We start from the raw sequence: 229,550 nt of genomic DNA, 5'->3' as shown, positions 1-229,550 counted from the left end.
CACCGAGCGCAACACGCGCAAGGTGCGCGAGGGCCTCGTCGTCAGCGACAAGATGGACAAGACCATCGTCGTCGAGGTCGAGGACCGCGTGAAGCACCCGCTCTACGGCAAGGTCATGCGCCGTAGCAGCAAGCTCAAGGCTCACGACGAGCAGAACACCGCCGGCATCGGCGACCGCGTCCTGGTCATGGAGACCCGGCCGCTGTCCGCGACCAAGCGGTGGCGCCTCGTCGAGGTCGTCGAGCGCGCCAAGTGATCCTCGTCTCCTAGGAGACGGATCCGGCTGGCGATGCTGGGGTTACTCAAACGTCGCCAAATTGACCAAAGGGTGCAGGTCCAGCGACCATTGTTCGCTGGGCCTGCGCCCATCAAGAACCCGATTATGGGGCCAATTACGTTCGGCAAGGCTCGCCCGCCCTCCAGCGGGGAGAGAACCAGCTCGACAAGGAGAAGTAATGATCCAGCAGGAGTCGCGACTCAAGGTCGCCGACAACACTGGTGCGAAGGAGATCCTTTGCATTCGTGTGCTCGGTGGTTCCGGTCGTCGCTACGCCGGCATCGGCGACACCATCGTCGCCACCGTCAAGGACGCTATCCCCGGTGGCAACGTGAAGAAGGGTGACGTCGTCAAGGCTGTCATCGTGCGCACCGTCAAGGAGCGCCGCCGCGCTGACGGCTCGTACATCCGCTTCGACGAGAACGCCGCCGTCATTCTCAAGAACGACGGCGAGCCGCGAGGCACCCGCATCTTCGGCCCGGTTGGCCGTGAGCTGCGCGACAAGAAGTTCATGAAGATCATCTCGCTCGCGCCGGAGGTGCTGTGATGGGTCGCTCGCACATCAAGAAGGGCGACACCGTCAAGGTGATCGCAGGTAAGGACAAGGGCGGCTCCGGCAAGGTGATCGCTGTCTTCACCGGAGAGGACCGTGTGATTGTCGAGGGCATCAACCTCATCAAGAAGCACACCAAGGTCCAGGACCAGGGCGGTCGCGCCGGCATGACCGGCGGCATCGTGACCACCGAGGCCCCGATCCACGTTTCCAACGTTCAGCTGCTCGAGGGTGGCGAGCCGGCTCGCGTCGGCTACCGCCGTGAGACGGTCCAGAAGCGTCGCGCCGACGGTTCGACCTACGCCGCCGAGCGCAGCGTTCGCATCTCGCGCAAGACCGGTAAGGACATCTGATCATGACCGACACCGCTGTGGCCCCGCGCCTCAAGACGAAGTACCGCGAGGAGATCGCCCCGGCCCTGCAGGCCGAGTTCGAGATCCCGAACGTCATGCAGATCCCCGGTCTGACCAAGATCGTCGTCAACATGGGCGTGGGCGAGGCTGCTCGCGACTCCAAGCTGATCGAGGGCGCTGTCAACGACCTGACCGCGATCACCGGCCAGAAGCCGCTGATCAACAAGGCGAAGAAGTCCATCGCGCAGTTCAAGCTGCGCGAGGGCATGCCGATCGGTGCGCACGTCACGCTGCGCGGCGACCGGATGTGGGAGTTCCTCGACCGCCTGCTGTCGCTCGCGCTGCCCCGAATCAGGGACTTCCGCGGCCTGAACGGCAAGCAGTTCGACGGTAACGGCAACTACACCTTCGGTCTCACCGAGCAGGTCATGTTCCACGAGATCAACCAGGACAAGATCGACCGCTCGCGGGGCATGGACATCACCCTCGTGACGACCGCCACCAATGACGACCAGGGTCGCGCGCTGCTCAAGGCGCTCGGCTTCCCGTTCAAGGAGAACTGAGATGGCGAAGACCGCTCTCAAGGTGAAGGCCGCCCGCAAGCCGAAGTTTGCGGTTCGCGGTTACACCCGCTGCCAGCGCTGCGGCCGCCCGAAGGCTGTCTACCGCAAGTTCGGCCTGTGCCGTATCTGCCTGCGTGAGATGGCCCACCGCGGCGAGCTGCCCGGCGTCACCAAGTCCTCCTGGTGAATCTCGACAGGCTCGATCACCAGATTCTCCACAACCACTGACGTTGAAGGTCCTCGTGACTTTGTGTCGCGAGGAAACCACTACGAGAAAGGGCCGTTCGGCCAATGACGATGACTGACCCGATCGCAGACATGCTCACTCGTCTGCGCAACGCCAACCAGGCGTTCCACGATACGGTTTCGATGCCGTACAGCAAGCTGAAGCAGGGCGTCGCTGAGATCCTCCAGCAGGAGGGTTACATCACCAAGTACGAGGTGCTGGAGCCCACCGAGGGCCAGGTCGGCAAGACCCTGACCATCACCCTCAAGTACGGCCGCAACCGTGAGCGCTCGATCGCCGGCGTACGCCGCATCAGCAAGCCCGGTCTGCGTGTCTACGCGAAGCACACCGGTCTCCCCAAGGTGCTCGGCGGCCTCGGCGTCGCGATCATCTCGACGAGCCAGGGTCTGCTGACCGACCGCCAGGCGAACAAGAAGGGCGTAGGTGGGGAAGTCCTCGCCTACGTCTGGTAATCAGGGAAGGGAGAGAAGAACATGTCGCGTATTGGCAAGCTCCCCGTCCCGGTTCCGGCCGGCGTGGACGTCACCATCGACGGCCAGGTTGTGAGCGTCAAGGGCCCCAAGGGCTCCCTGTCGCACACCGTGGTCGACCCGATCACCGTCGAGAAGGCTCAGGACGACGAGGGCCGTAACGTCCTCGACGTCAAGCGCCCCGACGACAGCCGGGACAACAAGGCCCTCCACGGCCTGTCCCGCACGCTGGTCAACAACATGGTCCTGGGTGTCACCGAGGGCTACGAGAAGAAGCTCGAGATCGTCGGCGTGGGTTACCGCGTCCTGTCGAAGGGTCCGACCAAGCTGGAGTTCCAGCTGGGTTACTCGCACTCGATCGTCTTCGACGCCCCCGAAGGCATCACCTTCACCACCGACGGTCCGACCAAGCTCGGCGTCGTGGGCATCGACAAGCAGCTCGTCGGTGAGGTTGCGGCCAACATTCGCAAGCTGCGCAAGCCGGAGCCCTACAAGGGCAAGGGCGTTCGTTACGCCGGCGAGAACATCCGCCGCAAGGTCGGAAAGGCTGGTAAGTGATGGCCATCTCGCTGTCGAACAACAAGCACACCGCTTCCCGCGTCCGCTCGCGTCTGCGTCGTCAGACTCGTGGTCGCAAGAAGATCGAAGGTACGCCGGAGCGTCCGCGCCTCGTCGTAACCCGGTCCGCCAAGCACATCACCGCCCAGGTCGTCGACGACCTGGCCGGCAAGACGCTTGCCTCGGCTTCGACCATCGAGGGCGACCTTCGGTCCGCCTCCGGTGACAAGACTGCCAAGGCCAAGCAGGTCGGCGAGCTGGTCGCGTCGCGTGCCAAGGCCGCTGGGGTCGAGACCGTGGTCTTCGACCGTGCCGGCAACAAGTACCACGGCCGTGTCGCCGCGCTCGCTGATGGCGCGCGCGGGGCCGGTCTGACCTTCTGATCGCAACGATCGAACGAGAGAAGAGGAAAGTCTGATGAGCGGAGCCCAGCGCGGACAGCGTGGTGGCGAGCGCCGAGGTCGCGACGATCGTCGCAACCAAGGTGCCGACAAGACCGCCTACATCGAGAAGGTCGTCGCGATCAACCGAGTTGCCAAGGTCGTGAAGGGTGGTCGTCGCTTCAGCTTCACCGCCCTCGTGATCGTCGGTGACGGAGACGGTCTGGTCGGCGTCGGCTACGGTAAGGCAAAGGAAGTTCCCGCGGCGATCGCCAAGGGTGTCGAGGAAGCGAAGAAGAACTTCTTCCGCGTTCCCCGCATCCAGGCCACGATCCCGCACCCGGTGCAGGGTGAGAAGGCCGCTGGTGTGGTCATGCTCCGCCCGGCCGCTCCTGGTACCGGTGTCATCGCCGGTGGCCCGGTGCGTGCCGTCCTGGAGTGCGCCGGCATCCACGACATCCTGAGCAAGTCGCTCGGGTCGTCCAACCAGATCAACATCGTCCACGCGACGGTCGAGGCGCTTCGGATGCTCGAGACGCCCGAGGCTGTTGCTGCTCGTCGTGGTCTCCCGGTCGAGGACGTTGCCCCGGAGGCGCTGCTCAAGGCGCAGGCCGAGGTCGCGGAGCCCAAGGCGGGGGTGTCGGCCTGATGGCACAGCTCAAGGTCCAGCAGAAGAAGGGCCTCGTTGGTCTGAAGCAGAACCAGCGAGACACCCTGCGTACGCTCGGTCTCAAGCGGATCGGCGACGTCGTCGTCAAGGAGGACCGCCCGGAGATCCGGGGCATGGTCCAGACCGTCCGTCACCTGGTGACGGTCGAGGAGGTCGACTGATATGGCACTCAAGGTGCACAACCTGGCGCCGGCTCCCGGCTCCAAGAAGGCCAAGACCCGTGTAGGTCGTGGTGAGGCGTCCAAGGGTAAGACCGCGGGTCGCGGCACCAAGGGCACCAAGGCCCGCTACCAGGTCCCGGCTGCCTTTGAGGGCGGCCAGACCCCGATGCACATGCGGCTCCCCAAGCTGAAGGGGTTCAAGAACCCGTTCAAGGTGGAGTTCCAGGTCGTCAACCTCGACAAGCTCAACGAGCTGTTCCCGGAGGGTGGCACCGTCACCCCCGAGACGCTCATCGAGAAGGGCGCGGTTCGCAAGAACCTCCCCGTCAAGGTTCTGGGTCAGGGCGACCTGACCGTCAAGGTCGAGGTCAGCGCCAACGCCTTCTCCGGCACTGCCAAGGAGAAGATCGAGGCTGCTGGCGGAACTGTCACGGTTCTCTGACAGTTCTACTACCGTAGAGCCTGTCATGTGGAAGCGCGGCCGGGTCGCCCCTTCGGGGTCCCGACCGCGCTCCCGCTGTTTCAGCCCTACGTGCATGAGCTGCCGTGGAGGCTGTTAGGCTGCCACGGGTTTTCGCATCGGCGCAGGCCCTGCGACCCCTGATTGTCGAAAGAGGAACCATTCGTGCTTGGCGCGTTCGCATCAGCGTTCCGTACCCCGGACCTGCGCAAGAAGCTGCTCTTCGTTCTCCTGATCGTCGTGATCTTCAGGGCTGGGTCTCAGATCCCTGCCCCTGGCGTTCACGTTGCGAACGTCCAGCAGTGTCTTGACGCAGCCCAGACCGGTGACAGCGCCGGCCTCTACAACCTGGTCAATCTCTTCTCCGGCGGGGCGCTGCTGCAGCTGACCGTCTTCGCGCTCGGCATCATGCCGTACATCACCGCGAGCATCATCTTGCAGCTGCTCGTCGTGGTGATCCCGCGCCTGGAGCGGCTCAAGAAGGAGGGTCAGGCCGGGCAGTCGAAGATCACCCAGTACACCCGCTACCTGACGCTCGGCCTCGCGGTCCTGCAGGCCACCGGCATCGTCGCGCTGGCCCGCTCCGGCGACCTGCTCCAGGGCTGTACGCAGCCTCTGCTGCACGACGACGGCACTGCCACCTTCCTGGTCATGGTCGTCACCATGACCGCCGGCACCGCCGTCATCATGTGGCTCGGCGAGCTGATCACCGAGCGCGGTATCGGCAACGGTATGTCGATCCTGATCTTCACCCAGGTCGTCGCCACCTTCCCGGCCACCATGTGGGCCGTCAAGAACGACAAGGGTTGGTGGACCTTCGCGATCGTGCTCGTCATCGGGCTCGCGATCATGGCTGCGGTCATCTTCATCGAGCAGGCCCAGCGCCGGATCCCGGTCCAGTACGCCCGCCGGATGGTCGGCCGCAAGATGTTCGGCGGCTCCTCGACGTACATCCCGCTGAAGGTGAACCAGGCCGGTGTCATCCCGGTCATCTTCGCCTCGTCGTTGCTCTACCTGCCGGCGATGGCGGCGCAGTTCAACCAGAACGCGCAGGACCCGCCCATCTGGGTCGACTGGATCAACAACTACTTCGTCCAGGGTGACCACCCGATCTACATGGCGACGTACTTCGCGCTGATCATCTTCTTCACCTACTTCTACGTGTCGATCACCTTCAACCCCCCGGAGGTCGCCGACAACATGAAGAAATACGGTGGCTTCATTCCAGGAATTCGGGCCGGGAAGCCTACCGAGGACTATCTGTCCTACGTTCTGTCCCGTATCACACTGCCGGGCTCGCTCTACCTCGGTCTGGTTGCGCTCATCCCGCTGATCGCGCTGGCGCTCATCAACGCGAACCAGAACTTCCCGTTCGGTGGCACCTCGATCCTGATCATGGTCGGCGTCGCCCTCGACACGGTGAAGCAGATCGAGAGCCAGCTCCAGCAGCGCAACTATGAAGGGTTCCTCCGATGAGACTGATCATCATGGGCCCGCCGGGTGCCGGTAAGGGCACCCAGGCGAAGTTCATCGCCGAGCACTTCGGCATCCCCGCGATCTCGACCGGAAACATCCTCCGGGCGAACGTAGACGCAGGGACGCCGCTCGGGGTCGAGGCCGACTCGTACATGAGCAAGGGCGAGTACGTCCCGGACTCGGTGATGAACCTGATGGTTCGCAACCGCATCGACGAGCCCGACGCAGCCAAAGGGTTCCTGCTCGACGGATACCCGCGCACGCTCGCGCAGGTCGAGGAGCTCGACGGGATGATCAGGTTCACCGGCCACGCGCTGGACGCTGTGGTCGTGCTGACGGTCGACAAGGACGAGATCGTGCAGCGGCTGCTGCAGCGTGCTGAGCTCGAAGGTCGCTCCGACGACACCGAAGAGGTCATCCGCCGCCGCCAGGAGGTCTACCTCGAGGAGACCGCGCCGCTGATCGAGGTCTACAAGGGCCGTGGCCTGGTCCACGAGATCGACGGCATGGGCGACGTCGACGATGTCACCAAGCGGATCTTCGATGAGCTCGACATCGTTCCTGAGTCCTGAACCACAACATCTTTACGCAACGGGGGAGCAGTGGGCTTCTTGAACAAGGTCCAGATCAAGACCCCTGAGCAGATCGAGAAGATGCGTACGGCCGGCCTCGTGGTCGGCGAGACGCTCGAGGTGCTCCGGGCCGCTGCGCGGCCCGGAGTCACCCTTCTCGAGCTCGACGCCATCGCCGAGGACTCGATCCGGTCCCGGGGTGGCGTCCCGTCGTTCAAGGGCTACCACGGATTCCCGGGCTCGATCTGCGCCTCGGTCGACGAGGTCGTGGTCCACGGCATCCCCGGATCCCGGGAGCTGAAGGACGGCGACATCATCTCCATCGACTGCGGCGCCATCGTCGACGGCTGGCACGGCGACGCCGCGATCACGGTGGCCATGGGATCGGTCTCCGACGAGGTCTCCGAGCTGATGCGGGTCACCGAGGAGGCCATGTGGCACGGCATCGCCGCCGCCCGCCTCGGCGGCCGGGTCACCGACATCTCGCACGCCATCGAGACCTATGTCGACTCCCAGGGTGACTACGGCATCCTCGAGGAGTTCAGCGGCCACGGCATCGGCAGCGAGATGCACATGGAGCCGTCGGTGTTCAACTACGGCAAGCCGGGCAAGGGCGCCAAGTTGCAGCGCGGCATCGCGCTGGCCATCGAGCCGATGCTCACCCTGGGTGGACCCGAGGTCACCACCCTCGAGGACGACTGGACCGTAGTCACCGACGACGGATCCTGGGCCGCCCACTTCGAGCACACCTTCGCGCTCACCGCCGACGGCGCCTGGGTGCTCACCGCACTCGACGGCGGCGAGGAGATGCTCGGCAAGCTCGGCGTCCCCTGGGGCGGTCACTGAGGCCGCGGCGCGATCGAGCGTCGGTATGACTGAGATCGTGCGCTTCGCGCCGGTGGACGAGATCGCCGCCGATCTCGGGTTGCTGACCGCCGCGGAGCGAGCCCGCCACCAGCGCCTGGTGGCCGAGGCGGACCAAGAGGCGTACGCAGCAGCGCACGTTCTCGTCCGCGAGTGCGCAGCGGAGCTGCTGGGCCTCGCCCGCGAGGCCATCGTGATCGAGCAGCGCTGCGCTCGATGCGGAAGCACCGAGCACGGCGCGCCGTCCGTAGCCGGTCCGGCGTGGACGACGGTCCAGGTGAGCCTCAGCCACGCCCGCGGGCAGGTCGCCGCGGTCGCCGCCACCCGTCGGTGCGGCATCGACGTGGAGAGAGTCGTGCGCGGGCCCGACCGGGCGCTCTCGCCGCGCGAGGCGGCCTGGGTGTCGGGGCAGCCGGACGCTGCGTACGCGTTCACGCGGTTGTGGGTGCGCAAGGAGGCGTTGGTGAAGGCCGGCCACGGCAGCATGGCGGCGGCACAGCGCCTCGATGTTCTCGCCGAGGAGGGCCCGATGGACCAGTTCGGCGACGTCCGGATCACCCAGTGGGAGGGCCCCGGATTTCTCGGCGCCGTCGCGATCTGTGCCGACATGCGGACCGAAAACTGATAGGAAACTGAACGAAACCCGGTTGCCCACGCGTTTGACTAGCGGGTATGCGACATCACCTGTCGATTGACAGAGAAAGGGACCTCGGAACCTCGCGTGCGGGCCCGTCTGTGAGTAACTTGGTCAGCCCGCGGGGACAGGGAGAGCCCCGTACTCGGGAGGAATGACCAGATGAGTACGCAGTTGCGACGACCCATGGCGGCGCGACCCAATCCATCAGCACGGACGCGAAGCGCGATCATCGACCGACTCAGTCCTGAGGACATCGAGATGTTCTGGGACCAGATCGCCACCTCGCTCCCGCTCATCGAGGAGACCGGCGCCGACGGCGCGGACGACGAGGTCGTCGTCACCTTCTGCTGGCGCGACGACGAGGCCGAGGAGGTGTTCCTCTTCGCCAACCGGCTCTCTGACGAGCGCCATCTCGACGAGACGATGCTCGAGCGCAAGGCAGGCACCGACCTGTGGCACGCCTCATTCCTGATGAAGGCCGACTGGCGCGCCTCCTACTCCTTCCTGTGCAAGCATCCCGACGAGCTGGCCCCGTGGGAGAGCGAGGGGCAGGTCGAGCTCCGTGCCGTGCTGCACCGCGGCTACCTCGACCCGCTCAACCCCGACTGGTGCCACAACCGGCAGGGCATCAAGCAGTCGGTCGTCTCGCTGCCCGACGCTCCGCTGCAGCCGTGGCTGCACCGCCGCGATGACGTCGTCCCCGGAACCGTCACGCTGGAGGCGGGCCCGGACGGGCGTGACGTCTGGCTCTACGACCCGGCCGGCGCCGGGCTCAACGTCGACCTGCCGCTCGTGGTCGCGCTCGACGGCGAGATCTGGACCGACCACCATTCGTTGCCGACCACGCTCGACAACCTGATCGCCGACGGCCATCTCCGCCACGTCCGCTGCGTCCTGCCCGCCTCCGGCGGCCGCGACAAGCGCTGGGAGGAGCTGGCCGGTGGCGAGGGTGCCGACTACATCGTCAACCAGCTGCTGCCGTGGGTGCGCGAGCGTCGCGCGGTGACCGAGGAGACGTACGTCGTGGGCCAGAGCCTCGGTGGCGTGACCGCGCTGCGGGCCGGACTGACCTATCCCGGCCACATTCACGGTGTCGCCAGCCAGTCGGCCTCGCTGTGGCTCGACGACCTCGCCGACGCCGTCACGCCGGAGGCGAAGACCCGCGTGCACCTGGCGCACGGCACCCAGGAGTGGGTCCTCGACGAGCTCCACCACGACCTCGTCGACCGTCTCCGGGCGGCCGGGATCGACGTCACCTCCGCGGAGCACAACGGCGGTCACGACTACGCCTGGTGGCGCTCAGCCGTCGCCGACGGACTCCGCGCTCTGCTGCCTCCGGAATAAACACCACCTCGGTGAGGGTTGAGCCCTCACGTGAAGCTGAGCGTTCTCGACCTGGTCCCGGTCCGCAAGGACCAGTCCTCCGCAGATGCCCTGGCCGCGACACTGTCGTTGGCCAAGGTCGCCGACGAGCTGGGATTCGAGCGCTACTGGCTCGCCGAGCACCACAACATGCCGGCGGTCGGGTCGACCAACCCGCCGGTGCTGATCTCGCTGGTGGCCGGCGCGACCGAGCGCATCCGAGTCGGCTCCGGCGGCGTGATGCTGCCCAACCACGCGCCGTTGGTCGTGGCCGAGCAGTTCGCGCTGCTCGAGGCGGCGTTCCCCGGGCGGATCGACCTCGGCATCGGCCGTGCGCCGGGCACCGACCCGGTCACCTCCTGGGCGCTCCGTCACGGCGCCGGGGGAGTGACCGACGACGCGGTGAACCGGTTCCCGGAGTACCTCGACAACATCGTCTCCATGATGGCGCCCGAGGGCGTCGGGCTGATGGCCGGCGGTCGCCAGCACGTCCTGCACGCGACCCCGTCGGCAGCGACGGTCGCCGAGCTCTGGCTGCTCGGCTCCTCGGACTACTCGGCGCGCCTGGCCGCCGAGAAGGGGCTGCCCTACGTCTTCGCGCACCACTTCGCGGGCAACGGCACCGACACCAAGGCGATGATCGACCTCTACCGGTCGACGTTCCAGCCCTCTGAGCTCCTCCGTGAGCCGAAGACGTTCCTCACGGTGAACGCGAGCGTGGCAGAGACCGCGGAGGAGGCCGACCGCCGGGCCCTGCCGCAGCTGCTGACCATGCTGAAGCTGCGTACGGGCCAGCCGCTGACCGCGCAGCCCAGCATCGACGAGGCCGAGAAGACCGAGATCCCCGAGGCCCACCAGGGGCTCGTCGACACCATGCGCAGCCGCTGGATCATCGGCTCCGCCGAGTATGCGAAGGCGCGCCTGGCCGGCATGGCCGACGAGTACGGCGTGGACGAGGTCATGGTGAACCCTGTCGGATCTGCCTACGAGGGAACGGATCCGCGCACTGCGCCGGCCCGTGAGGAGACCCTGCGCCTGCTGGCGAGCTGAGTTGGGGGATCGGCATAGGATCTGGTCCACCTCGTCGGAAGGTGACGGCGCGCCTGAGCCACTCGGGAAGAGGGACCTAGGACACTGTCTGCTTCTGGGCGCGTAACCCTGCGCTCGCGCACGGGTTGTGCCAATCTGATCACCGCTCCTTTCCTTCTCCACATTTGAAAGTGCCGCCTCATGACACGCTGGAGCCTGCGCTTGTTGAAGCGCCGGGCGCCCCAGACTGCGACGCTCGCTGAGCAGTCAGATCCGGGTCCTGCTCGCTCATTCCCTCCGACGAACGGCCAGGCCGCGCCCTTTCCACCGGTGCCACCGACCCCCTTCGCCCCACCGACACCTGCCTCCCTGCCGATCTCCTCGACACCTGCGTTGCCGCCGGAGGATGAGGACGAGGCCTGGCCCGAGATCATGGAGCAGTTCGGGCTCCACCTGATCAGCCTGGCCGAGCAGATGCGCATCTCGCTCGATGGGCTGGAGGCCGACGAGGACGATCCTGAGCGGTTGCGGAAGCTCTACGAGGTCGACCACGCGGTTACTCGCATGCGGCGCGCCAGCCGTGACCTGCGTACGCTCGCCGGTCGGGCCCAGGACGAGATGGGTGGCATCGACACCTCGCTGCTGGACATCATCCGGATGGCGCTGTCGAGCATCGAGCGCTACAACCAGGTGACGATCGGCCGGGTGAGCGATCTTGCCGTCATCGGCTATGCCGCCGACGACGTCTCCTGCCTGATCGCCGCGCTGCTGGACAACGCGACCAAGTACTCCCCGGGAACGGTGACGGTCAACGTCCACCTGGCCGACGCCGGTGACGTGCTCTTCCGGATCGAGGACACCGGCATCGGCATCCCGGAGCGGTCGGTGGGACGCCTCAACTCCTTGCTGGCCGGCCCGGTCGTCGAGCTGGTCAGCAAGTCCGGGAGCCACACCGGTTTCCCGGTGGTGCACCGGATCGCCCGCAAGTACGACATCGACGTACGTCTCGCCACCCGGCCCGCACCCGGCAACGGGATGATCGCGATGGTGACCGTGCCGGCCCAGCTGCTGTGCGAGGTGCCGGTCGCTCCGATCGAGCCGGCCGAGCTGCCGAGGAGCTCCAGCGCGAGCAGCGTCGCGGTCCTGCCTCCTGCCCCGAGGCGACGGGGCCCCCAGCAGGTGTCGCAGCCCGTGTCACCGTCCGTGTCACAGCAAGCTGCGCAGCCTGCGCGCCTGGAGACACGGCGGTCCTCGCTCGAGCCCGTCGAGCCCATGGATTCCGCGCGGCGGCCCTCGCATCGGACCAATCCGCTCACCGACCCGCTCACCGATCCGTTCACCGACCCGCATGCGGAGGCACAGACCGGGCAGCACGCCGTGCAGCAGCCCGTGCGTCGGCCGGGGGCCCAGTTCGCGCCGGCGCCCGGCCAGGAGCCCTCGCCGGATCCCTCCACCGACACCCTGAAGACGTCGATCCCGCTCCCCGGCGAAACGGGTGGGGCCGATGAGACGAACGAGGCCTCCGTGCCCGCTGAACAGAGCGGACCAGTAGAGTCCGGTGCGCTCCCGCGCCGGGAGCCGGTCAGCCTGCGCAACAAGCAGCCTGAAGCAGCCGTCGGACCGAAGACCGAGGACTCCTCGCCGGAGGACCAGTCGGCGGCCCGCCGCTCCTTCGCAGACGATCTCGACGCGTTCTCCCTTGGTAGCTAAGTCCCAGCAGTGAAAGGAAACCTTTCGTAATGGAAAGCCCGGTCGTCCCCCGCGACCCCAAGGAATTCAGCTGGCTGATCGACAACTTCGCCAGCTCCACTCCCGGTGTGACCCATGCGCTCATCGTCTCCTCCGACGGGCTCCCGCTGATCGGTGCCGGCGGCATGTCCGCCAATGTCGCCGACCCTCTTGCCGCGATGACCGCCGGGGTGATCAGTCTCGGCAACAACATCGCGCGTGAGGTGGGCGAGCCTGGCTGCGACCAGGTGATGCTGAAGTTCCACAGCGGCCACTTCCTCTTCATGGGCATCGGCGACCTCGCCGGCTTCGCCGTCCTCGTCGGCGCCGGTGCGAACCTGGGCGTCGTCGCCCACAAGATGGCCCAGCTGGTCGACGCCGTCGGCCACGTACTCACTCCCCAGATGCGCGACGAGCTGCGCCAGATGACGGTCAGCTCGATGGCGGGGGAGCGGGCGTGAACGAGTCTCAGCGAGCGGAAGGGGAACCGTGAGTTCCAATCCGTGGGTACGGCCTTATGTGCTCACCGGCGGCCGGACCCAGACCAACCACCAGCTGTACGTGCACACGCTGATCTCGGCGTCGCACTTCGATGCGCGAGCGGCGTCCAAGCTGACGCCAGAGTCGCGCCGGCTCTACGACCGTGTACGTCTCGGGCCACAGTCGGTCGCGGAGCTGTCCGCGCATTGCGGGATCTCACTCGGGGTGACTCGCGTGCTGCTCGAGGACCTTGCCTCGACCGAGCACCTGCAGATCAATGAGGGGGCTTACGACTCCCCGTTCGACCACCGTCTGTTGAAGAGAGTTATCGATGGCCTTTCCGAGCTCGGCTGACCGCCAGTCGCTGACCGTCACCTCTGCCAAGCTCGTGATCGCAGGAGGTTTCGGCGTCGGGAAGTCGACCCTGGTCGCGTCCGTCTCCGAGATCCCGCCGGTGAACACCGAGGCCTGGATGACGCAGGCCGGCGAGGCGGTGGATCCGCTCTCGGCCTCGAGCGCCAAGACGACCACGACGGTCGCGATGGACTTCGGCCGGGTCACCCTCGCCCCAGATCTGCTGCTCTACCTGTTCGGCACGCCGGGTCAGCCCCGGTTCTGGCCGATGTGGGACGACCTGTGTCGTGGCGCCAGCGGTGCCGTCGTGCTCGTCGACACCCGTCAGCTCGATGCGTCGTTCCCCGCGATCAACTACTTCGAGAACGACTCCGACGTCCCGTTCGTCGTTGCGGTGAACCTGTTCGACGGAAAGCTCACCCATTCCTTGGAGAAGGTGCGCGACGCGCTCTGCCTCGACGAGAAGACGCCGCTGGTGACCGTGGATGCCCGCGACCGCAGGTCCACGGCCAAGACGCTGGTCGCCTGCCTGGCGCACACGATGAAAACCACCCCCACCCGCGCCTGACCCCGGAGGCGTCCCCACTCCGAAGGAGTTTCCTTGCGCAAGATCTTGATCGTCGGCGCCGGACAGGCGGGCATGCAGCTCGCCCTCAGCCTCCAGATCGAGGGCTATGAGGTGACGGTCATGTCCGCGCGTACGCCCGACGAGCTGCGCGACGGCTGGCCGATGTCGACGCAGGTCATGTTCGAGCCCGCCCTGGCCTACGAGCGTGCCTACGACCTGAACCTCTGGGAGGACGAGGCACCGCGCATCCCCGCGGTCGGCATCTCGGTCAGCCCGGAGCCCGGGGTTCGGGCACTGAAGTTCGACGGACCGTGGCAGCCGTACGCCATGTCCGTCGACCAGCGGTTGAAGATGTCCAGCTGGCTGGAGCTGTTCGAGGACCGCGGCGGCCGGATCATCTACCACCCCGTGATGACCTCCGACCTGGCCGGCCTGGCGCCGATGTACGACCTGACCCTCATCGCCGCCGGCAAGGGCGAGATCGTCGACCTCTTCGACCGTGACCCCGTCCGTTCCAAGTACACCAGCCCCGGCCGTACGCTCTCGGCGATCTATCTCCAAGGCTGGGTCGAGCCGGACGACTTCCCGGCCGGGAGCATGCGGATCAACGTCGCGCCCGGTGTGGGGGAGCTGTTCGTGATCCCCGCCCTGACCAGCGCCGGGCCGAGCCGGGTCGCGTTCGTCGAGGCGGTCCCGGACGGCCCCTTCGACTGCTTCTGGGACCGCCCACGTCCCGACGAGCACCTGCGCCGCCTCCAGCACCTGATGCTCGAGCACATGCCGTGGGAGGGCGAGCTGATGCGTGAGTGCGTGCCCACCGACGCCCGCGCCTCGCTCTCGGGCTCCTTCACCGGCATGATCCGCAAGCCGTACGCCGAGGTCGCCGACGGCACCTACGTCTTCGGCATGGGCGACGTCGTCGTCGTCAACGACCCGATCGCGGGTCAGGGCTCCAACAACGCCGCCCACTGTGCCGGGATCTACACCAAGGCGATCGTCGAGCGTGGCGACCAGCCGTTCGACCCGGAGTGGATGCAGGCGACCTTCGAGACCTTCTGGGAGACCCGCGCGCAGCACTCGACCGGCATGACCGACGCGCTGCTCAACCCGCTGCCCGAGCACGTGCAGCAGGTGCTCGGCGCGGCCACCCAGCACCAGACGGTGGCGGACCGGTTCACCCGGCTGTTCCCGCACCCCGAGGATCTCGGACCGTTCCTCGGCGACCCGGAGGCGGCGATGGCGTACCTCGCGGAGGTCGCGGAAGCGGACGCAGCCGCCCGGGCTTGACGATTAGGGCATTGCTGATCTAGGGGACTACGATCGGTAGTCGGTCCAACGTGGGTCTGTCCCGTCGTGCCTCGCGGCTGCCCGGTCAGCGCGCTTCTGCGCGCTCGCGGGTGAGACATGCAGATGGCTTCACGAGGTCCACTCCGATTATCGGAGAGGTTCCCGGACCGCCCGCGGGTCATCCGATCCGTGGTTTGAACGGTAGATGACCGACCAACAGATTGCAGAGGGCATGCCGAAGAAAGAAGGCGTGATCGAGATCGAGGGCACCGTAGTGGAGGCCCTCCCCAACGCTATGTTCCGCGTGGAGCTGAGCAACGGACACAAGGTTCTCGCCCACATCAGCGGCAAGATGCGGCAGCACTACATCCGGATCCTTCCTGAGGACCGCGTGGTGGTGGAGCTGTCCCCCTACGACCTGACGCGCGGTCGGATCGTCTACCGCTACAAGTAGCCAGCCGACGATCAAGAAAGGGCTGACATGAAGGTCAACCCGAGCGTTAAGAAGATCTGTGACAAGTGCAAGGTGATCCGTCGCCACGGCCGCGTCATGGTGATCTGCGAGAACCCGCGCCACAAGCAGCGCCAGGGCTGAGTCCCAGCTCGCAGCACAACTGAATACTTCATCGAGTCGCTAGGACACAGGCCAGAACTTTCTGGGTCCGAACTCACCTCCGGAGCAGAGGCCGGAGCCCGAGGGTGCCACCCCGGGACGCGACCCGACCGACACCTCTGACGCAACCAGAAGGATCACAATGGCACGCCTCCAAGGTGTTGACCTTCCGCGCGACAAGCGCGTGGAGATCGCTCTCACCTACATCTACGGCATCGGCCGTACCACCTCGCAGAAGCTCCTCGAGGCCACCGGCGTCAACCCGAACACCCGGGTGCACGCTCTGGCCGAGGACGAGCTGGTCAAGCTCCGCGACGAGATCGAAGCCCAGGGCATCCAGACCGAGGGTGACCTCCGTCGCGAGGTCCAGGCTGACATCCGCCGCAAGATCGAGATCGGCAGCTACCAGGGTCGCCGCCACCGTCAGGGCCTTCCGGTCCGCGGTCAGCGCACCAAGACCAACGCTCGCACCCGCAAGGGCCCGAAGCGCACCGTCGCCGGCAAGAAGAAGGCCAAGTGATTCGACGCCTGTACCGGAATTTCCCGGGCAGCGTTGATCCGGCCTTCGCCTCGATCTCACAGACCAGCCAACTCAGGAGTTAATGCATGCCTCCGAAGACCCGACAGGGTGCGACGAAGGTTCGTCGCAAGGAGAAGAAGAACGTCGCTCAGGGCGAGGCCCACATCAAGAGCACGTTCAACAACACGATCGTCACGATCACCGACCCGACCGGTGCGGTGATCTCGTGGGCCTCGGCCGGCACCGTCGGTTTCAAGGGCTCGCGTAAGTCCACCCCGTTCGCCGCTCAGATGGCCGCCGAGGCCGCTGGTCGCCGTGCGATGGACCACGGCATGAAGAAGATCGACGTCTTCGTGAAGGGCCCGGGCTCGGGCCGCGAGACCGCGATCCGTTCCCTGGGTGCGATCGGCCTCGAGGTCGGCACCATCCAGGACGTCACGCCGGCCCCGCACAACGGCTGCCGTCCGCCCAAGCGCCGTCGCGTTTGATCCCCACCGAGACATAGAAGGAGACTGAAGAGTAATGGCCCGTTACACCGGACCCATGACCCGCAAGTCGCGCCGTCTCGGTGTCGACCTTGTCGGCAACGACGCGGCGTTCGAGAAGCGCCCCTACCCTCCCGGCCAGCACGGCCGCGGCCGCATCAAGGAGAGCGAGTACCTCCTCCAGCTTCGTGAGAAGCAGAAGGCTCGCTTCACCTACGGCGTGATGGAGAAGCAGTTCGCTTCCTACTACGCCGAGGCCCACCGCCGCGGTGGCAAGACCGGCGACAACCTCCTGGTGCTCCTCGAGGGCCGCCTGGACAACGTCGTCTACCGTGCCGGTTTCGCCCGCACCCGCCGCCAGGCCCGCCAGCTGGTCGTTCACGGCCACTTCCTGGTCAACGGCAAGAAGGTCAACGTGCCTTCGTTCCAGGTGTCGGCTCACGACGTCATCGACGTTCGCGAGAAGTCGCTGGAGATGACCCCGTTCATCGTGGCTCGCGAGACCCACGGCGAGCGCGTCGTCCCGGCTTGGCTCGAGGCTGTCCCGAACCGGATGCGCATCCTGGTTCACCAGCTCCCCGTCCGGGCTCAGATCGACGTCCCGGTCCAGGAGCAGCTGATCGTCGAGTACTACTCGAAGAAGTGATCGGCCCTACGCAGTAACCACGACGAGTCCCCGGCGTTCAAACTTCACAGAAGAAGTACGCCGGGGCCTTGCCGCCCCCACAGCCTTCCGTCATCACCCCTTGAAGTTCGGGTCCGTCAAATAGCGGTCGGCCCGGAAAGGACAAATCAGTGCTTATCGCACAGCGCCCCACCCTGTCGGAAGAGTCCGTCGAGGAGTTCCGCTCCCGTTTCGTGATCGAGCCCCTCGAGCCGGGCTTCGGTTACACGCTGGGCAACTCTCTTCGGCGCACCCTGCTCTCCTCGATCCCCGGTGCTTCGGTCACCTCGATCAAGATCGACGGCGTTCTCCACGAGTTCTCGACCATCGAGGGCGTCAAGGAGGATGTCACCGAGATCATCCTCAACCTCAAGGGTCTGGTCGTCTCCTCCGAGCACGACGAGCCCGTCACCATGTACCTGCGCAAGTCCGGTGCCGGTGACGTCACCGCTGCCGACATCGCGCCGCCGGCCGGTGTCGAGGTGCACAACCCCGACCTGAAGATCGCGACGCTCTCCGACAAGGGCAAGATCGAGCTCGAGCTCGTCGTCGAGCGTGGCCGCGGCTACGTCTCCGCGGTCCAGAACAAGGGCGCCGAGAACGAGATCGGCCGGATCCCGGTCGACTCGATCTACTCGCCGGTCCTCAAGGTCAGCTACAAGGTCGAGGCCACCCGTGTCGAGCAGCGCACGGACTTCGACAAGCTCGTCATCGACGTCGAGACCAAGCCGTCGATCGCTCCCCGTGACGCGATCGCCTCGGCCGGTAAGACCCTGGTCGAGCTCTTCGGTCTGGCCCGTGAGCTGAACGTCGACGCCGAGGGCATCGACATCGGCCCGTCGCCGGTCGACGAGCAGCTCGCCGCCGACCTCGCCCTCCCGGTCGAGGACCTGCAGCTGACCGTCCGCTCCTACAACTGCCTCAAGCGCGAGGGCATCCACACCGTGGGTGAGCTCATCTCCCGCTCGGAGCAGGACCTGCTCGACATCCGCAACTTCGGCGCCAAGTCCATCGACGAGGTCAAGCTGAAGCTGCACGAGATGGGTCTGTCGCTCAAGGACAGCGCCCCGGGCTTCGACCCGTCCGCCGCCCTCGCCGCCTACGGCGACGATGACGACGACGCGTTCGTCGAGGACGAGCAGTACTGAGTTGTTACGCCCGGCCAGGCGGCTCCGCCGCGGCCGGGCGGACAGTTTCGCCAGGGGTTTGCGGTGCAGCCGCGGCCCGGCGTAATCCATGAGAAAACCGCCCGCTTGGGCGTCTACCCCGGTACCTAGTACGGCCGGAGAGAAGGAGCAGGCTCGATGCCTACCCCGACGAAGGGTGCCCGCCTCGGCGGTTCGCCCGCGCACCAGAAGCTGATCGTCTCGAACCTCGCCACCGCGCTGTTCGAGAACGGCCGCATCACCACCACCGAGGCCAAGGCCCGGCTTCTCCGCCCCGTCGCGGAGAAGCTGATCACCAAGGCCAAGAAGGGTGACCTGCACAACCGTCGCGAGGTCCTCAAGACCATCCGCGACAAGTCGGTCGTGCACACCCTCTTCACCGAGATCGCCGAGCAGTTCGCGGAGCGTCCGGGTGGCTACACCCGGATCACCAAGATCGGTCCCCGCAAGGGCGACAACGCTCCGATGGCCGTGATCGAGCTCGTCAACGAGGCCTACGAGCCGAAGACCAAGGCTGCTCCGGCTGCCGCGGCTCCGGTTGCCGCCCCCGTTGAGGAGACCCCGGCCGACGAGGCGCCGGTCGAGGAGACCGCTGCTGAGGAGACCGAGGCCACCGAGGCTGCTGCCGACGAGGCGCCTGCTGAGGAGACCAAGGACGAGGCCAAGGCCTGATCTGGTTCCGAACAGTGGCCCGTCACCCGCGAGGGTGACGGGCCGCCGTCATTTCCGGAGGTCCTGTTCCGATCGGGCCAGCAGCCAGCAGACGACCCCGCCGAGAACCACGGCCACCGTCGTCACCAAGGCGGACAGGGCCGACCACAGCTGCGCCGCGGCGAAGTTGTCGAAAGACAATGCCGGCGTCAGTGCGATGGACAGCGGCACGTGCACCACGATGAGCAGGACATAGGTGGCTGGGAGCCCGATGAGCCACCGGCGACCGGTCCAGGCGGCGCATCCCCAACCGGCGAGGACCAACAGCAGGACCAGCGGTGCGAGAAGGCCGACGACGACCGGGTTGTAGAACTGGAACAGCTCGACGAGGGCGTGCCAGAGCACGGTGTTCAGGAGCCACGCGAGCATCGGCAGCGCGATGCCGAGGAGCCGCCCCGTCGGGGTGCGGGCGATCACTGCGGCGCCGCCTGCCACTACGGCGTAGAGCAGCGCGTTGAGCACGATGGTGACGATGGTGACGATCGTCATGGTGGCCGCGGTGCCGCCGAGGAGATAGATCAGGACGAGGCCCACTAGGGCGATCCCGATCTGCAGTAGCACCACCGTGGTGATCACGACGATGGTGGTGGCCATGGTCGATCGCGGGGCGCTACCGGTGACGTCGGTCCCTGACTGCGGTGTCAGGGGCGGTGGGGGAGGTGGCGCTGCGTAGCTCATGGCGGGCAGCCTGCCGGATCCGTCGCCCACCTGGCCACTCCATTCGAGGGCGTCAGAGGCCGGCGAGGAAGGCGTCGCCGTCGAGGCTCCCCGGTTCGCCGCCGCTGCGAGCGATAGCGTGGACCGCGCGCTGGATGGCCTCGTTGACCGGGGTCGGGACGCCATGGAGCCGGCCGAGCAGCACGATCTCGCCGGACAGGTAGTCGATCTCGACGCCGCTGCCACGAGCGAGGCTCTGCCAGGTCGAGCTATTGGTGTCACGGCCGCGTCCGGTGATGTGGTCGGCGCGCCGCGTACGGTCCTCGTCGGCGGTCACGACGCTGATCCCTGCGGCAGCGAGGGTGGCTTCGGCCTCGGCCAGACAGCGGGCGTAGATCTCCTCGTCGCGGGGGCCTGGGGCGATGGCGGCGTTGATGCCGTTGCCGAGGTTGTTGAGGAGCTTGCGGTGCTTCCAGGCCATGATGTCGGCGCGCGGCTCGCTCAGGAAACCGGCCTTGACCAGGACGTTCGCGATGGCGTCGGCGATCTCGTCGACGCCGGTGGGGTAGCGGCCGATGTCGAGGATGCCGGGCTTGGCGCCCGAGCCCTGGACGACGGTGCCCGGCGTCAGGAACGTGGCGGGGAGGACGACGTGGATGGCGTACGTTCGAGCGAAGCGTCGCAGGATCCGCGGCTCGTTCGCGACGCCGTTCTGCATGGCGACGACCGGGGTGCCCGGTGGGGCGTACGCAGCCAGGTCCTCGAGCGCGCGCTCGGTCTGCTGGCCCTTCACGCAGAGGAGCACGACGGTGTCCTCGGTCCAGGTGAGCTCCCCGGCGTCGGCCACGGCGGGTATGTCGAGGCTTTCCGTGCCATCGGGAGTGTCGAGGGTGAGGCCCTGCTCTCGGACGACCCGGAGGTGCTCGCCGCGGGCGACGAGGGTGACGTCGGCCCCCGCGCGTTGCAACAGCCCGCCCACCACCCCGCCGACAGCTCCCGCCCCGAAGATCACATAGCGCATGCGCCGAGTCTGGCAAACGGCTCGGTCGCTGCGAGAATGGGCCCGTGCGTATCAGGATCGATCTCGCCTACGACGGCACCATGTTCCACGGCTGGGCGACCCAACCGGGGCTGCGTACGGTGCAGGGAGAGCTGCAGGACGCGCTGGCGACGGCCATGCGGATGCCAGCGATCGGGGAGCGGTCCCAGGTGTGGGTGACGGTGGCGGGGCGTACGGACTCGGGAGTGCACGCCCGCGGCCAGGTCGCGCACTTCGACATCGACGCAGAGGTGATCGAGTCCTCGCGGGGACGGTCGGAGCAGTCGCCGCTCGACGCGCTGGTGCGCCGCCTGAACGGGATCCTCCCCGCTGACCTGCGGGTTCACCGGGCGGTCGAGGCGCCGGAGGGGTTCAACGCCAGGTTCTCGGCCCTGTCGCGACGCTATGTCTACCGGATCGTGGACGACCCGGCGTACGTCGATCCCTTGCAGCGCGGTCACGTGCTCTATCGGACCCGGTCGTTGGACCTGTCTTCGATGAACGTCGCCGCTGCCGATCTCATCGGGCTCAACGACTTCGCCTCCTTCTGCAAGCCACGCGAGGGTGCGACCACCATCCGCGACCTGCGCCATCTCACCTGGGACCGGAGCCCCGAGGGGATCATCGAGGCGACCGTCCTCGCCGACGCCTTCTGTCACTCGATGGTGCGGTCGCTGGTCGGGTGCCTGATGCTGATCGGGGAGGGGCGCAAGGACGTGACCTGGGCGAAGGAGTCGCTGGCCTCACGCACCCGGTCCTCCTCGATCCCGATCGCGCCGGCCAACGGGCTCACGCTCGAAGAGGTCGCCTACCCGCCGGACGAGATGCTGGCGGCCCAGCACCAACGCACCATGAACCGCAGAGAGGCGAGCGAGCTTGACCGGGACTGATGACGAGCACTACTTCTCCGCCGACCCGTCGGTGCCCTTCGAGCGGATCCCGGTCTCGACGACCGTGTGGGACATCGGCCTCGACCTGGTGAGCGGGTCAGGGGTCTTCGCCAAGGGACGGCTGGACATCGGCACCTCGGTGCTGTTCAAGGAGACCGAACCGCCGCCCCTGAGACCGGGCGCGCGGATCCTTGACCTCGGCTGCGGCTACGGCGTGATCGGGCTGGCGCTGGGGGTCGCGGTGCCGGAGGCGTACGTCACCGGGGTCGACGTCAACGAGCGGGCGGTCCTGCTGGCGAACGAGAACGCGGCGAAGCTCGGGCTCGGGGACCGCTACGTCGCGCGGACACCTGGCCAGGTCGACACCGAGGTCACGTACGACGAGATCTGGAGCAACCCGCCGATCCGGATCGGCAAGCAGGCCCTCCACGAGCTGCTCCTGACCTGGCTGCCCCGCCTCGCCCCCGAGGGTCGAGCGGTCATGGTCGTCGGCAAGAACCTCGGCGGCGACTCGTTGCAGCGCTGGATCACCGACCAGGGCTACCCGACCGTCCGCATCGGCAGCGCCAAGGGCTTCCGCGTCCTGGAGACGCGCCGCGCCTGAACGGCCCAGATGCCGGTTTCCGCCGTCTCGCGCGTCTCGCGCGTCTCGCGCGTCTCGCGCGTCTCGCGGCCGGTCGCGCGGGGTGCGCTGCCAGACTCCGTCCATGACCAGTCCCGCGATGACGACCCCCGCGCTGACGAACCGCCAGCGCCTGGCCCGCTCCTACAAGGCCTGGGGCGTCGCCGCGCTGTTGAGCATGGTGACGGTGCTGCCTGTCTACCTTGCCGTCACGAGCTCCGGGATCGAACTGTCGCGGCTGGTGAGCGTGCCGGTGATGATCGTCGTGGGGCTGATCGGGCCCGTGGTCGGGGCGTACCTGAGCATGCGCTCCGGGCTCGGTCGGTTCTGCACCGGGGCCGCGTTCGTGATCATCGCGACCCCGATGACGAGCCTGCCGCTGCTGGCGATCCCGGCGTACGTCCTGGCGCCGTGGATCGCCGTGGCGATCAGTGAGGAGCCCGCGCCTCAGCGCTGGAACGGCTGAGCGATCGGACGGGACCGGATCTCAGCCAGCGGGAATCTTGGTGAGAACGAGCCGACTCGGCGGGATTCGGGAATCAGACCGGGACGGGCTCCTTGGCCAGCCGGACCGGGAGGCGGTCGAGGCTGTAGACGACCGAGAGGTCGCGCCAGCCGAGGTCGCCGGGGTCGGCGGTGGCCATGGACAGGTCGGGGAAGCGGCGGGCGAGGCCGGTGAGGGCGGCGCGGAGCTCCATGCGGGCCAGCTCGGCGCCGACGCAGCGGTGCATGCCGTGGCCGAAGGCGAAGTGCATCGTGTCGGCGTTGCGGAGGTCGAACTGCTCCGGCTTCGGAACCACCGCGGGGTCGCGGTTGGCGCCGGTGAGGCTGACCAGGACCACGGCGCCCTTCTTGACCGGCAGGCCGAAGAGGTCGTGGTCCTCGCGGGCGAACCGCGGGAAGGCGAGCTGCACCGGGCACAGGTAGCGGAGCAGCTCCTCGACGACCTTGTCGACCCCGGCCCTGTCGCCGGAGCGCAGGATCTCGTACGCCTCGGGGTTCTGCATCAGGACGTAGGCGCCCATGGAGAGCATAGAGGCGGAGGTCTCATAGCCCCCGAGGAAGACGCCGTCGGCGAGACCGCCGAGCTCGACGTCGTCGTACTCCGAGCCCTTGTTGCGGATGATCTCGCCGATCATGCCCTCACCGGGGTTCGCGCGCTGCTGGCGGACCTGCTCGATGAGGAACGTCCTGGTCTCGGTGGCGGCGCCGAAGGACCCGGCGCTACCTTCCGACAGGTCGAACCGGGCCATGCCGAGCTTGTGGAACTCCTCGCGTACGTCCTCGGGCATGCCCAGCAGCTCGCAGATCACCCGGAACGGGATCTCGAAGCCGAAGTGCTGGACCAGGTCGACCTCGGGGCCGTGGGCCTCCATGTCGTCGAGAGCGTCGGTGACGATCCGGTCGATCATCTCGGTCAGACGACCCAGGCGTCGCATGGTGAACTCCGGCGTCAGCAGCCCGCGGAGCTTGGTGTGGTCGGGCGCGTCGGTCATGCCGAGACCGCCGATGCCCTCGGCGTCGGTGCGCTTGCGGGTGCCGAGCAGGTGGCGCATGTCGTTGGAGTAGGCGGTCTTGTCGGCCAGCACGTGCTTGGACTCGGCATGGCCGGTGACCAGCACGATGTCGAGCCCGAGCACCGCGCCGAGCTTGGTGACCGGCGCCTGCTCGCGGCTCTCGGCGAGCATCGGCACCGGGTCGACGCCGTTACGGAGCAGCGGGAAGGTCAGATGCTCGGGGATCTTGCGCAGCGTGGTGATGTCGGGGATCGGCGACTCCTTGCCCCGCATCGCGAACTGCAGGGCAAGCTTGCGGACCCGCTCGGTCAGTGGTCGCGTCATCGCCCGTAGAGAGGAACGTGCCTGGGCAGCAATCTGCATGCGGCCCAGTCTGGACCATCGTCAGTGCACGGTCATCAGGAATACCCCTGGTTTCACGGTATGTCCTGAATCACCCCCCGGGGGGTACGCCCCGGGTTCAGCCGTGGAGCACAGCCCTGAACAGCGCGCAGGTCTCCTCGATCGCGAGCTGTGCCGTCTGCGAATGCTGGCCCATCGCGAAGAAGCCGTGGATGAGACCGTCACAGTGCAGGTAGGTGGTGGGGACCCCTGAGCTCTCCAGTGCCTTGGCGTACGCGATGCCCTCATCGCGCAGCGGGTCGAACTCCGCTGTCACCACGACAGCCGGTGCCAGCCCCGCCAGGTTGCCCTTGATCGGGCTGATCCGCGGGTCGGCGCGGTCGGAGCCACCGACGTAGTTGTCGGAGAACCACTTCATCGTCGGCAGCTCGAGGAAGTAGCCGTGACCATTCTCCGCGTAGGAGGGGTAGCCGCTGGTCATGTCCGTCGTCGGGTAGATCAGCAGCTGGCCGGCGAGCTCGCGCCCCTCGGCCCGGAAGACCTGGGCGACCACGGTCGACAGGTTGCCGCCGGCACTGTCGCCGGCGACAGCCACCCGACCGTCGCCCCCGAGCGTCGTCGCGTTGTCGCTGACCCAGCGGGCGGCCGCCAGCGCATCGTCGTAGGCGGCGGGGAAGGGATCCTCAGGAGCGAGGCGGTAGTCGACGGAGACGACCACGGCGTCGCAGATGGAGGCGAGGTTGCGGGCCTGGTCCTCGTGGGTGTCGAGGTCGCCGACGACCCAGCCGCCGCCGTGGAACATCACAATCGTCGGCAGCGGCCCCTCCGTGGTGGGCCGATAGATGCGTACGTCCAGGTCGCCGGCCGGACCTGGGATCACCGAGCTCTCGACCGAGGCGACGGGTGGAAGTGGGACGCCCTCGCTCAGTGCGCGGAAGAGCGCTCGTGCCGTCGGCGGGTCGTACGACTCCAAGGGCTCGCCCTTTGCGAAGAGGGTGAGCAGGTCGGCGATCTGGCTGTCGAGCGGAGGCATGGCGTAAGTCATATCGGTAATCGCTGAAATGTGTCGAGCATCACGTTCTGCTGATGGGACCGTTCTACCCAACCGGGCCGGAATAACCATTCGACACGGATGCCAGACTGGACGGCTGTGGGACATGTGGATGTTGCTGGAGTGCGGTTCCAGCTGCCCGATGGGCGAGTGCTTCTCGATGACGTCTCCTTCCGGGTGGGAGAGGGCGCGAAGGTGGCGTTGGTCGGTGCCAACGGCGCCGGAAAGACCACGCTGCTGCGGATCGTCACCGGGGAGCTGACCCCGACGGCCGGATCCGTGGTGCGGTCGGGCGGACTCGGCGTGATGCGGCAGATGGTGGGCAAGGACTCCTCGACCGTCGGTGAGCTGCTGCTCTCCGTGGCGCCCGTGCGGGTGCGCGAGGCGGCGGCGGCCGTGGAGGCGTGCGAGCTGGAGCTGATGTCCTCGGAGGAGGAACGGCTGCAGATGCGGTACGCGACGGCGCTGGCCGAGTACGCCGACGCCGGCGGCTACGACCTCGAGGTCGTCTGGGACGTCTGCACCATGGCCGGGCTCGGCGTCCCCTACGACCGCGCCCGCTACCGCTCCCTGGACACCCTCTCGGGCGGCGAGCAGAAGAGGCTGGTGCTCGAGTTTCTGCTGCGCGGCCCCGACGAGGTGCTGCTCCTCGACGAGCCGGACAACTTCCTCGACGTGCCCGGCAAGATCTGGCTGGAGCAGCGCATCCGGGAGTCCCCGAAGACGATCCTCTACGTCAGTCACGACCGTGAGCTCCTGGACAACACCGCGACCAGGGTGGTCACGGTCGAGCTCGGCGCGTCCGGCGCCGGCAACAGCACGTGGACGCACCCTGGTGGGTTCGCGTCCTACCACGAGGCACGCAAGGACCGGTTCCTGCGGTTCGAGGAGCTGCGCCGACGCTGGGACGAGGAGCACGCCAAGATCAAGGCCCTGGTCCTGCGGCTGAAGGTCAAGTCGGAGTACAACGACGGGATGTCCAGCCAGTACCGGGCGGCCCAGACCCGGCTCCGGAAGTTCGAGGAGGCCGGCCCGCCCGTCGAGCAGCCACGTGAGCAGGCGGTGGAGATGCGGCTGCGCGGCGGCCGCACCGGCAAGCGGGCGGTGGTCTGCGAGGCGCTCGAGCTCAGCGGACTGATGAGGCCTTTCGACCTGGAGGTCTGGTACGGCGAGCGGGTCGCTGTGCTGGGCTCCAACGGCTCGGGCAAGTCCCACTTCCTGCGGCTGCTCGCCCGCGGCGGCACAGACCCGGACGTGGAGCACCGCCCGGTCGAGGACACCCCCATCGAGCCGGTCCGCCACCGTGGCAAGGCGAAGCTCGGCGCCCGTGTGCGGCCGGGCTGGTTCGTGCAGACCCATGCCCATCCGGAGCTGGTGGGGCGTACGTTGCTCGACATCCTCCATCGCGGGGAGGTCACGCCCGACGGGCGCGGGCGTTCGGGGATGGGTCGCGAGGCGGCCTCGCGGGTCCTGGACCGCTACGAGCTCGCCCACGCCTCCGAGCAGACCTTCGACTCGCTCTCCGGCGGGCAGCAGGCGCGTTTCCAGATCCTCCTGCTCGAGCTGAGCGGCGCCACCCTGCTGCTGCTCGACGAGCCGACCGACAACCTGGACGTCCAGTCGGCCGAGGCTCTGGAGGCCGGGCTGGAGTCGTTCGACGGCACGGTCATCGCGGTCACCCACGACCGCTGGTTCGCCCGTGGCTTCGACCGGTTCCTGGTCTACGGCGCGAACGGAGACGTCTACGAGTCCCCGGAGCCGGTCTGGGACGAGACGAGAGTGGAGAGGTCCCGATGAGTGAGCTGGTGATCGAGCGGGTCGACCCGTTCGACGACGACGTCTTCGATGCGTGGTACGACGTGATGACCGCGTCGTGGCTCGACGTACGCGGCCCGGACGCAGACCTGTGGGCGCGTGAGGAGCAGCGCGTCGAGCTGCAGCAGCAGACCGAGAAGACCGACCGGAGGGCGTACGTCGGCCGGGTCGGTGGCGAGGCGGTCGCCGCCGCCTGGATGGCCATGCCGCTGCTGGACAACCTCCACCGGGCGACGATCGTGGTGGCGGTGCTGCCGGTTCACCGTCGACAGGGCCACGGCACCAGCCTGCTCGACCATGTCGAGGCGGCGGCGCGGGCCCAGGGGCGTACGTCGCTGACGGGGGAGCTCTGGTGGCCCTGGTCGCTCGGGTCGAGCGGTGAGGGCTCGCCGGGACGGGAGTTCGGGCTCGCCCGGGGCTATGCGGCCGCGCTGGTCGAGGTACGCCGCCTGCTGCGGCTCCCGGTGCCGGGCGACATCCTCGACCGGCTGGCGGCGCAGGCCGCCGAACGGCACGGTTCCTACACGCTGCGGTCCTGGGTCGGCCGGGTGCCCGACGACATCGTCGAGAGCTGGGCGGTGCTCGACGCCAGCCTGGAGACCGAAGCGCCGACCGGGGACCTGGACATCGAGGCGCCAGAACCCGATGTGGCGAAGGTGCGCGAGATGGAGGAGCTGGTCGCTGCCCAGAAGCGGACCCTCTACCACACGGTGGCGCTGGACCCGCAGGGTCAGGTGGTGGCCTACACCGTGATCGGCTACTCCAGCCTGGACGGCAACAGCTATCAGTGGGGCACCCTGGTCGAGGAGGCTCACCGGGGCCACCGGCTCGGGCTGGCGGTGAAGGTCGCCAACCTCAGGCTGCTCCAGTCCGAGCGGCCCGAGGTGCCGACCCTGACGACGTACAACGCCGAGGTCAACGGCCACATGATCTCGGTCAACGAGGCCATGGGCTTCGAGCCGATCGAGTGGCTGTGCAGCATCCAGAAGCAGATAGCCGAGCCGAGCTGACCGAGCCGAAACGAGCCCGAGCCGAAAACGAGCCCGTGCGCCTCGCGCCCGGTCAGAGACGGGCACGAGGCGCTCGATCGTTGGCACCCCGCGACGCTGAGGCCCTGCGGACCCCAGCGTCTTACGGGGAGATCAGGAGGTCCCGGAAGATGCGTCGGAGTCCAGCGTGACCTTCGCGGTCTGCTCCTCGCCGTTGCGGACCCAGGTCACCTCGACCTCGTCGTCCGGGCGGTAGGAGCGGACGGTCGCCACGAGCGAGTCCGACCCGGTGATGATGTGGTCGTCGACCTTCGTGATGACGTCGCCCTTCTCGAGGCCCGCCTTCTCGGCGGTGCTGCCCTCGCCGACCTCCTGGACCTGCGCCCCGGTGACCGAGGTCTGGCCGCTCTGAGCCGCGGGGGCGTCAGAGACCGAGATGCCGAACTGAGCGTGGGTGGCCTGCTCGCCCTTCTCGAGCTGCTCGACGATCGGACGGATCTCGTCGATCGGGATGGCGAACCCGATACCGATCGAGCCCGCGTCCTGGCCGCCTCCACCCGAGGTGGAGCGGATCGAGGCGTTGATGCCGACGAGGTTTCCGTTGAGGTCGACGAGCGCCCCACCGGAGTTGCCCGGGTTGATCGCCGCGTCGGTCTGCACCGCGGGGTAGACGGTCGCCGCCCCGCTCTGGTCGACGCCGACGTTGACTGGACGGTCGAGCGCGCTCACGATGCCGGTGGTCACCGTGGAGTCGAGACCGAAGGGGGAGCCGATCGCCACGACGCTCTGTCCGACGGTGAGGTTGTCGGACTTGCCGATCGTGATCGGCGTCAAGCCGGAGACGCCCTCGGCCTTGATCACGGCGGTGTCGGTGAGCGGGTCGGTGCCGAGGACCTCGGCGGAGGCCGACGTACCGTCGTTGAAGTCGACCGTCACGGTGCCGCCGTCGGCGGCCAGCTCGACCACGTGGTTGTTGGTCAGGATCGTGCCGTCGGAGGAGATGACGACCCCGGAGCCGGAGCCGGAGCCCTGCTGGGAGGTGACCTCGATCTTCACCACGGAGGGGAGCACCTTGGCCGAGACCTTCTCGATGCTGCCCTCGGGGATCTTCGCGTCGACGACCTGCGAGGTGGCCGGGGTGTTCGCCCCGCCGCCGATGCCGTCACCGGCGAGGGCGTCGTAGATCGCCGCACCGCCGACGCCGGCAGTGCCACCGGCGACCAGCGCCCCGGCGAGGACCGCGGCGACGAGACCGGCTCGGCCGGCCCCGCGCTTCTTGACGGGTGGGCCGGGCGTCCACGGTGTGCCGGGCGAGCCGGGCACGGACGGCATGGTCGCGGTCTGGGCCGGCGGGGGTGCGTACGGGCCGGCGGGAGGCTGGGGAGACGACTGGGCGGACGACTGGGCGGACGGCTGGGCGGTTCCGGCGGGAGCCGGGGGAGTCCACTGAGGCGGGGTCCCACTCGGCTGCTGAGAAGGGATGTCGGTCATGTGATCGAGTCTGACCAGCGTCCCTGTGAGCCGGCTGAGACGGGGCTATGCGGTGCCGAAGAGAAGAACGACTCCTCTCAGGGATCCGACTAGTGGTCCTCGATCCGCAGGGTCACCTGCTTGAGCAGATCCGCCAGGTCCGTACGCCGCTTCGGGCTCAAGGCCTCCAGCAGCCTGGTCTCGGCCTCACCGCGCAGGTCCATCGCCCGGCGCCAGATCTCGATGCCGGCCTTGGTCGCCTCGACGCTGATCTTGCGGCGATCCTCGACCGACGCCGTACGCCGCAGCCATCCGGCCTTCTCCATGCTGTCGAGTCGTCCCGTCATCCCGGCCGGACTGATGTCGAGGTCCTTCGCGAGGGCGGTGGGCGAGGCGTGGCCGGGGGTGTCTCTGATCATCAGCATGTGGAGCGTCTTGTACTCGAAGTCGGCGAGCCCGACCTCGCTCGCCGCGGCTGCTCGAGCGTCGTTGAAGAACTTCGCGATGGTCCCGATCCGCACCGTGATCGCCTCGACCTCGTCGTCGAAGTCGATGTCGAGCCAGTGGTCGCGCCAGCGGGCCACGTGGCGGTCGGCCCCGTCATCGGCGAGGTCATCGGCGACGGTCTCTGCGGGTTGCGTCTCGGACATGGCCCGAGCCTACCCTTCGCCACCTGATAATTCGCTGGCGAATAGTTCGTCAGCGAAGTACCTTGGAGCATGACCGCCACGACCGAACCAGCGACCAAGCGTCGCTCGCCGCTGAGGCATCGCAACTTCCGCCGGCTCGTGACCGGCACGGCGTCCTCGTCGCTGGGCAACGCGGTAACCCCGATCGCGCTCGCGTTCGCGGTGCTCGACCTCGGCGGGACCGTCACCCAGCTGGGCATCGTGGAGGCCATCTTCGCGACCTGCCAGGTGGTGACCACGCTGGTCGGTGGTGTGCTCGGTGACCGGGTCTCGCGCAAGGTGATGATGGAGGGCACCGCGGCGATCAGCGCCGTCGTGATCGGATCGCTGGCGGCGACGGTGATCCTCGGCGTCGCCACGATCCCCTCGATCGCGGTGATGGGAGGCCTCGCCGGTGTCGTCGCCGCGCTCAACCAGCCCTCGGCGATGGCGATGACCAAGGTCGTCGTACCGGCCGACGAGCTCGGTGCTGCCGTCTCGCTCCGGTCGCTGCTCCAGACCACCGCCGCGACTGTCGGCTACGCCCTTGGTGGTGTGCTCGTCGCGGTGGTCGGTTCCGGCTGGGCGATCGCGGTCGACGCGCTGACCTTCGTCGTCGCGGCCGTCGCCTACGGCGGTATGCGCGTGCCCCATGAACGCCCGGCCCACAAGGCGTCGATGCTCAGCGACCTCGCCGAGGGCTTCCGCGAGGTGATGCGGCACTCGTGGCTGTGGTTCCTGATCCTGCAGGCCCTGCTCTACCACCTGTTCTGGTCGGGTGCGCACAGCGTGCTCGGTCCGATCGTCGTGGGGGAGGGGATCGGCCGGGCGTCGTGGGGCTTCGCGCTGGCCGCGCTGATGGCCGGCTTCATCGTCGGCGGTCTGTTCTGCCTGAGGTTCCGGCCGCGCCGGCTGCTCTCCGTGGGAGTGATCTTCCTTGCGATGACCGGCCTCTTTCCGGTCGCGATGGCCGTCTCGGACACGCTCTGGCCGATCCTTCTCGGGGCGTTCCTGCACGGGTTCGGCCTGCAGGTCTTCGACATCTTCTGGCAGATCGCGATCCAGCAGGAGATCCCCGAGGAGAAGCTCTCCCGGGTCTACTCGTTCGACATCGTGGGCTCGTTCGTCGCCCGTCCACTCGGTCTGGCGCTCGTCGGACCGGTCGCCGTAGTGGTGGGCTTCGACACCTGGCTCCTCGTGGTCGCCGCGGTGATCTCCGGGAGCGCCCTGCTGTCGATGTCATTCGCAGGCGTACGCCGCCTCGAGCGCGCGCCCGAGCAGACCGTCTAGGACAGGCTTCTAGAGCGGGAGGCCGAGCGAGACCAGGTCCCGGCGGAGCTGCTCGGCCCCGGTGAACTGGAACGCCTGCATGCCCGCCGCCGCGGCGGCGGCCACGTTGGCGACACTGTCGTCGATGAAGGCCAGCCGCTCCAGCGGGATCCCGGCGCGCTCGGCGACGAGCCGGTAGATCGCCGGGTCGGGCTTGGCCAGCCTCTCCTGCCCGGAGACGACGACGTCGCGGAACAGCTCGATCACGTCGTACGTCGCGGGAGCATGCGGATAGAGCTCGGCCGACCAGTTGGTCAGGCCGACCTGTGGGACGCCGGCGGCGGCGAGCTCGCGGACCAGCTCATGGGTCCCGGGGACCGGGCCGAGGAGCGCGAGCGGGAAGTTGTCGACGTACGCCGCCCCGGCCGCGAGCCACTCGGGCGCCTCCGTCTCGAGCACGGTGAGCGCCTGGGCCCAGGTGCGGCCGGCGTCCTGGGCGTAGTTCCACGACCCGAAGTCGTAGGACCCGAGGAATGCGCGGGCGTCGGCGTCACCGACCCCGGCCGCGATCGCTGGAAGCGGGTCCCAGCGGATGAGGACGTTGCCGAAGTCCCAGACGACTGCATCTACCTGCATATTGCTCCCGCGCTGCTCGTCTCGAGTCGGCGCAATACGGTCCTCGCTTCGCTCCGGTCCGTTTGCGCCGACTCGAGCCTGGCTAAGCGCTCACGCCCAACGAACATCGCGCGGGACGAAGGTGAGACCGCGCTCGCCGGTGTAGATCTGCTTCGGACGGGCGATCTTCTGCTCCTTGTCCTGGACGAGCTCCAGCCACTGGGAGAGCCAGCCCGGCGTACGCCCGATGGCGAACAGCACGGTGAACATCTCGGGCGGGAACTCAAGGGCCTCGTAGATCAGGCCGGAGTAGAAGTCGACGTTGGGGTAGAGCTTGCGCTTGACGAAGTACTCGTCCTCGAGCGCGATCTTCTCCAGCTCCATCGCGATGTTGAGCAGCGGGTTGGTGCCGGTGACCTCGAAGACGTTGAGCGCCTGCTGCTTGATGATCGTCGCGCGCGGGTCGTAGTTCTTGTAGACCCGGTGGCCGAAGCCCATCAGCCGCTCGTTGCCGGCCTTGACACCCTCGATGAAGGCGGGGATGTTCTCCACCTTGCCGATGCGGCGCAGCATCCGGAGCACGGCCTCGTTGGCGCCACCGTGGAGCGGGCCGAAGAGCGCGCCGACGCCGGCAGCGACCGAGGAGTAGGGGTCGACCTGGGTCGAGCCCACGCTGCGGACCGCGTTGGCGGAGGCGTTCTGCTCGTGGTCGGCGTGCAGGATGAAGAGCGTGTCGAGCGCCTTCTCGATGCGGTCGTCCGAGGCGTACTTGCTCTCGCTCATCTTGAAGAGCATCGAGAGGAAGTTGCCGGTGTAGGACAGGTCGTTGTCGGGGTAGACGTACGGCTTGCCCTGGGCGTGCCGGAAGGCCCAGGCGCCCAGCGTCGGCATCTTGGCGATCAACCGGATGATCTGCAGGCGACGGTTGTCGGGGTCGGAGATGTTGGCGGCGTCCGGGTAGAACGTCGACATCGCACCGACCGACGCCATGAGCATGCCCATCGGGTGGGCGTCATAGCGGAAGCCCTGCATGAACTCCTTGATGTTCTCGTGCACGAACGTGTGGAAGGTGATCTCGTGCACCCACGCGTCGTACTCCTCCTTGGTCGGCAGCGCGCCGTGGACCAGGAGATAGGAGACCTCTAGGAAGCTCGACTTCTCCGCGAGCTGCTCGATGGGATAGCCCCGATACTCGAGCACGCCCTTGTCACCGTCGATGAAGGTGACGGAAGATCGGCAAGAAGCGGTGTTGACGAAGCCGGGGTCATAGACGGCCAGGCCAGAACCTTCTTCGTCGGTGGCCGGGTCAGCGGCCTTGATCTTCCCCAGGTCGGCGGCGCGGATGGTGCCGTCGGTGATCGGGATGTCGTACTCCACCCCGGTGCGGTTGTCACGCACTGTTAGAGATTCGGTCACGATCAGCAACGGTAACCCTCTTGAAATCCCCTACGTAACTCGGCGTCCCACCCATTGGCCGATTTCGGCTCAGAATCGGAGCCTGTCCCGCGCCGGTCTGGTGTCGCCGGAGGGCTCCTCTTCGCCGAAACGGGTCAGCGCGTCGCGCAATCGATGGAGGTCGACAACGGTCTGTACCGACCGCTCGTTCAGGGCCTCGTCCTCTCCGCGGAGCACACGCAGCGCATCCTGGACATCGATCTCGCTCGGCTCCCCGGTCATGGGGACATAATCTAGGTGGCCGGACCAAGACTCGCCTAGCGCGGAGGCGACACGGCCGCGGATCAGCCTTCGAGCGCCCGCCGGAAGAACTCGTCACGGGTCGCGAGCGAGGCACGGGAGACGGCAGCGTTCCCGGCCATCATGTCGAACCCGTGGAAGCCGCCACCCCACATGTGGAGGTCGACGCTCACGCCGGCCTCCGAGAGCCGCCGGGCGTAGGTCAGTGTCTCGTCGCGGAACGTCTCCGCGGAGCCGGTGTCGAGGTAGGTGCGGGGAAGACCGGTGAGGTCCTCAGCGCGTGCGGGTGCTGCGTACGGGGAGACGTCGGGACCGCCGCGACGGTCGCCGAGCAGGGCCGTCCAGCCGAAGAGGTTGGCGTTGCGATCCCAGAGACCCTCGTCGTCGAGCATCCGGCTGCTGTGGGTCTCGAACCGGTCGTCGAGCATCGGGCAGATGAGGATCTGATGGCTCAGCCTCGGGAAGGCCCGGTCACGGGCGAGCAGCGCCGTGCCGGCGGCGAGACCACCACCGGCGCTCGTCCCCGCGATCATGATGCGCTCGGGGTCGACGCCGAGATCAGCCGCGTTCTTGGCGGTCCAGACCAGGCCGGCGTAGCAGTCCTCCACGGGTGCGGGGTCGGGATGCTCCGGGGCGAGGCGGTACTCCACCGACACGACGACGGCGTGGCCGTCGGCGACGTACGGGAGGAAGGTCTCCACGCCGAGCCGGCGGTTGCCGATCACCATTCCGCCGCCGTGGGCGTGGTAGATCGCCGGCCGCGGCGGCCCGTCGACGGCTGGGCTCAGGATCAGCACGGTGACGTCGGGTGCGCCCTCGGGGCCGGGGACCTGACGCTCCTCGACCCTGATCGCACCACCCACGGTCAGGTCCACCGGCTCCACGCCGGGCAGGCCCTCGGCGCTGAGCTGACGTATCAGCGCGAGGTTCTCGGCAGAGAAGGTCGACACGTCCTGCCGTGCCGCCTCGAGGACCGGCACGAGCTCCGGATCGAACGGGGGTCGGGCGGGGGTGTCGGGGAAGATCTGGTCGGTGGGGGTCTCGGTCATGGAGGCCAACTCCTTCGTGAACGGGAGTACCCAGCCTCCTCCGCCACCATGAGTCACGGAACCCGGCCTGCGGCACAGGAGAAACCGATGTGCGGTCGAGGGGTACGCCGGGGGAGAATGGGTGACCTCATGTCCGATGCCGACCAGACCGCCGCCCCCTCCGTCGCGATCACCTACCCAGCCGAGCTCCCGGTCACCCAGCGCCGCGAGGACATCGCCGCGGCCATCCGTGACCACCAGGTCGTGATCGTCGCCGGCGAGACCGGGTCGGGAAAGACGACGCAGCTGCCCAAGATCTGCCTGGAGCTCGGGCGCGGATCTGCCGGACTGATCGGGCACACCCAGCCGCGCCGGATCGCGGCACGATCGGTGGCGGAGCGGATCGCCTCGGAGCTCGGCACCGAGCTCGGGGATCTCGTGGGCTACCAGGTGCGGTTCATGGACAAGTCGTCGGCGGCCTCTCGGATCAAGCTGATGACCGACGGCATCCTGCTCGCCGAGCTGCAGCGCGACCGCGACCTGCGTCGCTACGACACGATCATCATCGACGAGGCCCACGAGCGATCGCTGAACATCGACTTCCTGCTGGGCTATCTGCGCCGGCTGCTGCCGCGGCGACCCGACCTGAAGCTGATCATCACCTCCGCGACGATCGACCCGGAGCGGTTCGCCGCCCACTTCGCCGAAGCTTCGGGCGAGCCGGCGCCGATCATCGAGGTCTCCGGCCGCACCTACCCTGTCGAGGTCCGCTACCGACCGCTGATGGAGTTCTCCGAGGAAGACGAGGAGGGCGAGGTCGTCGTCCGCGACCAGACCGAGGCGATCGTCGACGCGGTCAAGGAGCTCTCCGCCGAGGGACCCGGCGACGTGCTCGTCTTCCTGCCGGGCGAGCGGGAGATCCGCGATGCCGCCGACGCGCTCTCGGACGCGCTCGGGCTGAACAAGGGGCGCTCCGGCGCGGGGCTGGTCGAGATCGTCCCGCTGTTCTCCCGGCTGTCGGCCGCCGATCAGCACCGCGTCTTCTCGTCCCACACCGGCCGCCGGATCGTGCTGGCGACCAACGTCGCCGAGACCTCGCTGACGGTCCCCGGGATCAAGTACGTCGTCGACACCGGTGTCGCCCGCGTCTCCCGCTACTCCGCACGCACCAAGGTGCAGCGGCTGCCCATCGAGCCGATCTCCCAGGCCTCGGCCAACCAGCGCTCTGGACGTACGGGGCGGGTCCAGGCGGGCATCGCGATCCGGCTCTACTCCAAGGAGGACTTCGAGGGACGGCCGGAGTTCACCGACCCGGAGATCCTGCGTACGAACCTGGCCTCCGTCATCTTGCAGATGGCCTCCCTCGGGCTGGGGGACATCGCCCGGTTCCCCTTCGTGGAGGCGCCGGACCGGCGCAACATCACCGCCGGCGTACAGCTTCTCGAGGAGCTCGGCGCGATGCACGGGGAACGGCTGACGAAGCTGGGCCGGCGGCTGGCCAGGCTGCCGATCGACCCGCGGCTGGCGCGGATGGTGCTCGAGGGCGAGCGGCTCGGCTGCGTACGCGACGTCATCGTGGTCGCGTCCGCCCTCTCGCTCCAGGACCCGCGCGAGCGGCCCGGGCAGGATCACCCCAAGGAGCAGGCCCAGGCCGACCAGCTGCACGCGCGGTTCAAGGACGAGACCTCCGACTTCCTCACCTGGCTCAACCTGTGGCGGTATCTGAAGGAGCAGCAGCACGAGCTCTCCTCGAGCGCGTTCCGGCGGCTGTGCAAGCGGGAGTTCCTGCACTACGTACGCGTCCGGGAGTGGCAGGACCTGGAGTCGCAGCTGCGTCAGGTGTGCCGGGAGATGAAGATCGACCTCGGCAAGGCTCCGGTGGTCGAGCGTGTCGAGCGTGTCGAGACGGTCGAGGCCGCCGAGTCCGCCGACGGGGAGCGCTCCGCTGCGTACGACGCCGACGGGATCCACCAGGCGCTGCTCTCCGGGCTGCTCTCGCACATCGGTGCGCTGGAGGAACGGGACAAGAAGGCCGAGGCCGCGCGAGCACGGGAGAAGCGGCGGCCGGGGCCACGGGAGTACGAGGGCGCCCGCGGGGCGAAGTTCGCGATCTTCCCCGGGTCGGCCCTGCACCGGAAGAACCCCCAGTTCGTGATGTCCGCCGAGCTCGTCGAGACCTCCCGCCTCTGGGCCCGGCAGAACGCCGCGATCAAGCCGGAGTGGGCCGAGCAGCTCGGTAAAGACCTGGTCAAACGCACCTACTCCGAGCCGCACTGGTCCCAGAAGCGCGCCTCGGTGATGGCGCGGGAGAAGGTGACCCTCTACGGCGTGCCGCTGGTCGCCGACCGTCCCGTCGCCTTCGGCAAGGTCGATCCCGAGCTGAGCCGGGAGCTGTTCATCAGGCATGCCCTGGTCTACGGGGAGTGGCGTACGAATCACCGCTTCCTCCGTGACAACGCGAAGCTCGTCGAGGAGGCCGAGGAGCTCGAGCACCGTGCCCGGCGCCGCGACATCGTGGTCGACGAGCACACGCTCTTCGACTTCTACGACCGCCGGCTTCCGGCCTCCATCGTCTCGGGGGCGCACTTCGACCAGTGGTGGAAGCAGGCGCGGCGGGAGACGCCGGACCTGCTCACCTTCGAGCTGTCGATGCTCACCAACGAGGCTGCCGGGGAGGTGCGCGAGAGCGACTTCCCGGCCGAGTGGGCTCTGCAGAACCCGGGAGGTGGCCCGCTCACGTTCCCGCTGAGCTACCACTTCGAGCCGGGCACGGCCGACGACGGGCTGACCATCGACGTACCCGTCGCCACGCTCAACCGCGTCGGCGCCGAGGACTTCTCCTGGCTGGTGCCCGGGTTGCGCGAGGAGCTGGTGACCGCACTGATCCGGTCGCTCCCCAAGCAGCTCCGGGTCAGCTTCGTGCCTGCCCCGGACAAGGCGCGTGCCTTCCTGAAGGAGACCCCACCGGGGGAGGAGCCGCTGCTGACCGCGCTGGAGCGCTGGGCGCGCTCGACCGCGGGCGTGCACATCCCCCGAGAGGCCTGGGACTGGGCCAAGGTGCCCGAGCACCTGCGCCCGACCTACCGGGTCGTCGGCGAGGACGGTCGCGAGACGGCCAAGGGCAAGGACCTCGACGCGCTCAAGGCCCCGCTCGAGGGCGAGTTCGAGGCCGCGATCGCCGAGGTCGCCGCATCGGCCGGTCACACCCGCACCGGCGAGACGACGTGGGTCTTCGGGACGATCGAGACCACGGTCACCGAGAAGCGTGCCGGCCACGAGGTCACCGTCTTCCCGTGCCTGGTCGACGAGGGCACGACGGTCGGCCTCATGGTCGCCGGGACGGCGGAGGAGGCCGAGGCGCGCCATCGCCTGGGGGTCGTACGCCTGCTTCTGCTCGCCCTCCCAGATGTCGGCAAGCAGGTCGTCGACAGCCTCTCGACCATGGAGAAGCTCGCGCTGGCAGGCTCTCCCTACCCGAGCGCCGCCGAGCTCGTCGAGGACTGTCGGGCTGCCGTCGTCCGCCAGATCGTCGATGCCCGTCCGCTGCCCCGGACCCCGCAGGCGTACGACGCGCTGCTGGCCGCCGCTGGGACGCGGGCCGACCTGGCCGCGGCCGCCCGCGCGGTCCTCGCCGACGTGATGCGGGCGCTCGAGGCGTATCGCGAGACCGACAAGGCGCTCTCCGGACGGGCCGACATGTTCCAGCTCCCCGCCCTGACCGACATGAAGGACCAGCTTGCCCGCCTGGTGCACCGCGGCTTCGTCGCGGAGGCGGGTGCGCAGCAGATCAGGCGGTATCCGACCTATCTGAAGGCCATCGTCGAGCGCCGCCGCAAGCTCGATGCCGACCTCCGCACCGACCGCACGACCCACGACCGGATCGCCTCCCTCCAGGACGCCTATCTGCACCAGGTCGCGGCTCTGCCCGAGGGCCGGCCGCCGGGACCGAGGCTGCGGCAGGTGCGGTGGATGCTCGAGGAGTACCGCGTCCAGCTCTGGGCCCAGCAGCTCGGCACCGCGGAGAAGGTCTCTGACGCGCGGATCCGCAAGCTGCTGGGGTAGCGCTTGGCCGGTGTAACTCAGTGTGTAACACGCTGTTCGTAGGACTTTCCGGTCGTTCCCATAGGGCGAGTAGTCCTACGAACGACGTGTTACATGCGTGCTGCGGCCGGTACGCTCGATCTGATGCCCAGAGAGTTTCATTCGCCGATGCGTCCCGGGGACGGCTTCTTCGACTCCATCCTCGGGGGAGACGACCCTGCCCTGGTGCAGGAGGCGGCCGACGCTGCGGCGACCGCCCTCGTGCGCGGTGCGCGGGAGAGCGACGACCCGGCTGTCGTCGAGCGGATCCTCCATCTGGCCGAGTCGGAGGGCATCGAGACGATCGCGGAGGTCTGGTCGAGCTCGCCGGCGGAGTCGCTGGCCGGGTGCCTGTGGCGGCTCTACCTGCTCCGCAGCTGGGTGTACGCCGATCCGGTCGGCGCAGCCCGCGAGTTCGAGGCCGGACGGACCAAGGCTCAGGTAGCGCAGGTCGTGGCCGGCGTCGCCGAACCTCCGGGGCCGCAGGAGCTCAAGACGATGGTCGACGAGGTCCTGCGCGGTATCGCCGGCAGCGACTTCGCGGTGGTGCTCCTCCGTGCTGCCGCGTTCGCCCGCGTCATCGCCGCCGGTCGGGCGGCGCTGGACCCGGATGCAGCCGCCACGAACGTACGCAGCGTGCTGCAGCTCTCCGAGCAGCTCGAGGCTGCGGGCCACGCGGAGCTCGAGCACCGGTTGGCCTAGAGGCTTGCCGAGGCGTGTGCGGTAGCCTCCTGTTCACTTTGATGCGGCTGGGTTGGAAGCACCGTTACACTGGTGCTTGAACACGTCGGGCTGCGGCAGCCCCGGGTCCCAACTTCAGCCGCTTCGAGCGGCCTTGCGCCGTGAGGCGCTCCCGGTCCGGCGTGTTCATCATCTTTTGCGGTGCGCCTCGGCTGGGCGGCCACGACGCCAGCCATCTACCGAGGAGCCGAAGTGACCGACACGCAGCCGTCCCCGCGCGAGGGCGTCATCTCCTACGAACCCGAGATCGGTGACGGCAATGCCGACCCGGGCGAGGTCGTCTGGGGCTGGGTGCCGTACGAGGACGACGAGACCAAAGGCAAGGACCGGCCGGTTCTGGTGATCGGGCAGCGGGCCGGCGTACTTCTCTGCCTGATGCTGACCAGCAAGGACCACGACCGTGACGAGGCGCAGGAGGCGCGGCACGGTCGGCACTGGATGGATGTGGGCACCGGCGGCTGGGACCGCCAGGGCAGGCCCTCCGAGGTCCGCCTGGACCGGCTGATCCGGATGGACCCCGCCGACGTACGCCGTGAAGGCGATGTGCTGTCCAAGGCGATCTTCGACGATGTGATCAAGGCCGCACGCGAGCACCTCGGCTGAGGCCGTTCTCAGGCTCTGCTTCTCAGGATCTGTCCAGGTACGTATCGTAAAGTGAATCGCTGGTAAACCGGGCCCTGTGGTTCCATCACAGACCCGGTCCTGGTGTTCAGATGGAGGAAATGGTGCGGCGCACGCGGCTGGCAACGGCGCTTATGGTGACGGTTCTCTCGGCCTCCCTCGCGGCCTGCGGTGGTGAGCCCGCAGCGAAGCCCTCGCCGAGCCCTACGACGAAGGCCCCGGCGAAGGTGAAGCTCGTCTTCGGGGTCTCCGGCCACAAGGCGCTGGTCGACACCTACAAGCAGCTGGCGGCCGAGTACACCCAGGAAGTCCCCAACGTCACCGTCGAGGTGAAGTCGTGGCCGACCGAGGACCAGCTCACCGCGGCGCTCAACAGCGGCGAGAAGGTCGACGTCGTGCTGACCCCGCGTGCCGATGTCGAGAAGTTCGCCGAGGACAAGCTGATCCAGCCGGTGGACACCCTGCTCGAGGCCCGCAACGTCGACTTCGGCGACAAGTACTCCCGTGAGGCGATGGAGGACTTCTCCGTCGATCGCCGCCTCGAGTGCATGCCCTACTCCGTCTCACCGCAGGTCGTCTACGTCAACACCGGGCTGATCGACTTCGAGACCATGAAGGAAGAGGGGCTGCCCACCCCCAGCCTCCGGGCCGATGGCACCCTTCGTGGCTGGACCCTCGAGCAGTTCAGCTCGGCGATGGCCTACGCCGCCGAGCACAACAAGGGTGTCCGGGGCACCTACGTCGAGCAGAACCTCTCCTCGATGATGCCTTGGCTCGCCGGCGCGGGAGCGACCCTCTTCGACGACCCGCTGGCCCCGACGACCACCGCGATGGGGGACTCGGCCGGTGCTTACGAGGAGCTGGTCGCGGCGCTCAACGAGCCCAACGTGCTGGCCAGCCCGAAGGATCTCGGCGGGCGCACCCCGTTCCAGGCGTTCAAGCAGGGCCGCCTGGTCGCGCTGGCCGGCGACCGATCCCTGGTCTCGGAGCTTCGGGCGACCGAAGGGATGGAGTGGGATGTCATGCCGATGCCGGGTGGCAACGGCACCACCGGTGACTACGCCGGACTGTGCATGGGCGCAGAGGCCGCCGACCCGGATGCCACCGCCGACTTCCTCACCTACCTGATCTCGACCGAGTCGGTCGTCAGGATGGTCCGCACCGGCCACTTCGTGCCGGTGAACTCCGAGGTCGGCTACGCCCCGGTCTTCACCCAGCCCGAGCGCAACCCCAAGAACGCCCGCATCTTCACCGACACCGTGCGTGACATGCAGGTCCTGCCCGAGGCCACCCAGCTCGCTCAGCTGCAGAAGATCGTCGCCGCCCCTGTCCGAGGATCGTTCACGGCCACCGAGCCCGAGCAGATCGAGGAGTTCGCAGCCCAGATCGACGAGCTCTCCAAGACCGTCTTCCCCCAGCCGACGCCTTCGACCTCGCCGTCGCCCTCCATCTCCCCGAGCTCTTAGCTGCCGAGGCGTCACCTACGTCGGCCGAGGCGTCAAGTACGTCGGCCGAGGCGTCGGTTAGGTCGGCCGACGCGTCACGTCGATGCCAACTCGGCCGACGTGCCTGACGCTTCGGCCGACGGGCCTGACGCTTCGCGCGGTCACTCCCTCGCTCGGCGCGAGCGGACGAGCAAGCTCGCCGCTCGACCTCACTCAGTTCGTCTCGGCGTGGAGCACGGCGTCGGTGAGGAGCGGGGCGGTGAGGGCGATCTGCCAGCCACGGGCGCCGAAGCCGGAGAGGATCTCGATGATGCCGTCGAGCAGGGCGCCGGGATCGCGGGTCTTCGGCGGCGTCCACATGGCACGGCGGAGGAAGTCGGGGGTGAGCAGATTCTCGGCGGGAAGGTGGCGGGCCTCGGCGAGGGCGTTGACGGACTCACGCGCGAGCGTGAGCCGACGCGCGGCGACCGGGTCCTTGTCGGCCCACGCGCGCGGCGGGGGAGGGCCCTCGGTCCGCGGCGAACGCACCGGGAGCTCGTCCTCGTCCATCGAGACGGCGCGGTTGAGCGCTTTGACCCAGGAGGTCACATAGCGCTCCGCGCCTCGGCCGTGGAAACCCTTCAACCCGAGCAGCGCGGCCTTGTCCTGCGGGACATCCTGCGCGGCGATCACGATCGCGGCGTCGGGGATGATCCGGCTCGGGGTGACGTCGCGCTGCTGCGCGATCCGGTCGCGCTCGGTCCACAGCTCGCGCACCGCGGCGAGGCCGCGGCGGCCGCGGACCCGGTGCATGCCCGAGGTGCGCCGCCAGGCATCGGTGCGCACCGGCGCCTCGAAGCCGCGCAGCCAGTCGAACTCCTGGCGTGCCCAGGTCTCCTTGCCCTGCGAGACGAGCTCGGCGGCCAGCGCGTCACGCAGCTCGACGAGGACTTCGACGTCGAGCGCGGCGTACTCCAGCCAGGCTTCCGGCAGCGGCCGGGTCGACCAGTCGGCCGCGGAGTGCTCCTTGAGCATGGTGAAGCCGAGCACCGTCTCGACCAGAGTGCCGAGGCCGACGCGCGGATAGCCCAGCAGGCGTCCCGCGAGCTCGGTGTCGAACAGGGCCGAGGGATGCAGGCCGAGGTCGCTGAGGCAGGGGAGGTCCTGGGTGGCGGCGTGCAGGATCCACTCGGTGCCCTCGAGTGCGTCGATCAGCGGCTGCATGGTGGTCAACCCGATCGGGTCGATCAACCAGATCCCGGAGCCTTCGCGGCGCAGCTGGATCAGGTAGGCGCGGTTGGAGTAGCGATAGCCCGAGGCGCGCTCGGCGTCGATCCCGACCGGCCCGGAGCCGGCGGCGATGGCCGCGGCGGCCTTGGCCAGGCCCTCATCGGTGTCGGTGACCGGAGGCAGCCCGTCGCGCAGGGTCAGCAACGGCGCCGGAGGGGACTCCTCCACGGGCTCCTCTGCGGAATCCTCCACGGACTCCGTCGCGTCGTCCGGGTCCGTCTCTGCCGCGGCGTTGTCCTCGGTCACTCCTCCACCTCCGTTGCGCAAGCGCAAGGATACGGACGCGGCGGCATGCTGGCGCGGTGGGTCACTCGCTGGTGCTCGATCACGCGCCTCGCTGCCCGCGCCGGCTCGGAATGACGGTGACACCCTCCGGCACAGGAGGAAGACCCGCGGCCGTGCAGAGCAGCTCGCCCCATGCCTCGGTGTGCGGGCCCAGGTCCAGGTCACCCGAGTCCGACGCCACCGGCGTCCAGGAGGCGCGGATCTCGATCTGGGCGGTGCCGTCCTCCTCGGCCATCCCGCCGTAGGACTCGGTGGCGACCCGGGTGACGGTGCCTGCGGCGGCGACGTGCTCGGCGCCATGACCGGACAGGGCGTCGACAAGCCAGGACCAGCCGACGTCGCCCAGCAGCGGATCGCTGATGTGCTCGACGTCGATGTCGGCCCGTACGTACGCCACCAGCCGGAACATTCCGGGCAGCCCGCGCACCGTGCCCCAGGCGTCGTTGCCGTCTGGGTCGTGCAGCAGGATCAGACGTCCGGTCGCCACATCCACGTCGTCGACGGTCACGTCGGCCGACAACGCCGCGGCGTGCGGAGCGATCCGCTGCGGCGCCGGCATCTCCTCGACCAGCAGCTCGGGCCGGAAGGTCGCGGCGCGCATGCCCTCCGCGGCGGACCGGAACGCGGCCGGGCCGCTCTCCGGCCCCGCGGTGGGACGCGACTCTCCACGGACGACCATGTGAACAGCGTATGTCTTCTCCACGATTCGCGATGTGCGTACACGCCGCACCGGGTGGGACCATTGCCGTGTGGTTGAGATCAGCACCTCCGACGCGCTCGCATCCTCCCCGTTCCTGCAGGCGCTGGCAGGGCAGAAGCCGAGCCGTACGCCGGTGTGGTTCATGCGCCAGGCCGGCCGTTCGCTGCCTGAGTACCTGAAGGTGCGCGAGGGCATCGGCATGCTCGAGTCCTGCCAGAACGCCGAGCTGATCACCGAGATCACCCTCCAGCCCGTACGTCGCTACGGGGTCGACGCGGCCATCTTCTTCTCCGACATCGTGCTGCCGCTGAAGGCGGTCGGGGTCGACCTCGACATCAAGCCCGGTGTCGGCCCGGTCATCGCCAACCCGGTGCGCACCCTGGCCGACGTGGCGGCGATCCCGGACCTGACGCCGGAGCACGTCACCTACATCACCGAGGCCGTCCAGAACCTCACCGGCGAGCTGGCCGGCATCAACGGCGGCACCCCGCTGATCGGCTTCGCCGGTGCCCCGTTCACCGTCGCCTCCTACCTGGTCGAGGGTGGCCCCTCGAAGGAGTACGCCAAGACCAAGGCGATGATGTTCGGTGCCCCCGACGTGTGGGACGCCCTGATGCGCAAGATCGCCGGCATCTCCGGTGCGTTCCTGGAGGTCCAGGTCCGCGCGGGTGCCTCCGCGGTGCAGCTCTTCGACTCCTGGGCCGGCGCCTGCACGCCCGCCGACTACGAGCGCCACGTGCTGCCCTACTCCAAGGATGTGCTGGCCCGCGTCGGTGAGCTCGGCGTCCCGCGGATCCACTTCGGCGTCAACTCCGCCATGCTGCTGCCCCTGATGGGCTCGGCCGGTGCCGAGGTCGTCGGTGTCGACTGGCGTACGCCGCTGGACTGGGCGATCGGACAGCTCGGCGACGGCTTCGGTGTCCAGGGCAACCTCGACCCCGCCCTCGTCTTCGCGCCCACCGAGGTGATGCTCGAGCAGGCCGGGAAGATCATCGAGACGGGGCGTACGGCCAAGGGTCACGTCTTCAACCTCGGCCACGGCGTCATCCCGACCACCGACCCCGACCAGCTCGCCCGGCTCACGGAGTTCGTGCAGAGCTACGAGCCGGCCGAGGGCTGAGCGCGGGCAGCGGTCTCGGCCAGCAGGCCGAGGAGACTGCGCGTGCCCGCGGTCGTGCGTGCGTTGTGCCGTTGCACCGCGACCATCGTCACTCGGGAGCGATCTCCGGCAAGAGGACGTACGGTGATGTGCCCGCCGGTCTCGCGCGGGTCCCCGACGACGCTGTAGTCGGGGAGAAGGGTGAGTCCGAGGCCCTCGCCGACCATCATCTTGCCCATCTCGGCGCCATCGGTGGCGTGCCAGTGGTGGGGGAGGTCGCGGCCGAAGACGCGGTGGGCGAAGCGATGCATCAGGTAGCCCGAGCGCATGCCGACGAACGGTTCCTCGCGGAGCTCCTCGACGGTGACCTCGTCACGAGAGGTGAGTCGGTGGGCCGCGGGCAGCGCCACGATCGGACGACCGTGGAGAAGCGCGGTGCCGTCGACCGTCGGCGGTAGGTCGTCGCCGTCGAGCAGGTTGACCAGGCCGACGTCGATGGTGCCCTCGGTCAGGGCGAGGTAGATGTCCTCCTGAACCATGGTGCGCACCTCGACGCTCGTCCGTGGGTGCTCGTCGCCGAATCTCCGCAACGCCGGTAGCAGCACCGTCGAGGTGCCGGCATGGACAGTCCCGACCCGCACCGAGCTGATCCCCGCGCTCCGGTCGCCCGCAGCCAGGCGGAGGCGGTCGACAGCCTCCAGCACATCGGACATCGAGTGGAGCAGCTCCTGGCCCTCGCGGCTGATCTTCGCGCCCGACCGCCGGCGGTCCAGAAGGGTCACGCCGAGCTCCCGCTCGAGCTTCGTGATCGCCTCGCTGAGCGCGGGCTGCGAGATGTGGAGCTGCTCACTCGCGCGGCGCAGCGAGCCGTGCTGTGTCACGGCCGCGACGTACTCCAGCTGCTCGATCCTCACGCTGTCCTCTCGTCAGTCGGTGATCGGTCATCCCGAGCGGGTGATCGGTGATCGCGAGCGTCCAGCCCGCCTCACCATGTTTATTCTCCGGTAACTTGATCGACTAAAGACGGAAACGTTCAAGACGCAAGACTGAGAGGGCGCGATGACAACCGAAGCTGTACGCAACGCCGCGGAGTTCGGCGCGGCACCCACGACCTCGGAGGGCTGGGTCGACCGTGCCCGCGAGGTGGCCACCAGGCTCTCCGCAGACGCGGTCGCCCGCGACCGGGCCAACCAGGTCCCGACGTACGAGGTGAACCTGCTCAAGGAGAGCGGCCTGGTCACCCTGCTCGGCCCCGCCGAGCACGGTGGCGCCGGCCAGGACTGGACGACCGCGCTGCGCGTGGTCCGCGCGGTCGCGGCGGGCGACGGCTCGATCGGGCAGCTGCTCGGCTATCACTACCTGTGGGCCTGGGCGGCGCGGCTGGTCGGCACCCCGGAGCAGATCGCCGCCGTCGAGGAGCTCTACACCGAGAACAACTTCTTCTTCGGTGGCGCGGTGAACCCGCGCGACGACGATCTGGTGATCGAGGTCGAGGGCGACGAGCTCGTCTTCACCGGCCGCAAGTCGTTCTCGACCGGCGGCAGGATCTCCGACCTGACCGTGCTCGAAGGCGTCATCGAGGGAGTAACCGAGCGAAGCGAGGGGAAGCACGTCTTCGCGATCGTCCCGACACAGCAGGAGGCAATCGTCTTCGCCGGCGACTGGGACAACCTCGGCCAGCGGCTCACCGAGTCCGGCGGCGTCGAGATCAACGGCGTCCGGGTCCCCTGGGAGTCCGCAGCCGGCTACGTGAAGCAGCAGGACGGGACGTACGAGTTCGTCCCGCGGGTCTACAACACCCTCAACGTGCCGATCATCCAGCTCATCTTCACCAACTTCTACCTCGGGATCGCGGAGGGCGCCCTGGCGACCGCCGCGACCTACACCCGCGACACCACTCGCGCCTGGCCCTATGCCGGCGACGTCAAGGAGACGGCGAGCGAGGAGTTCTACATCCAGGAGACGTACGGCGACCTGACCTCGAAGCTGTGGGCGGCCCAGGCGCTGGCCGAGCGGGCAGCCGGGTTGATCGAGGCCATCAACTCCCATGCCGACGAGGTCACCGAGCAGGAGCGCGGCGAGGCGGCGGTCGTGATCGCCGCGGCAAAGCAGGTCGCGATCGACGTCGGCCTCGAGGTCGGCACCAAGGTGTACGACCTCACCGGCGCCCGGGCGACCTCCAACAAGGTCGGCCTGGACATCGCGTGGCGCAACATTCGCACCCACTCGCTGCACGACCCGGTGGCGCACAAGCGGGCCGAGGTCGGGCGCTATGCGCTCCTCGGCCAGATCCCGGCGCCGACCTGGTACACGTGAGCCGGCCCTGGGCGACCAGCATGGCCTCTCGCCCGGACGCCGCCTGATAGGTGCCGCCTATCACGGGATCGGGTCTACCGGTGGTCCACATCGGGAGATCCGGTCCCGTCGCCTGTTTAATAAGATAAATTTAGTAGACATTAGCGATCCAAGGAGACCAGCATGACTTCACCGGCAACCGAGCCCCTGAAGTTCGCCTACTGGGTGCCCAACGTCAGTGGCGGCCTCGTGGTGAGCAAGATCGAGCAGCGCACCGACTGGAGCTACGACTACAACAAGAGGCTCGCGCAGCTGGCCGAGAACAACGGCTTCGAGTACGCCCTCTCACAGGTGCGCTACATGGCCTCCTACGGCGCGGCCTACCAACACGAGTCCACGTCGTTCTCGCTCGCGCTGCTGCTGGCGACCGAGCGGCTCAAGGTGATTGCCGCCGTACACCCGGGGCTGTGGCAGCCCGGCGTACTCGCCAAGTTCCTGGCCACCGCGGACCACATCTCCGGCGGGCGAGCGGCAGTCAACGTCGTCTCGGGCTGGTTCAAGGACGAGTTCACCCAGCTCGGCGAGCCCTGGCTCGAGCACGGCGAGCGCTACCGCCGCTCGGAGGAGTTCATCCGCTACCTCCGCGAGATCTGGACGAGCGACGCCGCCGAGCTCAACGGCGACTTCTACCGGCTGCACGACTTCGACCTGAAGCCGAAGCCGCTGGCCAGCGAGGGCCGTCCGCACCCGGAGATCTTCCAGGGCGGCAACTCCTCCGATGCCAAGGCGATGGCCGGCCGCGTCTCGGACTGGTACTTCGCCAACGGCAACACCCCCGAGGGCCTCGCCGCGCAGATCCAGGACGTCAACGCGGTCGCCGGGCCGCTGGGGCGCCGGGTCCGGTTCGGGATCAACGGCTTCATCGTCGCCCGCGACACCGAGGAGGAGGCGCGCGACACCCTCAGGGAGATCATCGACAAGGCCGACCGTGAGGCCGTCGAGGGCTTCGGGTCTGCGGTCAAGCAGGCCGGCCAGTCGACCGGCGACAAGACCGGGATGTGGCAGGACTCCGGCTTCGAGGACCTGGTCCAGTACAACGACGGCTTCCGGACCGGGCTGATCGGCACGCCCGAGCAGGTCGCCGAGCGGATCGTGGAGCTCAAGCGTGCCGGCGCCGACCTGATCCTGGCCGGCTTCCTGCACTACCTCGAGGACGTGGCGTACTTCGGTGAGCGGGTGCTGCCGATCGTGCGCGAGCTCGAGGCACAGCAGCTGGAGCACGTGGCTTGAGCACCATCGAGATCGCCCGCCTCGATGCCGAGACCGCACCGCTGGTGGCACGGCGGCTGGCCGATGAGCTCGCGCTCGGCGACGGTGCCCGCGACCGGGACCGGGCGCTGCCCCACGACCAGGTCAGGTCGTACGCCGCCGCGGGGCTCGGCGCGCTGACAGTTCCCCTCGAGTTCGGCGGTCCCGCGCTCCCGGCCGCAACGGTGGCAGAGGTGTTCCGGCTGGTCTCGTGGGGCGACCCGAACGTCGGCCAGGTGCCGCACAGCCACTTCGTCTTCCTCAACCAGCTGCGGCTGAACGGCACCCGTGAGCAGCAGCAGCGGATCTACAGCGAGGTTCGGGCAGGAGCTCTGGTCGCCAACGCGCAGTCGGAGTTCGGGACCCGGCACGGGCGGGACATCCGTACGACCCTCACACCCGCTCGGGAGGAGGGCGAGTGGCTGCTGAACGGGGAGAAGTTCTACTGCACGGGCTCGCTCTTCGCCGACTACCTCGCCGTGCTCGCCCGTCGCGAAGCCGACGGGCCGCTGACCGTGGCGTGGGTCCGCACCGAGACTCCCGGAGTCGAGATCATCGACGACTGGGACGCCGTCGGGCAGCGTACGACCGGGTCCGGCACGGTGCGGCTCGCCGATGTCTCCGTGGCGGAGGAGTGGGTGACACCGTTCGCCGTCACCTTCGAGAAACCGACTACCTACGGCGCCTTCGCGCAGCTGCTGCACGCGGCCATCGACGCCGGGATCGCTCGGCGCGCTCTCGACGAGGCATCCGAGTTCGTATGCACCAAGTCCCGTCCCTACGCCGACGCCGTCGCGCTCGCCGGGGTCGAGGCGGCCGTTCAGGACCCGCTGGTCGTCCATGCCTTCGGCGAGATGGAGCTGGCCGTACGCAGCGCCGAGGCGCTCCTCGCCGAGGCGGCGAGACGCGTGGATGAGGCCGACGCGGACCTCACCGCCGAGTCGGCCGCAGAGGCGAGCCTGGCCGTGGCGGCCGCCCGCGCGTCGACCGCCAAGGTGTCGGTGGACGTCTCCAGCCGGCTGCTCGAGGTCTCCGGCACCCGGGCCGCACTGGCAGCCACCAACCTCGACCGCCACTGGCGCAACGCGCGCACCCACACCCTCCACGACCCGGCCGCCTGGAAGGTGCAGCACCTCGGGCGGTGGGCCGTCGACGGCACGCCGCCACCACGGCACGGGCAGATCTGACACCCCCCACACCCCTTGAAAGGCAGAGATGAGCACGCTCAAGTTCCACTGGTTCCTCCCGACCAACGGCGGCGACGGCCGTCACGTGATCGGCGGCGGTCACGGCGTCAGCGCGCTGGCGTCGGGCCGTCCGGCGACGGTGCCCTACCTCGGCCAGATCGCCCGCAGCGCCGAGCAGCTCGGCTTCGAGGCGGCGCTGACGCCGACCGGCGCGTGGTGCGAGGACGCCTGGGTGACGACCGCGATGCTCAGCTCCCTCTCGGAGCGGCTGAAGTTCCTGGTCGCCTTCCGGCCCGACTCGGTCTCGCCCTACCTGGCCGCGCAGATGGCGGGCACCTTCCAGAACCTGTCGGGGCAGCGGCTGCTGCTCAACGTCGTCACGGGTGGTGAGGATCATGAGCAGCGGATGTACGGCGACTTCCTCTCCAAGGACGAGAGATATGAGCGGTGCGGGGAGTTCCTGCACATCGTCCGCCGGCTGTGGGCAGGTGAGACCGTGACCTTCTCCGGCAAGCACCTCTCGGTGGAGAACGCGCGCCTCGAGCAACGGCCGACGCCGGTCCCGGACGTCTACTTCGGCGGCTCCTCGCCTGCGGCACTGGACGTCGCCGCCGAGCATGCCGACGTCTACCTGACCTGGGGCGAGCCGCCGGCCGCGGTGGCGGAGAAGATCGCGAAGGTGCAGAAGCTGGCCGCCGACCGCGGCCGCGAGCTCCGGTTCGGGATCCGCCTGCACTCGATCGCGCGAGACACCTCCGCGGCCGCCTGGGCGGAGGCCGACCGGCTGCTGGAGAACATCTCAGACGCGGACATCGAGCGTGTCCAGGCGGGGCTGTCCCGCAGCGTCTCCGAGGGACAGCAGCGGATGCTCGAGCTCAACCAGGGCTCGCGCGACGGGCTCGAGGTCCACCCCAACCTGTGGGCCGGCATCGGGCTGGTCCGAGGCGGTGCCGGGACGGCGCTGGTCGGGTCCTACACCGAGATCGCCGATCTGATCGAGGACTACCACTCCGTCGGGATCTCGGAGTTCGTGCTCTCGGGCTACCCGCACCTGGAGGAGTCCTACTGGTTCGGCGAAGGGGTCCTGCCCGAGCTCGCCCGCCGCGGCCTGTGGTCCCACCCTGCACCTGTCGCCGGCCGAGGGGCGGCGGTGCCATTCGGTGCCGCGGCCCAGTAGGAGGCGAAGATGTCAGCCACCGCTGCCAATCCCAAACGGGTCGCGCTCGCGGCCTCGGTCGGCGCCACCATCGAGTGGTACGACTTCTTCCTCTACGGCACCGCTGCCGGCCTCGTCTTCGACAAGCTCTACTTCAACGGACTCAGCGGCACCGCCGCGACCTTCGCCTCCTTCGGCACCTTCGCCGTCGGGTTCCTGGCCCGCCCGGTCGGAGGGCTGATCTTCGGGCACTTCGGGGACCGGATCGGTCGTAAGACCATGCTGATCTGGACGCTCGTGATCATGGGCGTGGGTACGTCGCTGGTCGGGCTGCTCCCGACGTACGACTCCATTGGGGTGCTCGCCCCGATCGCGCTCGTGGTGCTGCGGATCCTGCAGGGGATCGGCGTCGGAGGCGAGTACGGGGGTGCTGTCCTGCTGGCCACCGAGTACGCCCCCGCCGGGCGCCGTGGGCTCTATGGAAGCTTCGCGCACATCGGCGTCCCGGGTGGGCTGGTGCTCGCCTCGGGGGCGTTCGCGGTGGCCTCGCAGCTGCCGGACGAGGCGTTCCTGGCGTGGGGCTGGCGGGTCTGCTTCCTGATCTCGATCGTGCTGCTCGCCATCGGCGCCTGGATCCGGCTCGCGATCATGGAGACGCCGTCGTTCCAGGAGGTCCAGGCGGAGAAGAAGGTCTCCAAGCTGCCGGTCGCCGAGCTCTTCCGGCGGCAGCCGCGCACGCTTCTGCTCGGGATGGGCACGCGGTTCGTGGAGGGGTTCACCTACAACCTCTACTCGGTCTTCCTGCTCTCCTACGCGGTGGCGGACGCCGGTCTGAGCCGGTCGGTGGTGCTCAACGCGATCATGGCCGGCGCGCTGGTGGGCGTGGGAACGACGGTCGTCGCCGGGGCGCTGAGCGACCGGTTCGGCCGACGACCGGTTTATACGGTCGGTGCCCTGCTCGGGCTGCTGATCGCCTTCCCGGCCGCGGCCGCGGTGCAGTCGGGGGCGGTGGTGCCGTCGGTGGCGGCGTTCGTCGGCGGCCTCGGCCTGGTCTACGGCACCGTCTACGGGCCGTTGGCGGCATTCTGGAGCGAGCTCTTCGACACGCGCTACCGGTTCTCCGCGCTCAACGCCCTCTACCAGATCTCCGGAGTGGTGGCCTCGGGGCTGACGCCGTTGATCGCGGCTGCCCTGGTGGCGCTCTCCGACGACCGCTCGCTGTGGTGGGTCGCCGGCTACAACGTCGTGGTCGCCGTGATCAGTCTGACCTGCATGTGGCTGCTGCCGGAGACTCGTGGCGAGAGGCTGCGGGACACGGCGGTGGACGAGGCGCGGGCAGTGCCCGCGCGATCGGTGGTGGCACGATGACCAGTCCGCTGCGTACGAACCAGGATCTCGACCCGGCCGCGCTGCGGCAGGCCTTCGGGGTCTTCCCCAGCGGGGTGGTGGCGGTCGCCGCGGTCGTCGACCACCGCCCGGTCGGGCTGGCCGCGTCCTCGTTCACCTCGGTGTCCCTGGATCCGCCGCTGGTCTCCTTCTCGGTGGCCAACACCTCGAAGACGTGGCCCGACCTGCGGCGCTCCGCGCACCTGGGTGTCACCGTCCTCGCCGAGCACCACGGCGAGGTCTGCCGCCAGCTCGCCGGTCCGGTCGAGTCGCGATTCGACGGCCTCGTGGTGAGCTCGTCCGGTGATGGTGCGCTCACCCTGGACGAGGGCCTGGCCCAGTTCGACTGCACCATCTACCGCGAGGTCGAGGCAGGCGACCACATCGTCGTACTCCTCCGTCTCCACGCCGCCGACCACGGCGCCGGCCAGCCGCTGGTCTTCCACCGCTCCAACTTCGGGAAGCTGGCCGGCTGACCGCACCCCAGCCGAGGCGTCACCTACGTCGGCCGAGACGTCACCTACGTCGGCCGAGATGACACGCCGGTGCCAACTCGGCCGACGGGAGTGACGCCTCGGCACCTGGCAAGAAGATCGAGGCGATCAAGGTGTACCGGGAGGCGACCGGCGCCGGGCTGGCCGAGGCGAAGGAAGCGGTCGAGTGGCTCACCTGACCCCGGTGATCACCCGGGTGCGAGACTTCTCCTGTGCGTGTCATCGTTGTCGGAGCGGGGATCGCCGGGCTGACCGCGGCCCGCGATCTGTCCCTGAAGGGCCACCGGGTCACGGTGCTGGAGGCCTCTGACCGTGTCGGCGGAAAGATCCGCGGAGAGTCGGTCGCCGGGCGGACGGTCGACGTCGGGGCCGAGGCGATGCTCAACCGTCGGCCCGAAGGGGTCTCGCTCGCCCAAGAGCTCGGGCTCGAGGTGGTGCACCCCACGGATGCCAAGTCGTCGATCTGGTCGCGTGGGGCGCTGCGGCCGATCCCGCGCTCGATCATGGGAGTGCCACTCGACCTGGCCGCGCTGGAGGCGTCCGGTGTCCTCTCCGAGGAGACCCTGGAGGTCGTACGCCGCGAACCCACCCTTCCACCCGCCAAGACCGATGAGGACATCTCCGTCGGCGACTTCATCGCGTCCCGGTTCGGGGACGAGACGGCCGACCGGCTGGCAGACCCGTTGCTGGCGGGGGTCTACGCCGGCCACGCCCGCGCGATCTCGGTGAAGGCGGCCGCACCGCAGCTGTTCATGCTGGCCGAGAAGGGGTCGCTGCTGGAGGCCGCAGCAGCGCTCCCGAACTCGACCGTCCCGGTGTTCGCCGGGATCAAGGGTGGGATGTCAGGGCTGCCCGAGGCGCTCGCCGAGGGACTGGACGTCCGGCTCGACACCCCTGTCGACATGGTCACGCGCACGCTGCAGGGCTTCCTGGTCGAGATCGGCGACGAGGTCGAAGCGGCCGACGCCGTGGTGGTCGCCACTCCTGCACCGGTCGCCGCGAGGCTGCTCCGCTCGACCGCCCCGTCGGTCGCCCGCGAGCTGTCCGGGATCGAGACCGCGAGCGTGGCCGTGGTGACCTTCGCCTTCCCCGAGCTGCCGGCCTCGTTGGCCGGCAAGTCCGGATTCCTGGTCCCGCCCGTCGAGGAGTGCGCGATCAAGGCCTCCACCTTCTCCTTCGCCAAGTGGGCATGGGTGGGGGAGCGCGGCAACTACCTGCGTACGTCCATCGGGCGCCACGGCGAGCCGCCCGCGGACGACGACGACCGCCTGGTCGCCGACTCCCTGGCCGCCCTCGAGCGGATCGCCGGCATCACCGCGAAGCCCACCGACGTGCACGTCCAGCGCTGGACCGACGCGCTCCCGCAGTATCCCGTCGGCCACCTCGACCGCGTCGCCCGCATCCGGCAGGGCCTTCGGGCCGTCCCAGGCCTCGCTCTCGCCGGGGCCTCCTACGACGGCGTCGGCATCCCCGCCACGATCGGTTCGGCCCATCGAGCGGCCACGGAACTGACGCGCGGCTGACGCGGATGCTTTCTCAGGCCGCCGGCACCCACCGCAGCGTCGAGACGCAGACGTCCAGCGCCAGCTTCCATGCCACGAACTTCTCGTCGGTCGCCGCCATCTCCATCGGCCGCGCCAGGGTGGCGGTGAGCTGAAGCCCCCGGCGCCGTTTCGAGCCAGGGATCGGGGTCATGTAGACGATCGAGGTCACGACAATGGGCTCGTCGCCCTCGGCGGTTCGGGTCGACTCGCGCTCGTATCGGATGAACCGCTTGTCGCCGAACAGCGGCTTGGCGCCGTGGTCACGGATCATCCCGGCGACGTGGGTGTCGAGAGTCCCACCGCCGTGGGCGTGGAACGTCGTCGCGACGATCGCCGCCGGGATGATGGCGAGACTGTCGGTCTGGGCGGTCGCGGCGAAGTAGGCCTTGACCTGCTGCTGCTTCATGAGCGTGTACGCCTGATCGAGCTGCGCCCGCATGGAGGCATGGAGCTCGGGCCGGTTGATGCTCATGAAGCGCTTCTTCAGCGCCGCGTCCATCGCGGTCCGGTCGGCCTCATCTGGGGAGTGTCGTTCCCAGCCGGGGAGGAGCCTCAGCTTGAAATCCGGGTCCTTGGCGCCACCGAGCACCTCGCGTAGCGAGGACTGCGGGGCGGGTGCTGTCTCAGACAAAGGACGAGTCCTCCCATATGTCGAACGGGTCGCTCGTCACGCCGGGGACCGGCTGTGCCGAGAAGGGTGTGCCATCGGGGCCGAAGACCTCGAGCTCCGCGAGCAAGAGCGGCATCTCAGCGAAGGTGAGACCGAAGATCTCGGGTCCGCCTGCCTCGACCACGACCATCACGCTGATCTCCTGCGTCGAGAAGACGAAGATGCCGGTGAGGAACTCGACGGTCTCACCGTCGATCTCGCCGGTCTTGGACGCGAGACATCGCAGTCCGGGACCAAGAGCAGCACCCGCGTACGCATCGACATCGAAGCCCTGCTGCCGCCACTCCTCGGGTGAGGTCGGCTCGCCGCCCCCGAGTACGACCCGCACCCGGCTGACGACGGGCGCGGGCAGCGGCCAGTGGAGCATCGAGGCCATCGTCCCGGGGTGGAGGTCGCTGGCGAGGTGGTGGGCGAGCAGGGCACGCGCGCCGGGGTAGACCTCGTCGCTCCACTCGCCGTCCCAGGTGTCGAGGAGCGTGTCGAGCACGCCCTCGACCCAGGTCTCCGCACCTGTGGCGTCGACCTCGCCCGCGTTCGGGACCAGGATCCATCGCTCTGACGGCTGGGCGATCTCAGCTTGCCATGTCTCCGGCATCATCCCTCCGAGGGCTGTGCGCTCTGCTGGTCATTGATACGCCGCTCGTTCAGCCCCTGGCTCGTCGAGGTGGTGCCGTACCACTCGCCTGCCCACTTCCCCAGTCCGCTGAGCCCGTCGAAGGCAGCCCCGACCTTTTCGCCCCAGGCCCCTGTGCGCATCGACCCGTAGAGGGCCATCCCGGTAGCGATGTCGGAGCCGCTCATAATGCCCACGGGAATGTCCTTTGGGGGTTTGAACGGGTTGGCCATCCAAGCAGCCCTGGTGCGGGGGACGTCCCTAAAGCCGGTGGAGATGGAGAGAGCGGTCTTGAACTTGGCGCCGAACGTGACATTCACGGGAGGTGGGTTCAGTGGCGCCGCTCGTTTCAGAGCAAAGTTTCGGTAGCCTCGTCCGGCTGCGCCGGCGGTTTTTCCGCCGGAGGCGGCACCCTTTCCCAGCTGGCCCCAGGCCTTGCCGATCTGACCGAGCTTTCCGAAGGGGAGAATCGCGACGACCGCTAGGAGCACATCCGTGACCGTGGCCTTGCCGGCTGACGCCTGGACGATCTTCCCGATCAGCACCAAGGCTCCGAGGGCGAATCCGATGACGGCGACGATGCCACCGAGGAAGAGTCCGGCGAGCATGAACACCATGGCGATGACCTCGAGAATCTTGATGAGGAAACCGAAGATCTCCCAGAAGCCATCCTTGATGCTGCCGGCCATCTCGTTGCCGATGCCGTTGACCGCGAGGTCGTAGGCGTCTTCCCAGGTGTCGTACTGGGCGTCCCAGCTCTCCGCGTCGTCATGCCATTCGTCGTACGCGGCTTTCTTCGCCTGCCCCTCGGCGTCGTCCTCGTCGCGGTCTCCCGGAAGCCCCTCGTAGGTGGTCCACTTGTCCGTGCAGGACTCGACCAACGGTCCCATCTTGGTTTGGAGCTCCCCGAGACTCTGACCGTACGCCGCGATCAGTGGCCCGACGGGCGTGTACAGCTCGCTGGCCTCCCGCAACGTCTCGTAGGAGGACCCGATCTTGTCCTGAAGCTCAGCGACGGCCTTTCCCTGCATCTGGCCGTCGGCCAGCTCGCTGGTGGCGATTTGCTCGAGGACGTTGGCCGCCTCGGACATCTGCTCGCCGAGCTCCTCGATCTTGTTCCCGCGCGCGACGATCACCGCAGAGTCGCCGGTGACGGGTTGGATCTCCCGACCCTTGGGTGACTGATCCATGACTCACTCCATCCGTCTATTTCTGCTGGAACAGGAGAGCTGTCTCGCTGTCCCAGTTCTGGAAGCCCTCGACGACGCCCTTGATGTGGTCTCGCACCTTGGATAGCTCGTCCTTGAGATCCTTGCGCTTCATGTCCCAGCGCTGTTCGAAGTCGTCGGCCTGACTGCGCAGCTCGCCGCGGTGGAACGGGTTCCCGATGGCGCCTTCGAGCGCGTCGGAGTTGCCGACCGCGTGGTCGAACTCGTCGATGATCGACTCCAGCTTCTTGACCGTCTGATCAAGGATGTCGATCTTGATGGAGACGTCTGGCACGTAGCTACGCCTTTCCGGTGTGCGCAGGCTCGCCGAGGAGACGCGAGAGCGCTCTCAGCCGCAGGCGAGTTGGGGGATCGAGGTGGCACACGACCCGAGAAACCTGGCGATGGACACCCAAGTGGAACGTTACAACACGGCCTGGCGCGGAGGGTTAACAAACTCCCAATCGAACGTTGAGAGCTGTTGATGATTTCACCGTAGGAACGCGATGATCCCGTCGAGCGCCTCGGCGGCGGCCGGGGCGACCCCGGGCAGCGCCATGAACCCGTGGAACGCTGTGTCGTAGTCGACGAGCGAGACCGGTGTGCCGGCCGCGCGGAGCGCATCGGCGTACCGGGTGCCGTGGTCACGGATCGGGTCGTGCAGCGCGGTGATGATGTGGGCCGGCGGCAGGTCGGCATGCGACGCGGCACGCAGGGGAGAGGCCTGCCAGGACTCGTCCCCGTAGCGCTCGCCCATGTAGAGGTGGCCGAAGGTGCTCATCTGCGTCGAGGTGAGCACCGGCCCGTTGGCGTTGGCCGCCTCGGAGGGGAACTTCTCGTACATCTCCACCGCCGGGTAGATCAGCACCTGCGCACCGATCGCGGGCCCGCCGGCGTCACGTGCCATCAGCGAGACCACAGCCGCCAGGTTTCCGCCGGCGCTGTCGCCCATCACGGCGAGCCGAGCCGGGTCTCCGCCCAGGTCGGCGGCGTTCTTCGCGACCCATTCCACTGCCACCCAGGCGTCCTCGACGGCTGCCGGAAACGGATTCTCCGGCGCCAGCCGGTACGACGGCGCGATCACGATCGACCCGGTCCCCGCGGCCACGTGCGAGGAGACCCACGCGCTCTGCTCCGGGGTCCCGAGGCACCAGCCACCGCCGTGGAAGTTGATGACGACCGGCGCAGGCCCGCTGAGGTCGCGCGGGGTGTAGATCGCGAACCGGCGCCCGTCGACGTACGTCTCCTTGATCTCCACGTCCGCGGGCCGGCCGAAGAGGAACGCGGTGACCGGTCCGGTCCGGAGCCCCTCGCGCTGGGCGCGCAGGGCGACCATCTCCTCAGCGTTCAGCGGTGTCTTGACCAGGCGCTCCTGGAGGAAGGCGAAGACGCGGGTACGCAGCGGCAGCATGCCCACACCATAGAGGCCGGAGACAGAGCCCGGCGGGGGTCGGCGACCGGCGGTAGCGCAAAATGGGGGCATGACCGATCCGCAGGCCGACATCAAGTCCAACGCAGCCAAGATCAACGAGCTCAACGAGACCATCCGCTACACGATGTGGTCGGTCTTCTCCCTCGAGGAGACCCTCGGTGACGCCGACCGCAAGGCCGAGGCCGTCGAGGTCGAGGAGCTCTTCGCAGCCCTCGCCGGCGAGGACATCGTGGTGCGTGGCACCTACGACGTGGCCGGCCTGCGCGCCGACGCCGACGTGATGTTCTGGCTGCACGCCGACTCCTCCGACAAGCTGCAGTCGGCCTACCACCGGCTCCGCCGCACCGCTTTCGGTGGCCGGCTCGTCCCGGTCTGGTCGCAGATGGCGCTGCACCGCCCCGCGGAGTTCAACCGGAGCCACCTGCCGGCGTTCCTCGCCGACGAGCGCACCCACGACTACGTCGCGGTCTACCCGTTCATCCGCTCCTACGAGTGGTATCTCCTCGACGACAAGGAGCGCCGCCGCCTCCTCGCCGAGCACGGCCAGATGGCGCGCGACTACCCCGACGTGCGGGCCAACACCGTCCCCTCCTTCGCTCTCGGCGACTACGAGTGGATGCTCGCCTTCGAGGCCGACGACCTCTCCCGCATCGTCGACCTGATGCGTCACCTGCGTGGGTCGGAGACCCGCCGCCACGTACGCGAGGAGGTGCCGTTCTACACCGGTGCCCGCGTCGAGATCGGGGATCTCCTGGAGCGCCTGCCCTGACACCTGGTTGACCCGGTCGGAACATCTCGGTAATTCACTGTCCGGCCTCGTGCGGTCTCCACTAGCCTCGTGCGTCGCGGTGGCTCCTGCTCGGGTTCGTGTGCCGATCCCGTCACGGGCTGCTGACATGTCCGCATGACGCTGGGAGGGCTGAGACGTGGGGATGACCATCCCAGGGGAGCTGGACTTCGTACTCGACCTGCTCGGCTACGAGTGGCCGAACGTCAACGAAGACGCGGTCCGCGATGCCGCGCAGCTGCTGCGCGGTCTGGAGTCGAACCTTCGCGGCACACTCGATGAGCTGGAGATCCGGGTCAACGAGCTCGGCGGCGGCGGTGCCGAGGCGCAGTCGGTGAACGCGCTGATCAGGGCGTGGACCGATAACCGCACGGCCAACATGGACGGGGTGCTCGACGCGCTGCCCGGAGTCGCAGCGGGGATCGACCTCGCCGCTGATGCGGTCGTCGGGCTGAAGGTGAAGGTGATCGCCGAGCTGACGATCACCGCTGCGCAGATCGCGGCCGCGGCGGCGACCGCTGTGGTCACGGCCGGCCTCAGCGTGGCCGGCAACGCAGCGATCATCGCCATTCGAAAGAAGGCGCTCGACATCGCCACCGACATGGCGGTGGAAGAGGTGATCGGTCAGGTCGCGAGCATGGTGATCGAACCGCTGACCGGAACGATCACCGAGCTGGCCATGGCGGTCGCAGATGCTCCGATCGTGACCGACGGCGAGGCGACCGCGGCGACCAAGCTCAGCTACGACCTGATGGAGCAGATCGCCTCGGCCCTCAGCGACTGCGGCGCCGATCAGTACGACCTGTGCGCAACGTTCGCGGCCGAAGTGTCCGCCCTGCCGTTCTTCGAGTCCTAGGAGACCTTCGATGGCCAGAAAGATGGATGACGTCGTCGAGGAGCTCCGCGAGGCGGCGACCAAGACTGTCAGCGACGTCGGACAGGCGTTGAAGAAGAATGCCGACGATGTCGCCGACGGGATCCGGAAGCAGGCGGAAGCTCGCCGCGACCTGGACAGCGATATGGCCAGGTCCGGCTCCGACAAGCCCGGTCGGACCGACAGCTTGCCCTCGGACAAGAGCGGTACGAACAAAGACGGAAGCCGTGACCAGCAAGGTTGTGGTGACCCGGTCGACGTGGCCACGGGCGCAGTTTTTCTGCAGCAGACCGACCTGACGCTCCCGGGTGACCTCCCGCTGATCCTGAGCCGGAAGCATTCGAGCGACTGGACCTATGGTCATTGGTTCGGTCCCTCATGGTCCTCCACTTTCGACGAGCGGATCGATGTCCACACCGATGTGGTTGGTCGGCGTTCAGCGGTCGTGGTGGCTGCTGACACCAGAGCGCACGTCTTCAAGAACCTGACGGCCGGCCAGGACGCCCGACCGGTCGCGGGTGGGGCACTGCGGCTTCACGTCAGCGAGGCCGGCGAATACCGTCTGCTCGACGCGGCGACCGGGGAGACCCGCCACTACACCCCCAGCGATGCGGGTGGCACCGCTTGGCTGACGTCGATCACGAACGCCTCGGGCGATTGGATCCGGTTCGCTCGTGACGAGCAGGGTGCGCCCGCGGAGGTCACCCACAGTTCCGGGTATCGCGTGCAGGTGGCCACGGCCGGGCACCGGATCACCGGTCTGAGCGTGACCCGTCCTGACGGCAGCGACCCGATGCAGGTGAAGGGCTACCGCTACGACGATCACGGCGACCTGGTCGGGATCCTCAATGACTCCGGTGTGGAGTTGGAGTTCGGCTACGAACACCACCGCATCACCCGGTGGGTCGACCGCAATGGGACCTTCTACGACTATGTCTACGACGCCCAGGGCCGCTGTGTGAGCCAGGGTGGCTCCGATGGGGTCATGCGCAACACCTTCGAATATGGCGAGCCCAACGCGAGCGGTCTGCGTGAGACTCGGGTCACCGACTCGCGCGAGCTCACCACGACGTTCAAGATCAATGCCCGCTTCCAGGTTATCGCCACGATCGACCCGCTCGGCGGCGCGACCCGCTCCGAGTGGAGCGAGCAGAACCGGCTGCTAGCGCGGACGGACGCGCTTGGACGGCGGACCACCTTCGGTTACGACGCAGCCGGGAACCTCACCATGGTGACCCGTCCTGATGGCAGCCAGGCGATCATGGAGTGGGTCGACACGATCGCCGGGCCGCGTCTTGCGCGTCAGGTCCTGCCTGATGGATCAGCGACGACGTTCGGCTACGACGACGCCGGCCGACGCACCTCGATCACCGATGCGACCGGGGATACCACGGCGTTCGGTTACGACGGCGATGGGCACCTGGCCACAATCATCGATGCGCTCGGTCGGGTGCGCAGCATCGAGAACGACCCGGCTGGTCTGCCGTGGCGGGTGGTCGAGCCCGACGGAGCAGTCAATGAGTTCTACCGCGATCACTTCGGCCGAGTTATTGCCAGCACGGATGCACTGGGTGCACGCACGGAATACTCCTGGACAGTGGGAGGCGAACTCGCCTCCCGTCGACTCCCTGACGGCTCTACCGAGTCCTGGACGTACGACAGCGAGGGCAATCCAGCCTCCTACACCGACCCGGTCGGACACACCACCACGACCACGTTTACCCACTTCGACATGCCCGCCGAGGTCACCACCCCCGATGGGTCGACCACGCTGTACGCCTACGACCCCGAGTTGCGCCTGACTAGCGTCACCAACCCGCGAGGTGAGTCCTGGCTTTATACCTACGACGAAGCGGGCCGCCTCCGGACAGAGACCGACTACAACGGGTCCACGTTGGCATACGAGTACGACGCCGCTGGGCAGGTCACCGGTCGCATCAACGGCGTCGGCCAGCGGATGCACTTCGCCTACGACGAACTGGGTAACGTCGTGCGCAGCGACGCCGATGGGATCACCACTGAGCTGGCCTACGACCCGGTGGGTAGGCTGCTGCGGGCCGCCGGCCCTGAGGTTGACCTGGTGCTGCGACGTGACCCGCTCGGTCGTGTGCTGGCCGAGTCAGTCAACGGTCGCACCGTCACCACCGCGTACGACGCCATCGGGCGCCCGGAATACAGGGTCACCCCAGCAGGTGTGGAGACCACGTGGGCCTACGGGATGGGAGCGGAGCCGGAGTCTGTGACCTTCGCGGGTCAGCAGATCACCTTCGAGCGCGACGTCGCCGGCCGCGAGACCAGGCGTAGCGCCGGCGCTCTGGTGCTCGAGCAGACCTGGGATCTGCTGGGGCAGCCGCTGACTCAGAGGTTGAACCGCACCTCTGTTGACCTAGGTGCGGGGCCTGGCGCCTCAAGGCCGTCCGATGTGCTCCAGGAGCGCACGTACACCTACGAGTCCGCTGGCCGGCTCGTCGGTGTTGAAGACCGCCTCACCGGCGCTCGCCGATTCGAACTCGACCTCGCCGATCGGATCACGACGGTTGCACTCGATGGCTCGAGGTCAGAGCGCTATGCATACGACCCGCTCGGCAACATCACTAGCGCGGCCACGGGTGGAGACGATGCAGAACGTCGTGAGTACACGGGCACGTTGCTCACTCGTTCCGGCCGGGATCGATACTCCTACGACGGGCAGGGCCGCCTGACGAGGCACACCCGCACCAGGATCTCCCAAAAAGCTGAAACCTGGCTCTACGAATGGGATGCCGAAGACCACCTGACCACGCTTCGCACCCCCGACGGAACGGTCTGGTCCTATCTGTACGACGCCCTCGGTCGTCGCGTTGCCAAGCGCCGCCACGCCTCCGATGGCACAGTCGCCGAGACCACGCACTTTGCGTGGGCAGGGAGCACTCTCCTCGAGCAGACTGGCTCCGGTGGAGATACTGGTGGTGACACTCTTTCCTGGACGTACCAAGGCTACGAACCGCTGGCCCAGGTCGAGCTTCGCGGCGAGGTGGGCGACGAGCTCTCCCAAGCCGATGTCGATGCCCGCTTCTACTCGATCGTCACAGATCTTGCTGGCGCGCCCGCAGAATTGGTCACACCCGACGGTGACCTTCATTGGCACGCCCAACGCACCATCTGGGGAGCTGGCGATGAGGAATCGCCGACACCTCTTCGGTTTGCCGGGCAGTACGCCGATGCCGAGAGCGGCCTTCACTACAACCACCACCGCTACTACGACCCCAGAACTGGGCGCTATCTCAGCCAGGACCCGCTCGGCCTCGCGCCCGCTCCGAACCCAAACAACTACGTCCACAATCCGACCACCTGGTCCGACCCCGCAGGGCTCCAGGGGGAGGAATGCAGGGACGTGGTCTATAGAAACCTACGTGACGACGAGGATCCGTCTCGTGGCCTTGATGCAAAGAACCCGGATGCCACCTACAAGCCTTCTGGGCACGTACTGCACGGCAGCAAGCCGACCTGGAGATCACAGTTCATCTCGACGACCCGGAGTCGACAGGTGGCGCTGGAGTCCCAATGGGCAAGTGAGTGCGTCGTTGCGATCGATCTCAGCAAGCTGGATCCATCGCAGATCTTCGACCTTTCAACCGACGCTGGGCGAAACACGCATGACATCCGCGGGTTCACAGCGATCAACCGAACGAAGTCTTCGCAGGAGGTCCTGCTCACCGGGCACATCCCTGCTGAGGCTATAACCTGGGTACGTGGAGGACCGTGATGACTGACAAGACCCCAACAGACCAGCTCTTCGAGGCATGGGCAGCCTTCGACACCTCCCTCTGGGAGGGAAACGGTCTGAATCCGGACGCCCTGGAATCTGTGAAGGCCGCTCTTGCAGCTCTCAAGGATGAGTGGTCAGCGCAGGAGCGAGTGCCCAAGTCTGTCGCTGCCCTGCTGATTGAGATGTTCCCGGCGACCGAGGCGAATGCCGCCGCATACCGAGAGCGCGGCAGTTCGCAGGCATCGCAGATCGACGAAGCAGCGTATGAGCTACAACAACTGATCGCAGACGCTCTTCTGGAGTGAACCGCGTTTTCAGTCGCACGTAGGGTCCACCTTTATCTCGGGCGTTGAGGTTGGGGCGATGATGATGCCTTGCACATGCTGGGCCGACACCAGATATACGCGAGCTGGACGCTCCACGTGAGTAGGACGCAGGTCACGCAGCGCTGGAAGGATCAGCCTGGGCTGGCCGCGGCTGCTGTGCGCTGGCTGTCGGACACGGCGGCGCCGCTGCCGGAGGGCATCGGGACGCTCGACGGGCGCGTCGATCTGCGTGGCCTGCCGACGTTTCCTGCGGGTGACGTGCGCGAGCTGCGGGGCGTGCGCTGGAGCGGTCTCGACCTGACGTACGCAGATCTTTCGGGTCTGTGGTTCTTCGACGTCGTGGTCGAGGACTGCATCCTCGACCAGACGAGCCTGAAGAACTCCCGTCTGCTGGGGGTCGAGTGCAGTCGGACGAGCCTCGTCGGTGCTGATCTGCACCAGGCCACCGTGGGCGGAGCGACGGCCGACTCGTGGCCAACGTGGATCGACGTCGACTTCAGCAAGGCCAAGCTCGGTCGTCGGATGTGGTCCGGGGTCGCGATCACCGGGTGCACCTTCACCGACACCAAGATGAAGGGCACCGAGTTCTACCGTTGCTCGATCAGCGACACGACGTTCGCCACCGACCTGAGCGAGGTGATCTTCGACGGCAAGCGCTCGGGTCTGGCACGCGACCTGCCGTTCCCCGAGCAGGAGTCGGTCGCGATGCGGCGGGTGGACCTTTCGCGGAGCAGGCTGATGTTCACCGGCTTCCGCACGTGCACGATGGCGGACGTGTCGTGGCCAGAGGATCCGCACGTTCGGGTGATCTTGGAGCCGGCCGACGTGGTCGAGAAGGCAGCCGGCTGGCTGGAGGCCCAGGACGGCCGCGGCAGCAGCGGCGCCGCGAAGGGGCTCCGTCGGCTGATGGACGAGGTGAACGTGCTGCTACCCGACGGGACACCGTTCGTCGTCGTCAATCTTGCCGAGTGGGAGCAACCGTACGCCGTCGACATGGAGGCCGCGCTCTTCGGCGAGGGGCAGCGCCCGAGGTGACGCAGGTCGCCCGCTCCGCGCGTTCGAGGGAGTGGCTAGCTCTCAGCGGCCACGCAGGCGCGCCAGCGCGCTCATCCCGTGGTAGATCACGACCGCGGCGATGGTGCCGAGGGCGATCCCGGTGAAGGTCAGGTCGCCGAAGGTCAGGGTCAGGTTGCCGATGCCGATGACCAGGGCGACGGCGGCGGTGAACTGGTTGACCGGCTGGGAGAAGTCGACCCGGTTGTCGAGCCAGATCCGGATGCCGATCAGGCCGATGAGGCCGTAGAGCGCGACCGTGATCCCGCCGAGCACGCCGGCGGGGACGGTGTTGAGCAGCGCCCCGAACTTCGGGGAGAGCGAGAGCAGGATCGCGACGACACCGGCCACCCAGTAGGCGGCCGTGGAGAAGACCCGGGTCGCGGTCATGACGCCGATGTTCTCGCCGTACGTCGTCGTCGCCGAGCCGCCGAAGCCACCGGCGATGGTCGTCGCGAGGCCATCGGCGAAGAGGGCCCGCCCGGTCTCGCGGTTGATGGAGTCGTCGCCGGCGAGGTGGGCGACGCTGCGTACGTGGCCGACGTTCTCGGCGACGAGGACGAGCACGACCGGCAGGAACATGGGCACGACGGACCAGGACACCGTCGGCGTGGCGAAGTCGGGGAGTCCGAACCAGGCAGCCTCCTGGAACGCCGAGGTGTCGATCTGGCCGGTGATCAGCGCGGCCACGTAGCCCACGACGACACCGACCAGGATCGAGAGCCGCGCGACCAGACCACGGAAGGCGACCGCGACGATCAGCACGGTCGCCAGGGTGATCGCCGCGACCAGCACCGCGCCGTTGTCCGGGTTGGCCGGGTCACCACCGACCACGTTGTTGGTCGCAGCAGAGGCCAGGTTGAGGCCGATCAGCGCGACGATCGCACCGGTCACCACCGGTGGCATCAGCGCCTCGATCCAGCCGGTGCCGGTGACCATCACGATCACGCCGACCAGGGCCAGCAGCGCGCCGGTGATCAGGATGCCGAAGAGCGCCGTTCCCATCCCGCCGCCACCCATCGCGGCGCCGATCGGCGCGATGAAGGCGAACGAGGAGCCGAGGTAGCTGGGCAGCCGGTTGCGCGTGATGAGCAGGAACAGCAGCGTGCCGAGGCCGGAGAAGAACAGCGTCGTGGTCGGCGGGAAGCCGGTCAGCAGAGGCACCAGGAACGTGGCGCCGAACATCGCCACCACGTGCTGGCCGCCGAACCCGATGGTCCGCGGCCAGTTCAACCGCTCGCCGGGCTTGACGATCGCGCCGTCTCGTACGTTCTTGCCGTCTTCGTGCAGGTCCCAACCGAATCGCATCTCGCACCCTCTTCAGCTCTCGTACGGCACGATCCGCCGCCTGCCGAACGATAGGACCGATTGACGCGTGGACAAAGGCCAGACGCTCCGTAATGTTGAGGACATGACGATCCGCATCGGAGTCCAGATCCAGCCCCAGCACGCCGACTACGACCAGATCCGCGACGCCGCGCGCCGCGCCGAGGAGATCGGTGTCGACGTGATCTTCAACTGGGACCACTTCTATCCGCTCTACGGGGAGCCCGACGGCAAGCACTTCGAGGCGTGGACCATGCTCGCGGCGTGGGCCGAGCAGACCTCGCGCGCCGAGATCGGCTGCCTGGTGACCTGCAACTCCTACCGCAACCCCGAGCTGCTCGCCGACATGGCCCGCACCGTCGACCACATCTCCGGTGGGCGCCTGGTCTTCGGCATCGGCTCGGGCTGGTTCGAGAGGGACTACACCGAGTACGGCTACGAGTTCGGCACCGCCGGTGGCCGCCTCGACGCCCTCGGCGAGGCCCTCCCGCAGATCGAGGCGCGCTGGGAGAAGCTCAACCCCGCCCCGACCCGCAAGATCCCCGTCCTGATCGGTGGTGGCGGGGAGAAGAAGACCCTGAAGTACGTCGCCAAGCACGCTGACATCTGGCACTCCTTCTCCGACGTGGAGACCCTGGAGCGCAAGCGCGGTGTGCTCGCCGGTCACTGCGAGGCGATCGGCCGCGACGTGAACGAGATCGAGATCTCGACCGCCGCTGACAGCGCGGAGGCCGCCAAGCCGCTCTACGACGCCGGCGCCAGGTTGTTCACCTACGGCGTCAACGGTCCCGACTACGACCTCAAGCCGCTCGAGGACCTCGTCTCCTGGCGCGACTCGGTCGGCGCCTGACCGTTCGCCGAGGCGAGCACCGCGTCACGCCCGGGATGGTCGAGGTTTCTCGGTCCTGACCACATCGCGATCCGAACTGTCACGGCGCAACGCCAGCCGGGTCAGGCCTGGTCGTCAGGCTCCGCGCTGCGCGCGGTCGCTCCCTCGCTCGGCGCGAGCGGACGAGCAAGCTCGCCGCTCGACCTCACTCAGTCGCATCCAAGGAGATCGAGATCGAGTTGATGCAGAACCGGTCGCCGGTCGGCGTGCCGTAGCCGTCGGGGAAGACGTGACCGAGGTGGGAGCCGCAGTTGGCGCAGCGGACCTCGACCCGGTCCATCCCGTGGGTCTTGTCCTCGATGTATTCGATCGTGTCGCTGATCGGCTGGTAGAACGACGGCCAGCCGCAGCCGGAGTGGAACTTGGTGTCGGACTCGAAGAGCTTGGCCTTGCAGGCCTTGCACGAGTAGACGCCCTTGGCCTCGGTGTCGGTGTATTCGCCCGTGAACGCCCGCTCGGTGCCCGCCTGGCGCAGCACCGCGTACTCCTCAGGCGTCAGCTCTGCACGCCACTCCTCGTCGGACTTCTCCACGTTGTAACCCATGGTTGAAATGGTACGTCTGAGGTGGGAGCACAACTCCATTGCCAAAATCGAGCAATCTACTATACTTAAGTTCACGACGCTTCTGGAGGAGGCCACCTTGACCGCCCTTGCCACACAGCCTCTGCTGGACGCCATCCGCACTTACGCCGAGGACGACCTGCTCGCGCGGGTTCAGGTGCCCGAGACCGGCCGCGAGTTCCACCTGCTCCACCGCGACGACGAGGTCGAGATCTGGCTGATCGCCTGGTCGCCGGGCGCCAGCACCGGCTTCCATGACCACGGCACCGCGACCACCGCGTTCACCGTGCTCACCGGCAGCCTGGTCGAGCACAACTGGCTCGGTGGCCTGCAGATCGCCGACGTCGGCCCCGGCGACGCCCGGGCGCACGACGCCGGTCACGTCCATGACGTACGCAACGTCGGCTCCCGCCCGGCGATCAGCCTGCATGCGTACGCACCGAGGTTGGACGCGATGCACCACTACCGCTTTCTCGGCGACCGGATCGACCTGATCGGCGCCGAGCCCGGACGCCCCTGAGGCTCAGAAACCGGTGATGCAGTAGGGCGGCGGACCGCCGTCGGCCATCGCGGCCCAGGTCTCGATCGCCTCGGGCGAGCCGGTGATCCGGCCGGCCGCCACCAGGGTGCGGACGTCGACGCCACCGAGATACAGGGCACCGAGGGTGTCCGCGGCCAGCTCGACGGTGGGGGTGGCGTCGGTCGGGGTGACCTCGGCGACCCCGTCCCTCACCGCGACCCGCCAGGCACCGGCAGCGTGTCCGAGCGCGTCGTCGACACCGATGACGACCTCGCCCGCGGCGTACCAGGGTCGTGCCTGTAGGGCCGCCGGCACGTCGAGCAGGCGCACCCACAGCATGTCGTCGAGCTCGGCGCTCTTGACCGCGAACGGCTCGGCGAGCGCCCAGTAGAGCGGGTCCTGGAGCGGCGCTTTGCGCCACATGACCCGCTCGACGAGGTCGATGTCGGCGAGGAATCGCCACAGTCGCAGATAGGCCGCCGGGGTCAGGGCCACCAGGTCGATGACCCGCGCCATCCGCAGTCCGGAGTCGTTGCGCTCGTCGGCGGTCTTGTAGATCGCGTAGCCGTCGGGCGTGCCGGAGGCGTCCAGGTGCAGCGCGGCCCGCTGCTTCGACTCGCCCTTCGAGTCGCCGTCGAAGTCGTAGGCGCTGGAGAGCCACGGCTCGTAGAACTGTGGCCTGGTGACCGACCCGCGGGTGCGTTCCTGGAAGGTGCCGTAGATCTCGGCGACCGTCTTCCACGCCTCGCCCGGCTCGACCAGCGTCACCGAGCCATCGTCGACGGGGACCTCCGGACGGTAGCGGAACTTCGAGGTCACATCGACCTCGATCTGGCGCAGATGTGTGGCCGTGCCGAACCCGAAACGACCGTAGATCGAACCCTCCGAGACGGTCAGCGCCGCCAGCGGCACCCCCGCGGCGACCGCGTCGGCGAGTGCGACGGTCATCAGCTTGCGCAGCAGCCCCTGGCGCCGGTGGGTGGGGGAGACGGTCACGTCGCTGATCAGCAGAGCCGGCAGGCTGGCGCCGCCACCGACGTTGACCGGCGACGTCCAGGACGAGAAGGTCGCGACCGGGATCGTGGCGGAGGAGAACTCCGAGCTCTCCGCCCATGCGCCTCGGAGCGTCACCGAGTCGGCGCGGATGTGGTCGCGCCAGACCTGCAGCCCGTCGTCGCTGCCTCGGGTCTGGTGGAAGCCACGTCGAGTCGCTTCGTACCATCCCTTCAGCAGGGCATCGTCCCCGTCGAACGGGTCGAGACTGCGAAAGACGAGACCGGGGTGCTCGAGCGCGCTCATGATCAGAACGTACGCCGTCGAGCAACCCGATCTCGACTGGTTATTCCTCTGCCGAGCCCGTGGCCGTGGCCGGGACCGGAGCCGGCGTGACGACCGCCTTCCGCCGCCGAAGGAGCCAGACGGGCGCGATGAGGAGCAGGACGACCGGCGTCCACGGAAGGATGGCGCCGAAGGCGACCGCGAGCACCCGAGCCGAGGCCCCGAGCGCGTCCCAGCCGGCGCTCAGACCGGCCAGGAAGCCGGGGTCGTCCCCGGAGGAGCCGCCGGGGCCGGCCCGGTCGATGCTCACCGTGATCGTCGAGAGCGAGGTCTGGTCCTCGAGGGCCGCCTGCTGGGCGAGCAGCGAGTTGAGATCGGCCTCGCGGCGGGCGAGCTCGGACTCGATCGCGATGACGTCACCGATCGCATCGGCGCGGGAGAGGAGCGTACGGATCCTCTCGATGCTCGTTCGGGCGTTCTTCACCCGCACCTCGGTGTCGACGACCTCGGTGGTGACGTCGGTGGTCGTGGTGTTGGAGTCCACCAGGGTGGCGGTCTCCTCGAGGTCGGCCATCGCAGCGTCGAACGACTTCGACGGGATCCGGAGGACCATCCGGGCATGGCTCGGGCCGTCGTCGTCGCTGTCGCTGGTCTCCTGCTGGGTGACCTGGCCGGCGTACCGATCGGTGATGTGCTGGACCTGCGAACGGGTCTTCGCGACATCTTTCGCACGGAGCGAGGCCGAGCCGGTGGAGATGATCGATGCTTTCGTGACGGCCTGCTTCGGGGCGGCGGCATCTGCATCCTCCGCGGCCATCTCCGGACCTGCCGCCTTCCCGGCTGATTGGTCGGCGAGCGACTCGACCGAGCCGGAGTCGGCGGAGGAGCCGCCCGATCCGTCCGACCCGCCGCAGGCGCCGAGGGCGAAGATGCTGACGATGCTGATCACAAGGGCCGCACCCGAGATAGGCCTGACCTTTGCTGTTTTCATGCCCTCAGTACGCCCGGGGGCATGAAAACGGTGCGGGAGACGGCTAGTTCTTTCGGGCCATCTCCTTCTGGCCATCTCCGGATCAGCTCGTCGCCGCAGCCGCCACGAGATCGAGAGCCTGGGCCACGATGTCTGCCCGCATGTCGGCCAGCGGTTCACCGCTGGCGTCCCCGTCGAGGATCGGTACGTGGATGTGACCCTGCTTGGTGTCGGCCTGGAGCGCGTCGCGGAGGGCGGTGGTGCGGTAGGCCGACTCGTTGGACAGGTAGTCACCGCCGCCGCCGGCGACCGCCGTGGAGCCCGGCGTCGGGTCCTCGCGGGTGACCGGCGCGGTCGATCCGGCCGGGATCTCGGTGATGGTCCGGTTGATGTTCACCGGGTAGGTGCCGGGCACGGCCGCCTTCATCGCCTCGACCGGCAGCGTGGTCCGGGTCCACTGCGGCTGCGGGTCGGCATGAGGTACGTCCTCGGGAATCGGGATCGTCTCGTTGACGCTGACGCGGTCGTTGTCGGGGAAGGTGCCGCGATGGGCGCCGTTCCAGACCTCCAGGTCGAAACGGCCCGCGCGGCCCTGGCTGATGGTGATGGCGGTGTCCACGTCGCGCTTGCCGGGGACCAGGTGTGGCAGGAACGCGCGCTCGACGGTGCCCTGCGCGAACGGCTCCCACAGCACCGGGAACACCACGGTCTGGATCTCGACCGGACCCTTCGCCGTCTGGACGACGCGCCCGTCCATCGCCAGCGCCGTCGCCCCGGACGGGTTCGACTGGCGGATGTTGCGATCAAGGGTGAACGGGTCGAAGCCGGAGGCCAGCACCTGCCGGGACCGGCCGGACTCGCCGCGGGCGAAGGCGGTCGACTCGATCCCGCGCGAGCTCCGGTCGAAGGCCGCCAGCACTTTCGCCCGGGCGTCCTCGGACCAGGTCCGGTACGCGGGAGCGACTCGCGCGATCTCCAGCTCGCCCGCGAGCCGGGCCCAGTAGAGCGGCCGGTCGTCGCTGCGCGGCAGGTCGCCACCGGCGTCGCCGCGGCCCTGTACGCGGTCGACCGCACGCTGCCACAGCGCCTGGCCGGCGAGCCGTGCCGCAGCGGTGGCGGCCCTGCTGCTGCCGGCGTCGCAGACGGCCGTCCTCACCGCGCCGGCGACGTCGTCGAACCCGGAGCGGGCCAGGATGTCGGTCACCGTCGGGTCGGTGAGCCGGGTGTGCTCCACCCGGGTGTCGGGCGAGGCGACCGTCCCGCAGGCCGGGTTGGTGCTCGCGGTCGAGGGAGCGCCGGTGAGGCCGAGGGTGATGGCGGCGGCCAGGGCCGCCGTAGCGGCGGTCAGGGCCGTGGTTCGAGTCGACATGTTGGGGGTCCTCCGAGATCGCAGCGGTCGCCGTACGTTGGAGCGGATCATGCCGGTCTCAAGATGTACTGGCCAGTGAGTTGCGGATTTCGTCCGGGCGATTTCGCTGGGGGAGGGGCTTGAAGCGGCTAGGTTGGCGCCATGGCGAAGACACCGGCCGCACATGTGCAGGTAGGCGAGCGCGAGGTGCGGATCTCCAGCCCTGACCGGGTGATCTACGAGGCCACCGACCGGACCCCCGAGGTGACCAAGCTGATGGTCGCGGAGTTCTTCGCCTCCGTCGGCGACCCGCTGATGCGGGCGCTGCGCGAGCGCCCCACCGCCCTGGAGCGCTGGCCCGACGGCTGGCGCGAAGGCATGAAGCTGGCCACCGGACCCACAGACAAGGAAGGCGACGGCTTCTACCAGAAGCGCACGCCCAAGGGTGCTCCCGACTACCTCGAGGAGGTCGAGATCACCTTCCCGAGCGGACGTAAGGCGCGGGAGGTCTGTCCCACCGAGCCCGCGATCCCGGTCTGGTGCGCCCAGATGGGCACCCTCACCTTTCACCCCTGGCCGGTGCGCAAGGATGACGTCGACCACCCCGACGAGCTGCGCATCGACCTCGACCCGCAGCCCGGCACCGACTTCAGCGACGTCAAGCGCGTCGCAGCGATCGCCCGCGAGACCCTGGCGGAGCTCGGCCTGCGCGGTTTCGCGAAGACCAGCGGCAACCGCGGCGTGCACATCTACGTACGCATCCGGCCGGAGTGGACCTTCGAGGAGCTGCGCCACGCCGCGATCGGCTTCGGCCGTGAGCTGGAGCGTCGCGACGGGGGAGTGACCACCGCGTGGTGGAAGGAGGAGCGCGGGGAGCGCATCTTCGTCGACTTCAACCAGAACAACCGGGATCGGACGATCGCCAGCGCCTACTCGCTGCGCCCCAAGCCCGGCGCTCCGGTTTCCACCCCGCTCACCTGGGACGAGCTCGCCGACCTCGACGACCCACGAGAGCTCAACCTCTTCACAGTCCCCGAGCTCCTCGCCGACGGCGACCGCTGGGCGGAGATCGACGACGAGGCGTACGACCTCGGGCCCCTGCTCGAGCTCTGGGAGAAGCTGCCCGGAGGCGAGCTGAACTTCCCGCCCGACTACCCGAAGATGCCCGGCGAGCCACCGCGCGTGCAGCCGAGCAAGAAGGTCGCCTCCCACTGGGACGAGGACGGCAACCGGATCGACGACAAATGACAGAAGTGCCTGCTCAGCGCGGATCCCCCGATCGCACGAGCAGGCACTTCTTGTCCGCTGGATCCCCCCAGAACAGCGGACCCCAAGATCCTAGGGGAATGCGGGCCACAACTGCCATGCGAAGCCGGTAACAGAGCGGTAACCTTTGGTGTGTTCGCCGTCACTTCCGCAGATTCAGCGGTAATGACGACGACACGCCTCACATGCCGCTGATTCCTTCGCCTTCGCCGGCCTGCTCGTCGAAGTTCTCGTGCTCGATCAGGTGCAGCACCGGGACGTCGAGGTGGCGGCGGGCCTGATGGGTCCAGTCGACGTGGAAGAACTCGGCGACCACGTGCGGGCGGGTCATGATGATCGCCTCTCGACCGTCGACCGCTGTGACCTTCGCGCGTAGCGCCTTGACCGGGTCCTGGACGAGCTCTCCGTTGGCGGAGGCTCCGGAGCTCTTCAGGACCTGCAGCGTCTGAGCGAGAGCCTTCTCGGCACCCTCCCTGGCCTCTTCGCGCACCGCGTCGAGGTCGACCTCGTTCATGATCATGGCCGAGCCGAGGTATTCGGCCGCGCTGAGAGTGCCCATCGCCGACTCGATCCGAGCAGCGGCGTCCTCCAAGGGCAACAGCACGTGGTAGACCGGGTCCTCGACTCCCTCGTGGAGGGAGTGGACCCGGGTCGCGTCGTCGAGAGTGAGTGCCTGCTCGACCAGGAGTACGACGTCGTAGCTCATGCCTTGACCTTATCCGGATTTAACTGGGCTGTTCAGCGGGGCACTCCGAGCACTTCCGCCAGCTCGTACGCCACGGGTTCCTCGAGCTGGTCGTACCCGCACGACTCCGGCTCGCGGTCGGGACGCCAGCGCTTGAACTGGGCAGTGTGCCGGAACCGGCGTCCCTCCATGTGGTCGTAGCCGACCTCGACGACCCGCTCGGGACGCAGCGGGGTGAAGGACAAGTCCTTCCCCTGTGACCAGCGGCTCTGGGTGCCGGGGACGCGGTCGGGGTTGGCGGTCAGCCACTCGCTCCAGCGTCCCCACGGGTGCTCCTCGATCGGAACGACCAGCTCCTGGAGCTCCTGCCACAGCTCGGCGCGTCGCGCGGCGGTGAACGAGGCTGAGACCCCGATGTGCTGCAGCTCCGGCCGGCCGTCCTCCCCGGGTGCGTACAGACCCAGCAGCAGGCTCCCGAGCAACGGGTTCTCCGGCGTCGAGGTCTTGTGCTCGCGATAGCCCGCTACGACCACGTCAGCCGTACGCGAGTGCTTGATCTTCAGCATCGTCCGCTTGTCGGGGACGTAGGGGGCGTCCAGCGGCTTGGCCATCACCCCGTCCAGCCCGGCGCCCTCGAACCGGGTGAACCAGTCCTGGGCGACCTCGGGGTCGGTCGTCGTCGTGCACAGATGCACGCTTCGCTTCCGGTGGTCGAGCTCGTCGAGACCCGCGAAGACGTCCTCGAGCGCGGCCCGCCGCTCCGACAGCGGTTCGTCGAGGAACGACCTGTCGCCCAGCGCGAGCAGATCGAAGGCCGCGTACGCAGCGGGCGTCTCCTCCGCCAGCAGGTTGATCCGCGACTCGGCCGGGTGGATCCGCTGCTGCAGAACCTCGAACTCCAGCCGGTCGCCGACCGCCACGAAGATCTCTCCGTCGAGCACGATCTTCTCCGGCAGCACCTCGCGAAGCGCCTCGACCACCTCGGGGAAGTAGCGAGTCAGCGGTTTGGTATTGCGCGAGGCCAGCTCCACCTCGTCGCCGTCCTTGAACACGATGCACCTGAACCCGTCCCACTTGGGCTCCAGTTGGACGTTGGGCGCCATCGAAAGCACCTTCTCGAGCGATGCCGGCTTGGCCAGCATCGGCAGGATCGGCGGCATCACTGGAAGGTCCACATGCCAACCGTAGGGGATCGATGTGCGCTACGTGGGCGACCGAGGTTTCGGACGAGTCAGCGGGGCGCCATCCGGAGGGCACCATCCATCCGGACGACCTCGCCGTTGATATAGTCGTGCGCGATGAGCTGGGTCACCAGCAGAGCGAACTCCTCGGGCCTGGCCAAGCGCTGCGGGAAGGGCACGCCTTCCGCGAGCCCGGCGCGATATTCCTCGCTCACGGTGGCGAGCATCGGGGTCTCGACGATGCCGGGTGCGATGGTGTTGACGCGGATGCCGTGCCGGGCGAGGTCCCTGGCTGCCGGGAGGGTCATCGAGACCACGCCGCCCTTCGAGGAGGCGTACGCGGTCTGCCCGACCTGGCCATCGTAGGCGGCGATCGAGGCGGTGTTGATCACGACGCCGCGCTGGCCATGCTCGAGCTCGGTGCTGCGCGCCATCTCCTCGGCCGCCAGCGCCAGCACCGTGAAGGTGCCGACCAGGTTGACCGACACGACCTTCGCGAAGAGGTCGAAGTCGTGGACTCCGGCACGCCCGACAATGCGGGCCGAGGGGCCGATCCCGGCGCAGTTCACCGCGATCCGTAGCGGCGCGGCGGTGGCGGCCTCGGCCACCGCGCGCCGTACCTGGATCGGGTCTGTGACGTCGGTCGAGACGTGGGTCACGCCGGAGACCGGCTCGACGCCGTCGAAGGCGAGGTCCAGCGCGACGACGTGTGCGCCGGCGTCGGCCAGTGCGCGAGCGGTCGCTGCTCCCAGCCCCGACGCTGCGCCGGTGACGATTGCGGAGGTGCCGTGGATGTCCATCTGTTCTCCTGGTCTGTATGTGAGCGGTGGGTGGTTCAATACCCAAGAAAGACGCATTGCCAATAGATGGTAATGCATGTAATCATCGATCCATGAAATCGATGAGACGATCGACGCCGTGGCGAAATCGGAGGTGGCTGTGAGCGAAGCGTTCAGCGATACGTATGCCGAGGCGCGTCGCCGGTTCCTCGACTTGGTGGCTGAGCGGGGCGCGCAGCTCGAGTCAGTGCCACATCCGACCGAGCGCGGTGCTGACGGTGAGGAGCTGGCCATCGACGTGGCCACGTTCGGTGATCCCGAGGCGGCCAAGAGCTTTCTCGTCGTCTCGGGGACGCATGGTCAGGAGGGCTTCCTCGGCTCGGCCCTCCAGCTCGAGCTGCTCCGCGAACTCGAGATTCCCGATGGGGTCAACATCGTGGCGCTGCATGCGCTGAATCCGTGGGGCTTCTCGCACCACTCGCGCACCGACGAGGACAACATCGACCTCAATCGCAACTTCCTCGACCACGAGGACCCGTTTCCTCGCAACGAGCTCTATCGCGAGCTGTTTCCGACGCTGTGCCCTGAGGGCTGGACGGAGGAGACGAGCGACTGGAGCGGTGTCCTCGACGAGATGGTGCGTGCCCATGGGCCGCAGCAGATGATCACTGCCCTCTCGGGCGGACAGGCTGTAGAGCCGACGGGCATCACCTACGTCGGGGACCGCCCGGCCTGGTCGCACACGGTCGTCGCCGAGCTCCTGCCACATGTGCTGGCCAACGCCGAGAAGATCGCCTTCATCGAGTGGCACACCGGCATCGGCGAGTGGGGCGAGCTCGCGCACATCTGCAGCCTTCCGGCCGGCTCGCCCGGGCATGAGCGGGTGGTCGACTGGCTAGGGGAGTCGGCGCGCACGAGCTTCTCCTCCTCTGCCCGGATGTCGGAGGGGCACACGCCGTCCTACACCGGATTCTTCTCCGCCTGGCTGCCCAGCACCGCGCCGTGGGCGGAGTGGGCCGGACTCCTGATCGAGGTCGGCACCTACGACAACCTGACCGTGCTCAACACCGTGCGCATCGACCGGTGGTTGAAGTACGCCACCGGACAGACCTACACCTCGCGCGAGGAGATGCTGGACCTGATGATGGAAGGGCTCAACCCGGCTTCGCCGGCTTGGCGCGCGGCAGCCATGAAGAATGGGATCGACGCTCAGATGCGCATGCTTGAAGGGCTGACCCAGTGGTGACGAACCCAGTGGTTACCGACCGACGCTTCGAGCACCTCAACGATCTGCTTGTCCGTGCGCTACGTACGCACTCGGGCAAGACGCTCGTCGTCGAGTCCGACGGCACGACCTGGACCGGGGCACAGCTCGAGGTCGCGATCGCGCGGTGCGCGGCAGTTCTGGACGGGCTCGGTCTCCGGTCAGGCGACCGGGTCGCGCTGCTCTCCGGCAACCGCATCGAGGTGCTCTTCGTCCAGCAGGCCGTTGCCGCGCTGGGCGGCGTCTTCGTGCCGTTGCACCCTTTGGGCAGCCCCGCCGACTTCGCGCACATCCTCGACGACGCCGCGGCGACCCATGTGGTCGTGGACGGCGCGCGGATCGACGAGATCACCGAGGCGGTCGAGATCGCGGGCAGCAGCGCGCAGGTCCTGAGGATCGGGGGCGGGGGAGCCGACGACCTGCGGGTGCTCATGGCGGCCGAGACCGCGACCGTGCTCGAGCCGCGTCCCAGCGACCTCGAGGCGATCTGCCGCATCGTCTACACCGGCGGCACCACCGGGGTGCCGAAGGCGAGCCAGGTCAGCTTCCGCAGCATGTCGACGATGTATGGCATCCAGCTCGCGGACTGGCAGTGGCCCGACGAGATCCGCAACCTGCTGGTCGCGCCGCTCAGCCATGCGGGCGGAGTCAACTTCGTGCCGACGATCGCCCAAGGCGGCACCCTCTACGTCCAGCAGAACTTCGACGCGGGCGAGTTCCTGGCTGCGGTCGAACGGCATCGCATCACGTGTGCGCTGCTCGTGCCGACGATGATCAGCGCAATCCTGGACCACCCGCACCTGAGCAAGCACGACACCTCCAGCCTCGCCACCGTGTTCTACGGCGCCTCGCCCATCTCCCCCCAGCGGCTCAGGGACGCCATCGCCCGGTTCGGGCCGATCTTCTTCCAGTTCTACGGCCAGGCCGAGGCGCCGACCACCGTATGCGTGATGCGGCGCGAGGAGCATGACGTCACCTCCGACGCCCGCATGGCCTCCTGCGGGCGGCCTGTGGCCGAGGCCGAGGTGCGCCTCGTCGACCACGACGACGTCGAGGTCCCCGACGGGCAGCCGGGCGAGCTGTGTGTCCGCGGCCCCCTCCTGATGAGCGGCTATCTCAACCTGCCTGAGGACACGGCTCAAGCGATGCGCGGCGGTTGGGTGCACACCGGTGACGTCGCCGTACGAGACCCGGACGGCTTCCTGCGCATCGTTGACCGCGCCAAGGATCTCGTCATCACCGGCGGTTTCAACGTCTACCCCCGCAGTGTCGAGGATGCACTCGAGGAGCACCCCGCTGTGGCTGCTGCGTCGGTCTTCGGTGTCCCGGACGACTACTGGGGCGAGATCCTCGTCGCCGCGGTCGAGGTGCGCGATCCTGGTGTCACGGTCGACGACCTCAAGGCACACGTACGCGCGCGCAAGGGCTCCGTACAGACTCCGAAGCGCATCGACATCGTCGAGAGCATCCCGCTGACCCAGGTCGGGAAGCGTGACAAGAAGGCGCTCAGACGCGCGTTCATCGAGCAGGCGCAAGCCACTACGACCGGAGGACCCCGATGAGCACGACACACGCACTGCGCGAGCAGCTCGCTCGGCTGATGGAGGAGCGCCACGTGCCCGGGCTGCAGGCCGTGGTGCTGCATCACGGCGAGATCGTGGCTTCGGAGACACTCGGCGTGGCCAACCTCGAGCACGACGTGGCGGTGACCCGGGAGTCGGTGTTCTCCATCAACTCCATGGCCAAGGCGTTCACCGGGATCGCCCTGATGCAGCTGGTCGAGTCCGGCGACCTCGACCTCGATGCCCCGGTCTCGCGCTACCTCGACGCGCTGCCCGAGGCCTGGCAGCCGATCACGATCCGACAGCTCGCCACCCTCACCTCCGGGCTCCCGGAGATCATGGCCTACGGCGCGGACAGCTCGGTCGGGCTGGTCGCTGCGGACGAGGAGGCCGCCTGGGCTGTCGTGCACGCCGCGCCGATGGAGTTCGAGCCCGGCCGAGGCTACAACTATGTACAGACCAACTACGCCCTGCTCGGTAAGGTCATCGACCGGCTCAGTGGCAAGCCGTTCGTCGACTTCATCGCCGAGCGCCAGTTCGACATCGCCGGGATGACCCACACGCGCTACGCCAACGACCACGACCTCATTCCCCACAGGGCAGACACGTACATGAGCATCGATGCCTCGGGTGAGCCCACGGGGCGCATCGACAGGAGCCGCCTGGACTGGCCGCACGTGCTCCGTACCGCCGCGGGACTCCATAGCACCGCCGACGACCTGGCCGCCTGGATGTCGGCCCTCGAGAGCGGTGCGCTGCTCTCCCCGGCGAGTCGCGACACGCTGTGGACCCCGGTCCCCACGTACGACGGCAGCCCCGGCTTGTGGGGGATCGGCTGGCTGGTCTTCGAGCGACCTCAAGGGCTGGTCCCGGCGCCGGGCGGTGGTGGAAAGGCCCAGATCGCCCGGTATCCCGACGGGCTGACGCTGATCGTGCTCACCAACCTGCTCGGCGCGTTCCCCGAGCACGTGGCGGTTGCCCACGGCAAGCCGATCGACCTCGTCTACATGGACGACCTCCTCCCGTACTGCCCGCGCTGAGATCCCAGAACGATAGGCTGCCGTAGTGGACTTGGATCGCGACCTCATCGAGGTCACGCAACAGGAGTTCGAGCGTCGTGGTGCCCATTCCCACCGTCAGCTCGCCGTATCCCTCGAGGTGGAGCGGATCAACCGCCTGGTGCAAGTGGCCGCTCAGCCGGCCCTTGCTGCAGAGAACCTGACCTTTGCCGGCTGGCAGGCGCTGACCGCGCTCAGCTTTCATCCGGCCAAGCAGATGCCAACTGCCAAGCTGGCACTGCGTGTGGCGGCACACCCGACGACCATCACCCGCACCGTCGACCGGCTCGAGCGCAGCAAGTTCGTCCGGCGATCGCAGGGCAGCGACCGGCGCGTCACCGTCGTCACCCTGCTTCCTGCGGGTGAGGCCGCCCAGGAGGCTGTCGCCACCTCGCTCGACGACAGCGAGTTCGGGCTCGCCGGAGTTCCGGAGGACTCGCTGGACGAGCTCGCTGGGATGCTGCGAAAGGTCCGGCTGCTCGTCGAGGAGCGAATCGCCAGTTCCGACTGAGCCGCTGGCTCGGTGGGACGCGCGGACGTCGCGGCCACAGTACCGGCCCGGCTCCCCGCGTCGGTCTGGCGCGTCCCGGAAGTCCTAGGCGCTTCACGTCGCCTTGGCACGCGCCCTGACGACGCCAATCATCCAGATCCTTCCAGGACTCGCCGGGCAGTTCGTCGCGCCCGAAGGAGCCTGATGGTCGACGGCTCCGCCCTGTGTCGGAGGCACCGAAATATCTCATGATTTACCAACTGATGGCTTGCGGATAGTTGGTAGTGCATGTAATTGTGGGAATACGCCGCCACCAAGATCCGACGGCGTTCATGACGACCTGCACCTCCAGGGAGCACATATGACTGCTCAACGCGTGACGCTGTTCCTCATGCGACGCCTCGGCGCGTTGCTCGCGATGCTGACGATCTTGTCCTTCGTCATCTACTCGCTCCTCTACATCGCGCCCGGCAGCCCGGTTGACATCCTGCTCGGTTCGCAGCCGCGTACGCCGGAGACCGTGCAGCTGCTCAACGAGCGCTACCACCTCGACGAGCCGTTCCTGACCCAGTACTGGATCTGGGCGCAGTCGGCTCTACAGCTGGACTTCGGCACCTCGATCCAGACCACTCTCCCGGTCGAGGAGGAGATCAGCTCGCGACTTCCGGTCTCGCTGTTCCTGGGTGTCTTCGCCTTCGCGCTCACCATGGTCCTCGGCGTCGGTCTCGGGGTGGTCTCGGCGCTGCGGCGAAAGACCGCCATCGACCGCGGGATCGTCGGCGCGACGGTGATTGCGCTGAGCACGCCGGCGTTCGTCAGTGGCGTACTTCTGCTGTTCCTGTTCGCCATCGTCGTCCCGATCTTCCCGGCCGCAGGTGCGGGAGAGGGCTTCGCCGACCGGGCATGGCACCTGACTCTGCCTGCCGTGGCACTGGCGCTGACGGTCTCGGCGTTCGTGCTCAAGCACACCCGGGCCGCGCTGATCGGGGTCATCGACCAGGACTACGTGACGTTCGCTCGTGCGCGGGGCCTCGGGTCGGCGCGGATCCTGCTCACCTACGTGCTCCGCAACGCCCTCATCCCGATCGTCACCATCAGTGGGTTGGTGCTCGGAGCCTTGATCACCAGCGCGTTCCTGGTCGAGGTGACGTTCTCGTTGCCCGGCATCGGGACCCTCCTCGTCGATGCCGCGATCAACAAGGACCTGCCCATGATCCAAGGCGTCGCGCTGGTGATCGCCGTGGTCATCATGGTCGCGAATCTGCTCGCGGACCTTCTCTACATGGCAGTCGACCCCCGGATCCGCCTTGGAAGGAACGCAGCATGAGCATCACACTGGACACCGGCAGGGGCCGCTTACGGCGCCGTCAACGCGCCTCGTGGTCCGTGATCCTGTGCATGACCGTGATCATCGTCGTCGGGCTGCTGGCGCTGCTAGGCGAGCTGATCGCCCCCCAGGCCCCTGACGCCCAGATGACCTCTCTGGGAATGTCTGGCCCGAGTGCCGAGCACTGGCTGGGGACCGACCAGCTCGGCCGTGACATCTTCTCCCGGCTCATCGTCGGTGCCCAGACGGCGTTCGTCGGCCCACTTGTCATCGCCGCCTGCTCGCTGGTCATCGGCGACCTGCTCGGCCTCGTCGCGGGCTACTTCGGGGGATGGGTCGACTCGCTCATCATGCGCTGGGTCGACCTGATGTGGTCGATCCCCTCGCTGCTGGTCATCATCGTCGTCGCCGGAGCATTCGGCGGAGGCTACTGGCTCGCGATCGGCCTCCTGATCGTCCTGGTCGTACCGATGGATGTACGAGTCGTCCGCGGCGCCACGCTCGAGCAGGTGCCTCGCCCCTACGTCGAGTCGGCGAAGACCCTCGGCGTGTCGAACATCAGGATCCTCGTCTCGCACATCTGGCCCAACATCGCTCCGGTCGCGGTGGCGAACTCTTTCCTCATCTTCGCCACAGCACTGGTAACGCTGTCCGGGCTCTCGTTCCTCGGACTCGGGGTGAACCCCGGCACCCCGGACTGGGGTCTGATGCTCGCCGAGAACCTGGATCTGCTGTTCATCAGCCCGGTGGCTGCGCTCGCGCCCGGCCTGATGATCGTGATGACCGCGGCGTCGATGAACGTCTTCGGCGACTGGATCTACGAGCGGCTTTCCGAGAGAGGAGCGTCGCGATGACGCGAACAGATCGCACCCGGACCACGGCGGAGACCATGACCGAGACCATGACCAAGACGGCAGAAGAACAGAGCGGGGAGACCTCCGTCGGAGTCGATCTCCTGACGGGGCCCGCAGCGGTGCCGCTTCTGAAGGTGTCCGACCTCTCGGTCGTGCACAGGACGCCGGCCAGCACCTCCACCGTGGTGTCCGGGGTCGACCTGTCCATCGCCCCTGGTGAGATGGTCGCGGTCGTCGGAGAGAGCGGCAGCGGGAAGTCGGTGACCGCAAAGGCGATCATGGGTCTGCTCCCGCAAGGACTCCACGCGAGCGGCACGATCGCCTTCGACGGCAAGGACCTGATGGACCTGGGGCCCCGCCAGCGGCGGGCGATGCGCGGCAACGCGATCGGGATGATCCTCCAGGACCCCTTCACGATGCTGAACCCCGTGATGCGGGTGGGGCGCATCCTGGTCGAGTCGTTGCCGCCGAAGCTCGCCCGGCGTCCACGCGGAGAGAAGCGGCAGGAAGCCATCCGGCGTCTGGCCGAGGTCGGCATCCACGACCCGTCGGTGGTCGACCGCTACCCCTTCCAGCTCTCGGGCGGCATGCGCCAGCGAGTGGCCATCGCCGCAGCGTTGGCATGCGACCCCGAGCTGCTGATCGCCGATGAGCCGTCGACCGCGCTCGATGTCACCACCCAGCGCGAGATCCTGTCGCTGATCAAGGACCTCCAACGCTCCCGGGGCATGGGTGTCATGTTGATCACCCACGACCTCAGGCTGGCCTTCGGAACCTGCGACCGGGTCCACGTGCTCTACGCCGGCTCGCTCCTCGAAGTCGCCCCGTCGGCCGACCTCGAGCAGGAACCGTTGCATCCCTATAGCCACGGGTTGCTGTTGTCCGAGCCGCCGGCCGACCGCAGGCTCCGCGAGATGGCCTCCATCCCGGGATCCGTACCGGCGGCCGACGACGTCGCCGGTGGCTGCGCCTTCGCGCCACGCTGCCGGTGGGCGAGCGCACGATGCACCGAGTCGCGGCCCGAGCTGGTGGACCTGGGCAACCAGCGATGGTCGCGGTGCCTGCGGCTCGCGGAGATCCGCGACGAGATGGCCGAGATCCGCGCGCGGATCGAGGTCGGCGTCGACGAGGTTTCCGGTGACACCCGCGGTCAGCTGATTCAGGTCCGCGATGTCGTCAAGCAGTTCGACAACGGCAAGCAGGGCGTCCGTGCCGTCGACGGGGTGTCCATGGGCATCGGGATCGGGCAGAGCGTCGGGGTCGTGGGCGAGTCCGGCAGCGGAAAGACGACGCTGGCCCGGATGCTCGTCGGACTGGAGACCGCGTCGGGTGGTGACATCGAGATCGACGGCATCGCGGTCACCGACTGGTCCACGCTGAGCCGCCGTGACGCCCGACGGATCCGGAGCACCGTGCAGATGGTCTTCCAGGACCCCTACTCGAGCCTGAACCCGATGCGCACCATCGGCTGGACTCTCCAGGAGGCGATCCGAACCCACGATCCGAAGGTGACCGACGTCTCGGCCAGGGCCGCAGACCTGCTCGAGACGGTCGGGCTGCCCGCGTCCTACGCCCAACGTAAGCCCGTGGCTCTCTCCGGTGGGGAGCGGCAGCGCGTCGCCATCGGCCGGGCCCTCGCGACCCAGCCGCGGCTGCTGATCTGCGACGAATCGGTATCGGCGCTCGACATGTCGGTGCAGGCGCAGATCCTCAACCTCTTCGGGAAGCTCCGCGAGGAGCAGGGCATCGGCTTTCTCTTCATCACCCACGACCTCGCCATCGTCCGGCAGATCTCGGACTACATCTACGTCATGCACCGCGGACGGGTCGTCGAGCACGGCCAGACCAGCGACGTACTGGATCGGCCGAAGGACGCCTACACCCGGAAACTCATCGACTCGGTGCCTCGATCCGACGGATGGGCCTCGTAGTGGTCTGGACGCGGCGGATGTACGGCACGCCAGCAGCAGTCGGACTCGGAGAACGACAGACGTCAAAGCACGACATGGCAATGGGTTCGACCCCAACGATCAATCGACAGATGAAGTGAGGATGCTCATGCGGAGACAAGGTGCGATCGCAGCCGCGGCGCTCATGACGATGGCGGGCCTCAGTGCTTGCGGAAGCTCTGCGGCCCCATCCGAGTCCGAGGACGGAGGCGCCCTGCGAGTCGGCATCGTGGGCAGCACGAGCACGGTCGACATCGTCGACTCGCAGATGGCTCCCCTCGTCGTGAGTCCAAGCCTGGAGAGCCTCGTCCGGCTCAAGCCGGACGGAAGTCTGGAGCCCCGCCTAGCGGAGAGGGTCGAGAACCCTGACCCGAAGGTATACGTCTACCACCTCAGGAAGGGAGTGGAGTTCTGGGACGGCCAGGAGCTGACCTCGGATGACGTGGTCTTCTCTCTGGAACGCTACCGCGACCCCAACTCCTACACCGCGGCGAAGTACCGCACCGTCGACACCATTGAGGCCACCGACAAGTACACGGTGACCGTGACGCTGAAGACCCCGGACTCCAACTGGGCGACCCAGGCGTCGATGTTCTCCTCCCAGATCATCCAGAAGAAGTTCTATGAGGAGCACGAGGATGACTTCGGCAACCCCGGCACCCTCGTGATGGGAACCGGGCCCTATGAGATCGTCAAGCTCGACCCGACCGGCGGCGCAGAGTTCAAGGCCAACCCCGACTACTGGGGCGGTGACGTCGAATTCGACGAGATGGACGTCAAGTTCTTCGACACCGAGACCAACGCCGCGATCGCCCTACGTGCCAAGTCGATCGACATGGTGCCCAGCGTCGCGAACGCGACGTCGTTCGAATCGACCTCCAAGGCAGAGATCGTCAGCAGCCCGAGCTGCTCCATGGGCTTCGTTGCCCTCAACACGCAGGCGGCACCCTGGAACGACATCCATGTGCGTCGCGCCGTCGCTCACGCAGTGGACCGTTCGGCATTCGTGGACGACGTCGACGGTCACGCCGACCCGATCACCACATTCATCCCGCCGCAGTCGCTCGAGACGATCACGTCGCCGGAGAAGGCCGAGACGATGATCGACTCGCTCCCGCAGTACCCACACGACCTCGACAAGGCGAAGGCGGAGCTGGCCAAGTCGGCCTACCCTGACGGCTTCGAAGCCAATCTGCAGACCACCGACTTCTCCAACAACATCACCGGATCGCAGATCCTCGCCGACCAGCTGGGCAAGATCGGCATCAAGCTGACGGTCAGGAACCAGACCATCGCGAAGTGGGTGGCCGACGTGGGAGCAGCAGTCGAGAAGCGGCCGACCGTCTACACCGCAGGCGCCGGCTGCACACCGACGCCGGGCTACATGCCGTCGTACTGGCTCGGCTCGGATGGCCTGGTCGAGGGCGGCAGCAACCTCGCCGGCTACGGCCCCGAGAAGGTGGACAGCATCATCCAGAAGGCTTCCGAAGCTGATACTCCGGAGGCGCAGTTCGAGGCCTACACCGAGCTCCTCACGCAACTGGCCACCGATGTCCCCTACATCCCGATCATGGCGCTCCAGGCCAACCTGGGCATCGCCTCAGGGTTCGAGTGGGCGAACTACACCCAGCCGTGGTGGAACGCGCCGTGGCCGCTCGACATCACCCGCACCAGCTGACGGCCAACATGAGAGACAGGCGGCAAACACATGACTGAGATCAACCCGTTCGTCTTCGAGGACGCAGTCGTCATCGACTCGGCCTGCGAGTTCGACTACTGGCGCACCCACCTGGACCACTGGCGCAAGGGCGGCACGACCGTCTGCGTGCTCACGGTCTCGGCGCTCGGCGCTGCCAGGGAGGCGCTGTCCGCCTTCGGCAGGTGCTTCGAGTTCATCCGCAACACCCCAGGCCTACGGCTGGCGACCTCCGTGGAGGAGATCCGGGCGGCCAAGGCCGCCGGTGAGATGGCGGTGGTGTTCCACTTCCAGGGCACACGACCCCTCGAGTACGAGCCTTCGCTGATCGAGGCGTACTGGCGGATGGGCCTGCGGATCGTGCAGGTCGCCTACAACCGGCGCGGCATCATGTGCGACGGATGCGAGGAGCCGCAGGACGCCGGGCTCAGCAAGCTCGGCGAGCAGATGCTTGCCGAACTGAACCGCCTCGGCATCCTGGTCGACGTCAGCCACACCGGATGGCGCTCTGCGCTCGAGGTCATCGAAGCGTCGACCGCACCGGTCATCGCCTCGCACTCGAACGCCCACGCGGTGCACCCGAGCACGCGCAACATCCCGGACGACGTCATCAAGGCCATCGCCGCCAGCGGGGGAGTCATCGGGATGAACGGCCTGCCGTTCTTCGTCGCGGCCGACACCGCTCCCACGCTCGACCAGTTCATCGACCACATGGTCCACGTGGACAGCCTGGTCGGCACCGGCCACGTGGGCCTCGGCATCGACTACTGCCGTGGCACCCAGGTCGACGATGACGCGACGCTGACCATGGAGCAGTACGAGGGCCTCATCAAGTCCCAGGTCTGGCGTCGGGAGACCTACCCGCCTCCGCCGTTCAACTTCCCCGACGGCCTCGGCCAGGGCGGCCCGAGCGGCTTTCCCAAGCTCGCGGAGCGGATGCTCGAGCGCGGCTACACCGCCGACGAGGTCCGCGGCGTCCTCGGTGAGAACTGGCTGCGGGTCTACGGCCAGGTCTGGTCCTGAGACGACCGCGCGCGACGGGAACCCCCATGCCCGTTGCGCGCGGTCCCCCCTGAGCAAGGGCGGCACCGCCGACCGGTGTGCGTCCGCATGTCCTGCTGCCTCCGTGCAGCCATCCCAACAGATTGGAAACCTCATGACCCGCGTTGCCATCGTCTCCGGTGTCCGCACCCCCATCGCGAAGAAGGACAAGGCCTACCGCGACGTCCACCCCGTCGACCTGCTCGCGACGTCGTTCGACGGCGCCCTTGCTGCGGCTGGGATCGATCCTGCGAACGTCGACATGGGCCTCGCTGGTGCCACCGGCCAAGTAGGTGGGCAGGCGCAGAACATCGGCCGCAACGCCTGGCTGTCGTCCGGCCTGCCGATGACTGTGCCCATCTCAACGCTCGACGCGCAGTGCCCTTCGAGCCAGCTGGCCACCCACCTCGGCGTCGCCTCGATCATGGCCGGGGACGCATCGGTCGTCATCACGGGAGGCGTGGAGTCGCTGACCCGGGTGCCCACCGGCATCGCGGGAACGGTGGGTGAAGACGGCCCGATCTCGCAGAGCCTGCACGCGCACTGGGACATGCCGCACCAGGGCGAGGCCGCGGAGCGTGCCGCGGACAAGTACGGCATCACGCGGGAAGCGTGCGACGAGTACGGCGTCCGTTCGCACCTCGCCGCGCACGCGGCGTGGGAACGCGGGGCGTTCGACGACGAGACCGTGCCCGTCACGGTCGACGGCACCGTCCTGCTGAACCGCGACGAGGGCATCAGGCCGGACTCCAGTGTCGAGAAGGCGGGGAAGCTGCCATCGGTCTACCGGCCTGACGGTGTGAACAACGCTGCCAACTCCAGCCAGCTCTCCGACGGCAGCGCCGCGATGATCCTGGCATCCGAGGAGGCCTGCGCCCGCTTCGGCCTGACCCCGCTGGCCTGGATCCGGTCGACCACCTTCGTGGGTAACGACCCCGACATCATCTTCGACGGTCCCAACGACGCGACCGCCAAGATCCTCGACCGCACCGGGCTGACCCTCGACCAGATGAAGCTCATCGACGTCCACGAGGCCTACGCGGTCCCGGTCCTGATCTGGCAGGAGCACTTCGGGGTGAGCCTCGACCGCGTCAACCTCGGCGGCGGCGCCATCAGCATCGGCCACCCGTTCGGCGCCACCGGAGCCCGGCAGCTGCTCCACCTCGCCCACGCTCTGCGCGCCGCCGGCGGGGGCATCGGGCTCTCCACGATGTGCGGCGGCGGCGGAATCGCGACCGCCACCATCATCGAGTCGGCCTGAACCCGTCCCACTTGGGCTCGAACGCATAGCCGGCCGCTGCCTCATCCAGTGGCGTCGGTCGCCTGGGCTTCCTTGGCCGCGGCCTTGATGTCTTCGGCCTCGACCTTCTCGACGGTGGACTCGACGATGTTCTCCGCCCGCTCGAGCGCCTTGCGGATCTTGATCTCACCGGGGTCGGAGACCAGCGCGAGCAGGCCGGAGTGTCCTGGCTCGATCGCGTTCTCGAGCTGCTCCTCGAGCTCGCCGCGGTGGTGACGCTGCCGCAGCTTGCCGACGATGGCTCCGGCGCCGCCGGCCACCGCGGCACTGCCCAGGATCGACGGCGGGAAGATCACGCCGAGCGCGATGCCGCCGACGAGGCCCCACTTGAGGCCCGACTTCGTGCTGTGGTCGGTGGCCTTCTGGACCTCCAGCTTCCCCTCGGCCGAGCGCTTGACCACGACGACGCCCTCGATCTCGACGCTGTGGCCGTCCTCGACCGACTTGAGAGCCTCGTACGCCTCCCAGGCGGTGCCCGTGTCGCTGAAGTCTGCGATGAGGAGGGTGTAGGCGCCGTCGGACACGGTGGCCGCGTTCACCTCGAGGTCGGGGGCGTTGGTCTCGTCTGCCATGACAGGGCTCCTTGGTGGTTGGGGTTCCACCCTCGAACGGCCGTGACCTGCTGGCATCACCCGATGCGGGTGGGGTGCGTACCCCACCCGCATCGGGATCGAGGCGATCACCGCCGGGACCTCAGGCGAGTGCCTTGGCCTTCAGGGCTGCGAACTCGCTCTGGTCGATGGTGCCGGCGTCGAGGAGCGCCTTGGCGCTGGCGATCTGATCGGCGGGGGAGACCGGTGCGGCCGGGCCGCCGGCGACCTCCTTGATGTAGTCGGCCTGGGCTGCCTGCAGCTCAGCGACCTTGGCCTGCTGGCGCTCGTTCATGCTGCGGCCGCGGGCGACCAGGTAGATCACCGCGCCGACCCAGGGCAGCAGGACGAGGAGGATCGCCCATCCGGCCTTGGCCCAGCCGCTGAGCGATGTGTCGCCGAACAGGTCGAAGATGCAGCGGATCCAGACCGTCAGCGCGGCGATCCAGATGAAGAACCAGAGCGTCCAGAGGAGCACGGTTCCGAAGTCCTTCAATATGGCGTCCAAGACAAGCCCCTCTTCGTGTGATCCTGCGAACGCAGGATGATCAGTGAGGGGAGTCTGATCGCAGCCTATGGGCGCCGCTTCACCCGTATGGGGTGACTCAGCCCTCGCGGGAACGGCGCCAGAAGCCCCACGCCCAGGTGAGGGGCAGCGCGCCGAAGATCGACCCGATCAGCCCGGTCGCGTGGAGATCGAGGCCGTTGCCGGTCGCGAGGCTGAGCCCCAGGCCACCGACGAAGGAGTCCAGGAGGCCCGTCACCACGGCGGTGGTCCAATCGATGTCCTTCATCGAGCGACCGAGGATGAGCTGGGCCACGCCGCCTGCGACGATGCCGAACAGGATGAGAGCGAGGATGAGCATGTCGGCAACGGATCGCATCCAACCGCCTGGAATCGTCGATTCTGGCGCCAACACGTGACGAGCGTCGGCAAACCCCGGGGTCAGGCCTCAGCCGCCACCGACGGCTCCCGAAGCGAGCGGCCGAGCATCACATCGCAGCTCTCCCTGCACGAGTCAGTGCGGTGAGCGAGACGTTCGCCGTCTACAGTTGTCCCGTGCGTTTCGGCGTACGTTCCCCGGTTGGTCTGCCGGCAGGGCCCGCCTGACTTTGAATCAGGACTAGCGACGTAGGTTCGACTCCTACCCGGGGAGCAGAAACAGCCCGCCAGTTAGTCGCTCGGCATGGAGCGCTGCCGTGTCGAGGTGGTCACGGAACATGGGCGCTTTCGTCGGAAACCGCGCGGTCGGGCCGAGGTCGCACCATAGGCTCGCTCCGCATGAGCGACGAGGCGATGAAGATCCCCGCCTTTGTCCGCTACTGGACTGCGTCGACGACGGGGTCGTTCGGCACCGCCGTCTCGGTCGTCGCGGTCCAGGTGCTCGTCGTCCAAGTGCTGGTCGCCACTCCTGCGGAGGTCGGCATCGTGAACGCCGCCCGAGTTCTGCCGTACGCCTTCTTGGGGCTCTTCGCGGGCGTCCTCGTTGACAGGGTCCGACGCAAACCGCTCTTGGTCTGGTCGAACGCGGCGCAGGCGGTTGCCCTGCTGGCCATCCCGGTGCTCTGGTTGGCCGACGCCCTCACGTTGGTCGTGGTAGCTGCTGTTCTCTTCGTGGTCGGTGCTCTCTCTGTTCTCGAGATCGCTGCGCGGCAGTCATTTCTTCCCCGGCTGGTTCCGAAGAGTGCGCTGCTCTCGGCGAACGCGCGCATCGATCAAGGCGACACGGTCGCGATGACGTCGGGACCGGCCATGGGCGGCGGGTTGGTCGCGTTGATCGGGGCTCCCTTTGCGGTCGTCGCTGATGTCCTCACCTGTGGGTTCGGGGCGGTGATGAACGCTCGTCTACGCGTCGAGGAGCCTCCGCTGCCGCGTCGGCCGAGCACGCCGAGGCAGGTGCTGGAGGACATCGGCGTCGGGGTGCGCTACATCTACCGCCATCGCACTATCGCCCCACACGCGATCTCCACCCACATCTGGTTCATCGGCAACGCGATGGCACTGACGGCGTTCGCGCCGTTCGCGCTGCGCGAGATGGGACTCGCCGCACTCGGCTATGGCGTGGTCATGGCGTTCACCGGCGTCGGCGGTCTGATCGGAGCCCTGATCGCCGTCAAAGCCGGATTTCGTCTGGGGGCTGGGGGCGCCACGTTGCTCGGCTTCACTGTCGCACCGGTGGCCTGGGGAGCTTCTGCACTGGCGCCGCCGACCGCAGTTGGCATGGTGATCCTGGCTGCCGCACAGGTGGTCGCCGGGTTCGGCATGGGCGTCGGGAACTCCAACTCTCTGGGCTATCGACAAGCGGTGACACCGGATGCGCTCCAGGGGCGGATGAATGCGACCATTCGGTCCGCGAACCGCACCTGCGCTGTGGTCGGCGCCTTGGCTGGTGGTCTGGTCGCCCAGCTGCTGGGGCTTCGGCAGGCCCTGTGGGTTGCTGTCGCGATCTTCGTGATCGCAGCAGTGGTCGTGCTCGGCTCACCATTCCGTACAGCTCGCCACGAATGAGGGGGAGCAGGAGGGCACGGCGGGTAGGGGCGCAGCGCTGGCGTCAGCCGGTGATCGTTCGGGCGAGGCGTAAGCCCAGGTCGTCGAAGGCAGCCTGCGGGTTGGTCTTGCGGCGGACGCCGGCCCGGCAGCTCCAGTGTGGGTCGCTCCAGCCGCCGCCTCGGATGATGCGGTACGACCCGTACACCTCTGCGTTATAGAGGTCCCAGCACCATTCCCACACCCCGCCCAAGGTGTCGAACAGCCCCCAGGCGTTGGGCATCTTCTTCGCGACCGGGTGCAGGGATCCTTGGGAGTTGTCCGCGTACCAGGCGATGTCGTCCAGGTTGCCGTAGCGAGGGCCGGTCGAGCCTGCCCGGCAGACGACCTGCCATTCCGCGTCCGTGGGTAGCCGATACCCGTTCGCCTCTCGGTCCCACGTCACGCACCAGTCGTCGGGTGCCGGTTCGTCGTGCGGAGTCCAGGTGCTGTTCTGCCGGACAGGTGGCTCGACCGTCGTGATGGCGTACGGCGGGGTGAGCCCGTCCCTCAGGGACATCTCGTTGCAGAACGAGACTGCTTGGCGCCAGCTGACATCGACCTTCGGGAGGTCTCCCTCACTCGGCGCGGTCACCGTGTCGAACACCGCGTTCCACTGCCGGACGGTGATGACCGTCGTAGCGATCTCGATCGGATCGACTTCGACCGTCCAGGTCCGCCCGGTCCGGCGGTCCACCATGGCCTCGGCGACAGGGCCCCCGGAAGGCAGTCGAACCATGTCGATCAGCACACGTGCATCCTCTCGTACGATGTCGAATGGGTGACGCCAGATCGAGTGTCGCTCTGAACCCCCGGTCTGCTCGTCATCCTCGGGGTCATGCCGCCCGCGTGAGCGGGGTTCCGGCGGAAATGGCCATGCGCTGTTCACTTTCGGGTAAGGTCACCGGGCTTCCTGTGGACGTCCGCGTGTCGCGCTGGTGATTCCGGAGATGTGCGGGGAGACATGGATACTGGCCTGTATCTGGGCCGTGGGGGAACAGGGTGTAAAGTCGCCCAAACTACTCGACAAACACTTGGAGGAAGCGTGGGCATGGGACCGGTCATCGGTTACGTACCTGGCGTGTTCGATCTCTTCCACATCGGTCACCTCAACATGCTTCGCCAGGCGCGCGAGCGCTGCGACACGTTGATCGCGGGTGTGGTCTCCGACGAGGTCTGCGAGACGGCCAAGGGGATCATCCCGACCGTCCCGCTCGTCGAGAGGCTCGAGATCGTCGAGGCGATCGGCATCGTGGACGCGGTCTACGCCGAGCGCACCACCAACAAGGTCGACTCCTGGCGCGAGGTCGGGTTCACCCACCTCTTCAAGGGCGATGACTGGAAGGGCACCGAGAAGGGTGACGCCCTCGAGATGAAGATGGCCTCCGTCGGCGTCGAGGTCGTCTACTTCCCCTACACCCTCCAGACCAGCAGCACCGCTCTGCGGAAGGCGATCGCGCGAGAAGGTGCCCAGGTCTCGTGACCGTCAGCGCCCTCACGCCCGGCGAACAGTTCGAGATCTCCGACGAGGGGGTCCTCGTCCGGGACTCCGCCACGCAGGTCCTGATCCTCTCCGTCGACGGCCAGTACGTCTGGTCCCTCACTCCCGAGCGTGACGGCCACCCGGCCGACGGCGGCATCTTGGTGCCGTGGCCGAACGTCCTCACCCGCTTCCTGAACGGCTCGGCGACGGTCACCATCGCCGACTACGAGGGCGAGGTTCTCTTCGAGGAGAAGGTCTCCCTCGGCACCCACGAGGGCGTCATCTCGATCGTCGACGGCAGCGGCAATCCGCTCAGCGTCGACAAGGTCGGCCACCTGACCCGCGCGTTCGAGGCCACCGACACCCGCATCCGCGAGGAGATCCTCGACGGCACCCAGCGTGTCCTCGCCGACCTCCGTGACGTGGTCGGCGTCGAGGCCTACCTCAACTACGGCGCGCTCCTCGGCGCGATCCGCGAGGGCCGGATGCTCGGGCACGACTCCGACACCGACGTCTGCTACCTCTCCAAGCACACCGTGCCCGCCGAGATCATCACCGAGTCGTACGCCATCGAGCGCACCATGCGCGAGCGCGGCTGGAACGTCCTGCGGATGTCCGGTGGCGACATCAAGGTGCTGCACCAGGTCTCCGACGGCCGCAAGGTACACATCGACATCTTCGTGGCGTTCTACGTGCCCGACGAGGTCGGCGAGCCGGTCTTCTACCAGCTCGGCAACCGCTCCGGCCGGCTGCGCCGCGAGGCGATCGTGCCCGTGTCGACGATCAACCTGCACGGCTACGACTTCCCGGCTCCCGCCGAGCCCGAGGAGATGCTGGCCTTCATCTACGGTCCGCAGTGGCGCACCCCGGACCCGTCGTTCAAGTACGCGGACCCGCCCGCCGGCGTACGTCGCCTGGACGGCTGGCTGCGGGGTTTCCGCACCGACATGGGGCACTGGACCGAGTTCCACGGCAACCGCGGCGGTGACCTCGAGGGCAAGCAGTCGTCCTTCGGTGAATGGGTCCTCGAGCAGCTGCCCGAGGACGCCAAGGTGGTCGACATCGGGGCCGGTGCGGTCGGGCGCGATGCGCGTTACTTCGCCCGCAAGGGTCACCAGGTGCAGGCCATGGACTTCTCCCGCGCCGCTGTCGCGGCCATTCGCCGACGGGCCAACCGCAACAAGCTTTCGATGAACGCCGACCAGCTCATCCTCGGCGAGCTCCGGCAGACGTTGACGCTGGGCGCGCGGCTGGCCCGCGACCCGCACCACCTCTACGCCCGCGACCTGATCGGCTGCCTCGACAAGGCCGCGCGAAGCCAGCTCTGGACCCTGTCGAAGATGGCGCTGCGTCCCGGCGACGGCAAGCTCTATCTCGAGTTCGCGGTCACCGGGGAGGAGGAGCTCCCCGAGCCGAAGCCCGAAGGCCTCGTACGTCGCGTCGACCCCGCCGTCGTCCAGGCCGAGATCGAGGCGGCCGGCGGAGTGGTCGAGCACCTCGAGATCAACGACGGGCAGGACATGCTCGGCGACCCGCTGCCGGGCGTCGCGCGGCTGCGCGCCTCGTGGCCTTCCCCCAGACACCGTGCAGAAGGAAACTGACATGTCCGACGAATCCAGCATCAAGAACATCGCGCGCGGTGCGCGCGACGCGGCCCGTACGCGTGCCTCGCTGGTCCGCCGCATCGAGGCGCTCGAGGCCGAGGTGCAGGAGCAGCGTCAGCTCAACCGGCGCGTCGCCGAGCTGACCGACGTGGTCGCCGAGCTGCTCATCCCGCTGCAGGACGCCGACAAGGAGAAGGCGGAGAAGATCCTCGCGGAGTACCGCTCCCGGATCTGAGTCTCCCCGGCCCGATCACCGCGGTCTGATCACCCCAGCGCGTCGAGGGCCTGTCTGAGGTCGTCGATCCGCTGTCCGAGCCGACGGCGGGCATCGCCCCCGGGGCCCATGTCGGCACCGTTGTCCAGGTCTGCCACCGCCTCCTCCACGCCGGTGAGCCGCGAACGGAGATCCGCGACGAGGTCGACGTCGACCCGCCCCGGCGCCGAGGCGTGGCGCCCGTCCAGAGACCGGCGTAGCAGGTCTGCTTGTGTGCTGAGCTTGCGGCTCGCGTGCCACAGGTCGACGAAGACCTGCACCTTCGCGCGCAGCAGCCACGGGTCGAACGGCTTGGTGAGGAAGTCTGCGGCGCCGGTCGCGTAGCCGCGATAGGCGAGATGGGTGTCGAAGTCGCCGGCGGTCAGGAAGATGATCGGGACGTCCTTGGTGCGCTCCCGCGCCTTGATGCGGGTGGCCGTCTCGAACCCGTCCATCCCAGGCATCTGCGCGTCCAGGAGGATCAGCGCGAAGTCGTCGTGGAGCAGAGCACGGAGGGCATCCTCCCCGGAACCGGCGCGGATCAGGGTCTCGTTGAGCGAGCCGAGGATGGCCTCGAGGGCCACCAGGTTGGCCGGCCGGTCGTCCACCAGCAGGATCTTCGCCCTCCCTTCGCGCTCGCTCATGACAACCACGACCGGAACAGTGCGAGCAGGTCGGTGACATCGACCGGCTTGGTGATGTACTCCGAGGCGCCGGCGGCGATGCTGTCCTCCCTGTCGCCCGTCATCGCCTTCGCGGTCAGGGCGATCATCGGCAGGCTCTTGAACTGCGGGTTGTCGCGGATGATCCGCATCGCGCTCAGGCCGTCCATGCCCGGCATCATGATGTCCATCAGGACGAGATCGACACCCGGCTCGCGCTGCAGCGCCTCGATCCCGGCCTCGCCCGACTCCGCGTAGAGGACGTCGATGCCGTGCTGCTCCAGCGCGCTGGTCAGCGCGAAGACGTTGCGTACGTCGTCGTCGACGATCAGGATCCGCCGGCCCGCGAACTGGCCGTCGGCGTCGGGCTCGGGGACGTACGTCCGTGGGGTCGACTCTGCGGTGCGGCCCAGCAGAACGCTCACGTCGTCGATCACCTCCTCGGTGGTTGCCGGGATCTCGAGGGTCATCGCCTCGGTGTATCTGGCCAGCCGGTTCTGCTGGGCCCTGGTCATCTCGCCCAACCTGCTCAGCACCACCGGGATGTCCTTGGTGCGCTTGTGGCTGCGGATCCAGCGGAGTACGTCGAAGCCGCCCTCGCCCGGAGGCAGGTCCAGGACCACGCAGTCGACCTCACGCTCGGCCAGGACGGCCCGAGCGCCCTCGGGTGACGACTCGACGACGGTCTCGACCTCGTCGACCGATCCGAACATCGCCTCCACGACGGCGCTGGCGCCGGAATCCTCGCTGCCGCCGCTGATCACCAGCAGCAGCTGGCCGGCCCGGTTCCCGGCCTCGCTCTGCTCGCTGACGGCGGGTGTCGCAGGCTGGGCCTCGGTGGTCTCGGAGCTCGTCCGGGGGACGTAGAGGGTGAAGGAGCTGCCGTGCCCCGGCTCGCTCTCGACCTGGATCTCGCCGCCGATGAGGTGGGCGACCTCGCGGCTGATCGAGAGGCCCAGACCCGTGCCGCCGAACTTGCGGCTGATCGTGCCGTCGGCCTGCTGGAACGCCTCGAAGATCACCCTCAGCTTCTCGGGCGGGATGCCGATGCCGGTGTCGACGACGGAGAACGCCAGCACCGCGTCCGCCTGTTGCAGACTGCGCATCGAGAACCGCTCGCCGGAGGCGTTGCGGATCAGGAGCCGGACGTCGCCCCTGTCGGTGAACTTGACCGCGTTGGAGAGCAGGTTGCGCAGCACCTGCTGAAGGCGGTGCTGGTCAGAGCGCAGCACGCGAGGTACGTCGGGGTCGACGCTGACGATGAAGTCGAGGTCCTTCTCCGCGGTCAGCGGCCGGAAGATCGCCTCCACGTACTCGACCACCGAGGTCACGGCCACGTCGGTGACGTGGACGTCCATCTTGCCCGCCTCGACCTTGGAGAGGTCAAGGATGTCGTTGATCAGCTGGAGGAGGTCGGTCCCGGCACCGTGGATGGTGCGTGAGTACTCCACCTGGCGGGAGTTGAGGTTGCCGTCGACGTTGTCGGAGAGCAGCCGAGCCAGGATGAGCAGCGAGTTGAGCGGCGTACGCAGCTCGTGCGACATGTTGGCCAGGAACTCCGACTTGTAGCGCGAGGAGACGGCGAGCTGTTCGGCGCGCTCCTCCAGGCCGCGCCGGGCCTCCTCGATCTCGAGGTTCTTGATCTCGATCGCCTGGTTCTGGTCGACGAGCTGGCGGGCCTTCTCCTCGAGCGCCGCGTTGGTCTCCTGGAGCTCGACCTGCTGGCGGGCGCCCTCGTCCTGCCGGTCCTGGAGCTCGGCGGCGAGGCGCTGCGACTCGACCAGCAGCTCCTCGGTGCGGGAGCTGGCCATGATCGCGTTGAGCGAGACGCCGATCGACTCGGCGAGCTGCTCGAGGAACTGCATGTGGACGGCGCTGAACGGCCGGAAGGAGGCGAGCTCGACGACGCCGATGACCTTCTCCTCGAAGACGACCGGGAGCACCACGACCGAGGTCGGCGCGGCCGAGCCGTGTCCGGAGGAGATCCGAAGGAAGCCTGCCGGCACGTCGCGCACGATGATCGGCTGGCGGTCGTAGGCGGCCTGCCCGACCAGGCCCTCGCCGACGGCGAAGACGTCGGGGACGTCCGGGCTCGGCTGATAGCCGTAGGAGGCGATCCGGCGCAGGACCTTCGGTCCGATGTGCTCGGCGGTCTGGTCGGTGAGGAAGATCGAGCCCTGCTGGGCGCCGACCAGCGGGGTGAGCTCGGAGACGATCAGCCGCGCGACCTCGAGCAGGTCGCGTCCGCCCTGCATGTGGCCGGTGAACCGGGCCAGGTTGGTCTTGAGCCAGTCCTGGTCCTCGTTGGCCTTCGTGGTCTCCCTCAGCGAGTCGATCATCTCGTTGAGGTTGTCCTTCAGGTCGGCCACCTCGCCGGCGGCACCGACGGTGATCTGTCGACTCAGGTCACCCTGCGTCACCGCGGCGGAGACCTCGGCGATCGCGCGCAGCTGGGTGGTCAGCGTCGAGGCGAGCTGGTTGACGTTCTCGGTGAGCCCGCGCCAGGTGCCGGAGACGTCGGCGACCTCGGCCTGGCCGCCGAGCTGTCCCTCGGTGCCGACCTCGCGGGCGACGCGGGTGACCTCGTCGGCGAAGGACGAGAGCTGGTCGACCATGGTGTTGACCGTCGACTTGAGCTCGAGGATCTCGCCTCGGGCGTCGACGGTGATCTTCTGGGAGAGGTCGCCGCGGGCGACGGCGGTGGTGACCTGGGCGATGTTGCGGACCTGGTTGGTGAGGTTGGAGGCCATCGAGTTCACCGAGTCGGTGAGGTCCTTCCATGTGCCGGCCACGCCGCGTACGTGTGCCTGACCGCCCAGCGATCCCTCGGTGCCGACCTCGCGAGCAACGCGGGTGACCTCGTCGGCGAACGTACGCAGCGTGTCGACCATCGCGTTGAGGGTGCCGGCGAGGGCGGCCACCTCGCCGCGCGCCTCGATGGAGATCTTCTGGGACAGGTCGCCCTGGGAGACCGCCTTGGAGACCTGGGCGATGCTGCGGACCTGGTTGGTCAGGTTGGAGGCCATCGAGTTCACCGAGACGGTCAGGTCGCGCCACGTGCCGGCGACGCCCGGCACCTGGGCCTGGCCGCCGAGCATGCCCTCGGTGCCGACCTCGCGGGCAACGCGGGTGACCTCGTCGGCGAACGACCCGAGCTGGTCGACCATGGTGTTGATGGTCGACTTGAGCTCGAGGATCTCGCCGCGGGCGTCGACGGTGATCTTCTGGGTGAGGTCGCCGCGGGCGACGGCGGTGGTGACCTGGGCGATGTTGCGGACCTGGGAGGTCAGGTTGGACGCCATCGAGTTCACCGAGTCGGTGAGGTCCTTCCAGGTGCCGGAGACGTCGTGCACGTCGGCCTGGCCGCCCAGGCGGCCCTCGGTGCCGACCTCGCGGGCGACGCGGGTGACCTCGTCGGCGAAGGAGGAGAGCTGGTCGACCATGGTGTTGATGGTCGACTTGAGCTCGAGGATCTCGCCACGCGCGTCGACCGTGATCTGCCGGCTCAGGTCTCCGCGGGCGACGGCGGTGGTGACCTGGGCGATGTTGCGGACCTGGGCGGTCAGCGTGCCCGCCATGAAGTTCACCGAGTCGGTCAGGTCGCGCCAGGTGCCGGAGACGCCGGGCACCGCCGCCTGGCCGCCCAGCTGACCCTCGCCGCCGACCTCGCGGGCCACGCGGGTGACCTCGTCGGCGAAGGCGGAGAGCTGGTCGACCATGGTGTTGACGGTGGTCTTGAGCTCGGCGAGCTCGCCGCGTACGTCGACGGTGATCTTCTGGGAGAGGTCGCCGCCGGCGACGGCGGTGGTGACCTGGGCGATGTTGCGGACCTGGTTGGTCAGGTTGGTGGCCATCGAGTTGACGGAGTCGGTGAGGTCCTTCCACCGGCCGCCGACGCCCGGCACCTCGGCCTGGCCGCCGAGCATGCCCTCGGTGCCGACCTCGCGGGCCACACGCGTCACCTCGTCGGCGAAGGCGGAGAGCTGGTCGACCATGGTGTTGACGGTGGTCTTGAGCTCGGCGAGCTCGCCGCGTACGTCGACGGTGATCTTCTGGGAGAGGTCGCCGCCGGCCACCGCGGTGGTGACCTGGGCGATGTCGCGAACCTGGTTGGTCAGGTTGGTGGCCATCGAGTTGACGGAGTCGGTGAGGTCCTTCCACCGGCCGGCGACGCCGGGGACCTCGGCCTGGCCACCGAGGCGGCCCTCGGTGCCGACCTCGCGGGCGACGCGGGTGACCTCGTCGGCGAAGGTCTGCAGGGTGGCGGTCATCGAGTTGAGCGTCTCGGCGAGCTCGGCGACCTCACCGCGCGCGGTGACCGTGATCTGCTGTGACAGGTCTCCGCGGGCGACGGCCTTGGCGACCGAGGAGATGCCGCGCACCTGGGAGGTCAGGTTGGAGGCCATCGTGTTGACCGAGTCGGTCAGGTCGCGCCAGGTGCCGGAGACGCCGCGCACGTCGGCCTGGCCACCGAGGCGGCCCTCGGTGCCGACCTCGCGGGCGACGCGGGTGACCTCGGCGGCGAACGAGGACAGCTGACCGACCATCCGGTCGACGGTGTCCTTGAGCTGCGCCATCTCGCCGGAGACCTCGATGGTGACCGTGCGGGACAGGTCGCCGTTGGCGACCGCGGTGGTGACCTCGGCGATGTCGCGGACCTGGGCGGTCAGGCGCGAGGACATGGTGTTGACCGCCTCGACGAGATCGCGCCAGGTGCCGGAGGCGTTGCGCACGCGGGCACGGCCGCCGAGCTTGCCCTCGGTGCCGACCTCGCGGGTGACCCGGGCGATCTCCTCGGTGATCGTGGCGAGCTGGGCGACCAGGCTGTTCACGCTCTTGGCGACCAGCAGCGGGTCGCCCTTGAGGGCGCGGCTGCCGTGGCGTACCGCCATCGTCTGGGTCAGGTCGCCCGCGGAGACTGCCGCGACGACCCGGGCGACCTCGGCGGTCGGACGCACCAGGTCGTCGACGAGACCGTTGGCGTCCTCGACGGCCCCGGCCCAGGAGCCACCCCCGACGCTCGGCCGGAGCCGCTCGTCGTGATGACCGCCGCGGCCCGCGTCGCGGCGTACGCGGGCGAGCTCGTCGCTCAGGTGGCTCAGCCGATCGGCGATCTCGTTGTGGAGGGAGGCGAGGTCTCCGAGCGGGCCGTCGACGGGCTCGATCCGCCCGGTGAAGATGCCGTCGCGCATCGCGGTCATCGCGTCCTTGACCCGGCGCAGCGCGATCGGATCGACGGGCACCTGCTCGGGGAGCGTGGTGTCGGTCGTTGCGTCCGCCGACGGGCCCGGCGATGAGGGCATCTCGCCTCCTCTCGCGCTGGATCGCGCGTCCTCTGAAGTGTCGCACCCACCGGCTCGTAGTGGCTGAGAAACGGCCGTTCACCACCGATTCTGATAGTTCCCTGACCTACGCGCCGGTACCTTCGCCCGATCAGTGCCTTTCCGGGCCGAACGGGTGCAGAATCGTCGGTGGCCATGAGGACCAGAGCCAAGACGCTGTCGCGCACCTTTGAGCCGGCACCCACGTCGGTCTCCGAAGCGCGCCACTTCGCACGGACGGTGCTGGCCGGATGGGGTCTCGACGACCTCCTCGACGATGCCGTGCTGCTCACCAGCGAGCTGGTGACCAACGCGGTCACCCATGCCGGCACGCCGATGACGGTGGCGGTCGTCCGTGAGGCGGACCGGCTCCGCATCGACGTGTTCGACCAGCACCCCAACCGGGTGCTCCCGGTCGGCGTGAACGCCCGTCCCGGAGCCGGCGAGCACGGTCGCGGACTCCTCATCACCTCGGCGCTGTCGACGGCCTGGGGAGTGGAGTATCGCAAGAATCACAAGCGAGTGTGGGCGGCGTTCGCGCTGGTCGAGGAGACTCTCGACGCCGATGCTCCCGGAGCCGGCGGCCCGGAGGTCCAGGACGTACGCCGCCGCAGGGCCGAGTCCGCCGGCCAGGATCCGCTGGGACTGGGCGGGTTGGTGCTCAACCAGCTCCCGCTCACGGACATGCTCGACCTGGTGGTGGAGCAGACCCGGGAGCGGTTCGGTGCCGATGCCGCGTACCTTCTGCTCGAGGACGAGATGGACGACCAGTTCGTGGTGGCCGCCACGAGCGGTTCCGCTGCGCCGGTCCAGGGGCGGAACGTACGTCGCGGCGAAGCCGGCGCTCCTGGTCTCAGGGCGTCGTTTCGGCCGTTGTCGATCGTCGACCTGCGGGCGACGCCGGTCGATCTGCTCCGGGGGCTCGAGCTGCGCTCGCTGGTCACCGCGCCGGTGGCCTTCGACGGCCGGGTGATCGGGACCTTGGCGGTCGCACGGTCCGAGCCGAGCAGCTTCACGACCGAGGACGGCGCCGAGCTCCAGCGGATCGCGGACTGGGCGGCAGCGGGCGTCGACCGGGCATCCACCCGGGCGGCCGACGGCGAGCGACGCGGCTGGCTGGCGTTCCTGGGCGAAGCCAGCGTGATGCTGGCAGGGTCGCTGGACCTGGAGACGACGGCGGCGATGACCGGGCAGATCGTCGTGCCTCGACTGGCCACCTGGTGCGGGATCCACCTCAACGATGCCCGGGACCGGCCCCGGCTCCAGTTCGCCTGGCACGCCGACGAGCAACAGCTCGACGCGTTGCAGGACGCCCTCGAGAAGGCCACCCCTGAGGATCGAGAGACGCCCACCGAGCCCGACTTTCCCGGCGAGGTCGCGATCCTTCCGCTGGAGGCACGCAACCGGATCATCGGCTGGCTGACCCTCGGGCGTCCCGCTGGTGAGCCGCTGCGCCGAGAGCGACTGATGGTCGCCGAATCGATCGCCCGCCGGGCGGCGCTGGCCATCGACAACGCGCGCGCCCACACCGAGCTGCACGAGATCGGCCAGTCCCTGCAGCGCAGCCTGCTGCCGGCGGTGCTCCCGGAGATCCCCGGCGTCGACATCGGGGTGGGCTACGAGCCGACGGGGGAGTTCAACGACGCCGGTGGCGACTTCTACGACATCTTCGCGCTCGGAGCCGGGCGCTGGGGCTTCATGGTGGGCGACGTGTGCGGTGTCGGGCCGGAGGCGGCCACGGTCGCCGGGATGTCGCGCCACACCGTACGGGCGCTGATCCGGGCCGGTATCCCGATCGCACCGACACTGGAGCGGCTCAATGCCGCGATCTGCGACGAGGGGCAGCGAGGCCGGTTCATCACGATGGTCTGCGGGACGATCGAGGTCACCGCGGCCTCCCGGTTCCGACTGCGGCTCGTCTGTGCCGGCCATCCGCCGCCGTTCCTCGTCACCCGGGCCAGGCCGGGCGTCCCGGCCCGCCGGGTCGGCCGGCCGCAGGCTCTGCTCGGGGTGCTCGACGCGGTCGACTACATCGAGGACGAGGTGACGCTGGAGCGCGGCGATCGGTTCGTCGTCGTCACCGACGGTGTCCTGGAGCGCCGTGCAGAGGCGTCGGTGGAGTCGATGTTCGAGGAGGCCGGGGTCGAGGCCGTGCTCGCCGCCGGCATCGGCACCGGGGCGCAGGCCGTCGCGGACCGGCTGCTGCGCGCGGTCGCCGACTTCTCCACCACGCCGCCCTCCGACGACATGGCCGTCCTCGTCCTCGATCTGGGCAAGGGCCTGCCGGGATAGGTCTGGTCCGCTTGGACGATCTCTAAGGCGCGCTGAACTCCTCGTGGCCGAGGACGGCGAGCAGCCGGATCTTCTCCTCCGCCTCGCTTCCGGGCACGGGGGTCAGCACCAGCAGGGCCTGACCCTGGTCCTGGGTGAACAGCAGTTGGCAGTCGACGTCGATCGGGCCCACCTGCGGGTGCAGGAGTGTCTTGTGGTCCTCGAACCGGTGGGTGACCTCGTGCCGATCCCACAGCTCGCGGAACTCGTCGGACCGGGTGCTCAGGAGGCGGACGAGCTCGTCGGCGCGAGAGCGTTCGCCGAGAGCGCCGTAGGCCATCCTGAGTGATGCGACCAGGCCGCGGCCGTGGTTGTCGTGGTACTCCGGCGGGTAGACATCGCGGGTCGAGGGGTCGGTGAACCATTGATAGGACTCGAACCGGTCCCAGCCGGTCAGCGCCGGGCGGTCGCCGAAGATCGTGGTCGCGAGACTGTTGGCGACCAGCGTCTCGCCGAGCGCGGACAGGATCATGGCGGGGGTGTCCTCGAGCCGGTCCAGCACGCGCAGCAGCGCCGGAGCGACGTGGCCGTCCTCGAACGTACGCCGCGGGGCGTTGTGGCCGGCCAACCGATAGAGATGGTCGCGCTCGTCGACGGTGAGCCGGAGGCTCCGGGCGAGCGCCGACAGCATCTGGTCGGAGGGCTGCGGACCGCGCTGCTGCTCGAGACGTATGTAGTAGTCGGTCGACATCCCGGTCAGGGCGGCGACCTCCTCGCGGCGCAGGCCAGGTGTGCGTCGGCGCGGCCCGACCACCAGACCGACGTCCTGCGGGCGGAGCGTCTCCCGACGGCGGCGGAGAAAATCGGCGAGCGAGGCACGGTCCATGGCATCCATCATGCGGTGCGGGCTCGCCCGTAACCAGGGATCGCCGATCCCACGATCGTCAGGTCTCTCCCGCAGACGGATCAGTCGCCGCAGTGTGGAGGCATGAACATCACCGGAAACACCATCTTCGTCCCCGGAGCGACGTCCGGGATCGGTCTCGCTCTCGCCCTGCGCCTGAAGTCGCGTGGGAACACCGTGATCATCGGCGGGCGGCGTACGTCGCTGCTCGCCGAGCTGGCCGAGGCCCACGGGTTCGAGACCGTCCGCATCGATACCGCCGACGCCGCGTCGATCGCGGAGGCGACCGCCGATGTGGTCGGCCGCTTCCCCGACCTGAACGTGCTCGTCGCGATGGCCGGGATCATGCGCCCCGAGGACTGGACCACGCCGGGCTTTCTCGCCGATGCCGAGGAGACCGTCGTGACGAACCTGCTCGGCCCGATCCGGCTCATCGACGCGTTCGTGCCGCACCTGCGTGAGCGTCCCGGGGCCACGATCGTGACCGTCTCCTCGGGGCTGGCCCACACGCCGTTGCGGTTCACGCCCACCTACAACGCGACCAAGGCGGCGATCCACCAGCTCTCCGAGTCGATCCGGATGCAGCTCGCTCCGATCGGGATCCAGGTCACCGAGCTGGTTCCGCCGGCGGTGCGGACGGCGCTGATGCCGGGCCACGAGAGTGCCGATCACGCGATGCCGCTCGACGCGTACGTCGACGAGGTGATGACGCTCCTCGAGGCGGATCCCGAGGCCCGCGAGGTGCTCGTCGAGCAGGTGAAGCTGCTGCGCTACGCCGAGGTCCGCGGCGACTACGACCAGATCGTCGGCGTCCTCAACGCCGCCGAGGAACGGGTCCGCTGACCCTGTCCAGGATCCCGAGGCGGGGACCCTAGACTGAGCCAACATGAGCGAGCTCACCGTGATCGTGCTGGCCGCCGGGGGCGGCACCCGGATGAAGTCCAAGACTCCCAAGATGCTCCACCAGATCGCAGGGCGGAGTCTGGTGGGCCACGTGCTGGCCGCGGTCTCGGAGGCCGGAGCGTCCCGGGTCGTCGCGGTCGTGGGCCACCAGCGGGAGCTGGTCGAGCCGCACATCGCCGAGATCTTCCCCGAGGCCGCGATCGCGGTCCAGGAGGAGCAGCTCGGCACGGCGCACGCGGTGCGGATGGCGGTCGAGACGGCGTCGGTCACTGCCGGGACGGTCGTGGTGACGTACGGCGACACGCCCCTGCTGCGCGGTGAGTCGCTGCGCGCGCTGGTGGCCGACCACGAGGCCGCCGGGCGCGCCGCGACGATCCTGAGCGGGATCGTCCCGGAGCCCTTCGGCTACGGCCGGCTCCTGCGTGCCAGTGATGGGCCCAGTGCGGGGGTCAGCGGGATCGTCGAGGAGAAGGACGCGACCGACGAGCAGCGGGCGATCACCGAGATCAACTCGGGGATCATCGCCTTCGACGGGGCTTTCCTGGCCGGCGTACTGCCCAGGATCGGCAACGACAACGCCAAGAAGGAGTTCTACCTCACCGACGCGATCGCGCTGGCCGTCGCTGACGGGCTGGGCGTGGACGCGTACGTCCTCGACGACGTCAGCGAGGCCGAGGGTGCCAACGACCGGGCTCAGCTCGCCGCGCTGGGGAAGATCCTCAACGACCGGATCGTGACCCGGTGGATGAAGGACGGGGTCACGGTGATGGACCCGGCCACGACCTGGATCGACGCCGATGTCGAGCTCTCGCCCGACGTCACGATCCTGCCGGGCACCCAGCTGATCGGTGCCACCCGGATCGAAGAGGACGCGGTGGTCGGCCCCGACTGCACGCTGAAGGACACCGAGGTCGGCCACGGCGCCCGGGTGGTGCGTACGCAGGCAGAGCTCGCCGTCGTCGGACCCGGTGCCGAGGTCGGGCCGTTCTCGTACCTGCGCCCGGGCACGGTGCTCGGCGAAGAGGGCAAGATCGGCGGCTTCGTCGAGGTCAAGAACTCGACGATCGGCGTCGGTGCCAAGGTGCCGCACCTGTCCTACGTCGGAGACGCGACGATCGGGGAGGGCTCCAACATCGGGGCCGGGACGATCTTCGCCAACTACGACGGGGTCAACAAGCACAAGACCCGGATCGGACGCCACGTGAAGTCGGGGTCTGGTGTGACCTTCGTCGCTCCGGTGGTCGTCGGAGACGGTGCGGCGACCGGTGGCCAGGCCCTGATCCGGGAGGACGTGCCGGCCGGTGCGCTGGCCGTCTCTGCAGGTCAGCAGCGGACCATCGAGGGATGGGCGCTGTCGAGGAGGGCAGGCACGCCGCAGGCTGCCGCTGCCGAGGAGGCGCTCGAGGCCGGCGTACCCATCATCGGTGAACCCCTGGCGACAGGGGAGTGACGTCGGGGGTTGGGTCAGGCGGTGTAGTTGATGGAGAATCCAAGAGCAGTGACCCCGGGGGTAGGAGCCAGCACATGACCAAGCGCACCACCGAGAAGCAGTTGATGCTCTTCAGCGGCCGGGCTCACCCGGTCTTGGCCGAGGAGGTCGCTGACCTGCTTGGGACGAAGCTGACACCGACCGCGGCCTACGACTTCGCTAACTCCGAGATCTACGTACGCTACGAGGAGTCGGTGCGCGGTTCGGACGCGTTCGTCATCCAGTCGCACACGGCGCCGATCAACCAGTGGCTCATGGAGCACCTGATCATGGTCGACGCGCTGAAGCGGGCCTCGGCCAAGCGGATCACCGTCGTCATGCCGTTCTGGGGCTACTCCCGCCAGGACAAGAAGCACCGTGGTCGCGAGCCGATCTCGGCGCGTCTGGTCGCTGACATGTTCAAGACCGCGGGTGCGGACCGGATCATCTCCGTCGACCTCCACGCCGACCAGCTCCAGGGCTACTTCGACGGCCCTGTCGACCACCTGATGGCGCTGCCGCTGCTGACCGACTACATCAAGGACAAGTACGGCAACCAGCCGCTCGCGGTCGTGTCGCCCGACGCCGGCCGGATCAAGGTCGCCGAGCGGTGGGCGGCGCGTCTCGGTGGGGCGCCGCTGGCGTTCATCCACAAGACCCGCGACATCAACCGGCCCAACGAGACCGTCGCCAACCGTGTCGTGGGCGAGGTCAAGGACCGCATCTGCATCCTGACCGACGACATGATCGACACCGGCGGCACGATCGTGAAGGCCGCCGACGCGATCATGGCCGAGGGTGCGGCCGGTGTGATCATCTGCGCCACCCACGCGATCCTCTCGGACCCGGCCGTCGACCGGCTCAAGAACTCCACGGCCCTCGAGGTCGTCATCACCAACACACTCCCGGTGCCGGAGGAGAAGCAGTTCGACAAGCTCACCACGCTCTCCATCGCCCCCATGCTCGCCCGCGCAATCCGTGAGGTCTTCGAGGACGGCTCGGTGACCTCGATGTTCGACGGTCACGCCTGAGCCTCGCTTCTTTCGCGTCCCTGTGTCCGGCGACTTCGAGCTGACGACGGACGAGCTGCGGGTCGTCGCCCGCTACGTCGCCGAGTCCGCAGCCGAGGTGCTGCCGGTCTTCGAGGCGGCTCGCCCCGACGACCGTCGACCCAGGCTGGCGCTGGACGCCGCCTGGGAGTTCGTCGGTGGTGCGAGGCGTACGAAGCTGCAGCGGGTCACCTCCATGGACGCTCATCGCGCGGCTGCGGACGCGCCCAACGAGGCCTCTCGGCTGGCGGCGCGTTGTGCCGGCGACGCTGCCTCGGCGGCCTATCTCCATCCGCTCGCCGACGCTGCTCAGGTCGGGCACATCCTGCGTGCTGCCGCGAGCGTCGCTCGGATCGAGCAGATCGACGCCTCTGGGGATCCTGGGGCTGCTTCGGTCTCGTTGGACCGTGCTGTTGCTCGGGCGACGCCGGGGGTTGTGGGGGTTCTCTTGCGGTATCCCGCCGTTTCTTCTGGGGGGAATCGTGTCGCTTCGCTCATGTGTGAGCTGGATGGGCGGTTGAGGGCGCTTCGCTGAGGTTGTCGTCCGAGGTGGTCTAGCTTGTCTCGTCTCGGTGGTCGATCTTGTCGAGACCCGACTCCGCTGGTCGAGCTTGTCGAGACCCGACTCCGCTGGTCGAGCTTGTCGAGACCCGACTCCGCTGGTCGAGCCGCCGGAGCCGCTAGGCGGAGGCGTGTCGAGACCAACACAGTTCCCTGCCGGATCGTCCCACCCGAAGGCCGGACAGGGCCGCCGACCCGGCTTCGAGGGTCTTCTCGACCTGTCCCGGAGTCAAGGACGCCCTCCGGGCGCCGGCTCCGCCGGCCGCTTCGCGGTCCTTGACACCGGACCACGTCGAGAAAGATTTGGCTGGCTATCGGGGCGGCGGCCCGGGTGTGGCGCAGCGCAATTTTGCTTCGGAACGATGGTGTTCGTGGGGTGGGAGGGTGGCCCTCCGGGCCACTTACCCTCCACAGGTATGAGGTCGTTCGCTCACCGCGAAAACACCGGTTGACCTGCATAAATAGGTGTTCAAGAAGGCTGGGTTGGAGTAGAATCGGAGGCACTACGACACGCCTTGAAGGGAGGTGGCAGCCATGAGCATCGACCACTGGGGCATCAACCCCGCCGACGTCATCGAGTCGGCTCTTGCTGCCATCGAGACCTCTCTTGAAGAGCTCCTTGCCATGGACCCGACCTACTGGCGGACTAGTCAGAAGGAGGACTTCCTGGCGAAGGTGGAGAAGCTCCAAGCCCAACAAGCGGCGTTGACGCTGCGGGTGCTGGCTGTCTCAGGTGATATCGCCGCAGAGACCGGAGACAAGGACGCGTCCGCCTGGATGCGTGCCGAGCTGCTCGTCGACAAAGGTGCCGCGCGGTCGCAGATCAAGCTCGCCACCTCGGTGGCCAGATACGAGCTGGTTTCTGCCGGCCTCGCTGAGGGCGTCGTCTCCGAGGCGAAGGCCCGAGTGATCACCAAGGCCCTCGACAAGGTCGAGACCGACCCGGCCGCCACCGTCGAGGACCTCGTTCTCGCTGAGAAGCTCCTGGTCGAGTACGCCACCCAGTTCACGGCCAAGGAACTGCGGGTCGTCGGTAGACGGATCCTGCTCGAGGTCGACCCCGCCCGGTTCGAGGCAGCCGAAGCCAAAGCGTTGTTGGCTGAAGAGGAACGCGCCCAGCAGAAGACCGCCCTGCGGGTCTGGGACAACCACGACGGCACCATCGGCTTCGACGGTGTCCTCCCTGTTTCGATCGGGATGCGCTTCAAACGGCTGGTCGAGGCCTACGCCCAACCCCGCAAGCAGCAGCTGGTCGACAAAGGCGCCCCGCTCCCGCCGTGGGAGCGGATGATGGGACAAGGCTTCGCCCGCCTGATCGAGACCATCGACCCGAATGTGCTGCCCCGACACGGTGGCGACGCCACGGTCGTGAATGTGGTGATCTCGCTCGAGGAGCTCCGCAAAGAGCTCGGCACCGCGACCCTCGGCTACGACGAGACCAACGGGACCACCATCACCGCTGCTGAGGCCCGGCGGATGGCGTGCAACGCCACCATCATCCCCTGGGTCCTCGGCGGCGACAGCGAAGTCCTTGACGCCGGCCGGGCCAGCAGGTTCTTCGTGCCGATCCAACGCAAAGCACTCCGGTTGCAGCAGAAGTGCTGCCAAGCCGAAGGCTGCGACATGCCACCGGAATGGTGCGACGCCCACAGAGAGGATGTCGGTGCGTCATCTCGTGTGGCGGCCTGACTCTGAGCGCTCATTGACGGCGCGAGCATGAAGCGCGCCTGTCCTGAAATGGATTGGTCGACCGTTGCACGAGGTGGCGTGCTGTCAGACCACCGGCACGCTGGGCGTGACTTGATAGGAGCCTGCTAGGAACACGCCCATCTCTGTGTTGTCCGCCCTGGCGATGCCGGTGGTCTGTCCATCCACCCGACGAGGAGAGGACGGCATCACCAGCATGACGAATCGAAGCGAGGATCGCGAGGTGATCGGCGGCGTCGATACCCACGGCGCCACTCACCACTGCGCTGCGCTCGACGCGCGAACAGGGAAGTTGCTGGGCGACAGCGAGTTCCCAGCAACTGCGAAGGGCTACGCCCAAGCCCTCAAGTGGCTGCAGCGGTACGGGAGGGTCGAAGCGGTCGGGGTCGAGGGAACCGGGTCTTACGGAGCAGGGCTCACCCGGTACCTCACCAGCCGCGACGTGGTCGTCATCGAGGTCGTCCGCGCGAACCGTCAGGCCCGGTATCTGCAGGGCAAGTCGGACCCTCTAGACGCGATCAATGCTGCGCGCGCCGTGCTGGCCGGCATGGCCACCACGGTCCCCAAGACACGCAACGGGAACGTAGAAGCGATCCGAATGATCCAAACCACCAGGCGCAGCGCCTCGAAAGCACGCAAGGCCGCGATCAACCAGATGCACGGCCTGATCTACTCCGCTCCCGAACCACTGCGCGAACAGCTGCGAGGGCTCAACCGCGCCGCACTGGTTGCCCGCTGCTTACGCCTGCGACCAACGACCTCAACCCAGTCCGGGGAGCTGACAGTCATCGCCAAGACGATGCTGCGCCGACTCGCACGGCGCGTTCAAGCTCTCGATGAAGAGATCGAGGAAGCCAACCAGCAACTCACAGAACTCGTTCAACACGCAGCGCCCGCCCTGCTCCAGGTCTTCGGCGCCGGACCTGAAGCAGCTGCGCAACTCCTGACCACCGCAGGAGAGAACCGCGACAGGATCTCAACCGAGGCCTCACTCGCACGCCTCTGCGGTGTCGCCCCGATCCCAGCCAGCAGCGGCAACACAACCCGGCATCGACTCCACCGCGGCGGCGACCGGAGAGCCAACTCCGCGATTCACATGATCATCATCAACCGGCTCCGATGGCACGAACCCACCAAGGCCTACGTCACCCGCCGCACCGCCGAAGGAAAGACCAAAAGCGAGATCATCCGATGCCTCAAGCGCGCGGCCGTCCGCGAGCTCTACCGCGCTCTCCTGACAGACCTCAACAAACCAGCCGCAGAGCACGAACCCGCCGCTTGACATGCATAGGAGCATCCATCTCGACCCGTGGGCAGTCGGCGGAAGAACGAACCTGAAAGACGGAGTCCTGCTCTGCCCGCATCATCACCGTCTGGCGCACAACCCTGCCTATGTTCATGAGCGGCTACCCGACGGCACCGTTCGGTTCACCCGCCGTCCCTAAACCGGCAGAGCGAGACCCACCCGCGAATGCCTCGCCTGCGCGGACACCTTCTCCTGCCCCAGGCCACGGCGGCTTCGCTTGGGCCCTCGATGTGGACCTGGGTGGCCTCACGTCAACGGGTTCAAACCTCGTCGACGCACTTCGCAGAGACGCGAAGTGACTCGCGCCCTCCTGCAGTGGCCCATTGCGGTCATGACTCCCTAGGGCCATGACTGCTGCCAGGCCTGGTGATCCCCAACTGGGCGGAGCTTTCCCCACGTCTGCGGACCTTTCCCACTCGCACGGAACTTCCCCACGCTCCGGAGAGTGGGAATGCTCCGTTGGCGTGGGGGACCGTGCGGAGGAGTGGGAAGCTCCCGGCCCGGGAGTCGTCGCCGGAAAGCGGCGGCTTTGTGAGCGATTCACAAGGTGTCGCCCACCGGCGTAGGCACCGAGGACCCGGGTGCCCTGCCCCGGCAGCACGCCAGCCACGACTCCGAAGCCCGTACCCAACCGACAACCGCTGCGCCAAACCCCGCCGCCGACCCGATGACCAGCCAAAATTCTCGACGGATCACGGTGTCAAGGATCGCCGCAGGCGACCGGCGAAGCCGGCGGCCGAAGGCCGTCCTTGACTCCGGGAGCCGGCGAGAACACCATCCAATACAGGGTCGGCGGCCCCAGCCCCGAGGAACCTCAGCTGACCGTCCCGCCGGTCACGACCTCGGGGTTCTCAGCCAGCCACACATCCATCTCGTCCTCGCGCATCGCGTCCCAGAGCTGCCGGCCCTTGCGCTTGTCGAGACGAACGATGCTCTGCGTGCCTTCCTTGCCGAGCCCTGCGACGGGGGCGGTGAAGAAGGTCAGGTCCGAAGAGGGCATTCGAGCCAGGTCGAGGGCGAGGTCGCGGAGATCACCGCCCGAGAAGCCGGAGTCGACGGTGAGGTGGCGGGTGATGATGTCGAGGAGGTCGTAGGCCTTCTTGGGGTTCTTCGGGTCGACGCTCTGGCGCAGGCCGCGGAGGATGGAGCGGAGGACGTACTGCTGGCGCTTGACCCGATCCAGGTCTCCTCCCGGGAGGCCGTAGCGCTGGCGGACGTAGAGCAGAGCCTCCTCGCCGCTGAGCAGGTGGGTGCCCTTGGTCCAGGTGTGGTTGCGCGCCGAGTCGTGGACGGTCTCGGGGACGTAGACCTCGACGCCGCCCAGCAGGTCGCCGATCTCCTCGAAGCCGGCCCAGTCGACCCAGGCGACATGGTCGATGCGTACGCCGGTGAGCTTCTCGACTGTCTGCACGCTGAGTCGCGGGCCGCCCTGGGAGAAGGCGGCGTTGACCTTGGCCTTGCCGTGGCCGGGGATCCGCACCCAGGAGTCCCGGGGGATCGAGACGACCGAGGCCGAGCGGCGGTCCGCGCTGAGATGGAGCAGCATCATCGTGTCCGCCCGCTGCTCACCGGGCGTCCACGACCCTGTCGCCCCGCTGCCGGTGGTCGCCTTGCCGCCGGTGCGCCCGTCGGTGCCCAGCAGCAGGATGTTCTGCGCCCCCGCGGCCGCGTCGCTCGCCGGCTCCGGACGCTCCTCGAGACCGGCGAAGACGTCGACGGTCTGCACCTGACGATCGAGCCGGTGGGCGAGATACCAGCCGGAGCCGCCGACGGCGACCACGAGCACGACGAACGCGATCCCGACGCCGAGCCAGATGCGCGACTTCTTCATGGCCGTCCTCAGAGGGTGGGGGTCGAGGGCGACAAGAGGCTAGTGGGCACTACTCGCGGTCGTCGAAGTGGTCCTCCCAGGAACGCCGCAGGATCGTCGGTACGTCGCCGGCCAGGGCGGCACGGAGTGCGTCGAGCTGGCCGGCGTCGAGAGCGATCCGAGGAAAAGCGCGCCCGACCTCGATGGCGAAGGCCTGACCACGCGTGGCGAGCGCCGGGGCCTCGGCGAGATAGGCGGCGACGTAGGGACGAAGCAGATGGGCCTGCTCGGCGACCCACATGCCCGATGCCAGCGCACCGAAACGACGGTTGTCGACGCCGGGAGCGAGCATCGCCGACCAGGCGGCGTCCTTCGCGACCGTCGAGGGCCGGGCGGCGAGGGCGCGGAGCGCCCCGAGGTCTCCCTCGACGGTGCCGTCGCGGTCGCGCTCGGCGGCGATGAGACGCGCGTCGGCCTCCCCGAGGGAGGCGAGGCGTACGACCGCCTCCCAGCGTGTCGTCGGCAGCAGCGGGACGCCGGCCGCGATCCGGTCGGTGTCCAGCCAGTCGCGCAGCAGCCCGGCGTCGGCGCTGGTCGCGGCCAGGGTTGCGGCCCAGGCCAAGGCGCGCTGCTCGTCTTCCCCGGAGGTCGCCAGGCCCGCGGCGGCCGCGGCTGCGACCCGGGCCACCGCCCCCGCGGCGTACGAGGCCGGCACCCGCTGCGGAATCACCACGGACCGAGCCTCTGAGAGCACGCCCTCGATGATGTCCGCGCGGGTCTCGGCGGGCAGGTGTGTCTCGACCAGGTCGAGGAAGTCGTCGGCGGAGAGGTCGCGCGAGCGCACCTGGAGGGCGGTGGAGGACCAGAGCACGGCACGTACGAGCGGGTCCTCGATCCGGGACAGCCCGCCGGAGAGCGTCTCCCACGATGCGGGGTCGAACCGCAGCGCGGCGAAGGTCTCGCCACCGGCGTTGGGCACGACCGTGAGGCCGGCGAACTCCGGCAGCGACAGCGGCTCGGCCCCCAGCTCGACCCGCCTGCGCCCGACGAGCCGGAGCGCGGAGTCGTAGGCGGCCACGGTGAAGGCGTGCGGCCGGCTTCCGTCGCGCTCCAGCACGGGCACGTCCCCCTCGCGCCGAACCGCCACCGTGTCGAAGCCGGGTCGTCGGAGCCAGGCGTCGACCCAGCCGCGTACGTCCTTCGTCGAGCTCGCCTCGAGCGACTCGACGAAGTCGGCCAAGGTCGCGTTCGCGAAGCGGAATCGGGTCAGGTGACGGTTGACCCCCGCCATGAACTCCTCGTCACCGAGCCAGAAGGCCAGCTGCACCAGGCAGGCGCCACCCTTGGCGTAGGAGATGCCATCGAAGATGGTCGCGGCGGTGTCGACGTCGGGTACGTCGGTGGCGAGCGGGGCGACCGGGTGGGTCGAGCGCCGCGCGTCGGAGCGGTAGCCCCACGGCTTGCTGCCGATCTCCACCTCGACCCGCAGGTCGGAGAAGCCCGCCCCGGCCTCCGCGACCCGGTAGCCCATGTAATCGGCGAACGACTCCTGCAGCCAGGTGTCCTCCCACCAGGTCATCGTCATCGAGTCGCCGAACCACATGTGCGACATCTCGTGGGCGATGATCACCGCGCGGATCGCGCGCTGGGTGTCGGTGATCGCGCCGCGCGGCAGCAGCTCGTCGCGGTAGGTCACGCAGCCCGGCATCTCCTGCGCACCCCAGTTGAGCCCGGGCACGAAGACCTGGTCGTAGGAGTCGAAGGGGAAGGGCTCGTCGATGAGGTCGGCGTAGTGGGCGAAGCACGCCTCAGACGTACGCCGCAGCTCGGCCGCGTCTCGGTCAAGCTCGGCCGCCAGCGACCGCCGGGCGTGCCAGCCGAAGTCGAGGCTCGTCCCGGAGTCGAGCTCGGCGGTCCACCGCACCGAGTGCCACGGCCCGGCCGCGACCACCAGCAGCGCCGGCGGGATCGGGGGAGTGGTCGCGAAGACCCAGCGGCCGGCGTCGTGCGAGACGACGGCTCCGTTGGCGAGGACGGTGTCGGCCGGATCGGCGCTCACCGAGACCGCGAACGTCGCCTTGAGATCGTTCTGGTCGAAGCAGGCGAAGACCTTGGCAGCGTTGTCCATGCCCAGGTAGGCGGAGACGTAGCGGGACCCGTCGGCGGGGTCGGTGAACGTGTGCATCCCGTCGCCGTCGGTCGTGTAGGGCAGCGTCGCGATCACCTCGACCTCGTTGACCGCCTCGGTCGACAGCCCGGTCAGAGGCAGCCGCCCACCGTCGTACGCAGCCTCGACCGCCGCCCCGTTGACGAGCAGCGACACCGTGAGCGCGCCCTTCAGCTCCAGGAACGTCTCGGCGGCCGCGGACCGGAACCTGACCCTGGTGAGACTGCGAAAGGTCTCGAGGCCGGTGACGTCGAGATCGAGGGAGTAGGAGACGGAGCTGAGCACGCCGGCCCGGGCGCGGGCCTCGTCGAGTGTGAGGGACACGACTGCCAACGTACGTCCTCGCAGGTCAGCACGCGCGCGCATTTCGCTGTGAGCGTGATCCGAGGATAGGCTGTGGCAGTTGCCTCGGCGAGGGAGCGCCTCGCGCTCCGTGATCGACAAGGCGGACGTCTTCTCATGAGACGCCGTGCCTTTGTCGCACGGCCTTCGTTGGACCTGCCGGGCGCCATTGACGCCAGCACCACTCATCGAGGAGTTCACCGCATGTCCAGCGAGAAGATCGTCGCCGAGAAGCGCACCGAGTTCGGCAAGGGTGCCGCTCGCCGCATCCGCCGTGAGAACAAGATTCCGGCGGTCGTCTACGGCCACGGCGCCGACCCGATCCACCTGAGCCTGCCGGGCCACGCCACCATGATGGCGCTCAAGAACCACGGTGCGAACGCGCTGCTGGAGCTCGACATCGAGGGCAAGATCCAGCTCGCCATGACCAAGCAGGTCCAGGTCGACGACGTCCGCCGCGTCATCGAGCACGTCGACTTCGTCGCCGTCCGGGCCGGCGAGAAGGTCACCGTCGACATCACCGTCCACGTCGTGGGCGACGCGATCTCCGGCACCATGGTCGTCACCGACGCCAACACCCTGACCGTCGAGACCGAGGCCACCCACGTCCCGGAGAGCATCGAGATCAGCGTCGAGGGTCTCGAGGCCGGCACCCAGATCCTCGCCGGCGCCGTCGAGCTGCCGAAGGGCACCACCCTCGTCACCGACCCGGAGTCCCTGGTCGTCAACATCACCGAGGCCAAGGTCAACGAGGAGCCCGCCGACGGCGAGGCCGCTGAGGGCGAGGCCGCTGAGGCCGAGGCCGCCGACTCCGAGTGACCTCGGACTCGGTGACCGACGGCGTCTGGCTGGTCGTCGGCCTGGGCAACCCCGGGCCGACGTACGCCGGGCACCGTCACAACATCGGCTACCTCGTCACCGACGAGCTGGCCAACCGGCTGGGCAGCAAGTGGCGTGCCCACAAGTCCGGCCGTGCTGACGTCGTGGAGGGGCGCCTCCGGGGTACGACCCCGGGGGTGCCCGGCCCACGCGTCGTGCTCGCCCGTTCCCGGACCTACATGAACGAGTCCGGCGGGCCGGTCAAGGCGCTCGCGACCTTCTACAAGGTCCCGCCCGACCACGTCATCGCCATCCACGACGAGCTCGACATCGCCTTCGACACGATGCGGGTCAAGCTGGGTGGTGGCGACAACGGCCACAACGGCCTCAAGTCGATGCGGTCCTCCTTGGGCACCGGCGACTTCCACCGAGTGCGTGTCGGCATCGGCCGCCCGCCCGGACGCCAGGAGGTGCACGACTTCGTGCTCTCCAGCTTCTCCAGCACCGAGCGCAAGGTGCTCCCGTTCGTGGTCGACACCGCCGCCGACGCCATCGAGACGCTGGTCGCCGAGGGTCTGGAGAAGACCCAGCAGCGGTTCAACTCCTAGGCGCGACCCCTAGGCTTGCGTCGGCCGCAGATACCGGTCGTACGCAGCCACCGCGGCCAGCTGAGAGCCGACCTCGAACTTCCGCAGGATCGCCTTCACCTGGCTGCGCACCGTCGCCTGGGCCACGCCGAAGCGTGCCGCTATCTCGGCGACCGTGACCCCGTCGTAGAGCAGCTCGAGCACCTCGTGCTCGCGCACGGTCAAGGAGCCGACGAGGCGGCTCATCCGCTGCCTCTCCTCGCGCATCATTCGCCACTGCGCCAACAGCCCCTCGATCTGTGCCGGCGACTGCCCGGGGCGGCCCTCCGCAGCGTCGTGAAGCGCGCCTTCGATGGCGTCGGAGTCGGCCTCGGCGGCCAGCACCGTGACCGCCCCGGCCTCGAGCAGCGCACCCCACAGCCCACCTCGCGACGCGGTGGTGAGCACGACCCCCGGCAGTCGTACGCCGCGCACCAGCGCGCACACCTGGTCCAGCTGGCTCCAGTGGTCGAGGTCGGTGACCATCAGCCAGGTGGCGGGGTCACCGTGGAGGAGTGCGACCGGGTCGGCGTCGGTCGCGGTAGTCGCCGTCACCGTGATGCCGCGCTCGTCGAGTGCGACTCTCACCGCGTCGAGGGTCATCGTCTCGTCCGCCGATACCGCGACCCTGAGTCCTACGGTCGATCCTGCCATGTCTGCCGCGCCGTCCGGTCGTCTCGGACCCCGCCAGATCTCCCAGGGGGTATACCCATTCTGGGTGGTCAGAGGCGCAGACCGGGAACATGTTCTACAGTGCCCCAAGTTTGGGGATGACCTGGGACAACGTGTCCCGCAATGTAGGTTGAGGACGACCTCGGGATTCTATGGCTCCTCAATTCTCGGTATTGGCCCGCAACCAGGTCACGCGACGATAACGTGATGATTACGTTTCCTTCAGCGAAGGATCCGGTCACATCATTCAAACTGGGAAGGCCCGACAAGCTCGGGCTGGGGGAGCAAGGGCCTGGACACGGCCCGTCTCGGGACTCATACCTCACTGGCCGACCCGTCCTGGGGAGCAGTATGTCTACGTCCATATTCAAGCGGGTCAACTCGGGTTGGTTAACCACCGCGTTCGCAACCACTACCGCTGTCTTCGTCGGCGTCCAGAGTCTTCTGCTCGCCGTCCTCCAAGGCCCGTGGGTCACCTTTCATCCCCACGGATCACTTCTCTGGATCATCCCGGTCATCATCATCATCGCCACCTCGCTGGTGGCCTCCGCGGGCCTCCTGTACGGCGCCGTACGCATCTACCGGCGCGTGTGCGCGGCGGAGGCGAAGGCAGCCGACGAGATCTACCACGACCTGCTCAGCTCGCGGGAGACGCAGCGTCTCCACCGGGCCCGGATGCACGAGGTGACCTCGACCCTTGCCGGGGTGCGCTCGGCCAGCGAGCTGCTGCGCAGCTGCGAGACCCTCGACCCGGAGCGTCGCGTCGCGATGCTGACCATGATGGGCAGCGAGCTCAGGCGGCTCGAGCGCCTCGTGCGTGCACAGCGTGGCGGTGCCGACACGCTGCCGGTCGACGTCGGCGTGATCGACGTCGACGCGGTCATCCACAATCTCGCCCTGGCCCACGAGGCCGGCGGCGCCAAGATCGATCGCACGCCCAGCAACGCGCTCGCCATCGGCAGCTCGGACGCAGCCGCGCAGATCATCAACATTCTCCTCGACAACGCTGCCAAGCACGGCGCCGGCGCTGTCGGTGTCGAGGTCCGGCACGAGGCCGGCGTGTCCGGCCAGATGGTCGTGATCGAGGTCTCCGACGACGGTGCCGGCGTCGCTCCCGCGGTGCGTGACCGGATGTTCGACTGGGGCGTCCGCGGGCCGGACTCGGCCGGCCAGGGCATCGGGCTCAACGAGGCCCGCACCGTCGCCGAGCGGATGGGCGGATCGCTGCGCCTGGCCGACACGGAACGTACGACCTTCGTGGTCACCCTCCCGAGTGCCGTGATCCAAGAGAAGAAGGAAGGCGCGCCTGATGACGCAGTCGCCGCGTAGCCAGTACAGAGTCGTCATCGTCGAGGACCACGTCCTCTTCGCCGAGTCGCTCGAGCTCGCCGTCTCGATGGAGGGATACGACGTACGCCGCGTCCCGATGCCCAACGAGCCGGTCTCCACCACCACCATGGTCTCCGTCGTGCTCCGCAACAAGCCGAAGGTCGTGCTCCTCGATCTCGACCTGGGGCGCTACGGCGACGGCGTGCGGCTGATCGAGCCGCTCGCCAAGGCCGGTATCGACGTGGTCGTGGTGACGGGAGCGATCGAGGAGGCGCGCTGGGGCCAGGCGCTCCGCAACGGTGCCCGTACGGTGCTGTCGAAGTCCCGCCCGCTCGGCGAGATCCTGGGCACGGTCAGACGGCTCTACCAGGGCGCCTGCGTGCTCGCGGTCACCGATCGCGAGCGCCTGATCCGGATCTGGTTCGAGCGTCAGCACGAGATCGCGGAGCTCAGCCGCCGCATCGAGCTGCTCACCAAGCGGGAGTCGCAGGTGCTCGGCCATCTGATGCTCGGCCGCACCGTCCACGAGATCGCCGTCATCGGCGTCGTCTCCGAGGCGACCGTGCGTACGCAGGTGAAGTCCATCCTCGCCAAGCTCCAGGTCACCTCCCAGATCGCCGCCGTCGGTCTCGCGCACCGGCTGGGCTGGCGATCGCCCCAGTCGCTGGCCTGACTCACGCGCCGAGTCGGCGCAGATGTCCCGAACCTCTGGGACATCTGCGCCGACTCGGCGCTGCTACTGGTCTGGACTACTGGTCTGGACCAGTGCTGAGTCGTTCCCTCATTTGGTCTAACCGGACCCCTGTCGGGCCCCATCAGGCCATTCCATACCGCATTGTTCTGTCAGAAGTAGCGTTCGGGCGCGCCGCAGCAACGGGGGAGATGAATGACGATCGAACTGGCGTCGGTGGAGGTGACCGCCCCGCTCGACCTCAACCGGCGGAGGGTGTCCCCGAAGACACTTTCCCTTCGGGTGCAGGCCTCGATGCTGGACGGGCTCGCGGTGGTGCTGTTGGCGCCACTGCTCTTGGGTCAGGAGATCGTCCACGCACTCGGGTGGGGGCTGGTCTGGGCGCTGACGACGAGGATCACCGCCCCGAAGATCCTTCCCGGGGCCGAGCGCCTGCGGGCGACGGTCTCCGGGGTCTTCAAGGCGTTCATGGCGATGAGCATGGCGACCTGGTTGCTGGGCGCGCTGATCACGCTCCCGCAGGCGCAGCTGGTCGCGCAGACGATCCTCGGGCTGGTGGCCGCGCTCGTGTTCCGGGTGGTGGGCTACATCTTCAGCTCCCGGCCGCGCAACCCGCTGCGGGTCGTCGTCGTGGAGGCCGCCCATGACACCGGCGCGATCCCGGAGTGGACCCACCGGCTCAGCGGAGGCCTGATGGAGGCAGCGGCCGTCTGCCGTGCCGACGGGCTCTCCGGCGCGATCGCCTCGGCCGCGCCCGACGCGGTCCTCGTGGTCCCCGGCCCCGACCTGGCCGGCCGCGAGATCCAGAGGCTGGCCTGGACGAGCGAGTCCTTCGGCCTGCCGCTGCTGGTCAGCACCCGGATGCAGGACGTCACCCCACAGCGTACGTCGTCGATGCGGCTGGGCTCGATGACTCTCCTCTACGTCGACGAGGCCCTCCGGGCGCGGCTGGCCAGGGTCGCCAAGTACATGTGGGAGTGGCTGGCCGCGGCGGCCGCCGTCGCCGTGCTCCTCCCGGTCTTCGCCGTCGTGGCGGTCCTGATCAAGCTCGACTCCCCGGGGCCGGTGTTCTTCCGGCAGGTGCGTGTCGGTCGCGGTGGCGAGCAGTTCCGGATCTGGAAGTTCCGCACCATGGTGGTCGACGCGGAGTCGCTGCTGCGTACGCTCGAGCACCGTCCGGGACATGTCCTCTTCAAGCTCCGTACCGACCCCCGGGTGACCCGGGTGGGACGGGTGCTGCGGAAGTACTCCCTCGACGAGCTGCCGCAGCTGTTCAACATCGTGCTGGGCCAGATGTCGCTGGTCGGTCCCCGTCCAGGGTTGCCGAGCGAGGTGGCGATGTACGATCGCGACTCTCATCGCCGACTCGCGGTTGCTCCTGGTCTGACCGGGTTGTGGCAGGTCTCGGGGCGTTCGGACCTCTCCTGGGAGGACACGGTCAGGCTGGACCTGGACTATGTGGACAACTGGACGCTGCTGCGTGACTTCGGGATCGTCGTGCGCACAGTGAAGGCTGTAGTCCGGGGCTCTGGCGCCTACTAGTTGGAGTCCCCTAAACTCCGAGGCCGTTGTGTGAGCAACCTGACATGAACTGACAACTGGATCCTCGACGGGAACGTCCCCCATGCAAACCTCCCCCCAACCCATGATCGCCGGCCGTTACGAGTTGCACCGCTTGATCGGGCGAGGCGGTATGGGCGAGGTCTGGCAAGCCATGGATCTCACCCTGCAGCGCTGGGTCGCGGTCAAGGTCGTGAGGACATCGGCCGACCCGACGATGGTCGAACGATTCCGACGCGAGTCGCTCTCCACCGCGGCCGCCAGCCACCCCGGCACCGTGCAGGTGCACGACGCCGGGATCGAGCAGACCAGCAGCGGGCCGATGGCCTTCCTCGTCATGGAGCTCCTGACCGGCCCCGACCTCGGCGAGCGGCTGCGCTCGCACGGCCCGCTGATCGCCCGGGAAGCCGGGGAGGTGATCGTCCAGGCCGCGCGTACCCTCGCAGCGGTCCACGGCCAGGGGATCGTCCACCGCGACATCAAGCCCTCCAACCTCGTCTACGACGGCGAGCGCCGGATCAGGATCGTCGACTTCGGGATCGCCCAGCTCGCCCGGCTGGGTGACCAGCGGCTGACCTCGACCCATGATGTCGTCGGGAGCCTTGCGTATCTCTCGCCCGAGCGTGGCTCGGGCGGCGAGGTCGGTCCGCCGAGCGACATCTACTCCCTGGGCTGTGTCTTCTTCGAGATGCTCACCGGGCGCAACCCATACTCCGGCGGTGCGCCGGCCACGATGGTCTACCAGCACGCGAGCGCGCCCGTCCCGCGGGTCAGCGGCACGGTCCAGGTGCCGCGGATCATCGACGACCTGGTCGCGATGATGATGGCCAAGGATCCCGAGCAGCGGCCGAACGCCCAGGATGTCGTCGCGGTGCTCACCGGGTCGGGGCCGTTGCCGGTCTTCGACGCGAAGGTGCCGAGGCCGCGTACGACGCACGCGTCCGGCCCGATCAGCACCTCCGGCGCGTTCGAGGCAGTGAGCGCGCGCAGCGCGCAGGCGTTCGGCGGGAGCGGCTCGTTCCCGGCCGCCGACGCCACCGGATCGACGGGCGGATTCGCCAAGATCGGCGCCAGCGGCTCCTTCCCGACAGGCGGTGCGCGGGCCGCGAAGCGCTCCGGCGGCGGTCATCGGGTGGTGAGCATCCTGCTGGCCGTCGCCCTGCTCGGCGTCGCCGTCGGTGGCTGGGCGACGTTCGCCGCCTTCCGCAGCGCCTCCGAGACGGGGCAGGCGGCCGCGATCAGCGAGGCGCTCCCGGAGACCATCGAGCTCGCCGTAGACGTGATCTTCGAGCGGGACGCGCTGCAGCCCGTCTCGCAGGCACCGGTCAACGTACGCTCCACGTATCTGCACACCACCGACCTCGCGATCCAGGAGTGGCGGACCGCCGCGGCCGAGATCGACGTCGACAGTGACACCGAGCTGCGGACGCTCCACGACGACATCACCGAGGTGCTCGACGACTTCGAGCTCTACCGGGTCGAGATGCAGCAAGGCGACCGGGCCAGCCAGGACGCGGCCCGCGAGGTCTACACCGGGCTGGCCGGCAACCTGCTGATGCTCGCGGCGCAGCTGCCGGAGCTGGAGGACGAGACCGGCGACCAGCTCCGCAACCTCACCAAGCTGAAGGCGGTCGCGGAGGCGTTCAGCACCGAGCGGGAGCTCATGATGTTCGCATTGTCCGAGAACGAGATCGGCACCAAGTCGGTCAAGGAGCTCGCCGACGCCGAGGCCGCGTGGGTCAAGGCGTCCTCCGCGTTCTACTCGGGTGCCTCGCCCGCGCTGCAGGCGGACCTCGACCGGATCTCCGACGGCACCTTCGACAAGGGTTCGGGTGCGATGATGGTGCAGCGTACGGTCCGCGACGTCGCCGCCAAGGGGAGCGTCGAGGGCGTCGCCACGGAGCTGCGAGCGGCGTCGAAGGGTGAGCCGATCGTACGCACCTGGTCAGACGGCGCGGTGGAGTACATCCAGAGCCTTCGCGACGTGATCCTGAAGTCGACCGAGAGCATGGCGAACAACGTCACCGACGAGCACGAGCGTGCCAAGTCGGGACTCGTCCTTCGCGCCGTGCTGACCGGGGTGGCGCTGGTCGTCGCTCTCGGGCTCGGACTGGGCCTTTATCGGAGTCGCAGGGCGTCTCGATAGAGTGCCGCGGTGACCTTCGAAGCCGGCGTGCCCACGCCCGAGATCCTCGCCTCCGATCACCTGCTGGCCGCCTGGCTGGCCGAGACCGCCGGTCGGCGGCTGCTCGAGGTGCGCGCCACCTCCGGTCTCGAGGGCAAGGAGCTCAAGGACGCCGGTGACCTGGCCGCCCACGAGCTGCTGATGGAGCTCGTCGCCGAGCACCGCCCCGAGGACGGCGTCCTGTCCGAGGAGGGCAAGGACTCCAAGGAGCGGCTCACCCAGGACCGGGTCTGGATCATCGACCCCCTCGACGGGACCCGCGAGTTCTCGGAGCCGCCGCGCGACGACTGGGCTGTGCACGTGGCGCTGTGGGCCTCCTCCAACGGTGGAGAGCTGATCGCCGGTGCGGTCGCGCAGCCGGCGCTCGCGGACGCTTCCCTGCAGAGCACCTTCCACACCGGTGTGGCTCCCGTCGTGCCGCCCTCGACCTCGGCTCGTCCGCGGATCGCGGTCTCCCGCAGCCGCCCGCCGGCCTTCGTCGAGGCCCTGGCCGAGGAGCTCGGCGCCGAGCTGGTCCCGATGGGATCGGCCGGGGTGAAGATGATGTCGGTCGTGCGTGACATCTCCGATGCGTACGTCCACGCGGGTGGACAGTACGAGTGGGACTCCGCCGCCCCCGTCGCCGTCGCCGCCGCTGCCGGGCTCTTCACCTCCCGCATCGACGGCTCGCCGCTGCGCTACAACCAGGACGACGTCTATCTGCCCGACGTCATCGTCTGTCGCCCCGAGCTCTCCGAGCAGATCCTCTCGTTCATCAAGCGGCACGGGGTGGAGTGACCTTTCGGTCCTCCCCGCCCCCGCTGGTCGAGCCGCCGGAGCCGCTAGGCGGAGGCGTGTCGAGACCAACACAGTCGATTCGGTGTGGTCGACCTTGTCGAGACCTCCCTGCCGGAACGTCTCACCCGAAGGCCGGTGCGGGCCGCGGAACACTCACTCCGCGGTAGGTAGCCGTTCCGCGGCGAACGAAGATTCGTTCGCCGCCGATCGACCATGCAGAAGGGAACTCTCACCTCCGGTGAAAGAAAGCTGGCGAGGGTTTCTCCCGCCGAACGAATTTTCGTTCGCCTCCCCCACCCGACTGGGCCAGGGAGGAGACGCCCACCACGCCGGCGTGCAAGAAAGCAAAGCTCAGGCGCCGACCAACAACTCCTCGAGAGCCTCCAAGCTCTGCCGGGCATACCCTTTCCACATCCAGCCGAAGACAGGCATCGCAACGGATGCGGCAGCCGACGTCGGCGTGACGTCCCAGGACCAGGTGACCCGGGTGCCGGTGCCGGCGGGGGAGAAGGACCAGCGGCCGACGACGTGGCCGACCAGGAGCTTGAGCGGGCCGGAGAGCGGAGTGATCTCGTAGGAGAACGAGGACGGGGCGTCGATCGCGGTCAGGGTCTCCTGCATCGTCGCGCCGTCGGCGAGGACGATGGTGCGGGTCTGGCCGGCGGTGTCCCAGGCGCCGGTCTGGTCCCGGATCTCGGTGATCGGGGTGATGGCGGCGTAGCGGCGGCCGAAGATCTTCGGCAGCGGGGCGGGGAGGACGAGAGCCAGGGCCATCTCGGGCTCGACCGGGATGGCTCGGGATGCTTCGAGGTGCAGGGTCATGACGACGAGCATGGCAGCAAGTACGTGCCGGTAGCGTGAGGACCGTGGTGGAACAGATCGACATCCAGACACCTGACGGCATCGCTGAGGCATATCTGGCCCGGCCCGAGAGCAGCCCGAAGGGTGGCGTACTCGTCTACATGGACGCCATCGGCCTGCGGCCGCGGATCGCCGAGATGATCGAGCAGGTCGCGTCCTGGGGCTACCTCGTGCTCGCGCCCAACACGTTCTACCGCGACGGTAGCGTGGCCGACCTGGCGCCGACCGGTGACCTCCGCGACCCTGCGGCGAGAGATGCGTTCTTCGCCGGCGGCGCGATGAACCGGGTCCGTGGCCTCACCGTGGACCGGCTCGCGGCCGACGTCCCGGCGTACGTCGAGACCCTCCAGACGTACGTCTCCGGCCCGCTCGCAACGCACGGCTACTGCATGGGGGCGCGGCTGGCGGTGCGCACCGCCGGGCGGTTCCCGGACGCGTTCGTCGCGGTCGGCGGCTTCCACGGGGGCGGGCTGGTCACCGCGGACGCGGCCTCGCCGCACACCTGCATCGCGGGGACGAAGGCGGAGTACTACTTCGGCCACGCCGACCACGACCGCTCCATGACGCCTGCCGACGTGGCCGACCTCGGCGCTGCGCTGGACAGCGCGAAAGTCGCCCACACCAACCTCATCTATCCCGACGCGCCGCACGGCTACACCATGGCGGACACGTCCTCCTACCAGGAGGCGGGCGCGCAGCGGCACTTCGCTGAGCTCGAGGGGCTCTACGCCCGTACGATGGTCTGATGGCGAAACCGGTGGTGGTCGTGATGGGGGTCTCGGGCTCGGGGAAGTCGACGATCGGGGCGGCGATCGCCGGCAGACTCCGGGTCCCGTTCGAGGACGCCGACGACCTGCATCCGCAGGCGAACATCGAGAAGATGACCGCCGGGATCGCGCTCGACGACGATGACCGCTATCCGTGGCTGGAGGTGGTCGGGGACTGGCTCGCCAGGCACGCCGAGCGCGGCGGCGTGATGAGCTGCTCGGCGCTGAAGCGGAAATACCGAGACCAGCTCCGCGGACACCTCCCCGAGGTGACGTTCCTCCACCTCGAGGGCACGCCTGAGGTGATCGCGAGGCGCCAGGCGAGCCGGCCCGGCCACTTCATGCCCGCCTCGCTCCTGGAGAGCCAGTTCCGAACGCTGGAGCCGCTCGGGGACGACGAGGCGGGGTTCGCCATCGACGTCGCCCAGCCTGTCGACGCCATCGTCGAGGAGTACGCGGGTCGGATCGGCGCCTAGCTGTCAGCCGGTGAAGGGGCGAGCGGTGCGTGCAGGTGTCAGCGCGTCCGCCCACCAGACAAGCTCGTCGAGGGCGGCGGAGAGCGCCGCGTCGAGACTCTGGCTGGGGATGAACCGGCCGCTGTCGTCCAGGGCGGACCAGGGACTTCGCAGGTTCGTTGCGTTTCCGGTGGTGACGACGTGCAGCTCGGCAAGGACCCCGCGTAGGTGCTCGGCGGCCGCGTGGCCGCCCTGAGCTCCGTACGCCACGATGGTGGCCGGCTTGAACATCCACTCCCGGTAGTGCCAGTCGATCAGTCTCTTCAACGACGCCGGGTACGAACGGTTGTACTCCGGGGTCACGAACACGAACGCGTCGGCGGACTCGATTCGATCGACCACCTCGCTCCTCGGGCCGCCGCCGGGAAGCAGGTGCTCGTCGTCGGGAAGCGAGATGGCGGCGAGATCGATCGGATCGATGGTCACCGTCTCCGTGCGGGAGAGAAGGGCGGTGACCCAATCTGCGATGGCGGGGCTGATCCGTTGGGACCGCACGCTGGCGGACACCACCGCAACCCGTTGTGGAAGGACAGGGTGGGATGATGACGCGGTTGAGACGGCAGTAGTGGATGTCATAGGAGCCACGCTGAGGGTTGAACATATGTTGAAGTCAACTGGCGGTGCGCCTATCGTGAGGAGATGACCTCAGACGTGCTGCTCGACACCGCCGGAACGGATACCCAGCTCACCGTCCAGGAGGTCGCGAACGAAAGCGGCGTCGCGTCCTCGGCCGTCCGGTTCTACGAGAAGCACGGCGTCGTCCACGCGGTGCGGACGGCAGGGAACCAGCGCCGATTCGACGATTCTGCAGCCTGCCGCATCCTGGTCGCCAAACTCGCGCAACGCGTCGGTCTGACTGTCCGGGAGATCGCCGAGCTCTTCGATCAGCTCCCCAGCGACCGCCACCCCGACGCGCTCGACTGGGACCGGATCGCTGCCCAGTTGATCAACGAAGCCGAGGAGCGGGTCGCACGCCTCAAGGAGCAGCTCGCCGCCCTGGGATCCGGCACCACTCTCTGCGAGATCGGCGCCGAAACCAACGGGTGACCGGCTCGCGCCGAGGTCGCCCTTGACTTCAACCTATGTTGAACCCGCACGGTGTTCTGCATGAACGAATCGCTGTCTGACACCGCAAGCCCTCCACCTTCACCTTCTCGCGCCATCGCCTCCGGACCTGTCGATGGTGTGCAGCCGGACCTGATCGCGGATCTCGCCCGCGACGCCTCCATCCTGGGGATGGGGATGAGCACTCGCGAGTCGCGAGAAGTGCTCGATTTCATCTTCGAGGCCACCCGATCGCTCGCCGACGAGGGGTTCACGACGATCGCGATCCTGGACTCGCCGCGGGTCGTCGCCGAGTATGACCGGTACGTCATCGGGGAGACGGTCGACCTCGAGCATGCGCTCGATCAGGCATGGGGGCCATGGCGAAATGCGCAGTTCCGCGACGAGCTGATCCGTCTGCGGACGCTCAACGCGACTCGACCGACCGATGACCGGGTCAGGCTCGTCGGCATCGGGGCGTCCACGACCGTCGCTGCCGACTACGACACCGTCGCCGAGTTGCTCCGCGGCGTCGACCAGCAGATCGCCGAGGATGTCGAGCAGCACCTGAACGTGATCCGCGTCGCCCACGACGGCGGTGAGCACGTGCAACGGGCCCGCGGGCTGCACCCGGGTACGCCCTTCGTCGACCTCGCCCGCACCGCCCGAGCCGCAGCGCTCCGTGCTCCTGCCGGGCCGGCGCGCGATCAGGCGCTGACGATTCTCGACGACATCGTCGACTACCACGCTCACGCGCCGGGCTCGCCGCAGCCCGCCACTGCGGAACGGGACGACAACGCCGGCCCGTCGGAAACCACGGCACCCTTCGGTGGGTACGACATGGCACGCAGTGAACGCGCGGCAGCCGAACGCCTACTGAGCCACCACGAGCGCACGAAAGCTCGCATCGTCGTCTGGGAGGGGACCGCCCACATAGCCGCGCAACCCCCGGTCGCCCTGGGGCCGATGCTGGGCACTCACCTGCGTGCGTCACTCGGCGACGACTACGTCGCCGTGAACGTCGGCTTCGGGCGGGGCCGGATCGCCAGGTTCGACATTCCCGCACCGCAGGCTGGATCCGTTGACGCCCTGCTCGATGAAGGCGGCACCGCGCGTACCCTCATCGTGCGCACGGCGGGCCTTGCCGAGGCCGGTTCGCTCTCGACGCGCCTCATCTCCGGGTTGTACGACCCGAACGCCGACGGTGACAACTACATCGAGCTTCCTTCGCTGCGCGAATCGTTCGATGCCCTCGTCCACATCCCGATCATCACCCCGACGGATTCGATGGCCGCACCGACGTAGGCGGGCCTGCCCGAGAGGCGGCCGACACGCGCCCATCTCGGGTTGGGCACTGCGTGCCGGCCGCGGCCTCGCCCGGGTATGGACCAGCGGGCGGGCCTACTTTCGACGGTAGCCCAGGATCCCCCGGAACAACAGAGGGTTCGCGACTGTCAGCGCAGGTCAGAAGGGCAAAATACGTCCGGGACCTCGGATGCCTTCGAGGTGAACTCCGGGTCTCGCTTCTCGAGGAACGCCGCGACTCCTTCCTTGCCGTCCCCGATCGAGCTGTAGAACATCGCCAACGAGTCGGCCATGTGCGCCTCGAGCGGATGACGCACAGAGGCGTTGCGGGTGATCAGCTGCCGTACGAGTGCGGTGCCGACCGGCGAGCGGTTCTGGGTGAACCTCCGGGCCAGCTCGAAGGCGGCGGGCAGCAGCTCGTCGGGGAGATGGATGCTTCGGACCAGGCCGCCCTCGAGAGCCTGGTCGGGGCCGAGGATCTCCGCGGTGTAGAGCCACTCGAGCGCCCGGGGGATGCCCACGACGCGCGGCAGGAAGTAGGACGAGCAGGCCTCGGGGACGATACCGAGCTTGCCGAAGACGAAGCCGATCTTCGCCTTCGAGGAGGCCAGGCGGGCGTCCATCGCGCACAGCATCGTGGCGCCGATGCCGACCGCCGGACCGTTGATCGCGGCGATCACCGGCTTGGGGAGCGCGTGGATCGCGAGAGTGACCTTGCCGCCCGTGTCGCGGACGCCCTCGGCGTACTCGGGGTGCTTGGCAGGGTCGGCGAGATGCTCGCTGAGCTTCTCGGCTGTCGGCTGCAGCGACTCGTCGAGGCCGAACACGTTCCCCTCCGCGGACAGATCCATCCCCGCGCAGAACGCCCGTCCGGCGCCGGTCACGATCACCGCGCGCACCTCGTCCGCCATCGCGTCGGTGGTGAAGACCTCCTCCAGCTCGCGCGCCATCGTCACCGTGAACGAGTTGAGCGCGTCTGGGCGGTTGAGGGTGAGGAGCGCGATGCCGTCGGCGTCCACGTCGAAGGTCAGGGTCTCGTAAGCCATGGGCCCCAGTCTGCACCGGTGGTCGAGCTTGTCGAGACCCGACTGTCCGGTGGTCGAGCTTGTCGAGACCCCTTGTCTCGTATCCGTTCGCCACCGCAGGGCGGGTTTACGTACTGTCGAAAGTCGGTACGCCCGGCGCGATGCGGCAACTACCGTGGGGAGGGTGAGCCTGCTACGCCGTCCCCGCCCCCGGCCGCGATCGTTGCCCGTAGCGGAGCTGCTGTCGGTGCTCGTGGTCGCGGCGGTCGCGGCCGAGCACCTCTACATGAGCGGTGCCCGCCACCCGCAGTGGTCGGGCTGGGTGGCGATGGCCGGCGTCCTCGTCGTCGCGGTCGCACTGTGGGTCCGGCCGAGGCACCCGGCCGTCGCGGTCGCGATCACCTGCGCCCTGGTCGGCGGCACGGTGGTGGCCTTCGATGGCTGGTCCCTGCTGAGCTACATCGCCTTCGCGGTCTTCATGAGCTTCCTCGTCGGCAGATGGGCCGAGCGAGTGCTGCCGGTGGCGGTCGTGGTGGGCGTGTCCGTGGTGACGCTGACGGTGGTCGATGCCGTGGTCAACGGCGGCGGCGTTCAGGTGGCGATGGCCGGCAACATGGTCATCTTCATGGCGCTGCCCTGGCTCAGCGGTCGCTATCTGCGCCAGGTCGTGAGCAGCCACTCGACCCAGGTCGAACAGGCCCAGCTGGCCGAGCGCGCCCGGATCGCCCAGGAGATGCACGACTCGCTGGGCCACGAGCTCAGCCTGATCGCGCTGCGGGCCGGTGCCCTCGAGGTGGCGCCGGGACTCGCCGAGAATCATCAGCAGGCCGCCGGAGCCATTCGCGCGGCCGCCGCAGAGGCCACCGCGCGCCTCGGTGAGATCGTCGGCGTCCTGCGCCCGGTGTCCCAGGACGCTCCGCTCGTGCCCGCCTCGGACGGGATCGACGGCCTGGTCGAGCGCGCCCGTGCGTCGGGGATGGACGCACGTCTGCTGGGCTCGCTCGAGCCCGGTGACAGGGTGCGCGACGCGGCCGCCCACCGCATCGTGCAGGAGGCACTCACCAACGCTGCCCGGCATGCTCCCGGGTCGACGGTGACTGTCTCGGTGGACACAGCCGCCACCGGCGTACGCCTCAGCGTGACCAACGGCCGCGCGACCCTTCCGCCCCGAGCCGGCGCGACGACGGGCCTCGGCCTGGCCGGGCTCGAGGAGGCGGCACGTGCCGCCGGCGGCAGCCTGCGGCACGGCGCCACCGCCGGCGGCGGCTTCGAGGTGGTCGCCGATCTCCCGGTCCCCGCCGACCAGCGGCGCGAGGTGAGTCTGTGATCCGGGTGCTGCTGGCCGACGACGAGGCGATGGTGCGGGCCGGCGTACGCGCGATCCTGGAGACCGACGAGACGATCGAGGTGGTCGCAGAGGCCGCCGACGGGCGCGAGGCGGTCGAAGCGGTTCAGCGCCACCGGCCTGACGTCGCGCTGCTCGACGTCAGGATGCCGCGGATGGACGGCCTGGCCGCCGGGGCCGAGATCGCCAGGACGGCACCGGAGACCGCGCGGATCATGCTGACCACCTTCTCCGAGGACGCCTACATCGCCCGTGCGCTCGGCGACGGGGCGAGCGGGTTCCTGCTGAAGTCCGGCGATCCCCGCGAGCTGCTCGCGGGCGTGCACGCCGTCGCCGACGGCGCCGCCTTCCTCTCCCCGAGAGTCGCCCAGCGGGTCATCGCCGAGCTCGGCGCCGGCACGGGCGATCGGATGTCGCGGGCCGCGGACGCGCGGGCGAAGGTCGCCACCCTGACCGACCGCGAGCGCGACGTGATGGCGCTGGTCGGCGCCGGGCTCTCCAACGCCGAGATCGGCCGCCGGCTCCACCTTGTGGAGGGCACCGTGAAGGCCTACCTGAGCAGCGCCTTCGGTCGTCTCGGCGTACGCAACCGGGTGCAGGCAGCGATCCTCGCCCACGAGGCCGGGCTCGTGAGCGAGGATCGGTAGCGTTCGGGACGATCAGGCGTCGCGCCGGCGGAACACCACGTAGCCGGCCAGGAGCGTGACCGCCGACCAGGCGGCGAAGAGCCCGAGGCCGCCGGTGGCGTCATAGGGGAGCCCGTCGTCGAGCCCGAAGAGGGTCGCGATCCCGATGCCGAGGTACTCGGTGCCCGCCGTCCCCGGCAGGTAGTAGGAGACGTCGGTCATCAGGTCCATACCGCTCATCATCAGCACCATCGGCAGCAGGAAGAGCGCCAGGAAGGCCACGACGAGCGCCCCCGCCGTGCTGCGCAGCGCCACCGCGAGGCCGATGGCCAGCGCGACGACCACGCCCATGTAGACGCTGACCTTGCCGGCCACCGTGGCCACCGAGGAGACGTCGAAGACGCCGTAGTCACCCGCGGTCAGATAGCCGAGGCCCGCGCCCAGGACGGCGAGCAGCACCCCGGAGACGAGCGCGACGACCTCGACGACGAGGAGCTTCGCGACCAGCACCCGGCCACGCCGGGGCTCGCACTGCAGGGTGGTGCGGATGCTGCCCGAGGCGTATTCCGCGGTGACCGTCAGCAGCGCCAGCGCGATCAGTGCGAACTGGGTGAACAGCAGCCCAGCGGTGGCGACGTCCTCGGCGTGGAGGAGCTGGTCGGCGTGGGACATGTTCGGGTTGGGGTTGGCGGCGTCGAAGCCCAGCGGGACCGAGTAGAGCGCCATCAACGCGGCCGCGCCGATGAGGCACCACCAGGTCGAGCGGACCGACCAGAGCTTGGTCCACTCGGACGAGATCGCAGCAAGCATCAGGCCACCTCCGTCCCGGTGTACTCGACGCTCCCGGCGGTCAGCCGGAAGTACGCCTCCTCGAGCGACCCGTGCCCGGCGACGAAGTCGGCAATCGGGGAGTCCGCGAGCAGCCGACCCCGGCCCAGCACCACCAGATGGTCGGCGGTCTGCTGCATCTCGCTCATCAGATGGCTGGAGACGAGGACCGTACGCCCCTCCGCGGCGAGCGACCTCAGCAGCTTCCGGATCCACATCACCCCGTCCGGGTCGAGCCCGTTGACCGGCTCGTCGAAGAGCATCACCCGCGGGTCGCCGAGCAGCACGCCCGCGATCCCGAGTCGCTGGCTCATCCCGAGCGAGAGGCTCCCTGCCCGGCGCCGGGAGACCCCGGCCAGGCCGACCCGCTCGAGCACCTCGTCGACCCTGGCCGCCGGGATCGAGTTGCTCCGCGCCATCGCCACCAGATGCGTACGCAGCCGACGACCCGGGTGCACCGCCTTGGCGTCCAACAGCGCACCGACCTCGCGCAGCGGACGCTGCAGCGAGGCGTACGGACGGCCGTCGATCGTGGCGGTCCCGGACGTGGGCCGGTCGAGGCCGAGGATCATCCGCATGGTCGTGGACTTCCCGGCGCCGTTGGGGCCGAGGAAGCCGGTGACCTTTCCGGGTTCTATCTGCACGGTGAGATCGTCGACCGCGGTGGTCGCGCCGTATCTCTTGGTCAGGTGGTCCAAAGTGATCATGCCTCGAACCTATGGACGTACGCAGCCGGGCACAGTGGACGAAAAGCAGCCGTCCCTACTGACGAAGGTCAGTAGGGACGGCTGGGTGGAACGAGCTATTCGGGCAGACCCGTCGGCGTGCAGATGTCCGCCGGGATCTCGTCGACGGTGTCGTTCTTGATGTGGCCGAACATCGTCAGCGCGTCCTCCTTGCGCCAGTTGACCGCGAAGTCGCGGATCGGGACGCCACAGGTCATCGCAGAGCCGCCCGCGAGCGCCTTGAACGCCCACAGGAACTGCGCGCCGCCGATGACACTCATGCCTTCGCCGACCTTGAGCCCCTCGGCGCCCGTGCCCATCTCGGCGAGCTTGAACGGGTTCAGCAGCGTGGCGGGGCTGGTGGCCTTCTTGCCGATCGCCGAGATGACCTCGGTCTGGTTGGCGCCACGACCCAGGTCACCGGCCTCGGCCGCGTAGCGCGAGCGGGAGTAGGCGAGCGCGGTGACGCCGTCGACCTCCTGGCAGCCCTTCTGGATGTCCAGGCCGGCCTTGGGGTCCTTCATGTCCTTCTTCGGGCAGATCTCGATGCCACCCACGCCGTCGACGAGCCGGGCCAGTCCGCCCATGCCGATCTCGACATAGCCGTCGATGCGGACGCCGGTGTTCTGCTCGATCGTCTGGACCAGCAGCTCGGGGCCGCCGTAGGCGAAGGCCGCGTTGATCTTGGTCTCGCCATGACCCGGGATCGGCACGATGGAGTCACGCGGGAGGGTCACCACGATCGTCTTGCCGGCCCCGGTGTGCAGCAGCTTGATCGTGTCGGTGCGGCTGCCCGCGGCGTCACCGGTGGAGAGCTTCTTCTTCTCCTTGGCGGTCAGGCCCTCGCGCGAGTCGCTGGCGACGATGAGATACGTCTTGCCCGGCTGGTCCGCAGGCCGCTCGCCGGCGGTCGGCTCGTAGGGGACCTTGTCGACCTTGTTCCAGGCACTGATGCCGATCCAGGCGACCGCGCCGACCAGGATCAGGACCGGGATCATGACGATGGCGACGAACCGGCGGAACGGGTGGCGCTTCTTCGGCTTGGGCGTGCGGCCCCCGCGACCGCCGCGACCTCCGCCGTTTCCGTCGCCCGGACCGCCGGGGCCGCCGTAGCCACCGTTGCCGTACTCGCTCGGCTGGTTCCAGCCGCCCTGCTGCTGGTAGCCCTGGTCATAGCCCTGCTGGCCATAGCCCCGCTGGTCGTACCCAGGTGTCGGCGCGATCTGTCCCGGCTCAGGCAGCGGCCGGTCGTAGCCACCGCGCGGCGGCGCCGGGGGCGGCGAGCCCGCAGGAGGTCGCCCGACCGTGGGCATGACATTGGTGGGCTCCGGTCCCGAGGACGGAGCGGACTGACCGCCACCGTACGCCCAGCCGTACTGCTGCGACCGGGGATCGTTGGGGTTGCCCGGGTTGCGGGGGTTTGGCATGCGCTCAAAGGTACCGTGCCGCGCCGCTAGAGTTAGACGGCGCGTCGCACCCCTTTGTTACGCGTGTGACTAGTGATACTGACGGGGCAACCCTTTTGCCAGGTAACCCCCCTCGCCCGGCAAAACCTGCCCGGTCAAGAAGAACTTCCCCGAGGGACCTGTGATGGCTGACCAGAACTACCGGCCCCAGCGTACGGCCGCCGAACGCGCCTCCCGCGTGCGTTTCCGCCGTGCCATGGCGCTGTTGCTGATCACGCTGCTGCTGCCCGGCTCGGCCCAGCTCGTCGCCGGCAACCGCCGCGTCGGCCGGATCGCGATCTGGACCGTCCTCGGTCTCGCGGTCACCGCCGGGCTGGTCTTCGGCATCTCCCTGCTGTGGCACGGCCTTGTCTTCCGGCTGGGTACGACGCCGTGGCTGCTCGGCATCTTCCGCTTCGCGCTCATCGCCGGTGCCATCGCCTGGGCAGCGCTCTTCGTGGACGCCTGGCGCCTGGGCCGCCCGCTCGAGCTCGACCTCAAGCAGCGCCGCATCGTCGTCGCCATCAACGGCGCGCTGGCCTTCTCCGTGGCCGCGACCATGATCTTCGGCGCCCACCTGGTCGGCGTGCACAAGGGCATGGTCGAGGCGATCTTCGCCGGCGCCGAGGCCGCCGAGGCCCACAACGGCCGGTTCAACGTCCTGCTCGCCGGCGCCGACTCCGACGGCGGGAAGACCCGCTGGGGCCTGCGCCCCGACTCGCTCACCGTCGCCTCGATCGATGCCGTGACCGGCCGCACCGTGCTCATCGGCCTGCCCCGCAACATGCAGAACTTCACCTTCGACGACGGCTCGCCGATGGACAAGGAGTTCCCGCGCGGCTTCGACTGCGACGGCTGCTACCTCAACGGAGTGAGCACCTGGGCCGGTGAGCACAAGGAGCTCTACAAGGGTGAGAAGGACCCGGGCATGGCCGCCACCGTGGACGCCGTCGAGGGCATCACCGACCTGCAGATGAGCTACTACGCCATCGTCGACCTCAACGGCTTCGAGGAGATCGTGGACGCGATCGGGGGAGTCACCCTGAAGGTACGCCAGCCGATCCCGGTCGGCATCCCCACCGACAGCTTCTACACCCACATCGAGCCGGGGACGAAGAAGCTCGACGGGTTCGAGACCCTCTGGTACGCCCGGGCCCGTCACGACTCCGACGACTACTCCCGGATGGCCCGCCAGAAGTGCGTCCTGAACGCGATCCTGCAGCAGACCAGCCCCGCGGACGTCGTACGCCACTACCAGGACGTCGCGAAGGCGACCGGGTCCACGATCACCACGAGCGTGCCCCCGAGCGAGATCGAGCGCTTCTCCGCGCTGGCCCTCAAGGCAAAGTCGCAGAAGATCTCGACGCTCTCGCTGGTGCCGCCCCTGGTCAACACCTCCGACCCGGACATGTCCGACATCCACGCCGAGGTGCGCAAGGCCGTGAAGAAGGCCACTCCGAAGAAGGAGGAGGTCTTCGAGGGTCCCGGCACCGACGGCGAGAGCAAGGCGCCCACCCAGAAGGCCGACGGCACGACTGGCGGCAAGACCAAGTCGGCCGGCGACTCCGAGGCCGGCTCGGACAAGGGCGGTCCGGTCACCGGCGGCTCACTGGGCTCGCGCAACAAGGGCTACCAGGCCAACGAGACCGACGACCTCGCCTCAGCGTGTTGAACAGCGGGTTAACCGCAGGTCGCAGCGACTCGCTGATTCCCGGGATACCCCGCGGTCGCGGCTAGTCTGGATCCGTGCCAGGGAGCAATCGTGTCGCCGCCGTCGTGGTGACCTTCAACCGTCTCGAGCTGCTGCAGCGACTGCTGGAGCGGATCGACACGGTCGCCGGTCTCGACGAGGTGATCGTGATCGACAACGCCTCTACCGACGGTACGTCGCAGTGGCTGGCCGAGCTCGACGGCGCCGATGGGGGCGCGACCACCAAGAGAGCGGTGCCGGTGGTCGCTCGCACCCTGACGCGCAACAGCGGCGGCGCCGGCGGTTTCCACGACGGCCTGGAGGTCGCGATCGAGCGCGGCGCCGACCTGATCTGGCTGATGGACGACGACGGTCTGCCCGACCCCGACTGCCTGGACCTCCTGCTGAAGCAGACCGACCTGGACTTCTGGGGGCCGCTCGTCGTCGACGAGGACGACCCCGGCCGCCTGGTCTTCCCGATCCGGCTCCCCGGCCGCTCGAAGGTCGTGCACCAGCTCGCCGATGTCGAGCGGGCCGCCACCGACGGCCTGATCAAGGACATCGTGATCCCGTTCAACGGCGTCCTGGTCACCCGCGACCTCGTGGAGCGGATCGGCTACCCCCGCGCGGAGTACTTCATCTGGGGCGACGACCACGAGTACCGCCTCCGGGCCGAGAAGGCCGGAGCCCGGATCGCGACCGTCGTCGGTGCTCAGGTGCGCCACCCGGCCGTGGGCGACCTCGGCACGCCGATGGCGTGGGGGAGGGCGACGTACAACCACACGCCGAGCGACCTGAAGCACTACTGCATGGCTCGCAACAACCTGCTCAACCTGCGCGACTACCGAGGGTGGCCCTTCGCTTTGGCTTTCGTCGCGAAGACTCTATGGTTCTACCTGCTCACCAAGCCGCAGCCGAAGCGGATTCGGCTATCTGCGCAGGCGTGGTGGGCGGCCGTCCGGGGGGACTTCAGTGGACACGAGAGGTTCCTTCGTTGAGCACCACCCGTGAGACGGTCGCGATCGTCGTCGTCACCTACAACCGCGCCGACATGCTGCGCGGGCTGCTCGACGGGCTCACCAAGCTCGACCGGCCCGCCGACGCGGTGATCGTCGTCAACAACGCCTCCACCGACCACACCGCCCAGGTGCTGGCCGAGGCGGTCACGCCCAATCTCCAGGTCATCGACAGCCCGGAGAACCTCGGCGGCGCCGGCGGCTTCCATCTCGGCACCAAGGCCGCGGTCGAGCAGGGCTGGGACCGCCTCTACCTGATCGACGACGACGTCGTCCCTGCCCACGACTGCCTCGAGGTGCTGCTCGCCCAGGACGAGGACTGCCTCTTCTCGGTCCGCGAGGACCGCAACGGCAAGCTGATCGAGCTGGCCGCGCTCAAGTTCGACCTGCGCAACCCGTTCGCGATCAAGCCCAAGACCGCCTCGGTCATGGACACCTACCCGACCCGGGACGCGCTCCCGGAGCGGGTCGCGGTCGAGAACGTCGCCTTCGAGGGCTTCATGATCCGCCGCAGCGTCCTGGAGGAGATCGGCCTCCCCGATCCGTCCTACTTCATCTTCTACGACGACGTGGATCTCGCGATCCGCGCCCGCCGCGCCGGCCGCACCATCTGGGCCGTACGCGACGCGGTGCTCGTGCGACAGCTCGACTTCAGCCAGCAGCACGACCTGGCCGGCTGGAAGGGCTTCTACATGTACCGAAACCTCTTCGTCGTCCACTTCCGCTACGGCGAGAACGTCCTCGTACGTCTCAAGCCCTGGCTCATCACCGCGGCTGTGGTCCTCCTCAGCCCGCTGCGCGGCGGCAAGCACGAGGCCGTCAACGTGATCAAGGCCCTGCGCGCCGCGCGGGACATGCGCACCCTGCCCAAATCTTGAACCGTCCCACCCGCCTGAACCAACTCCCTGACCGACTCCTTACCCATAGAGACCTAGACTGAGCGATCGTGTCCTCTCCTGAAACCACTCCTGACCTCGTCGTCGTCGGCTCCGGCCTCTTCGGCCTGACCATCGCCGAGCGCGCCGCCTCCGAGCTGGGCAAGAAGGTGCTCATCATCGAGCGCCGCCACCACATCGGTGGAAACGCCTACTCCGAGTTCGACGAGGAGACCGGCATCGAGGTGCACAAGTACGGCACCCACCTCTTCCACACCTCCAACCAGAAGGTGTGGGACTACGTACGGAAGTTCACCGACTTCACCGACTACAAGCACAAGGTGTTCGGGAAGTACAAGGGGCAGGTCTACTCCCTGCCGATGAACCTCGCGCTGATCAACCAGTTCTTCGGGAAGTCGCACACCCCCGACGAGGCGCGCGCGCTGATCGCCGAGCAGGCCAGCGAGTTCAAGACCGAGGACGCCCAGAACCTCGAGGAGAAGGCGATCTCGCTGATCGGCCGCCCGCTCTACGAGGCCTTCATCAAGGGCTACACCGCAAAGCAGTGGGAGAAGGACCCGACGGAGCTGTCGCCTGACATCATCACGCGCCTCCCGGTCCGCTACACCTTCGACAACCGCTACTTCAACGACAAGTACGAGGGGCTGCCGGTCGACGGCTACACCGCGTGGCTGGAGCGGATGGCGGACCACCCGAACATCACCGTCATGCTCGACACCGACTTCTTCACCGTGGTCGACGACTTCAAGGGCAAGGTCCCGATCGTCTACACCGGCCCGGTCGACGAGTACTTCGACTTCTCCGCGGGCAAGCTCTCCTGGCGCACCGTGGACCTCGAGTCCGAGACCCTCGAGGTCGACGACTACCAGGGCACCGGCGTGGTGAACGCCAACGACCCCGAGGTCCCGTTCACCCGGGAGCTGGAGTTCAAGCACCTTCACCCCGAGCGCGCCGAGCGCTACAAGCCGGGCAAGACGATCGTGGTGAAGGAGTACAGCCGATTCGCCCAGGAGGGCGACGAGCCGTACTACCCGATCAACACCGCGGACAACCGCGAGAAGATCCTGGTCTACCGCGACCTGGCCAAGAAGGAGCCGATGGTGCTCTTCGGCGGCCGCCTCGGCACGTACAAGTACCTCGACATGCACATGGCGATCGCCTCGGCGCTCACCATGTTCGAGAACAAGCTCCGTCCCCACTTCGAGGACGGCACCCCGCTCACCTCCGGAGGCGTTGACGAATGAGCGTGACCCGACTGCTTCAGCGGCAGATCCTGCCCCTGGACCGTGACTCCGACGTACTCCCGCTCTACGTCGACAACCAGGCTGCCATCCTCGACGCCGACAAGTACGAGGTCGGCTCCGACAAGACTGCCCAGGCGCTGAACAACGCCCAGATCCGTCAGTCGATCAACGACGGGACCCAGGTCCACCCCGACCAGATCGAGTCGCGTACGGCGCTGCGGATCCTGAAGAGCGAGCGGCTCTCGCTCGGCACGTACTTCAACGCGTTCCCGGCCAGCTACTGGCGCCGGCACACCGTCGTCGACAGCGTGAAGCTGACCGTCGCCCTCCAGGGCCGCGGCGCGAGCGTCATCGTCTACAAGTCGATGGCCAACGGCCGCTCCCAGCGCGTCGACTCTGCAACCACAGACGACACCGGCACCAACACTGTTGATGGACTGAGCACCTTCACCTTCGACCTCCCGCTGAAGCCGTTCGTCGACGGCGGCTGGTACTGGTACGACGTCGTCGCCTCCGACGAGGACGCCGTCATCACCTCGGCCGAGTGGACCGCGGAGGTCCCCGATGACCGGGCCGAGCACGGCACGGTCGACATCTGCGTCACCACGATGAACAAGCCCGACTTCTGCGCCAAGCTGCTCGCGCAGATGGGTGAGGACGAGGCGCTGCGCCCCTACCTCGACACCGTCTTCGTGATGGAGCAGGGCACCAAGAAGGTCGCCGACGACGTCGAGTTCCCCGCGGCCGAGAAGGCCCTGGGCGACCTGCTGCACATCATCGAGCAGGGCAACCTGGGCGGCTCCGGCGGCTACGCGCGCGGACAGCTCGAGTCGCTGCGCAAGGGCACCGCGACGTACGCCCTGATGATGGACGACGACGTCGTCTGCGAGCCCGAGGGCATCATCCGTGCGGTCACCTTCGGTGACCTCGCCAAGCGGCCGACCATCGTCGGCGGCCACATGTTCTCGCTCTACGCCAAGTCCCGACTGCACTCCTACGGCGAGATCGTCCAGCCGTGGCGGTTCTGGTGGCAGTCGGCTCCGGGCGTCTTCGGCGACTGGGACTTGGGCGCCCGCAACCTGCGGTCGACCCGCTGGCTGCACAAGCGCGTCGACGTCGACTTCAACGGCTGGTTCATGTGCCTGATCCCGCGCAAGGTGATCGAGGAGATCGGGCTCTCGCTGCCGGTCTTCATCAAGTGGGACGACTCCGAGTACGGCCTGCGCGCCAAGGCCGCCGGCTTCCCGACCGTGTCCTTCCCGGGTGCGGCCGTATGGCACGTCCCGTGGACCGACAAGAACGACGCCCTCGACTGGCAGTCCTACTTCCACCAGCGCAACCGCTTCGTCGCCGCGCTGCTGCACTCGATCTACGACGACGGCGGCCGGATGGTCACCGAGTCGTTCTCCCACCAGATCAAGCACCTGGTCTCGATGCAGTACTCCACGGTCCTGCTGCGCCACCAGGCGCTGCTCGACGTGCTCGCCGGCCCTTCGATGCTCCACGAGACCCTCGCGACCCAGCTTCCCGCCGTACGCCAGATGGTCAAGGACTTCCCGGACGCGCAGCTCGAGGCCGACCGAGACGAGTTCCCGCCCGTGCGCCGCCACAAGCCGCCGCGCAAGGGCAAGGAGGACACCGACGTCCCGACCAACCGCGAGGTCAAGCTGGCCGCGCTCAAGGCGCCGATCCGGCAGCTCATGAAGCCACGCAAGCTCTCCACGGAGTTCCCCGAGGCCGAGCTCGCCGCGATGGACAACCAGTGGTACCGGATCACCAAGTACGACAGCGCCATCGTGTCGATGAACGACCAGCAGGGTGCTGCCTTCTACCGCCGTGACAAGAAGCTCTTCAACCAGATGCTGAAGGACACCATCAAGGTGCACCGCCAGCTCAAGCGTCGCTGGCCCAAGCTGGCCGAGGAGTACCGCTCGCAGCTCAGCGAGTTCACCTCGCCCGAGGCTTGGGAGAAGACCTTCGAACCGTGGAAGGTCGCTGAGGAGAAGGGGACCGATGGCAACCGGAGTTGATGAGCGTCCCGTACGGATCGTCGACGCACCGCTGGCACCGCCGGCGGAGAATCTCGGGCTGCTCTCGGTCTTCAAGCGCCGCTACCTCCTCAAGCTGCTCGTGCAGCGGGAGATCAGCGGTCGCTACTCCAACTCGATCCTCGGAGTCTTCTGGTCCTATATCAACCCGCTGACGCAGTTCTGCGTCTACTGGCTGTTCATGGGCAAGGTCATGGGGATGTCCGACGCCAAGGGCATGGAGAACTACCCGGTCCACCTGTTCGCAGGGTTGGTGATCGTCCACTTCTTCACCGAGACCTTCGGAGCAGGGACCCGGTCGCTGATGGGCAACAAGGGCCTGCTGAAGAAGATGGCGATGCCGAAGGAGATGTTCCCGGTCGCCTCCATGCTGGTCTCGCTCTACCACCTGGTGCCGGCGACCCTGATCCTGGTCGTCGTCTGCCTCTTCAGCGGATGGAAGCCGTCGTGGGAGACGGTTCCCGCGTTCCTGCTCGCTCTCGGCATCGTGATGGCGCTCGGCACCGCGCTCGCGCTGGTCTTCAGCCTGGCCAACGTCTTCTTCCGGGACTTCGGCAGCGCGGTCAACATCCTGACCAACTACATCCGGTTCGGCGTACCGATGATGTACCCGTTCACGATGATCGAGGGCTTCCTCGGGGACAAGTCCTGGATCTACCTGCTCAACCCGATCGCCGATGCGGTGCTCCTGTTCCAGCAGGCTTTCTGGGTCGGCGCGACACCCGATCCGGAGAAGTCCGCCGCCACGCTGCCCGATGACCTGTGGATGTGGGGCCTGGGTGCGTTCGGTGCATCGCTGGTGCTGCTGGTGATCGCCCAGCTGATCTTCAGCAAGCATGAGAACAAGATCCCGGAGCGCCTGACATGACCCTTCGACAAGCTCAGGGCAGCGCCGCAGACTCGATCGTGGTGGACGGGGTCACCAAGCACTTCACGCTCCGCTACCACCGCAGCATCAAGGACATCACCGTCGCCAAGATGAAGGGGCGGGCGGTCTCCAACACCTTCAAGGCGCTCGACGACGTCAGCTTCACGATCAAGCAGGGCGAGTCGGTCGGCCTGATGGGGCTCAACGGCTCCGGCAAGTCGACGCTGCTGAAGCTGATCAGCGGTGTGATGCGGCCCGACCAGGGTGTGGTGAAGACACGTGGCCAGATCGCCGGCCTGATCGCGACCGGTGCGGGCTTCCACCCACAGCTGTCCGGCAGGGAGAACATCTTCCTCAACGCGGCGATCTACGGGCTCTCCGCCGAGGAGACCGCCGAGATCTACGACGACGTCGTGAGGTTCGCCGAGCTCGGCGACCACCTCAACTCGCCGGTGGGCAACTACTCCTCGGGGCAGTACTCGCGCCTCGGGTTCTCGGTCGCGGTCCACATCGACTCCGACATCTTCCTCGCCGACGAGGTTCTCGCCGTCGGTGACAAGCCCTTCAAGAAGAAGTGCATGGAGAAGATGGAGGAGATCCGCGACAGCGGCCGGACCGTGGTCTACGTCAGCCACGCCGCCGGCTCGGTCAAGCGGATGTGCGACCGGGTCATCTGCCTGGAGAAGGGCCGGCTGGTCTTCGACGGTGATGTCGACGAGGGCATCGAGTATCTCCACTACGGTGAGGACGACGGCAAGAGCTCGGCAGCGCAGAAGAGGCTCGACGCCGCTGACAGCGCGCTCGGCGCGGAGGTCTGAGCCTGCGACCTGCGACGGAGTCGCAGGTCGCAGCGCGAAGAGATCGAGCGAGCGCGCGGGTGAGCTTGCGAACCCGCGACTGCGGGTCGAGATCCAGCCTGAGGAGATTAGGTCAGAAGCAGCCCGCGGGGAATTACAGATCTGTAGTTCCCCGCGGGCTCTTCCCTTTGCGTGTGGCTGATGTGAAAGATGTTCCCTGGTGTTACGGAACCAGGGGGATCCAGACATGTTCTCGCAAGCTGGGCAACGGAGGGTGGGCGACGTTCAGCGCGCTCGCTCTCGCTACGTCGTCTCGACCCAGCAGCTGCTCGTGCTCGGGGTCGTCATGGCGGCGCTGTTTCCGGCGAGCACCGTCATCGACCTGAGAGTGGTCCGCCCCGGCGAGGTCCCGGTGTCAGGGAGCCCGGTGTCAGCAAGCCCCGTGGTCGCGCCGGTGGCGGCACAGGTGCCCGCGGACACGGTCCGAGCCCGTCTCGAGGAGATCTCGCTGACCGCGCCCCTGGCCGAGGGACGGCAGTCCGGACGCGGTGCTGTCGGCCGACTCACCGCGGAGGCGAAGAAGGCCACCTCCCGGAGCGATGCGGTGACCTTGACCAGCCTGCCCCAGCCGGTCGACGGCTTCGGGACGGTCGGGCTCACCTGGGCGCCCGGCGCGGTCGTCCCGGAGGATGCGGTCGGGGCCGACGTACGCACGCTGGTGGACGGGACCTGGAGCGACTGGCAGGCGCTGGACGTCCACATCGACGACCACGCTCCTGATCCCGACTCCGCTGAGGCCGACGGGTCTCGCCCCGGCACCATGGAAGCGGTCGTCGGCGAGGTCGACCAGGTGCAGACGAGGCTGCGGCTGAGCGGTGCTCAGGTGCCCGCCGATCTCAGGCTGGCCGTGATCACGCCCGGTGAGACGGCCACGACCCGGAGCGAGTCCCCCGAGATCGGTCCCGGGGCGGATGATGCGCCGGAGCCGACCCAGACCGCCGAGCCCAGCATCTACAGTCGCAGCCAGTGGGGCGCCGACGAGGGCGTACGCGAGGCCGGTCCGCCCCAGTATCGCGAGGTCCGCGGTGGGTTCGTGCACCACACCGTCAACACCAACTCCTACACCAGGGACCAGGTGCCGGGGATCATCCAGAGCATCTACACCTACCACGTGCAGAGCCGCGGCTGGCGCGACCTCGGCTACAACTTCCTGATCGACCGGTTCGGCCGCATCTGGGAGGGCCGCTACGGCGGCGTCGATCGTCCCGTCGTGGGCGCCCACACCTCGGGCTACAACAGCCATGGCTTCGGCGCCTCCGCGATCGGCAACTTCGACGAGGTCGCGCCCTCGGCGGCGCTGGTGAACGCCTTCGGCACGCTGTTCGCCTGGAAGCTGTCGCTGCACGGTGTGCCCGGCAACCAGGGCTCGACGCGCATGGGCGACCGCACCTTCTCGCACGCGATCATGGGCCACCGTGACGCCGGCTCCACCGCATGCCCGGGCCGCTACCTCTACCCCGAGCTGAGCACGATCCGCTCACAGGCGGGTTCCAAGCAGGAGGCCTGGGCCGCGCGCGCCGACTAGCTCCTGGTCGGGCCTTGAGCCCGCTCGCTCTCCGCGAGAGCGGCGAGGCGCTCGTCGGTCGCGTTGGTGACCAGCACCAGCGAGCCACCTCCGGCGAGCAGGGAGGCGAGGAGCTCGGCGCCGGCCGGCGAGGCCGAGGGGACGGTGGAGAGCAGCCGTTCGGCCTTCCCGTCGCCTCCGAACAGGTCCGCGTGGCTGGTCTCGACGCCGGCCCACGAGGTGGCCGGGTCGTCCGCGGTCGGCGGGTCCCAGGGGGTGAACGCATCAGGCTGTCCCCAGACCTCGATGCCGACGTCGTGGACGTCCTGCGGGAGCGGGTCGGCGAAACGTACGCCGAACGGCAGCAGGGAGCAGGCCAGCGTCGGCCGCTTCCCGGCACCGTCTGCCCAGCTCGCCAGGGTCTCGGGCCCGCAGACGACGGCGTCGGGGCTCTCGTGATCGGTCACCACGAGCCCGGTGTTCCAGGCGGCACCGAGGAACACCGTGGCCAGCCAGTGCGCGGGCAGGTCGATACGGATGCTGTCGCCCCGTTCGAGGCCGTGCTCGTCGACGAGCAGGCCGGAGGCCTTGGCCACCCAGTTGGCGTACGTCGTGGTCGACAGCTCCTGGCGCTCGCCGCTCGCTTCGTCGTAGAAGGTGACCAACGGGCCGCCGGGGTCTGCCCGCAGGGCTTGGGCAAGGGTCTCGGGGTAGGTCTGCACGTTGAAACCCTAAGGTGTGCGGCATGACGTTCTGGGCAGTGATCCCCGCAGGTGGTGCCGGCACACGGCTGTGGCCGCTCTCGCGGTCCTCTGAGCCGAAGTTCCTGCGCGACCTGACCGGCCACGGACGTACGCTCCTGCAGGAGACCTTCGACCGTCTCCAGCCCGTCTCCGACGGCATCATGGTCGTGACGGGTGCCGTGCACGAGCGCGCGGTGTGCGAGCAGCTGCCGGAGGTGCCGCACGACGCGATCCTGGCCGAGCCGAGCGGGCGCGACTCGATGGCCGCGATCGGTCTGGCCGCGGCCTTCCTCGAGCGGCGCGATCCAGATGCGGTGATGGGCTCCTTCGCCGCGGACCACGTGATCCGCAACGTCGACAACTTCCACGACACCGTACGCAGCGCCGCGGCCGTCGCCGCCGACGGCTGGCTGGTGACGATCGGGATCTCGCCGACCTTCGCCTCGACGGCGTTCGGCTACATCGCCGAGGGCAAGGCGTTGGCCGGTCACCGGGGTGCCTACCTGGTCGACGAGTTCGTAGAGAAGCCGTCGGCGGAGGTCGCCGCCGGCTATCTGGCGACCGGACGCTACCGGTGGAACGCAGGGATGTTCGTGGTCCGCCCGACCGTCCTCCTCGACCTGCTTGCGGAGTCGGACCCCGGCTTCACCGAACGACTGCGGGCCATCGCCGCCGAGCCGTCGCGGCTCGCGGAGCTGTGGGAGACGCTGCCGAAGATCGCCGTCGATCATGCGGTCGCGGAGCCCGCTGCCGCGGCGGGCAAGGTCGCCACGGTGCCTGCCGACCTCGGCTGGGACGACATCGGCGACTTCGACTCGCTCGCGACGCTGCTCCAGGCCGCCTCAACCGCCTCGCCCGACGGTCCCACGATCCTCGGCGACGCCACGCTCGTCCACGCCCTCGACTCCACGGGGCTGGTCGTGCCCCACTCCGGTCGCATGGTCGCCCTCATCGGTCTCGAGGACATCGTCGTCGTCGACACCGACGACGCCGTTCTGGTCACCACCCGTGCCCACGCCCAGCAGGTCAAGAAGGTCGTCGCCGCGCTCAAGGACTCCGACCGCACCCACCTCACCTGACCACCGCGTTGGTCTCGACACGCCTCCGCCTAGCGGCTCCGGCGGCTCGACCAGCGAGATGAACGAAACGGCCGCCTCTCCCGAAGGAGAGGCGGCCGGCGTACGTCTTGAAGGGCCCAGCTCACATGGCCTGGGGCTCCGGGGTGTCGGTGTAGGGGTAGGTGGTCATGAAGTCCTTGATCGCCTCGCCGGAGACGCCCTCGCAGTACTGGAAGACGCCCTTCTGGGTGGAGGCCTCGGTCGGGTTCGCCGGGTCTGCGTACCAATGGGTCATGGCGATGTGGGTGCCCGAGGGGAACTCGGTCTTCTTGTCGCCGGCGACCGCGGTCTCCTTGGCGTCGGCAGCGGTCCACGGGGCCGCGATGAACTTGTAGCGGAAGTTCGACGTGCCGGAGAACTTCTGACCGATGGCGCGGAGCTCGTCCAGCTCGTCCTCGGAGACGGTCTCGTCGTACCAGACGATCGTGTAACCGTGCTCGAGGTTGTGCACCAGCGCCTCGAGGTCCGGGCGGTCGTCGGCGGAGTAGAACTTGCGCGACATGTCCGCCGGAGCGACGTTCGCCTCGTTCCAGTGCGGACCGTAGGCCGGGGGAGCAGTGGTGTAGGTCTGCTCGGTGCCGGTCGCGATGTGGTTCTGGTTGCCGTCGGCCTTGGTCTCGATGATCTTCTGACAGCCGGCGGACTCGGCGCTCTTGCCGATGTCCTGCAGCGCGACGTTGTCGAACTCGCTGTCCTTGATGAAGCCGGTGATCGGCCCCCATGCGGCGGCACCCACCATCAGCACCGCGATGGTGACGCAGACACCGATGATCGCCGCACCACGGACGCGCTCGGCGCGGCCCTGCTTCTTGCGAATGTCGTTGATGACCGCACGGCGGTCTTTGCTAGGCGACTTGTTGGCCACGGTTCGGCGTACCTCGGGTCTTTTGTCGGGACGCGCAGATTCTAGGTGGTCAGTGGTAGCAGATGGGAAGTTGCCCCGTGATTAACGTCATTGCGCTCGCAGCGCCAGCCGTGCGCGAAGGCCAGTGCGGCGATCACCGCGGGGTCGGCTCCGGCCACCTGAAGCCCGCCCTCGTGCGGGACGGGGGAGGTCCCGGTCACCTCCGTTACAGCCGCGGAGAGCTCCTCGATGCTCGCCGGTGCTCCGAAGGGAGCCTGGTCCTCGGCGGCCCCCTTCAGGGCACGTACGACGGCCTCCCGGGCGCCGAAGCCGAAGAAGTCCGACCCTTCGGGACGGATGAGCGTGCTCGCTCCCGGCCCGTCGTCGCCGGGCTCGCGGACCAGGTCGGCCCGGCCGCGCAGGATCGCGAACGGCCGCGCGCCGAGCTTGCCCTGGGAGATCTCGGCGGCCGACGCGATCTCGTCGACGACCGCGGGGGCGGTGACGACGAGGTCGTTGCCGAAGGCGTCGATCTGGCCGGCGAAGCTCTCCAGCACCTCGAGCCCGGCCGAGCCGATCGCGATGTCGGTCTGCCCGTCGCGCCAGGCTCGCCCGGCGGTGTCGGTGATGATCACCCCGACGTTGGCTCCGGTGCGGTCACGGAGCGTGGCCCGCAGGGTGCGCGCGGAGGCGTCGGGATCCAGGGGAAGCAGCACGATGTGGCCGGCCTCGACGTTGGAGGCGTCGATCCCGGCGGCGGCCATCGTCAGGCCCAGCCGGCTGCGCACGATCTGGGTGGGCCCGCGCCGTGCCACGACCCGCGTCGTCTCGCCGGGGAGCGCGTCGTCCCGGTTGCCCTCCCGCACCTGGCCCTCCGCCTTGGAGACGACCTTCGAGGTGACCACGACGATGTCCCCGTCCCGCAGCGCCGAGACGTCACGTACGTCGGCCGAGACGTCACCCGCGTCGGCCGAGACGTCACGTGATGCCAACTCGGCCGACGGGAGTGACGTCTCGGCACGGTCGAGGGCGTGGAGGAGCAGGGCGGCGAGGTCGTCGCCCTTACGGACCTCGGGTACGCCGGCAGGGGCCATGACGGTGATGCCCCGCCCGACGTTCTGCCCGGTCATCGGGCGACCAGCCCGACCGCGGCGGCCGCGATGTCGGCGGTGGCGTCCTCGGAGGACATCCACAGCGGGACGGCGGTCGCCTTCAGCCCGGACTCGGTGAGAGCGGGAACGGCGTCCGCGTCCGCGGTGTCGACCAGCCAGCCGTCGAGCACCCCGCCGGAGCCCCGCTTCCCGTAGTGCAGACCGACTGCGGCGGCGGTCGCGTCGACCCCGACCGCGGCCAGCATCTGCTCCGCCATGCCGCGTACGTGATGACCGCTGATGATCGGCGAGATCCCGACGACCGGTGCCGATGTGGCGACCAGGCCCTCCCGGATCCCGGGCACGCCGAGGACGGTCCCGATCGAGACGACCGGGTTGGACGGCGGCACGATCACCAGGTCGGACTTCAGCAGCGCGTCCATCACCCCGGGACCCGGCTTCGCCTCGTCCTGACCCACGAAGATCAGCTTCTCGACGGGCACGCCGGCCCGCAGGCGTACCCAGTACTCCTGGAAATGGACGACCGCGAGTCCACTGGGTGAATCCGCGTCCTTGACCGCCACGTGGGTCTCGACGCGGTCGTCGGTCATCGGTAGGAGCCGCACCCGGTCGCCCCACACCGGCTTCAGCCACCGCTCGCACAACGCCGCGGTGACCTGCGACAACGAGAAACCGGCCTCGAGCATCTGGGTGCGTACGAGGTGGGTCGCGATGTCGCGGTCGCCGAGCCCGAACCAGGTGCCGGGCACCTCGTAGGCCTCGAGCTCCTCCTTGATCGACCAGGTCTCGGCCTTGCGGCCCCAGCCGCGCTCGTGGTCGAATCCGTTTCCGAGGGTGTACATCACCGTGTCGAGGTCGGGGCAGACCTTGACGCCGTGCATCCACAGATCGTCGGCGGTATTGGCGATCACGGTGACCCGGGCATCTTCCTCAATGCCCGGGACGCGGCCGGCGGAGATGCCGTGGAGGAGCCCGGAGATGAACTTCGAGCCACCATGGCCGCCGGAGAGAACGGTGATGTCACGCATGGCCCTAGCCTCTCAGACGAGGGCCAGCACCCCTGCTCCAGCCGGTATGAAATGCCTGTGTTAATGCGGCCCTAGCAGATTTGAGGGTTGACTTGTGGCACCGACAGGCATGTAATTTCATCAGTGTCATTCGAAACGGAACCAGGAAACGACAGCGTTGGAGACAGCGCCCAGGATCTCGGGAAAGTTTCGGCAAGGGGACTGCATCAAAAATGCGGCCTAGGTCGTAACTAGAGGCAGTACCCGCAAAACGGGGGGATCGGTTACCTGCCGATGGCGTGAGGTGACTGGCCCAAGATGGGGTCACGGTCCCAAATTCAGCTGAATAGGGTCGAAAGGTCGGATAGACGATGAGAGAGCTGTTTCTCCTCGAGCCGGACACCGACGAAGGGGGCTGGCAGGAGCGCGCTCTGTGCGCGCAGACGGATCCGGAGGCGTTCTTCCCTGAAAAGGGTGGATCGACTCGGGAGGCCAAGAAGGTCTGCCAGACCTGCGAGGTGCGCCAGGACTGCCTTGAGTCTGCTCTGGGCAACGACGAGCGCTTCGGAATCTGGGGTGGACTCTCCGAGAGGGAGCGCCGCAAGCTGAAGAAGCGCGCAGTCTGAGGCAACAAGCAACACGAGCCAGCAAGGCCCGGACCGTCAAGGTCCGGGCCTGCTGTCCATTTACGATCGTTTCGCGAACCGCGCGGATACGGACCTGATGCCCGCCTGATGCCCACCTGATGCCCACGGGGATATCTTCGATCACCCGACAGGTCCATTCGGTCTATCACCGGTTGGGCACTAGGGTTGCCGATCGTGCAAGCGTCGGTCGCTCTCGTTCTCGTCTCTCATAACGGCGCCGGCTGGCTTCCGACCGTCATCGACGGGATCCGGAACCAGCAGGCTCCGGTGAGCTTTGCCGTCACGATCGACACCGGCTCGACCGACAGGTCGGTCGAGATCCTGGAGGAGACCTTCGCCCAGGTGGTCAAGCTCCCGGCGTCGACGACGTTCGCGGACGCGGCCAACGAGGCGCTCGCGATCCTCCACCAGGCGGCGCAGCCGCCGGAGTGGATCTGGTTCCTCCACGACGACTCCACCCCCGATCCGCACGCGCTGGCGACGCTGCTCAACGCCGCCGAGGAATACCCGGAGGCCGACATCCTCGGCCCCAAGATCCGGGAGTGGCCCTCGCTGCGCCGGATGCTCGAGCTCGGCGTCTCGATCTCGGTCACCGGAAACCGGGAGACCGGTCTGGAGCGGGGTGAGTACGACCAGGGCCAGCACGACGAGGTACGCCGCGTCCTGGCAGTCAACACCGCAGGCATGCTGATCCGTCGCGAGGTCCTCGAATACCTGGGCGGCTTCGACAAGCACCTTCCCGTCCTCGGCACCGACATGGACCTGGGCTGGCGGGCCGCCAACGCCGGGTTCACCACCATCGCCGTCCCGGATGCGGTCGTCTTCCACGTGGAGGCGGCCCACCGCGGCGTACGCAAGACGCAGCTGACCGGTCGCCGGATCCACTACCAGGAGCGACGGGCCGCGCTCTACACCCTGCTCGTCAACAGCGGACGGGGAACGCTGGCGCTGTGGATGGTCCGGTTCTTCTTCCAGACCCTGTGGCGGATGCTCGGCTTCATCCTCGTGCGCGATCCTGGAGCGGCGCTCGACGACCTGGGCGCGCTCGGCTGGATCTACGGCCACACCGGCCAGATCGTGCTCGCCAAGCGGCAGCGCCGGAAGCAGGCGCATGCTGACAAGGACGTGGTGAAGGCGCTGCTGCCTCCGCCGTGGCTGCCGTACCGACACGGTCTCGACTTCGTCTCCGACGTCGCCAACGCGGTCACCCTGCAGGCCTCCGACATCGCCGAGCGGCGCCAGATGGCGCAGGCAGAGGCCGATCCGGCCTCCTTCGCCGCCAAGCGGCAGGCCGACCGGGCCCAGCTGGAGGAGGACGAGATCCCGGCCGAGACCGGGTTGCTGGTGCGTCTGTTCACCAACCCGGTCGCGGTGCTGCTGGTCGTCGTCGGCATCCTCGGCGTCATCGGGGCGCGGGCGGCTCTCGGAGGTGTGGCCGGCGGTGGCCTCGGACCGACGCCGCAGAACGTGGGCGACTGGTGGCAGCTGCAGTTCGAGTCCTGGCACGCGATCTCGCAGGGCACCGGCGTGCCCGCGCCGCCGCACATCTTCCCGCTGGCGGTCCTCGCGACGTTCCTCGGTGGCAACCCGAGCCTGGCGGTCACCGGCGTCATGCTGCTCAGCTTCCCGATCGCGCTCGGCGGGGCGTGGCGGCTGCTACGGGTCGTGGGCCGGCTGATCAGCCACCTCGGCGCGCCTCGTTGGCTGCTGCTGTGGGGTGCGACGGCGTACGCCCTGGTTCCCTACGCCAGCGGTGCCTTCGGTGACGGCCGGATCGGTGCGGTCGTCGTCGGCGCGCTGCTGCCCTGGCTCGCCCATGCCGCGCTCGGGTTCAGCGACCCCGTCGCCGACCGCCGCTGGCGGGCCGGATGGCGCACCGGTCTGCTGCTGACCGTCATCACCGCCTTCGCGCCGATGGCCTTCCTCGTCGCGGCCGTCTTCGCGACGGTCATCTTCATCGTCGTACGCAAGCTGATGCCCGCGGTCCTGCGCGACCGGGACCAGTGGGGTCCTCCGGCCGCGGCGATCGCGACGCCGGTCGGCCTGCTGATCCCGTGGTGGCTGCCGCTGATCTTCTCCGGTGGCTGGGCCGGGCTGCTGCTCGACCCGGGCCGGTTGCCGGCCCCGGTCGCCGGCGGCTTCGACCTCCTCGTGGGCCGGGTGACCGGGCTCGACGGTGCCGACCTCGGTGCGCCGTGGTGGCTGGGCCTGGCGCTGCCGCTGCTGGCGGTGCTCGCACTGATCCCGAGCCGCACCCGCATCCCGGTCCTGGTCTGCTGGATCGGCGCGGTCGCGACGGCCCTCGTCACGATGCTGCTTTCCTGGATCCCGATCCCGCTCGACGCCGGCATCGCCCGCGTCGGCTGGGGCTTCCCGCTGGTCGCCATCCAGGGCTTCGCGGTCGTCGCGGCTGTGCTGGGCGCCCAGGGTGCGATCCTCGACGGCCTGCGCGGTCTGCGGAAGGTAATGGTCGGCGTGGCTGCCGCGGCAGCCGCAGTCGGTGTGGTCGGCAGCCTCGGTTGGTTCGTCTACGCCGGCACCGGCGACCTCACCGACAACACCCGGGCCCTGGGTCACACCGGTGTGCCGTCCTACATGCTCGACCCGACCTCGACCACGCTCGGGCCCGAGGACGGCGTCCTCGTGCTGCGCGGGTCGGTCGACGAGGGCATCCGCTACGCCGTCCTGCGCAACGACGGGATCACCCTCGGTGAGGACGAGATCGCGCAGGTCGCCGGTGGCTCCGACGAGCTCACCGGAGTCGTACGCCGCCTGGCGGCCGACCCCGACGACGCGGTGATCGGTGACCTGGCCGCGCAGGGTGTGGCCTACATCGTGATGCCCGGGCCGGCCGACTCCTCGGTCGCCGAGGGGATCGATGCCTCCGGCTCGGTGACCCAGGCGAGCACCGTCGAGCGCTCGACCCGTGCCTGGCTGCTCGACTCCTCACCGAGCGACCCGGGCGTGACCGAGTCGCAGTCCATCATCCGTACGATCCTGTTGGTCCTGGCCGGGATCGGGCTGTTCGTCGTTCTGGTCCTGTGCCTGCCGACGCTGGTCCAGAGGAGGGAATCGGCATGAGCGATCCACGTGACCCCTATGACCGCTCGCAGGAGCAGCCGGCCGACGACGTCTACGGCCAGGAGCCGTGGATGCTGGACCCCTACGCGGATCCCTACGCCGACCCCTACGTCGGACAGACTCCGGGCCATGTCGCGCCGGAGTACACGCCCGAGCAGATCTACGCTCAGGAGCCCTACGTCCCGGGGCCGGAGACGGGGCAGATGCTGGCCCAGACCGGTTACTCGCCGGACTATCAGACCGGCGAGTTCCAAGCCGCGAACCAGCCCGACTACGAGGCCTGGCCGACCCCCGACGAAATGCGGGGTGACGAGCCGCAGGCCGAGTCCGAGCCCGCCAGAGGCAGTCGGATGGCTGCCGCCGCGGCGGCAGCCGCTGCCGCCCGGCCCCGGCTGCGCAGCGTACGCAGGCAGCGGGGTCGCCGCCTCGACAACACCGCTCTGGTGGCGTTTGGCCTTGTCGCCGCGATGGCGGTGGCCCTGCTGCTCAACCGGCCCCACCAGTGGGAGCAGCCGACGCTCGCCGCCGACAGCAGCGCGCCGAAGGCGGCCACCGTGGTCTGCCCCGGCAAGCCGAAGGCCGGTGCCGACCAGATCGCCGTCACCAACGCCGCCTCCGGCTCGGGCGAGGTGGCCCTGAGCGGCCCGGGTGCGGGCAAGGGCTCGCAGGCCACCGTCGGCTCCGGCAAGGTCACCAGCGTGTCGGCCAAGCCCGGCTCGGTCGTGGTCCGGGCAGGCAAGGAGGTCGCGCCCGGCCTGGTCGCCGGACGCTCCACGATCAAGCCGCTCGCGGCGACGGGCTGTCTGCCTCCGCAGGCGGAGGCCTGGTTCCCAGGCATCGGCGCGGGTGCCACCCACAACTCGATCCTCGAGCTCGCCAACCCCAACAGCGGTGCGGCCACCGTCGACATCTCCCTCTACGACGAGAAGGGTGTCGTGGCGGTCCCCGAGGACCTTCGCGGCGTCGCGATCCCCGGCAACACCACGCGCACCTTCGATCTGCTGAACGTGATCCCGCGCGAGGGCGACCTCTCCCTGAAGACCACGGTCGTACGCGGCCAGGCCGGGGTGATGGTCCGCGACCGCGAGGTCGCGCTCGAGACGCAGGCAGCGAGCGAGGACTACTTCTCGGGCCAGTCGACGCCGGCAGAGACCAACCTGCTGGTCGGCTACCCCAACAGCTCCGCGAGCCGCACGCTCACCGTCGTCAACCCGGGAGACGCCCAGGTGAGCGCGGAGCTGCGCCTGCTCACCCCGAAGAACGTGCTCACGCCGGAGGGAGCTCCGGAGATCAGCGTGCCGCCCAACGGTCAGACGCAGGTCGACCTGACCAAGCTGCTCGGCAAGGACAGCGCCGCCGACGCCTTCGGTGTCGAGATCGTCGCCACCGGCCCGGTCAGCACCGCCATGCGCTCGGTCGACGGCGGCGACGTCGCGATCACCACGGCCACCGAGACGCTCTCTGAGGCGACCGCCGTGGTCGTTCCGGCCGGCCCCGCCGTCGGCAAGAAGCGCGTCGTGATCTCCGGCCCCGTGGCCAAGACCGGGAGCAGCGGCACCGTCAAGGTGATCCCGACGAACGCGAAGGGCAAGGCGCTCAAGGCCAAGTCCGTCGAGGTCGGTCCCGGCGTGGGCGCCGAGATCGAGGTGCCCGCTGACGCCGCGCTGATCCAGCTCGTACCCGAGGGTGTTGAGGTCAACGCGGCCGTGGTGATGAGTGGTGACGGGGATGCGGTCGTGCCGTTCCGTCCGTTGCGGTCGGAGGTGCGTACCGCTGGGGTTGCGCCGGGGTTGCCGTTGCCTTTGGGGCCCTAGTCCTTCTTCTTGGCTCGCTTAGGTCGGTGTGCTTTGTGGTTGGGGTTTGCCGCCGACCCGTTCTTGGACGGCGACGAGAATTTTGGCTGGCTATCGGGTCGGCGGCAGGGGTTTGGCGCGGAGGTTTGGGTGGGGCAGGGGCTTGGGCCTGGTGATCCGTTGCCCCTGGGCGAACGAAAATTCGTTCGGGCACCCAGGGGCGTTCTCGGCTGGGACTTGGCTAGTGCGGGCGAACGAACTTTCGTTCGCCCAGAAGAGCGCCTTCTCGTCAGCTGGTTTTCTGCTGGCCGTAGTGACATAACGGCGACCTGTCGTAGGTGATTTCCCCGCGGCCACACCCGGGCCGCCGCCCCGATAGCCAGCCAAATCTTTTCTCGACATGGTCCGGTGTCCAGGATCGCCGAAGGCGACCGGCGGAGCCGGCGGCCGAAGGCCGTCCTTGACTCCGGGGCAGGTCGAGAAGACCCTCGAAGGAGGGTCGGCGGCCCAGACCAACCCGAAAAACCAGTACCAAATGCGCGCCGGAACGAGAAAGACCGCCAACCCTCAAGGCTGATAGCGCGGATGGACGTCCTCGGCAGCGATCCCGAGCAGATCCGCGACCTGCTCCACCACGACCATGAGCACCATCGCCTCGACCTCGGCGCGGGTCTGGCAGCGGTGCTCGATCGGCCGCCGGTAGACCACCAGGCGAGCCGGGGTCGCGCCGGAGCCGCGCTCCAGCGACCCGAGCGGGATGTGGTCCTCGACGGTCCACTCCTTGGGGATGTCCGGCGACTCCTCGACGGCGTACTCGATCAGACCGAGCCGTGACTGCCAGCGGGCATCGATGTCGCTGACGATGGCGAGCGCGATGTCGTCGAAGCGCTCCCGGCGAGTGCGCAGGGTCGGCACCTTCGGGTCGGTCGGCACGGCCATCGGACCACGTCTTCCGCGGCCGTGTCGATCCCTGTGCCTGGTCATGTACGCGAGCCTAACTGCGCGGCTGGCCTCTGGGGAGTACGGTTCATCCGTGACTGCTCGCCGTTGTTCGCGTACCGCCTGCCAGCGTCAAGCCGTCTGCACGCTCACCTATGTGTACGCCGACCAGACGGCCGTGCTCGGCCCGTTGGCGACCTATGCCGAGCCGCACGCATACGACCTGTGCGAGGAGCACGCCGAGCGGCTCTCTGCGCCCAGGGGCTGGGAGGTCGTCAGGCTGGCCCGCGAGCCGGTCGACCCGCAGCCCAAGGGCGACGATCTGCTCGCGCTGGCCGACGCCGTCCGTGAGGCAGCGCGGCCACCCGCTCCCGCCCCGCGAGGCCCTGCCGGCGCTCCCGGGCCAGAGGCTCCTGACGGGTCCGGGCCGAACGACGGCCAGCCCCGCCCAGGTGGCACCCGCCGCGGCCACCTCCGCGTGCTGACGTCTGAGTAGGACGACTAGAGTTCCGGACATGCCGGAGAGAGTTCAGCCCGACGTCGCCAACGCCGTTTTCAAGGCGTACGACGTCCGTGGCACCGTCCCTGACCAGATCGACGAGAACCTCGCCCGGCTCGCCGGGCGGGCCTTCGTGCACGTCGTCGGCGCATCGCACGTCGTGGTCGGGCACGACATGCGCCCCAGTTCCCCGGCACTCTCGGGAGCCTTCGCAGACGGTGCGACCGAGGCCGGCGCAGACGTGACGATGATCGGGCTGGCCTCGACCGACGAGCTCTACTTCGCCTCCGGCCACCTCGGCCTGCCGGGCGCGATGTTCACCGCGAGCCACAACCCGGCGCAGTACAACGGGATCAAGCTCTGCCGGGCCAACGCGGTCCCGGTCGGCGCGGAGACCGGTCTCGACGAGATCCGCGACCTGGTCATCTCCGGTGCGGCCCCGATCGCGGAGGTCGCCGGCAGCATCAGCGAGACCGACGTGCTGGAGGCGTACGCCGCGCATCTGCTCGGTCTGGCTCCGGTCGTGGGCCGCAGGCTCACCATCGTCGCCGACGCCGGCAACGGCATGGCCGGCCATACCGCACCGGCGGTCTTCGGCCGCCTGGGCGAGGAGGCCGTGGAGCTGATCCCGATGTACTTCGAGCTCGACGGCACGTTCCCCAACCACGAGGCCAACCCGCTCGACTCGACGACCCTGGTCGACCTGCAGGCCAAGGTGCGCGAGACCGGTGCCGACGCCGGCCTGGCCTTCGACGGTGACGCCGACCGCTGCTTCCTGGTGGACGAGAAGGGCGAGGTGGTCAACCCGAGCGCGATCACCGCCCTGATCGCCGAGCGCGCGCTGGCCAAGGAGCCGGGCGCGACGATCATCCACAACCTGATCACCTCCCGCGCGGTCCCCGAGATCGTCACCGAGCTCGGCGGCACCCCGGTGCGCACCCGGGTGGGCCACTCCTACATCAAGGCCGTGATGGCCGAGTCCGAAGCGGTCTTCGGCGGTGAGCACAGTGGCCACTTCTACTTCCGCGACTTCTGGCGCGCCGACTCCGGCATGCTCGCCGCCCTGCACGTCCTCGGCGCGCTCGCGAAGACCGACGAGCCGCTGAGCCAGCTGTTGGCGTCGTACGCCCGCTACCCGATGAGCGGCGAGATCAACTCCACCGTCCCCGACCAGGCCGCGACCGTGGCCGAGATCGAGAAGACGTACGCAGAGCGCGACGGCGTCACCGTCGACAAGCTCGACGGGCTGACCCTCTCCCACGCCGACTGGACGGTCAACGTCCGTGCCTCCAACACCGAGCCGCTGCTGCGGCTCAACGCGGAGGGCAAGGACATACTCACCATGGAGCGCGTGCGCGACGAGGCGCTCGCGATCATTCGAAAGACTCTACCTAGTGAAAGGCGTAACTGATGAGCGCGCTGGGCCTCAGTGAGAAGCTGCTGGAGATCATCGTCTGCCCGCAGTGTCACGGCGACCTGCTGCCCGTCGAGGCCACGGTGCCCGACCAGGATGGCGAGCTGGTGTGCCAGGGGGAGTGCGGCCTGGCCTACCCCGTCCGTGACGGCATCCCCGTCCTGCTCATCGACGAGGGCCGTCCCACCAAGGGTTCTTCCAAGGCTCAGCCGACGGAGGGGTGAGGCGACAATGACCTGGTTCGACGAGTCGAGGCTGGACGACGAGCGGGCGCTGACCGGGATCGACCAGCTGCTGCGGTCGCTGGCGGCGTCCGGGGCCCGGGTCCGGCGCGAGGCCGCGGGCGCCTTGGAGCCCCTGCAGGAGGCCGTACGCCGCGCGGCAGAGACCGGGCGTCCCCGGGCCGTCGTCGCCGCAGGTCCCGACTCGCGTCTGCTGCGCGCGGTCCTCGAGCCGTACTGCCCGGTGCCGTTCGTGGCCTGGCCGGCGCCGGGCCTGCCGGGCTGGGCCGGCAGCCTCGATCTCGTCGTCGTGCTGGCGCCGACCGGTTCCGACCCGGGGGAGGCCTCGGCCGCCGCCGAGGCCGTCCGCCGTGGCGCCCAGCTGGTCGTGGCGGCTCCGGAGAAGTCTCTGGTCGCCCAGCACGCCGAGGGCCGCGACAGCACGCTGCTTCCGGTCGAGGGCGGCGACACGCTCGCGATGTCGATCCTGATGCTCACCTATCTCAACTCCATCGGCCTCGGCCCGGAGGCCGATGCGGACAAGGTGGCAGACGCGCTCGACGACGTCGCCACGGCCTGCTCGCCGCATCGCGACATCTCGGTCAACCCGGGCAAGATCCTGGCGCTCTCCCTCGCCGACTCGCTCCCGGTTGTCTGGGGTGGCTCCGTCCTGGCCGCCCGGGCGGCCCGCCGTGTCGCCGAGAGTCTGCGCCGGGCCAGCGGTCGCGGTGCGATCGCCGGTGTCGCCGACGACCTGCTCCCGGTCCTGGAGGCAGCCCGGCCCCGCAACGTCTTCGACGACCCGTTCGCCGAGGAGAAGTCGTCCGTACGCCCCGTCCTGGTCATCCTCGATGACGGTGCGACCGATCCGATCATGGTCGAGCAGCGACGGTTGCTCACCGAGGCTGCGGACACGCGCGGCGTACGGGTGGAGGTCGTAGAGGCGAATGCGTCCACAGAGGTCGCCCGCTACGCGTCCCTGCTGCTCCAGGGCACGTATGCGGCCGAATATCTGCGTTTGGGTCTGGTCGCCGACGACTGAGTCCAAATAGTGGGCATGGCGTGTGATCTGAGTCACACGCCATGCGGGAAGTTCGGTCACGGAACGTGCCGATGATGCTCGAAAACCTGGACGCGGGCGAGCAGTCCGGTGTTTGATGCAACATCGTCCGGCCACTCCGTGGCCAGCACGTCTCGGATTCTCGGTGCCGACGTGACGGGCATGCCCCACCATCCCGAAACCACAGGACTTCCGCATGAATCACATCAAGTTCGTCGTCGCCGGCGCCCTGGCCCTCCTAGGGGTCATGGTCATCGGCGGCTACCTAGCTGACCCCGCTCCGCAGGCGACCGATCAGGAGAGCGCCGCAGCCGCCGGCGGCACCTTACGAATCGGCGTCGACGGCACCGAGCCGGCCTTCTTCAAGGTCGACGGCGTCACCAAGGGCTTCGACTACGAGATGGCGCTCGGCGTCGCCGAAGGGATGGGTGCCAAACCGGAGTTCAAGGTCATGCCTTTCAGCGACCTCTTCACCGCGCTCGAAGCGGGCGAGATCGACATGATCGGCTCGCAGGTCACCGAGACCGCCGAACGCAAGCAGGACTTCGACTTCACCACGCCCTACTTCGTCACCTACCTCTCCTTCCTCACTCCCGAGGACTCGACCATCAACAAGCGCGGCGACATCAACGGCAAGAACGTCGCGGTCGTCGAGGGCACCATCCACGAGCGCTATCTCGCCGAGCAGTACGAGAACGTCAACGTCATCAAGGCCAAGGACGAGGATGGAGCGGTCAGGGCGATCGCGAGCGGCAAGGCCGACGCGTTCTTCTACGACGCCCCCTACACCGCGCCGATCATCAAGCGGGCGCCGATCGCGCTGAAGGAGTCGATCGTCTATCCGGCGGACGACGCCCCGATCGGTTTCGTCATGCAGAAGGACGACCCCCGCAAAGCGCAGATCGACGGCATCCTGGAGCAGATGATCCTCGACGGCGAGTGGCTGAAGCTCAAGAAGGCGTACTTCAAGGAGTATCCGCTCTCCGAGGTCTTCAAGGACAAGGGCGCCTGACGCCGTTCGCCCCTCTTCGGGGCGCTTGAAGTCCAGTAGCCTACGATGCCCGCTGGCCCGGTTCAGCCGAGGCCGCAGCGTCTCGGCGCAAAAACTCCCCCCAACCAGGACGTCGTATGAAATCCCTCAAGTTCATCCTCGCGGGCGCGGTCACCCTTCTGGTGATCCTGATCGTGGTCTCCAACACGGTCGAGACGACCGGCCCCGCTGCCAAGCGCAGCAGTGCCGCCGATGACGGCCAGATCAAGATCGGCGTGCTGAACAGCGCCCCGGTCTACTACACCCAAGGTTCCGTCGCGAAGGGGTTCGACTACGAGGTCGCCCTCGGCGTCACCGAGTCGCTCGGCATCAAGCCGTCCTTCGTGCCGATGGACTTCGCCGACCTGTTCACCGCGCTCGATGCGGGCGAGATCGACATGATCGCGTCCCAGGTGAGCGTGACCGAGGAACGTGAGAAGGCCTACGACTTCTCGCACCCCTACTTCGTGACCTACCTGTCCTTCACGACGCCGAAGAACTCCCCGATCAAGAAGCTGAAGGACGTCAACGGCACCAGGGTCGCCATCGTGGAGGGCACGGCGCAGGAGAGCATTCTCAAGGCGCGTTTCCCCAAGGCGGAGATCGTGAAGCGGAAGAACGAGGCCGCCGCTCTCGAGGCGGTCGCTGCGGGCAAGGCCGACTCGTTCTTCTATGACGCGCCCTTCACCGAAGGACTGATCAAGAACGCTCCGATCCCGATGGAGGAGCGGATCGTCTTCCCGTCCGACAAGGCGCCCATCGCCTTCGTCTTCCGCACGGGCGACGGCCTCAAGGAGCAGGCCAACGATGCCATCGACGAGATGATCGTCAAGGGCGACTGGCTGCGGATCAAGACCGACTATTTCCGGGAGTACCCGCTCTCCGAGCTCTTCCGCGAGCAGGGCGTCGAGTAGCAACGGCCACCCGCTAGAGTTCCGGGCATGAGCGAGCGACAGCGAGCGACAATCGGCCTCAGGCCTTCGCTTCCGTACTCTGCGCCTTTCACTACGGAGGCGAAGGCATGAGTGCCGGTCTTTTCGCACTCCTCGACGACGTAGCCGCCATCGCAAAGCTGGCGGCTGCGTCGGTCGACGACGTCGGCGCTGCCGCCGGCAAGGCCTCGGCCAAGGCCGCCGGTGTCGTCATCGACGACACCGCGGTGACGCCGCAGTACGTCCAGGGCATCGCCGCCGAGCGCGAGGTGCCGATCATCAAGAAGATCGCCTTCGGCTCGCTGCGCAACAAGCTGCTGCTCATCTTGCCGGTCGCGCTGATCCTGGCGCAGTGGGCGCCATGGGCGATCACCCCGATCCTGATGCTCGGTGGCGCCTTCCTCGCCTACGAAGGTGTCGAGAAGGTGCTGGAATGGGTCCGGCCGCACGCGGAGACCCATGAGACGCCGGTCGTCCTGGAGGGTCCCGAGGCCGAGAAGAAGATGATCGCCGGTGCTGTGCGCACCGACCTGATCCTCTCCACCGAGATCATGGTGATCGCGCTCAACGAGGTCATCGACCAAGGTTTCTGGATGCGCCTCGGCGCCCTGGTGGCGGTCGCTTTCCTGATCACCATCGTCGTCTACGGCGTGGTCGCCCTGATCGTGAAGATGGATGACGCCGGCCTCTCGCTCTCCCAGCGCTCCAGCGCGGGCGCCCAGCGGCTCGGCCTGGGCATGGTCGCGGCCATGCCGAAGGTGCTCGCCGGGATCTCGATCGTCGGCACCGTTGCCATGCTCTGGGTCGGTGGCCACCTGCTTCTGGTCGGTGTCTACGACGTCAACGGCCTCGCCGCCGGTCACCCCGGCTGGTCGTGGCCCTACGACACCGTCCACCACCTCGAGGAGGAGGTCCACCACGCCCTCGGCGCCGTCGGTGCGGCCGCCGCCTGGCTGGTCAACACCTTCTTCTCCGCCGTCGTCGGGCTCATCGTCGGGGCGATCGTGGTCGGCGTACTCCACCTGCTGCCGATCAAGAAGAAGCACTGACCCACCTGCGCCTACCCGCCTACCCGCCTACCCCGCCTGCACGGCCCCGGCAGCGCGTGCCTCCCCGGCCTCGATCTCGGCCATCAGGTCGACGACGTAGCGGGCGAAGTCGATCTGGATGGTGTGGCGCGGGGCGGCGTAGTACTGCTCCAGGTGCGCCTCCTCGTCGGCCTTCAGGATGCTCGCCTGCTCCTCGACGGGCGGAAGCGCATAGCGCCCGGTGAGCAGGCGAGCCAGGAGCTTGGACTGCTGCTCGGCGAGATTGACGATGGTGGGGGAGGACTGGGCGAGCCCCATGAAGTAGAGGTGCTCGACACCCGGCTTGATCATCCGCTTGAACAGCGGATAGCGGTGGTCTGCGTCGGGGTGCAGCGAGACCTCGCCCGCGTCGAAGAACGGGAACGACATCTTGTAGCCGGTCGCCGCGATGACGACGTCCGCCTCGACCGAGGAGCCGTCGACCAGGTGCACCGTCGACCCCTCGAAGCGTGCGATCTCGGGAAGCATGTGGATGTCGCCCGAGCCGGCCTTCGTCAGGAAGTCGGCGCTGACCGACGGATGCGCGGACAGCGGCTCGTGGTCGGGCTCCGGGAGTCCGTACGTCGACATCGACCCGACCAGCCCACGGATCAGCTCGCGGGAGGCCGCCAGCGCCTGCTCCTTGGGGATGTCGGGCGGCGCCATCACCTTGTCGGCCGGCTGCCCGTTGCGATACTTCGGCAGCACCCACACACCCCGGCGCGCCGAGACGTACAGCTTCGACGCCATCCACGGCGAGGAGAGCTCCGAGGCGATGTCCATCGCCGAGTTGCCCATCCCGACCACGATCACCCGCTTGCCGCGGAGCTCGATCGGCTCGAAGGGGGAGACGTACGCATGGCTGTGGATGATCTCGCCCGCGAACTCGCCTTCCCAGTCCGGCAGCCGCGGTGACCAGTGGTGGCCGTTGGCGACCACCAGGTCGGTGTAGGAGCGCGTCTCCCCGGTCGACAGGGTAACGTCCCACGAGCCGTCGTCGCGCTGCGTGGCCCGCTCGACGCCGGTGTTGAACGTGATCTGGTCCCGCAGCCCGAAGTGGTCGGTGTAGTCGCGGAAGTAGCGGTGGATCAGGGTGTGGTGCGGGAAGTGCGGGAACGACTCCGGCGCCGGGAACTCCTCGAACTCCAGCCGTGTCGTCGAGGTGTCGATGTGCAGCGACTCGTAGACCGAGGATCGCCCGTTGGGGTTGCGGAAGTACCAGTTCCCGCCGACGTCGTCGGAGAGCTCGAACTGGTCGTACGCGACCCCGAACTCCTTGAGCCGTTTGGCCGTCGTGATCCCCGAGCAGCCCGCGCCGATGATGCAGACCTTCTCTGCGTTCATCGGGCCACCTCCGTAGCGCAAGCGCCAGGATACGGACGCGGCCCGATGAAAGGTCCGAGGTTCGCTCGCCGACGCTCGCTCATCCCGCCGCCTCCACACACTCGAAGGCGGTGCGAACGTAGGCGTCGGTGCGCTCCGAGGAGGTCATGTGCTGGGTCATCCGGTTCATCGCGTACGCCACCGTGACCCGCCGCTCGAGGTCGTTGACCACGATCGCGCCGCCGTAGCCGGTCCACCAGCACACCCGCCCCCCGGGCACCGCCGGAGCCGCGACCGGCTGCGGCAGCCCGTAGCCGATGCCCCACCGCATCGGCGTCAGCAGCACCTGGTCGACACCGTCGGCCTGCACCTCGAAGATCCGCTCGACGGTGGCCGGTGACAGCAGACGTACGCCGCCGACCTCCCCGTCGTGGGAGACGACCGACTGGGCCCGGGCGATCGAGCGGGCGTTGCCGTGTCCGTTGATCCCCGCCAACGAGACCGTACGCATCTGGGCCGTGTTGAACTCGGCCGGATCCAGCTTCGGGTTGACCAGCGTCGGGATCATCAGGTTGCCCTCGGGCAGCGCGGAGACGTCGATGCCCCCGGGCGGCGGAGCCTCGAGATCGGCGCAGCGGCCGAGCTCGCCCTCGGGGACGCCCAGGTGGAAGTCGGCCCCCAGCGGCCCCGCGACCAGCTCGGCGAACACCTCCGCGAGCGGCTTCCCAGTGACACCACGGACCAGGCCGTCGACCAGGTGCCCGTAGGAGACCATGTGGTAGCCCGACCCCGAGCCCGGTTCGAACCAGGGCTCCTGCCGGGCGAGCATCTCGTTGGCGAGCGGCAGGTCCAGGAGCGCCTCGGTGGAGAGCCGCTCGGTCCACCCGGACATCCCGGAGGTGTGAGAGAGCAGGTGGCGTACCAGGATCCGCTCGTCGGCGAACGAGGGCCAGTAGTCCGCGACCGGAGCGTCCAGGTCCAGCTCGCCCCGGTCGGCGAGCACCAGTGCGGTCAGAGAAGCCATCGTCTTGGTCACCGACCAGACCCGGACGATGGTGTCCTCCTGCCACGCCTCGCCCGGCCGCGCCTCACCGCCCCACAGGTCAGCCACGAGCTCGCCGTCACGGATCACCGCGACGGAGGCGCCGAGGTCGGCTCCGGAGGAGAGGTTGCGCGCGAGCAGGTCGCGCAGGGGCGCGTACGCAGGGGCGCAGTCGCCCAGGACCGTGTGCGGGTCGGGTGTCGTTGCCGTCATGCCCGCCAATAATAGGAACTCGTTCTAGTTTTAGGCAGGGTTCCGCCGGATCTGTTGGTTGCGGATTACCGCCACCCTCAACCAGCACTTGTACTCTGGAGGCCCTGCGTGGGAGATCCCGCTGGTGCGCAGATGCGCGACGCAGGCCCGCAACACTTCGGTAAGGAATAACCATGGACTACAAGGTTGCCGACCTGAGCCTGGCCGAGTACGGCCGCAAAGAGCTCTCCCTCGCCGAGCACGAGATGCCGGGCCTGATGGCCATGCGCGAGCGCTATGGCAAGGACCAGCCGCTCAAGGGTGCTCGCATCGCCGGGTCTCTGCACATGACCATCCAGACCGGTGTGCTGATCGAGACGCTGACCGCTCTCGGCGCCGACGTACGCTGGGCCACCTGCAACATCTTCTCCACCCAGGACCACGCCGCCGCGGCGGTCGTCGTCGGTGAGGGCACTCCCGAGGACCCGAAGGGCACCCCGGTCTTCGCCTGGAAGGGCGAGACGCTGGCGGAGTACTGGGACGAGGCCGAGAAGGTCTTCCAGTTCACCGACGCCGAGGGCAACCAGGTCGGCCCCAACATGCTGCTCGACGACGGTGGCGACATCACGATGCTCCTCCACAAGGGCGTCGAGTTCGAGAAGGCAGGGGAGGTGCCGGGCCAGGACTCCACCGACAACGAGGAGTTCAAGGAGGTCCTGCGCGTCCTCGACCGCAGCCTGAAGAACGACCCCACCTACTGGACCAACGTCGCCGGAGGCATCAAGGGCGTCACCGAGGAGACCACCACCGGTGTCCTGCGCCTCTACGACCGGTACAAGGAGGGCTCGCTCCTCTTCCCGGCGATCAACGTCAACGACTCGGTCACCAAGTCGAAGTTCGACAACAAGTACGGCTGCCGCCACTCGCTCATCGACGGCATCAACCGCGCCACCGACGTGATGATCGGCGGCAAGGTCGCGGTCGTGTGCGGCTACGGCGACGTCGGCAAGGGCTCGGCGGAGTCGCTGCGCGGCCAGGGTGCCCGCGTCATCGTCACCGAGATCGACCCGATCTGCGCGCTGCAGGCGGCGATGGACGGCTACGAGGTCCGCCGCCTGGAGTCGGTCGTCGAGACCGCCGACATCTTCATCACCACGACCGGCAACTTCGACATCATCCGGGTCGAGCACTTCGAGAAGATGAAGAACCAGGCCATCGTCGGCAACATCGGCCACTTCGACAACGAGATCAACATGGCCGGTCTCGCGAAGATCCCGGGGATCGTCAAGGACGAGATCAAGCCGCAGGTCCACCAGTGGATCTTCCCTGACGGCAAGAAGGTCATCGTGCTCTCGGAGGGTCGCCTGCTCAACCTGGGCAACGCCACCGGCCACCCGAGCTTCGTGATGTCGAACTCCTTCACCAACCAGACGCTGGCCCAGATCGAGCTCTTCACCAAGCTCGAGGAGTACCCGATCGGCGTCTACGTCCTGCCCAAGGCGCTCGACGAGGAGGTCGCCCGCCTCCACCTCGACGCCCTCGGTGTCGAGCTCACCGAGCTCAAGCAGGAGCAGGCCGACTACCTCGGCGTCCCGGTCGAGGGTCCCTACAAGTCGGACCAGTACCGCTACTGAGCACCGCTGAGTCGGCGCGTCCGCCCCACGATCTCGGGGTTGGGCGCGCCGACTCGTGCGTTATAGGTGGCTCCTGTGACGCGTCACACGCACTGGGTGACAGAATCGGACACATGGCCGATCGCAGCACGTCCGACCAGCCCGCCAAGGGAAAGGTCCTCGTCGTCGATGACGACGCCTCGCTGAGCGAGATGCTCGCGATCGTGCTGAGGCAAGAGGGGTTCGACTCGCGGCTGGTCGCCCGCGGTGACCTGGCGTTGCCCGCCTTCCGCGACTACAAGCCCGACGTGGTGCTGCTCGACCTGATGCTTCCCGGGATGGACGGCATCGAGGTGTGCAAGCAGATCCGCAACGAGTCGGGCGTGCCGATCGTCATGCTCACCGCGAAGGGCGACACGGTGGACGTCGTCGTCGGTCTGGAGTCCGGTGCCGACGACTACGTGGTCAAGCCCTTCAAGCCCAAGGAGCTGATCGCGAGGATCCGGGCCCGCGTACGCAGGCACGTCGACGCCGTGCCCGAGGTGCTGGAGATCGGCGACCTGACCATCGACGTCGCCGGTCACCAGGTGGTCCGCGACGGCCTGCGGATCCAGCTCACGCCGCTGGAGTTCGACCTGCTGGAGTGCCTGGCCCGCAAGCCTCATCAGGTCTTCTCCCGCGAGGTCCTGCTGGAGCAGGTGTGGGGCTACCGTCACGCCGCCGACACCCGCCTGGTCAACGTGCACGTCCAGCGCCTGCGCTCCAAGGTCGAGCACGACCCGGAGAACCCCGAGATCGTTCTCACCGTCCGTGGCGTCGGCTACAAGGCAGGGCCCGTGTGACCCTCCAACCGGTCGTCCGCGCAGCAGCTCGGGTGCCCAAGAAGCTTCTGACCACGTGGCGTCGGTCGATCCAGACCCGCGTCGTGGTCTATACGATGCTGCTCACCGCGGCCGCCGTCAGCCTGGTCGGGCTCATCCTGCTCGACCAGATCAGCGACGAGCTGGTCCAGGACCGGGTCGCGGCGGCGAAGGCGGAGGCCTCCGAGGAGCTCTCCGCAGCGCGCTCGAGCATCGCCGAGACATCGGGGGCCAACGGCGACACCCCGTTGCAGCGCAACGACCTGGGTGACCCGATCATCCAGCGCAGCCTCTCGCGCGGCTACGGCGTCGTCATGGCCGGTCCGGTGACGTCGACCTCCGGCCGGATCAGCGACGACGGTGTCGAGTGGACGCCCGGTCTGGACGTACGCAGCGTTCCGCGCACGCTCGAGGACCGGTTCCAGGCGATCCGCGCCGAGCCTGCCTGGACCTATACCCGGGTCTCCTTCGATGACGGCGAGCGCACCTCCGCCACCCCGGGCATCGTGATCGGGTCCCAGATCGAGCTGCACGACGACACCTACAACATCTACTTCCTCTTCCCGATGGACCAGGAGCAGGAGACGCTCGCGATCATCACCCGGGGGCTTCTGGCCGCCGGTGCGATCCTGATCCTGCTGATCGGCGTCGGCAGCTGGACCGTGACCCGTCATGTCGTCACACCCATCCGGATCGCCCGTAGGACGGCCGAGCGGCTCGCCGCCGGCCGCCTCGAGGAGCGGATGGTCGTCCGCGGCGCGGACGACCTCACCGGCCTGGCGATCTCGTTCAACCAGATGGCCAGCGGCCTGCAGAATCAGATCCGGCAGCTCGAGCACCTCTCCCGCGTCCAGCGACGGTTCAGCTCAGACGTCTCCCACGAGCTGCGTACGCCGCTCACCACGGTCCGCATGGCCAGCGACGTCCTCTACGAGGCCAGAGACTCCTTCGACGCCCCGACGGCCCGTGCGGCCGAGCTGCTGCAGACCGAGCTCGACCGGTTCGAGACGCTCCTGAGCGATCTGCTCGAGATCAGTCGCTTCGACGCCGGAGCGGCGGTGCTCGATCTCTACGACACCGACCTGACCGCGCTCAGCCGGGCGGTCGTCGAGGCCTACACGCCGCTCGCCGAGAAGCGCGACATCGAGCTGAAGATCGTCGCTCCGGACCATCCGTGCACGGCCCAGGTCGATCATCGCCGGGTCGAGCGGATCGTACGCAACCTGGTGGCCAACGCCACCGACCACGCTCTCGTCGGCCAGACCGTCACCATCCGGGTCGACAGCGACGAGCACGCCGCCGCGCTGACGGTGCGCGACCACGGTGTCGGGCTCGCCCCGGGGGAGACCGCCCTGGTCTTCAACCGGTTCTGGCGCGCCGACCCGGCCCGCGACCGCTCCAGCGGCGGCACCGGCCTGGGCCTGTCGATCTCGCTCGAGGACGCCCATCTCCACGGCGGCTGGCTGCAGGCCTGGGGCCGTCCGAACCAGGGGGCGCAGTTCCGGCTCACGCTTCCCCGCCACGCCGGCGCGGCGCTGCGGCACAGTCCGCTCCCGCTGGTCCCGGCTGACGCCCGTGACACCCTGGAGGCGTCGTGAGACCCGTGTTCGCCGCAGCCCTGGCAGCGGTCGCGCTGCTCGTGTCGGCGTGCTCGAGCGTGCCGGACTCCGGCCCGGTCCAGCGAGTCGAGCTGGCCGCACCGGCCGCGCAGGAGGAGCTCATCCCGTACAACCCCGGAGCTCCGCGGGCAGGGGCGTCCCCGGGCGAGATCGTCGACGGCTTCCTCGACGCCATGAAGGCCACCCCGATGAGCACCGCCTATGCCCGCCGATACCTCACCAAGGGCGCGGCGACGGACTGGGCGCCCGCCGCCCGCACGCTGGTCTACGGCGAGCTCGGGAGTCACGTCGGCTCCTCACCGCGAGTCTCGGTGGAGCTGGAGGACGCCGGCTGGCTCGACGAGCGCGGCGTGTGGCGCGGTGGGCTGGCCGCCTCGCAGGCGATCCTCGACTTCGAGCTGACTCGCGCCGAGGGCGAGTGGCGGATCAGCTCGGCACCGGACGCGCTGGTGGTCGAGGAGGACTGGTTCCTCACCCACTTCGCCCGCAGCAACCTCTACTACGTCGAACCCACCGGGCGCGCCCTGGTGCCGGAGCCGATCTTCGCCCCCAAGGGCACCTCCTACGCCACCACCCTCGTCTCCAGCCTGCTGAGCGGCCCGGGGGAGGAGGCGCATGGGGTGATCCGCAGCGCCCTCCCGGCCACGGCGGAGGGGCCCCGCTCCGTGGACGTACGCGACGGGGTGGCCGAGGTCGACCTCGCCGGTGACCTGGGCGAGCAGAGCTCCGACGACCTCCAGCTCATGGGTGCTCAGCTGGCCTGGACCCTGCGCCAGGACACCAGCGTGGAGCGCATCCGGCTCACGATCGACGGCGAGCCGGTGGTGCTGCCCGGATACGGCGAGACGTTCAGCGTCGACAACGGCGGCGGCTACGACCCCAACGGCACCTCGGCGAGGGTTGACCTCTTCGCGCTGCGCGGGGGCGCGCTGGTGACCAGCACGGGCGAGAACGGCGAGCCGTGGGTGCCGGTGCTCGGCGACTGGGCGGAGTCTCACGGCGTGACCGACGTCGCCGTCGACGCCAACGGCTCGACCGCCGCGGCGATCACCGCCGACCGCACCGGCGTCGTCGTCGGTGAGCTGGCCAGCGACGGCAGGCTCTTCGACGCGCCGGTGGACGGCACCCGGCTGCTGCGGCCCTCGTGGGATCTCGCCGAGCGGCTGTGGCTGGTCGACAAGGACTCGACCGGCGCCCGGGTGATGTACGTCGCCGGGGGCCGCGTCGTCCGCGTCGCCGTACCCGGCGTGACGGGCGAGAACGTCACCCGGTTCCTGGTCTCCCGTGACGGCACCCGTTTCGTCGCGGTGATCGAGGGGGAGTTCTCGGACCGAATCGTGGTCAGTCGCCTGCGGGCCAGCCCGAAGGGCGAGATCACGACCGCGACCTCCGCCATCATGCTGCCGCACCCGGATGCGGCGACGATGCAGATCACCGACATCGCCTGGACCTCGCCGACCACCATCGTCGCGGTCCAGAAGATCGGCTCGACCGCGCTCTTCCAGTCGGTCTCCCTCGACGGGGCGCCCAGCGGCGAGCGCTACACCCTCAGCGACCGGGTCACCGGTGTCGTCGGCTCCCCGGTGGCCTCGGCCCGCCTCTACGCGATCTCGGGCTGGACGTTGCTGGACCCCCTCGACAGGTTCGATCTGGCGCTGCCCTCCGACCTCTCCGACGTCACCTACCAAGGCTGACGGCGAGTTATCCACAGTCTTCTCCACAGGATCACTGCATCTGGTTGCCCGCGCCCGGTGACCCTGGTCGACTGACGGTCATGAGCAACCGTCTCGCCGACGCCTGGCACGACCTGGTCGTCGGCGGCCGCTGTGTCGGCTGCCGGCGACCGGGCAGGTTGCTGTGCCACGACTGTCGCGCCGGCCTCCCGGACGGCGCTCGGCTGAGCCCGCCCACCCCGGCGCCGCCGGGCCTGGCCCCCGTCTTCGCGGCAGGGCCCTACGACGGCACTCTCAAGGAGCTGGTCATCGGTCTCAAGGAGCATCAGCTCCTCGGGCTCCGCGGGGCCCTGTCCGGTCTGCTGGCCCTCTCCGTCCTCGAGGCGATGGCGGCGACCGGCGCCGGCCCGACGATCCTCGTCCCGGTCCCCTCCCGGCGCGCCTCCGTGCGCGAGCGCGGCCTCGACAGCACCGCGACGATCACGCGCGGAGCAGCCGTCGTGCTGCGGAGGCACGGCCTCGGCGTACGGCATCACCGGCTGCTCCGCACCAGACCCGGCGTCGTGGACCAGGCCGGTCTCGACTCGCGGCAGCGACAGGCCAACCTGGAGGGCTCGATCACCTGCCCGGCGTCCGGCATCCGGACACTCGCCAGAACGACCCCGCGGGCGACGTTCATCGTCTGCGACGACGTGATCACCACCGGTGCGACCGCGCGAGAGGCGCAACGAGCGCTGGAATCGGTCGGGCTCGGCGTGAGAGCGATCACGACCGTGGCGGCCACCCAGCGTCGGTCTCGCGTTCAAATGCAGGAAACCGTCATGTAATTCTGTTGAAGGGCTTTCGTGGGACACATCGGCGAACTACCGTCACTACATGGAGTCCGCCTGGGTCCGTGGTTGCGTCGCAGAGAAGTCCGCATCGCGGGCATCCGAGCGGCAAGCCGATGCCAGTCGCAGGCGAAACGGTCCACGTAACCCTCTGCACCCAGATTTTGGGGCAAGGGGATCACGGTGCGGCTTAGAGATGAGTCCTGCCCTTGCCCTCCTGTCAGATACGGGAACCGGCAAGGAGAAGGTGGAGTGGCACCAAGCTGCTAAGCCTCAGCAGGCGATTGTGGGGTCGAAGACCAGGTCGGCCAGGCGGGCTCCGTACCCCGGCGGTCACATGCGCTGATCGTCCGGGAATCCGCCAACCCCGAAACACCGGGAGGTACCCATGGAAGTTGTCGTCACGGCCCGCAACGCTGAGGTCTCAGACCGCTATCGCGCTCACGTAGCCGAGAAGCTCGCGAAGCTCGAGAAGCACGACCACCGCATCATCAGGATCAACGTGGAGGTCGACAACGAGCCCAACCCGCGCCAGCACAAGGGCGCCGTACACGTCGAGCTCACCGCTCACTCGAAGGGTCCGGTCATCCGGGCCGAGGCGTGTGCCGAGGACAAGATGGGGGCGCTGGACCTGGCTGTCGACAAGATGGCATCTCAGATGCGCCGTGCCGCCGACCGCCGCAGAGTCCACCGCGGACGCCGTACGCCGGTGTCGGTCGGCCAGGCGCTGGCGGGCATCGAGCCCGATGGCCTGGGCTCGGTGAACGACTCGGAGCAGCTCGAGGACGACACCGTCCGCGAGCACCAGGTCGGTCCGATCACGGTGACGGGGGAGGGGCCGCTGGTGGTCCGCGAGAAGTCGCACACCGCGGAGCCGATGACGCTCGACCAGGCGCTCTACGAGATGGAGCTGGTCGGACACGACTTCTACCTCTACATCGACAAGGACTCGACGAGGCCGTCGGTCGTCTACCGCCGGAGGGGGTACGACTACGGGGTGATCGCGCTCAACCGCGCAGACCTCGTCTGAGGTCTCGACAGGCTCGACCACCGAGGCCAAGCACGTCGGCCGGGACTTTTCCATCCCTCAGATGGATCAGTCCCGGCCATTCTCTTTGTCATCTTGGGATACATGCCATGATGCATTCGTGTCATCTACATCTGGTGCCGATCGTGAGCCGGTCCGCGTCCTGGTTGTCGACGACCAGGAACTCTTTCGAAGGGGACTGGTCGCGCTGCTGGCGAGCGAGCCCGGCATCGAGGTCATCGGTGAGGCGACCAACGGCATCGAGGGCACCGAGCGCGCCGCGGCTTCCGCTCCGGACGTCGTGCTGCTCGACGTACGCATGCCGAAGCAGACCGGCCTGGAGGCCTGCGTCGCCATCAAGGACGCCGTCCCCTCGGCCCACATCATCATGCTGACGGTCTCGGACGAGGAGGCCGACCTCTACGACGCGGTGAAGGCCGGCGCGATGGGCTACCTCCTCAAGGACTCCTCGATCGACCAGGTCGCCCAGGCGATCCGGGTCGTCGCCGACGGGCAGTCGCTGATCAGTCCCTCCATGGCGGTCAAGCTGATGGAGGAGTTCAAGCAGATGTCGAAGCCTGACCGCTCCCCGGTCCCCGGTCCCAAGCTCACCGACCGCGAGCTCGAGGTCCTCGGCCTGGTCGCCAAGGGGCTCAACAACCGCGAGATCGCCAAGCGGCTGTTCATCTCCGAGAACACGGTCAAGAACCACGTCCGCAACATCCTGGAGAAGCTCCAGGCCCACTCCCGCATGGAGGCGGTCATGTACGCCGTGCGTCAGAAGCTCCTCAACGTCGACTGAGCCGGGGCTGAGCGCTAGGGCATGTCTGGTGAAGACACGGCGGCCGCGAGCGGCGTTTCGGGCAGACATGCCCTAGGCTGACGCCAGCGTCGCGTGCCGGTGACAGACCGTGTCAGGCATGGAGGCGCCGGACACGAAGGAGCACGACTGATGTTGTCGTCCCCTTCGCCCTCACGTGACTGAGGGCGAGAAGACCAGGCTGATCGCCTGGGCAGATGAGATGCGGCGGGTCCATGACCGGCTGCGCAAGGCACTGCGAGTGACGCAGAAGGCCATCGACGCGGGAGACCCTGCCGAACCCGCGGCCCGTGACCTGCTGCTGTTCTGTCATGGGTTCTGCGAGGCCCTGACCGGCCATCACGAGGGTGAGGACCGAGAGCTCTTCCCGGCGATCGACCGCGCCCATCCCGAGCTGCGCGAGACGATTCGCTACCTCGAGCAGGATCACTCGATGATCGGCTATCTCCTCGGCGGCCTCCAGGCCGCCGTCGACCAGGCCGCCACCCCCGAGGACCTCGGGAAGCACCTCGAGGGCATCTCCGCGATCATGGAGTCCCACTTCCGCTACGAGGAGCGCAAGCTACTGAGCGTGCTCGACACCTTGACGCTCGACGCGGAAGTCGGCGAGGTCTTCGGGCCGCTGTGAAAGAAATGTTTCTTTCATCGGCCGAGCGCTTCGACCGTCCGGCGGGCATCGTTCCAGGCGATCCAGGCCGTACGCAGGCGGGGCAGCGGCGCCGGGTCACCCCGGCGCCGCGCGCGGAGCCGGTCACGGAGCCAGGCCGGCGCGTCGGCCTTCTCGATCGCTGCCGTCTTGGTGAGCAGCCGGCCCTGGTCGACCGCGTGACGGCCTCGGGCCATCGCGGTCAGGCTCAGCTCGGCGATCTCGGGCTCGAGGACCCACCAGGCAGGGTGCCTGACCGCCGTCGCCCAATAGCCGCATACCTCGCTGCGCGCGGCTTTGCGGACGTCCGCCTCGGTGACCGGTGGGAACGCCGTCCGCACGCCTTCGCCGAACACGGTCAGGCCGTGGACCGCCAGCTCGACGCGGGGGATCGTGGTCAGCGGTCGATGTACCAGCCGGCCGTGGGTCCAGGTCGGGTGCGCGGCCTCGTGCTCGCCTAGCCGGGCGGCGGCGACATAGGCACAACCGAGGTCGGCGCCCGCCGCGACACCGGCATCGAGTTCACTGTGGATGGCCGAGATCAGGTCGGCGTCCGGCTGTCGGTCAGTGAGCGCGACCAGGTCCAGGTCGCTCACGCCGGCGACGTAGTCGTGGGTGGCGAGCGATCCCGCTACGTACAGGCCGATCACCCATGGCAGCTTCTCGAGGCGGTCGGCAAGCGCCGCGACGATCTCGTGCCCCGTCGAGGCGGGGCCGTCAGCTGATGTCGACATGCCTCCAGCGTCGCGCATCAGGGTGCGGGTGGGAGCCGGTTCCGGACGAGACTTGTCCGGAACCGGCTCTAGAGTCGGACTCGTGCCCAGCTCCCAGACACTCAGCCGCTCCCAGGCCCGCCGGATCGCGCTGGCGGCACAGGGGTTCGCCGACAAGCCCCACACGACGCCCACGATGCGCACCTTCCAGCGCACGCTGGAGCGCACGGGGGTCCTCCAGGTCGACTCGGTCAACGTCCTGCAGCGCGCGCACTACATGCCGCTCTACAGCCGGATGGGGGCGTACGACACCGGGCTCCTGCATCGCGCCAGCAGTGGCCGGCGGGACCGTCGGATGGTGGAGTACTGGGCTCACGTGCAGGCGTTCATGCCGGTCGAGCTCTGGCCGCACATGCAGTGGCGGATGGACGACTACCGCGCGACCAAGGGGTCGAAGTGGTGGGGGAGCGTGCCGGACGGGATGAAGGAGAAGGTGCTGGCGCTGGTGGCCGAGCAGGGAGCGCTCACCGCCCGTGAGGCGGCCAGGTCGCTCGACGACGCCGGCCCGCAGAGCAAGGACCACTGGGGCTGGAACTGGTCCGACTCCCGCAAGACCCTCGACATCCTCTACATGTTCGGCGAGCTCGCCATCGCCGGGCGGAACGACCAGTTCGAGGTCGCCTACGACCTGCCCGAACGGGTCATCCCGAAGGTCTACCTCGATGTGCCGACGCCGACCCGCGAGGAGGCCCAGCTCGAGCTCGTCCGCCGCGCCGTCCGCTCCCACGGAGTCGGCACCGCCAGGGACATCGCCGACTACTACCGGATGCCGGTGGCGGACACGACCCGAGCACTCGACACCCTGATCGACACCGGCGAGGTGGAGCGGGTCCAGGTCCAGGGCGTACGCAGACAGTCCTACCTCCACACCGCCGCCAGGCTCCCGCGCCTGATCACGGCGAGGACTCTGCTGAGTCCGTTCGACCCGGTCGTGTGGGAGCGGGAGCGCGCCGAGGCGTACTTCGACTTCTTCTACCGCATCGAGATCTACACCCCGGCGGCGAAGCGGATCCACGGCTACTACGTGCTGCCGTTCCTTCTCGGCGAGCACATCGTCGGCCGCGTCGATCTGAAGGCCGATCGCAAGAACGGAGTACTCCAGGTCAAGGGCGCGTACGCGGAGCACGGCGCGCCGGTGGAGACGGCGATCGAGCTGGCCGCCGAGCTCGAGCGACTCGCCGGCTGGCTGGGCCTGGGCGCTGTCCACGTCGAGCCGAAGGGCGACCTGACACCTCTCCTTGCGCCGTTGGTGTGAGCCGGCGACCGGCAGGTGGGTAGAGTGAGCGTGCTATCTGTCTGCCGCTAGTAGGAGCCCGCCACCGTGGCAATTCTCGACAAGATCCTTCGCCTCGGCGAAGGTAAGATCCTTCGCGAGCTCGAGGCCATCTCGAAGGCCGTCAACTCGATCGAGGACGAGTTCGTCGCGATGAGCGACGACGAGCTGCGCGGGATGACCGACGAGTTCAAGCAACGCCTGGAGAACGGCGAGGACCTCGACGACATCATGGCCGAGGCGTTCGCCACCGTCCGTGAGGTCACCAAGCGCGTCCTGGGCCAGCGTCACTACGACGTCCAGATCCAGGGCGGGGCGGCGCTCCACCTCGGCAACATCGCCGAGATGAAGACCGGTGAGGGCAAGACCCAGACCGCGGTGCTGCCGGCCTACCTCAACGCGCTGGCCGGCGAGGGCGTCCACGTCGTCACGGTCAACGACTACCTGGCCAAGTTCCAGGCCGAGATGATGGGCCGAATCTACGGCTTCCTCGGCCTCTCCGTCGGCGTGATCACGCCGCAGATGACCCCGGCCCAGCGCCGCGAGGCCTACAGCTGCGACATCACCTACGGCACCAACAACGAGTTCGGCTTCGACTACCTGCGCGACAACATGGCCTCCGCCATGGAGGACCTGGTCCAGCGCGGCCACTTCTTCGCGATCGTCGACGAGGTCGACTCGATCCTCATCGACGAGGCCCGCACGCCGCTGATCATCTCGGGCCCGACCGAGGACGACGTGAAGTGGTACGACGAGTTCGCCACCATCGCCAAGTCGCTGAGCAAGGACGTCGACTACGAGGTCGACGAGAAGAAGCGCACCATCGCGGTCCTCGAGCGTGGCATCACCAAGGTGGAGGACCACCTCGGCATCGAGAACCTCTACGAGGCGGTCAACACGCCGCTGATCTCGTTCATGAACAACTCGATCAAGGCCAAGGAGCTCTTCCGCCGCGACAAGGAGTACGTCGTCGCCGACGGCGAGGTCCTGATCGTCGACGAGCACACCGGCCGCATGCTCGCGGGCCGCCGCTACAACGACGGTCTGCACCAGGCGATCGAGGCCAAGGAGGGTGTGAAGGTCCGCGAGGAGTACCAGACCCTCGCGAGCATCACCCTGCAGAACTACTTCCGCCTCTACGAGAAGCTCTCCGGCATGACCGGTACGGCGATGACCGAGGAGTCGGAGTTCGACAAGATCTACAAGCTCGGCGTGGTCCCGATCCCGACCAACAAGCCGATGATCCGCAACGACCAGCCCGACCTCGTCTACCGGACCGAAGAGGCGAAGTACGAGGCCGTCGCCGACGATCTGGTCGAGCGCCACAAGAAGGGCCAGCCGGTGCTGGTCGGCACCGTCTCGGTGGAGAAGTCCGAGTATCTCGGCAACATCCTCAAGAAGCGCGGCGTCCCGCACACCGTCCTGAACGCGAAGTACCACGCCGACGAGGCCAAGATCGTCGCGATGGCCGGTCACAAGGGCGCGGTCACGGTCGCCACCAACATGGCCGGCCGAGGCACCGACATCATGCTGGGTGGTTCCGTCGACTTCCTGGCTGACCAGGAGCTTCGCAAGCAGGGCCTGGAGCCCGCGGGCGAGACGGCCGAGGCGTACGAGCAGGCCTGGGCGCCGATGGTCGAGCGGATCAAGGCGCAGGTCGCCGCCGAGCACGACGAGGTCGCCAGGCTCGGTGGTCTCTACGTCCTCGGCACCGAGCGCCACGAGTCCCGACGCATCGACAACCAGCTGCGTGGTCGTTCCGGCCGTCAGGGTGACCCGGGCGAGTCCCGCTTCTACCTGTCGCTCGAGGACGACCTGATGCGCCTGTTCAAGGGCGAGTGGGTCGACCGCATCCTGACCACGCTGAAGATCCCCGACGACGTGCCCATCGAGGCCAAGTCGGTGACCAAGTCGATCGCCAACGCGCAGACCCAGGTCGAGGGCCAGAACTTCGAGTCCCGCAAGAACGTCCTCAAGTACGACGACGTCATGGACCGCCAGCGCAAGGTGATCTACGCCGAGCGCCGTGAGGTGCTCGAGGGCGCCGACCTCGAGGAGCAGATCCGGACCTTCATCGACGACGTCGTCACCGGCGTCGTCACCGGAGCGACCCAGGACTTCGCCGAGGAGTGGGACCTCGAGCAGCTCTGGACCGACATCAAGCAGATCTGGCCGGTCTCGGTCGACCCGAAGAAGCTGATCGCGGACGCCGGCGGCAGCAAGGCCGACCTCGACCGCCAGGAGCTGATCGAGGTTCTCAAGAAGGACGCCCAGGAGGCCTACGACCGCCGCGAGGACGAGATCGGCGCCGAGGGCATGCGCGAGGTCGAGCGCCAGGTCGTCCTCTCGGTGCTGGACCGCAAGTGGCGTGAGCACCTCTACGAGATGGACTACCTGCGCGAGGGCATCGGGCTGCGCGCCTACTCGCAGCGCGACCCGCTGGTGGAGTACCAGCGCGAGGGTTACGACATGTTCACCGCGATGATGGACGGCATCAAGGAGGCCACGGTCGGCTACCTGTTCAACCTGGAGGTCCAGGTCGAACAGACCGAGCCCGAGTTCCACTACCACCCCGACGGCACCCGTCACGCCGGTCCGATGCACGAGGGCGCGCTCGCCGAGCCGCCGGTCGGTGTCGGACAGACTGGTGGACTCCAGGACATCTCCGCCGCTCTCAAGGCCCAGGCGGCCGCTGCCCCCGCCGCCGGCGGCAGCACGCCGCAGATCCACGCCAAGGGCCTGCAGCGGCCTGTCACGCCCAAGCACCTGGCCTTCTCCGGCCCGGACGAGCGGGGTCAGGCCGAGGCACAGGGCGCTGCCAACAACGCCGACGACCCCTACGCCAAGGTCGGCCGCAACGAGAGCTGCCCCTGCGGCTCGGGCAAGAAGTTCAAGCAGTGCCACGGCCGCCCCGGCGGCCCGACCGGGCTCACCACCCGCGTCAACGGCTGAGATAGCCACAGCACCCGCCGAGTCGGCGCGTCATGACGCGCCGACTCGGCGGTTTTCTAGTCGTAGCTCCCGAAGTTGAGCACCGTGCAGATCCAGCTCTCGCCGTTGCGCTCGAAGCGGATGGCGAGAGCGCGCAGACCCGCGCCGAAGCGGATCGTGACGGTGGCCTCGACGATGTCGTCGGAGACCTCGTAGACGTGGCAGCGGTGGACGCGAGGACGGACCGGCTGGTTGGGGCCGGTACCAGGCTCGTACGCTCCTGAGCGCGCGGTGAGGCTCGCGCGGTATCTCAGCTCGGCGTGGACGTCCTTGGTGGTCCAGCGGACCAGCTGGCTGGCCGGACGGTCGCCGCCGACGACCTCGGCGGCCTTCTGGGCGAACTGCGGGATCCAGCCGCGGAGATGGCCGTTGGCCGGGACGATCGGGACCGGAGGCGGGATGTCGCCGTCCACGGAGGCGTCCCCGGACTCGTTGTCGGCATCGTCGTCGCACGGGTGCGGTGGGTCCAGGCGGGGCTGGAGGTCGAAGGCGAGCATCCCCTGGACATCGGCCAAGGGCACCTCGGTGAGGCGTTGCGGATTCGGTTCCGCGGGCGGATCGGGGTCCCGAGATCGTAGAGCGCTCATGGGCGCCAACTCCTTTCTACGCAGTCGAACCCCTCATACCCGAATTGTTCGGTTCTAAACCGACGGGTAACAAAATGGTTCTACTGTGACGAAAGGAAACGGAAGTGACCGGTCCTCAGCGGATCCAGTGGACCGCTAGGTCGCCTGGTCGTCGTAGGGCGGCTTCTCGCCGGCCAGCAGGGGCTTGGGCGCCTTGGCGACGGCCTCCTCCTGCTCGATCTCGGCGAGGGCTTCCTGGATCTGCTTGCTGACGATGCGACGGGGGTCGAGGTCACGCAGCTCGAGGTCCTGGTAGGCGGGTCCGAGCTCCCCGCGCAGGTCGTCGCGCGCATTGTTGGCCAGGTTGCGTACCTGGTGGAGGAGGCGGGCGATCTGCCGTGCCATCTCGGGGATCTTGTCCGGCCCGAAGACCAGGATGGCGATCACGACGATGACGGCAAGCTCCGCGAAGCCGATGCCGAACACGGAGGTGAACCTACAGGCTCAGAGCTTGGAGGTGGGAGTGAGGCCCAATTGCATGCCCGCGAGCCCGCGCCCGCGGCCCGAGATCGTCCGCGCGATCTCGGCCAGCACCTTGGCCGACTCAGCCGTCGGGTCGGACTCGACGATCGGCTTCCCGGCGTCGCCTGCCTCGCGCAGGGTCTGCTCCAGCGGGATCTGGGCGAGCAGCGGCACCTTCGAGCCGAACCGCTGGGAGAGGGTGTCGGCGACCCGCTGGCCGCCGCCGGAGCCGAAGACCTCCATCCGGGAGCCGTCGGGCAGGACGAGCCAGGACATGTTCTCCACGACGCCGACGACACGCTGGTGCATCATCTCGGCCATCGTGCCGGCCCGCTCGGCCACCTCTGCGGCGGCCTCCTGCGGAGTGGTGACCACGAGGATCTCGGCGTTGGGCAGGTGCTGGCCCAGCGAGATCGCCACGTCGCCGGTGCCGGGAGGAAGGTCGAGCAGGAGCGCGTCGAGGTCGCCCCAGTAGACGTCGGAGAGCATCTGGACCAGGGCCCGGTCGAGCATCGGTCCACGCCAGGCGACGACCTGGTCGCGACGCGGCTTGAGCATCCCGATCGAGATCACCGAGACGCCCGAGGCGGTCGGGACCGGCATGATCAGGTCGTCGACCTGGGTGGGCCGGGAGTCGGCCACGCCCAACATGGCGGGCACGGAGTGGCCGTAGATGTCGGCGTCGACGATGCCGACCTTGAGCCCCTGCTGGGCCAGCGCGACGGCCAGGTTGACCGTGACCGACGACTTGCCGACACCGCCCTTGCCCGAGGCGATCGCGAAGACCTTGGTCAGCGATCCCGGCTGGGCGAACGGGATCTCCCGCTGCGCCTGTCCGCCGGTGAGCCCGTTGCGCATCTCGGTGCGCTGCTCGTTGGTCATCACGCCGAGCTCGAGGTCGACGCCGGTGATCCCGTCGACCTTCTCCAGCGCTGCGGTGGTGTCGCGGTTGATCGTGTCCTTGAGCGGGCAGCCGGCGACGGTCAGCAGCACCTTGACGCTGACGACGCCTGCGTCGTCGATCGATACGGAGTCGACCATCCCCAGCTCGGTGATGGGACGTTTGATCTCCGGGTCCTGCACGGTCGCCAGGGCTGCGTTGACGCGGTCGAGAAGCGGGCTACTCACAAGAAAGAAGCCTACGTCGTACGCTGAAAGACCCCTGCATCGACCAATCCGTGGAAGCGCGGGACCGCTCGGATCGGGACCATTCGTCAGGGGGCCCGGATGGGCTATTGTCCGATACCGACGCGGGCAATAAATTCCTCCTGCTTCGTTCTGGGCCGCGGAGGCGGCCGTACTGCCGGGAGTCTCCGCTTGTCTCGTCTCATGAGCCCGTCCTCCCGCCCTGCCCCTCTTGCCGGCAGCGCCCTGAGCCGGGTGCTCCGGCGGAGCCGGAACTCGATCGCCACGGTGGCGGTGGCGAGCACCGTCGCCGTCCTGTGCGGGCCGACCTCCATGGCGGAGGCGGCGTCGCTGCCGGGTCGGTTGGAGTCGGGGCGGCCGAGCGTGCTGATGATCAACGTCGACGACCTCGCGGCCACCGACATCAAGCACATGCCCCACGTGCAGAGGCTGCTGGTCCAGCAGGGGACGACGTTCACCGACGCGGTGGCGCCGACGCCGTTGTGCGTGCCGGCGCGGGCGAGCCTGCTGACCGGCAAGTACGCCCACAACCACAAGAACTGGTCGATCTCGGGGACCAACGGCGGCTACAAAAGTTTCAAGGGGCGTCGGAACACGCTTCCGGTCTGGATGGACAGGGCCGGCTACCGGACGATGTTCCTCGGGAAGTATCTCAACGGCTACGGCAAGGGTCCCGAGCGCAGCTCGGGTGGCGAGCCGGGCTGGGACGACTGGCAGGCGACGATCGACATGTCGACCTACAACCTGCTGAGCCCGAAGTTCAACAACAACGGCAACGTCCAGAGCCCTGGACTCTACAGCTCGGTCGCGCTGCAGAACCGCTCGGTCAAGATGATCAAGAGGGCCGGGACCAACGTCGGTGGCAGGAAGCCATGGCTCCTGTGGGTCAACTACGTGGCGCCGCATGCGGGTGGCCCGGTCGAGGCCAGCGACCCGAAGAGGCGTTATCCCGGCCGGCCCTCGCTGTGGCTGGAGAACACCAGGCCGATGGCCGCGGACAAGGGACGCTTCCGCGGCCTCGAGCTGCCCAGGACTCCGGACATGTTCTACGCCGGACCGGGCCAGGTCACGGCCGGGAAGCCCTACACGGCAGCCCAGAAGCGGGTCATGCGCTACGTCTACCAGCAGCGGATCGAGGCGGCGCAGTCGGTCGACCGGGCGGTCGCCAAGACGGTGGCGCATCTGAAGAGCAGCGGGCAGTACCGGCGTACCGTCATCATCTTCTCCGGAGACAACGGCTACACCACCGGCCATCACAACCGCCTGGGGAAGCTGTGGGAGTCCTCGCAGGCCTCGCGGATCCCGCTGATCATTGTCGGCCCCGGGATCCCGAGGAACAAGAAGGTCGGCTCCGCGGTCGGCAACCCGGACATCGCCACCACGGTCGCCGCGCTCGGGCGGGCGACGCCGGGGCGGGCCCAGGACGGTGTCGACATCACCCGCGTGCTCGCCTCGAGCGTGAAGGCGGGCAAGACGCTCCACCGGCCGATCCCGGTCGCCGCCTGGCCGACCGAGGGTGGCACCGCCAGCAAGTATCGCGGTATCCGCTACGGGCGCTACACCTATATCACCGTCACCGCGACCGGTGTGCCCGTCCTCTACGACCGCGCCGTCGATCCGTACGAGACCCGCAACCTGGCCCGAGACCCGCGCTACGCCAAGGTCGTGGCCCAGCTGAAGACGCTCGAGGCGAAGTACCGCAGCTGCTCGGGCGGCACCTGCCCCAAGACGTACGCAGCCACCCTGGCCACACCGAGCCCCGATCAGTCCCGATGACGCCGACAGTCATCGACCGCGTCTGAGGTCACTCAGGCGATTGGTCGTCCCGGAGCCGGTCGCGCTCTTCCAGCTCCTCCAGGAGCAGGCGGAGCTCGGAGCGGAGGTAGTCGCGGGTGGCGACCTCGCCGAGGGCCATCCGGAGGGAGGCGGTCTCGCGGGCGAGGAACTCCATGTCGGCCTTCGACTGGGTGGCGATGCGGCGGTCCTGCTCGTTGATCGCGCGGTCACGGTCTTCCTGGCGGTTCTGCGCGAGCAGGATCAGCGGGGCGGCGTACGAGGCCTGCAGGCTCAGCGCGAGGGTCAGGAAGATGAACGGGAAGGTGTCGAAGCGCCACTCGGTCGGCGCCAGCGTGTTCCAGGCGACCCAGATGAGCACGATGATCGTCATCCAGGCGATGAACCTGGCGGTGCCCATGTAACGGGCGAAGGCCTCGGCGAATGAGCCGAACGCGTCGGCCCGGAGGGTGGGCCGCTTGACGAGGGGGCGGCGCAGCTCGCGCGGGGTGTCGAGGCGGCCGCGAGCGGTGCGGGTGTCAGCCACGGCGCACCATCTCGGAGGTGATCACCTTGTTCGGACGGGTGTCGGGCCGGGTGTCGGGTCGAGGCTCGGTCGCGGACTCCTGGCGGGCGAGGTTCTCGCGCCAGTTCTCCGGAAGCAGGTGGTCGAGCAGGTCGTCGACGGTCACCGCGCCGGCGAGGTGACCGTTCTCGTCGACGACAGGGGCGGCGACCAGGTTGTACGTCGCAAGGTGGGCCGCGACCTGCTCGGTGCTGTCCTCGGGACGTAGCGGCTCCAGCGAGTCGTCTAGCGCGCCCGCGACGAGCGTCGAGGGTGGCTCGCGCAGCAGTCGCTGGATGTGGGCGATCCCGAGGAACTTGCCCGTCGGTGTCTCCAGCGGGGGACGGCAGACGTAGACCAGAGCGGCCTGGGCCGGGGTGAGGTCGGGGTTGCGGACCAGGGCGAGCGCGTCGGCGATGGTCGCGTCGGGCCCGACGATGACCGGCTCCGGGGTCATCATCGAGCCGGCCGTGTCCTCCTCGTAGGACATCAGCCGGAGGACGTCCTTGGCATCCTCGGGCCGCATCAGGTCGAGCAGCAGGGTGGCGGTCTCCTCGGGAAGCTCGGCGATGAGGTCGGCGGCGTCGTCGGGTGACATCTCCTCGAGCACGTCGGCGGCACGCTCGGAGTCGAGGGCCCGCACGATGGCGACCTGGTCGTCCTCGGGGAGCTCCTCGAGCACCTCGGCGAGGCGCTCGTCGTCCAGCGCGGCGACGACCTGCCGCTGGCGCTCCGGCGGGAGCTCGTGGATCATCGTCGCGGCGTCGGCCGGACGCATCTCGTGGATCGCCTGGACCAGGTGGGTCGCGGCCTGGGTGGGGGAGCGGCGGGCCAGTCCCTCGACGTCGTCCCACTCGACCACGTGGGTCTGGCCGCGGCGGCGAAGCCCCTTGGACGGCTCCTGCACGGCGACCCGGGAGAGCAGCCAGTCTCGGTTGCGCGCCTGCTCCATGCCGACGTCGTAGACCGTGCCGGTCACCCCGGTGGAGCGGATCGTGACCTGCCGGTCGAACATCTGGCCGATCACCAGAGTCTCGGTCGAGCGCGGCTGGAAACGGCGCATGTTGAGCAGGCCGGTCGTGTAGACCTGCCCGGAGTCGACGCTGGTCACCCGGGTCATCGGCACGAAGATGCGCCTACGCCCGAAGACCTCGACGACCAGGCCCAGCACGCGCGGCTGCCGAGCGTCGGTCCGGACCGTGACCACGAGATCTCGCACCTTGCCGACCTGCTCGCCGAGCGGGTCGAAGATCGGAAGGCCGACCAGGCGTGCCGCGTAGACGCGGTTGGGCGAGTTGCTCACGGGCCCACGTTATGACATCAGCCCCAGCCGATCGCTTCGACGCTCAGCCGGTGGCGCGGGAGGTGAATTCGATGATCTATCCGAACTCGCTCCGGAACGGGACCCGGGATCTGGCTGAGGCCTGTGTTACAAAAGTTTTCCAAGTGACCAGTGTGATCGGTCACCACTGTTGGGAGAGGGGCCCGGACGGATGCGTACACAACCTCGAGCCAGGTCTCGCGGAGGTCGGGCGGCCAAGGCCCTGCTCTCCACGGGTCTCGTCATCGGTCTCCTCGGCGGGGCGCTCGTCGCCGTGCACGACTCGCCGGTCCCGTCCGAGACGGACCTGCAGGCCGTCGCCTACTCGCCGCCGCGCTATCGGATGGTCCAGGCGAACCTCAGGGCGAGCATGGGGACGGCGAGGTTCAAGAAGGACGTCCGCGAGATCGTCGGAACCGCGCCCGACTTCGTCACCTACAACGAGGTGAACGGTCGGCGGACCGCGGATCTCGAGCCGGGGCGCTACCGCGTGTGGCGCAAGGGCGGCGACCCCTACCGGTCCGCGACGGCGGTGGCCTGGGACAACGACAGATGGGCCGCGACCTCTAAAGGCATCCACCAGATCAGCAACAAGCGCGGCAAGCCCGCCGACCAGCGGCTGCACTGGGGGGTCAGGTACGCCAACTGGGTCACCCTCGAGAACCGGGCGACCGGCCGGAACGTCTCCTTGGTCGCGGTGCACTTCGCGCCCAAGTCCAAGTACTACGGCGACCTGGTCCGTCCCTCCGCCCGCGCGCTGAACGTGCTCGTCAAGGCGTTGGCCGGACGCGGGCCGGTGATGGTCGGCGGTGACCTGAACGTGCAGTACGACGGCTCGCGCTACCCGCGCGACATCTTCGCCGCCAAGCACCTGGTCCCGACCTACGACGTCACGCAGCAGGCGCCGGTCACGCACGGTCGGGCGTCGACGATCGACTACGTGCTCGCCCGCGGGACCGCGCGCTTCGCTACGGGCAACCAGCGCGCCTTCGGGCTCGAGTCGGACCACAACGCGGTCAGCGTCGACTTCTCGCCGCTGCCGGTCACCTCGACGGCGAGCTCCGCCCGGGTCAGGTTCGGGCCGGGTGTCGTGGTCACCGACCCGGGGATGAGCGTCGCCGAGGAGCAGAGCGTGCTGCGTACGGTGCTGAAGGCCATCAACAGCGCCAAGCGCGGTCACGTCGTGCACCTGGCCACCCGTACCCTGACCAACGGCAGGGTCGTCCGGGCGCTGAAACGGGCGGAGACGCGCGGCGTGCGGGTCCGGGTCGTCACCGCGGAGAAGGCCACGACCGCGGAGATGCGATCGCTGCAGCGGGTCCTCGGCAAGGACGTCAACGAGGACACCTGGGCGGTGCCGCGTCCGCGCGGCTATGGCCGCGCCGGCCTGCGAGCGACCGTCCTGCTGGTCAGCCGGACCGGCGCCACCCCGACCCTCGCCTTCAGCTCCAGCACCCAGATGTCGGGCTTGGCCGGCACCGGGAAGCGATCGGGCTACGTGAGCGTCAGCAAGGCGTCGTACGACAAGATGCTCGCGCCGGTCTTCTCAGCTGTCGGACGGCGGAGCTGAGCGTCGTAGGATCACGGTGTGGCGGGTGTCACCTGTCGCTGACGGTTACTGATTGGTAACCTGCCGCAGTGACGTCAGCGTGGTCTCGACGGGTCTGAAACGTTGTGGCCCGACCACCGAGTTTAGGAGTGAAGCATGGGTCGCCTTGCCGAGACCGAGGGTCTCACCGACATTCAGGAAGAGATCCTGAAGACCGTCCGCCAGTTCGTGGACGAGAAGGTCATCCCGGTGGCCCAGGAGCTGGAGCACGCCGACGAGTACCCGACCGACATCGTGGAGGGGCTCAAGGAGCTGGGCATCTTCGGTCTGATGATCCCGGAGGAGTACGGCGGGCTGGGTGAGTCGCTGCTGACGTACGCGCTGTGCGTCGAGGAGATCGCGCGCGGCTGGATGTCGGTCTCGGGTGTGATCAACACCCACTTCATCGTGGCCTACATGCTGATGCAGCACGGCACCGAGGAGCAGAAGCAGAAGTACCTGCCGAAGATGGCGACCGGTGAGGTACGCGGCGCGTTCTCGATGTCCGAGCCGGGTCTGGGCTCGGACGTGTCCGCGGTGTCGACCAAGGCGACCAAGCAGGCCGACGGGTCGTATGAGATCACCGGTCAGAAGATGTGGCTGACCAACGGTGGCTCCTCCACGCTGGTCGCGGTCCTGACCAAGACCGACGAGGGCGCCGAGAGCGTCTACAAGAACATGACCACCTTCCTGGTGGAGAAGACCCCGGGCTTCGGCGAGACCGCCCAGGGCGTCACGGTGCCCGGCAAGATCGACAAGATGGGCTATAAGGGCATCGACACGACCGAGATGATCTTCGAGGGGCACAAGATCTCGGCCGACCAGATCCTCGGCGGGGCGCCCGGCAAGGGCTTCTTCCAGATGATGGACGGTGTCGAGGTCGGCCGGGTCAACGTCGCCGCCCGCGCCTGTGGCCTCGCGATCCGTGGCTTCGAGCTCGGCATCGCCTACTCCCAGCAGCGCCAGACCTTCGGCAAGAAGATCGCCGAGCACCAAGCCATCCTGTTCCGTCTCGCCGAGATGGGCACCAAGGTCGAGGCCTCCCACAACATGATGGTCCGCGCCGCGCGTCTGAAGGACACCGGCAAGCGGATGGACGTCGAGGCCGGCATGGCCAAGATGGTCGCCTCGGAGTACGCCAACGAGGTCGTCGAGGACTCCTTCCGGATCCACGGCGGCTACGGCTACTCCAAGGAGTACGAGATCGAGCGGATCATGCGCGAGGTCAAGTTCATGCTCATCGGCGAGGGCACCAGCGACATCCAGAAGATGATCATCGGCCGTTCGCTTCTCAAGGACTACAAGAGCTGACCCTGTCGACGGCCCTGCCGAAACCGATGGTCTCGGCAGGGTCGTTGCCGTAGGTTGGTCGTTGCCCGACCAATGACTCAGCAACCCATGTAGGGGGAGCGATGGCCAACGACGATCTCAAAGCCAAGATGCGCGAAGCGCTGGAGAAGAAGAACAACCACGACCACGCACACGCGGAGAGCGCCGGCACCAAGGAGAAGGCACACGGCTCCGAGGTCGTCGGTGGCGCGCCGAAGATGCACCGCCGCAAGGCCGGTGGCGGCGGCTCCTGAGATCTGGCTCTAGACTGAGCCAAATTTGCTGGGCCCGATCTGCTGGGCCCGATGGGTCAGTCTGGTCGAGAGGTATTGAACATTGGCGCGCCGCGTAGTGCTCCATGTCGGGGCGATGAAGTCCGGGACGACGTATCTGCAGGGTGCCTTGTACAAGAACAAGGCCCGCCTCGCCGAGCGTGGATTCCTGGTCCCCGGCACGCGCTGGCGTCATCAGATCGAGGCCGTTCTCGATGTGAAGGGACACCGGAAGCACCCCCAGGGCGACCCGGTCACCGGTGCCTGGGATCGTCTGGTCGCCGAGGTCGACGCGTGGGACGGGACGGCGTTGGTCTCCGTCGAGCTGCTCGCGCCGGTCGGCCCGGAGACGGTCGAGCGGGTGGCGTCGAGCTTCGACGGGGTGACCCCCGAGATCGTGCTCTCGCTGCGTGACATCAACCGGCAGATCCCGTCGATGTGGCAGGAGCTCATCCAGAACGGCATGGACTGGACCTGGGGCGAGTTCCTCACCGCGGTCAACAGGAGCCGGCCCGGCTCGCCCGAACGCCGCCACACCAAGCCCGGCAGACGTTTCTGGTCCGAGCAGGACATGGTCGCCATCGCCAGGCGCTGGAGCCAGGCCGGGCCTCTCCACCTGGTCACGGTGCCGCCCCCGGGCAGCCCGGCGACGTTGCTGCTGGAGCGCTTCGGTGCGGCGATGGGCTTCGACCCGGAGGGGATGCAGAGCCCGCCGCCGAAGAACACCTCCCTCGGCGCCGCCACCGTCGAGGTGCTGCGAGGGCTCAACGCAGAGCTGAAGGAGCGCGGCCTGGCCTATCCGGCGGCCATGGGTCTGCGCAAGCACACCCTCGGCAAGCGCCTCATGCCGGCGCTGACGGTCGACGACCCGCGCATCGGGCTCCAGGCGCCACGCTGGACACAATCGTTCACTCGCGACCAGGCAGCCGAGCTGCGCGGTCTGGACGCGACCATCCACGGGGATCTCGACGACCTGGCCCCTGTGGACGTAGGCGGGATCGACCCGCGCAAGGTCACCGACAAACAGGTCCGAGACGCCGCCGTGGCGACCTCAGCTTCGCTGCGTACGGATCTCAACAAGAAGCTCGCCGACCCGACCATCCCTGGTGAAGCCGTCGACCCGGGGGAGGGCCGCAAGGCTCCGGCGCGCGCCGTCTCCGCCCTGGCCGACCTCGTGGAGTGGTCCGTCCGGCGAGAGGAGCTGGTCCGCACGTAGGGCCGCATTCACAATCGGGGGATTCTTTGTCAAGCAGTTGGAGCCTGCGCCGACGGCGCAGTCTCGCCGATGAGGCACGCGAGACCGCGGCCACGGCTACGCCGCCGCTGGTCGCGGTGCTCACGATCGCCCGCGACGAGGGCGAGATGCTCACCCGCTGGGTCGACCACTACGGCCGAGCCGCGGGTCACGAGAACCTGATCGTCTTCGACGACGGTTCGACCGACGGTTCCACCGACGACCTCGGATGCACGGTCCAGCGCCTGCCAGGCTTCCGCAAGGGCAGCTTCGAGTCCGGCCGGATGGGCCTGGCCAGCGGGGTGGCCCACGGCCTGCTCGGCGTCTACGACGTGGTCATCTTCACCGACGTCGACGAGTTCCTCGTCCCCGACCCGGCGAGGTACGCCGGCCTGTCTGACTACCTGTCCAGGCGTCCCGACCAGGTGATCGCTCCCCTCGCCCTCAACATCGTCCACCACACCGCGGTCGAGGGGCCGATGATCAGCGGCAAGCCGATCGTCGGCCAGCGGGCGTTCGCCCAGTTCGCGCCGTTGATGTGCAAGCCGTCGGTCAAACGGGTGCCGGCAGCCTGGACGAACGCCTCCCATGGGATCGAGGCGCCGTACGTTCCCGATGCGGGGCTGTTCATGCTCCACATGAAGTTCGCCGACGTGGACCTGTTGCGACGGCAGGCCGACCGACGCAACCAGCTCGCCAAGTCGGTGGGCCGCGGGAAGGGCAGCTCCTGGGGACGTTCCGGCGACGATCTCGCCGATCTGCTGACCAAGGCGACCGCCTCGGTGGGCACCGATCTCGAGGTGTTCGACCCGACCTCGGTCCTGACGGCCAAGCTGGTCCGCGAGGACGGCGGGGTGCACCGAGCCGTCGGTCCGGGCCACATCGACAACCTCCGCAACCAGCCGCTGCTACGCATCCCGGAACGTCTCCATGGGATCGTCTGAACTAGGTTACTGTCCGGTAATCCACGCAGACTCACGGACGAGAGGCCGCAGATGAGCAAGACGAACCCCGGCAACTTCTTCGAGGACTTCCAGGTCGGCCAGGTCATCGAGCACGCCACGCCGCGCACGGTGACCGAGGGCGACCGGGCTGCGTACGGTTCGCTCTACCCGACTCGCTTCGCGTTGCCCTCGAGCGCTGCGTTCGCGGCCTCCGTCGGGCTGGAGCAGCACCCCGTCGAGGAGCTGATCGGCTTCCACATCGCCTTCGGCAAGACCGTCCCGGACGTATCCCTGAACGCCGTCGCCAACCTCGGCTACGCCGAGTGCCGCTTCCACCAGCCGGTGGTGCCGGGCGACACCCTCTCGACGAGGTCCGAGGTCATCGGTCTCAAGCAGAACTCCAACGGCAGGTCCGGCGTCGTCTACGTACGCTCCACCGCCACCAACCAGCGTGGCGAGGTCGTCATCGACTGGGCGCGCTGGGTGATGGTGCACAAGCGGGTCTCGACAGGCTCGGGGCCACTGCGTTCAGACCCCGAGGGAACCGCCGCGCCCGAGACCGTGATCCCGGAGCTGGCGAAGGCGGTCGACGCCAAGAACCTGATCGTGCCCAAGGGCCTGGACTTCTCCTCCTACGACTTCACCGCCGCCGGTGAGCCGCACCGGCTCGCCGACTACGAGGTCGGCGAGAAGATCGACCACGTCGACGGCGTCACCCTGACCGCCTCCGAGCACCAGCAGGCCACCCGTCTGTGGCAGAACACCGCGAAGGTGCACTTCAACGTCGAGGCGCGGCCCGACGGCCGCAACCTCGTCTACGGCGGCCACATCATCTCGCTGGCCCGTGCGCTGTCGTTCAACGGTCTCGCCAACGCTCAGCTCGTCGCCGCGATCAACGCCGGCGCCCACACCTCCCCGGCCTTCGCCGGTGACACCGTCTACGCCTGGTCCGAGGTCCTCGACCGCACTGTGCTTGATTCTGGGGAGACCGACGCCGCAGGTGTCGGCGCCCTGAGGCTGCGCCTGGTAGCCACCAAGGGTCGCGACGAGTCGATGACCCTGCGTGGCGAGGACGGCAAGTACGCGCCCGGGGTGCTGCTCGACCTCGACTACTGGACGCTCATCCCGGCGTAAGGAGCACGTCATGGCCAACAGGAAGTCACTCTTCGTCTCCGGTTCCGCACAGGGCATCGGCAAGGCGATCGTCGAGAAGTTCGCGGCGTCGGGCTGGTTCGTCGGTGTCTACGACATCGACGCCGACCTGGCCCGTGACGTCGCCGCGAGCCTGGGGACCGAGCTCGCGATCGGCGGCGCGCTCGACGTCACCGACCCCGACTCCTGGAAGGCGGCGATCGAGGAGTTCGCCACTGCCGCCGGTGGCCGTCTCGACCTGCTGGTCAACAACGCCGGCATCCTGCGTGCCGGCCGCCTGGCCGACGTCGACCTGGCCAAGCACCACCAGACCATCGAGATCAACGTCAACGGCGTGATCAACGGCTGCCACACGGCCTACCCCTACCTGCGGGCCACCCCCGGCTCGGGTGTCATCAACGTCTGCAGCGCGAGCGCGATCTACGGGCAGCCGGAGATCGCCTCCTACAGTGCGTCGAAGTACGCCGTGCGCGGGCTCACCGAGGCGCTGGAGCTGGAGTGGCGCAAGGAGGGCATCCGGGTGCAGGCGGTCTGGCCGCTGTGGGTGAAGACCGCGCTGCTGGACGGCAACGTCGCCTCGTCCCACGAGACCTTGGGCATCCGGCTCACCGTCGAGGACGTGGCCGACCAGGTCTGGGAGATGGCGCAGCCGCGCACGGGGCTGTTCCGGCTGCCGAAGGTGCACACCGCGGTCGGGTTCCCGGCCAAGCTGCTCTCGACCGCCGCAGATCTGGCGCCCAATGTGCTCTCCCGCGAGGTCAACCGGTTCATCACCCGGGCGTGACCCGCTGGTCTGGTCCGGGGCTGGTTTGATGGGGCCATGGCCCTCTTCCTCGTCAGGCACGGCACCACCGAGTGGTCGCTCAACGGTCGGCACACCTCCCACACAGACCTCCCTCTCCTGCCCGAAGGTGAGGAGAGCGCCCTGGCGCTGGCGCCGAGGCTGAAGGAGCAGACGTACGCCGCGGTGCTGACCTCGCCGCGACAGCGGGCCCTGCGTACGGCTGAGCTCGCGGGCTTCCCCGACGCCACCGTCACCGAGGACCTGGTCGAGTGGGACTACGGCGACTACGAGGGCATCACCACCCCGGAGATCCACCGGACCGATCCCGGCTGGAGCCTGTGGACCTCGGTCACGCCCAGGGGAGAGCCCGCGGCCTCCGTCCAGGAGCGGCTGGCTCGCGTCGCCACGGCTGCCCGCGAGCGCGACGGCGACACCCTGGTCTTCTCCCACGGGCACTCGCTGTGTGCGTTGGCGGCGGTGTGGCTGGGCCTACCGGTGAGCGAGGGACGGCTCTTCAGGCTGGACACCGCGACCGTCTCGATGCTCGACACCCACCACGACCAACCCGTGGTGAAGCATTGGAATACATAGCTCGTCCATAGCCTGGTCGGGTGGTGTTGCGCGGGCTGATGTGGTCCCCTTTTTGAGCGGCCGTAACATCCCGCGGCCGCCCGAGGAGGGCAGCTGTGGCACGTCGTGTGATCGTCCATGTCGGCGCGATGAAGTCCGGCACCACGTCCTTGCAGCACGCGCTCTACGCGCATCGAGAGCACCTGACCGACCTGGGCATACTCGTCCCGGGCAGGACGTGGCGAGACCAGGCGGACGCCGCCTGGAACCTGCGCGGTCTTCAGACGTCGCTGGCCGGGGACCGCTCGATCGAAGGCGCGTGGCAGCGGCTCGTCGACGAGATCGACGCCTGGCACGGGACGGCGGTCATCTCCGCCGAGCTGCTCGCACCAGTCGGCGGCGATGTCGTGGAGAAGCTCCTCGCGAGTCTGCCATCTCCCGAGATCGTCCTGTCCGTACGCGATCTCAACCGCAACCTGCCCGCGATGTGGCAGGAGGTCGTCCAGAACGGTGAGGTCTGGTCCTGGTCCGACTTCGTCGCCGCGGCCAGGGCGAGACGACCGCGGCGGCTCTTCCCGGGCCGGTTGACCGCTTCCAGCCGGTTCTGGAGCGAGCAGGACGCGGTCGGGATCGCTCGACGGTGGAGCGTCGCCGGCCCCGTGCATGTCGTGACCGTCCCGGGGCCGGACGCGCCCGGCGGAGCCCTGCTGGAGCGGTTCGGCGAGGTGATCGGGTTCTCCTTCGAGGACGTCAGGACCCGGCGGCCCCAGAACGCCTCGCTCGGCGTCGTACGCACGGACCTGCTGCGCCGCCTCAACCTGGCTCTCGACGCGCGCGAGCTGAGCTTCCCGGCCGGCATCCGGCTGCGCAAGCACGTGCTCGCCAAGAGGCTGATGCCGGGTCTCGACGTCGAGGACGAACGGATCGGGCTGCGGGTCGAGCCGTGGGTCGAGAGAGCCGCGAACCAGCAGGTCGTGGGGGTGCAGAGGCTGGGCGTGAGCCTGCACGGAGACTGGTCGGACCTGACCCCGGTCGAGGTCGACGGCGCCGATCCCTCGGCGGTCACCGATGACCGTACCGCGGCCGCGGCGGCGGCCACCCACGTGGAGCTGCGGGCGTGGTTGGTCCACCGGGCGGAGACCAACCCGCGCCCAGGATGGGGGCCGGAGACCGTCCCGGAGTGGGAGCCCGACGCCGCCGCTCCTGCCGGTCGTGCGTGCGCTGAAGCGGTCGAGGCGCTCGCCGACCTCGTCGAGTGGGCGGTCCGTCGCACCCGCGCGAGACACACGGCCCGCGCTTGACCGAACCTGGCAGTAGGAGTCACCGTTGTGGGGTGGCTTTAGTGGTTGGATGTCCACGCTGCGCGACGCCGGTGGCGAACATCGGCGCCGGCGGCAGCCGGTCCTGCCCCGAGCACGGCGTGGTGTCCCCGGTGTGGCGTACGGACAAGGCCTCCTACGAGGATCTGGTGCAGGTTCTGGCCCTGGCCGGTGAGGTGCCCACCTACGTTCCCTGGCCGGTCGAGACGGGTTGGTCGATCGCCGACCTCGCCGTGGTCGGCGACGAGGCCAAGGGATCGGGGACACTGCTCACCTGGACCGGGGTGACCCCAGACGACGGGCCGTTCGAGCTGAGCGTCGTCACCGAGGAGGCCGGCGTCGGGCTGGGCGCTCGGTGCGCGCGTACGGAAGGCCCCGATCCCGGTGTCGACGCCTGCGCCGGGCCGCCCACCACGAAGGTCCGCGTCGGCGGGCAGATGGTCCCGCTGTGGCCGATCACCCAGTGGACCAACGGGGCCGAGGAGTGGGAGCGGTCGGTGCTGGTCGGAGAGGCCGCAGGCCGCTGGCTGTGGCTGGTCTTCCGGCCGGCCACGGCGATGCTGATGCTCCAGGACGGCTGGCACTTGCGCCAGGTCGGCGATCTCGGTATCCAGATGGTCGAGCTGCCCTTCGGCGGGACCAGCGGCTCCTGGTGGGACCACTAGTATGGCCGAGTGCGCATCGACCTCCATACTCACTCGCGGGTGAGTGACGGGACCGATTCGCCCACCGAGCTGGTCCAGGCGGCCAAGGCCGCTGGGCTCGACGTCGTCGCGATCACCGACCACGACACCGCCGGCAGCTGGGACGAGGCGGCCGCGGCGGCCGCGGACGTGGGCATCGGGCTGGTGCGGGGCATGGAGATCAGCACCGACCACCTCGGCCACAGCGTGCACCTGCTGGCCTACCTGCCCGACCGGACCCACCCGCCGCTGGTCGCAGAGCTCGCCCGTGTTCTCGCGGGCCGCGACGGACGGCTGCCACTGATGCTGGCCAGGCTGGCGCGTCTCGGCATCGAGGTGTCGCTCGAGGACGTCGCGGCCGTCTCCGGTCATGCCGCCGCCTCTGGGCGCCCGCACCTGGCCGACGCGCTCGTCGCCAAGGGATACGTGCACAGTCGCGACGAGGCGTTCAACCGCTACCTCGGGGCCGGGAAACCTGCCAACGTCAGCCGCTACGCCGCCCCGCTCGAGCCCATGATCCGCACCGTCGCCGCCGCCGGCGGAGTGACCGTGATCGCCCATCCGTGGGGGCGCTCCGGACACCAGCAGCCGGACGAGGCGGCCATCTCCTCGCTGGTCGACACGGGCCTGTCCGGGCTGGAGGTCGACCACCAGGACCACACCCCGGAAACGCGCGAGAAGCTGCGGGTGATCGCCCGCAATCTCGACCTCGTGGTGACCGGTTCCAGCGATTACCACGGCACCGGGAAGGTGGGTCACCATCTGGGAGTGAACACCACTGCACCAGCCGAGTACGAGCGGCTCCTGGAGCGCGCCGCCGCCGCCTCGGCAGCCTCCGGACGAGTCACTCCCGAGGTCGTACGGTGACCGAGATCTTCGTCTCCACGTTCGTGACGCTCTTCGTGATCATGGACCCGGTCGGCACGATCCCGATCTTCTTGTCGCTGACCGCGGGGCAGTCACCGGCCAAGCAGCGCCGCGCGGCGCTGCTCGCGGTCGCGGTCTCGTTCCTGGTGATCACGATCTTCGCGCTGTTCGGACAGGCGATCCTGCACTTCCTGCACATCTCCCTCGAGGCGCTGCAGTGCGCCGGCGGCCTGCTCCTGCTGCTGGTCGCCCTCGAGCTGCTCACCGACAACTTCGACGACCCTGTCGCCGCCGCCGGAGCCAACGTCGCCCTGGTGCCGCTCGGCACCCCGCTCCTGGCCGGCCCCGGCGCGATCGTCGCGACCATGGTCTTCACCCAAGAGGTCGACTCGGTCGGGACCGCCTTCGGGCTCGGCCTCGGACTCATCGTCGTCCACCTCGCTCTACTGGTCGCGATGGTCTTCTCCATCCCGATCCTGAAGGTCCTCAAGGAGTCCGGCGTCCTGCTCATCACCCGGATCGCCGGACTGCTGCTCTCGGCGATCGCCGTCCAGATGGTCGCAGACGCGGTCACGACCTTCGTCGCGAACGCTTGAGACCGGCTCGGCTACCTGCGGCCCAGGGACTGGAATTTCTGGAGCACGCCGGTCGGGACCGCTCGCGCGAGGGTGGCCAGGGCCTTGTAGCGCTTGCTCGGGATCGAGAAGATCTTGTCGCTCTCGTAGTCCTCGAGCGCCTCACGGACCAGGTCGTCGACGTCGAGCCACATCCACGCCGGGGCGGAGTCGTAGCCGGAGCCGAGGCGCTCGTGGAACTCGGTCTTGGTGAAGCCCGGCAACAGGGCCATCACCTTGATCCCCTTGCCGGCGTACTCGTTGTGGGCCCACTCGGTGAAGGAGTTGATCCACGCCTTGGCGGCCGAGTAGGTGCCGCGGGGGAGGTAGGAGGCGACGGAGCCGACGTTGATGATGCCGCCGTGGCCGCGGGCCACCTGGGCGCCCAGCGCGGCGTGGGACAGGCGCAGCGGCGCGATGACGAGCACCTGCGCCATGGCGGTCTCCTCGTCGGCGGTGTTGTCGAGGAAACGGTGCTTGAGGCCGTGCCCGGCGTTGTTGACCAGCAGGTCGACCGGATGCTCGGCGTCGGCCAGGCGCGCCTCGACCCGGGCCAGGTCGGCGCTGTCGATCAGGTCGGCGCGGAGCACCTCGACGCCGATGCCGTGAGCGTCGGTCAGGTCCTTCGCGACGCCGTTGAGACGCTCCTCGTCACGGGCCACGAGGACGAGGTCGTGACCGCGGGCGGCGAGCTGCTGGGCGAAGGCCAGTCCGATGCCGGCGGTCGCGCCGGTGATCAGGGAGGTGGGTGTCGACATGGGGCAATCCTGCCACCACGAGGTGCGCGGGGGACCCGGGTGTCAGACCGGCCGTCCACCAGCGGAACCGAGGTTTCTGTCTGTCGTGTGACAGTTGACTTGCGGTCACCGGAGTTTGGATGATGTTCGACGTGGATTTCGCAGGCGTACTCGGACGCGCGGTGGAGAAGTGAGCCGCGGCGGGCGGCATCGGACGAGACCTCGGCCTCTCAGGCGCGCCAAGATGCTCTTCGCCGCATCCTTGCTGACCGCAGCCGGTCTGTATGGCGGGATCGAGGTGGTCGCCGAGCCTCCGGCCGACGGTCGGCCCAGCATGACCGCCGGCGGTGTGAAGATGGGCGCGGGCGAGGAGGTTCGCGCTCCGGCCCTGCCGCCCGACACCCTGCGCGAGGGGGACACCACGCGCCACGTCGCCGCCTGGATCGCCACTGCGGAGAAGATGCTGCCGGCCGACTCCGGCGACGGACGCCGGGCGGTCTTCTCGATCAGCCGTCAGCGGGTCTGGATCGTCTCCGCGGCCGATCGGCCGCTGCGTACCTATCCGGTCTCGGGCAGCGTCTACGACAATCTGAAGCCCGGCACCTTCCGCGTCTTCTCCCGTTCCAAGCACGCCAGGGGCATCAACGACTCGGGCAGGATGAAGTGGTTCGTACGCTTCACCAAGGGCCCCAACGCCGCGATCGGGTTCCACAACATCCCGGTCGACAAGGGCAAGCGCGTGCAGTCCCGCGCCCAGCTCGGCACCCCGCTGTCGCACGGGTGCATCCGCCAGGCGGAGCCGGACGCGAAGGCGATGTGGCGCTTCGCGCGGCTCGGCACCAAGGTGGTCGTCACGGACTAGCGCGGTCCTTCGTCAAGGCGATGTCCTGAGCTTGTCGAAGGGTATGCAGCCGAAAGAACACATCCCCAGCGGAGCTCCGCTGGGGATGTGTTTCTTCACCTGCATGCCTTGACGAAGGAACCGCCTCGGCGAGCTCAGTCCGTCTTCGTCGCCGAGCTGCTCGAGGAGCGGCGGCGACGGCGGCGCCGGGGCGCGGAGCCCTCGGTCTCGCCGTCGGCCGGCTTCGTCGCAGACTCGCCGGACTCGGCGGCAGCCGGAGCAGCGGCCTTGTCGACGGCCTGGCCGCCGCGGGAGCGCGTACGCTGACGGTCGCGGTTGCGCGGAGCGCGCTCACGCTTCTCGCCGTCCTTCTCGGAGTCCTTCTCCTTGGGCTTGACGGGCGCGGCAGCCTTGATCCGGCCCTTGGTGCCCTTCGGGATGCCCATGTCGTGGAGGAAGTGCTCCGAGGAGGAGTAGGTCTCCTGCGGCTCGTCGAACGGAAGGTCGAGAGCCTTGTTGATCATCTTCCACTTGTGCAGGTCGGCCCAGTCGACGAACGTGACCGCGACGCCGGAGGCGCCGGCGCGGCCGGTGCGGCCGATGCGGTGGACGTAGGTCTTCTCGTCGTCCGGGGTGGTGTAGTTGACCACGTGGGAGACGCCGGTGACGTCGATGCCACGAGCGGCGACGTCGGTGGCCACCAGGACCTCGACCTTGCCGTCACGGAACTTCTGCATCACGCGCTCGCGGGCGGCCTGCTGCATGTCCCCGTGCAGAGGAGAGGCCGGGAAGCCGCGCTCGGCGAGGTCGTCGGCGACCCGCTGAGCCTGTCGCTTGGTGCGGGAGAAGACGACGATCTTGTCGTGGTCCTCGCACTGCAGCAGGCGACCGATCATCTCGGTCTTGTCGAGGTCGTGGGCCTGGTAGACGAACTGTGCGGTGGCGGGCACCGTCTCGCGCTCGCTCGCGGACTCGGCGCGGATGTTCATCGGGTGGCGCATGTAGGAGCGGGCCAGCGCCACGATCGCACCCGGCATGGTGGCCGAGAAGAGCAGCGTCTGGCGGGTCTCCGGGGTGAGGGTGACCAGCTTCTCCACGTCGGGAAGGAACCCGAGGTCGAGCATCTCGTCGGCCTCGTCGAGGACGAGGGCGTGCACGTGGGAGAGGTCGAGGACCTTGCGGTTGGCCAGGTCGATCAGGCGGCCCGGGGTGCCGACCACGATGTCGACGCCCTTCTCCAGCGCGTCGAGCTGGGGGTCGTAGCCCGCGCCGCCGTAGACGGTCAGCACGCGCAGACCGCGGTCCACGGAGATCATCGAGATCTCGGCCGAGACCTGCATGGCCAGCTCGCGGGTCGGGGCCACGATCAGCGCCTGCGGCTTGCCCTGGGGCAGGTCGATGTAGTCGGGGTCCTTGGGAGAGACGCTGCGCTGCACGACCGGGATGCCGAAGGCCAGCGTCTTGCCGGAGCCGGTGCGGGCCTGGCCGATCAGGTCGGTGCCCTGGAGGGCGACCGAGAGCGTCATCTCTTGGATGGCGAAGGGAACAGTGATGCCTTTGCGCTCGAGCGGAGCGCAGATCTCGGGGTGAACACCGAGGTCCTTGAACGTCGTCATGATTTCGTCGCTACTCGCTTGTCTCATCGAATGCGGCGAGCGACTCACGGGTGTCTCGAGCTTCTCAAGCGAGTGCCACGCCGCGCACATACGGGATCCAGACCGCCGCGATACAGAGCTGAGTATCAGCGGTGCTGGGTCGGTCAAAATCCATTCTATCGGTAGGGTTCTCCCGTGGTTGCATCGTCAGAGTTCACGGGTCCTCAGGATCCCTTCGAGGATCCCGTCTACAAGGCCGCTGTCATCGACCTGCTGGGAGCTGTCGCCTATGGCGAGGTCTCGGCCGTCGAGCGGCTGACCGACGACGCCAAGATGGCGCCGTCGCTGGAGGACAAGACGGCTCTGCTTGCGATGGCGGCCGCCCAGCACGCCAAGATCCAGCCGGTGCTCGACCGGCTGGAGGAGCTCGGCGCCGACTCCTACGCGGCGATGGAGTCGCTGCGCGCGGGGTTCGACGAGTTCCACATCCACACGAGTCCGGCGGACTGGTGGGAGTCGCTGGTCAAGGCGTACGTCGGTGACGGGCTCGCCAACGACTTCTACCGTGAGATCGCCGGTTTCCTCGACGAGGAGACCCACAAGCTCGTGGTGACCACCCTCGAGGACGCCGGACGGGCCGACTTCGTCGTGGACCGGGTCCGGGCCGGCATCGAGGCCGATCATCTCATCGGCGGACGGCTGGCTCTGTGGGGTCGTCGCCTCATGGGTGAGGCCCTCACCCAGGCGCAGCAGGTGGCAGCCACCCGTGAGGGGCTCAGCGAGCTGATCACCGGCGATCATCTTCCTGGTCTCGACCTCGGCTCGATCGGCGAGATGCTCACCCGCCTCACCCAGCGTCACATCGAGCGCATGGGCAAGCTCGGACTTGAACACTGAGAGCCCTGAGATCCTCTGGACCGGTTGGCAGGGAGAGCAGATCGCTCCCGATGCCACCGGTGTGTGGACGTCGCCCGAGGTCAGCCCCGGGTTCTCCTTCGGCGAGCTGATCGCCTCCTGGAACGTGGTGACACCTCCCGGGACGTGGGTGGAGGTCGCGGCCCGGGTGGTTGCGGAGTCGGGGGAGCGGAGCGGCTGGCTGATGCTGGCCCGCTGGTCCTCGGACCAGGCATTCACCTCCACCTCCGTCGCCGGCCAGGACGACGCGATCGCGGCCGCTGCCGACGACACGATCCTGGGCCGGGACGGGCGCAGGCTCACGGCGTTCTCGCTGCGGCTGACCCTGCACGGTCCTGCTGGGAGGCTGCCGCGGGCCAGCCTGCTCGGAGCGGTGGTCTCGGCGAACGCCCGGGACTCGGCGCCCGGGGCGGGGCCGGTGGCTCCCGGGACGGTGATGAGGGGCGTACCCGCCTATTCGCAGCAGCTCCATCGTGACCGCTATCCGCACTGGGACGGTGGCGGCCAGTCCTGGTGCAGTGCCGCCTCGACGGCGATGATCGCCGACTTCTGGGGCGTCGGCCCGACGGTCGAAGAGACGTCCTGGGTGGACTACGAGACCCCCGACCCGCAGGTTCCGTTCACCGTTCGGGAGGTCTACGACGAGTCCTTCGGCGGTGCCGGCAACTGGGCCTTCAACACCGCCTATGCGGGCGCGCGTGGGCTGGTCGCGTACGTCACCAGGCTGCGTTCCTTCGCCGAGGCCGCGCGGTTCGTCGAGGCGGGGATCCCGCTCGTGCTCGCCGTCTCGCACCAGGAGGGCGAGCTGACCGGCGCGGGGTATGTCACCAACGGCCATCTGCTGGTGCTGGTCGGCTTCGGTGACAACGGCGATCCGATCGTCCACGACCCTGCCTCCCACAAGATCGCCAGCGACGCCGAGGTGCGGACGACGTACGACATCGGCGAGCTCGATCGAGCCTGGGCCCGCTCCGGGCGCGTCGTCTACGTCGTCCGGCCGCGGGAGGTGGCTTCGCCGGAGCCGCCCGCGCAACCGAACTGGTGACGCGCTCGGCTCACATGCAGCACGGATGACGGAAGCGGTCCCACCCCAAGGGGCGGGACCGCTTCGCTATGACCTGGATGAGGCTCAGGCCTTGGTCCTTCCGGTGACACCTGCGGCCACGACGACCGCGATGGCGGCGACGACGACCTGCCAGAGGTGACGCCACCAGTCGATTCCCTTGGACGTGTTCCACATGTCGTAGTCCGGGTTGCCCGCGACGTTGCCGGCCACGCCGAAGATGGCGTAGTAGATCCAGCCACCGACGAGCATGCCGACGATTCCGCAGACGACGACGAGCCAGAACGGAATGTTGTCCCGACTGCCGGGGGCGAGGAACTTGCCGAGGAGCCCGATGATGACCCCACCGACAAGCACGGTGATGATGGTCCCGATCATGCCCTATCCCTTCAGGTTGTAAGCGACGCGAAGGATGCGCCGATCACTCGATACTGCACCTGTTGGTACCCGAATGCACGGGCAACATGGCTCAAAACCGGAAGTTCGCCGCCGGAATCAGGGTCATCCCGTAGTGGTTGAGCCCGCGAACCCGACCTTGCCGACCTTGGCCGGGCCGATTTCGATGTAGGCGAGCTTGTCGGTCGGGACGATGACCTTGCGGCCCTTGCTGTCGGTCAATGCGAGCACAGCACCGCCGCCGAGGGCGTCGGCGATGAGCTTCTCCACCGACTCGCTGGACTCCTCGGTCTCTACGACGAGCTCACGGGCGGCCTGCTGGACGCCGATCTTGACCTCCACGGGTCCTCCTTGCGATGGGTCGATCAATGCTTCGGAATCCTCTCACACGGAAGGTGAGGAACCCCGTCGTTGCGCTGTGGGCGAACGATGTCGGGCGACAGCGCTCAGTCGGTCACCGCGCTGCGCGCGGACGCTCCCTCGCTCGGCGCAAGCGGACGAGCAAGCTCGCCGCTTGACCTCGCTCGGGTCGTCTCGCCGCTTGACCTCGCTCAGTCGGTCTTCGGGTAGCCGCCGATGCCGCGCCAGGAGAGCCCGGCGACCAGGCGGGCCGCGTCGGCCTGCGACAGGTTGCCGTTGTCGTGGAGCCAGTAGCGCGCGCTGACCTGGATCTGGCCGACCAGGCCGACCGCGAGGAGGTGAGAGGCGGCGGGGGCGAAACCGGTGTCCTCGGCGATGATCTCGGCGATCACCTCGGCGCACTCGTTGGTGACCCGGTCGACCTGCTCGCGCACGGCGGGGTCGTTGGTCAGGTCGGACTCGAAGACGAGCCGGAAGGCACCGGACTCCGATGCCACGTAGTCGTAGAAGACCTCGACGGTGCGTGCCACGCGCTCCTTGTTCTCGTCGGTCGAAGCCAGCGCCTCCCGGGTGCGATCGATGATCTCGTTCGCGGACTTCTCCAACAGCGCGAGATAGAGGTCGAGCTTGCCGGGGAAGTGCTGGTAGAGAACGGGCTTGGAGACCCCGGCCCTCTCGGCGATGTCGTCCATCGCGGCAGCGTGGAAGCCGTAGGCGACGAAGACCTCGAGAGCGGAATCGAGGAGCTGGGCTCGTCGCTCCGTTCGGGGCAGTCGCGCCCCTCGCGGTCGAGTGGGGTCGAGCTCGGATTGGTGCGTGGTCACCCGAGCAGCCTACCCGCTGGTACTCGGATCGCGGGACGCGTCGTCGGCTGCTCCACGGATGAGGGAACATGGAGATGTGCCCGCGGTGTTCAAGCAGGCATACGTACGTCCGAACTGAGGAGCCGTTGTGTCCCTAGCCCCGCTCGTGGAGCCCGCTGACGAGCTGACGATCGACGAGGTGCGCCGCTACAGCCGCCACCTCATCATCCCCGACGTCGGTATGGACGGGCAGAAGCGCCTGAAGAACGCCAAGGTGCTGGTCATCGGTGCCGGCGGTCTCGGCTCGCCCGCACTGCTCTACCTGGCCGCAGCCGGCGTCGGCACCCTCGGCATCGTCGAGTTCGACGAGGTCGACGAGTCCAACCTGCAGCGCCAGATCATCCACAAGCAGTCGACGGTCGGCCAGCCGAAGGCCGAATCGGCCGCGGCGGCGATCCGGGAGGTGAACCCGTACGTCGACATCGTGCTGCACGACGTGCGCCTCGACAACGACAACGTGCGCGAGATCTTCACCGGCTACGACCTGATCGTCGACGGCACCGACAACTTCGCGACCCGCTACATGGTCAACGACGCCGCCTACTTCCTGGGCATCCCCTACGTCTGGGGATCGATCTACCGCTTCGACGGCCAGGCCTCGGTCTTCGCGCCGACGATCGGTGAGGACGCGCCCTGCTACCGCTGCCTCTACCCGGAGCCCCCGCCCCCGGGCATGGTTCCCTCCTGCGCCGAGGGTGGCGTGCTGGGTGTGCTCTGCGCCTCCATCGGCTCCATCCAGGTCAACGAGGCCATCAAGATGCTGACCGGCATCGGTGAGCCGCTCGTCGGCAAGCTGATGATCTACGACGCACTCGAGATGGAGTACCGCAAGCTGAAGGTCCGCAAGGACCCCAACTGCGCGCTTTGCGGCGAGAACCCGACCGTCACCGACCTGATCGACTACGACGCGTTCTGCGGTGCGCTCTCGACCGAGGCGGCAGACGCCGCGGCCGGTTCCACGATCTCGGTCACCCAGCTCGCCGAGATGATCAAGGAGCGCGAGGAGAGCAGCCGCGACTTCGTGCTCGTCGACGTGCGTGAGCCGAACGAGTACGAGATCAACCAGATCCCCGGCGCCGTCCTCATCCCCAAGGGCGAGTTCCTCAACGGCAACGCGATCCCGCAGGTCGCCGAGCTCACCGGCGACGGTGCCAAGCCGCTGGTGTTCCACTGCAAGAGCGGCGTACGCAGCGCCGAGGTGCTCGCGATCGCCAAGGGCGCCGGCTACGCGGACGCGGTCCACGTCGGCGGCGGCGTGGTGGCGTGGGTCAACCAGATCGACCCGAGCCAGCCGTCGTACTGATCGGCGCTCCCGGCGGGTCCGGACGGGCCTGTGGACCGGGTTACTGAACTGTTGGCCAGCGGTGGCCCCTCTGGGGCCGCCGCTGGCTTTCTATGTGCGGGGCGTACCCGATAGTTTTGCCGCGCAGCTGCGGGGGGCGGAGTTGCACCAGTGCACGAACCCCGGAGGATCGACGTTGTCCACACGCGCTCGTCTCAGCGCGACGCTCGCCGGTGCCACTCTGGCCGGCGGACTGTTTCTCGGAGCCCCTGCCAACGCGAGCGACCAGGCCCCGGAGCCCGTCTCCGGAGTGGCTGTCGGTTCGGCGATCGACCCGGATCGGCTGGAGTCGAACGTCGCGGACCCGACCCGCGGCGTACCTCCGTCGTATGTCTTCGCCGGGGTCGGTGCGCTGCTGATGGGAGCGGGCGTCGGGCTGGCCGTCCGACGACGGCGGGCTGAGGCTGTGGCACGCTCGGCCGAGTGAGCCATGGCTACAACCCCCACGAGCCTCCCCGTCCTCGCAGGCGCCAACCGAGCCTGAGGACCTTCATCGGGGAGATCTTCGTCGTCGTCCTCGTGGTCGCGGTCGCGGTGCTCGGCTATGCCGCCTACGACTACTACACCAGGATCGACGAGGCGAAGAAGAGCACCTCGACCCCGCCGGGGACCACCTCCTCGATCCCGGCGGAGGCCCTGGCCGAGGTGCCGAAGAAGAAGGGCAAGGTACGCGGCGTCTCCATCCCCACGCTCAACGTGCACGCCGACGTGGTGCCGCTGGCGATGGAGCAAGGCACGCTCACCCCGCCCGCGGACGCCTCGCTCATGGGCTGGTGGAAGGGCGGCGCCAAACCCGGGGCCGAGGATGGCTCGGTGCTGATCGTCGGCCACACCCTGCACAACGGAGGCGGCATCCTCGACCGGCTGGGCGAGGTGAACGAGGGCGACGAGATCGTCGTGCGGACCAAGAACGGCGAGTTCAGCTACACCGTCCGGTCGGTGCGGGACCTCTCCAAGGAGGAGGTCGCCAAGCGGAGCGCGAAGCTCTTCGACCCCGATGGAAAGCCGAGGCTGGTCGTGGTGACGTGCGACGACTGGGACGGCACATCCTTCCAGGGCAACACCGTGGTCGTGGCGGTGCCGTAACCCGCGGCCACCAGGCGTCGTTACTTGTGAGTCACATCACCTACAGAACGAGGCCCCCACATGCTCCGTATCCGCCGTTCGACCCGCCGCGCCGCAGCCATCGCCGCCGGCGCTCTCGCCGCCGCCTTCGTCCCCGCGCTGATCCCGGCTCCCGCCCAGGCCTGGGCGCCGGCCGACACAGCCACCATCACCCCGGGCGTGCAGATGTACACCAAGGGTGCCCAGTGCACCGCCAACTTCGTCTTCGCCGACTCCGCGGCGAACGTCTACGTCGGCTACGCCGCTCACTGCGCGGGTCTCGGTGAGGCCACCGACACCAACGGCTGCGCCGCGGAGTCGCTCCCGCTGGGCACGCCGGTGACCTTCAACGAGGGCGGTTCGCTGCTGAGCGAGGGCACCGTCCTGGGGAAGGGGAAGCTGGCGTACTCCTCCTGGCTGACCATGAAGAAGCAGGGCACCAAGGACGCGGACACCTGCGCCTACAACGACTTCGCGCTGGTCAAGGTGGATGCCGCCGACGCGGGCAAGGTCAACCCGACCGTGCCGATCTGGGGCGGTCCCACGGGCATCGACACCGACGGCACCGTGGCCGGCGACAAGGTCTACTCCTACGGCAACTCCTCGATCCGCGCCGACATCGACCTGCTCTCGCCGAAGATCGGACTCTCCCTCGGGGACAGCGTCAACGGCACCCGGTGGTCGCACCCGCTCTACAACCTCACCCCGGGCATCCCCGGTGACTCCGGCTCCGGCTTCCTGAACGCCGAGGGCAAGGCCGTCGGCACCCTGTCGACGCTCGGTCTGCTCCCGCTGCCGGCGTCCAACAACATCGGTGACATGGACCTCGAGCTGAAGTACGCCCAGGCGAACTCGGGCATCTCCGGTCTGCGTCTGGTCAACGGCACCGAGCCGTTCAGCCCCATCCTGTGAGCACACTGCTGGTCGAGCCGTGAGGCCGCCTGCGGCCGAGCGTGTCGAGACCAACACGGTCCTGTCGAGTGCCGATGGGATCGTGTTGGTCTCGGCTCCCGCTCGCTAGCGCTCGCGGGGCTCGACCAGCGAAAGTAGGGGTATGACCGACCGGGAGGCGTACGTAGAGGCCGTACTGCGTCTTGTCGAGCAGATCCCGCGCGGGCAGGTGACGACCTACGGCGCGATCGCGGACGCCCTCTTCGACCAGTTCGGGGGCGGTCCGCGACAGGTCGGCTCGGTGATGGCCCGTGAGGGCGCCGGGATGCCGTGGTGGCGGGTGGTGCGGGCCGACGGCTCGCTCCCCGCCTCCCACGGCGAGGAGGCCAGACAGGCCTATCTCGAGGAGGGCACCCCGCGTCGTGTCTCGGGGGCGGTGGACCTGCGCGCGGCGATGTGGCTGCCACCTACGATGAGCGTGTGATGTATCGCGTCCTCCACGCCGTCGTGCCACCCCTTCTCCGGGCCGTCTGGCGACCCACGGTGACTGGGGCCGAGAACGTCCCACGTACCGGCGGGGTGATCCTGGCCAGCAACCACCTCAGCTTCGCCGACTCGATCGTGATCCCGTCGGTCTCGCCCCGGCCGGTGCACTTCCTGGCCAAGTCCGACTACTTCACCGGCACCGGTCTCAAGGGTGCGGCGCAGAAGGCGTGGTTCGAGGGGCTCGGGATGCTGCCGGTGGACCGCGACGACCCGCAGGCGGCGCTCGGCTCGCTGGAGGTGGCCCTGGAGGTCCTCGGCAGGGGCGAGGCGTTCGGGATCTATCCGGAGGGCACCCGCTCCCGCGACGGGCGGCTCTATCGCGGCCGTACGGGGGTGGCCCACCTGGCGCTGACCGCCGGCGTCCCCGTGGTGCCGGTGGGCCTGCGCGGGACCGCGGAGCTCCAGCCGGTGGGATCGAACCTGCCCCGCCTGGCGAAGGTCGCTGTCGCGTTCGGGCAGCCGATCCAGGTGGCTGGCCGCTTCGACGGCGTAGCTCTGGGCAAGGCCCGCCGGGTGATCACCGACGAGGTGATGGCGGCGATCGCGCTGCTGAGCGGCCAGGAAGCGGCCGGGGTCTACAACGAGCGTCCGGCCGACGTCTGATCGCCGGTTGCGTCGAGGCGAGAATAGGCGCATTCTGGAAGGTGGACCCCTAGCCGCCGAGGTGAGGCAGATGGCCACCACGACCGTGTTGCAGGACGAGCTGCGCCGCAAGCACGAAGAGCTCGCTGGGCGCCTGGCCCATGCTCGGAGCATCATCGCCAGGCCCGAGCAGACCCGTCGGGGCTGTCCACCGATCGACCAGTTCAACGCCGGCACGTCTCGACACCTGCACGCCGTGGACGAGGTGCTGCTGCCCGCGGTCTCCGCCAACTGCGAGGGCGGCGTCGGTCTGGTCCATGACTATCTCCCCGCCGCGCGGCACCTGGAGGTGCTGGTCTTCCACGTGAAGGCGCACGAGTACGGCTCCACCTGGGAGACCACCCACTCGTGGCCGACGCTGTGGGGCGAGGTCGAGAAGGCCCTCGACGCTCAGCAGAAGAAGGAGGACGAGCTGGTCTCGCACCTCGCGGAGGAGGCCTCCGACGACGTGCTCCTGCTCGTCGCCGAGCGGATCATGGCGGCCGAGCGCAGGGCTCCCTCCCGTCCACATCCTCGCCTCCGGCACACGGGCCTGCCCGGCAAGGTCGTACGCCGCGTGGCCCGTCCCGTCGACGCGATCTGCGACGCGCTCGAGAACCGTTCGGTCGGCGGTCCGAAGCCGCTGCCGCGCAAGAAGCCGGGCCTGTTCTGGCAGTACCTGCTCGGCGACCCGCGCTTCCCCGACGATCCGGCCAACGAGACCCGGCACAATGAGCCGGGTGACCGTTGACCCCATCACCTCCGCACTCGACCTCGCGCCCCATCCTGAGGGCGGCTCGTTCCGGCAGACGTGGGCTGCCGCCGAGACCGTCACCCTCCACGACGGGCGGGTTCGCCCGACCGCGACCCTGATCTACTTCCGGCTCCTGGCCGGGGAGTCGTCCGCGTGGCACCGGGTCACCTCCGACGAGATCTGGCTGGCACACACCGGTGTGGTGTCCCTGCAGCTCGGTGGCTCCGCCGAGGCCCCGGTCGAGGGCGAGACCCTCGACGTCGGGGTGGACGTCGCCGCCGGCCAGGTGCCGCAGGCTGTAGTACCGGCGGGGGTGTGGCAGCGTACGGTCCCCTCGGCCGAGGACGCGCTCGTCTCCTGCGTGGTCTCGCCGGGGTTCGACTTCGACGACTTCGAGCTCGCCTCAGAATCAGGGATTGGGGAGTAGGCCCGGTGGAGTACACCTTCGAAGGGGCCGTCATCGAGTGGCGCGGTCCGGCCCCGTTCTACTACGTGCCCATGCCCGTCGAGGGCGCCCAGGACGTCAAGGAGGACGCCCGTGGGCTGGAATACTGGGGCCAGGTCGCCGTCACCGCCACCATCGGTGCGACCACCTTCACCACCGCGCTGTTTCCGAAGGACGGCACCTACGTGCTCCCGCTGAAAGCCGTCGTACGGCGTGCCGAGGGGATCGATCTCGACGACGTCGTGGGGGTTCGGATGCGGCTGGGTCACGACGTCTGATCGGGCGTCTCGACGGGCCTCTGAAAACTGTCGGTGTCGTCTGATTAGGTAGGGCCCGTGAGTGTCGCCTACCGCCTAGCCCCGCCGCCGAGCGCAGCCGCCGTGCCGGTGCTCGACGAGCACCAGCGCTCGGTGGTGGAGCATCCCGGCGGGCCGCTCCTGGTGCTGGCCGGGCCCGGGACGGGCAAGACGACCACGCTGGTGGAGGCGGTCGTCGACCGGATCGAGAACCGCGGCGTACGGCCCGACCAGCTGCTGGCGCTGACCTTCTCCCGCAAGGCCGCCGAGCAGCTGCGTGACCGGGTCACGGCGCGGCTGGGGCGCACCCTCTCGGGGGCGGTCTCCTCGACGTTCCACTCCTTCGCCTACGGGCTGGTGCGGCGCTATGCGCCGGCCGAGCTCTACACGGCGCCGCTGACGCTGCTCTCCGCGCCCGAGGCCGACGTGGTCCTGCAGGAGCTGCTGTCCGAGCACCCGGAGTCGGTGCGATGGCCGGAGAGGTTCCGGATGGCGGTCGGCACCCGCGGGTTCGCGCGCGAGGTGCAGACCGTGATCGCGCGGGCACGCGAGCGCGGGCTCGATCCCGACCAGCTGGTGGCGCTCGGCCGTGACGAGGGGATCGAGGAGTTCGTCGCCGCCGGATGGTTCCTGGAGCAGTATCTCGACGTGCTCGGCGCCCAGTCGGCCATCGACTACCCCGACCTGATCATGCGCGGGGTGATCGAGGCCGAACGGCATGCGGCCGAGCTCCGGGCCGAGTTCACGTGCGTGTTCGTGGACGAATACCAAGACACCGACCCGAGCCAGGTCGCACTGCTGCAGGCGCTGGCCGGCGACGGCCGCGACCTGATCGTCGTCGGCGACCCGGACCAGTCCATCTACGGTTTCCGAGGCGCGGACGTCAACGGGATCCTCGACTTCCCGGCTCAGTTCCCGACCCGGGAACGGCGGCATGCGCCGGTGGTGGCTCTGGGGACGACCCGTCGGTTCGGGTCGCGGCTGCTGCGGACCTCGCGGTCGATCGCCGCAGGGATCTCGGTGCGGGGCTCGATCCCGGTCGCTGCCTACGACACCTTCCGCAACCCGCACCCGTTGGCCCAGGACCCGGGACGGGCCGAGGTGCTCACCTTCGACACCGACCGGGCCGAGACCGAGCACATCGCCGACCTGCTCCGCCGGGCTCACCTCGAGGACGGCATCGACTGGTCCGACATGGCCGTCCTGGTGCGCTCGGGCCGCACCTCGATCCCGCAGCTGCGCCGTTCGCTGACCGCAGCCGGTGTCCCGGTCGAGGTCGCCTCCGACGAGACCCCGTTGGTCCGCGAGCCGGCTGCCGCGGTCCTCCTCGACGCGCTCGGGATCGTCGTCGACGCCGCCGTCGAGTCGGAGCTCGATGAACGCTACGTACGCGCCGAGCGCTGCGAGGAGCTGCTCACCGGTCCGCTCGGCGGGCTCGACGCGACCGACGTCCGCGCGCTGACTCGCACGCTCAGGGCGAGGTTTTTCGACGTGTCTGCCAGCGAGCTCGTACGCCGCGCCGTGCTCGATCCTGGCTCGTTGGTCGAGGCCGCTGCCTCGCCGCTGGTCGAGCCCGAGGCCTTCCCGCTGGTCGAGCCCGGCGAGCGCCAGCGAGCCGGTGTCGAGACCAACACAATCCCATCGAGCGCGACAGATGACCGTGTTGGTCTCGACACGGATTCGTTCGTACCTCACGAATCCGGCTCGACCAGCGGGGGCGGCTCGAGCAGCGGGGGCGGCTCGACCAGCGGGGGCGAGGAACGGGTGCTGGGGCGCGTACGCCGGCTTGCGGACCTTCTCGCCGAGGCGCGCCGCGTGCTGGCGGGCGGTGCCGGCGCCGAGCAGGTGCTCTGGACCCTGTGGGAGGGCGCCGATTGGGGGCAGCGGCTGCGGGCGCAGGTCGAGTCGGGTGGCTCGGCGGCGCGGCTGGCCCATCGAGACCTGGATGCGGTCGTGGCGCTGTTCGACACCGCCGCCAAGATCGAGGGCCGGCAGGAGTTCACCTCGGTGGAGACCTTCCTGGCCACGCTCCGTGCCCAGGAGATCCCGGCCGACACCCTGGCCGACAAGGGCGTGCGGGGCTCGGCGGTGCGGCTGCTCACCGCCCATCGCTCCAAGGGGCTGGAGTGGGGTCTCGTGGTGGTCGCTCACGTCCAGGAGGGCGCCTGGCCCGACCTGCGCCGGCGCGACTCGCTCCTCGGGCCCGACCGGATCGCCCCGGCGCTGCCGGACGGTCGCCACGGCGGGCGCCTGCCGCCACTGACCCGCTCGGCGATGCTCGCCGAGGAGCGCCGGCTCTTCTACGTCGCCGCCACCCGAGCCCGGTCCCGGCTGGTAGTGACCGCGGTGAAGTCGCCCGACGACGACGGTGACCAGCCGTCGCGGTTCATCAACGAGCTCGGCCTGCGCGAGGACCAGATCCGTCATCGGATCGGCCGGCCGACGAGACCGCTGTCGCTGGCCGGTCTGGTCGCCGAGCTGCGCCGCACCGCGGCAGATCCGGCTCAGCCGGTCGCGCTGCGGGAGGCGGCCGCGAGAAGGCTGCAGAAGCTGGCCGCCACCGAGGTGCGCGGCAAGCGGATCGCGCTCGCCGCCGACCCGTCGACCTGGTGGGGGCTGCGGGCCCCGACGTACGCCTCTGCTCCGGTCCGGCCCGAGGACCGTCCGATCACGCTGAGCGCGTCGGCGCTGGAGGCGATCCTGACCTGCCCGGCGCAGTGGTTCCTGGCCCGTGAGGCGGGCGGTGCGGTCACCGACTCCTCCTCGCAGGGGTTCGGCAAGGTGGTGCACGCGATCGCCGAGCAGCTAGCCCGCGGCGTCCTCGACGCTGCCACGGTCGATGACCTGATGCCGTTCGTGGACGAGGTGTGGGGCCGCCTCGAGTTCCGTACGCCCTGGTCGGCTGCCCGCGAGCGCGAGGCGGTCCGCGAGGTGCTGGCCCGATTCCTGACCTGGCACCGGCGCCCCGGTGCGCGGACCGTGATCGGGTTCGAGGAGCAGCTGACCGCGAAGGTCTCCCTTCCCAGTGGGGAGACGGTGCGACTCAACGGCTACGCGGACCGGTTGGAGCTCGACGAGAGCGGAAGGATCGTGGTGGTCGACCTGAAGACCGGGAAATACCCGCCCACCGCGCAGGAGGTCAAGGAGCACGGCCAGCTCGGCCTCTACCAGCTGGCGGTCGAGCACGGCGCGGCCTCGTCGCTGGCACCGGACGCGACCTCCGGGGGAGCGGAGCTGATCCAGCTGCGCCATCCCGCGGGTTCGGGGAGCGAGCTGCCGAAGGTGCAGGTGCAGGCACCCGAGCCGCCCGAGATCATCACCCAGCTGGAGAAGGCGGTGGCGACGGTCCGGGCCGAGGAGTTCGTGGCACGGCCGGGCAAGCAGTGCGACCGGTGTCAGTTCGTCGCGCTCTGCCCGGCGCAGACCTCGGGGTCGGTGCTGTCGTGAACCCAGAGATGAACGCTGCGATGAACCCCGAGATGAACCCGGTGATGACGGTCGAGACCCCCGAAGAGCTCGCCAAGCTGATGGGTCACGACTGGCTCTACAGCGAGGAGCAGTTCCGCGCGATCACGGCTCCGCTGGAGCCCGCCGTGGTAATTGCCGGCGCCGGGTCCGGCAAGACCGCGGTGATGGCCGCCCGAGTCGTCTGGCTGGTCGCCACCGGTCGCGTGCTCCCCGGGGAGGTGCTCGGTCTGACCTTCACCACGAAGGCGACCGCCGAGCTGGCCACCCGGATCCGGGAGTCGCTGCAGAAGGCAGGACTGTGGCCCGAGCGACGCGAAGGTCCACCGCGGCCCGGGGAGGCTCTGTCGGAAGAGGGCGAGGAGCCCGCGGAGCCGACGGTGGCGACCTACCACTCCTACGCCTCCGGGCTGCTCTCCGAGCACGGCCTGCGGATCGGGCACGAGCCGGACACTCGGCTGATCGCCGATGCGACCCGCTACCAGCTCGCGGCTCGGGCCGTGGCCCGGCACACCAACCCGGTGGAGAAGCTGACCGACTACCCGAAGCTGGCCGTCCAGCAGCTGCTCGCGCTCGACTCCGAGCTGTCCGAGCACCTCGTCGAACCCGCCACACTGCGTGCCTACGACCGCAAAGAGCGAGCGTTGTTCGCCCTCGAGGTCGCTGATCTCAGGGCACAGCTCGCCGACGGGAAGCGGGTCAAGACGAAGCTGAACAAGGTCGAGAAGGCGATCGACGCGATCGACAAGCGCTACGAGCTGCTCGATCTGGTCGACGGCTACCGCCGCCTCAAGGACCGGCTCGGGCTGATGGACTTCTCCGACCAGATCGCTCTCGCGGCCCGGCTGGCCGAGGAGACCCCCGAGGTCGCGGAGATCGAGCGTGGGAAGTTCAAGGTGGTGCTGCTCGACGAATACCAGGACACCTCGGTGGCCCAGGCCAAGATGCTCGCTCGTCTCTTCGGCGACGGGCATCCGGTGACCGCCGTCGGTGACCCCAACCAGGCGATCTACGGCTGGCGGGGTGCGTCGGTGAGCAACATTCTCGAGTTCGGCAGGGACTTCCCTCCCAAGGGGGTCTCGACAAGCTCGACCACCGGGTACTCCCTGACCGTCAACCGCCGCTCGGACGCCCGCATCCTCGACACCGCCAACCATCTGGCCGCCCAGCTCTACGAGGGACGCGAGAAGGAGCGGCTGGTCGCTGCGGAGGGCGCGCGCGACGGTGAGGTGCGGGTGCATGTCCACGAGACGTACGACGAAGAGCTGCTCTGGCTCGCCGACAAGGTGATCGAGGCCCATGAGGCGGTCGGGGAGTGGAAGGAGATCGGCGTGCTGACCAGGGACAACTCGCAGGCGGCAGCGGTCTTTGACGCGCTCACCGCTCGCGAGATCCCGGTCGAGATCGTCGGTCTGAAGGGGCTGCTCCGACTGCCCGAGGTGGCCGAGGTCGTCGCCACCATGGAGCTGCTCCACGACGTCACCGCCAACTCCGCGCTGCTCACCCTCCTCGCCGGCCCGCGCTGGGCGATCGGGCCCCGTGACCTCGCCATCCTCGGCCGCAGATCGCGTGACCTGGCCGGGGTCGTCGGCGGCGCGGAGGAGTTCGCCGATGTCGAGCGGCAGCTGGAGGCGGCCGTCCAAGGCACCGACCCCACCGAGATCCCCTCGCTCAACGATGCACTGGAGGATCCCGGCGGCCCCTCCGACTACGACTACTCACCGCAGGCCAGGGAGCGCTTCAAGCTGCTCGCCGATGAGCTCCGCGGGCTGCGCCGAGCGGTCAACGAGCCGCTCCTCGACCTGGTCCGCCGGATCATCGACGTCACCGGCATCGACGTCGAGCTGGCCGCCTCGGTCTCCCCGGCGGCCTCTGCCCGGCGCGACAACCTCGACCTCTTCGTCCAGGCGGTCGCCGAGTTCGAAGGTCTCGACGGCCAGGTCACCCTGGCCGCGCTGCTGGCCTACCTGGAGGCGGAGGACGAATACGGCCAGGGACTCGACGTCGCCACCCCGTCGGAGGCCGACTCGGTCAAGCTGCTCACCGTCCACCGCGCCAAGGGCTTGGAGTGGGACGTCGTCTTCCTGGTCGGGGTGACCCACAAGAAGTTCCCCACCGGCCAGACGCGATCGTCGTGGCTGACCGTCCCCTCGGTCATGCCCGCCGCGCTCCGCGGAGACCGCGACGATCTGCCGCAGCTCCACGGCCACGACGCCGACTCGATCGACGAGCTTCTCGCCGAGCGCAAGGAGCACGAGCGCGTCGAGGAGCTCCGACTGGCGTACGTCGCCTGGACCCGAGCCCGCCACGTCCAGTTCGTCTCGTGCTGGCGCTGGTCGCCCTCCCTGAAGGAGGGCCGCGGCCCGTCGCTCTACGTGGAGAAGACCAGGGAGGCGCTGCTGCAGTGGGGGGCCAAGCCCGACCGCTGGGCGGACGTTGTAGTGAAAGGCGAGGAGGAGAGCCCCTACGCCGCGCAGGAGCCCGACCTGCCCTGGCCGATCAATCACCACACGGCCGAGGTGGAGCGCCGGCTGGAAGCGGCCAGGTTGGTCCGCGAGGTCAGCCCCGGGCCGGACGAGCTCGACGATCTCACCCTGCTCGAGACCGTGAACCAGTGGGACGAGGAGATCGAGCGGCTGCTCGCCGAGGCGGCCCGTGAGCGGGCCCCCGAGGTGATCGTTCCGCTGCCGTCGTCGTTGTCGGCCACCGCCATGTCCAAGCTGCGCGACGATCCCCTCGGCTTCGCCGCCGACCTGGTCCGTCCGATGCCCCGCAAGCCGTCCTCCCAGGCCCGCTTCGGCACCCGGTTCCACGCCTGGGTCGAGGCCCGCTTCGGCCAGCAGGACCTCTTCGACCCCGACGACCTGCCTGGTCGCGCCGACCACGGCATCGAGGACGAGTCCGGTCTCGAGGAGGTGATCGCCGCCTTCGAAAAGGGTCCGTTCGCCGACCGGCCACCGTTCCGGGTCGAGGCGGCCTTCGCGATCGTCCTGGCAGGTCAGGTCGTGCGTGGCCGGATCGACGCGGTCTATCAGGAGCCCGATGGGACGTACCTGATCATCGACTGGAAGACCAACCAGACCCAGAACGCCGACCCTCTTCAGCTGGCTCTCTACCGGCTCGGGTGGGCCGAGCTCATGGGGGTGCCGTTGTCGCGGGTTCGGGCGGCTTTCTACTACGTGCGTTCTGGGCGGCTCGTCGAGCCTTCCGGTCTTCCTGGGCGGGAGAAGTTGGAGAGGATCGTGGGTGGGGGCTGACGCCGGTTCTTCGGCGCGCGTCAGGGGCTGTGTTTTGTGGTTGGGGTTTGCCGCCGACCCTTTCGGGGAGGGTGTTCTCGGCGGCGTCCGGAGTAAAGGACGGCCTTCGGCCGCCGGCTGGCGCCGGTCGCCTGCGGCGATCCTTGACACCGGCCGTCGCCGAGAATTTTGGCTGGCTATCGGGTCGGCGGCAGGGGTTTGGCGCGGGGGTTTGGGTTGGGCGGGGGCTTGGGAGCGGCGGATCCGTCGCTCCTGGTTGGTGGGTTGGTCGGCTGGTGAAAGAAACTTTTCTTTCACCAGCGCGAGCCAATGCCCTGGGGGCGAACGAATTTTCGTTCGGGCGCCTGGGGGCGTTCTCGGCTGGGACTTGGCTCGTATGGGCGAACGAAAATTCGTTCGCCCAGAAGAGTGCGCCTTCTGTCAGCGGGTTCTTTGGGGTCGCGACATAACGGCTACCTGGCGTAGGTGATCTTCCCGCGGCCCCATCACCCCGAAAAACCAGCCCCCAACCAATGCCAGGCCGATCCACGCAACAGAGTCAGGAAGCCGAACTACTCAACCGTCCGAGCAACAGCAGGAAGCTCGCCTGACACGCGCAACGAGTCGAGCAGATCCCCCGGCATGATCCAGACAGTGGCCAGCGGGAAGGGACGCTCACGCAGCATCACCGCCCCGGTGACGAACGCCGGCTCGCCGGACGGGCAGGAGAAGACGATGTCGTCACCCCACTCCCACTCCCTCTCGACGACGGTGGGAAGCATCCACCACATCAGCCAGTTGCGCTCGGAGTTCATCGAAGGAGGCCTGCGGGGGCAGTTGTCGTCGTAGGAGACGACCGCGTCGGGATGCTCGGCGAGGATCGAGCGGAGGTCGTCGATGACCGGGGTGGCGTGATCGAAGCGGTCGTGGAACTCGTCGGAGGCCACATCGGCGACGGCGGAGGCGGTGGTGCCGAGCACCAGGATGAGCGCGGTCACGACCACCGAGCGCGCCCGGTCGCCCGTACAGGAGCTCAGCCGTGGGCTCAGGCGAGAGAGGGCCGCAAGGAGCGTCCAGATCGCCAGCGGCACCAAGGCACACAGCGTCGCGATCAGCCAGAAGCGGTTGTCGTTGGTGAACGACGGGATCGGGCCGGGCTGCGGGAACTGGCCGTCCGGAAGCGCCCACCAGAACGGGATCGCACCCGGGATGTGGGCCGGTGTGGTGTAGGCCCAGGTGGGAGCGTCGGGGGCGACGACGAGGATGGTCACCATCGAGATCCCGGCGGCGATCACCCACGTCCAGACGAGCACCACCCGGGAGCGGACGGCCTGGATCGCCGCGCACACCCCGGCCAGCACGAGAACCGCGAAGACCGGGTCGATGTAGCGGCCGTAGATCCAGTAGTCGAAACGCCGCCACTCCATGGTGAACAGCGAGTACTCGGTGCCCCAGTTCAGGCAGCTGAGGACGTACATCGACCCAGCTGCGATCAGCACGAACCCGGCCGGGCCGACCTGCCGTGAACGGAGCTCCTTCCAGAACATCGCGGTCACCACCACCAGACCGATGATCACGACGCCGAGGCTGCCGACCATCTGCGTCCAGGCCTCGCCGGCGAAGGTGTTGACCCAGAACCGAGGGCTGGCCTCCAGGACCTTGTCGACGAAGCCTTGTGCCTGGATGAACTTCCACGGCACGAGCTGCGCGTGGAACCAGAGCGCGGCCTTGTTGGCGACCACGGCGAGCAGGCCCGTGGCGACGAGCCCGACGAGGGCGATCAGGGCGACCTGTCGCTTGCGCACCAGGAGGCTGTGGACGAGAAGGCAGATCAACCACAGCGCGATCGCGGCGACGAAGACCTGCATCCGGGCGTGGGAGAAGAGCGAGAGACCGGCGAGCAGACTGAGCAGGAGTACGCCGCGGTAGGTGGGCTTCGCGTGGAGCCGGAACGCGACCAGGGTCGCCACGACGACGAGCAGCGTGATCAGCCGCTCGGAGAGGATGTAGTCGGCCTGGATCGCTCGCGGCGGCAAGGCCATCACGGTGGCGGCGGCGACCACGCCCTGCGCCGGTGTGACCCCACTGAGCCGCACCGCGACCCGGGCGAGCGGCCAGATGGTCAGCATGCTGATCACCAGGCCGACGACGATCGCCATCTTGTAGAACGTGAACACGTTCGAGGTGACCAGCCACAGCGGTGCCAGCAGGACGCCCCAGCCGGGGTAGTAGCCGGGGGTGTTCAGCTGCGGTGAGTCGAGCCCGAGGACGGTCCGTCCATGGATGACCGTGCCGATCTCGTCGTACATGAACGAGAGGCTGGAGTCCCAGGCGACGTAGACATTGACCGCCAGTGCGACCACGACGGAGACGACAGCGGCGATGCGCCAGAACCGATCCACGCGCGGAACATATACCCACCTCATAGGCTCTGTCGGGTGGACTCCCCGAAGCTGCCCATCCATCTGCGAATCACCCAGGACCCTCACGACCGCTCCGGCCATCTGCGCGCCGACGACGGCTGGGTCGAGAAGGCCTGGGCCGAGCAGACCACGAGAGTCCTCGTGGTCGCCGGCAACAGGGTCGAGCCGGCGGACGGGGCGCGAGTGCGGTGGCGTACGCCGGCTACTTCTCCGGACGGGATCCGGGTGCTCCTCGGCGACACCCCCGAAGGTGCCCGGTTCGCGGTGCTCACCGGTCGTGAGGAGGCCGGCGAGACTTGGCGGGACCTGCGGGGGCTCTTCCCAGCGATGCTCGCCGACACGACCGAGGCGAGCTTCCTGATGCACGCGATCGGCCTGGCCGAGTGGCACCGGGCGACCCGGTTCTGCGCGCGCTGTGGTGGGAGCCTTGAGCCGCGCGCGGCCGGTCACGAGCTGGCCTGCGCCGAGGGACACCTGATCTTTCCGCGCACCGACCCGGCGGTGATCATGCTGGTGACGACCGGCGAGCCCGGGTCGGACGGGGAGCGTTGCCTGCTCGGCAACCACACCCGCTGGCCTGCGCCCAACTTCTCCACGCTCGCCGGCTTCGTGGAGCCGGGGGAGTCGCTCGAGGATGCGGTCCGTCGCGAGGTCGCCGAGGAGGTCGGCGTACGCGTCGGGCAGGTCGACTACTTCGGCAACCAGCCCTGGCCGCTGCCGGCCAGCCTGATGCTCGGCTTCTTCGGGCGGGCGGAGTCGACCGACATCATGGTCGACCAGGATGAGATCCGGGAGGCGCGCTGGTTCACCCGCGCGGAGCTCGCCGCCGTCGCCGAGAGCGGCGAGATCAAGCTGCCCAGCGGCATCTCGATCAGCCGGTCGCTGGTCGAGGCGTGGTACGGCGGCGAGCTGCCCGGATCATGGTGATCGAGACCCGAAGGATCAGGCCAGCTCGGCGAGCTTCGCCTTGATCTGAGCGATCGACGGGTTGGTCATCGCGGTGCCGTCGGAGTAGACGAGGGTGGGGACGGTCTGGTTGCCGCCGTTGACCTTCTCGACGATCTGGGCGGCCTCGGGGACCTGCTCGATGTCCACCTCGTCGAAGGTGATGTCCTCGCGGCCGAGCTGCCCCTTGAGCCGCTGGCAGTATCCGCACCAGGGGGTGGTGTACATCGTGAAGCTGCTCATGGCTCTCCTCATCAAACGGGTCCTCATCGGTCTGTCGGTGCCGACCCATAGTGTTGGCAACAAGCCCCAACGTTCCCATGCCCAGGAGCCATTCCCAATTGAACCCTGTCGCTCCCATGAACCCTGTCGCTCCCACGACCCCCGAGTCCCTCCTCGCCGCGCTCGACCCCGAGCAACGCCAGGTGGCCGAGTCGCTACGGGGTCCGGTCCGGGTGCTGGCGGGTGCGGGGACCGGAAAGACCAGGGCGATCACCCACCGGATCGCCTACGGCGTCGCGACCGGGCTCTACGCGCCCCAGGAGGTCCTCGCGGTCACCTTCACCACCCGAGCCGCAGGGGAGATGCGGCAGCGACTGCGCGCGATGGGTGCCGGTGCGGTCCAGGCGCGCACCTTCCACTCCGCCGCCCTGCGCCAGCTGCGGTTCTTCTGGCCCAAGGTCTACGGCACCGAGCTGCCCAACCTGACCGAGTCGAAGATCCCGCTCATCCGAGCCGCCGCCCAGCGCCAGCGGATCAACGTCGACCAGGCCCAGGCGCGTGACCTGGCCTCGGAGATCGAGTGGTCGAAGGTGTCCAACGTCCACCCCGACGACTACCCGAAGTCCGCCGAGACGAGAGGCCGAGAGGTCGGCGGGCTGACCCCGTCGATGGTGGGGCACATCTACGCGGCGTACGAGGACGTGAAACGCACCCAGGCACGCATGGACATGGAGGACGTGCTGCTCTTGACCGCCGGACTCCTCGAGCACGACGAGCGGGTCGCCGCGCAGGTCAGGCGGCAGTACAAGTGGTTCACCGTCGACGAGTTCCAGGACGTCTCGCCGCTGCAGTCGGCGCTGCTCGACCTCTGGCTGGGTGGGCGCAACGAGATCTGTGTCGTCGGCGACCCGGCTCAGACGATCTACACCTTCGCCGGCGCCGACGCCGCCTACCTGCGTGACTTCCCGAAGAAGCACACCGGCACCACGTCGGTCGAGCTGGTCCGCAACTACCGCTCCTCCCCGCAGGTGGTGAAGGCCGCCAACAAGATCCTGGAGGGTACGCCGAGCGCCGGTGTCCAGCTGCAGGCCCAGCGCGACGCTGGGCCTGCCGTGGAGCACCTCGAGCAGCCCGACGAGGTGGCTGAGGCCGAGGGCGTCGCCGCCGAGATCCTGCGCCTGCACCAGGCCGGCAGGCCCTACCACGAGATGGCGATCCTGTTCCGGATCAACGCCCAGTCGGAGGCCTACGAGGACGCTCTCACCGCGCGCCGGATCCCCTATGTCCTTCGTGGCGCCGCGAGGTTCTTCGACCGGCCCGAGGTCCGCGAGGCGGTGACCCGCATCCGGGGTGCGGCGCGGAGCGGCCAGGGAGCCGTCTTCGGTGACGAGCTGCTGGAGTCGGTCCACGGCATCCTGGCCGGGATGGGCTGGACCTCTGAGCCGCCCGAGGGCCGCGGACAGACCCGCGACCGCTGGGAGTCCTGGCAGGCGCTGATCGACCAGGCGCGCACCTTCGCCGCGTCCGGCGGTGACATGGCCGGTCTCGTCGCCGAGCTCGACCGCAGGGCGGCCGAGCAGCACGCGCCGGTGCCGTCGGGAGTGACCCTGGCGACCTTCCACGCGGCCAAGGGGCTGGAGTGGGACTCGGTGTTCCTGGTCGGTCTCCAGGACGGCACGATGCCGTTCATCCTCCGCGGCGAGGAGCCGACCCCGGCCGAGATCGAGGAGGAGCGCCGGCTGCTCTACGTCGGGCTCACCCGGGCCCGGGTCGACCTGACCCTCTCCTGGGCGCTGGCCCGTCAGCCGGGCCAGGCAGCGCGACGTAGGCCGTCGCGGTTCCTCGACCCGCTGCGTCCGGCGCGGGCGACAGCACCCGCGCGGCGCCCCGGGTCCGGCAAGGCGCGGATGTGCAAGTCCTGCGGCGGACCGCTCGGCTCAGCGGCCGAGAAGCGGATGGGCCGCCACGAGGGCTGCGACGCGCCCTACGACGAGGAGCTCTACGGGCGGCTGAAGCAGTGGCGCAAGGAGACCGCCGAGGCGGCCCGCAAGCCGGCGTTCGTGATCTTCACCGACGCCACCTTGGAGCAGATCGCCGAGCGGAAGCCGGGCACGCTCCAGGATCTGCAGCGCATCGCCGGCATCGGCCGCAGCAAGGTGGAGACGTACGGCTCGGAAGTTCTTGATGTGATCGCCGCGAACAGCTGAAAAGGCTCCACGAAAATTGCTCGAAATCAACCGGTTTAATCGTTTGCGGCCGACCTGTCCGGCCGGTTACTGTTCTTTCATCAAGTAAAGCCGCGCGCCGTTGAGGCGCGCCCGACAGCCCCGAAGGAGGTGGCCCCAATGAAGATCGCAATCAACACGGCTGGGATCCAGACGCCGATCAATGGCATCGCCATGTCCGCGTGCGGCCACCCCGAGCTGTCCACCCCGGCTGCTGGTGCCTTTGCGGGCGCTGGCTACGGCATGCGCTTCGAGGGACTCGTGTCCCCGCAGGCGGATGCCATCAAGGTCAAGTCCCACGGGATTCGAGCCTGGAGCTGTCCGACTACGTAGAACGACGTAGTCACAGCAGCCTCCAGGCCGCGGAACCCGAAACCCGGGATCCGCGGCCTTTCTGTTTCTCAAAACCCGCGATCAGTCACAAAGGAGGTGTACATATGACCAGCATTCTCGAGCCCGAGGTCACCCTCGGCGTTCTCCACGACCGCGCCAACCGCTACGACGAGGACCAGCTGCCCTGCCGGGTCAACAACCCGGAGCTGTGGTTCGCCGAGTCTCCTGCCGACGTCGAGTTCGCCAAGGCACTCTGCGCGACCTGCCCCGTGCAGCCGCTCTGCCTCGCCAGCGCCCTCGACCGGCGTGAGCCTTGGGGCGTCTGGGGTGGCCAGCTGCTCCTGCAGGGGAAGGTGATCCCCCGCAAGCGGCCCCGTGGCCGGCCCCGCAAGGACGCCGCCTGAGCAGACGACGAACAACGCAAGCCGTTCAACGACGAAAGGCAACACCATGAACATGATCGAACCGACTACGGGCCTCGGAGCCCGCTGACCGCCAGGAGACCGACAGACATGAACACCAACCGAGTACGGAGCACTCAGATGAACTTGCTTTACGAAGACCTGGCGCGCGCGCAAATGTCCGCGCGCCTGGGAGAGGCGCGTGAACTGCGGCGAGGACATGCCCTCGTCAAGGCCGCTCGCCTGGGCCGAAAGGCCGAGCGAGCCGCCGTCCAGGCGAAGCTGGCACTTGCCCGCGCGCTGTAAGTCCCCGACGGGACACCGGACCTCACCCCTCTGATCGCGGGTGTGGAAGATGACCGGCCAGTCCGAGAAACCCTCGGACTGGCCGGTCCAGACATTTTGCCTCGGCTCGCTCAGAGGTCGGCGGCGATGATCCTCTCGATGTTGCGCTCGGCGAGGGCGGTGATCGTCACGAACGGGTTGACGCTCGTGTTGCCCGGGATGAGCGCGCCGTCGATGACGTAGAGACCGTCGTAACCGTGCAGCCGGCCGTAGTTGTCGGTCGCCTTGTTCAAGATGGCGCCGCCCAGCGGGTGATAGGTCAGGTGGTCGCCCCAGATCTTGTTGGTGCCGAACAGGTCGGTGCGGTAGATCGTCCCTTCCTTTCTGTTGATCTTGTCGAAGATCGTCTTTGCCATCGTGATGGAGTCCTGCTTCCAGGACGTCTGCCACGACAGGTCGACGTTGCCGCTGGCCGAGTTGTAGGTGAACGCCGCCCGGCGCGGGCTCTTGGTGATCGCGAGATAGAAGGACGCGAACGTCTCGAGCCCTGCAGGCAGGGGAGCGACCTCCGCGAAGGCACCGCCGGCGTCCCAGTTGTCGATGCCCGAGCACGGGATCGTGGACTGTACGTCGCCGGTGGCGTCCCACATGTGGTTGGCGCGTCCGACCATGATGTTGCCGTTGTCGCCCCACCCCTGGCCGACCTCGCCGTTCAGCGCGGGCAGCGCGCCGGTCGACTTCATCTTCACCAGCAGCTTGCTGGTGCCGACGCTGCCGGCCGCGAAGAAGATCTTGCCGGCGTTGACGGTCTTCGTGGCCACGACGTCGCCGGCCGTGTTGATCTGCTCGAGGACGACGTCGTAGCCACCGGCCGCGGTCGGCCTGACCGAGGTGGCCCGGTGCAGCGCGGAGATCGTGACCCGCCCGGTGGCGGTGGCCTGCGCGAGGTAGGTCTTCGGCAGGGTCTTCTTGCCGTGGTTGTTCCCGTAGAGGATCTCCTGACCGAGGGCCGACTTCGGGACGCTTCCGTTGTCCTCGGCCTTCATGTAGTCCCAGTCGTAGACGGCCGGGACGAACGTCCAGTCGAAGCCCGAGCGCTCGGCGTGCTTACGCCCCACCCGTGAGTACTGGTAGTACGACGTCCGTTCGAACCAGGCGGGATCGATCGTGCTGACGCCGAGGGCGGAGTTGGCGCGAGGGTAGTAGGTGCCGTACATCTCCTCAGCGCTCACCGAGGGCAGGATGTCGGCGAAGTTCTGGCGCTTCGGTGTGACCGCCATGCCCCCGTTGACGAGCGAGCCGCCGCCGACGCCGCGTCCCTGGTAGACGGAGATCCCGGCGAAGTCCTCGGCGTCCAGGATGCCGGCGTACTTCGGAACCGCCTTGTCGATGGGGAACCCCAGGAAGTTGCTGAGCGGCTGTTTGGTTCGGGTACGCATCCAGAAGGAGCGGTAGTCCGGGCTGGAGACCTTCGGGTGGATCTTGCCGTCCGGCCCCGGTGGGACCGTGGACCAGTCCTGGCCCATCTCGACCATGTGGACGTCGATGCCCGCCTGGGCCAGTCGTAGGGCCGCGACGGAGCCGCCGTACCCGGTGCCGATGACCAGCACCGGGACCCGTGCGCCGTTGCCGATCGACGACGTCGAGGCTGCCCATGCCGGGCCGGTTCCGAATGCTCCTCCCAGCATCCCGGCCCCTGCCAGCGAGCCTGCACCGAGCACGAATCCTCGGCGTGACAGACCTCGCGGCCTGTCCTCTCTTGGTGTGTTGCTCATGATGACCTCCCTTTTCCATCACTGATTGCTAGAACATGTTCTAGTATGCCGGTGGGGGTGTCAGGGGTTTCGCAACATTCACGCAGACCGACAAGGAGCTCGCATGGTCACCGCATGCGTTTGGGGCACAGGAAATATCGGTCGACTCGCCATCCGGGCGATCGACGCACACCCAGGTCTCGAGCTGACGAGCGTCCTCGTCCACGACCCTGGGAAGGTCGGCCGTGATGCGGGTGATCTCGGGGAGCTCGGCCGTGACCTCGGTGTCGCCGCGACCGACGACATCGACTCGGTGCTCGCGTCCCGTCCGCAGGCGGTGGTGTACGCCGCATCCGGCGACATCCGTCCTGACGAGGCGCTCGCCGACATCGTACGAGCGCTCGGGACCGGCGCGGTGGTCGTCACCCCGGCCCTCTACGCGCTCTACGACCAGCGCAACGCGCCGCCGGAGATGCGCGAGCCGGTGCTGGCCGCGATCGCCGAGGGCGGCGGGTCCCTCTTCGTCTCGGGCGTCGACCCGGGGTGGGCGAACGACGTGCTGCCGCTGCTCGTCAGCGGCCTGGGCAGCACCGTGGACGTCGTCCGGTGCCAGGAGATCTTCGACTACTCCACCTACGACCAGCCCGACTCGGTCCGCTACCTCGTGGGCATGGGCCAGCCGATGGACTACGACGCCCCGATGCTCGCCGCGACGGTGCCGACCATGGTGTGGGGCGGCCAGGTCCGGCTGCTAGCCAGGGCGCTCGAGGTCGAGCTCGACGAGGTCCGAGAGACCGTCGAGCGACTCCCGCTGGACGAGACCGTGACCACCGCGTCGATGGGAGACTTCGAGAAGGGCACTCAGGGCGCGGTGCGCTTCGAGGTCCAGGGCATCATCGACGGCGAGCCGCTCATCGTCGTCGAGCACGTCACCCGCATCCACCCCTCCTGTGCTCCGCACTGGCCCACGCCGCCCGACGGCGACGGCGCCCACCGCGTGATCATCGAGGGCGACCCTCGGATCGAGGTGACGGTCGAGGCGACCGACAAGACCGGAAACAGGGCGGCGGGCGGGAACGCCACCGCGGTCGGCCGGCTCGTCGGCGCGATCGAGTGGCTCATCGACGCAGACCCCGGTCTCTACGACGCGCTGGACGTGCCGCTGCGTCCGGCGGCAGGCAGGCTCGGTGCGGCCAAGACCGCCCAGGAAGGTGTGACCGCATGATCATCGACGTCCCCGACGGACGGGACCCGATCGAGTACGTCTGGGGCGAGATGGTCCCCGGCATCGGCTCGGCCGCCGCCGGCCTCTCGCTCGCGGTCTACGAGCACACCACGCTCGGGCTTCGCGAGTTCGAAGCCGCCCGGCTGCGGATCGCGCAGATCAACGGATGTGTCTTCTGCCTCGACTGGCGCACCGAACGAGACGGCGAGACGGTCGAGGAGTCGTTCGCCGAGGCGGTCGAGGAGTGGCGTACGACGGGCGCCTTCGACGACCGCACCCGGCTCGCGGCCGAGTTCGCGGAGCGCTACGCGAACGATCACCACGGCATCGACCAGGCCTTCTGGGACCGGATGTCGGCCCACTACACCGACGCCGAGATCGTCGAGCTGAGCATGTGCCTGGGGTCGTGGCTGGCGTTCGGTCGGCTCAACCACGTCCTGGGCCTCGACACCGCTTGCGTCCTGCCGTCCCACAGGTAACCCGGCTCTGACATCCAGGAGACGCAGAATTTCGGTGTTGTGTCCGTCGAACCGCAGGATCTCGACCTATCGTTGAGCCATGAAGACCTGCGATTTCTGCGGATGCTACGAGGCCGACCCCAACCGCCTCCTGGCATGGACCACCGCGGTCGAGCGTGGGCGTGCGAAGTCGTTCTGCGAGGCCTGCTCGCGTCGTCACGTGCGCTCCATGGAAGCCAAGCTCGACTCCGACTGGTGGGCCTAGGCCCACCGGTCGGAGCCGCTCACATCCGCCTCGGCGCCTCGATCCCGAGGAGCCTGAGTCCCTCTGACAGCACCTGCCGGGTCGCCTCGCACAACCCGAGCCGGGTCTGCCTGACCTCGCCCTCCGCCTTCAGCACCGGGCAGCTCTCGTAGAACGCCGTGAACGCGGTCGACAGGCCATAGAGGTACGCAGTCAGGTGATGCGGCTCCAAGGTGTCGGCGACCTTGGCGACCACCGGCGCGAAACCGCCCAGCTCCAGCGCTAGCCGCTGCTCGGCCGGGTGGTGCGGGGTGCCGGCGGCGTACGTCTGCTGCGGTGCCTGCCCGAGGATGCTGCACACCCGGGCGTGGGCGTACTGCAGATACGGGCCGGTCTCACCGGTGGTGGCCGACATCCTGGCGAGGTCGAAGACGTAGTCGCGGGCGAGATGGTTGGAGAGGTCGGCGTACTTCACTGCGGCGTTGGCCACCATGCGTACGACATCGGGGCCGGCATAGCTGGCCGCGGCGGCCTCCTCGGCGGCGTCCAGCAGCGCGGTCAGGGTCACCGTCTCGCCCGAGCGGGTCTTGAAGGGCCGACCGTCGGGGCCCAGCACGGTCCCGAAGCCGATGTGCTGGACCTCTACCGAGTCGGGCAGCCAGCCGGCGGCGCGGGCGACGGCGAAGACCATCTCGAAGTGCTGGCTCTGCCGGTGGTCGACGACGTAGACGGCCCGGTCGACGGCCAGGTCGTCGACGCGGTGCCGGATCGTGGCGAGGTCGGTGGCCGCGTAGCCGAACCCGCCGTCGGCCTTCCGCACGATCAGCGGCAGCGGCGTGCCGTCGCGGCCGGTGAAGCCGTCGGGGTAGACGACCTGCGCGCCGGCCGACTCGGTCAACAGTCCCAACGCGTCGAGGTCGTCGACGACGCGGGGGAGCTGGGGGTTGTAGCGGCTCTCGCCGTCGAAGTCGTCGTCGGTCAGGAGCACGCCGAGCCGGCTGTAGACGGCGTCGAACTCCGTCATCGAGGCATCGACCAGCGCCTGCCACAGCGCGAGCGTCGCCGGTTGGCCGGACTGCAGCGCCACCACCCGCCGCCTGGCGGAGCCGGCGAAAGCCGGATCCTCGTCGAAGCGCGCCTTGGCCCGCTGGTAGAGCGCGAGCAGCTCGGCCATGTCCAGGCCGGCCACCGCCTCCGGGTCGCGGAGACCCTCACCGAGCAGCTCCTCGACCAGCATGCCGAACTGCGTCCCCCAGTCACCGAGGTGGTTCTGCCGGATGACCTCGTGGCCGGCACAGGTCAGCACCCGGGCCAGGGAGTCGCCGATGACCGTGGAACGTAGGTGACCGACGTGCATCTGCTTGGCGACGTTGGGGGAGGAGTAGTCCACGACGACCCGCTTCGGGCTCTCGGGAGCGGATACGCCCAGATGCGGGTCGGTGAGCAGGTCCCGGACGACCGCGCCGAGGACATCGGGGGACCAGGTGAGGTTGATGAATCCGGCGCCGGCCAGCTCGAGGGTGGCCAGCCCGCCCAGGCGATGTATCGAGCTTGTCGAGATGTCGACGGCGTCGATGAGGCGGGCGCCGATGTCCCGCGGCGGCAGGCCGAGCGGGCCGGCCAGTCGCAGCGGGAGGTTGGACTGGAGGTGGCCGAACTCGGGCCGGGTGGCCGGCCGCAGCTCGGGGTCGATGCCGGCGTAGGCGTCACCGAAGCAGGCGAGGACAGCGTCCTGCAGGTGTGCGGACAGGGCGAGAGTGTGCTCGTGCACGAGTGGTCCTAGGAGGTGAAGAGGGCAGGCTGACGCGAAGGCGGGGTCAGAGACCCGAGCCTCGTCGTCGCAGCGCGCTCTTCGTGACCATGTCCGCAAGGGTGCCGGAGGCCCGGCGTCCGGTCAAGCCGGTTCGCCGTCCTCCGTCCTCGCTGCGGCGATCAGGTCCCAGGCGCAGCCGCAGTAGGGATGCCGAAGCCACGGTCGGATCGTGGGCGCGTCGTCACGGGTGAGGACCACCGACGTCGACCACGAGGCCGGTGTGCGTCCGGCGAGGTAGGTGCGGGCGTCGCGTACGGCCCAGGAGAGCGCTAGGGACCGCAGCAGCGCATCGCTCGGCACCTCGATGCCGACGAGCTGGCTCACGACCACTGCACGCCTGTCGTCCTCTTCGGCGAGGGCTGCGTCGACGCACCGCAGGCATGCGGTGACACCGGGCACGACCAGCGGGCCCACCGACCAGGTGTCGGGGCCGCTCTCGACGACGAGGTGTGCCCGTCCGCCACGCACCATCTCGTCGGCGCGCTCGCGATCCAGCGGTCCCTCGGAGAGAAGCACGACGATGCCCGGGTCGCTCGGCGACGGCGCCGGTCCGAGCAGTGCCCGAGCCGCCGAGACCATCGCGGGCGGCCCGTCGAAGCCGACCCGTGGCGGCGGCTCCTCGCCGTCCGCGTCGGCCAGCAGACCGGCGTTTCCGAGCTGCTGCATCGCGTGCCGCCCCGGCAGGTGGTCAGGCTCGACGGCCCTTCCGGCGGCGAGGTCGGTCAGCAGGCGGCGTACCTCCACGCCGTCCTGCACGATCGCCCGCCGTGGCGGGTCGATGCCGATCTGGAGTCGGGAATCATCACGTCGTACGGCCACATACCCCGGCCGAATCCGGTAGCGCGTGCTCATACCGGGAGTCTCACATCGGCTCAGAATTCTTGCAGCGCCAATCCACAGAGCCTGTGGATAACCTGCCGAGACGTCACGTACGTCGGCCGAGTTGGCACTCGGGTGACGCTTCGGCCGACGGGAGTGACGCTTCGGCAAAACGTGGCAGCGGCGCCGCCGGACATGCCGGGGACGCCGCCGCGTGGGCTCAGGATGAACTGAGTGATCAGGCTTTGCCCAAGATGCGGTTCAGGTTGGTGCTGCAGACGGGGCAGACGGCCTTGGCCATCTTGGTGCCCTTGTCGTTCACCCGAATCTCACCGGTCGCCTCGCGCTTCTCCTTGCACTTCACGCAGTAGAACTCGCCGCTCCAGGTCTCCGCCATGACGGCCTCCTTGCCTCTATGTAACTGGTCGTCGCGACGGGGTGGTCAGGGAAGCCCGCCGGAGGCTCGCCGTGGCGAGCCTCTTCGACCCTACGACACGCGACGCTCGCGGCGGCAACACGGGCTATCGAGCGAGTCTCGGCGTGTTGGCGTGATACCGGGGGATTCGGGGCTTTCGAGGGAGCATCGAAGGCGCTCGCGACGGCATTGCAGAAGTGCGTCGCGGAGACCGAGTGGCGGAGATCGAGTCGCGGAGATCGGTCGCTCGGAAATGTGGAGGGACCCCCGGTGCCTGGATCGTCCTTCGCCTTCCCCTTGCGAAGGCCGTCCGGCGGCGCCGGGGGTCCCACTGACATCGAAC

219 protein-coding genes, 1 tRNA gene and 1 pseudogene (1 of these 221 cut by a window edge) are annotated in these 229,550 nt (G+C 68.5%); 155 read left to right on the top strand and 66 right to left on the bottom strand.

The window, feature by feature from the left end; translation table 11 throughout:
- The 29 genes from rpsQ to rplQ form a co-directional block, all read left to right on the top strand.
- Window positions 1-256, top strand: the 3' portion of a protein-coding gene (rpsQ, locus tag BJ988_RS20090; protein ID WP_179659692.1) for a 30S ribosomal protein S17. 41 nt of this gene lie to the left of the window's left edge; the window shows 256 of its 297 coding nt (coding positions 42-297); its start codon lies off the left edge, out of view; it ends in the stop codon at window positions 254-256.
- Window positions 257-455: 199 nt separating this feature from the next.
- A complete protein-coding gene (rplN, locus tag BJ988_RS20085) occupies window positions 456-824 on the top strand; it encodes a 50S ribosomal protein L14 (protein ID WP_008361015.1) in 369 nt (122 codons plus the stop codon).
- The gene (gene rplX / locus BJ988_RS20080) at window positions 824-1,183 is read left to right on the top strand and encodes a 50S ribosomal protein L24 (RefSeq protein ID WP_179659691.1); all 360 of its coding nucleotides are present in this window, start codon (window positions 824-826) and stop codon (window positions 1,181-1,183) included. The genes rplN and rplX overlap by 1 nt, the downstream gene beginning before the upstream one ends.
- Before the next feature lie 2 nt (window positions 1,184-1,185).
- Window positions 1,186-1,746, top strand: coding sequence for a 50S ribosomal protein L5 (gene rplE, locus BJ988_RS20075; RefSeq protein ID WP_091052391.1), 561 nt, complete (start codon window positions 1,186-1,188; stop codon window positions 1,744-1,746).
- 1 nt (window position 1,747) lies between these two features.
- On the top strand, window positions 1,748-1,933 hold the full coding sequence (locus tag BJ988_RS20070) for a type Z 30S ribosomal protein S14 (RefSeq protein WP_011757321.1): 186 nt from the start codon (window positions 1,748-1,750) through the stop codon (window positions 1,931-1,933).
- 104 nt (window positions 1,934-2,037) lie between these two features.
- Window positions 2,038-2,445, top strand: coding sequence for a 30S ribosomal protein S8 (rpsH, locus tag BJ988_RS20065; RefSeq protein ID WP_179659690.1), 408 nt, complete (start codon window positions 2,038-2,040; stop codon window positions 2,443-2,445).
- Between the two features lie 21 nt (window positions 2,446-2,466).
- Window positions 2,467-3,021: a 50S ribosomal protein L6 gene (rplF, locus tag BJ988_RS20060; RefSeq protein WP_179659689.1), complete on the top strand. Its 555-nt coding sequence runs from the start codon at window positions 2,467-2,469 to the stop codon at window positions 3,019-3,021.
- Window positions 3,021-3,404 carry a 50S ribosomal protein L18 gene (rplR, locus tag BJ988_RS20055; RefSeq protein ID WP_179659688.1) on the top strand — a complete coding sequence of 128 codons (384 nt, stop codon included), beginning with the start codon at window positions 3,021-3,023 and terminating at the stop codon, window positions 3,402-3,404. Before rplF ends, rplR begins: the two co-directional genes overlap by 1 nt.
- Before the next feature lie 34 nt (window positions 3,405-3,438).
- Window positions 3,439-4,050, top strand: a complete 612-nt coding sequence (gene rpsE / locus BJ988_RS20050) for a 30S ribosomal protein S5 (protein WP_179659687.1) — start codon at window positions 3,439-3,441, stop codon at window positions 4,048-4,050.
- The gene (gene rpmD / locus BJ988_RS20045) at window positions 4,050-4,232 is read left to right on the top strand and encodes a 50S ribosomal protein L30 (RefSeq protein ID WP_008361029.1); all 183 of its coding nucleotides are present in this window, start codon (window positions 4,050-4,052) and stop codon (window positions 4,230-4,232) included. The genes rpsE and rpmD overlap by 1 nt, the downstream gene beginning before the upstream one ends.
- A gap of 1 nt (window position 4,233) precedes the next feature.
- Window positions 4,234-4,674 (top strand): 50S ribosomal protein L15, encoded by a 441-nt coding sequence (gene rplO, locus BJ988_RS20040; RefSeq protein WP_179659686.1) that lies wholly within the window; start codon window positions 4,234-4,236, stop codon window positions 4,672-4,674.
- Window positions 4,675-4,857: 183 nt separating this feature from the next.
- A complete protein-coding gene (gene secY / locus BJ988_RS20035) occupies window positions 4,858-6,168 on the top strand; it encodes a preprotein translocase subunit SecY (protein ID WP_179659685.1) in 1,311 nt (436 codons plus the stop codon).
- Window positions 6,165-6,740 (top strand): adenylate kinase, encoded by a 576-nt coding sequence (locus BJ988_RS20030; protein WP_179659684.1) that lies wholly within the window; start codon window positions 6,165-6,167, stop codon window positions 6,738-6,740. The genes secY and BJ988_RS20030 overlap by 4 nt, the downstream gene beginning before the upstream one ends.
- Window positions 6,741-6,770: 30 nt before the next feature.
- On the top strand, window positions 6,771-7,586 hold the full coding sequence (gene map / locus BJ988_RS20025) for a type I methionyl aminopeptidase (RefSeq protein ID WP_179659683.1): 816 nt from the start codon (window positions 6,771-6,773) through the stop codon (window positions 7,584-7,586).
- Window positions 7,587-7,611: 25 nt separating this feature from the next.
- The gene (locus BJ988_RS20020; RefSeq protein WP_179659682.1) at window positions 7,612-8,229 is read left to right on the top strand and encodes a 4'-phosphopantetheinyl transferase family protein; all 618 of its coding nucleotides are present in this window, start codon (window positions 7,612-7,614) and stop codon (window positions 8,227-8,229) included.
- Between the two features lie 171 nt (window positions 8,230-8,400).
- The gene (locus BJ988_RS20015) at window positions 8,401-9,585 is read left to right on the top strand and encodes an enterochelin esterase domain-containing protein (protein ID WP_179659681.1); all 1,185 of its coding nucleotides are present in this window, start codon (window positions 8,401-8,403) and stop codon (window positions 9,583-9,585) included.
- A 30-nt stretch (window positions 9,586-9,615) separates the two neighbouring features.
- Window positions 9,616-10,653, top strand: a complete 1,038-nt coding sequence (locus BJ988_RS20010; protein ID WP_179659680.1) for an MsnO8 family LLM class oxidoreductase — start codon at window positions 9,616-9,618, stop codon at window positions 10,651-10,653.
- Window positions 10,654-10,962: 309 nt separating this feature from the next.
- A complete protein-coding gene (locus BJ988_RS20005; protein WP_179659679.1) occupies window positions 10,963-12,342 on the top strand; it encodes an ATP-binding protein in 1,380 nt (459 codons plus the stop codon).
- Between the two features lie 29 nt (window positions 12,343-12,371).
- A complete protein-coding gene (locus BJ988_RS20000) occupies window positions 12,372-12,821 on the top strand; it encodes a roadblock/LC7 domain-containing protein (protein ID WP_179659678.1) in 450 nt (149 codons plus the stop codon).
- A 28-nt stretch (window positions 12,822-12,849) separates the two neighbouring features.
- Window positions 12,850-13,194 carry a DUF742 domain-containing protein gene (locus BJ988_RS19995; protein WP_179659677.1) on the top strand — a complete coding sequence of 115 codons (345 nt, stop codon included), beginning with the start codon at window positions 12,850-12,852 and terminating at the stop codon, window positions 13,192-13,194.
- Window positions 13,172-13,762 carry a GTP-binding protein gene (locus BJ988_RS19990; RefSeq protein WP_179659676.1) on the top strand — a complete coding sequence of 197 codons (591 nt, stop codon included), beginning with the start codon at window positions 13,172-13,174 and terminating at the stop codon, window positions 13,760-13,762. Before BJ988_RS19995 ends, BJ988_RS19990 begins: the two co-directional genes overlap by 23 nt.
- 33 nt (window positions 13,763-13,795) lie before the next feature.
- Entirely contained in the window at window positions 13,796-15,049 is a 1,254-nt protein-coding gene (locus BJ988_RS19985) for a styrene monooxygenase/indole monooxygenase family protein (protein WP_179659675.1), read from the top strand.
- A gap of 232 nt (window positions 15,050-15,281) precedes the next feature.
- On the top strand, window positions 15,282-15,503 hold the full coding sequence (gene infA / locus BJ988_RS19980; protein WP_011757309.1) for a translation initiation factor IF-1: 222 nt from the start codon (window positions 15,282-15,284) through the stop codon (window positions 15,501-15,503).
- Window positions 15,504-15,530: 27 nt separating this feature from the next.
- Window positions 15,531-15,644 (top strand): 50S ribosomal protein L36, encoded by a 114-nt coding sequence (gene rpmJ, locus BJ988_RS19975; protein ID WP_008361054.1) that lies wholly within the window; start codon window positions 15,531-15,533, stop codon window positions 15,642-15,644.
- Window positions 15,645-15,804: 160 nt separating this feature from the next.
- Complete coding sequence (rpsM, locus tag BJ988_RS19970; RefSeq protein ID WP_008361056.1) at window positions 15,805-16,182, top strand: 30S ribosomal protein S13; 378 nt, start codon at window positions 15,805-15,807, stop codon at window positions 16,180-16,182.
- Window positions 16,183-16,268: 86 nt separating this feature from the next.
- Window positions 16,269-16,670, top strand: a complete 402-nt coding sequence (gene rpsK / locus BJ988_RS19965) for a 30S ribosomal protein S11 (protein WP_091052417.1) — start codon at window positions 16,269-16,271, stop codon at window positions 16,668-16,670.
- A 34-nt stretch (window positions 16,671-16,704) separates the two neighbouring features.
- Window positions 16,705-17,313 (top strand): 30S ribosomal protein S4, encoded by a 609-nt coding sequence (gene rpsD, locus BJ988_RS19960; protein WP_179659674.1) that lies wholly within the window; start codon window positions 16,705-16,707, stop codon window positions 17,311-17,313.
- Window positions 17,314-17,462: 149 nt separating this feature from the next.
- Window positions 17,463-18,479, top strand: a complete 1,017-nt coding sequence (locus BJ988_RS19955) for a DNA-directed RNA polymerase subunit alpha (RefSeq protein ID WP_008361061.1) — start codon at window positions 17,463-17,465, stop codon at window positions 18,477-18,479.
- Between the two features lie 156 nt (window positions 18,480-18,635).
- Window positions 18,636-19,169, top strand: coding sequence for a 50S ribosomal protein L17 (gene rplQ, locus BJ988_RS19950; RefSeq protein ID WP_179659673.1), 534 nt, complete (start codon window positions 18,636-18,638; stop codon window positions 19,167-19,169).
- Between the two features lie 48 nt (window positions 19,170-19,217).
- On the opposite strand, the gene BJ988_RS19945 is transcribed toward rplQ, so the two are convergent.
- Both BJ988_RS19945 and BJ988_RS19940 read right to left on the bottom strand, forming a co-directional pair.
- Window positions 19,218-19,886 (bottom strand): hypothetical protein, encoded by a 669-nt coding sequence (locus BJ988_RS19945; RefSeq protein WP_179659672.1) that lies wholly within the window; start codon window positions 19,884-19,886, stop codon window positions 19,218-19,220.
- 52 nt (window positions 19,887-19,938) lie between these two features.
- The gene (locus tag BJ988_RS19940) at window positions 19,939-20,886 is read right to left on the bottom strand and encodes a ketopantoate reductase family protein (RefSeq protein WP_179659671.1); all 948 of its coding nucleotides are present in this window, start codon (window positions 20,884-20,886) and stop codon (window positions 19,939-19,941) included.
- A 44-nt stretch (window positions 20,887-20,930) separates the two neighbouring features.
- On the opposite strand from BJ988_RS19940, the gene truA reads away from it, so the two are divergent.
- From truA to BJ988_RS19925, 3 genes are all read left to right on the top strand, one after another.
- Complete coding sequence (gene truA, locus BJ988_RS19935) at window positions 20,931-21,794, top strand: tRNA pseudouridine(38-40) synthase TruA (RefSeq protein WP_179659670.1); 864 nt, start codon at window positions 20,931-20,933, stop codon at window positions 21,792-21,794.
- Window positions 21,781-22,398, top strand: a complete 618-nt coding sequence (locus BJ988_RS19930) for a class I SAM-dependent methyltransferase (RefSeq protein WP_179659669.1) — start codon at window positions 21,781-21,783, stop codon at window positions 22,396-22,398. Before truA ends, BJ988_RS19930 begins: the two co-directional genes overlap by 14 nt.
- A 103-nt stretch (window positions 22,399-22,501) precedes the next feature.
- On the top strand, window positions 22,502-22,882 hold the full coding sequence (locus BJ988_RS19925) for a hypothetical protein (protein ID WP_179659668.1): 381 nt from the start codon (window positions 22,502-22,504) through the stop codon (window positions 22,880-22,882).
- A 73-nt stretch (window positions 22,883-22,955) separates the two neighbouring features.
- Here BJ988_RS19925 and BJ988_RS19920 read toward each other — a convergent pair whose 3' ends face one another.
- Both BJ988_RS19920 and BJ988_RS19915 read right to left on the bottom strand, forming a co-directional pair.
- On the bottom strand, window positions 22,956-24,257 hold the full coding sequence (locus BJ988_RS19920; RefSeq protein ID WP_179659667.1) for a cytochrome P450: 1,302 nt from the start codon (window positions 24,255-24,257) through the stop codon (window positions 22,956-22,958).
- A gap of 136 nt (window positions 24,258-24,393) precedes the next feature.
- Entirely contained in the window at window positions 24,394-25,308 is a 915-nt protein-coding gene (locus tag BJ988_RS19915; protein ID WP_246321534.1) for an alpha/beta hydrolase, read from the bottom strand.
- Between the two features lie 117 nt (window positions 25,309-25,425).
- Here BJ988_RS19915 and BJ988_RS19910 point away from each other — a divergent pair, with 117 nt between their 5' ends.
- Complete coding sequence (locus tag BJ988_RS19910) at window positions 25,426-27,123, top strand: ATP-binding cassette domain-containing protein (protein ID WP_179659665.1); 1,698 nt, start codon at window positions 25,426-25,428, stop codon at window positions 27,121-27,123.
- Entirely contained in the window at window positions 27,120-28,151 is a 1,032-nt protein-coding gene (locus tag BJ988_RS19905) for a GNAT family N-acetyltransferase (protein ID WP_179659664.1), read from the top strand. The genes BJ988_RS19910 and BJ988_RS19905 overlap by 4 nt, the downstream gene beginning before the upstream one ends.
- Before the next feature lie 132 nt (window positions 28,152-28,283).
- On the opposite strand, the gene BJ988_RS19900 is transcribed toward BJ988_RS19905, so the two are convergent.
- Complete coding sequence (locus BJ988_RS19900) at window positions 28,284-29,621, bottom strand: S1C family serine protease (protein WP_246321533.1); 1,338 nt, start codon at window positions 29,619-29,621, stop codon at window positions 28,284-28,286.
- An 89-nt stretch (window positions 29,622-29,710) separates the two neighbouring features.
- On the bottom strand, window positions 29,711-30,250 hold the full coding sequence (locus BJ988_RS19895) for a MarR family winged helix-turn-helix transcriptional regulator (RefSeq protein WP_179659663.1): 540 nt from the start codon (window positions 30,248-30,250) through the stop codon (window positions 29,711-29,713).
- Between the two features lie 69 nt (window positions 30,251-30,319).
- Between BJ988_RS19895 and BJ988_RS19890 the strand changes: the two genes are divergently transcribed.
- Window positions 30,320-31,558: an MFS transporter gene (locus tag BJ988_RS19890; RefSeq protein WP_179659662.1), complete on the top strand. Its 1,239-nt coding sequence runs from the start codon at window positions 30,320-30,322 to the stop codon at window positions 31,556-31,558.
- Window positions 31,559-31,567: 9 nt separating this feature from the next.
- On the opposite strand, the gene BJ988_RS19885 is transcribed toward BJ988_RS19890, so the two are convergent.
- The 4 genes from BJ988_RS19885 to BJ988_RS19870 form a co-directional block, all read right to left on the bottom strand.
- Window positions 31,568-32,173 (bottom strand): HAD-IA family hydrolase, encoded by a 606-nt coding sequence (locus tag BJ988_RS19885; protein ID WP_179659661.1) that lies wholly within the window; start codon window positions 32,171-32,173, stop codon window positions 31,568-31,570.
- A 90-nt stretch (window positions 32,174-32,263) separates the two neighbouring features.
- Window positions 32,264-33,568, bottom strand: coding sequence for a citrate synthase (locus BJ988_RS19880; protein WP_179659660.1), 1,305 nt, complete (start codon window positions 33,566-33,568; stop codon window positions 32,264-32,266).
- Window positions 33,569-33,637: 69 nt separating this feature from the next.
- On the bottom strand, window positions 33,638-33,829 hold the full coding sequence (locus BJ988_RS19875; RefSeq protein ID WP_179659659.1) for a hypothetical protein: 192 nt from the start codon (window positions 33,827-33,829) through the stop codon (window positions 33,638-33,640).
- A 62-nt stretch (window positions 33,830-33,891) separates the two neighbouring features.
- A complete protein-coding gene (locus BJ988_RS19870; protein WP_179659658.1) occupies window positions 33,892-34,896 on the bottom strand; it encodes an alpha/beta hydrolase in 1,005 nt (334 codons plus the stop codon).
- Between the two features lie 129 nt (window positions 34,897-35,025).
- Between BJ988_RS19870 and hrpA the strand changes: the two genes are divergently transcribed.
- The 4 genes from hrpA (at window position 35,026) to BJ988_RS19850 (ending at window position 41,783) form a co-directional block, all read left to right on the top strand.
- Window positions 35,026-38,937, top strand: coding sequence for an ATP-dependent RNA helicase HrpA (gene hrpA, locus BJ988_RS19865; RefSeq protein ID WP_246321532.1), 3,912 nt, complete (start codon window positions 35,026-35,028; stop codon window positions 38,935-38,937).
- 123 nt (window positions 38,938-39,060) lie between these two features.
- Entirely contained in the window at window positions 39,061-39,657 is a 597-nt protein-coding gene (locus BJ988_RS19860; protein WP_246321531.1) for a hypothetical protein, read from the top strand.
- Window positions 39,658-39,888: 231 nt separating this feature from the next.
- Entirely contained in the window at window positions 39,889-40,299 is a 411-nt protein-coding gene (locus BJ988_RS19855) for a type II toxin-antitoxin system PemK/MazF family toxin (RefSeq protein WP_179659656.1), read from the top strand.
- A 155-nt stretch (window positions 40,300-40,454) separates the two neighbouring features.
- Entirely contained in the window at window positions 40,455-41,783 is a 1,329-nt protein-coding gene (locus BJ988_RS19850; RefSeq protein ID WP_179659655.1) for an extracellular solute-binding protein, read from the top strand.
- A gap of 192 nt (window positions 41,784-41,975) precedes the next feature.
- On the opposite strand, the gene BJ988_RS19845 is transcribed toward BJ988_RS19850, so the two are convergent.
- Both BJ988_RS19845 and BJ988_RS19840 read right to left on the bottom strand, forming a co-directional pair.
- Complete coding sequence (locus BJ988_RS19845; RefSeq protein WP_343051700.1) at window positions 41,976-43,277, bottom strand: HRDC domain-containing protein; 1,302 nt, start codon at window positions 43,275-43,277, stop codon at window positions 41,976-41,978.
- A gap of 79 nt (window positions 43,278-43,356) precedes the next feature.
- Complete coding sequence (locus BJ988_RS19840) at window positions 43,357-43,995, bottom strand: DUF3000 domain-containing protein (protein ID WP_179659654.1); 639 nt, start codon at window positions 43,993-43,995, stop codon at window positions 43,357-43,359.
- A 70-nt stretch (window positions 43,996-44,065) separates the two neighbouring features.
- On the opposite strand from BJ988_RS19840, the gene hemE reads away from it, so the two are divergent.
- On the top strand, window positions 44,066-45,136 hold the full coding sequence (gene hemE, locus BJ988_RS19835; RefSeq protein WP_343051699.1) for a uroporphyrinogen decarboxylase: 1,071 nt from the start codon (window positions 44,066-44,068) through the stop codon (window positions 45,134-45,136).
- On the opposite strand, the gene BJ988_RS19830 is transcribed toward hemE, so the two are convergent.
- Entirely contained in the window at window positions 45,115-46,029 is a 915-nt protein-coding gene (locus BJ988_RS19830; RefSeq protein WP_179659653.1) for a LysR substrate-binding domain-containing protein, read from the bottom strand. The genes hemE and BJ988_RS19830 overlap by 22 nt on opposite strands.
- 145 nt (window positions 46,030-46,174) lie before the next feature.
- On the opposite strand from BJ988_RS19830, the gene BJ988_RS19825 reads away from it, so the two are divergent.
- The 8 genes and pseudogenes from BJ988_RS19825 (at window position 46,175) to hemG (ending at window position 54,464) form a co-directional block, all read left to right on the top strand.
- Complete coding sequence (locus BJ988_RS19825; RefSeq protein ID WP_179659652.1) at window positions 46,175-47,431, top strand: acyl-CoA dehydrogenase family protein; 1,257 nt, start codon at window positions 46,175-46,177, stop codon at window positions 47,429-47,431.
- Between the two features lie 162 nt (window positions 47,432-47,593).
- Window positions 47,594-48,700 carry a dimethylsulfone monooxygenase SfnG gene (gene sfnG, locus BJ988_RS19820; protein ID WP_179659651.1) on the top strand — a complete coding sequence of 369 codons (1,107 nt, stop codon included), beginning with the start codon at window positions 47,594-47,596 and terminating at the stop codon, window positions 48,698-48,700.
- Window positions 48,697-49,905 (top strand): SfnB family sulfur acquisition oxidoreductase, encoded by a 1,209-nt coding sequence (locus tag BJ988_RS19815; RefSeq protein ID WP_179659650.1) that lies wholly within the window; start codon window positions 48,697-48,699, stop codon window positions 49,903-49,905. Before sfnG ends, BJ988_RS19815 begins: the two co-directional genes overlap by 4 nt.
- Before the next feature lie 28 nt (window positions 49,906-49,933).
- Window positions 49,934-51,082 (top strand): LLM class flavin-dependent oxidoreductase, encoded by a 1,149-nt coding sequence (locus BJ988_RS19810; RefSeq protein WP_179659649.1) that lies wholly within the window; start codon window positions 49,934-49,936, stop codon window positions 51,080-51,082.
- 9 nt (window positions 51,083-51,091) lie between these two features.
- A complete protein-coding gene (locus BJ988_RS19805) occupies window positions 51,092-52,429 on the top strand; it encodes an MFS transporter (RefSeq protein WP_179659648.1) in 1,338 nt (445 codons plus the stop codon).
- Entirely contained in the window at window positions 52,426-52,923 is a 498-nt protein-coding gene (locus tag BJ988_RS19800; RefSeq protein WP_179659647.1) for a flavin reductase family protein, read from the top strand. The genes BJ988_RS19805 and BJ988_RS19800 overlap by 4 nt, the downstream gene beginning before the upstream one ends.
- 110 nt (window positions 52,924-53,033) lie before the next feature.
- Window positions 53,034-53,120: pseudogene (locus BJ988_RS31065) on the top strand (ribosomal protein L7/L12); the annotation flags it as partial.
- A gap of 33 nt (window positions 53,121-53,153) precedes the next feature.
- Window positions 53,154-54,464 carry a protoporphyrinogen oxidase gene (gene hemG / locus BJ988_RS19790; protein WP_179659646.1) on the top strand — a complete coding sequence of 437 codons (1,311 nt, stop codon included), beginning with the start codon at window positions 53,154-53,156 and terminating at the stop codon, window positions 54,462-54,464.
- A 13-nt stretch (window positions 54,465-54,477) separates the two neighbouring features.
- Here hemG and BJ988_RS19785 read toward each other — a convergent pair whose 3' ends face one another.
- From BJ988_RS19785 to BJ988_RS19765, 5 genes are all read right to left on the bottom strand, one after another.
- On the bottom strand, window positions 54,478-55,116 hold the full coding sequence (locus BJ988_RS19785) for a protein TPRXL (protein ID WP_179659645.1): 639 nt from the start codon (window positions 55,114-55,116) through the stop codon (window positions 54,478-54,480).
- Window positions 55,109-55,750 carry a hypothetical protein gene (locus BJ988_RS19780; RefSeq protein ID WP_179659644.1) on the bottom strand — a complete coding sequence of 214 codons (642 nt, stop codon included), beginning with the start codon at window positions 55,748-55,750 and terminating at the stop codon, window positions 55,109-55,111. Before BJ988_RS19780 ends, BJ988_RS19785 begins: the two co-directional genes overlap by 8 nt.
- Window positions 55,750-56,958, bottom strand: coding sequence for a hypothetical protein (locus BJ988_RS19775; RefSeq protein ID WP_179659643.1), 1,209 nt, complete (start codon window positions 56,956-56,958; stop codon window positions 55,750-55,752). The genes BJ988_RS19780 and BJ988_RS19775 overlap by 1 nt, the downstream gene beginning before the upstream one ends.
- Window positions 56,959-56,974: 16 nt before the next feature.
- Complete coding sequence (locus BJ988_RS19770) at window positions 56,975-57,271, bottom strand: flagellar protein FlgN (protein ID WP_179659642.1); 297 nt, start codon at window positions 57,269-57,271, stop codon at window positions 56,975-56,977.
- Window positions 57,272-57,466: 195 nt separating this feature from the next.
- Window positions 57,467-58,387 carry an alpha/beta hydrolase gene (locus tag BJ988_RS19765; protein ID WP_179659641.1) on the bottom strand — a complete coding sequence of 307 codons (921 nt, stop codon included), beginning with the start codon at window positions 58,385-58,387 and terminating at the stop codon, window positions 57,467-57,469.
- 70 nt (window positions 58,388-58,457) lie between these two features.
- Here BJ988_RS19765 and hemQ point away from each other — a divergent pair, with 70 nt between their 5' ends.
- The 5 genes from hemQ (at window position 58,458) to BJ988_RS19740 (ending at window position 65,178) form a co-directional block, all read left to right on the top strand.
- Window positions 58,458-59,177: a hydrogen peroxide-dependent heme synthase gene (gene hemQ, locus BJ988_RS19760; RefSeq protein WP_179659640.1), complete on the top strand. Its 720-nt coding sequence runs from the start codon at window positions 58,458-58,460 to the stop codon at window positions 59,175-59,177.
- A gap of 163 nt (window positions 59,178-59,340) precedes the next feature.
- A complete protein-coding gene (locus tag BJ988_RS19755) occupies window positions 59,341-60,051 on the top strand; it encodes a WXG100-like domain-containing protein (RefSeq protein WP_179659639.1) in 711 nt (236 codons plus the stop codon).
- Window positions 60,052-60,061: 10 nt separating this feature from the next.
- Window positions 60,062-63,814 carry an RHS repeat-associated core domain-containing protein gene (locus BJ988_RS19750; RefSeq protein WP_179659638.1) on the top strand — a complete coding sequence of 1,251 codons (3,753 nt, stop codon included), beginning with the start codon at window positions 60,062-60,064 and terminating at the stop codon, window positions 63,812-63,814.
- Window positions 63,814-64,122, top strand: coding sequence for a hypothetical protein (locus BJ988_RS19745; RefSeq protein ID WP_179659637.1), 309 nt, complete (start codon window positions 63,814-63,816; stop codon window positions 64,120-64,122). Before BJ988_RS19750 ends, BJ988_RS19745 begins: the two co-directional genes overlap by 1 nt.
- Window positions 64,123-64,239: 117 nt before the next feature.
- A complete protein-coding gene (locus tag BJ988_RS19740; RefSeq protein WP_179659636.1) occupies window positions 64,240-65,178 on the top strand; it encodes a pentapeptide repeat-containing protein in 939 nt (312 codons plus the stop codon).
- A 42-nt stretch (window positions 65,179-65,220) separates the two neighbouring features.
- Here the strand turns inward: BJ988_RS19740 and BJ988_RS19735 are convergent, their stop codons facing one another.
- Window positions 65,221-66,504 (bottom strand): uracil-xanthine permease family protein, encoded by a 1,284-nt coding sequence (locus tag BJ988_RS19735; RefSeq protein ID WP_179659635.1) that lies wholly within the window; start codon window positions 66,502-66,504, stop codon window positions 65,221-65,223.
- Between the two features lie 103 nt (window positions 66,505-66,607).
- Here BJ988_RS19735 and BJ988_RS19730 point away from each other — a divergent pair, with 103 nt between their 5' ends.
- Window positions 66,608-67,372, top strand: a complete 765-nt coding sequence (locus BJ988_RS19730) for an LLM class F420-dependent oxidoreductase (RefSeq protein ID WP_179659634.1) — start codon at window positions 66,608-66,610, stop codon at window positions 67,370-67,372.
- Between the two features lie 184 nt (window positions 67,373-67,556).
- Here BJ988_RS19730 and msrB read toward each other — a convergent pair whose 3' ends face one another.
- The gene (gene msrB, locus BJ988_RS19725; RefSeq protein WP_179659633.1) at window positions 67,557-67,955 is read right to left on the bottom strand and encodes a peptide-methionine (R)-S-oxide reductase MsrB; all 399 of its coding nucleotides are present in this window, start codon (window positions 67,953-67,955) and stop codon (window positions 67,557-67,559) included.
- Between the two features lie 97 nt (window positions 67,956-68,052).
- Here msrB and BJ988_RS19720 point away from each other — a divergent pair, with 97 nt between their 5' ends.
- Window positions 68,053-68,493 (top strand): cysteine dioxygenase, encoded by a 441-nt coding sequence (locus BJ988_RS19720; RefSeq protein ID WP_179659632.1) that lies wholly within the window; start codon window positions 68,053-68,055, stop codon window positions 68,491-68,493.
- 3 nt (window positions 68,494-68,496) lie between these two features.
- Here BJ988_RS19720 and BJ988_RS19715 read toward each other — a convergent pair whose 3' ends face one another.
- The 3 genes from BJ988_RS19715 to BJ988_RS31060 form a co-directional block, all read right to left on the bottom strand.
- Window positions 68,497-69,792, bottom strand: coding sequence for a GNAT family N-acetyltransferase (locus tag BJ988_RS19715; RefSeq protein ID WP_179659631.1), 1,296 nt, complete (start codon window positions 69,790-69,792; stop codon window positions 68,497-68,499).
- 40 nt (window positions 69,793-69,832) lie between these two features.
- The gene (locus BJ988_RS19710; RefSeq protein WP_179659630.1) at window positions 69,833-70,720 is read right to left on the bottom strand and encodes a DUF4349 domain-containing protein; all 888 of its coding nucleotides are present in this window, start codon (window positions 70,718-70,720) and stop codon (window positions 69,833-69,835) included.
- A gap of 124 nt (window positions 70,721-70,844) precedes the next feature.
- Entirely contained in the window at window positions 70,845-72,110 is a 1,266-nt protein-coding gene (locus BJ988_RS31060) for a pyroglutamyl peptidase (RefSeq protein ID WP_179659629.1), read from the bottom strand.
- Between the two features lie 141 nt (window positions 72,111-72,251).
- Between BJ988_RS31060 and BJ988_RS19700 the strand changes: the two genes are divergently transcribed.
- Window positions 72,252-73,337: a DNA polymerase domain-containing protein gene (locus BJ988_RS19700; RefSeq protein WP_179659628.1), complete on the top strand. Its 1,086-nt coding sequence runs from the start codon at window positions 72,252-72,254 to the stop codon at window positions 73,335-73,337.
- A 199-nt stretch (window positions 73,338-73,536) separates the two neighbouring features.
- Here BJ988_RS19700 and BJ988_RS19695 read toward each other — a convergent pair whose 3' ends face one another.
- The 3 genes from BJ988_RS19695 to BJ988_RS19685 are packed head-to-tail and all read right to left on the bottom strand — an operon-like array spanning window position 73,537 to window position 76,021.
- The gene (locus BJ988_RS19695; protein ID WP_179659627.1) at window positions 73,537-74,061 is read right to left on the bottom strand and encodes a hypothetical protein; all 525 of its coding nucleotides are present in this window, start codon (window positions 74,059-74,061) and stop codon (window positions 73,537-73,539) included.
- A 32-nt stretch (window positions 74,062-74,093) separates the two neighbouring features.
- On the bottom strand, window positions 74,094-75,215 hold the full coding sequence (locus tag BJ988_RS19690; protein ID WP_179659626.1) for an ATP-dependent DNA ligase: 1,122 nt from the start codon (window positions 75,213-75,215) through the stop codon (window positions 74,094-74,096).
- A 56-nt stretch (window positions 75,216-75,271) separates the two neighbouring features.
- A complete protein-coding gene (locus BJ988_RS19685; protein ID WP_179659625.1) occupies window positions 75,272-76,021 on the bottom strand; it encodes an SDR family NAD(P)-dependent oxidoreductase in 750 nt (249 codons plus the stop codon).
- Window positions 76,022-76,160: 139 nt separating this feature from the next.
- Between BJ988_RS19685 and BJ988_RS19680 the strand changes: the two genes are divergently transcribed.
- The 10 genes from BJ988_RS19680 to BJ988_RS19635 all read left to right on the top strand — a co-directional run bounded on the left by BJ988_RS19680 (window position 76,161) and on the right by BJ988_RS19635 (window position 88,502).
- Window positions 76,161-77,246: a DUF2817 domain-containing protein gene (locus tag BJ988_RS19680; protein ID WP_179659624.1), complete on the top strand. Its 1,086-nt coding sequence runs from the start codon at window positions 76,161-76,163 to the stop codon at window positions 77,244-77,246.
- 8 nt (window positions 77,247-77,254) lie between these two features.
- A complete protein-coding gene (locus BJ988_RS19675; RefSeq protein ID WP_218860989.1) occupies window positions 77,255-78,826 on the top strand; it encodes an AMP-binding protein in 1,572 nt (523 codons plus the stop codon).
- On the top strand, window positions 78,823-79,866 hold the full coding sequence (locus BJ988_RS19670) for a serine hydrolase domain-containing protein (protein ID WP_179659622.1): 1,044 nt from the start codon (window positions 78,823-78,825) through the stop codon (window positions 79,864-79,866). The genes BJ988_RS19675 and BJ988_RS19670 overlap by 4 nt, the downstream gene beginning before the upstream one ends.
- 25 nt (window positions 79,867-79,891) lie before the next feature.
- On the top strand, window positions 79,892-80,395 hold the full coding sequence (locus BJ988_RS19665; protein ID WP_179659621.1) for a MarR family transcriptional regulator: 504 nt from the start codon (window positions 79,892-79,894) through the stop codon (window positions 80,393-80,395).
- A gap of 340 nt (window positions 80,396-80,735) precedes the next feature.
- Window positions 80,736-81,701 (top strand): ABC transporter permease, encoded by a 966-nt coding sequence (locus tag BJ988_RS19660; RefSeq protein WP_179659620.1) that lies wholly within the window; start codon window positions 80,736-80,738, stop codon window positions 81,699-81,701.
- Window positions 81,698-82,555 (top strand): ABC transporter permease, encoded by an 858-nt coding sequence (locus BJ988_RS19655; RefSeq protein ID WP_179659619.1) that lies wholly within the window; start codon window positions 81,698-81,700, stop codon window positions 82,553-82,555. The genes BJ988_RS19660 and BJ988_RS19655 overlap by 4 nt, the downstream gene beginning before the upstream one ends.
- A complete protein-coding gene (locus BJ988_RS19650; RefSeq protein WP_246321529.1) occupies window positions 82,552-84,486 on the top strand; it encodes a dipeptide ABC transporter ATP-binding protein in 1,935 nt (644 codons plus the stop codon). Before BJ988_RS19655 ends, BJ988_RS19650 begins: the two co-directional genes overlap by 4 nt.
- A 127-nt stretch (window positions 84,487-84,613) precedes the next feature.
- Window positions 84,614-86,182, top strand: a complete 1,569-nt coding sequence (locus tag BJ988_RS19645; RefSeq protein WP_179659618.1) for an ABC transporter substrate-binding protein — start codon at window positions 84,614-84,616, stop codon at window positions 86,180-86,182.
- Between the two features lie 30 nt (window positions 86,183-86,212).
- Entirely contained in the window at window positions 86,213-87,223 is a 1,011-nt protein-coding gene (locus tag BJ988_RS19640; protein WP_179659617.1) for a dipeptidase, read from the top strand.
- Between the two features lie 133 nt (window positions 87,224-87,356).
- The gene (locus BJ988_RS19635; RefSeq protein ID WP_179659616.1) at window positions 87,357-88,502 is read left to right on the top strand and encodes a thiolase family protein; all 1,146 of its coding nucleotides are present in this window, start codon (window positions 87,357-87,359) and stop codon (window positions 88,500-88,502) included.
- Between the two features lie 41 nt (window positions 88,503-88,543).
- Here the strand turns inward: BJ988_RS19635 and BJ988_RS19630 are convergent, their stop codons facing one another.
- The 3 genes from BJ988_RS19630 to BJ988_RS19620 all read right to left on the bottom strand — a co-directional run bounded on the left by BJ988_RS19630 (window position 88,544) and on the right by BJ988_RS19620 (window position 90,015).
- Window positions 88,544-89,113 (bottom strand): DUF1269 domain-containing protein, encoded by a 570-nt coding sequence (locus BJ988_RS19630; RefSeq protein ID WP_179659615.1) that lies wholly within the window; start codon window positions 89,111-89,113, stop codon window positions 88,544-88,546.
- Between the two features lie 121 nt (window positions 89,114-89,234).
- Complete coding sequence (locus BJ988_RS19625) at window positions 89,235-89,639, bottom strand: PLDc N-terminal domain-containing protein (protein WP_179659614.1); 405 nt, start codon at window positions 89,637-89,639, stop codon at window positions 89,235-89,237.
- A 97-nt stretch (window positions 89,640-89,736) separates the two neighbouring features.
- Window positions 89,737-90,015, bottom strand: coding sequence for a GlsB/YeaQ/YmgE family stress response membrane protein (locus BJ988_RS19620; RefSeq protein ID WP_246321528.1), 279 nt, complete (start codon window positions 90,013-90,015; stop codon window positions 89,737-89,739).
- A 194-nt stretch (window positions 90,016-90,209) separates the two neighbouring features.
- On the opposite strand from BJ988_RS19620, the gene BJ988_RS19615 reads away from it, so the two are divergent.
- Both BJ988_RS19615 and BJ988_RS19610 read left to right on the top strand, forming a co-directional pair.
- A tRNA-Gln gene (locus tag BJ988_RS19615) sits at window positions 90,210-90,288 on the top strand.
- Window positions 90,289-90,413: 125 nt separating this feature from the next.
- Window positions 90,414-91,640 (top strand): MFS transporter, encoded by a 1,227-nt coding sequence (locus tag BJ988_RS19610; RefSeq protein WP_179659613.1) that lies wholly within the window; start codon window positions 90,414-90,416, stop codon window positions 91,638-91,640.
- A 43-nt stretch (window positions 91,641-91,683) separates the two neighbouring features.
- On the opposite strand, the gene BJ988_RS19605 is transcribed toward BJ988_RS19610, so the two are convergent.
- Entirely contained in the window at window positions 91,684-92,409 is a 726-nt protein-coding gene (locus BJ988_RS19605) for a formylglycine-generating enzyme family protein (RefSeq protein WP_343051695.1), read from the bottom strand.
- A gap of 300 nt (window positions 92,410-92,709) precedes the next feature.
- Between BJ988_RS19605 and BJ988_RS19600 the strand changes: the two genes are divergently transcribed.
- From BJ988_RS19600 to BJ988_RS19590, 3 genes are read left to right on the top strand one after another with little or no spacing between them, the layout of a single operon-like run.
- Window positions 92,710-93,141, top strand: a complete 432-nt coding sequence (locus BJ988_RS19600; RefSeq protein WP_179659612.1) for an FAD synthase family protein — start codon at window positions 92,710-92,712, stop codon at window positions 93,139-93,141.
- Entirely contained in the window at window positions 93,138-94,742 is a 1,605-nt protein-coding gene (locus BJ988_RS19595) for a class I SAM-dependent methyltransferase (RefSeq protein WP_179659611.1), read from the top strand. Before BJ988_RS19600 ends, BJ988_RS19595 begins: the two co-directional genes overlap by 4 nt.
- 1 nt (window position 94,743) lies before the next feature.
- Window positions 94,744-94,980 (top strand): DUF6752 domain-containing protein, encoded by a 237-nt coding sequence (locus tag BJ988_RS19590; protein ID WP_179659610.1) that lies wholly within the window; start codon window positions 94,744-94,746, stop codon window positions 94,978-94,980.
- 29 nt (window positions 94,981-95,009) lie between these two features.
- Here BJ988_RS19590 and BJ988_RS19585 read toward each other — a convergent pair whose 3' ends face one another.
- Window positions 95,010-95,642 carry a response regulator gene (locus tag BJ988_RS19585; protein ID WP_179661597.1) on the bottom strand — a complete coding sequence of 211 codons (633 nt, stop codon included), beginning with the start codon at window positions 95,640-95,642 and terminating at the stop codon, window positions 95,010-95,012.
- Complete coding sequence (locus tag BJ988_RS19580) at window positions 95,639-100,963, bottom strand: HAMP domain-containing protein (protein WP_179659609.1); 5,325 nt, start codon at window positions 100,961-100,963, stop codon at window positions 95,639-95,641. The genes BJ988_RS19585 and BJ988_RS19580 overlap by 4 nt, the downstream gene beginning before the upstream one ends.
- A gap of 174 nt (window positions 100,964-101,137) precedes the next feature.
- Here BJ988_RS19580 and BJ988_RS19575 point away from each other — a divergent pair, with 174 nt between their 5' ends.
- Entirely contained in the window at window positions 101,138-103,273 is a 2,136-nt protein-coding gene (locus BJ988_RS19575; protein WP_179659608.1) for a SpoIIE family protein phosphatase, read from the top strand.
- 22 nt (window positions 103,274-103,295) lie between these two features.
- Here BJ988_RS19575 and BJ988_RS19570 read toward each other — a convergent pair whose 3' ends face one another.
- A complete protein-coding gene (locus BJ988_RS19570; RefSeq protein ID WP_179659607.1) occupies window positions 103,296-104,138 on the bottom strand; it encodes a helix-turn-helix transcriptional regulator in 843 nt (280 codons plus the stop codon).
- Window positions 104,139-104,240: 102 nt separating this feature from the next.
- Here BJ988_RS19570 and BJ988_RS19565 point away from each other — a divergent pair, with 102 nt between their 5' ends.
- The 6 genes from BJ988_RS19565 (at window position 104,241) to BJ988_RS19540 (ending at window position 111,126) form a co-directional block, all read left to right on the top strand.
- A complete protein-coding gene (locus tag BJ988_RS19565) occupies window positions 104,241-104,999 on the top strand; it encodes an SDR family oxidoreductase (RefSeq protein WP_179659606.1) in 759 nt (252 codons plus the stop codon).
- A gap of 43 nt (window positions 105,000-105,042) precedes the next feature.
- The gene (gene glmU, locus BJ988_RS19560; RefSeq protein ID WP_179659605.1) at window positions 105,043-106,509 is read left to right on the top strand and encodes a bifunctional UDP-N-acetylglucosamine diphosphorylase/glucosamine-1-phosphate N-acetyltransferase GlmU; all 1,467 of its coding nucleotides are present in this window, start codon (window positions 105,043-105,045) and stop codon (window positions 106,507-106,509) included.
- A 74-nt stretch (window positions 106,510-106,583) separates the two neighbouring features.
- On the top strand, window positions 106,584-107,558 hold the full coding sequence (locus BJ988_RS19555; RefSeq protein WP_179659604.1) for a ribose-phosphate diphosphokinase: 975 nt from the start codon (window positions 106,584-106,586) through the stop codon (window positions 107,556-107,558).
- A gap of 22 nt (window positions 107,559-107,580) precedes the next feature.
- Complete coding sequence (locus BJ988_RS19550) at window positions 107,581-108,111, top strand: putative immunity protein (RefSeq protein ID WP_179659603.1); 531 nt, start codon at window positions 107,581-107,583, stop codon at window positions 108,109-108,111.
- Window positions 108,112-108,671: 560 nt separating this feature from the next.
- A complete protein-coding gene (locus BJ988_RS19545; protein ID WP_179659602.1) occupies window positions 108,672-109,826 on the top strand; it encodes a 13E12 repeat family protein in 1,155 nt (384 codons plus the stop codon).
- Window positions 109,827-110,040: 214 nt separating this feature from the next.
- Window positions 110,041-111,126 carry an IS110 family RNA-guided transposase gene (locus tag BJ988_RS19540; RefSeq protein WP_179656809.1) on the top strand — a complete coding sequence of 362 codons (1,086 nt, stop codon included), beginning with the start codon at window positions 110,041-110,043 and terminating at the stop codon, window positions 111,124-111,126.
- A gap of 838 nt (window positions 111,127-111,964) precedes the next feature.
- Here the strand turns inward: BJ988_RS19540 and BJ988_RS19535 are convergent.
- Window positions 111,965-112,981, bottom strand: a complete 1,017-nt coding sequence (locus tag BJ988_RS19535) for an LCP family protein (RefSeq protein WP_179659601.1) — start codon at window positions 112,979-112,981, stop codon at window positions 111,965-111,967.
- A 49-nt stretch (window positions 112,982-113,030) separates the two neighbouring features.
- Window positions 113,031-115,451, bottom strand: a complete 2,421-nt coding sequence (pepN, locus tag BJ988_RS19530; protein ID WP_179659600.1) for an aminopeptidase N — start codon at window positions 115,449-115,451, stop codon at window positions 113,031-113,033.
- Window positions 115,452-115,673: 222 nt separating this feature from the next.
- Between pepN and BJ988_RS19525 the strand changes: the two genes are divergently transcribed.
- Both BJ988_RS19525 and pth read left to right on the top strand, forming a co-directional pair.
- Complete coding sequence (locus BJ988_RS19525; RefSeq protein ID WP_179659599.1) at window positions 115,674-116,288, top strand: 50S ribosomal protein L25/general stress protein Ctc; 615 nt, start codon at window positions 115,674-115,676, stop codon at window positions 116,286-116,288.
- Complete coding sequence (gene pth, locus BJ988_RS19520) at window positions 116,285-116,896, top strand: aminoacyl-tRNA hydrolase (protein ID WP_179659598.1); 612 nt, start codon at window positions 116,285-116,287, stop codon at window positions 116,894-116,896. Before BJ988_RS19525 ends, pth begins: the two co-directional genes overlap by 4 nt.
- A 9-nt stretch (window positions 116,897-116,905) precedes the next feature.
- Here the strand turns inward: pth and BJ988_RS31420 are convergent, their stop codons facing one another.
- A complete protein-coding gene (locus BJ988_RS31420; protein WP_179659597.1) occupies window positions 116,906-117,502 on the bottom strand; it encodes a LuxR C-terminal-related transcriptional regulator in 597 nt (198 codons plus the stop codon).
- Between the two features lie 435 nt (window positions 117,503-117,937).
- Between BJ988_RS31420 and BJ988_RS19510 the strand changes: the two genes are divergently transcribed.
- The 5 genes from BJ988_RS19510 (at window position 117,938) to BJ988_RS19490 (ending at window position 124,128) form a co-directional block, all read left to right on the top strand.
- Window positions 117,938-118,915, top strand: coding sequence for a sensor histidine kinase (locus tag BJ988_RS19510; protein ID WP_179659596.1), 978 nt, complete (start codon window positions 117,938-117,940; stop codon window positions 118,913-118,915).
- Window positions 118,896-119,588, top strand: coding sequence for a response regulator (locus BJ988_RS19505; RefSeq protein WP_179659595.1), 693 nt, complete (start codon window positions 118,896-118,898; stop codon window positions 119,586-119,588). Before BJ988_RS19510 ends, BJ988_RS19505 begins: the two co-directional genes overlap by 20 nt.
- 213 nt (window positions 119,589-119,801) lie before the next feature.
- Entirely contained in the window at window positions 119,802-121,148 is a 1,347-nt protein-coding gene (locus BJ988_RS19500) for an exopolysaccharide biosynthesis polyprenyl glycosylphosphotransferase (protein WP_179659594.1), read from the top strand.
- An 82-nt stretch (window positions 121,149-121,230) separates the two neighbouring features.
- Window positions 121,231-123,312 (top strand): serine/threonine-protein kinase, encoded by a 2,082-nt coding sequence (locus BJ988_RS19495; protein ID WP_343051693.1) that lies wholly within the window; start codon window positions 121,231-121,233, stop codon window positions 123,310-123,312.
- Between the two features lie 9 nt (window positions 123,313-123,321).
- Window positions 123,322-124,128 carry a 3'(2'),5'-bisphosphate nucleotidase CysQ gene (locus BJ988_RS19490; protein WP_343051692.1) on the top strand — a complete coding sequence of 269 codons (807 nt, stop codon included), beginning with the start codon at window positions 123,322-123,324 and terminating at the stop codon, window positions 124,126-124,128.
- A gap of 351 nt (window positions 124,129-124,479) precedes the next feature.
- On the opposite strand, the gene BJ988_RS19485 is transcribed toward BJ988_RS19490, so the two are convergent.
- Window positions 124,480-124,950 carry an SRPBCC family protein gene (locus BJ988_RS19485; RefSeq protein WP_246321526.1) on the bottom strand — a complete coding sequence of 157 codons (471 nt, stop codon included), beginning with the start codon at window positions 124,948-124,950 and terminating at the stop codon, window positions 124,480-124,482.
- A 44-nt stretch (window positions 124,951-124,994) separates the two neighbouring features.
- Here BJ988_RS19485 and BJ988_RS19480 point away from each other — a divergent pair, with 44 nt between their 5' ends.
- On the top strand, window positions 124,995-125,735 hold the full coding sequence (locus BJ988_RS19480; RefSeq protein ID WP_343051691.1) for a dienelactone hydrolase family protein: 741 nt from the start codon (window positions 124,995-124,997) through the stop codon (window positions 125,733-125,735).
- Window positions 125,735-126,232 (top strand): gluconokinase, encoded by a 498-nt coding sequence (locus BJ988_RS19475; RefSeq protein ID WP_179659590.1) that lies wholly within the window; start codon window positions 125,735-125,737, stop codon window positions 126,230-126,232. Before BJ988_RS19480 ends, BJ988_RS19475 begins: the two co-directional genes overlap by 1 nt.
- 3 nt (window positions 126,233-126,235) lie before the next feature.
- On the opposite strand, the gene BJ988_RS19470 is transcribed toward BJ988_RS19475, so the two are convergent.
- Entirely contained in the window at window positions 126,236-126,778 is a 543-nt protein-coding gene (locus BJ988_RS19470; RefSeq protein WP_218860985.1) for an NAD(P)H-dependent oxidoreductase, read from the bottom strand.
- Window positions 126,779-126,922: 144 nt separating this feature from the next.
- Here BJ988_RS19470 and BJ988_RS19465 point away from each other — a divergent pair, with 144 nt between their 5' ends.
- Window positions 126,923-127,318 carry a MerR family transcriptional regulator gene (locus BJ988_RS19465; RefSeq protein ID WP_218860983.1) on the top strand — a complete coding sequence of 132 codons (396 nt, stop codon included), beginning with the start codon at window positions 126,923-126,925 and terminating at the stop codon, window positions 127,316-127,318.
- A gap of 60 nt (window positions 127,319-127,378) precedes the next feature.
- Entirely contained in the window at window positions 127,379-128,620 is a 1,242-nt protein-coding gene (locus BJ988_RS19460; RefSeq protein WP_179659587.1) for an erythromycin esterase family protein, read from the top strand.
- Window positions 128,621-128,769: 149 nt separating this feature from the next.
- On the opposite strand, the gene BJ988_RS19455 is transcribed toward BJ988_RS19460, so the two are convergent.
- Window positions 128,770-129,666: a crotonase/enoyl-CoA hydratase family protein gene (locus tag BJ988_RS19455; RefSeq protein WP_179659586.1), complete on the bottom strand. Its 897-nt coding sequence runs from the start codon at window positions 129,664-129,666 to the stop codon at window positions 128,770-128,772.
- A 163-nt stretch (window positions 129,667-129,829) separates the two neighbouring features.
- Here BJ988_RS19455 and BJ988_RS19450 point away from each other — a divergent pair, with 163 nt between their 5' ends.
- The gene (locus tag BJ988_RS19450) at window positions 129,830-130,972 is read left to right on the top strand and encodes a histidine kinase (protein WP_179659585.1); all 1,143 of its coding nucleotides are present in this window, start codon (window positions 129,830-129,832) and stop codon (window positions 130,970-130,972) included.
- Window positions 130,969-131,637, top strand: coding sequence for a response regulator (locus BJ988_RS19445; RefSeq protein ID WP_179659584.1), 669 nt, complete (start codon window positions 130,969-130,971; stop codon window positions 131,635-131,637). Before BJ988_RS19450 ends, BJ988_RS19445 begins: the two co-directional genes overlap by 4 nt.
- Window positions 131,638-131,649: 12 nt before the next feature.
- Here the strand turns inward: BJ988_RS19445 and BJ988_RS19440 are convergent, their stop codons facing one another.
- The 3 genes from BJ988_RS19440 to BJ988_RS19430 all read right to left on the bottom strand — a co-directional run bounded on the left by BJ988_RS19440 (window position 131,650) and on the right by BJ988_RS19430 (window position 134,596).
- The gene (locus BJ988_RS19440; RefSeq protein ID WP_179659583.1) at window positions 131,650-132,426 is read right to left on the bottom strand and encodes an ABC transporter permease subunit; all 777 of its coding nucleotides are present in this window, start codon (window positions 132,424-132,426) and stop codon (window positions 131,650-131,652) included.
- Window positions 132,426-133,151 carry an ATP-binding cassette domain-containing protein gene (locus BJ988_RS19435; RefSeq protein WP_179659582.1) on the bottom strand — a complete coding sequence of 242 codons (726 nt, stop codon included), beginning with the start codon at window positions 133,149-133,151 and terminating at the stop codon, window positions 132,426-132,428. Before BJ988_RS19435 ends, BJ988_RS19440 begins: the two co-directional genes overlap by 1 nt.
- Window positions 133,152-133,246: 95 nt before the next feature.
- Window positions 133,247-134,596, bottom strand: coding sequence for an LCP family protein (locus tag BJ988_RS19430; RefSeq protein WP_179659581.1), 1,350 nt, complete (start codon window positions 134,594-134,596; stop codon window positions 133,247-133,249).
- A 163-nt stretch (window positions 134,597-134,759) separates the two neighbouring features.
- On the opposite strand from BJ988_RS19430, the gene BJ988_RS19425 reads away from it, so the two are divergent.
- From BJ988_RS19425 to BJ988_RS19390, 8 genes are all read left to right on the top strand, one after another.
- Complete coding sequence (locus BJ988_RS19425; protein ID WP_179659580.1) at window positions 134,760-136,286, top strand: LCP family protein; 1,527 nt, start codon at window positions 134,760-134,762, stop codon at window positions 136,284-136,286.
- A gap of 74 nt (window positions 136,287-136,360) precedes the next feature.
- Window positions 136,361-137,302 carry a glycosyltransferase gene (locus BJ988_RS19420; RefSeq protein ID WP_179659579.1) on the top strand — a complete coding sequence of 314 codons (942 nt, stop codon included), beginning with the start codon at window positions 136,361-136,363 and terminating at the stop codon, window positions 137,300-137,302.
- A complete protein-coding gene (locus BJ988_RS19415; RefSeq protein ID WP_179659578.1) occupies window positions 137,299-138,198 on the top strand; it encodes a glycosyltransferase in 900 nt (299 codons plus the stop codon). The genes BJ988_RS19420 and BJ988_RS19415 overlap by 4 nt, the downstream gene beginning before the upstream one ends.
- A 68-nt stretch (window positions 138,199-138,266) precedes the next feature.
- Complete coding sequence (glf, locus tag BJ988_RS19410; protein ID WP_179659577.1) at window positions 138,267-139,460, top strand: UDP-galactopyranose mutase; 1,194 nt, start codon at window positions 138,267-138,269, stop codon at window positions 139,458-139,460.
- Window positions 139,457-141,490, top strand: a complete 2,034-nt coding sequence (locus tag BJ988_RS19405) for a glycosyltransferase (RefSeq protein ID WP_179659576.1) — start codon at window positions 139,457-139,459, stop codon at window positions 141,488-141,490. Before glf ends, BJ988_RS19405 begins: the two co-directional genes overlap by 4 nt.
- Window positions 141,474-142,376 carry an ABC transporter permease gene (locus BJ988_RS19400; RefSeq protein ID WP_179659575.1) on the top strand — a complete coding sequence of 301 codons (903 nt, stop codon included), beginning with the start codon at window positions 141,474-141,476 and terminating at the stop codon, window positions 142,374-142,376. The genes BJ988_RS19405 and BJ988_RS19400 overlap by 17 nt, the downstream gene beginning before the upstream one ends.
- Window positions 142,373-143,194 carry an ABC transporter ATP-binding protein gene (locus BJ988_RS19395; RefSeq protein ID WP_179659574.1) on the top strand — a complete coding sequence of 274 codons (822 nt, stop codon included), beginning with the start codon at window positions 142,373-142,375 and terminating at the stop codon, window positions 143,192-143,194. The genes BJ988_RS19400 and BJ988_RS19395 overlap by 4 nt, the downstream gene beginning before the upstream one ends.
- Before the next feature lie 226 nt (window positions 143,195-143,420).
- Window positions 143,421-144,758 (top strand): N-acetylmuramoyl-L-alanine amidase, encoded by a 1,338-nt coding sequence (locus tag BJ988_RS19390; RefSeq protein ID WP_179659573.1) that lies wholly within the window; start codon window positions 143,421-143,423, stop codon window positions 144,756-144,758.
- Here BJ988_RS19390 and BJ988_RS19385 read toward each other — a convergent pair.
- Window positions 144,755-145,459, bottom strand: a complete 705-nt coding sequence (locus BJ988_RS19385; protein ID WP_179659572.1) for a TIGR03089 family protein — start codon at window positions 145,457-145,459, stop codon at window positions 144,755-144,757. The genes BJ988_RS19390 and BJ988_RS19385 overlap by 4 nt on opposite strands.
- 23 nt (window positions 145,460-145,482) lie before the next feature.
- Here BJ988_RS19385 and BJ988_RS19380 point away from each other — a divergent pair, with 23 nt between their 5' ends.
- Window positions 145,483-146,559 (top strand): mannose-1-phosphate guanylyltransferase, encoded by a 1,077-nt coding sequence (locus tag BJ988_RS19380; RefSeq protein WP_179659571.1) that lies wholly within the window; start codon window positions 145,483-145,485, stop codon window positions 146,557-146,559.
- Window positions 146,560-146,680: 121 nt separating this feature from the next.
- Here BJ988_RS19380 and BJ988_RS19375 read toward each other — a convergent pair whose 3' ends face one another.
- From BJ988_RS19375 to cofD, 3 genes are read right to left on the bottom strand one after another with little or no spacing between them, the layout of a single operon-like run.
- Window positions 146,681-147,463 (bottom strand): DUF3105 domain-containing protein, encoded by a 783-nt coding sequence (locus BJ988_RS19375; RefSeq protein ID WP_179659570.1) that lies wholly within the window; start codon window positions 147,461-147,463, stop codon window positions 146,681-146,683.
- A gap of 41 nt (window positions 147,464-147,504) precedes the next feature.
- On the bottom strand, window positions 147,505-148,572 hold the full coding sequence (locus BJ988_RS19370) for a coenzyme F420-0:L-glutamate ligase (protein ID WP_179659569.1): 1,068 nt from the start codon (window positions 148,570-148,572) through the stop codon (window positions 147,505-147,507).
- Entirely contained in the window at window positions 148,569-149,582 is a 1,014-nt protein-coding gene (gene cofD, locus BJ988_RS19365; protein ID WP_179659568.1) for a 2-phospho-L-lactate transferase, read from the bottom strand. The genes BJ988_RS19370 and cofD overlap by 4 nt, the downstream gene beginning before the upstream one ends.
- A 350-nt stretch (window positions 149,583-149,932) precedes the next feature.
- On the opposite strand from cofD, the gene BJ988_RS19360 reads away from it, so the two are divergent.
- The 3 genes from BJ988_RS19360 (at window position 149,933) to BJ988_RS19350 (ending at window position 155,103) form a co-directional block, all read left to right on the top strand.
- Window positions 149,933-150,187 carry a WhiB family transcriptional regulator gene (locus BJ988_RS19360; RefSeq protein ID WP_008361238.1) on the top strand — a complete coding sequence of 85 codons (255 nt, stop codon included), beginning with the start codon at window positions 149,933-149,935 and terminating at the stop codon, window positions 150,185-150,187.
- Window positions 150,188-150,382: 195 nt separating this feature from the next.
- Window positions 150,383-153,289, top strand: coding sequence for a glycosyltransferase (locus BJ988_RS19355; RefSeq protein ID WP_179659567.1), 2,907 nt, complete (start codon window positions 150,383-150,385; stop codon window positions 153,287-153,289).
- Entirely contained in the window at window positions 153,286-155,103 is a 1,818-nt protein-coding gene (locus tag BJ988_RS19350) for a DUF5719 family protein (protein WP_179659566.1), read from the top strand. Before BJ988_RS19355 ends, BJ988_RS19350 begins: the two co-directional genes overlap by 4 nt.
- A gap of 546 nt (window positions 155,104-155,649) precedes the next feature.
- Here BJ988_RS19350 and BJ988_RS19345 read toward each other — a convergent pair.
- The gene (locus tag BJ988_RS19345; protein ID WP_179659565.1) at window positions 155,650-156,066 is read right to left on the bottom strand and encodes a metallopeptidase family protein; all 417 of its coding nucleotides are present in this window, start codon (window positions 156,064-156,066) and stop codon (window positions 155,650-155,652) included.
- 49 nt (window positions 156,067-156,115) lie between these two features.
- On the opposite strand from BJ988_RS19345, the gene BJ988_RS19340 reads away from it, so the two are divergent.
- From BJ988_RS19340 to BJ988_RS19310, 7 genes are all read left to right on the top strand, one after another.
- On the top strand, window positions 156,116-156,517 hold the full coding sequence (locus BJ988_RS19340; RefSeq protein WP_425490882.1) for a DUF3499 domain-containing protein: 402 nt from the start codon (window positions 156,116-156,118) through the stop codon (window positions 156,515-156,517).
- 19 nt (window positions 156,518-156,536) lie between these two features.
- A complete protein-coding gene (locus BJ988_RS19335) occupies window positions 156,537-157,931 on the top strand; it encodes a phosphomannomutase/phosphoglucomutase (protein ID WP_179659563.1) in 1,395 nt (464 codons plus the stop codon).
- Window positions 157,931-158,158, top strand: coding sequence for a Trm112 family protein (locus BJ988_RS19330; RefSeq protein ID WP_179659562.1), 228 nt, complete (start codon window positions 157,931-157,933; stop codon window positions 158,156-158,158). The genes BJ988_RS19335 and BJ988_RS19330 overlap by 1 nt, the downstream gene beginning before the upstream one ends.
- 7 nt (window positions 158,159-158,165) lie before the next feature.
- Window positions 158,166-159,197: an SIS domain-containing protein gene (locus BJ988_RS19325; RefSeq protein ID WP_179659561.1), complete on the top strand. Its 1,032-nt coding sequence runs from the start codon at window positions 158,166-158,168 to the stop codon at window positions 159,195-159,197.
- 214 nt (window positions 159,198-159,411) lie between these two features.
- Window positions 159,412-160,227: a substrate-binding periplasmic protein gene (locus tag BJ988_RS19320; protein WP_179659560.1), complete on the top strand. Its 816-nt coding sequence runs from the start codon at window positions 159,412-159,414 to the stop codon at window positions 160,225-160,227.
- Window positions 160,228-160,343: 116 nt separating this feature from the next.
- Window positions 160,344-161,159, top strand: a complete 816-nt coding sequence (locus BJ988_RS19315) for a substrate-binding periplasmic protein (RefSeq protein ID WP_179659559.1) — start codon at window positions 160,344-160,346, stop codon at window positions 161,157-161,159.
- A 107-nt stretch (window positions 161,160-161,266) separates the two neighbouring features.
- Window positions 161,267-162,226: a DUF808 domain-containing protein gene (locus tag BJ988_RS19310; protein ID WP_179659558.1), complete on the top strand. Its 960-nt coding sequence runs from the start codon at window positions 161,267-161,269 to the stop codon at window positions 162,224-162,226.
- A gap of 27 nt (window positions 162,227-162,253) precedes the next feature.
- Here BJ988_RS19310 and BJ988_RS19305 read toward each other — a convergent pair whose 3' ends face one another.
- Window positions 162,254-163,588: a flavin-containing monooxygenase gene (locus BJ988_RS19305; protein ID WP_179659557.1), complete on the bottom strand. Its 1,335-nt coding sequence runs from the start codon at window positions 163,586-163,588 to the stop codon at window positions 162,254-162,256.
- Window positions 163,589-163,667: 79 nt separating this feature from the next.
- Complete coding sequence (locus BJ988_RS19300) at window positions 163,668-164,822, bottom strand: serine hydrolase domain-containing protein (RefSeq protein ID WP_179659556.1); 1,155 nt, start codon at window positions 164,820-164,822, stop codon at window positions 163,668-163,670.
- Between the two features lie 173 nt (window positions 164,823-164,995).
- Between BJ988_RS19300 and ahcY the strand changes: the two genes are divergently transcribed.
- The 8 genes from ahcY (at window position 164,996) to BJ988_RS19260 (ending at window position 173,871) form a co-directional block, all read left to right on the top strand.
- Window positions 164,996-166,435 carry an adenosylhomocysteinase gene (gene ahcY, locus BJ988_RS19295; protein ID WP_179659555.1) on the top strand — a complete coding sequence of 480 codons (1,440 nt, stop codon included), beginning with the start codon at window positions 164,996-164,998 and terminating at the stop codon, window positions 166,433-166,435.
- 113 nt (window positions 166,436-166,548) lie between these two features.
- Window positions 166,549-167,256: an MtrAB system response regulator MtrA gene (gene mtrA / locus BJ988_RS19290; protein WP_179659554.1), complete on the top strand. Its 708-nt coding sequence runs from the start codon at window positions 166,549-166,551 to the stop codon at window positions 167,254-167,256.
- Window positions 167,253-168,872, top strand: a complete 1,620-nt coding sequence (gene mtrB / locus BJ988_RS19285; RefSeq protein WP_179659553.1) for an MtrAB system histidine kinase MtrB — start codon at window positions 167,253-167,255, stop codon at window positions 168,870-168,872. The genes mtrA and mtrB overlap by 4 nt, the downstream gene beginning before the upstream one ends.
- Entirely contained in the window at window positions 168,869-170,587 is a 1,719-nt protein-coding gene (locus BJ988_RS19280) for an LpqB family beta-propeller domain-containing protein (RefSeq protein WP_179659552.1), read from the top strand. Before mtrB ends, BJ988_RS19280 begins: the two co-directional genes overlap by 4 nt.
- 80 nt (window positions 170,588-170,667) lie before the next feature.
- Window positions 170,668-171,393: a ComF family protein gene (locus BJ988_RS19275; RefSeq protein WP_179659551.1), complete on the top strand. Its 726-nt coding sequence runs from the start codon at window positions 170,668-170,670 to the stop codon at window positions 171,391-171,393.
- Window positions 171,394-171,784: 391 nt separating this feature from the next.
- Window positions 171,785-172,426, top strand: coding sequence for a ribosome hibernation-promoting factor, HPF/YfiA family (hpf, locus tag BJ988_RS19270; RefSeq protein ID WP_179659550.1), 642 nt, complete (start codon window positions 171,785-171,787; stop codon window positions 172,424-172,426).
- 118 nt (window positions 172,427-172,544) lie between these two features.
- Window positions 172,545-173,225 carry a response regulator gene (locus BJ988_RS19265; protein WP_179659549.1) on the top strand — a complete coding sequence of 227 codons (681 nt, stop codon included), beginning with the start codon at window positions 172,545-172,547 and terminating at the stop codon, window positions 173,223-173,225.
- A gap of 175 nt (window positions 173,226-173,400) precedes the next feature.
- A complete protein-coding gene (locus BJ988_RS19260) occupies window positions 173,401-173,871 on the top strand; it encodes a hemerythrin domain-containing protein (protein ID WP_179659548.1) in 471 nt (156 codons plus the stop codon).
- A 14-nt stretch (window positions 173,872-173,885) separates the two neighbouring features.
- On the opposite strand, the gene BJ988_RS19255 is transcribed toward BJ988_RS19260, so the two are convergent.
- On the bottom strand, window positions 173,886-174,623 hold the full coding sequence (locus tag BJ988_RS19255) for a hypothetical protein (RefSeq protein ID WP_246321524.1): 738 nt from the start codon (window positions 174,621-174,623) through the stop codon (window positions 173,886-173,888).
- An 82-nt stretch (window positions 174,624-174,705) separates the two neighbouring features.
- On the opposite strand from BJ988_RS19255, the gene BJ988_RS19250 reads away from it, so the two are divergent.
- Window positions 174,706-175,917, top strand: a complete 1,212-nt coding sequence (locus tag BJ988_RS19250) for a winged helix-turn-helix domain-containing protein (protein WP_343051689.1) — start codon at window positions 174,706-174,708, stop codon at window positions 175,915-175,917.
- A 66-nt stretch (window positions 175,918-175,983) separates the two neighbouring features.
- Window positions 175,984-178,887 carry a preprotein translocase subunit SecA gene (gene secA / locus BJ988_RS19245; protein ID WP_179659546.1) on the top strand — a complete coding sequence of 968 codons (2,904 nt, stop codon included), beginning with the start codon at window positions 175,984-175,986 and terminating at the stop codon, window positions 178,885-178,887.
- A gap of 56 nt (window positions 178,888-178,943) precedes the next feature.
- Here secA and BJ988_RS19240 read toward each other — a convergent pair whose 3' ends face one another.
- From BJ988_RS19240 to BJ988_RS19230, 3 genes are all read right to left on the bottom strand, one after another.
- Window positions 178,944-179,513 carry an Rv3235 family protein gene (locus BJ988_RS19240; protein WP_179659545.1) on the bottom strand — a complete coding sequence of 190 codons (570 nt, stop codon included), beginning with the start codon at window positions 179,511-179,513 and terminating at the stop codon, window positions 178,944-178,946.
- A gap of 135 nt (window positions 179,514-179,648) precedes the next feature.
- Entirely contained in the window at window positions 179,649-179,978 is a 330-nt protein-coding gene (locus BJ988_RS19235) for a sec-independent translocase (RefSeq protein WP_179659544.1), read from the bottom strand.
- A gap of 18 nt (window positions 179,979-179,996) precedes the next feature.
- Entirely contained in the window at window positions 179,997-181,142 is a 1,146-nt protein-coding gene (locus BJ988_RS19230) for a P-loop NTPase (protein ID WP_179659543.1), read from the bottom strand.
- Window positions 181,143-181,343: 201 nt separating this feature from the next.
- On the opposite strand from BJ988_RS19230, the gene BJ988_RS19225 reads away from it, so the two are divergent.
- The gene (locus BJ988_RS19225; RefSeq protein WP_179659542.1) at window positions 181,344-182,936 is read left to right on the top strand and encodes a sulfatase-like hydrolase/transferase; all 1,593 of its coding nucleotides are present in this window, start codon (window positions 181,344-181,346) and stop codon (window positions 182,934-182,936) included.
- A gap of 28 nt (window positions 182,937-182,964) precedes the next feature.
- Here BJ988_RS19225 and BJ988_RS19220 read toward each other — a convergent pair whose 3' ends face one another.
- Window positions 182,965-183,480 carry a DUF1003 domain-containing protein gene (locus BJ988_RS19220; RefSeq protein ID WP_179659541.1) on the bottom strand — a complete coding sequence of 172 codons (516 nt, stop codon included), beginning with the start codon at window positions 183,478-183,480 and terminating at the stop codon, window positions 182,965-182,967.
- Window positions 183,473-184,801, bottom strand: coding sequence for a magnesium transporter MgtE N-terminal domain-containing protein (locus BJ988_RS19215; RefSeq protein ID WP_179659540.1), 1,329 nt, complete (start codon window positions 184,799-184,801; stop codon window positions 183,473-183,475). The genes BJ988_RS19220 and BJ988_RS19215 overlap by 8 nt, the downstream gene beginning before the upstream one ends.
- Window positions 184,802-184,991: 190 nt before the next feature.
- Here BJ988_RS19215 and BJ988_RS19210 point away from each other — a divergent pair, with 190 nt between their 5' ends.
- The 12 genes from BJ988_RS19210 to BJ988_RS19155 all read left to right on the top strand — a co-directional run bounded on the left by BJ988_RS19210 (window position 184,992) and on the right by BJ988_RS19155 (window position 196,157).
- Window positions 184,992-186,389 (top strand): endonuclease/exonuclease/phosphatase family protein, encoded by a 1,398-nt coding sequence (locus BJ988_RS19210; RefSeq protein WP_179659539.1) that lies wholly within the window; start codon window positions 184,992-184,994, stop codon window positions 186,387-186,389.
- Window positions 186,390-186,524: 135 nt separating this feature from the next.
- The gene (locus BJ988_RS19205) at window positions 186,525-187,718 is read left to right on the top strand and encodes an acyl-CoA dehydrogenase family protein (RefSeq protein WP_179659538.1); all 1,194 of its coding nucleotides are present in this window, start codon (window positions 186,525-186,527) and stop codon (window positions 187,716-187,718) included.
- 101 nt (window positions 187,719-187,819) lie between these two features.
- A complete protein-coding gene (locus tag BJ988_RS19200; protein ID WP_179659537.1) occupies window positions 187,820-187,990 on the top strand; it encodes a DUF5302 domain-containing protein in 171 nt (56 codons plus the stop codon).
- An 82-nt stretch (window positions 187,991-188,072) separates the two neighbouring features.
- Window positions 188,073-189,224 carry a hypothetical protein gene (locus tag BJ988_RS19195; protein ID WP_179659536.1) on the top strand — a complete coding sequence of 384 codons (1,152 nt, stop codon included), beginning with the start codon at window positions 188,073-188,075 and terminating at the stop codon, window positions 189,222-189,224.
- Between the two features lie 26 nt (window positions 189,225-189,250).
- Complete coding sequence (locus tag BJ988_RS19190) at window positions 189,251-190,186, top strand: glycosyltransferase family 2 protein (RefSeq protein ID WP_179659535.1); 936 nt, start codon at window positions 189,251-189,253, stop codon at window positions 190,184-190,186.
- Window positions 190,187-190,237: 51 nt separating this feature from the next.
- Window positions 190,238-191,320: a MaoC family dehydratase gene (locus BJ988_RS19185; protein WP_179659534.1), complete on the top strand. Its 1,083-nt coding sequence runs from the start codon at window positions 190,238-190,240 to the stop codon at window positions 191,318-191,320.
- A gap of 10 nt (window positions 191,321-191,330) precedes the next feature.
- Complete coding sequence (locus BJ988_RS19180; protein WP_179659533.1) at window positions 191,331-192,122, top strand: SDR family oxidoreductase; 792 nt, start codon at window positions 191,331-191,333, stop codon at window positions 192,120-192,122.
- 36 nt (window positions 192,123-192,158) lie between these two features.
- The gene (locus BJ988_RS19175; protein ID WP_179659532.1) at window positions 192,159-192,713 is read left to right on the top strand and encodes a histidine phosphatase family protein; all 555 of its coding nucleotides are present in this window, start codon (window positions 192,159-192,161) and stop codon (window positions 192,711-192,713) included.
- Window positions 192,714-192,808: 95 nt separating this feature from the next.
- Window positions 192,809-193,993 (top strand): hypothetical protein, encoded by a 1,185-nt coding sequence (locus BJ988_RS19170; protein WP_179659531.1) that lies wholly within the window; start codon window positions 192,809-192,811, stop codon window positions 193,991-193,993.
- Window positions 193,994-194,025: 32 nt separating this feature from the next.
- Window positions 194,026-194,676: a DUF6758 family protein gene (locus tag BJ988_RS19165; RefSeq protein WP_179659530.1), complete on the top strand. Its 651-nt coding sequence runs from the start codon at window positions 194,026-194,028 to the stop codon at window positions 194,674-194,676.
- 9 nt (window positions 194,677-194,685) lie between these two features.
- Complete coding sequence (locus BJ988_RS19160) at window positions 194,686-195,561, top strand: PHP domain-containing protein (RefSeq protein ID WP_179659529.1); 876 nt, start codon at window positions 194,686-194,688, stop codon at window positions 195,559-195,561.
- On the top strand, window positions 195,558-196,157 hold the full coding sequence (locus BJ988_RS19155; RefSeq protein ID WP_179659528.1) for a MarC family protein: 600 nt from the start codon (window positions 195,558-195,560) through the stop codon (window positions 196,155-196,157). Before BJ988_RS19160 ends, BJ988_RS19155 begins: the two co-directional genes overlap by 4 nt.
- A gap of 11 nt (window positions 196,158-196,168) precedes the next feature.
- Here the strand turns inward: BJ988_RS19155 and BJ988_RS19150 are convergent, their stop codons facing one another.
- Entirely contained in the window at window positions 196,169-196,933 is a 765-nt protein-coding gene (locus BJ988_RS19150; protein ID WP_179659527.1) for an SDR family NAD(P)-dependent oxidoreductase, read from the bottom strand.
- A 223-nt stretch (window positions 196,934-197,156) separates the two neighbouring features.
- Between BJ988_RS19150 and BJ988_RS19145 the strand changes: the two genes are divergently transcribed.
- On the top strand, window positions 197,157-197,774 hold the full coding sequence (locus BJ988_RS19145; RefSeq protein ID WP_179659526.1) for a L,D-transpeptidase: 618 nt from the start codon (window positions 197,157-197,159) through the stop codon (window positions 197,772-197,774).
- 134 nt (window positions 197,775-197,908) lie between these two features.
- On the opposite strand, the gene BJ988_RS19140 is transcribed toward BJ988_RS19145, so the two are convergent.
- Window positions 197,909-199,369, bottom strand: coding sequence for a DEAD/DEAH box helicase (locus BJ988_RS19140; RefSeq protein ID WP_218860979.1), 1,461 nt, complete (start codon window positions 199,367-199,369; stop codon window positions 197,909-197,911).
- A 174-nt stretch (window positions 199,370-199,543) separates the two neighbouring features.
- On the opposite strand from BJ988_RS19140, the gene BJ988_RS19135 reads away from it, so the two are divergent.
- A complete protein-coding gene (locus tag BJ988_RS19135; protein WP_179659524.1) occupies window positions 199,544-200,245 on the top strand; it encodes a ferritin-like fold-containing protein in 702 nt (233 codons plus the stop codon).
- A complete protein-coding gene (locus tag BJ988_RS19130) occupies window positions 200,235-201,308 on the top strand; it encodes a C39 family peptidase (RefSeq protein WP_179659523.1) in 1,074 nt (357 codons plus the stop codon). The genes BJ988_RS19135 and BJ988_RS19130 overlap by 11 nt, the downstream gene beginning before the upstream one ends.
- 84 nt (window positions 201,309-201,392) lie before the next feature.
- On the opposite strand, the gene BJ988_RS19125 is transcribed toward BJ988_RS19130, so the two are convergent.
- From BJ988_RS19125 to BJ988_RS19115, 3 genes are all read right to left on the bottom strand, one after another.
- Window positions 201,393-201,704, bottom strand: coding sequence for a hypothetical protein (locus BJ988_RS19125; RefSeq protein WP_179659522.1), 312 nt, complete (start codon window positions 201,702-201,704; stop codon window positions 201,393-201,395).
- A gap of 123 nt (window positions 201,705-201,827) precedes the next feature.
- Window positions 201,828-202,064, bottom strand: a complete 237-nt coding sequence (locus BJ988_RS19120; RefSeq protein WP_179659521.1) for a DUF3107 family protein — start codon at window positions 202,062-202,064, stop codon at window positions 201,828-201,830.
- Between the two features lie 209 nt (window positions 202,065-202,273).
- Window positions 202,274-202,906, bottom strand: a complete 633-nt coding sequence (locus tag BJ988_RS19115) for a TetR/AcrR family transcriptional regulator (RefSeq protein WP_179659520.1) — start codon at window positions 202,904-202,906, stop codon at window positions 202,274-202,276.
- Between the two features lie 127 nt (window positions 202,907-203,033).
- Between BJ988_RS19115 and moeZ the strand changes: the two genes are divergently transcribed.
- The 11 genes from moeZ to BJ988_RS19060 all read left to right on the top strand — a co-directional run bounded on the left by moeZ (window position 203,034) and on the right by BJ988_RS19060 (window position 215,666).
- Window positions 203,034-204,248: an adenylyltransferase/sulfurtransferase MoeZ gene (gene moeZ / locus BJ988_RS19110; RefSeq protein WP_179659519.1), complete on the top strand. Its 1,215-nt coding sequence runs from the start codon at window positions 203,034-203,036 to the stop codon at window positions 204,246-204,248.
- A 175-nt stretch (window positions 204,249-204,423) separates the two neighbouring features.
- Complete coding sequence (locus tag BJ988_RS19105; RefSeq protein WP_179659518.1) at window positions 204,424-204,714, top strand: hypothetical protein; 291 nt, start codon at window positions 204,424-204,426, stop codon at window positions 204,712-204,714.
- Entirely contained in the window at window positions 204,711-205,373 is a 663-nt protein-coding gene (locus tag BJ988_RS30600; RefSeq protein WP_179659517.1) for a sortase domain-containing protein, read from the top strand. The genes BJ988_RS19105 and BJ988_RS30600 overlap by 4 nt, the downstream gene beginning before the upstream one ends.
- A 60-nt stretch (window positions 205,374-205,433) precedes the next feature.
- Complete coding sequence (locus BJ988_RS19095; protein ID WP_179659516.1) at window positions 205,434-206,303, top strand: S1 family serine peptidase; 870 nt, start codon at window positions 205,434-205,436, stop codon at window positions 206,301-206,303.
- Window positions 206,304-206,445: 142 nt separating this feature from the next.
- A complete protein-coding gene (locus BJ988_RS19090) occupies window positions 206,446-206,766 on the top strand; it encodes an MGMT family protein (protein ID WP_179659515.1) in 321 nt (106 codons plus the stop codon).
- A complete protein-coding gene (locus BJ988_RS19085; protein ID WP_179661594.1) occupies window positions 206,766-207,431 on the top strand; it encodes a lysophospholipid acyltransferase family protein in 666 nt (221 codons plus the stop codon). The genes BJ988_RS19090 and BJ988_RS19085 overlap by 1 nt, the downstream gene beginning before the upstream one ends.
- A 70-nt stretch (window positions 207,432-207,501) precedes the next feature.
- On the top strand, window positions 207,502-208,200 hold the full coding sequence (locus BJ988_RS19080; protein ID WP_179659514.1) for a hypothetical protein: 699 nt from the start codon (window positions 207,502-207,504) through the stop codon (window positions 208,198-208,200).
- A complete protein-coding gene (locus tag BJ988_RS19075; protein ID WP_179659513.1) occupies window positions 208,181-208,630 on the top strand; it encodes a cupin domain-containing protein in 450 nt (149 codons plus the stop codon). The genes BJ988_RS19080 and BJ988_RS19075 overlap by 20 nt, the downstream gene beginning before the upstream one ends.
- Before the next feature lie 5 nt (window positions 208,631-208,635).
- Window positions 208,636-208,926: a DUF1905 domain-containing protein gene (locus BJ988_RS31055; protein WP_179659512.1), complete on the top strand. Its 291-nt coding sequence runs from the start codon at window positions 208,636-208,638 to the stop codon at window positions 208,924-208,926.
- A gap of 57 nt (window positions 208,927-208,983) precedes the next feature.
- Window positions 208,984-212,391, top strand: coding sequence for an ATP-dependent helicase (locus BJ988_RS19065; RefSeq protein ID WP_343051687.1), 3,408 nt, complete (start codon window positions 208,984-208,986; stop codon window positions 212,389-212,391).
- A complete protein-coding gene (locus tag BJ988_RS19060; protein WP_343051686.1) occupies window positions 212,388-215,666 on the top strand; it encodes an ATP-dependent helicase in 3,279 nt (1,092 codons plus the stop codon). Before BJ988_RS19065 ends, BJ988_RS19060 begins: the two co-directional genes overlap by 4 nt.
- Before the next feature lie 551 nt (window positions 215,667-216,217).
- Here BJ988_RS19060 and BJ988_RS19055 read toward each other — a convergent pair.
- The gene (locus tag BJ988_RS19055; RefSeq protein ID WP_179659511.1) at window positions 216,218-218,047 is read right to left on the bottom strand and encodes a hypothetical protein; all 1,830 of its coding nucleotides are present in this window, start codon (window positions 218,045-218,047) and stop codon (window positions 216,218-216,220) included.
- A 36-nt stretch (window positions 218,048-218,083) separates the two neighbouring features.
- On the opposite strand from BJ988_RS19055, the gene nudC reads away from it, so the two are divergent.
- Window positions 218,084-218,995, top strand: coding sequence for an NAD(+) diphosphatase (gene nudC, locus BJ988_RS19050; protein WP_179659510.1), 912 nt, complete (start codon window positions 218,084-218,086; stop codon window positions 218,993-218,995).
- A 15-nt stretch (window positions 218,996-219,010) separates the two neighbouring features.
- Here the strand turns inward: nudC and BJ988_RS19045 are convergent, their stop codons facing one another.
- Window positions 219,011-219,256, bottom strand: coding sequence for a mycoredoxin (locus BJ988_RS19045; protein ID WP_179659509.1), 246 nt, complete (start codon window positions 219,254-219,256; stop codon window positions 219,011-219,013).
- A gap of 116 nt (window positions 219,257-219,372) precedes the next feature.
- Here BJ988_RS19045 and BJ988_RS19040 point away from each other — a divergent pair, with 116 nt between their 5' ends.
- From BJ988_RS19040 to BJ988_RS19025, 4 genes are all read left to right on the top strand, one after another.
- Window positions 219,373-221,442 carry an ATP-dependent DNA helicase UvrD2 gene (locus BJ988_RS19040; RefSeq protein WP_179659508.1) on the top strand — a complete coding sequence of 690 codons (2,070 nt, stop codon included), beginning with the start codon at window positions 219,373-219,375 and terminating at the stop codon, window positions 221,440-221,442.
- A 138-nt stretch (window positions 221,443-221,580) separates the two neighbouring features.
- Window positions 221,581-221,793: a hypothetical protein gene (locus tag BJ988_RS19035; protein WP_179659507.1), complete on the top strand. Its 213-nt coding sequence runs from the start codon at window positions 221,581-221,583 to the stop codon at window positions 221,791-221,793.
- Between the two features lie 104 nt (window positions 221,794-221,897).
- Entirely contained in the window at window positions 221,898-222,197 is a 300-nt protein-coding gene (locus BJ988_RS19030) for a WhiB family transcriptional regulator (RefSeq protein ID WP_141802912.1), read from the top strand.
- Window positions 222,198-222,335: 138 nt separating this feature from the next.
- Window positions 222,336-222,500 carry a hypothetical protein gene (locus tag BJ988_RS19025; protein ID WP_229788002.1) on the top strand — a complete coding sequence of 55 codons (165 nt, stop codon included), beginning with the start codon at window positions 222,336-222,338 and terminating at the stop codon, window positions 222,498-222,500.
- Window positions 222,501-222,610: 110 nt separating this feature from the next.
- On the opposite strand, the gene BJ988_RS19020 is transcribed toward BJ988_RS19025, so the two are convergent.
- Window positions 222,611-224,254, bottom strand: coding sequence for a GMC oxidoreductase (locus BJ988_RS19020; RefSeq protein WP_179659506.1), 1,644 nt, complete (start codon window positions 224,252-224,254; stop codon window positions 222,611-222,613).
- A 103-nt stretch (window positions 224,255-224,357) separates the two neighbouring features.
- Here BJ988_RS19020 and BJ988_RS19015 point away from each other — a divergent pair, with 103 nt between their 5' ends.
- From BJ988_RS19015 to BJ988_RS19005, 3 genes are all read left to right on the top strand, one after another.
- Complete coding sequence (locus tag BJ988_RS19015) at window positions 224,358-225,458, top strand: NAD(P)H-dependent amine dehydrogenase family protein (protein ID WP_179659505.1); 1,101 nt, start codon at window positions 224,358-224,360, stop codon at window positions 225,456-225,458.
- Entirely contained in the window at window positions 225,455-225,937 is a 483-nt protein-coding gene (locus BJ988_RS19010; RefSeq protein ID WP_179659504.1) for a carboxymuconolactone decarboxylase family protein, read from the top strand. The genes BJ988_RS19015 and BJ988_RS19010 overlap by 4 nt, the downstream gene beginning before the upstream one ends.
- 79 nt (window positions 225,938-226,016) lie before the next feature.
- Entirely contained in the window at window positions 226,017-226,181 is a 165-nt protein-coding gene (locus BJ988_RS19005; RefSeq protein WP_179659503.1) for a hypothetical protein, read from the top strand.
- 19 nt (window positions 226,182-226,200) lie between these two features.
- On the opposite strand, the gene argS is transcribed toward BJ988_RS19005, so the two are convergent.
- The 3 genes from argS to BJ988_RS18990 all read right to left on the bottom strand — a co-directional run bounded on the left by argS (window position 226,201) and on the right by BJ988_RS18990 (window position 229,189).
- Entirely contained in the window at window positions 226,201-227,931 is a 1,731-nt protein-coding gene (argS, locus tag BJ988_RS19000) for an arginine--tRNA ligase (protein WP_179659502.1), read from the bottom strand.
- A gap of 123 nt (window positions 227,932-228,054) precedes the next feature.
- Window positions 228,055-228,825 carry a hypothetical protein gene (locus BJ988_RS18995; RefSeq protein WP_179659501.1) on the bottom strand — a complete coding sequence of 257 codons (771 nt, stop codon included), beginning with the start codon at window positions 228,823-228,825 and terminating at the stop codon, window positions 228,055-228,057.
- A gap of 205 nt (window positions 228,826-229,030) precedes the next feature.
- Window positions 229,031-229,189 carry a DUF5679 domain-containing protein gene (locus BJ988_RS18990; RefSeq protein WP_091051197.1) on the bottom strand — a complete coding sequence of 53 codons (159 nt, stop codon included), beginning with the start codon at window positions 229,187-229,189 and terminating at the stop codon, window positions 229,031-229,033.
- Window positions 229,190-229,550: the final 361 nt, after the last annotated feature.

This window comes from Nocardioides panzhihuensis (genome assembly GCF_013408335.1).
GTDB classification, from domain to species: Bacteria; Actinomycetota; Actinomycetes; order Propionibacteriales; family Nocardioidaceae; genus Nocardioides; species Nocardioides panzhihuensis.
The sequence above is the reverse complement of the archived record's forward strand: the minus strand, read 5'-3'. Positions and strand labels throughout refer to the sequence as shown.

Coding starts and splice junctions, on each gene's coding strand:
- rplN (WP_008361015.1), top strand. CDS start 456: ATGATCCAGCAGGAGTCGCGACTCAAGGTCGCCGACAACACTGGTGCG.
- rplX (WP_179659691.1), top strand. CDS start 824: ATGGGTCGCTCGCACATCAAGAAGGGCGACACCGTCAAGGTGATCGCA.
- rplE (WP_091052391.1), top strand. CDS start 1,186: ATGACCGACACCGCTGTGGCCCCGCGCCTCAAGACGAAGTACCGCGAG.
- BJ988_RS20070 (WP_011757321.1), top strand. CDS start 1,748: ATGGCGAAGACCGCTCTCAAGGTGAAGGCCGCCCGCAAGCCGAAGTTT.
- rpsH (WP_179659690.1), top strand. CDS start 2,038: ATGACGATGACTGACCCGATCGCAGACATGCTCACTCGTCTGCGCAAC.
- rplF (WP_179659689.1), top strand. CDS start 2,467: ATGTCGCGTATTGGCAAGCTCCCCGTCCCGGTTCCGGCCGGCGTGGAC.
- rplR (WP_179659688.1), top strand. CDS start 3,021: ATGGCCATCTCGCTGTCGAACAACAAGCACACCGCTTCCCGCGTCCGC.
- rpsE (WP_179659687.1), top strand. CDS start 3,439: ATGAGCGGAGCCCAGCGCGGACAGCGTGGTGGCGAGCGCCGAGGTCGC.
- rpmD (WP_008361029.1), top strand. CDS start 4,050: ATGGCACAGCTCAAGGTCCAGCAGAAGAAGGGCCTCGTTGGTCTGAAG.
- rplO (WP_179659686.1), top strand. CDS start 4,234: ATGGCACTCAAGGTGCACAACCTGGCGCCGGCTCCCGGCTCCAAGAAG.
- BJ988_RS20030 (WP_179659684.1), top strand. CDS start 6,165: ATGAGACTGATCATCATGGGCCCGCCGGGTGCCGGTAAGGGCACCCAG.
- BJ988_RS20020 (WP_179659682.1), top strand. CDS start 7,612: ATGACTGAGATCGTGCGCTTCGCGCCGGTGGACGAGATCGCCGCCGAT.
- BJ988_RS20015 (WP_179659681.1), top strand. CDS start 8,401: ATGAGTACGCAGTTGCGACGACCCATGGCGGCGCGACCCAATCCATCA.
- BJ988_RS20000 (WP_179659678.1), top strand. CDS start 12,372: ATGGAAAGCCCGGTCGTCCCCCGCGACCCCAAGGAATTCAGCTGGCTG.
- BJ988_RS19990 (WP_179659676.1), top strand. CDS start 13,172: ATGGCCTTTCCGAGCTCGGCTGACCGCCAGTCGCTGACCGTCACCTCT.
- infA (WP_011757309.1), top strand. CDS start 15,282: ATGCCGAAGAAAGAAGGCGTGATCGAGATCGAGGGCACCGTAGTGGAG.
- rpmJ (WP_008361054.1), top strand. CDS start 15,531: ATGAAGGTCAACCCGAGCGTTAAGAAGATCTGTGACAAGTGCAAGGTG.
- rpsM (WP_008361056.1), top strand. CDS start 15,805: ATGGCACGCCTCCAAGGTGTTGACCTTCCGCGCGACAAGCGCGTGGAG.
- rpsK (WP_091052417.1), top strand. CDS start 16,269: ATGCCTCCGAAGACCCGACAGGGTGCGACGAAGGTTCGTCGCAAGGAG.
- rpsD (WP_179659674.1), top strand. CDS start 16,705: ATGGCCCGTTACACCGGACCCATGACCCGCAAGTCGCGCCGTCTCGGT.
- rplQ (WP_179659673.1), top strand. CDS start 18,636: ATGCCTACCCCGACGAAGGGTGCCCGCCTCGGCGGTTCGCCCGCGCAC.
- BJ988_RS19945 (WP_179659672.1), bottom strand. CDS start 19,886: ATGAGCTACGCAGCGCCACCTCCCCCACCGCCCCTGACACCGCAGTCA.
- BJ988_RS19940 (WP_179659671.1), bottom strand. CDS start 20,886: ATGCGCTATGTGATCTTCGGGGCGGGAGCTGTCGGCGGGGTGGTGGGC.
- BJ988_RS19925 (WP_179659668.1), top strand. CDS start 22,502: ATGACCAGTCCCGCGATGACGACCCCCGCGCTGACGAACCGCCAGCGC.
- BJ988_RS19920 (WP_179659667.1), bottom strand. CDS start 24,257: ATGACGCGACCACTGACCGAGCGGGTCCGCAAGCTTGCCCTGCAGTTC.
- BJ988_RS19915 (WP_246321534.1), bottom strand. CDS start 25,308: ATGCCTCCGCTCGACAGCCAGATCGCCGACCTGCTCACCCTCTTCGCA.
- BJ988_RS19905 (WP_179659664.1), top strand. CDS start 27,120: ATGAGTGAGCTGGTGATCGAGCGGGTCGACCCGTTCGACGACGACGTC.
- BJ988_RS19900 (WP_246321533.1), bottom strand. CDS start 29,621: ATGACCGACATCCCTTCTCAGCAGCCGAGTGGGACCCCGCCTCAGTGG.
- BJ988_RS19895 (WP_179659663.1), bottom strand. CDS start 30,250: ATGTCCGAGACGCAACCCGCAGAGACCGTCGCCGATGACCTCGCCGAT.
- BJ988_RS19890 (WP_179659662.1), top strand. CDS start 30,320: ATGACCGCCACGACCGAACCAGCGACCAAGCGTCGCTCGCCGCTGAGG.
- BJ988_RS19885 (WP_179659661.1), bottom strand. CDS start 32,173: ATGCAGGTAGATGCAGTCGTCTGGGACTTCGGCAACGTCCTCATCCGC.
- BJ988_RS19875 (WP_179659659.1), bottom strand. CDS start 33,829: ATGACCGGGGAGCCGAGCGAGATCGATGTCCAGGATGCGCTGCGTGTG.
- BJ988_RS19870 (WP_179659658.1), bottom strand. CDS start 34,896: ATGACCGAGACCCCCACCGACCAGATCTTCCCCGACACCCCCGCCCGA.
- hrpA (WP_246321532.1), top strand. CDS start 35,026: ATGTCCGATGCCGACCAGACCGCCGCCCCCTCCGTCGCGATCACCTAC.
- BJ988_RS19860 (WP_246321531.1), top strand. CDS start 39,061: ATGCCCAGAGAGTTTCATTCGCCGATGCGTCCCGGGGACGGCTTCTTC.
- BJ988_RS19840 (WP_179659654.1), bottom strand. CDS start 43,995: ATGGTCGTCCGTGGAGAGTCGCGTCCCACCGCGGGGCCGGAGAGCGGC.
- BJ988_RS19825 (WP_179659652.1), top strand. CDS start 46,175: ATGACAACCGAAGCTGTACGCAACGCCGCGGAGTTCGGCGCGGCACCC.
- sfnG (WP_179659651.1), top strand. CDS start 47,594: ATGACTTCACCGGCAACCGAGCCCCTGAAGTTCGCCTACTGGGTGCCC.
- BJ988_RS19810 (WP_179659649.1), top strand. CDS start 49,934: ATGAGCACGCTCAAGTTCCACTGGTTCCTCCCGACCAACGGCGGCGAC.
- BJ988_RS19805 (WP_179659648.1), top strand. CDS start 51,092: ATGTCAGCCACCGCTGCCAATCCCAAACGGGTCGCGCTCGCGGCCTCG.
- BJ988_RS19800 (WP_179659647.1), top strand. CDS start 52,426: ATGACCAGTCCGCTGCGTACGAACCAGGATCTCGACCCGGCCGCGCTG.
- BJ988_RS19780 (WP_179659644.1), bottom strand. CDS start 55,750: ATGCCGGAGACATGGCAAGCTGAGATCGCCCAGCCGTCAGAGCGATGG.
- BJ988_RS19775 (WP_179659643.1), bottom strand. CDS start 56,958: ATGGATCAGTCACCCAAGGGTCGGGAGATCCAACCCGTCACCGGCGAC.
- BJ988_RS19765 (WP_179659641.1), bottom strand. CDS start 58,387: ATGCTGCCGCTGCGTACCCGCGTCTTCGCCTTCCTCCAGGAGCGCCTG.
- hemQ (WP_179659640.1), top strand. CDS start 58,458: ATGACCGATCCGCAGGCCGACATCAAGTCCAACGCAGCCAAGATCAAC.
- BJ988_RS19755 (WP_179659639.1), top strand. CDS start 59,341: ATGACCATCCCAGGGGAGCTGGACTTCGTACTCGACCTGCTCGGCTAC.
- BJ988_RS19750 (WP_179659638.1), top strand. CDS start 60,062: ATGGCCAGAAAGATGGATGACGTCGTCGAGGAGCTCCGCGAGGCGGCG.
- BJ988_RS19745 (WP_179659637.1), top strand. CDS start 63,814: ATGACTGACAAGACCCCAACAGACCAGCTCTTCGAGGCATGGGCAGCC.
- BJ988_RS19735 (WP_179659635.1), bottom strand. CDS start 66,504: ATGCGATTCGGTTGGGACCTGCACGAAGACGGCAAGAACGTACGAGAC.
- BJ988_RS19730 (WP_179659634.1), top strand. CDS start 66,608: ATGACGATCCGCATCGGAGTCCAGATCCAGCCCCAGCACGCCGACTAC.
- msrB (WP_179659633.1), bottom strand. CDS start 67,955: ATGGGTTACAACGTGGAGAAGTCCGACGAGGAGTGGCGTGCAGAGCTG.
- BJ988_RS19715 (WP_179659631.1), bottom strand. CDS start 69,792: ATGAGCGCGCTCGAGCACCCCGGTCTCGTCTTTCGCAGTCTCGACCCG.
- BJ988_RS31060 (WP_179659629.1), bottom strand. CDS start 72,110: ATGTCGACTCGAACCACGGCCCTGACCGCCGCTACGGCGGCCCTGGCC.
- BJ988_RS19700 (WP_179659628.1), top strand. CDS start 72,252: ATGGCGAAGACACCGGCCGCACATGTGCAGGTAGGCGAGCGCGAGGTG.
- BJ988_RS19695 (WP_179659627.1), bottom strand. CDS start 74,061: ATGAGCTACGACGTCGTACTCCTGGTCGAGCAGGCACTCACTCTCGAC.
- BJ988_RS19685 (WP_179659625.1), bottom strand. CDS start 76,021: ATGGACATCCACGGCACCTCCGCAATCGTCACCGGCGCAGCGTCGGGG.
- BJ988_RS19670 (WP_179659622.1), top strand. CDS start 78,823: ATGAGCACGACACACGCACTGCGCGAGCAGCTCGCTCGGCTGATGGAG.
- BJ988_RS19660 (WP_179659620.1), top strand. CDS start 80,736: ATGACTGCTCAACGCGTGACGCTGTTCCTCATGCGACGCCTCGGCGCG.
- BJ988_RS19655 (WP_179659619.1), top strand. CDS start 81,698: ATGAGCATCACACTGGACACCGGCAGGGGCCGCTTACGGCGCCGTCAA.
- BJ988_RS19650 (WP_246321529.1), top strand. CDS start 82,552: ATGACGCGAACAGATCGCACCCGGACCACGGCGGAGACCATGACCGAG.
- BJ988_RS19645 (WP_179659618.1), top strand. CDS start 84,614: ATGCGGAGACAAGGTGCGATCGCAGCCGCGGCGCTCATGACGATGGCG.
- BJ988_RS19640 (WP_179659617.1), top strand. CDS start 86,213: ATGACTGAGATCAACCCGTTCGTCTTCGAGGACGCAGTCGTCATCGAC.
- BJ988_RS19635 (WP_179659616.1), top strand. CDS start 87,357: ATGACCCGCGTTGCCATCGTCTCCGGTGTCCGCACCCCCATCGCGAAG.
- BJ988_RS19630 (WP_179659615.1), bottom strand. CDS start 89,113: ATGGCAGACGAGACCAACGCCCCCGACCTCGAGGTGAACGCGGCCACC.
- BJ988_RS19620 (WP_246321528.1), bottom strand. CDS start 90,015: ATGCGATCCGTTGCCGACATGCTCATCCTCGCTCTCATCCTGTTCGGC.
- BJ988_RS19610 (WP_179659613.1), top strand. CDS start 90,414: ATGAGCGACGAGGCGATGAAGATCCCCGCCTTTGTCCGCTACTGGACT.
- BJ988_RS19600 (WP_179659612.1), top strand. CDS start 92,710: ATGGGACCGGTCATCGGTTACGTACCTGGCGTGTTCGATCTCTTCCAC.
- BJ988_RS19590 (WP_179659610.1), top strand. CDS start 94,744: ATGTCCGACGAATCCAGCATCAAGAACATCGCGCGCGGTGCGCGCGAC.
- BJ988_RS19585 (WP_179661597.1), bottom strand. CDS start 95,642: ATGAGCGAGCGCGAAGGGAGGGCGAAGATCCTGCTGGTGGACGACCGG.
- BJ988_RS19580 (WP_179659609.1), bottom strand. CDS start 100,963: ATGCCCTCATCGCCGGGCCCGTCGGCGGACGCAACGACCGACACCACG.
- BJ988_RS19575 (WP_179659608.1), top strand. CDS start 101,138: ATGAGGACCAGAGCCAAGACGCTGTCGCGCACCTTTGAGCCGGCACCC.
- BJ988_RS19570 (WP_179659607.1), bottom strand. CDS start 104,138: ATGGACCGTGCCTCGCTCGCCGATTTTCTCCGCCGCCGTCGGGAGACG.
- BJ988_RS19565 (WP_179659606.1), top strand. CDS start 104,241: ATGAACATCACCGGAAACACCATCTTCGTCCCCGGAGCGACGTCCGGG.
- glmU (WP_179659605.1), top strand. CDS start 105,043: ATGAGCGAGCTCACCGTGATCGTGCTGGCCGCCGGGGGCGGCACCCGG.
- BJ988_RS19555 (WP_179659604.1), top strand. CDS start 106,584: ATGACCAAGCGCACCACCGAGAAGCAGTTGATGCTCTTCAGCGGCCGG.
- BJ988_RS19545 (WP_179659602.1), top strand. CDS start 108,672: ATGAGCATCGACCACTGGGGCATCAACCCCGCCGACGTCATCGAGTCG.
- BJ988_RS19540 (WP_179656809.1), top strand. CDS start 110,041: ATGACGAATCGAAGCGAGGATCGCGAGGTGATCGGCGGCGTCGATACC.
- BJ988_RS19535 (WP_179659601.1), bottom strand. CDS start 112,981: ATGAAGAAGTCGCGCATCTGGCTCGGCGTCGGGATCGCGTTCGTCGTG.
- BJ988_RS19525 (WP_179659599.1), top strand. CDS start 115,674: ATGTCCAGCGAGAAGATCGTCGCCGAGAAGCGCACCGAGTTCGGCAAG.
- BJ988_RS19510 (WP_179659596.1), top strand. CDS start 117,938: ATGTCTACGTCCATATTCAAGCGGGTCAACTCGGGTTGGTTAACCACC.
- BJ988_RS19505 (WP_179659595.1), top strand. CDS start 118,896: ATGACGCAGTCGCCGCGTAGCCAGTACAGAGTCGTCATCGTCGAGGAC.
- BJ988_RS19500 (WP_179659594.1), top strand. CDS start 119,802: ATGACGATCGAACTGGCGTCGGTGGAGGTGACCGCCCCGCTCGACCTC.
- BJ988_RS19495 (WP_343051693.1), top strand. CDS start 121,231: ATGCAAACCTCCCCCCAACCCATGATCGCCGGCCGTTACGAGTTGCAC.
- BJ988_RS19485 (WP_246321526.1), bottom strand. CDS start 124,950: ATGACCCTGCACCTCGAAGCATCCCGAGCCATCCCGGTCGAGCCCGAG.
- BJ988_RS19475 (WP_179659590.1), top strand. CDS start 125,735: ATGGCGAAACCGGTGGTGGTCGTGATGGGGGTCTCGGGCTCGGGGAAG.
- BJ988_RS19460 (WP_179659587.1), top strand. CDS start 127,379: ATGAACGAATCGCTGTCTGACACCGCAAGCCCTCCACCTTCACCTTCT.
- BJ988_RS19455 (WP_179659586.1), bottom strand. CDS start 129,666: ATGGCTTACGAGACCCTGACCTTCGACGTGGACGCCGACGGCATCGCG.
- BJ988_RS19440 (WP_179659583.1), bottom strand. CDS start 132,426: ATGCTTGCTGCGATCTCGTCCGAGTGGACCAAGCTCTGGTCGGTCCGC.
- BJ988_RS19435 (WP_179659582.1), bottom strand. CDS start 133,151: ATGATCACTTTGGACCACCTGACCAAGAGATACGGCGCGACCACCGCG.
- BJ988_RS19430 (WP_179659581.1), bottom strand. CDS start 134,596: ATGCCAAACCCCCGCAACCCGGGCAACCCCAACGATCCCCGGTCGCAG.
- BJ988_RS19425 (WP_179659580.1), top strand. CDS start 134,760: ATGGCTGACCAGAACTACCGGCCCCAGCGTACGGCCGCCGAACGCGCC.
- BJ988_RS19405 (WP_179659576.1), top strand. CDS start 139,457: ATGAGCGTGACCCGACTGCTTCAGCGGCAGATCCTGCCCCTGGACCGT.
- BJ988_RS19400 (WP_179659575.1), top strand. CDS start 141,474: ATGGCAACCGGAGTTGATGAGCGTCCCGTACGGATCGTCGACGCACCG.
- BJ988_RS19395 (WP_179659574.1), top strand. CDS start 142,373: ATGACCCTTCGACAAGCTCAGGGCAGCGCCGCAGACTCGATCGTGGTG.
- BJ988_RS19390 (WP_179659573.1), top strand. CDS start 143,421: ATGTTCTCGCAAGCTGGGCAACGGAGGGTGGGCGACGTTCAGCGCGCT.
- BJ988_RS19380 (WP_179659571.1), top strand. CDS start 145,483: ATGACGTTCTGGGCAGTGATCCCCGCAGGTGGTGCCGGCACACGGCTG.
- BJ988_RS19370 (WP_179659569.1), bottom strand. CDS start 148,572: ATGACCGGGCAGAACGTCGGGCGGGGCATCACCGTCATGGCCCCTGCC.
- cofD (WP_179659568.1), bottom strand. CDS start 149,582: ATGCGTGACATCACCGTTCTCTCCGGCGGCCATGGTGGCTCGAAGTTC.
- BJ988_RS19360 (WP_008361238.1), top strand. CDS start 149,933: ATGAGAGAGCTGTTTCTCCTCGAGCCGGACACCGACGAAGGGGGCTGG.
- BJ988_RS19350 (WP_179659566.1), top strand. CDS start 153,286: ATGAGCGATCCACGTGACCCCTATGACCGCTCGCAGGAGCAGCCGGCC.
- BJ988_RS19345 (WP_179659565.1), bottom strand. CDS start 156,066: ATGACCAGGCACAGGGATCGACACGGCCGCGGAAGACGTGGTCCGATG.
- BJ988_RS19335 (WP_179659563.1), top strand. CDS start 156,537: ATGCCGGAGAGAGTTCAGCCCGACGTCGCCAACGCCGTTTTCAAGGCG.
- BJ988_RS19330 (WP_179659562.1), top strand. CDS start 157,931: ATGAGCGCGCTGGGCCTCAGTGAGAAGCTGCTGGAGATCATCGTCTGC.
- BJ988_RS19325 (WP_179659561.1), top strand. CDS start 158,166: ATGACCTGGTTCGACGAGTCGAGGCTGGACGACGAGCGGGCGCTGACC.
- BJ988_RS19320 (WP_179659560.1), top strand. CDS start 159,412: ATGAATCACATCAAGTTCGTCGTCGCCGGCGCCCTGGCCCTCCTAGGG.
- BJ988_RS19315 (WP_179659559.1), top strand. CDS start 160,344: ATGAAATCCCTCAAGTTCATCCTCGCGGGCGCGGTCACCCTTCTGGTG.
- BJ988_RS19310 (WP_179659558.1), top strand. CDS start 161,267: ATGAGTGCCGGTCTTTTCGCACTCCTCGACGACGTAGCCGCCATCGCA.
- BJ988_RS19305 (WP_179659557.1), bottom strand. CDS start 163,588: ATGAACGCAGAGAAGGTCTGCATCATCGGCGCGGGCTGCTCGGGGATC.
- BJ988_RS19300 (WP_179659556.1), bottom strand. CDS start 164,822: ATGACGGCAACGACACCCGACCCGCACACGGTCCTGGGCGACTGCGCC.
- ahcY (WP_179659555.1), top strand. CDS start 164,996: ATGGACTACAAGGTTGCCGACCTGAGCCTGGCCGAGTACGGCCGCAAA.
- mtrA (WP_179659554.1), top strand. CDS start 166,549: ATGGCCGATCGCAGCACGTCCGACCAGCCCGCCAAGGGAAAGGTCCTC.
- BJ988_RS19275 (WP_179659551.1), top strand. CDS start 170,668: ATGAGCAACCGTCTCGCCGACGCCTGGCACGACCTGGTCGTCGGCGGC.
- hpf (WP_179659550.1), top strand. CDS start 171,785: ATGGAAGTTGTCGTCACGGCCCGCAACGCTGAGGTCTCAGACCGCTAT.
- BJ988_RS19255 (WP_246321524.1), bottom strand. CDS start 174,623: ATGTCGACATCAGCTGACGGCCCCGCCTCGACGGGGCACGAGATCGTC.
- BJ988_RS19240 (WP_179659545.1), bottom strand. CDS start 179,513: ATGAGCGCTCTACGATCTCGGGACCCCGATCCGCCCGCGGAACCGAAT.
- BJ988_RS19225 (WP_179659542.1), top strand. CDS start 181,344: ATGAGCCCGTCCTCCCGCCCTGCCCCTCTTGCCGGCAGCGCCCTGAGC.
- BJ988_RS19210 (WP_179659539.1), top strand. CDS start 184,992: ATGCGTACACAACCTCGAGCCAGGTCTCGCGGAGGTCGGGCGGCCAAG.
- BJ988_RS19205 (WP_179659538.1), top strand. CDS start 186,525: ATGGGTCGCCTTGCCGAGACCGAGGGTCTCACCGACATTCAGGAAGAG.
- BJ988_RS19200 (WP_179659537.1), top strand. CDS start 187,820: ATGGCCAACGACGATCTCAAAGCCAAGATGCGCGAAGCGCTGGAGAAG.
- BJ988_RS19185 (WP_179659534.1), top strand. CDS start 190,238: ATGAGCAAGACGAACCCCGGCAACTTCTTCGAGGACTTCCAGGTCGGC.
- BJ988_RS19180 (WP_179659533.1), top strand. CDS start 191,331: ATGGCCAACAGGAAGTCACTCTTCGTCTCCGGTTCCGCACAGGGCATC.
- BJ988_RS19175 (WP_179659532.1), top strand. CDS start 192,159: ATGGCCCTCTTCCTCGTCAGGCACGGCACCACCGAGTGGTCGCTCAAC.
- BJ988_RS19150 (WP_179659527.1), bottom strand. CDS start 196,933: ATGTCGACACCCACCTCCCTGATCACCGGCGCGACCGCCGGCATCGGA.
- BJ988_RS19145 (WP_179659526.1), top strand. CDS start 197,157: ATGCTCTTCGCCGCATCCTTGCTGACCGCAGCCGGTCTGTATGGCGGG.
- BJ988_RS19140 (WP_218860979.1), bottom strand. CDS start 199,369: ATGACGACGTTCAAGGACCTCGGTGTTCACCCCGAGATCTGCGCTCCG.
- BJ988_RS19125 (WP_179659522.1), bottom strand. CDS start 201,704: ATGATCGGGACCATCATCACCGTGCTTGTCGGTGGGGTCATCATCGGG.
- BJ988_RS19095 (WP_179659516.1), top strand. CDS start 205,434: ATGCTCCGTATCCGCCGTTCGACCCGCCGCGCCGCAGCCATCGCCGCC.
- BJ988_RS19090 (WP_179659515.1), top strand. CDS start 206,446: ATGACCGACCGGGAGGCGTACGTAGAGGCCGTACTGCGTCTTGTCGAG.
- BJ988_RS19085 (WP_179661594.1), top strand. CDS start 206,766: ATGTATCGCGTCCTCCACGCCGTCGTGCCACCCCTTCTCCGGGCCGTC.
- BJ988_RS19080 (WP_179659514.1), top strand. CDS start 207,502: ATGGCCACCACGACCGTGTTGCAGGACGAGCTGCGCCGCAAGCACGAA.
- BJ988_RS19075 (WP_179659513.1), top strand. CDS start 208,181: ATGAGCCGGGTGACCGTTGACCCCATCACCTCCGCACTCGACCTCGCG.
- BJ988_RS19045 (WP_179659509.1), bottom strand. CDS start 219,256: ATGAGCAGCTTCACGATGTACACCACCCCCTGGTGCGGATACTGCCAG.
- BJ988_RS19040 (WP_179659508.1), top strand. CDS start 219,373: ATGAACCCTGTCGCTCCCACGACCCCCGAGTCCCTCCTCGCCGCGCTC.
- BJ988_RS19035 (WP_179659507.1), top strand. CDS start 221,581: ATGAAGATCGCAATCAACACGGCTGGGATCCAGACGCCGATCAATGGC.
- BJ988_RS19030 (WP_141802912.1), top strand. CDS start 221,898: ATGACCAGCATTCTCGAGCCCGAGGTCACCCTCGGCGTTCTCCACGAC.
- BJ988_RS19025 (WP_229788002.1), top strand. CDS start 222,336: ATGAACTTGCTTTACGAAGACCTGGCGCGCGCGCAAATGTCCGCGCGC.
- BJ988_RS19020 (WP_179659506.1), bottom strand. CDS start 224,254: ATGAGCAACACACCAAGAGAGGACAGGCCGCGAGGTCTGTCACGCCGA.
- BJ988_RS19015 (WP_179659505.1), top strand. CDS start 224,358: ATGGTCACCGCATGCGTTTGGGGCACAGGAAATATCGGTCGACTCGCC.
- BJ988_RS19010 (WP_179659504.1), top strand. CDS start 225,455: ATGATCATCGACGTCCCCGACGGACGGGACCCGATCGAGTACGTCTGG.
- BJ988_RS19005 (WP_179659503.1), top strand. CDS start 226,017: ATGAAGACCTGCGATTTCTGCGGATGCTACGAGGCCGACCCCAACCGC.
- BJ988_RS18995 (WP_179659501.1), bottom strand. CDS start 228,825: ATGAGCACGCGCTACCGGATTCGGCCGGGGTATGTGGCCGTACGACGT.
- BJ988_RS18990 (WP_091051197.1), bottom strand. CDS start 229,189: ATGGCGGAGACCTGGAGCGGCGAGTTCTACTGCGTGAAGTGCAAGGAG.